The sequence below is a fragment of the Kitasatospora sp. NPDC023385 genome, from assembly GCF_055664045.1.
Window position 1 is genome coordinate 1 of the sequence record NZ_JBVOOL010000009.1, and the last position, 223,035, is coordinate 223,035.

At 72.4% G+C, this 223,035-nt stretch carries 208 protein-coding genes, 7 tRNA genes, 3 pseudogenes and 1 riboswitch (1 of these 219 only partly in view); of the genes and pseudogenes, 98 read left to right on the forward strand and 120 right to left on the reverse strand.

Annotated elements, in window-relative coordinates:
- Positions 1-352 precede the first annotated feature (352 nt).
- From AC0B61_RS16050 to trpS, 3 genes are all read right to left on the reverse strand, one after another.
- The gene (locus AC0B61_RS16050; protein WP_471741287.1) at positions 353-1,027 is read right to left on the reverse strand and encodes a nucleoside/nucleotide kinase family protein; all 675 of its coding nucleotides are present in this window, start codon (positions 1,025-1,027) and stop codon (positions 353-355) included.
- Positions 1,028-1,036: 9 nt separating this feature from the next.
- Positions 1,037-2,017, reverse strand: coding sequence for a S66 peptidase family protein (locus AC0B61_RS16055; RefSeq protein ID WP_471741288.1), 981 nt, complete (start codon positions 2,015-2,017; stop codon positions 1,037-1,039).
- A 215-nt stretch (positions 2,018-2,232) separates the two neighbouring features.
- On the reverse strand, positions 2,233-3,342 hold the full coding sequence (trpS, locus tag AC0B61_RS16060) for a tryptophan--tRNA ligase (RefSeq protein WP_471741289.1): 1,110 nt from the start codon (positions 3,340-3,342) through the stop codon (positions 2,233-2,235).
- Between the two features lie 355 nt (positions 3,343-3,697).
- Here trpS and AC0B61_RS16065 point away from each other — a divergent pair, with 355 nt between their 5' ends.
- Together AC0B61_RS16065 and AC0B61_RS16070 are read left to right on the forward strand one after the other, a co-directional pair.
- Positions 3,698-4,828, forward strand: a complete 1,131-nt coding sequence (locus AC0B61_RS16065) for an ABC transporter substrate-binding protein (protein WP_471741290.1) — start codon at positions 3,698-3,700, stop codon at positions 4,826-4,828.
- A gap of 713 nt (positions 4,829-5,541) precedes the next feature.
- On the forward strand, positions 5,542-6,384 hold the full coding sequence (locus tag AC0B61_RS16070) for a hypothetical protein (protein ID WP_471741291.1): 843 nt from the start codon (positions 5,542-5,544) through the stop codon (positions 6,382-6,384).
- Positions 6,385-6,469: 85 nt separating this feature from the next.
- Here the strand turns inward: AC0B61_RS16070 and AC0B61_RS16075 are convergent, their stop codons facing one another.
- A complete protein-coding gene (locus tag AC0B61_RS16075) occupies positions 6,470-7,003 on the reverse strand; it encodes an NUDIX hydrolase (RefSeq protein ID WP_471741292.1) in 534 nt (177 codons plus the stop codon).
- Positions 7,004-7,208: 205 nt separating this feature from the next.
- Here AC0B61_RS16075 and AC0B61_RS16080 point away from each other — a divergent pair, with 205 nt between their 5' ends.
- Positions 7,209-8,180: an ATP-grasp domain-containing protein gene (locus AC0B61_RS16080; protein ID WP_471741293.1), complete on the forward strand. Its 972-nt coding sequence runs from the start codon at positions 7,209-7,211 to the stop codon at positions 8,178-8,180.
- A gap of 36 nt (positions 8,181-8,216) precedes the next feature.
- Here the strand turns inward: AC0B61_RS16080 and AC0B61_RS16085 are convergent, their stop codons facing one another.
- Both AC0B61_RS16085 and AC0B61_RS16090 read right to left on the reverse strand, forming a co-directional pair.
- Entirely contained in the window at positions 8,217-12,329 is a 4,113-nt protein-coding gene (locus AC0B61_RS16085; protein ID WP_471741294.1) for an ABC transporter ATP-binding protein, read from the reverse strand.
- A gap of 275 nt (positions 12,330-12,604) precedes the next feature.
- Complete coding sequence (locus AC0B61_RS16090; protein WP_471741295.1) at positions 12,605-13,354, reverse strand: TetR/AcrR family transcriptional regulator; 750 nt, start codon at positions 13,352-13,354, stop codon at positions 12,605-12,607.
- A 134-nt stretch (positions 13,355-13,488) separates the two neighbouring features.
- On the opposite strand from AC0B61_RS16090, the gene AC0B61_RS16095 reads away from it, so the two are divergent.
- The 4 genes from AC0B61_RS16095 to AC0B61_RS16110 all read left to right on the forward strand — a co-directional run bounded on the left by AC0B61_RS16095 (position 13,489) and on the right by AC0B61_RS16110 (position 20,096).
- Positions 13,489-15,201: a carboxyl transferase domain-containing protein gene (locus tag AC0B61_RS16095; RefSeq protein ID WP_471741296.1), complete on the forward strand. Its 1,713-nt coding sequence runs from the start codon at positions 13,489-13,491 to the stop codon at positions 15,199-15,201.
- A 194-nt stretch (positions 15,202-15,395) separates the two neighbouring features.
- Positions 15,396-17,714 carry an acetyl/propionyl/methylcrotonyl-CoA carboxylase subunit alpha gene (locus tag AC0B61_RS16100; protein ID WP_471741297.1) on the forward strand — a complete coding sequence of 773 codons (2,319 nt, stop codon included), beginning with the start codon at positions 15,396-15,398 and terminating at the stop codon, positions 17,712-17,714.
- Positions 17,711-18,697, forward strand: a complete 987-nt coding sequence (locus AC0B61_RS16105; RefSeq protein ID WP_471741298.1) for a hydroxymethylglutaryl-CoA lyase — start codon at positions 17,711-17,713, stop codon at positions 18,695-18,697. The genes AC0B61_RS16100 and AC0B61_RS16105 overlap by 4 nt, the downstream gene beginning before the upstream one ends.
- A gap of 208 nt (positions 18,698-18,905) precedes the next feature.
- Entirely contained in the window at positions 18,906-20,096 is a 1,191-nt protein-coding gene (locus AC0B61_RS16110; RefSeq protein ID WP_471741299.1) for an acyl-CoA dehydrogenase family protein, read from the forward strand.
- Between the two features lie 93 nt (positions 20,097-20,189).
- Here AC0B61_RS16110 and AC0B61_RS16115 read toward each other — a convergent pair whose 3' ends face one another.
- Entirely contained in the window at positions 20,190-20,729 is a 540-nt protein-coding gene (locus AC0B61_RS16115; protein WP_471741300.1) for a universal stress protein, read from the reverse strand.
- A gap of 1,139 nt (positions 20,730-21,868) precedes the next feature.
- Between AC0B61_RS16115 and AC0B61_RS16120 the strand changes: the two genes are divergently transcribed.
- A complete protein-coding gene (locus AC0B61_RS16120) occupies positions 21,869-23,011 on the forward strand; it encodes an HAD family hydrolase (protein ID WP_471741301.1) in 1,143 nt (380 codons plus the stop codon).
- Positions 23,012-23,034: 23 nt separating this feature from the next.
- Here AC0B61_RS16120 and AC0B61_RS16125 read toward each other — a convergent pair whose 3' ends face one another.
- Positions 23,035-23,835: a GNAT family N-acetyltransferase gene (locus AC0B61_RS16125; RefSeq protein ID WP_471741302.1), complete on the reverse strand. Its 801-nt coding sequence runs from the start codon at positions 23,833-23,835 to the stop codon at positions 23,035-23,037.
- Positions 23,836-24,830: 995 nt separating this feature from the next.
- On the opposite strand from AC0B61_RS16125, the pseudogene AC0B61_RS16130 reads away from it, so the two are divergent.
- The 5 genes and pseudogenes from AC0B61_RS16130 to AC0B61_RS16150 form a co-directional block, all read left to right on the forward strand.
- Positions 24,831-26,051: pseudogene (locus AC0B61_RS16130) on the forward strand (helix-turn-helix domain-containing protein); the annotation flags it as partial.
- A gap of 677 nt (positions 26,052-26,728) precedes the next feature.
- On the forward strand, positions 26,729-27,331 hold the full coding sequence (orn, locus tag AC0B61_RS16135; RefSeq protein ID WP_471741303.1) for an oligoribonuclease: 603 nt from the start codon (positions 26,729-26,731) through the stop codon (positions 27,329-27,331).
- Positions 27,332-27,555: 224 nt separating this feature from the next.
- A tRNA-His gene (locus tag AC0B61_RS16140) sits at positions 27,556-27,631 on the forward strand.
- A 132-nt stretch (positions 27,632-27,763) separates the two neighbouring features.
- Positions 27,764-28,210: a DUF4442 domain-containing protein gene (locus tag AC0B61_RS16145; RefSeq protein ID WP_471741304.1), complete on the forward strand. Its 447-nt coding sequence runs from the start codon at positions 27,764-27,766 to the stop codon at positions 28,208-28,210.
- Positions 28,211-28,319: 109 nt separating this feature from the next.
- Positions 28,320-29,252 carry a hypothetical protein gene (locus AC0B61_RS16150; protein WP_471741305.1) on the forward strand — a complete coding sequence of 311 codons (933 nt, stop codon included), beginning with the start codon at positions 28,320-28,322 and terminating at the stop codon, positions 29,250-29,252.
- A 92-nt stretch (positions 29,253-29,344) separates the two neighbouring features.
- Here AC0B61_RS16150 and AC0B61_RS16155 read toward each other — a convergent pair whose 3' ends face one another.
- On the reverse strand, positions 29,345-30,253 hold the full coding sequence (locus tag AC0B61_RS16155) for a spermidine synthase (RefSeq protein WP_471741306.1): 909 nt from the start codon (positions 30,251-30,253) through the stop codon (positions 29,345-29,347).
- Between the two features lie 137 nt (positions 30,254-30,390).
- Complete coding sequence (locus tag AC0B61_RS16160; RefSeq protein ID WP_471741307.1) at positions 30,391-30,903, reverse strand: hypothetical protein; 513 nt, start codon at positions 30,901-30,903, stop codon at positions 30,391-30,393.
- A gap of 260 nt (positions 30,904-31,163) precedes the next feature.
- On the opposite strand from AC0B61_RS16160, the gene AC0B61_RS16165 reads away from it, so the two are divergent.
- A complete protein-coding gene (locus tag AC0B61_RS16165; protein ID WP_471741308.1) occupies positions 31,164-32,783 on the forward strand; it encodes a tetratricopeptide repeat protein in 1,620 nt (539 codons plus the stop codon).
- 52 nt (positions 32,784-32,835) lie between these two features.
- On the opposite strand, the gene AC0B61_RS16170 is transcribed toward AC0B61_RS16165, so the two are convergent.
- Complete coding sequence (locus AC0B61_RS16170; RefSeq protein WP_471741309.1) at positions 32,836-33,492, reverse strand: histidine phosphatase family protein; 657 nt, start codon at positions 33,490-33,492, stop codon at positions 32,836-32,838.
- Between the two features lie 188 nt (positions 33,493-33,680).
- Here AC0B61_RS16170 and AC0B61_RS16175 point away from each other — a divergent pair, with 188 nt between their 5' ends.
- From AC0B61_RS16175 to AC0B61_RS16185, 3 genes are read left to right on the forward strand one after another with little or no spacing between them, the layout of a single operon-like run.
- Entirely contained in the window at positions 33,681-34,895 is a 1,215-nt protein-coding gene (locus AC0B61_RS16175) for a hypothetical protein (protein ID WP_471741310.1), read from the forward strand.
- The gene (locus AC0B61_RS16180; RefSeq protein WP_471741311.1) at positions 34,892-36,517 is read left to right on the forward strand and encodes a hypothetical protein; all 1,626 of its coding nucleotides are present in this window, start codon (positions 34,892-34,894) and stop codon (positions 36,515-36,517) included. The genes AC0B61_RS16175 and AC0B61_RS16180 overlap by 4 nt, the downstream gene beginning before the upstream one ends.
- Positions 36,517-37,926, forward strand: coding sequence for an AAA domain-containing protein (locus tag AC0B61_RS16185; protein WP_471741312.1), 1,410 nt, complete (start codon positions 36,517-36,519; stop codon positions 37,924-37,926). Before AC0B61_RS16180 ends, AC0B61_RS16185 begins: the two co-directional genes overlap by 1 nt.
- Positions 37,927-37,995: 69 nt before the next feature.
- Here the strand turns inward: AC0B61_RS16185 and AC0B61_RS16190 are convergent, their stop codons facing one another.
- Genes AC0B61_RS16190 through AC0B61_RS16200 form a run of 3 tightly spaced genes read right to left on the reverse strand, consistent with a single transcriptional unit; the run spans position 37,996 to position 39,599 of the window.
- Entirely contained in the window at positions 37,996-38,847 is an 852-nt protein-coding gene (locus tag AC0B61_RS16190; protein WP_471741313.1) for a helix-turn-helix domain-containing protein, read from the reverse strand.
- A 4-nt stretch (positions 38,848-38,851) separates the two neighbouring features.
- A complete protein-coding gene (locus AC0B61_RS16195; RefSeq protein WP_471741314.1) occupies positions 38,852-39,352 on the reverse strand; it encodes a DUF6879 family protein in 501 nt (166 codons plus the stop codon).
- Complete coding sequence (locus AC0B61_RS16200) at positions 39,321-39,599, reverse strand: hypothetical protein (RefSeq protein ID WP_471741315.1); 279 nt, start codon at positions 39,597-39,599, stop codon at positions 39,321-39,323. The genes AC0B61_RS16195 and AC0B61_RS16200 overlap by 32 nt, the downstream gene beginning before the upstream one ends.
- A 370-nt stretch (positions 39,600-39,969) precedes the next feature.
- Here AC0B61_RS16200 and AC0B61_RS16205 point away from each other — a divergent pair, with 370 nt between their 5' ends.
- Genes AC0B61_RS16205 through AC0B61_RS16215 form a run of 3 tightly spaced genes read left to right on the forward strand, consistent with a single transcriptional unit; the run spans position 39,970 to position 42,047 of the window.
- Complete coding sequence (locus AC0B61_RS16205; protein WP_471741316.1) at positions 39,970-40,131, forward strand: hypothetical protein; 162 nt, start codon at positions 39,970-39,972, stop codon at positions 40,129-40,131.
- Between the two features lie 40 nt (positions 40,132-40,171).
- Positions 40,172-41,635 (forward strand): ASCH domain-containing protein, encoded by a 1,464-nt coding sequence (locus AC0B61_RS16210; protein ID WP_471741317.1) that lies wholly within the window; start codon positions 40,172-40,174, stop codon positions 41,633-41,635.
- Entirely contained in the window at positions 41,628-42,047 is a 420-nt protein-coding gene (locus tag AC0B61_RS16215; protein WP_380295363.1) for an arsenate-mycothiol transferase ArsC, read from the forward strand. The genes AC0B61_RS16210 and AC0B61_RS16215 overlap by 8 nt, the downstream gene beginning before the upstream one ends.
- Before the next feature lie 79 nt (positions 42,048-42,126).
- On the opposite strand, the gene AC0B61_RS16220 is transcribed toward AC0B61_RS16215, so the two are convergent.
- From AC0B61_RS16220 to AC0B61_RS16255, 8 genes are all read right to left on the reverse strand, one after another.
- Positions 42,127-43,479 carry a DUF3987 domain-containing protein gene (locus AC0B61_RS16220; protein WP_471741318.1) on the reverse strand — a complete coding sequence of 451 codons (1,353 nt, stop codon included), beginning with the start codon at positions 43,477-43,479 and terminating at the stop codon, positions 42,127-42,129.
- 74 nt (positions 43,480-43,553) lie between these two features.
- The gene (locus AC0B61_RS16225) at positions 43,554-44,264 is read right to left on the reverse strand and encodes an Lsr2 family DNA-binding protein (protein ID WP_471741319.1); all 711 of its coding nucleotides are present in this window, start codon (positions 44,262-44,264) and stop codon (positions 43,554-43,556) included.
- 484 nt (positions 44,265-44,748) lie between these two features.
- Complete coding sequence (locus AC0B61_RS16230; protein ID WP_471741320.1) at positions 44,749-45,657, reverse strand: hypothetical protein; 909 nt, start codon at positions 45,655-45,657, stop codon at positions 44,749-44,751.
- Between the two features lie 15 nt (positions 45,658-45,672).
- Positions 45,673-46,023 (reverse strand): hypothetical protein, encoded by a 351-nt coding sequence (locus AC0B61_RS16235; RefSeq protein ID WP_471741321.1) that lies wholly within the window; start codon positions 46,021-46,023, stop codon positions 45,673-45,675.
- 15 nt (positions 46,024-46,038) lie between these two features.
- Positions 46,039-46,392: a hypothetical protein gene (locus AC0B61_RS16240; protein WP_471741322.1), complete on the reverse strand. Its 354-nt coding sequence runs from the start codon at positions 46,390-46,392 to the stop codon at positions 46,039-46,041.
- Positions 46,393-46,659 (reverse strand): helix-turn-helix domain-containing protein, encoded by a 267-nt coding sequence (locus AC0B61_RS16245; RefSeq protein ID WP_471741323.1) that lies wholly within the window; start codon positions 46,657-46,659, stop codon positions 46,393-46,395.
- Positions 46,660-46,991: 332 nt separating this feature from the next.
- On the reverse strand, positions 46,992-47,525 hold the full coding sequence (locus tag AC0B61_RS16250) for a hypothetical protein (protein ID WP_471741324.1): 534 nt from the start codon (positions 47,523-47,525) through the stop codon (positions 46,992-46,994).
- A 97-nt stretch (positions 47,526-47,622) separates the two neighbouring features.
- Complete coding sequence (locus tag AC0B61_RS16255) at positions 47,623-49,293, reverse strand: recombinase family protein (RefSeq protein ID WP_471741325.1); 1,671 nt, start codon at positions 49,291-49,293, stop codon at positions 47,623-47,625.
- On the opposite strand from AC0B61_RS16255, the gene AC0B61_RS16260 reads away from it, so the two are divergent.
- Positions 49,292-49,417 carry a hypothetical protein gene (locus AC0B61_RS16260; protein ID WP_471741326.1) on the forward strand — a complete coding sequence of 42 codons (126 nt, stop codon included), beginning with the start codon at positions 49,292-49,294 and terminating at the stop codon, positions 49,415-49,417. The genes AC0B61_RS16255 and AC0B61_RS16260 overlap by 2 nt on opposite strands.
- Before the next feature lie 83 nt (positions 49,418-49,500).
- Here AC0B61_RS16260 and AC0B61_RS16265 read toward each other — a convergent pair whose 3' ends face one another.
- Positions 49,501-49,803 (reverse strand): hypothetical protein, encoded by a 303-nt coding sequence (locus AC0B61_RS16265; protein WP_471741327.1) that lies wholly within the window; start codon positions 49,801-49,803, stop codon positions 49,501-49,503.
- A 275-nt stretch (positions 49,804-50,078) separates the two neighbouring features.
- Between AC0B61_RS16265 and AC0B61_RS16270 the strand changes: the two genes are divergently transcribed.
- The 3 genes from AC0B61_RS16270 to AC0B61_RS16280 all read left to right on the forward strand — a co-directional run bounded on the left by AC0B61_RS16270 (position 50,079) and on the right by AC0B61_RS16280 (position 51,350).
- Positions 50,079-50,435 carry a hypothetical protein gene (locus tag AC0B61_RS16270; protein WP_471741328.1) on the forward strand — a complete coding sequence of 119 codons (357 nt, stop codon included), beginning with the start codon at positions 50,079-50,081 and terminating at the stop codon, positions 50,433-50,435.
- 215 nt (positions 50,436-50,650) lie between these two features.
- On the forward strand, positions 50,651-51,208 hold the full coding sequence (locus tag AC0B61_RS16275; protein ID WP_471741329.1) for a bifunctional DNA primase/polymerase: 558 nt from the start codon (positions 50,651-50,653) through the stop codon (positions 51,206-51,208).
- A 68-nt stretch (positions 51,209-51,276) separates the two neighbouring features.
- A tRNA-Lys gene (locus tag AC0B61_RS16280) sits at positions 51,277-51,350 on the forward strand.
- Between the two features lie 118 nt (positions 51,351-51,468).
- On the opposite strand, the gene pgi is transcribed toward AC0B61_RS16280, so the two are convergent.
- Both pgi and AC0B61_RS16290 read right to left on the reverse strand, forming a co-directional pair.
- A complete protein-coding gene (gene pgi / locus AC0B61_RS16285) occupies positions 51,469-53,130 on the reverse strand; it encodes a glucose-6-phosphate isomerase (RefSeq protein ID WP_471741330.1) in 1,662 nt (553 codons plus the stop codon).
- 214 nt (positions 53,131-53,344) lie between these two features.
- Positions 53,345-54,928, reverse strand: a complete 1,584-nt coding sequence (locus AC0B61_RS16290; RefSeq protein WP_471741331.1) for a Na+/H+ antiporter — start codon at positions 54,926-54,928, stop codon at positions 53,345-53,347.
- A 239-nt stretch (positions 54,929-55,167) separates the two neighbouring features.
- Here AC0B61_RS16290 and AC0B61_RS16295 point away from each other — a divergent pair, with 239 nt between their 5' ends.
- The 4 genes from AC0B61_RS16295 (at position 55,168) to AC0B61_RS16310 (ending at position 57,975) form a co-directional block, all read left to right on the forward strand.
- The gene (locus AC0B61_RS16295) at positions 55,168-56,076 is read left to right on the forward strand and encodes an NADP-dependent oxidoreductase (RefSeq protein ID WP_471741332.1); all 909 of its coding nucleotides are present in this window, start codon (positions 55,168-55,170) and stop codon (positions 56,074-56,076) included.
- Between the two features lie 71 nt (positions 56,077-56,147).
- A tRNA-Lys gene (locus AC0B61_RS16300) sits at positions 56,148-56,221 on the forward strand.
- Positions 56,222-56,353: 132 nt separating this feature from the next.
- The gene (locus AC0B61_RS16305; protein ID WP_471741333.1) at positions 56,354-57,340 is read left to right on the forward strand and encodes a GlxA family transcriptional regulator; all 987 of its coding nucleotides are present in this window, start codon (positions 56,354-56,356) and stop codon (positions 57,338-57,340) included.
- Positions 57,340-57,975: a DJ-1/PfpI family protein gene (locus AC0B61_RS16310; RefSeq protein WP_471741334.1), complete on the forward strand. Its 636-nt coding sequence runs from the start codon at positions 57,340-57,342 to the stop codon at positions 57,973-57,975. The genes AC0B61_RS16305 and AC0B61_RS16310 overlap by 1 nt, the downstream gene beginning before the upstream one ends.
- Positions 57,976-58,026: 51 nt before the next feature.
- On the opposite strand, the gene AC0B61_RS16315 is transcribed toward AC0B61_RS16310, so the two are convergent.
- On the reverse strand, positions 58,027-59,217 hold the full coding sequence (locus tag AC0B61_RS16315) for an MFS transporter (protein ID WP_471741335.1): 1,191 nt from the start codon (positions 59,215-59,217) through the stop codon (positions 58,027-58,029).
- 125 nt (positions 59,218-59,342) lie between these two features.
- Between AC0B61_RS16315 and AC0B61_RS16320 the strand changes: the two genes are divergently transcribed.
- Positions 59,343-62,612 carry a S41 family peptidase gene (locus AC0B61_RS16320; RefSeq protein ID WP_471741336.1) on the forward strand — a complete coding sequence of 1,090 codons (3,270 nt, stop codon included), beginning with the start codon at positions 59,343-59,345 and terminating at the stop codon, positions 62,610-62,612.
- A gap of 55 nt (positions 62,613-62,667) precedes the next feature.
- Here AC0B61_RS16320 and AC0B61_RS16325 read toward each other — a convergent pair whose 3' ends face one another.
- Entirely contained in the window at positions 62,668-62,913 is a 246-nt protein-coding gene (locus AC0B61_RS16325) for a hypothetical protein (protein ID WP_471741337.1), read from the reverse strand.
- 770 nt (positions 62,914-63,683) lie between these two features.
- On the opposite strand from AC0B61_RS16325, the gene AC0B61_RS16330 reads away from it, so the two are divergent.
- From AC0B61_RS16330 to AC0B61_RS16360, 7 genes are all read left to right on the forward strand, one after another.
- A complete protein-coding gene (locus AC0B61_RS16330; RefSeq protein WP_471741518.1) occupies positions 63,684-63,953 on the forward strand; it encodes a hypothetical protein in 270 nt (89 codons plus the stop codon).
- Positions 63,934-64,452 (forward strand): DUF6879 family protein, encoded by a 519-nt coding sequence (locus AC0B61_RS16335; protein ID WP_471741338.1) that lies wholly within the window; start codon positions 63,934-63,936, stop codon positions 64,450-64,452. Before AC0B61_RS16330 ends, AC0B61_RS16335 begins: the two co-directional genes overlap by 20 nt.
- Positions 64,453-64,466: 14 nt before the next feature.
- Positions 64,467-65,315 carry a helix-turn-helix domain-containing protein gene (locus AC0B61_RS16340; RefSeq protein ID WP_471741339.1) on the forward strand — a complete coding sequence of 283 codons (849 nt, stop codon included), beginning with the start codon at positions 64,467-64,469 and terminating at the stop codon, positions 65,313-65,315.
- A gap of 120 nt (positions 65,316-65,435) precedes the next feature.
- Positions 65,436-65,855, forward strand: a complete 420-nt coding sequence (locus AC0B61_RS16345; RefSeq protein ID WP_471741340.1) for a hypothetical protein — start codon at positions 65,436-65,438, stop codon at positions 65,853-65,855.
- 89 nt (positions 65,856-65,944) lie between these two features.
- Positions 65,945-66,508 carry a hypothetical protein gene (locus AC0B61_RS16350; protein WP_471741341.1) on the forward strand — a complete coding sequence of 188 codons (564 nt, stop codon included), beginning with the start codon at positions 65,945-65,947 and terminating at the stop codon, positions 66,506-66,508.
- A complete protein-coding gene (locus AC0B61_RS16355; protein WP_471741342.1) occupies positions 66,472-67,317 on the forward strand; it encodes a serine/threonine-protein kinase in 846 nt (281 codons plus the stop codon). Before AC0B61_RS16350 ends, AC0B61_RS16355 begins: the two co-directional genes overlap by 37 nt.
- On the forward strand, positions 67,314-67,841 hold the full coding sequence (locus tag AC0B61_RS16360; RefSeq protein ID WP_471741343.1) for a GNAT family N-acetyltransferase: 528 nt from the start codon (positions 67,314-67,316) through the stop codon (positions 67,839-67,841). The genes AC0B61_RS16355 and AC0B61_RS16360 overlap by 4 nt, the downstream gene beginning before the upstream one ends.
- On the opposite strand, the gene AC0B61_RS16365 is transcribed toward AC0B61_RS16360, so the two are convergent.
- The 4 genes from AC0B61_RS16365 to snpA (AC0B61_RS16380) form a co-directional block, all read right to left on the reverse strand.
- Positions 67,831-69,909 carry a phosphocholine-specific phospholipase C gene (locus AC0B61_RS16365; RefSeq protein WP_471741519.1) on the reverse strand — a complete coding sequence of 693 codons (2,079 nt, stop codon included), beginning with the start codon at positions 69,907-69,909 and terminating at the stop codon, positions 67,831-67,833. The genes AC0B61_RS16360 and AC0B61_RS16365 overlap by 11 nt on opposite strands.
- Before the next feature lie 212 nt (positions 69,910-70,121).
- Positions 70,122-70,781: a pentapeptide repeat-containing protein gene (locus AC0B61_RS16370; protein ID WP_471741344.1), complete on the reverse strand. Its 660-nt coding sequence runs from the start codon at positions 70,779-70,781 to the stop codon at positions 70,122-70,124.
- A gap of 173 nt (positions 70,782-70,954) precedes the next feature.
- Positions 70,955-71,593 (reverse strand): snapalysin, encoded by a 639-nt coding sequence (snpA, locus tag AC0B61_RS16375; RefSeq protein ID WP_471741345.1) that lies wholly within the window; start codon positions 71,591-71,593, stop codon positions 70,955-70,957.
- Positions 71,594-71,968: 375 nt separating this feature from the next.
- Positions 71,969-72,676 carry a snapalysin gene (gene snpA / locus AC0B61_RS16380; protein WP_471741346.1) on the reverse strand — a complete coding sequence of 236 codons (708 nt, stop codon included), beginning with the start codon at positions 72,674-72,676 and terminating at the stop codon, positions 71,969-71,971.
- A gap of 258 nt (positions 72,677-72,934) precedes the next feature.
- Here snpA (AC0B61_RS16380) and AC0B61_RS16385 point away from each other — a divergent pair, with 258 nt between their 5' ends.
- Positions 72,935-73,969, forward strand: a complete 1,035-nt coding sequence (locus AC0B61_RS16385; protein ID WP_471741347.1) for a LysR family transcriptional regulator — start codon at positions 72,935-72,937, stop codon at positions 73,967-73,969.
- Here the strand turns inward: AC0B61_RS16385 and AC0B61_RS16390 are convergent.
- Complete coding sequence (locus tag AC0B61_RS16390; RefSeq protein WP_471741348.1) at positions 73,966-75,192, reverse strand: low temperature requirement protein A; 1,227 nt, start codon at positions 75,190-75,192, stop codon at positions 73,966-73,968. The two genes, AC0B61_RS16385 and AC0B61_RS16390, sit on opposite strands and share 4 nt — an antisense overlap.
- A 531-nt stretch (positions 75,193-75,723) precedes the next feature.
- Positions 75,724-77,430 (reverse strand): ABC transporter family substrate-binding protein, encoded by a 1,707-nt coding sequence (locus tag AC0B61_RS16395; RefSeq protein WP_471741349.1) that lies wholly within the window; start codon positions 77,428-77,430, stop codon positions 75,724-75,726.
- 335 nt (positions 77,431-77,765) lie between these two features.
- Here AC0B61_RS16395 and AC0B61_RS16400 point away from each other — a divergent pair, with 335 nt between their 5' ends.
- From AC0B61_RS16400 to AC0B61_RS16415, 4 genes are all read left to right on the forward strand, one after another.
- Complete coding sequence (locus AC0B61_RS16400) at positions 77,766-78,746, forward strand: ABC transporter permease (RefSeq protein ID WP_471741350.1); 981 nt, start codon at positions 77,766-77,768, stop codon at positions 78,744-78,746.
- A gap of 16 nt (positions 78,747-78,762) precedes the next feature.
- The gene (locus AC0B61_RS16405) at positions 78,763-79,749 is read left to right on the forward strand and encodes an ABC transporter permease (RefSeq protein ID WP_471741351.1); all 987 of its coding nucleotides are present in this window, start codon (positions 78,763-78,765) and stop codon (positions 79,747-79,749) included.
- Positions 79,746-81,857, forward strand: coding sequence for an ABC transporter ATP-binding protein (locus AC0B61_RS16410; protein ID WP_471741352.1), 2,112 nt, complete (start codon positions 79,746-79,748; stop codon positions 81,855-81,857). The genes AC0B61_RS16405 and AC0B61_RS16410 overlap by 4 nt, the downstream gene beginning before the upstream one ends.
- Before the next feature lie 60 nt (positions 81,858-81,917).
- Positions 81,918-81,991 (forward strand) — tRNA-Lys (locus tag AC0B61_RS16415).
- Between the two features lie 89 nt (positions 81,992-82,080).
- Here AC0B61_RS16415 and AC0B61_RS16420 read toward each other — a convergent pair.
- A complete protein-coding gene (locus tag AC0B61_RS16420) occupies positions 82,081-82,917 on the reverse strand; it encodes an alpha/beta fold hydrolase (RefSeq protein WP_471741520.1) in 837 nt (278 codons plus the stop codon).
- A 222-nt stretch (positions 82,918-83,139) separates the two neighbouring features.
- Here AC0B61_RS16420 and AC0B61_RS16425 point away from each other — a divergent pair.
- The 3 genes from AC0B61_RS16425 to AC0B61_RS16435 all read left to right on the forward strand — a co-directional run bounded on the left by AC0B61_RS16425 (position 83,140) and on the right by AC0B61_RS16435 (position 87,079).
- Positions 83,140-83,213 (forward strand) — tRNA-Lys (locus AC0B61_RS16425).
- A 223-nt stretch (positions 83,214-83,436) separates the two neighbouring features.
- Positions 83,437-85,866 (forward strand): transglycosylase domain-containing protein, encoded by a 2,430-nt coding sequence (locus tag AC0B61_RS16430; RefSeq protein WP_471741353.1) that lies wholly within the window; start codon positions 83,437-83,439, stop codon positions 85,864-85,866.
- A 160-nt stretch (positions 85,867-86,026) separates the two neighbouring features.
- Positions 86,027-87,079 (forward strand): EamA family transporter, encoded by a 1,053-nt coding sequence (locus tag AC0B61_RS16435; RefSeq protein ID WP_471741354.1) that lies wholly within the window; start codon positions 86,027-86,029, stop codon positions 87,077-87,079.
- On the opposite strand, the gene lepB is transcribed toward AC0B61_RS16435, so the two are convergent.
- Complete coding sequence (gene lepB / locus AC0B61_RS16440; RefSeq protein WP_471741355.1) at positions 87,042-87,893, reverse strand: signal peptidase I; 852 nt, start codon at positions 87,891-87,893, stop codon at positions 87,042-87,044. The two genes, AC0B61_RS16435 and lepB, sit on opposite strands and share 38 nt — an antisense overlap.
- A gap of 178 nt (positions 87,894-88,071) precedes the next feature.
- Positions 88,072-88,407, reverse strand: coding sequence for a chorismate mutase (locus AC0B61_RS16445; protein WP_471741356.1), 336 nt, complete (start codon positions 88,405-88,407; stop codon positions 88,072-88,074).
- Between the two features lie 248 nt (positions 88,408-88,655).
- On the opposite strand from AC0B61_RS16445, the gene AC0B61_RS16450 reads away from it, so the two are divergent.
- On the forward strand, positions 88,656-89,081 hold the full coding sequence (locus AC0B61_RS16450) for an OsmC family protein (RefSeq protein ID WP_471741357.1): 426 nt from the start codon (positions 88,656-88,658) through the stop codon (positions 89,079-89,081).
- Between the two features lie 401 nt (positions 89,082-89,482).
- On the forward strand, positions 89,483-91,540 hold the full coding sequence (locus AC0B61_RS16455) for a putative bifunctional diguanylate cyclase/phosphodiesterase (RefSeq protein ID WP_471741358.1): 2,058 nt from the start codon (positions 89,483-89,485) through the stop codon (positions 91,538-91,540).
- Between the two features lie 63 nt (positions 91,541-91,603).
- Here AC0B61_RS16455 and AC0B61_RS16460 read toward each other — a convergent pair whose 3' ends face one another.
- A complete protein-coding gene (locus tag AC0B61_RS16460; protein ID WP_471741359.1) occupies positions 91,604-92,695 on the reverse strand; it encodes an LLM class flavin-dependent oxidoreductase in 1,092 nt (363 codons plus the stop codon).
- Positions 92,696-92,934: 239 nt separating this feature from the next.
- Between AC0B61_RS16460 and AC0B61_RS16465 the strand changes: the two genes are divergently transcribed.
- From AC0B61_RS16465 to glxA, 4 genes are all read left to right on the forward strand, one after another.
- Positions 92,935-93,531 carry a DedA family protein gene (locus AC0B61_RS16465; RefSeq protein WP_471741360.1) on the forward strand — a complete coding sequence of 199 codons (597 nt, stop codon included), beginning with the start codon at positions 92,935-92,937 and terminating at the stop codon, positions 93,529-93,531.
- Between the two features lie 373 nt (positions 93,532-93,904).
- Positions 93,905-95,185, forward strand: coding sequence for a polysaccharide deacetylase family protein (locus AC0B61_RS16470; RefSeq protein ID WP_471741361.1), 1,281 nt, complete (start codon positions 93,905-93,907; stop codon positions 95,183-95,185).
- Positions 95,186-95,689: 504 nt separating this feature from the next.
- Complete coding sequence (locus AC0B61_RS16475) at positions 95,690-97,651, forward strand: glycosyltransferase family 2 protein (protein ID WP_471741362.1); 1,962 nt, start codon at positions 95,690-95,692, stop codon at positions 97,649-97,651.
- A 13-nt stretch (positions 97,652-97,664) separates the two neighbouring features.
- Entirely contained in the window at positions 97,665-99,596 is a 1,932-nt protein-coding gene (gene glxA / locus AC0B61_RS16480) for a radical copper oxidase GlxA (protein ID WP_471741363.1), read from the forward strand.
- A gap of 88 nt (positions 99,597-99,684) precedes the next feature.
- Here glxA and AC0B61_RS16485 read toward each other — a convergent pair whose 3' ends face one another.
- The 4 genes from AC0B61_RS16485 to AC0B61_RS16500 all read right to left on the reverse strand — a co-directional run bounded on the left by AC0B61_RS16485 (position 99,685) and on the right by AC0B61_RS16500 (position 103,845).
- Entirely contained in the window at positions 99,685-100,719 is a 1,035-nt protein-coding gene (locus AC0B61_RS16485; RefSeq protein WP_471741364.1) for a glycoside hydrolase family 6 protein, read from the reverse strand.
- Positions 100,720-100,941: 222 nt separating this feature from the next.
- The gene (locus AC0B61_RS16490; protein ID WP_471741521.1) at positions 100,942-101,619 is read right to left on the reverse strand and encodes a uracil-DNA glycosylase; all 678 of its coding nucleotides are present in this window, start codon (positions 101,617-101,619) and stop codon (positions 100,942-100,944) included.
- Positions 101,620-101,764: 145 nt separating this feature from the next.
- Positions 101,765-102,970: a low temperature requirement protein A gene (locus tag AC0B61_RS16495; protein ID WP_471741365.1), complete on the reverse strand. Its 1,206-nt coding sequence runs from the start codon at positions 102,968-102,970 to the stop codon at positions 101,765-101,767.
- 95 nt (positions 102,971-103,065) lie between these two features.
- Positions 103,066-103,845, reverse strand: a complete 780-nt coding sequence (locus AC0B61_RS16500) for an HAD-IIA family hydrolase (RefSeq protein WP_471741366.1) — start codon at positions 103,843-103,845, stop codon at positions 103,066-103,068.
- 238 nt (positions 103,846-104,083) lie between these two features.
- On the opposite strand from AC0B61_RS16500, the gene AC0B61_RS16505 reads away from it, so the two are divergent.
- Positions 104,084-104,710 carry a response regulator gene (locus AC0B61_RS16505; RefSeq protein ID WP_471741522.1) on the forward strand — a complete coding sequence of 209 codons (627 nt, stop codon included), beginning with the start codon at positions 104,084-104,086 and terminating at the stop codon, positions 104,708-104,710.
- Between the two features lie 19 nt (positions 104,711-104,729).
- Here AC0B61_RS16505 and AC0B61_RS16510 read toward each other — a convergent pair whose 3' ends face one another.
- From AC0B61_RS16510 to lanKC, 5 genes are all read right to left on the reverse strand, one after another.
- A complete protein-coding gene (locus AC0B61_RS16510; protein WP_471741367.1) occupies positions 104,730-106,460 on the reverse strand; it encodes an ABC transporter ATP-binding protein in 1,731 nt (576 codons plus the stop codon).
- Positions 106,457-108,244 (reverse strand): ABC transporter ATP-binding protein, encoded by a 1,788-nt coding sequence (locus AC0B61_RS16515; RefSeq protein ID WP_471741368.1) that lies wholly within the window; start codon positions 108,242-108,244, stop codon positions 106,457-106,459. The genes AC0B61_RS16510 and AC0B61_RS16515 overlap by 4 nt, the downstream gene beginning before the upstream one ends.
- A 141-nt stretch (positions 108,245-108,385) precedes the next feature.
- The gene (locus AC0B61_RS16520; protein ID WP_471741369.1) at positions 108,386-108,502 is read right to left on the reverse strand and encodes a SapB/AmfS family lanthipeptide; all 117 of its coding nucleotides are present in this window, start codon (positions 108,500-108,502) and stop codon (positions 108,386-108,388) included.
- Positions 108,503-108,583: 81 nt separating this feature from the next.
- Positions 108,584-108,700: a SapB/AmfS family lanthipeptide gene (locus tag AC0B61_RS16525; RefSeq protein ID WP_471741370.1), complete on the reverse strand. Its 117-nt coding sequence runs from the start codon at positions 108,698-108,700 to the stop codon at positions 108,584-108,586.
- Between the two features lie 138 nt (positions 108,701-108,838).
- Positions 108,839-111,451: a class III lanthionine synthetase LanKC gene (lanKC, locus tag AC0B61_RS16530; RefSeq protein WP_471741371.1), complete on the reverse strand. Its 2,613-nt coding sequence runs from the start codon at positions 111,449-111,451 to the stop codon at positions 108,839-108,841.
- Between the two features lie 457 nt (positions 111,452-111,908).
- Between lanKC and AC0B61_RS16535 the strand changes: the two genes are divergently transcribed.
- Together AC0B61_RS16535 and AC0B61_RS16540 are read left to right on the forward strand one after the other, a co-directional pair.
- On the forward strand, positions 111,909-112,610 hold the full coding sequence (locus tag AC0B61_RS16535; protein WP_471741372.1) for an ABC transporter ATP-binding protein: 702 nt from the start codon (positions 111,909-111,911) through the stop codon (positions 112,608-112,610).
- A gap of 4 nt (positions 112,611-112,614) precedes the next feature.
- Positions 112,615-115,143: an ABC transporter permease gene (locus AC0B61_RS16540; protein WP_471741373.1), complete on the forward strand. Its 2,529-nt coding sequence runs from the start codon at positions 112,615-112,617 to the stop codon at positions 115,141-115,143.
- A 21-nt stretch (positions 115,144-115,164) separates the two neighbouring features.
- On the opposite strand, the gene AC0B61_RS16545 is transcribed toward AC0B61_RS16540, so the two are convergent.
- The gene (locus AC0B61_RS16545; protein ID WP_471741374.1) at positions 115,165-116,289 is read right to left on the reverse strand and encodes a sensor histidine kinase; all 1,125 of its coding nucleotides are present in this window, start codon (positions 116,287-116,289) and stop codon (positions 115,165-115,167) included.
- Positions 116,290-116,833: 544 nt separating this feature from the next.
- Between AC0B61_RS16545 and AC0B61_RS16550 the strand changes: the two genes are divergently transcribed.
- The gene (locus AC0B61_RS16550) at positions 116,834-117,925 is read left to right on the forward strand and encodes a Gfo/Idh/MocA family oxidoreductase (RefSeq protein ID WP_471741375.1); all 1,092 of its coding nucleotides are present in this window, start codon (positions 116,834-116,836) and stop codon (positions 117,923-117,925) included.
- A 45-nt stretch (positions 117,926-117,970) separates the two neighbouring features.
- Here the strand turns inward: AC0B61_RS16550 and AC0B61_RS16555 are convergent, their stop codons facing one another.
- Together AC0B61_RS16555 and AC0B61_RS16560 are read right to left on the reverse strand one after the other, a co-directional pair.
- Positions 117,971-118,393 (reverse strand): type II toxin-antitoxin system VapC family toxin, encoded by a 423-nt coding sequence (locus AC0B61_RS16555; protein ID WP_360253258.1) that lies wholly within the window; start codon positions 118,391-118,393, stop codon positions 117,971-117,973.
- Complete coding sequence (locus AC0B61_RS16560) at positions 118,386-118,670, reverse strand: type II toxin-antitoxin system Phd/YefM family antitoxin (protein WP_471741376.1); 285 nt, start codon at positions 118,668-118,670, stop codon at positions 118,386-118,388. The genes AC0B61_RS16555 and AC0B61_RS16560 overlap by 8 nt, the downstream gene beginning before the upstream one ends.
- A gap of 174 nt (positions 118,671-118,844) precedes the next feature.
- Here AC0B61_RS16560 and AC0B61_RS16565 point away from each other — a divergent pair, with 174 nt between their 5' ends.
- Positions 118,845-119,138, forward strand: coding sequence for a DUF6412 domain-containing protein (locus tag AC0B61_RS16565; protein ID WP_471741377.1), 294 nt, complete (start codon positions 118,845-118,847; stop codon positions 119,136-119,138).
- A gap of 80 nt (positions 119,139-119,218) precedes the next feature.
- Positions 119,219-119,911, forward strand: a complete 693-nt coding sequence (locus AC0B61_RS16570; protein ID WP_471741378.1) for a YidC/Oxa1 family membrane protein insertase — start codon at positions 119,219-119,221, stop codon at positions 119,909-119,911.
- A 49-nt stretch (positions 119,912-119,960) separates the two neighbouring features.
- Here the strand turns inward: AC0B61_RS16570 and AC0B61_RS16575 are convergent, their stop codons facing one another.
- The gene (locus tag AC0B61_RS16575; protein WP_471741379.1) at positions 119,961-120,704 is read right to left on the reverse strand and encodes an HAD family hydrolase; all 744 of its coding nucleotides are present in this window, start codon (positions 120,702-120,704) and stop codon (positions 119,961-119,963) included.
- 27 nt (positions 120,705-120,731) lie between these two features.
- On the reverse strand, positions 120,732-121,307 hold the full coding sequence (locus AC0B61_RS16580; RefSeq protein WP_471741380.1) for an NUDIX hydrolase: 576 nt from the start codon (positions 121,305-121,307) through the stop codon (positions 120,732-120,734).
- 147 nt (positions 121,308-121,454) lie between these two features.
- On the opposite strand from AC0B61_RS16580, the gene AC0B61_RS16585 reads away from it, so the two are divergent.
- Both AC0B61_RS16585 and AC0B61_RS16590 read left to right on the forward strand, forming a co-directional pair.
- Positions 121,455-121,577 (forward strand): hypothetical protein, encoded by a 123-nt coding sequence (locus AC0B61_RS16585; RefSeq protein WP_471741381.1) that lies wholly within the window; start codon positions 121,455-121,457, stop codon positions 121,575-121,577.
- A gap of 228 nt (positions 121,578-121,805) precedes the next feature.
- A complete protein-coding gene (locus AC0B61_RS16590) occupies positions 121,806-123,641 on the forward strand; it encodes a hypothetical protein (RefSeq protein ID WP_471741382.1) in 1,836 nt (611 codons plus the stop codon).
- Between the two features lie 7 nt (positions 123,642-123,648).
- Here the strand turns inward: AC0B61_RS16590 and AC0B61_RS16595 are convergent, their stop codons facing one another.
- Positions 123,649-124,071: an ArsR/SmtB family transcription factor gene (locus tag AC0B61_RS16595; protein ID WP_471741383.1), complete on the reverse strand. Its 423-nt coding sequence runs from the start codon at positions 124,069-124,071 to the stop codon at positions 123,649-123,651.
- A gap of 110 nt (positions 124,072-124,181) precedes the next feature.
- Here AC0B61_RS16595 and AC0B61_RS16600 point away from each other — a divergent pair, with 110 nt between their 5' ends.
- The 3 genes from AC0B61_RS16600 (at position 124,182) to AC0B61_RS16610 (ending at position 126,661) form a co-directional block, all read left to right on the forward strand.
- Positions 124,182-125,168, forward strand: coding sequence for a quinone oxidoreductase family protein (locus AC0B61_RS16600; RefSeq protein WP_471741384.1), 987 nt, complete (start codon positions 124,182-124,184; stop codon positions 125,166-125,168).
- 126 nt (positions 125,169-125,294) lie between these two features.
- Complete coding sequence (locus AC0B61_RS16605) at positions 125,295-126,131, forward strand: NmrA family NAD(P)-binding protein (RefSeq protein ID WP_471741385.1); 837 nt, start codon at positions 125,295-125,297, stop codon at positions 126,129-126,131.
- 128 nt (positions 126,132-126,259) lie between these two features.
- Entirely contained in the window at positions 126,260-126,661 is a 402-nt protein-coding gene (locus AC0B61_RS16610; protein WP_471741386.1) for a hypothetical protein, read from the forward strand.
- Positions 126,662-127,000: 339 nt separating this feature from the next.
- Here the strand turns inward: AC0B61_RS16610 and AC0B61_RS16615 are convergent.
- The 3 genes and pseudogenes from AC0B61_RS16615 to AC0B61_RS16625 all read right to left on the reverse strand — a co-directional run.
- Positions 127,001-127,159, reverse strand: a pseudogene (locus tag AC0B61_RS16615) (transposase); the annotation flags it as partial.
- A gap of 256 nt (positions 127,160-127,415) precedes the next feature.
- Positions 127,416-127,955, reverse strand: a complete 540-nt coding sequence (locus AC0B61_RS16620) for an RICIN domain-containing protein (RefSeq protein WP_471741387.1) — start codon at positions 127,953-127,955, stop codon at positions 127,416-127,418.
- A 389-nt stretch (positions 127,956-128,344) separates the two neighbouring features.
- Positions 128,345-128,962 (reverse strand): TetR/AcrR family transcriptional regulator, encoded by a 618-nt coding sequence (locus AC0B61_RS16625; protein ID WP_471741388.1) that lies wholly within the window; start codon positions 128,960-128,962, stop codon positions 128,345-128,347.
- A gap of 84 nt (positions 128,963-129,046) precedes the next feature.
- Between AC0B61_RS16625 and AC0B61_RS16630 the strand changes: the two genes are divergently transcribed.
- Positions 129,047-129,892: an SDR family oxidoreductase gene (locus AC0B61_RS16630; protein ID WP_471741389.1), complete on the forward strand. Its 846-nt coding sequence runs from the start codon at positions 129,047-129,049 to the stop codon at positions 129,890-129,892.
- Positions 129,893-129,927: 35 nt separating this feature from the next.
- Here AC0B61_RS16630 and AC0B61_RS16635 read toward each other — a convergent pair whose 3' ends face one another.
- Together AC0B61_RS16635 and AC0B61_RS16640 are read right to left on the reverse strand one after the other, a co-directional pair.
- Entirely contained in the window at positions 129,928-130,182 is a 255-nt protein-coding gene (locus AC0B61_RS16635; protein ID WP_471741390.1) for a hypothetical protein, read from the reverse strand.
- Positions 130,179-130,541, reverse strand: a complete 363-nt coding sequence (locus AC0B61_RS16640; RefSeq protein ID WP_471741391.1) for an ATP-binding protein — start codon at positions 130,539-130,541, stop codon at positions 130,179-130,181. Before AC0B61_RS16640 ends, AC0B61_RS16635 begins: the two co-directional genes overlap by 4 nt.
- 229 nt (positions 130,542-130,770) lie before the next feature.
- On the opposite strand from AC0B61_RS16640, the gene AC0B61_RS16645 reads away from it, so the two are divergent.
- From AC0B61_RS16645 to AC0B61_RS16660, 4 genes are all read left to right on the forward strand, one after another.
- A complete protein-coding gene (locus AC0B61_RS16645) occupies positions 130,771-131,616 on the forward strand; it encodes a helix-turn-helix domain-containing protein (RefSeq protein ID WP_471741392.1) in 846 nt (281 codons plus the stop codon).
- Between the two features lie 11 nt (positions 131,617-131,627).
- Positions 131,628-131,813 (forward strand): DUF397 domain-containing protein, encoded by a 186-nt coding sequence (locus tag AC0B61_RS16650; RefSeq protein WP_471741393.1) that lies wholly within the window; start codon positions 131,628-131,630, stop codon positions 131,811-131,813.
- 94 nt (positions 131,814-131,907) lie between these two features.
- Positions 131,908-132,288, forward strand: a complete 381-nt coding sequence (locus AC0B61_RS16655; RefSeq protein WP_471741394.1) for a PadR family transcriptional regulator — start codon at positions 131,908-131,910, stop codon at positions 132,286-132,288.
- Positions 132,285-132,908, forward strand: coding sequence for an HAAS signaling domain-containing protein (locus AC0B61_RS16660; protein WP_471741395.1), 624 nt, complete (start codon positions 132,285-132,287; stop codon positions 132,906-132,908). The genes AC0B61_RS16655 and AC0B61_RS16660 overlap by 4 nt, the downstream gene beginning before the upstream one ends.
- 233 nt (positions 132,909-133,141) lie before the next feature.
- Here the strand turns inward: AC0B61_RS16660 and AC0B61_RS16665 are convergent, their stop codons facing one another.
- Positions 133,142-133,345, reverse strand: a complete 204-nt coding sequence (locus tag AC0B61_RS16665) for a hypothetical protein (protein ID WP_471741396.1) — start codon at positions 133,343-133,345, stop codon at positions 133,142-133,144.
- On the opposite strand from AC0B61_RS16665, the gene AC0B61_RS16670 reads away from it, so the two are divergent.
- Positions 133,344-133,742, forward strand: coding sequence for a hypothetical protein (locus AC0B61_RS16670; protein ID WP_471741397.1), 399 nt, complete (start codon positions 133,344-133,346; stop codon positions 133,740-133,742). The two genes, AC0B61_RS16665 and AC0B61_RS16670, sit on opposite strands and share 2 nt — an antisense overlap.
- Before the next feature lie 86 nt (positions 133,743-133,828).
- Here AC0B61_RS16670 and AC0B61_RS16675 read toward each other — a convergent pair whose 3' ends face one another.
- The 12 genes from AC0B61_RS16675 to AC0B61_RS16730 all read right to left on the reverse strand — a co-directional run bounded on the left by AC0B61_RS16675 (position 133,829) and on the right by AC0B61_RS16730 (position 146,112).
- Positions 133,829-134,359, reverse strand: a complete 531-nt coding sequence (locus tag AC0B61_RS16675) for a hypothetical protein (RefSeq protein ID WP_471741398.1) — start codon at positions 134,357-134,359, stop codon at positions 133,829-133,831.
- Between the two features lie 180 nt (positions 134,360-134,539).
- Entirely contained in the window at positions 134,540-135,310 is a 771-nt protein-coding gene (locus AC0B61_RS16680; protein WP_471741399.1) for an ABC transporter permease, read from the reverse strand.
- The gene (locus AC0B61_RS16685; protein ID WP_471741400.1) at positions 135,307-136,233 is read right to left on the reverse strand and encodes an ATP-binding cassette domain-containing protein; all 927 of its coding nucleotides are present in this window, start codon (positions 136,231-136,233) and stop codon (positions 135,307-135,309) included. Before AC0B61_RS16685 ends, AC0B61_RS16680 begins: the two co-directional genes overlap by 4 nt.
- Positions 136,233-137,072 (reverse strand): DUF4097 family beta strand repeat-containing protein, encoded by an 840-nt coding sequence (locus tag AC0B61_RS16690; RefSeq protein WP_471741401.1) that lies wholly within the window; start codon positions 137,070-137,072, stop codon positions 136,233-136,235. The genes AC0B61_RS16685 and AC0B61_RS16690 overlap by 1 nt, the downstream gene beginning before the upstream one ends.
- Positions 137,073-137,180: 108 nt before the next feature.
- Complete coding sequence (locus AC0B61_RS16695) at positions 137,181-137,744, reverse strand: toxin-antitoxin system HicB family antitoxin (protein ID WP_471741402.1); 564 nt, start codon at positions 137,742-137,744, stop codon at positions 137,181-137,183.
- Positions 137,745-137,928: 184 nt separating this feature from the next.
- Complete coding sequence (locus tag AC0B61_RS16700) at positions 137,929-138,999, reverse strand: adenosine deaminase (RefSeq protein WP_471741403.1); 1,071 nt, start codon at positions 138,997-138,999, stop codon at positions 137,929-137,931.
- Positions 139,000-139,092: 93 nt separating this feature from the next.
- Positions 139,093-140,388: a DUF445 domain-containing protein gene (locus AC0B61_RS16705; protein ID WP_471741404.1), complete on the reverse strand. Its 1,296-nt coding sequence runs from the start codon at positions 140,386-140,388 to the stop codon at positions 139,093-139,095.
- A gap of 170 nt (positions 140,389-140,558) precedes the next feature.
- Positions 140,559-141,863, reverse strand: coding sequence for a nucleotide sugar dehydrogenase (locus tag AC0B61_RS16710; protein ID WP_471741523.1), 1,305 nt, complete (start codon positions 141,861-141,863; stop codon positions 140,559-140,561).
- Positions 141,864-141,898: 35 nt separating this feature from the next.
- Complete coding sequence (locus AC0B61_RS16715; protein ID WP_471741405.1) at positions 141,899-143,125, reverse strand: glycosyltransferase family 2 protein; 1,227 nt, start codon at positions 143,123-143,125, stop codon at positions 141,899-141,901.
- A gap of 227 nt (positions 143,126-143,352) precedes the next feature.
- On the reverse strand, positions 143,353-144,312 hold the full coding sequence (locus AC0B61_RS16720; RefSeq protein ID WP_471741406.1) for an ABC transporter ATP-binding protein: 960 nt from the start codon (positions 144,310-144,312) through the stop codon (positions 143,353-143,355).
- A 92-nt stretch (positions 144,313-144,404) separates the two neighbouring features.
- Positions 144,405-145,256: an ABC transporter permease gene (locus AC0B61_RS16725; protein WP_471741407.1), complete on the reverse strand. Its 852-nt coding sequence runs from the start codon at positions 145,254-145,256 to the stop codon at positions 144,405-144,407.
- Entirely contained in the window at positions 145,249-146,112 is an 864-nt protein-coding gene (locus AC0B61_RS16730; protein ID WP_471741408.1) for an ABC transporter permease, read from the reverse strand. Before AC0B61_RS16730 ends, AC0B61_RS16725 begins: the two co-directional genes overlap by 8 nt.
- A 340-nt stretch (positions 146,113-146,452) precedes the next feature.
- Between AC0B61_RS16730 and AC0B61_RS16735 the strand changes: the two genes are divergently transcribed.
- On the forward strand, positions 146,453-148,789 hold the full coding sequence (locus tag AC0B61_RS16735) for a transglycosylase domain-containing protein (RefSeq protein WP_471741409.1): 2,337 nt from the start codon (positions 146,453-146,455) through the stop codon (positions 148,787-148,789).
- A gap of 65 nt (positions 148,790-148,854) precedes the next feature.
- On the opposite strand, the gene AC0B61_RS16740 is transcribed toward AC0B61_RS16735, so the two are convergent.
- Positions 148,855-150,036 carry a winged helix DNA-binding domain-containing protein gene (locus AC0B61_RS16740; RefSeq protein WP_471741410.1) on the reverse strand — a complete coding sequence of 394 codons (1,182 nt, stop codon included), beginning with the start codon at positions 150,034-150,036 and terminating at the stop codon, positions 148,855-148,857.
- Entirely contained in the window at positions 150,033-150,995 is a 963-nt protein-coding gene (locus AC0B61_RS16745; protein WP_471741411.1) for a LysR family transcriptional regulator, read from the reverse strand. The genes AC0B61_RS16740 and AC0B61_RS16745 overlap by 4 nt, the downstream gene beginning before the upstream one ends.
- 183 nt (positions 150,996-151,178) lie before the next feature.
- Here AC0B61_RS16745 and AC0B61_RS16750 point away from each other — a divergent pair, with 183 nt between their 5' ends.
- The gene (locus AC0B61_RS16750) at positions 151,179-151,898 is read left to right on the forward strand and encodes an SDR family oxidoreductase (protein ID WP_471741412.1); all 720 of its coding nucleotides are present in this window, start codon (positions 151,179-151,181) and stop codon (positions 151,896-151,898) included.
- Positions 151,899-151,919: 21 nt separating this feature from the next.
- Here the strand turns inward: AC0B61_RS16750 and AC0B61_RS16755 are convergent, their stop codons facing one another.
- Positions 151,920-152,222: a GroES family chaperonin gene (locus AC0B61_RS16755; RefSeq protein ID WP_097240225.1), complete on the reverse strand. Its 303-nt coding sequence runs from the start codon at positions 152,220-152,222 to the stop codon at positions 151,920-151,922.
- A gap of 181 nt (positions 152,223-152,403) precedes the next feature.
- Entirely contained in the window at positions 152,404-152,745 is a 342-nt protein-coding gene (locus AC0B61_RS16760; protein WP_471741413.1) for a DUF3618 domain-containing protein, read from the reverse strand.
- Between the two features lie 173 nt (positions 152,746-152,918).
- Here AC0B61_RS16760 and bcp point away from each other — a divergent pair, with 173 nt between their 5' ends.
- Complete coding sequence (gene bcp / locus AC0B61_RS16765; RefSeq protein ID WP_471741414.1) at positions 152,919-153,392, forward strand: thioredoxin-dependent thiol peroxidase; 474 nt, start codon at positions 152,919-152,921, stop codon at positions 153,390-153,392.
- Between the two features lie 92 nt (positions 153,393-153,484).
- On the opposite strand, the gene AC0B61_RS16770 is transcribed toward bcp, so the two are convergent.
- Both AC0B61_RS16770 and AC0B61_RS16775 read right to left on the reverse strand, forming a co-directional pair.
- Entirely contained in the window at positions 153,485-153,994 is a 510-nt protein-coding gene (locus AC0B61_RS16770; protein ID WP_471741415.1) for a chitinase C-terminal domain-containing protein, read from the reverse strand.
- 93 nt (positions 153,995-154,087) lie between these two features.
- The gene (locus AC0B61_RS16775; protein ID WP_471741416.1) at positions 154,088-155,440 is read right to left on the reverse strand and encodes a transcriptional regulator; all 1,353 of its coding nucleotides are present in this window, start codon (positions 155,438-155,440) and stop codon (positions 154,088-154,090) included.
- A gap of 155 nt (positions 155,441-155,595) precedes the next feature.
- Between AC0B61_RS16775 and AC0B61_RS16780 the strand changes: the two genes are divergently transcribed.
- From AC0B61_RS16780 to AC0B61_RS16795, 4 genes are all read left to right on the forward strand, one after another.
- Entirely contained in the window at positions 155,596-156,048 is a 453-nt protein-coding gene (locus AC0B61_RS16780) for an ATP-binding protein (RefSeq protein WP_471741524.1), read from the forward strand.
- 154 nt (positions 156,049-156,202) lie between these two features.
- Complete coding sequence (locus AC0B61_RS16785) at positions 156,203-156,559, forward strand: hypothetical protein (protein ID WP_471741417.1); 357 nt, start codon at positions 156,203-156,205, stop codon at positions 156,557-156,559.
- Positions 156,556-156,843, forward strand: a complete 288-nt coding sequence (locus AC0B61_RS16790; RefSeq protein WP_471741418.1) for a hypothetical protein — start codon at positions 156,556-156,558, stop codon at positions 156,841-156,843. Before AC0B61_RS16785 ends, AC0B61_RS16790 begins: the two co-directional genes overlap by 4 nt.
- A gap of 163 nt (positions 156,844-157,006) precedes the next feature.
- Positions 157,007-157,300: a hypothetical protein gene (locus AC0B61_RS16795; protein ID WP_471741419.1), complete on the forward strand. Its 294-nt coding sequence runs from the start codon at positions 157,007-157,009 to the stop codon at positions 157,298-157,300.
- Between the two features lie 477 nt (positions 157,301-157,777).
- Here AC0B61_RS16795 and AC0B61_RS16800 read toward each other — a convergent pair whose 3' ends face one another.
- The 4 genes from AC0B61_RS16800 to AC0B61_RS16815 form a co-directional block, all read right to left on the reverse strand.
- A complete protein-coding gene (locus AC0B61_RS16800) occupies positions 157,778-158,605 on the reverse strand; it encodes a S8 family serine peptidase (RefSeq protein ID WP_471741420.1) in 828 nt (275 codons plus the stop codon).
- 127 nt (positions 158,606-158,732) lie between these two features.
- Positions 158,733-158,963: a hypothetical protein gene (locus AC0B61_RS16805; RefSeq protein WP_471741421.1), complete on the reverse strand. Its 231-nt coding sequence runs from the start codon at positions 158,961-158,963 to the stop codon at positions 158,733-158,735.
- A 147-nt stretch (positions 158,964-159,110) separates the two neighbouring features.
- Positions 159,111-159,383, reverse strand: a complete 273-nt coding sequence (locus AC0B61_RS16810; RefSeq protein ID WP_471741422.1) for a hypothetical protein — start codon at positions 159,381-159,383, stop codon at positions 159,111-159,113.
- A 215-nt stretch (positions 159,384-159,598) separates the two neighbouring features.
- Positions 159,599-160,387 (reverse strand): GntR family transcriptional regulator, encoded by a 789-nt coding sequence (locus AC0B61_RS16815; protein ID WP_471741423.1) that lies wholly within the window; start codon positions 160,385-160,387, stop codon positions 159,599-159,601.
- 253 nt (positions 160,388-160,640) lie between these two features.
- Between AC0B61_RS16815 and AC0B61_RS16820 the strand changes: the two genes are divergently transcribed.
- The 5 genes from AC0B61_RS16820 (at position 160,641) to AC0B61_RS16840 (ending at position 164,322) form a co-directional block, all read left to right on the forward strand.
- Positions 160,641-160,994 (forward strand): SCO3933 family regulatory protein, encoded by a 354-nt coding sequence (locus AC0B61_RS16820; RefSeq protein ID WP_471741424.1) that lies wholly within the window; start codon positions 160,641-160,643, stop codon positions 160,992-160,994.
- The gene (locus tag AC0B61_RS16825; RefSeq protein WP_471741425.1) at positions 160,994-161,200 is read left to right on the forward strand and encodes a hypothetical protein; all 207 of its coding nucleotides are present in this window, start codon (positions 160,994-160,996) and stop codon (positions 161,198-161,200) included. The genes AC0B61_RS16820 and AC0B61_RS16825 overlap by 1 nt, the downstream gene beginning before the upstream one ends.
- Entirely contained in the window at positions 161,197-162,501 is a 1,305-nt protein-coding gene (locus tag AC0B61_RS16830) for an FtsK/SpoIIIE domain-containing protein (RefSeq protein WP_471741426.1), read from the forward strand. The genes AC0B61_RS16825 and AC0B61_RS16830 overlap by 4 nt, the downstream gene beginning before the upstream one ends.
- The gene (locus AC0B61_RS16835; protein WP_471741427.1) at positions 162,501-162,698 is read left to right on the forward strand and encodes a hypothetical protein; all 198 of its coding nucleotides are present in this window, start codon (positions 162,501-162,503) and stop codon (positions 162,696-162,698) included. Before AC0B61_RS16830 ends, AC0B61_RS16835 begins: the two co-directional genes overlap by 1 nt.
- 157 nt (positions 162,699-162,855) lie before the next feature.
- On the forward strand, positions 162,856-164,322 hold the full coding sequence (locus AC0B61_RS16840) for a replication initiator (RefSeq protein ID WP_471741428.1): 1,467 nt from the start codon (positions 162,856-162,858) through the stop codon (positions 164,320-164,322).
- 157 nt (positions 164,323-164,479) lie between these two features.
- On the opposite strand, the gene AC0B61_RS16845 is transcribed toward AC0B61_RS16840, so the two are convergent.
- Entirely contained in the window at positions 164,480-166,114 is a 1,635-nt protein-coding gene (locus AC0B61_RS16845) for a recombinase family protein (protein ID WP_471741429.1), read from the reverse strand.
- Between the two features lie 29 nt (positions 166,115-166,143).
- A pseudogene (locus tag AC0B61_RS16850) lies at positions 166,144-167,067 on the reverse strand (chitinase C-terminal domain-containing protein); the annotation flags it as partial.
- Between the two features lie 3 nt (positions 167,068-167,070).
- Here AC0B61_RS16850 and AC0B61_RS16855 point away from each other — a divergent pair.
- Positions 167,071-167,520 carry an HNH endonuclease gene (locus AC0B61_RS16855; RefSeq protein WP_471741430.1) on the forward strand — a complete coding sequence of 150 codons (450 nt, stop codon included), beginning with the start codon at positions 167,071-167,073 and terminating at the stop codon, positions 167,518-167,520.
- 12 nt (positions 167,521-167,532) lie between these two features.
- A tRNA-Leu gene (locus AC0B61_RS16860) sits at positions 167,533-167,615 on the forward strand.
- A gap of 76 nt (positions 167,616-167,691) precedes the next feature.
- Here the strand turns inward: AC0B61_RS16860 and rdgB are convergent.
- The 4 genes from rdgB to AC0B61_RS16880 all read right to left on the reverse strand — a co-directional run bounded on the left by rdgB (position 167,692) and on the right by AC0B61_RS16880 (position 170,007).
- The gene (rdgB, locus tag AC0B61_RS16865) at positions 167,692-168,297 is read right to left on the reverse strand and encodes an RdgB/HAM1 family non-canonical purine NTP pyrophosphatase (protein WP_471741431.1); all 606 of its coding nucleotides are present in this window, start codon (positions 168,295-168,297) and stop codon (positions 167,692-167,694) included.
- Positions 168,298-168,328: 31 nt separating this feature from the next.
- A complete protein-coding gene (locus AC0B61_RS16870; RefSeq protein WP_471741432.1) occupies positions 168,329-168,718 on the reverse strand; it encodes a hypothetical protein in 390 nt (129 codons plus the stop codon).
- A gap of 166 nt (positions 168,719-168,884) precedes the next feature.
- Positions 168,885-169,610 (reverse strand): ribonuclease PH, encoded by a 726-nt coding sequence (rph, locus tag AC0B61_RS16875; protein WP_471741433.1) that lies wholly within the window; start codon positions 169,608-169,610, stop codon positions 168,885-168,887.
- Positions 169,611-169,773: 163 nt separating this feature from the next.
- Positions 169,774-170,007 (reverse strand): PTS sugar transporter subunit IIB, encoded by a 234-nt coding sequence (locus tag AC0B61_RS16880; protein ID WP_030284095.1) that lies wholly within the window; start codon positions 170,005-170,007, stop codon positions 169,774-169,776.
- 409 nt (positions 170,008-170,416) lie between these two features.
- On the opposite strand from AC0B61_RS16880, the gene AC0B61_RS16885 reads away from it, so the two are divergent.
- The 4 genes from AC0B61_RS16885 (at position 170,417) to AC0B61_RS16900 (ending at position 176,306) form a co-directional block, all read left to right on the forward strand.
- Entirely contained in the window at positions 170,417-171,706 is a 1,290-nt protein-coding gene (locus AC0B61_RS16885) for a PTS transporter subunit EIIC (RefSeq protein ID WP_471741434.1), read from the forward strand.
- Positions 171,707-172,275: 569 nt separating this feature from the next.
- Positions 172,276-173,553 (forward strand): PTS transporter subunit EIIC, encoded by a 1,278-nt coding sequence (locus tag AC0B61_RS16890; RefSeq protein WP_471741435.1) that lies wholly within the window; start codon positions 172,276-172,278, stop codon positions 173,551-173,553.
- 396 nt (positions 173,554-173,949) lie between these two features.
- The gene (locus AC0B61_RS16895; protein WP_471741436.1) at positions 173,950-175,023 is read left to right on the forward strand and encodes an LLM class flavin-dependent oxidoreductase; all 1,074 of its coding nucleotides are present in this window, start codon (positions 173,950-173,952) and stop codon (positions 175,021-175,023) included.
- The gene (locus AC0B61_RS16900) at positions 175,020-176,306 is read left to right on the forward strand and encodes an NtaA/DmoA family FMN-dependent monooxygenase (RefSeq protein WP_471741437.1); all 1,287 of its coding nucleotides are present in this window, start codon (positions 175,020-175,022) and stop codon (positions 176,304-176,306) included. Before AC0B61_RS16895 ends, AC0B61_RS16900 begins: the two co-directional genes overlap by 4 nt.
- 30 nt (positions 176,307-176,336) lie before the next feature.
- Here the strand turns inward: AC0B61_RS16900 and AC0B61_RS16905 are convergent, their stop codons facing one another.
- Positions 176,337-176,708 carry a hypothetical protein gene (locus AC0B61_RS16905; RefSeq protein ID WP_471741438.1) on the reverse strand — a complete coding sequence of 124 codons (372 nt, stop codon included), beginning with the start codon at positions 176,706-176,708 and terminating at the stop codon, positions 176,337-176,339.
- Positions 176,709-176,882: 174 nt separating this feature from the next.
- On the opposite strand from AC0B61_RS16905, the gene AC0B61_RS16910 reads away from it, so the two are divergent.
- Positions 176,883-177,797, forward strand: a complete 915-nt coding sequence (locus AC0B61_RS16910; RefSeq protein WP_471741439.1) for a branched-chain amino acid transaminase — start codon at positions 176,883-176,885, stop codon at positions 177,795-177,797.
- A gap of 10 nt (positions 177,798-177,807) precedes the next feature.
- Here AC0B61_RS16910 and AC0B61_RS16915 read toward each other — a convergent pair whose 3' ends face one another.
- Together AC0B61_RS16915 and AC0B61_RS16920 are read right to left on the reverse strand one after the other, a co-directional pair.
- Positions 177,808-178,554, reverse strand: a complete 747-nt coding sequence (locus tag AC0B61_RS16915) for an MBL fold metallo-hydrolase (RefSeq protein WP_471741440.1) — start codon at positions 178,552-178,554, stop codon at positions 177,808-177,810.
- Positions 178,555-178,820: 266 nt separating this feature from the next.
- Positions 178,821-179,012 carry a MerR family transcriptional regulator gene (locus AC0B61_RS16920; protein ID WP_471741441.1) on the reverse strand — a complete coding sequence of 64 codons (192 nt, stop codon included), beginning with the start codon at positions 179,010-179,012 and terminating at the stop codon, positions 178,821-178,823.
- A gap of 287 nt (positions 179,013-179,299) precedes the next feature.
- On the opposite strand from AC0B61_RS16920, the gene AC0B61_RS16925 reads away from it, so the two are divergent.
- Entirely contained in the window at positions 179,300-179,761 is a 462-nt protein-coding gene (locus AC0B61_RS16925; RefSeq protein ID WP_471741442.1) for a type II toxin-antitoxin system PemK/MazF family toxin, read from the forward strand.
- Positions 179,762-179,819: 58 nt separating this feature from the next.
- Here AC0B61_RS16925 and AC0B61_RS16930 read toward each other — a convergent pair whose 3' ends face one another.
- From AC0B61_RS16930 to clpS, 7 genes are all read right to left on the reverse strand, one after another.
- Positions 179,820-180,788 (reverse strand): PLP-dependent cysteine synthase family protein, encoded by a 969-nt coding sequence (locus AC0B61_RS16930; RefSeq protein WP_471741443.1) that lies wholly within the window; start codon positions 180,786-180,788, stop codon positions 179,820-179,822.
- A gap of 86 nt (positions 180,789-180,874) precedes the next feature.
- Positions 180,875-181,153, reverse strand: a complete 279-nt coding sequence (locus AC0B61_RS16935; RefSeq protein ID WP_471741444.1) for a MoaD/ThiS family protein — start codon at positions 181,151-181,153, stop codon at positions 180,875-180,877.
- A 121-nt stretch (positions 181,154-181,274) separates the two neighbouring features.
- Positions 181,275-181,394, reverse strand: a complete 120-nt coding sequence (locus tag AC0B61_RS16940) for a putative leader peptide (protein WP_317621128.1) — start codon at positions 181,392-181,394, stop codon at positions 181,275-181,277.
- A 137-nt stretch (positions 181,395-181,531) separates the two neighbouring features.
- Positions 181,532-181,963 carry a M67 family metallopeptidase gene (locus tag AC0B61_RS16945; RefSeq protein ID WP_471741445.1) on the reverse strand — a complete coding sequence of 144 codons (432 nt, stop codon included), beginning with the start codon at positions 181,961-181,963 and terminating at the stop codon, positions 181,532-181,534.
- Between the two features lie 102 nt (positions 181,964-182,065).
- Entirely contained in the window at positions 182,066-183,508 is a 1,443-nt protein-coding gene (locus AC0B61_RS16950; protein WP_471741446.1) for an amino acid permease, read from the reverse strand.
- 263 nt (positions 183,509-183,771) lie between these two features.
- Complete coding sequence (locus tag AC0B61_RS16955) at positions 183,772-184,344, reverse strand: DUF2017 domain-containing protein (protein ID WP_471741447.1); 573 nt, start codon at positions 184,342-184,344, stop codon at positions 183,772-183,774.
- 55 nt (positions 184,345-184,399) lie between these two features.
- Positions 184,400-184,693 (reverse strand): ATP-dependent Clp protease adapter ClpS, encoded by a 294-nt coding sequence (gene clpS / locus AC0B61_RS16960; RefSeq protein WP_471741448.1) that lies wholly within the window; start codon positions 184,691-184,693, stop codon positions 184,400-184,402.
- Between the two features lie 142 nt (positions 184,694-184,835).
- On the opposite strand from clpS, the gene AC0B61_RS16965 reads away from it, so the two are divergent.
- Positions 184,836-186,170 (forward strand): nicotinate phosphoribosyltransferase, encoded by a 1,335-nt coding sequence (locus AC0B61_RS16965; RefSeq protein WP_471741449.1) that lies wholly within the window; start codon positions 184,836-184,838, stop codon positions 186,168-186,170.
- A gap of 214 nt (positions 186,171-186,384) precedes the next feature.
- Positions 186,385-186,975, forward strand: coding sequence for an isochorismatase family protein (locus AC0B61_RS16970; protein ID WP_471741450.1), 591 nt, complete (start codon positions 186,385-186,387; stop codon positions 186,973-186,975).
- A gap of 88 nt (positions 186,976-187,063) precedes the next feature.
- On the opposite strand, the gene AC0B61_RS16975 is transcribed toward AC0B61_RS16970, so the two are convergent.
- On the reverse strand, positions 187,064-188,068 hold the full coding sequence (locus tag AC0B61_RS16975; RefSeq protein ID WP_471741451.1) for a hypothetical protein: 1,005 nt from the start codon (positions 188,066-188,068) through the stop codon (positions 187,064-187,066).
- Between the two features lie 256 nt (positions 188,069-188,324).
- Here AC0B61_RS16975 and AC0B61_RS16980 point away from each other — a divergent pair, with 256 nt between their 5' ends.
- Positions 188,325-188,873: a hypothetical protein gene (locus AC0B61_RS16980; RefSeq protein ID WP_471741452.1), complete on the forward strand. Its 549-nt coding sequence runs from the start codon at positions 188,325-188,327 to the stop codon at positions 188,871-188,873.
- A 47-nt stretch (positions 188,874-188,920) separates the two neighbouring features.
- Here the strand turns inward: AC0B61_RS16980 and AC0B61_RS16985 are convergent, their stop codons facing one another.
- Positions 188,921-190,111: a cation diffusion facilitator family transporter gene (locus AC0B61_RS16985; RefSeq protein ID WP_471741453.1), complete on the reverse strand. Its 1,191-nt coding sequence runs from the start codon at positions 190,109-190,111 to the stop codon at positions 188,921-188,923.
- Between the two features lie 305 nt (positions 190,112-190,416).
- Here AC0B61_RS16985 and AC0B61_RS16990 point away from each other — a divergent pair, with 305 nt between their 5' ends.
- Positions 190,417-190,857, forward strand: a complete 441-nt coding sequence (locus AC0B61_RS16990; RefSeq protein ID WP_471741454.1) for a SigE family RNA polymerase sigma factor — start codon at positions 190,417-190,419, stop codon at positions 190,855-190,857.
- Between the two features lie 30 nt (positions 190,858-190,887).
- On the opposite strand, the gene AC0B61_RS16995 is transcribed toward AC0B61_RS16990, so the two are convergent.
- From AC0B61_RS16995 to AC0B61_RS17015, 5 genes are all read right to left on the reverse strand, one after another.
- Positions 190,888-191,457 carry a DinB family protein gene (locus tag AC0B61_RS16995; protein ID WP_471741455.1) on the reverse strand — a complete coding sequence of 190 codons (570 nt, stop codon included), beginning with the start codon at positions 191,455-191,457 and terminating at the stop codon, positions 190,888-190,890.
- A 96-nt stretch (positions 191,458-191,553) separates the two neighbouring features.
- Positions 191,554-192,801, reverse strand: coding sequence for a type VII secretion-associated serine protease mycosin (mycP, locus tag AC0B61_RS17000; RefSeq protein ID WP_471741456.1), 1,248 nt, complete (start codon positions 192,799-192,801; stop codon positions 191,554-191,556).
- A gap of 86 nt (positions 192,802-192,887) precedes the next feature.
- Entirely contained in the window at positions 192,888-194,339 is a 1,452-nt protein-coding gene (locus tag AC0B61_RS17005) for a WXG100 family type VII secretion target (protein ID WP_471741457.1), read from the reverse strand.
- Between the two features lie 60 nt (positions 194,340-194,399).
- On the reverse strand, positions 194,400-194,846 hold the full coding sequence (locus tag AC0B61_RS17010) for a hypothetical protein (RefSeq protein WP_471741458.1): 447 nt from the start codon (positions 194,844-194,846) through the stop codon (positions 194,400-194,402).
- Between the two features lie 98 nt (positions 194,847-194,944).
- Positions 194,945-195,646: an endonuclease V gene (locus AC0B61_RS17015; RefSeq protein WP_471741459.1), complete on the reverse strand. Its 702-nt coding sequence runs from the start codon at positions 195,644-195,646 to the stop codon at positions 194,945-194,947.
- Positions 195,647-195,857: 211 nt separating this feature from the next.
- Between AC0B61_RS17015 and AC0B61_RS17020 the strand changes: the two genes are divergently transcribed.
- Entirely contained in the window at positions 195,858-196,142 is a 285-nt protein-coding gene (locus AC0B61_RS17020) for a hypothetical protein (RefSeq protein ID WP_471741460.1), read from the forward strand.
- A gap of 36 nt (positions 196,143-196,178) precedes the next feature.
- On the opposite strand, the gene AC0B61_RS17025 is transcribed toward AC0B61_RS17020, so the two are convergent.
- Together AC0B61_RS17025 and AC0B61_RS17030 are read right to left on the reverse strand one after the other, a co-directional pair.
- Positions 196,179-196,982, reverse strand: coding sequence for an RDD family protein (locus AC0B61_RS17025; protein WP_471741461.1), 804 nt, complete (start codon positions 196,980-196,982; stop codon positions 196,179-196,181).
- 93 nt (positions 196,983-197,075) lie between these two features.
- Entirely contained in the window at positions 197,076-198,629 is a 1,554-nt protein-coding gene (locus AC0B61_RS17030; protein WP_471741462.1) for an RDD family protein, read from the reverse strand.
- A 480-nt stretch (positions 198,630-199,109) separates the two neighbouring features.
- Between AC0B61_RS17030 and AC0B61_RS17035 the strand changes: the two genes are divergently transcribed.
- Complete coding sequence (locus tag AC0B61_RS17035) at positions 199,110-199,553, forward strand: SsgA family sporulation/cell division regulator (protein WP_471741463.1); 444 nt, start codon at positions 199,110-199,112, stop codon at positions 199,551-199,553.
- Between the two features lie 134 nt (positions 199,554-199,687).
- Here AC0B61_RS17035 and AC0B61_RS17040 read toward each other — a convergent pair whose 3' ends face one another.
- From AC0B61_RS17040 to AC0B61_RS17055, 4 genes are all read right to left on the reverse strand, one after another.
- Entirely contained in the window at positions 199,688-201,085 is a 1,398-nt protein-coding gene (locus tag AC0B61_RS17040) for a glycosyltransferase 87 family protein (protein WP_471741464.1), read from the reverse strand.
- Between the two features lie 143 nt (positions 201,086-201,228).
- Positions 201,229-202,839 carry a cellulose binding domain-containing protein gene (locus AC0B61_RS17045; protein WP_471741465.1) on the reverse strand — a complete coding sequence of 537 codons (1,611 nt, stop codon included), beginning with the start codon at positions 202,837-202,839 and terminating at the stop codon, positions 201,229-201,231.
- A 279-nt stretch (positions 202,840-203,118) separates the two neighbouring features.
- Positions 203,119-204,552, reverse strand: coding sequence for a sensor histidine kinase (locus AC0B61_RS17050; RefSeq protein ID WP_471741466.1), 1,434 nt, complete (start codon positions 204,550-204,552; stop codon positions 203,119-203,121).
- Positions 204,549-205,253, reverse strand: coding sequence for a response regulator transcription factor (locus tag AC0B61_RS17055; RefSeq protein ID WP_471741467.1), 705 nt, complete (start codon positions 205,251-205,253; stop codon positions 204,549-204,551). The genes AC0B61_RS17050 and AC0B61_RS17055 overlap by 4 nt, the downstream gene beginning before the upstream one ends.
- A 155-nt stretch (positions 205,254-205,408) precedes the next feature.
- On the opposite strand from AC0B61_RS17055, the gene AC0B61_RS17060 reads away from it, so the two are divergent.
- The gene (locus AC0B61_RS17060; RefSeq protein ID WP_471741468.1) at positions 205,409-205,945 is read left to right on the forward strand and encodes a hypothetical protein; all 537 of its coding nucleotides are present in this window, start codon (positions 205,409-205,411) and stop codon (positions 205,943-205,945) included.
- Positions 205,946-206,023: 78 nt separating this feature from the next.
- On the opposite strand, the gene AC0B61_RS17065 is transcribed toward AC0B61_RS17060, so the two are convergent.
- Positions 206,024-206,566: a VOC family protein gene (locus AC0B61_RS17065; protein WP_471741469.1), complete on the reverse strand. Its 543-nt coding sequence runs from the start codon at positions 206,564-206,566 to the stop codon at positions 206,024-206,026.
- 200 nt (positions 206,567-206,766) lie between these two features.
- Here AC0B61_RS17065 and AC0B61_RS17070 point away from each other — a divergent pair, with 200 nt between their 5' ends.
- Complete coding sequence (locus tag AC0B61_RS17070) at positions 206,767-207,351, forward strand: Lrp/AsnC family transcriptional regulator (protein WP_471741470.1); 585 nt, start codon at positions 206,767-206,769, stop codon at positions 207,349-207,351.
- Positions 207,352-207,388: 37 nt separating this feature from the next.
- On the opposite strand, the gene AC0B61_RS17075 is transcribed toward AC0B61_RS17070, so the two are convergent.
- The 3 genes from AC0B61_RS17075 to AC0B61_RS17085 form a co-directional block, all read right to left on the reverse strand.
- Entirely contained in the window at positions 207,389-208,195 is an 807-nt protein-coding gene (locus AC0B61_RS17075) for a S16 family serine protease (RefSeq protein WP_471741471.1), read from the reverse strand.
- 38 nt (positions 208,196-208,233) lie between these two features.
- Positions 208,234-208,884, reverse strand: a complete 651-nt coding sequence (locus AC0B61_RS17080) for an IclR family transcriptional regulator (RefSeq protein WP_471741472.1) — start codon at positions 208,882-208,884, stop codon at positions 208,234-208,236.
- Positions 208,885-209,302: 418 nt separating this feature from the next.
- Positions 209,303-211,135 carry a DEAD/DEAH box helicase gene (locus tag AC0B61_RS17085; RefSeq protein ID WP_471741525.1) on the reverse strand — a complete coding sequence of 611 codons (1,833 nt, stop codon included), beginning with the start codon at positions 211,133-211,135 and terminating at the stop codon, positions 209,303-209,305.
- Between the two features lie 307 nt (positions 211,136-211,442).
- Between AC0B61_RS17085 and AC0B61_RS17090 the strand changes: the two genes are divergently transcribed.
- Positions 211,443-211,871, forward strand: a complete 429-nt coding sequence (locus AC0B61_RS17090; protein WP_471741473.1) for an SsgA family sporulation/cell division regulator — start codon at positions 211,443-211,445, stop codon at positions 211,869-211,871.
- Between the two features lie 84 nt (positions 211,872-211,955).
- Here AC0B61_RS17090 and AC0B61_RS17095 read toward each other — a convergent pair whose 3' ends face one another.
- From AC0B61_RS17095 to AC0B61_RS17105, 3 genes are read right to left on the reverse strand one after another with little or no spacing between them, the layout of a single operon-like run.
- A complete protein-coding gene (locus tag AC0B61_RS17095) occupies positions 211,956-214,541 on the reverse strand; it encodes a rhomboid family intramembrane serine protease (RefSeq protein ID WP_471741474.1) in 2,586 nt (861 codons plus the stop codon).
- Positions 214,538-215,860, reverse strand: coding sequence for an alpha/beta hydrolase (locus tag AC0B61_RS17100; protein WP_471741475.1), 1,323 nt, complete (start codon positions 215,858-215,860; stop codon positions 214,538-214,540). Before AC0B61_RS17100 ends, AC0B61_RS17095 begins: the two co-directional genes overlap by 4 nt.
- Positions 215,857-216,498: a class F sortase gene (locus tag AC0B61_RS17105; RefSeq protein ID WP_471741476.1), complete on the reverse strand. Its 642-nt coding sequence runs from the start codon at positions 216,496-216,498 to the stop codon at positions 215,857-215,859. Before AC0B61_RS17105 ends, AC0B61_RS17100 begins: the two co-directional genes overlap by 4 nt.
- 405 nt (positions 216,499-216,903) lie before the next feature.
- Here AC0B61_RS17105 and AC0B61_RS17110 point away from each other — a divergent pair, with 405 nt between their 5' ends.
- Positions 216,904-218,196 carry a polysaccharide deacetylase family protein gene (locus AC0B61_RS17110; RefSeq protein ID WP_471741477.1) on the forward strand — a complete coding sequence of 431 codons (1,293 nt, stop codon included), beginning with the start codon at positions 216,904-216,906 and terminating at the stop codon, positions 218,194-218,196.
- Positions 218,197-218,198: 2 nt separating this feature from the next.
- On the opposite strand, the gene AC0B61_RS17115 is transcribed toward AC0B61_RS17110, so the two are convergent.
- The gene (locus AC0B61_RS17115; protein ID WP_471741478.1) at positions 218,199-219,644 is read right to left on the reverse strand and encodes an MFS transporter; all 1,446 of its coding nucleotides are present in this window, start codon (positions 219,642-219,644) and stop codon (positions 218,199-218,201) included.
- A gap of 97 nt (positions 219,645-219,741) precedes the next feature.
- Positions 219,742-220,056, reverse strand: a complete 315-nt coding sequence (locus AC0B61_RS17120) for a DMT family transporter (RefSeq protein ID WP_471741479.1) — start codon at positions 220,054-220,056, stop codon at positions 219,742-219,744.
- 44 nt (positions 220,057-220,100) lie between these two features.
- Positions 220,101-220,166, reverse strand: a riboswitch (guanidine-III (ykkC-III) riboswitch).
- An 85-nt stretch (positions 220,167-220,251) separates the two neighbouring features.
- On the opposite strand from AC0B61_RS17120, the gene AC0B61_RS17125 reads away from it, so the two are divergent.
- Positions 220,252-220,323: transfer RNA gene (locus AC0B61_RS17125), tRNA-Cys, on the forward strand.
- 131 nt (positions 220,324-220,454) lie between these two features.
- Here AC0B61_RS17125 and AC0B61_RS17130 read toward each other — a convergent pair.
- Together AC0B61_RS17130 and AC0B61_RS17135 are read right to left on the reverse strand one after the other, a co-directional pair.
- On the reverse strand, positions 220,455-222,782 hold the full coding sequence (locus AC0B61_RS17130; RefSeq protein WP_471741480.1) for a xanthine dehydrogenase family protein molybdopterin-binding subunit: 2,328 nt from the start codon (positions 222,780-222,782) through the stop codon (positions 220,455-220,457).
- Positions 222,779-223,035: the end of a (2Fe-2S)-binding protein gene (locus AC0B61_RS17135; protein WP_471741481.1), read on the reverse strand. It continues 967 nt past the right edge of the window; only the last 257 of its 1,224 coding nucleotides appear in the window; the start codon falls outside the window, past its right edge — the gene reads right to left on this strand; it ends in the stop codon at positions 222,779-222,781. Before AC0B61_RS17135 ends, AC0B61_RS17130 begins: the two co-directional genes overlap by 4 nt.

Consider the following 223,035-nt stretch of genomic DNA (forward strand, 5'->3'; position numbering starts at 1 on the left):
AAGGAACGGACGCTTCCTTCGGACCGCCTTCCAGCGGAACCTCCGGGCTTCGTTCTTTCGTGTTCCCAGCTTATCAGATGTTTTCCGCTCCGTTTCCGGGGCTTCGTTCATCCAACTCGCCGGTGCCTTCCGGGCCTTGACGCCCTGTCCGACGTTTCAAACTCTAGCCGATCCCCGCCTCGAAAGGCGAATCCAGCCGCAATCCGATAAAACGCCCACGCCGAATAAGCACCGAGCCGCGAATCGAAAATGCCGACGCGACCCAGCCCGAACCTGGGAAATGGTGTTTCAGAGGATTGGCCGCTCCGGGACCGTCCGCGCAGATGCGTGTCCGGTGCTCCCTGCCGAGCGACTAGGAAACACTACCCCTGTCCGACGCCGGAGGCAAACCGCTCCCGGAGACGGTCCGGGTGCAGAGCGCACGGCCGCGCTTCACGTACTCGCCGTTGGGGTGGTCGTTGCCGGTGACCCAGTGGCGGGCGGTGGCCTCGTCGCGGCCGCTGGCTCGGTGGCGGCTGAGGAGGCGCTCCTCGCGGACGGTGTCGTCGGTGTCCACGTACCAGAGCTCGCGCAGCAGGCGGCGGGCGTCCGGCCAAGGGGTGTCGGAGGAGACGAGGTAGTTGCCCTCGGTGATGACGAGGCGGGTGTGCGGGCGCACCACATGGCGGGCGGCGACCGGTTCGTCCAGGGTCCGGTCGAAGTCCGGGACGTAGATGTCCTGGAACCGGTCGGCGGCGATGCGGCGCAGGAGGGCGACGTAGCCGTGGGCGTCGAAGGTGGCGGGGGCGCCTTTGCGGTGGGTCAGTCCGAGGCGGTCGAGCTGGGTGGCGGAGAGGTGGAACCCGTCGAGCGGGACGTAGGCGGCGGTGCCAGGCCCCTCGGTGCGCTCGACCTCGGCGACCAGGTGGCGGGCCAGAGTGGACTTGCCGGCGCCGGGCGGGCCGGCAAGTCCGAGGATCGTACGGGCGTTGCTGCCCGGGCCGTGGAGGAAGCCGAGGGCAAGGGCGGTGAGGCGGTCCTCGTTCATGGCCGCACCTTACTCAGCGGGCTCTTGACTCTCCGAGCGCTCGGCGAGGGCCGGCCCGTCCAGGGTGAGCGTGCCGGCGTCGGCGTCGAGCAGGGCGGGGACGCCGAGCGGGACGGTGAGGGTGGACGGGCAGTGGCCGAAGCCCAGCTCCCAGAGCACCGGCACGCCGAGCCCGCCGAGCCGGTCGAGCATCACGTCGCGGACCCGTTCGGGCCGTCCGCAGCCCTCCCAGGAACCGAGGGCTATGCCGGCCACGCCGTCGAGGGCTCCGGAGCGCAGGAACTGGGTGAGGAGGCGGTCCAGCTGGTACGGGTGCTCGTTCACGTCCTCGAGCACCAGGATGCTGCCCGCGTACGAGGGCCGGGCGGCGGGTGTGCCGCGCTCGGCGGCGAGGACGTGGACGCAGCCTCCGGCTGTGACGCCCCGGGCCCGGCCGGGGACGAGCGGGCCGGCCGTGGCCGAGGTGAGGACGGTGGTGGCGGCCGGCTCGAAGAGGGTGCGGCGCAGGTGCTCGGCGGTGGGGCCGTCGGAGACGAAGGAGGCGCCGGCGGCCAACGGGCCGTACAGGGTGGCGAGGCCGAGGCGCTGGGCGAAGGCCTCGTGCAGGGAGCTGACGTCGCTGAAGCCGATGAAGGGCTTGGGCCGGGCGGTGCTCATCGCCGTCCAGTCGAGCAGGTCGACCATGCGGTGCACGCCGTAGCCGCCGCGGGCGCTGATGACGGCGTCGACGGTGGGGTCGAGCCAGGCGGACTGGAGGTCGGCGGCACGGTCGGCGTCGGTGCCGGCCAGGTAGCCGAGCGCGGGATGGGTGTCGCGGGCGTGCGGGGCGACGGTGACGCGCAGGCCCCAGGAGCGGAGGATCGCGCAGCCGGTGGTGAGGCGTTCGGTTTCGACCGGGCCGCTGGTGGCGACGACGACGATGTGGTCGCCGGGGCGCAGGTGCGACGGGCGGGTCAGCCCCTGGCCGGAAGTGGTCGGGTGCTGGTCCATGGGCCGGGCCGCCTTTCGGGCGCAGGAGAGGGGTCTCGGGCGGCCGCGGTGTGGTCGCGGCCGCCCGTGACGATATGCCCCCGCGCCAACCCGCCGATGTCTGCGGACCGGTGTCCGTCGGCCTGCGGCGCGAGCCAGGGCGGGGGAGTCAAGCCGGGGCGGAGGATCAAGCCGAGGGCCGCGGGCTCAGGCCCGGCACGGCGGGTGAGCGCTCTTCAGATCGCCCCCATCACCTCCCGGACTTCGGCGAGGGTGGCGTCGGCGACCGCGTTGGCGCGCTCCGCTCCGTCCCGCAGCACCTGCCGCAGGTGGCCGCGGTCGGCGGCGAGGTCGGCGCGGCGGGCGCGCATCGGGCGGAGGTACTCGTTGACGGACTCGGTGACGGTGCGCTTGAGCGCGGCGGCCCCGCGGTCACCGATCTCCTCGGCGACGGCCTCGGGGGCGCGGTCCTGGCAGAGCGCGGCGAGCAGGACGAGGGCGGCGACCTCGGGGCGGTTGGCCGGGTCGTAGCCGATGCGGCGGTCGGCGTCCGTCCTGGCGCCGCGGATGATCGTGGCGGTCTCGTCCTCGGTGGCGCCCAGGGGGACGGAGTTGCCCCGGCTCTTGCTCATCTTGCCGCCGTCGGTGCCGAGCAGCATCGGGGCGTCCGAGAGCAGGGCCTGCGGGTGAGGGAAGACGGCGCTGCCGTCGGCGTGCGGGTAGCGCTCGTTGAAGCGGCGGGCGACGATGCGGGCGACTTCGAGGTGGGGCAGCTGGTCTTGGCCGACCGGGACGAGGTCGGCCTTGCAGAACAGGATGTCGGCGGCCTGGTGGACGGGGTAGGTGAACATCAGTCCGCTGACGGCGGACTGGCGGGAGTGGGCGATCTCGTCCTTGACGGTGGGGTTGCGGCTCAGTTCGGCGACGCTGACCAGGCTGAGGAAGGGCAGCAGCAGCTGGTTGAGGGCGGGGACGGCGCTGTGCGCGAAGATCGTGGCCCGCTCGGGGTCGAGGCCGGCCGCGAGGTAGTCGAGGACGAGGTTCTCGGTGTGCTCGGCGAGCCGGTCGGCGAGGTCGCGGTCGGTGATGACCTGGTAGTCGGCGACCACGACGAACATCTCGACGCCCTGGTCCTGCAGGCGGACGCGGTTGCGCAGGGTGCCGAAGTAGTGGCCGAGGTGGAGTGGGCCGGTGGGGCGGTCCCCGGTGAGGACCCGGTGGGTGGCCGGATCGTCGATGAGGGCTGACGAAAGGGCGGCGGCGGTGGCCGCGACGGCAGTCGTGGCGGGGGTGGCAGCGGCGGCGGGAGTGGCAGCGGCGGCAGCGGTGATGGTCTCGGCGGTCACGGGTTTCTCCTCGGTACGGCGGGTGGTGGCGGCCGTCCGGGGCGAGGGGCCCGTCCCGCATGAGCTGGGAAATGCGACAGGGCCGTCCATCCCGGACGGCCCTGGCCAGGCGTGTGCTGGTGGCCGTCCTAGGACGGCCACCAGCACAGGCCCACGAAGCACTTCATGCGCCCAAGCGTAGCGTCAGTTCTCCGGCGCGAACGCGGAAATGTCCGGCCGCCGGAATGAAGGTGGTCTGCGGGCTTTGCGGCGACGGCCGGGGTTTCCTCCTGCCCTGGGCGAGGACATCGGTCGACGGCAAGATAGGTTTGCCTCACCTAAGTTCGCTTACACCCGACCCACGAAGGAGCGTCGCGTGGCCCCCACCTCCGACGGCCTGGCCCTCACCCCCCGCACCCCCAGCCGCCGCAGGCTCCTCACCGCCGGGATCGCCGGCGGCGCGGCGCTCGGCCTCGGCGGGCTGCTCACCTCCTGCGGCAGCGCCGGCGGGTCAGACAGTTCGGGCGGCTCCGGCGGGTCAGGCAGCAGTGGCGGCTCGGCCCCGGGCGGCGGCTCCACGCCCGACCAGAAGTCGGTCAAGCAGGGCGGCGACGACTACGCCGGCGTGATCGAGAAGATGAAGGGCTTCGGCACCGACGCCGCCCCCGGCGTCTACCCGCGCACCGTCCGGCACGCGATGGGCGCGACCGCCATCCCGGCCAAGCCCACCCGGGTCGTGGTGCTGGACACCGGCGAGCTCGACAACGTCGTCTCGCTCGGCATCCAGCCGGTCGGCGTCGTCCACACCGACGCTTCCAAGTCCATGCCGTCCTACCTCAAGGACAAGGCCGGCAGCCCGGCCGCCGTCGGCACCATCAACAGCCTCAACCTGGAGGCGATCGCGGCGCTCAAGCCGGACCTGATCCTCGGCAGTCAGTTGCGTGCCCAGGACCAGTACGCGCAGCTGTCCAAGATCGCGCCGACCGTCTTCGCGCTGCGCCCCGGCTACCCCTGGAAGCAGAACTTCCTGCTCAACGCGAGCACCTTCGGCCTGGAGGCCGAGGCCCGGGCGCAGTTGGACGCGTACCAGGCGGCGGCCACCGCGATCGGCGCCAAGCTCGGCGACAAGCGGCCCACCATCACGCCGCTGCGCTTCATGCCGGGCCGGACCCGGCTCTACGCCGAACTCTCCTTCGTCGGCACCATCCTCACCGACGTCCCGCTGCCGCAGCCCGAGATCGAGCGGGTCAAGGAACTCGCGGTGGAGATCAGCCCGGAGCAGATCGACAAGGCCGACGCCGACTGGGTCTTCTACGGCGTGTACGGCAGCCCCAGCTCGACCAACCAGGACGCGGTGCTGGGCGGTGCGCTCTGGAAGACGCTCGGTGCGGTCAAGTCCGGTCAGGCCCGGCCGGTTTCGGACGAGACCTGGTTCCTCGGGCTGGGGGTCATGGCAGCGAACGCGGTGCTCGCCGACCTCAAGGGATTCGTCGCGCCCGGCAGTTGACCCGGCACACCCGGCAGGGAGCGGGGACGGGAAGCGACGGCGGTGTGACCGGCAATGTGACTGGCAATGTGACCGGCGAATCTCCCGGCGCTCGCACCGCGGTTGCGCGGTGCTCGCGTGGTACCCGCGTACCGCGCGCGTAGTACCGGCGTACCGCTCGCGCGGTGGTCTCGCGCACACCGCCGGGTTCGACGCTTGGAGCTGGTCGCGCGGTGCGGCAGGATCGTCGGGACCGTCCCCCGAAGGGCCCGCCGATGACCTCGCTCCACCCCGCAACGACCGACCCGTCCCTACCCGGCCCGCCCGGGGACAGGGCCGGGTCCTCGCCCCCGCCGACCGCACCCGGGCGGACGGCCGCGGCCGTCCGGATGTGCTCGATCGCGACCGCCGCCGAGGCGGGATCGGCCGCGCCCGGGTCCTCCGACGGCGTGATCCGCCACGACTCGGTGCCGCAACCGCGCGGCCGGGACGACGCGGAGCCGCATGCCCTCCCCGCGGTGGCCCCGGGCTCGGGCTCGGATGCGAATGCGGCGTCCGCTTCGGCTTCGGCTTCGGCTTCGGCTTCCGCTTCGGCCTCGGCTTCAGCTTCCGCCGCAACGTCGGATCCAGTCGAAACACCGGCCGCGGACGGCGATCCGACCGCGGCGCGGCTGCGGGCGGCCTTCGCCGAGCGGCTGCGGGCCGCACGCGCCCAGGGCCGTTCGATCGCCGAATTGGCGAACGCGTGCCGCCGGCCGGTCGCGGAGGTCCTGGCGCTGCTCGGCGAGTCGGCCCCATCGGACCGGTCGGCCAAGCTGGTCCGATCGGCCGAGGCGGTCCGGCCGGTCGAGGCGGCTGGGGACGGTGCGGGAGTGCCCGGCTTCGTCCGGTTCCAGACGATCGTCCAGCCGTCGGAGGACGGACCGTCCGTACCGGCGCCGCTTCCGGTGCGCGAAGAGCTGCGGTCCCTGGGATCCCAGGGCTTCCGGCGGCCGTCGCCCTCACGCCGACTGCGCCGGATGCACCCGCAGGCCGCACCGACCGGGCAGGAGGCGACCGCACGGGAGACGGCCGCGACCGGCCCGACCGGGGTGGGCATGCGGGCCACCACCCTCCGGGCGGGCGGATCCGCCGACGCGGGGGGAACGATGGCGGGTGTCGGCCCGGCGGGAACGATGGCGGGTCAGGTGCCGTTCGCGGCCGACTCCGCCATGCCCGCCCCTGGCGCCGGCGGTTCCCGAGCCGAACCTCCGCTCGGCATCCTGATCGGCGGCAGCCCCGGCCAGCCCGACGCCGTCGGACGGCCGGAGGAGCGCACGCCGGTCCGGGTCGTGGCCCAGCCGGTCCGGGTCGGGCGGGGCACCAGCCTGGTGGTACTGCCGTCCTGGCGCCCCGCCATCGCCGTCTCGGTCTCCACCGAGCTGCTCCTGTCCGCGACCGGGCTCGGTTTCGAGCAGCTCGCCGGCACCCGGCTGACGGTGCTGATGAATCCCAGCGCGCTGCACGACCGGGAACTGGAACTGCACGGCTGGGAGCTCTGCCCGACCGGGCGGGGCCGGCGCGCCGGACGCCCGTAGCCGGTCCGCGGGGCGTCTCCCGGAAGCGCCTCCCGGGAGGCCGGCGGGGATCGGCGGGCAGTGGCCGGCGGCTAACGAACGATGGCTAACGGACGGCCGGGGCGTTCGGGATGAACCCGAGGTCGACGGGTACCGGTGGACGCCCGTCGACCGCCCAGTCCTCGCGGACGGCGTCCAGCAGCTCCGGCAGTCGGGGCGGCCAGAGCGCGTCGGCGTTCTCGTCGGCGAGGTCGGCCGGGGTCCACCAGCGCCAGTCGAGGATCCGGTCCACGGCGTGCACCGCGCTGACGTCGCCGACCGGGCCGCGGTGCGGTCCGCCGGTGAGGTAGATGTGCTCGTGCTGGCGGACCGGGGTGCCGTGCCAGGTGAAGTCGTGTTCCCAGGTGCAGAGCAGCGGGCCCGGTTCGAGGTCGGTCCAGCCGGTCTCCTCCCACAACTCGCGCCGGGCGCCGTCCCACGGGGTCTCGCCCGGTTCCAGTCCGCCGCCCGGCATGGTCCAGTGGACGCCGATCTCGTCGTTGTCCGAACGGAGCAGGAACACCGAACCGTTGCCGTCCAGGACCACCGTGCGGGCGGCCTGTCGGGGTACGCGCTTGCGAGGGCGCAGCAGATTTCGCATCGGATCACTCTCGCAGCGACCGCCCGGGGCGTCGAGTGGATTGGTCACGATGGCCCGGCACCGGCCGGGGATTCGCGGTTCGCGGCGCCGCTCCGGCATTCGTGGGTACTGGGCTGGGATTCGCGGGCCCTGGGCCGGGGACTCGCGGGCCTTGGGCCGGGATTCGCGGGCTCGGGAGCTGCCCGTGGGCCGTACCCTGACGGCCATGTCCGTACCCGCGATCATCTTCCCCGCCGATCCGCTCAACCCGCGCCGACCCGACCCGCACTTCGCCTGGGAGGCCCGGCTGCTGCGGGAGTTGGGCGGCGAGCACCACCTGGTCGACCACGACGCGCTGCTCGCGGGGCAGGCCGAGGAGGCGGTGCGGCGGGTGCCGCAGGACGGCGGCCCCCTCTGGTACCGGGGTTGGATGCTGCCCTCCGCCCGGTACGCCGAGTTCGCCGCCGCGCTCGCCGTTCGCGGCGGCAATCTGCTCACCAGCGCGCCCGGCTACGCGACGGCACACGAACTGCCCGGCTGGTACGGCGTGTTCGAGGGCGCGACCCCGGCCAGCGCGTGGATCCCGTCCGACGGGCCGCTGGCCCCCCGGCCGGAGGAGCTGGCGGCGGCCGTGGTCCGGCTCGGCGGGAGCGGGCCGGCGATCGTCAAGGACTACGTGAAGTCGCGCAAGCACGAGTGGTACGAGGCCTGCTACGTACCCGAGTTGGCCGATCTCGCGGCCGTCGGGCGGGTGGTGGAGCGGTTCGTCGAGCTGCAGGGCGAGTTCCTGGCCGGCGGGGTCGTGCTGCGGCGGTACGAGGAGTTCGAGCGTGCGGGCGGCGGTGCGGAGGACCCGGACGGCCCTGACGGTGTTGGTGGCGCCGTCGGTGCTGACGGTGCTGACGGCGACGCGCGCGGAGCGGGCGGGCGGGCCGTGGAGGGGCGGGTGTGGTGGCTGGACGGTCAGCCGATCCTGGTCGGGCCGCACCCGGACGCCCCGCACCAGGCGGTCGAGCCCGACCTCACCGACGTCCGGGCGCTGGTCCGGACCCTCGGCTGCCGCTTCGTCACCACCGACCTCGCCAGCCGGGCCGACGGCTCCGGCTGGCGGGTGGTCGAGGTCGGGGACGGCCAGGTCAGCGACCTGCCGCGCGGGATCGACCCGTCGGGCCTGCTGTCCTCGCTGATCGCCGCCTGACGGGCGCCGCGCGACGGCGCCCGACCCGGCGGCGGCTTACCCGGCGGACTGCCCGGCGGGGACGGCGTCGACCGCCGGGTGGCCGTCCGCGATGAACGCCTGCCAGAGCCGGGCGTACGTCCCGCCGCGGGCGAGCAGTTCGGTGTGGGTGCCGTCCTCGACCACCTGTCCGTGGTCCAGCACGATCACCCGGTCGGCGCGCTCGGCGGTGGTCAGGCGGTGGGCGATGACGAGGGTGGTGCGGCCGCCGCTGAGCCGGTCCGCAGCCCGGTTGACCGCCGCCTCGGTGGCCAGGTCGAGCGCGGCAGTGGCCTCGTCGAGCAGCAGGATGTCCGGGTCGACCAGCTCGGCCCGGGCCAGCGCGATGAGCTGGCGCTGGCCCGCCGAGAGGTTGCGGCCGCGGCCTGCCACCTCGTGGTCGTAGCCGCCGGACAGCCGGACGATCATGTCGTGCGCGCCGACCGACCGGGCCGCCGCCTCGACCTCGGCCGCCGAGGCGCCCGGCCGGCCGTACGCGATCGCCTCGCGGACCGTGCCCGCGAACAGGTACGCCTCCTGCGGCACCACACCCAGGCGGTGGCGGTACTGCGCGAGGTCGTAGCGGGTGAGGTCGACCCCGTCCACCCGGACGGTGCCCTCGGTCGCGTCGTAGAACCGGGCGACCAGCTTCACCAGCGTCGACTTGCCGGCACCGGTCTCGCCGACCAGCGCCACCGTCTGCCCGGCCGGGATGTGCAGGTCCACCCCGGTCAGCACGGTGGGGGCGCCGTCCGCGCCGCCGTTGTAGGCGAAGCCGACCCCCTCGAAGCTGATCTCGCCGCGCAGCCCCTTGGACACCGGGACCGGATCGGCCGCCTCCGCCGTGGTGGTCGGGGTGCGCAGCAGCTCACGGATCCGGCCGAGGCCCACGGAGGCCTGCTGGTATCCGTCGAAGACCTGGGACAGCTGGTTGACCGGCGCGAAGAACAGGTCGATGTAGAGCAGGTACGCGACCAGCGCGCCGACCGTCAGCGTCCCGGCGTCGACCCGGGCCGCGCCGACGATCAGCACCAGCGCGGCGGCCACGCTGGAGAGGAACTGGACGAACGGGAAGTACAGCGAGATGTACAGCTGCGCCCGGACCCGGGCCTGCCGGTAGGCGATGCCGCGCGCCACGAAGCGGTCGGTGTTGGTGTCCAGCCGGCGGAAGGCCTGGACGATCCGCATGCCGGCCACGTTCTCCTGCAGGTCGGCGTTGACGGCACTGATCAGGTCGCGGGAACGCTCGTACTGGTCCCGGGACTTGCGGCGGAACACCAGGGTGGCGATCACCAGCAGCGGCAGGACGGCGAAGACCACCAGGGCCAGACCGGCGTCGATGATCAGCAGCGCGGCGAAGATTCCGGCGAACGTGAGCAGGCTGACCACGGCGGTGACCATGCCGGTCTGCAGGAAGGACGTCAGGGAGTCCAGGTCGGTGGTCATCCGGGTCATGATCCGGCCGGTCAGCTCGCGCTCGTAGTAGTCCAGGCCGAGCCGGTTGAGGTGGGCGAAGATCTTGAGCCGGAGCGTGTAGAGGACGCGTTCTCCGGTACGGCCGCTGACCCGGTTCTCGGCACTCTGCACCACCCAGTCCAGCAGGACCACGAGCAGCGCGGTGAGCGAGGCCACCGCGACACCGGACATCAGACCCTTGCGGACGCCCTCGTCGATGCCGTGCCGGATCAGCACCGGCAGGACCAGACCGGACCCCGCGTCCAACGCGACCAACAGGAGGGCGATCAGCAGCGGGGTGCGGAACGGGCGCAGCAGGCGGCCCAGGGAGAAGTCGGGGTCTCCGGCCTCGGCCTCGGCGCGGGGGACGGCCGGGTGGTCGGTGGCGGGCGGCAGGGCCGCCACCTTGGCCAGAAGGTCGGGATCGGCGGAACCGGCGGCCTTCACCAGGGCGGGGGTGGGGAGGTCGGGGGTGGTGGGGGCTGCGGCGGCGGTTGTGGACGCCGGCGCCTGCTCGTCGGACGGTGTTCCGGCCGACGATTCGGCCGGCGATTGGGTCAGTGAATCGGTCAGTGAATCGGTCAGCGGTTCCGCCGCGTCGGTCGGCGTACCGAGTGCCGGGTGCCCGGCGGTGCGTCCTGCCTCGGGGTCGGTGATCAGTGCCCGGTACTGCGGACATCGGGCCTCGAGTTCCTCGTGGGTACCGATGTCCAGCAGACGGCCGCGCTCCAGGACGGCGATCCGGTCCGCGAGCTGGAGGGTCGAACGGCGGTGGGCGATCAGCAGCGTGGTGCGGCCGGTCATCACCGAGCGCAGTGCGTCGTGGATCTCCGCCTCGATCTGCGGGTCCACCGCCGAGGTGGCGTCGTCCAGCAGCAGGATCCGGGGGTCGGTGAGGATCGCCCGGGCCAGCGCGATGCGCTGGCGCTGCCCGCCGGAGAGGGTCAGGCCCTGCTCGCCGACCCTGGTCTCGTAGCCGTCCGGGAGGGCACGGACGAACTCGTCGGCCTGGGCGGCGCGCGCGGCGGCGACGATCTGCTCGTCCGTGGCGTCCGGGCGGCCGTACGCGATGTTGGTGCGGACCGACTCGGAGAAGAGGAAACTCTCCTCGGGAACGATGCCGACCGCCGCGCGGACCGAGTCCAGCGTGAGGTCGCGCAGGTCGTGGCCGTAGAGGCGGACGGCGCCGGCGGCCGGATCGTAGAAGCGGGGCACCAGTTGCGCCACCGTCGACTTGCCGGAGCCGGAGGCGCCGACCAGGGCGAGGGTCTCGCCGGGGGCCAGCTTCAGACTGAGGCCGTGCAGGACGGGGGCCGGGTGCTCGGGGTCGTAGCGGAACTCGACCCGGTCGAACTCCAGGGCGACGTCGGTGGTACGGGGACCGACGGGGGCGGTGGGGGTGTGCGCGGTAGTGGTGTGCGCGGTGGTGCCTTCAGCCTTGCTGACGGGCGAGGCGCCGGCAGGTTCGGTGGCTGCAGGTCCGGTGCCGACAGCTTCAATTCCGCCAGCGCGGGCCAGGTCGAGATCGAGAGTGCGCGCGTCCGGACGTTCCTGGACCAGCGGGCGCTCGTCGATCAGCTGCAGCACGCGTTCCACGCCTGCCCGGGCCTGCTGGCCGACCGTGATGACCATGGTCAGCATCCGCACCGGGCCGGTCATCTGCGCGACGTAGGTGGAGAAGGCGACGAAGGTGCCGAGCGAGACCCGGCCGTCGACCGCCAGCCAGCCGCCGAAGGCCAGCACGGCGACCTGGGCGAGGGCCGGTATCGCCTGCATCGCCGGGTTGTAGCGGGCGTTGAGCCGGATCGACCTGAGCCGGGCGGCGAAGAGATTGTGGGAGGCCCGCTCCAGCTTGTCCAGTTCCTGGGCCTCCTGGCCGAAGCCCTTGACGACCCGGACGCCGCCGATCGCGCCGTCCACCACACCCGCGACGGCGGCCGCCTCCTGCTGGGCGGCCCAGGTGGCGGGGAACAGGCGCTTGCGGCTGAGCACCGAGACCCACCACAGGGCGGGGGCCATGACCAGGGCGACCAGGGTGAGCGGCGGGGACAGCCAGACCATCACGGCCACCGACATGACGAACATCAGCAGGTAGCCGGTCATCATCGGCAGCATCGACAGCAGGCCGTTCACCAGCTGGAGGTCGGAGGTCGCGCGCCCGACCACCTGACCGGTGTCCAGCCGGTCCTGGCGGTGGCCGTCGAGCCGGCCGAGCGAGCGGAACAGGTCGCTGCGCATGTCGTGCTGGACGTCGAGGGCGAGCTGGCCGCCGTAGTAGCGGCGGATCTGGGTGCAACCGAACACCACGACGGCGCCGAGCAGCAGCACCACCGCCCAGGGCACCAGCGAACGGGTGTGGGAGACGATGACGTCGTCGATGATCACCTTCGTGACCAGCGGCACCAGCGCGGTGACGGCCATGCCGAGCAGTGAGGCGCCGAACGCGAACAGCAGGCTTCGACGGGACTGCCAGCTGTAGCCGACCAGACGGCGCAACCAGCCGGCGGGCTCGGCGGGCTCGCCGTCGGCGCCCGTGTTCGCGGGGCTCCCGTTCGCCGCGCTCGCGGGGCCCGCATCGGCGGTGTGCGGGCTGCCGACGGGGGCCTCCGGAGTCGAGCCGGGGGCCGATGAGCCGCTCGGGGATTGCTCCACCGTGGATCCGTGAGTCTCAGGCATATTTAGGGATGCTAACCATTTCGTCGGGTGGTCGCCACGGCGTTTCCGCCCCGGATGGGTGGGAGGCGGGCCGGGCAGCCCGGATCGTCCGGTCCGGCGGACTCACCAACAGCCTGCGGCCTGCGGTGATTCCCGATCGAACGCGTACGCGACCCGCGCGACCGCCGTCGACCCCCGCCGCATCCAGGGTCGCCGACGTCCCGTCGAACGCCCAGCGACCGGGGGTGGACGGCCGCCCTCCTTTGGGCCTAGGCCTCCCGACCGGGGCAGCCGAGTCAGACGTCCGTCGACGCCAAGTCCGCCGTGGCCGAGCCCGCTGGCACCGAGCCCGCTGGGGCCGCATCCGCAGCAGCCGCGAACGCACCGTGGGCGAGGGTGTGCAGCAGTGCGGCCATACCGTCGCGCTGAAGACCCGAGCGCTCAGCGTGGCCGGAACGCTCGCCCCCAGAGCGCTCGCCCCCGGCGCGGCCACCCCCGGGGCGCTCGCCCTGGCCGGGATTCGAGCCGAGGCTGTGCGGGGTCGAGTTGATCAGGCCGAAGACGGCGTGCACGGCGGCCCGTGCGACCGGCTCGGCAGCGGGGGCGGCGAGCGGCGGATAGGCCTGCCGGACCACGTCCACCCACAGCTCGACGTAGCCGCGCTGGAGCCGGCGGACGGTGCGGCGGTCCTCCTCCTTGAGGTTCAGCAGCTCGCGGTCGTGCAGGGTGATCAGGTCCCGGTCGTTCAGGGCGAAGTCGACGTGGCCGCCGATGAGCGCGTCGAGGGCGGCGGCCGGACCGTCGCCACCGGCCGCCCGGCGGCGCCCTTCCTCCAGCAGGCGCTCGCTGATGCCGATCAGCAGGTCGGCGAGCATCGCGTCCTTGCCTGCGAAGTGGCGGTAGAGCCCGGGGCCGCTGATGCCGACGGCCTTGCCGATCTCGTCCACGCCCACGCCGAGGAAGCCCCGGGCGGCGAACAGCCGCGCGGCCTCCCGGCGGATCTGGTCGCGGCGTGGGAGCGCGGAGGTTGCGGGGACGTTCGGCATGCTGCCCATCGTAGACAGTGGGGTTATCGGCCGTTAACCTGGGCGGCGTAAGTTAACGTTAATTAACGTGGGATTCCATGGGCGCACCACACCCGGCCGCCCACTCGGTGCCGAGGGCAAGGGAGCTCTTGGAAATGGTCATCTCCACCGCCGGTGCACCCACCGGCGTCCAGTTCGTCACCGCGAACGGCACTGCGGCGGCGCCGGGTGCCGTTCCGCCCGGAGCCGCCGCACCCGCGCCCCGGCTCGGCACCTCCGTCGACCCGGGCTCCGCGGCCTACCGCGCCAACACCGAGGCGCACCAGGCCCTGGTCGCCGAACTGCGCGCGAAGCTCGACGCGGCCTCGCTGGGCGGAGGTGCCAAAGCCCGCGCCCGGCACACCTCCCGCGGCAAGCTCCTCCCCCGCGACCGGGTGGACACCCTGCTCGACCCGGCCTCGCCCTTCCTGGAGCTGGCCCCGCTGGCCGCCGACGGGATGTACGACGGGGCGGCGCCCGCGGCCGGGGTGATCGCCGGCATCGGCCGGGTCGCCGGACGCGAGGTGGTGGTGGTCGCCAACGACGCCACCGTCAAGGGCGGCACCTACTACCCGATGACCGTGAAGAAGCACCTGCGCGCCCAGGAGGTCGCGCTGGAGAACCGGCTGCCCTGTGTCTACCTGGTGGACTCCGGCGGCGCCTTCCTCCCGATGCAGGACGAGGTCTTCCCGGATCGCGACCACTTCGGCCGGATCTTCTACAACCAGGCCCGGCTCTCCGCCGCGGGCATCCCGCAGATCGCCGCGGTGCTCGGCTCGTGCACGGCCGGCGGCGCGTACGTCCCGGCGATGAGCGACCAGGCCGTGATCGTCCGCAACCAGGGCACGATCTTCCTGGGCGGCCCGCCGCTGGTGAAGGCCGCCACCGGCGAGGTGGTCACCGCCGAGGAGCTGGGCGGCGGCGAGCTGCACTCCCGCACCTCCGGCGTGACGGACCACCTGGCCGAGGACGACGCCCACGCCCTCTCGATCGTCCGCACGATCGTCGCCGGGCTCGGCCCGCGCGCGGCCAGGCCCTGGCCACTCGCCCCGGTCGAGCCGCCGGCCGTGGACCCGGCGGGCCTGTACGGGGCCGTCCCGGTCGACCCGCGCACGCCCTACGACGTGCGCGAGGTGATCGCCCGGCTGGTGGACGGCAGCCGCTTCGCCGAGTTCAAGGCCGAGTACGGCGCGACCCTGGTCACCGGGTTCGCCCGGATCCACGGCCACCCCGTCGGCATCGTCGCCAACAACGGCGTCCTGTTCTCCGAGTCGGCCCTCAAGGGCGCCCACTTCATCGAACTGTGCGACCAGCGCGGCATCCCCCTCCTTTTCCTGCAGAACATCACCGGGTTCATGGTCGGCCGGCAGTACGAGGCGGGCGGCATCGCCAAGCACGGCGCCAAGATGGTCAACGCCGTCGCCTGCACCCGCGTCCCGAAGCTGACCGTGGTGGTCGGCGGTTCGTACGGAGCCGGCAACTACTCGATGTGCGGCCGGGCCTACTCACCTCGCTTCCTGTGGATGTGGCCGGGCTCCAAGATCTCCGTGATGGGCGGCGAGCAGGCGGCCTCCGTCCTCGCCACCGTCCGCCGCGACCAGCTGGAGGCGCACGGCGATCAGTGGCCGACCGAGGCGGAGGAGGAGTTCAAGCGCCCCGTCCGCGAGCAGTACGAGCGCCAGGGCAGCGCCTACTACGCCACCGCCCGGCTCTGGGACGACGGCGTGATCGACCCGATGGACACCCGCACCGTGGTCGGCCTCGCGCTCACCGCCTGCGCCAACGCCCCGCTGGCACCGCCCGCTCCGTACGGCGTCTTCCGCATGTGATGGCGCCCCTCGTCCGCCCTGCTCGTCAGCCCAGTTCGTCACCTCTGCTCGCCGGCCCCGCGTCCGTGACCCCTCCCTTCCGGGTGTGACTCCCGCGGCGCCGGTCAGACACCGGTCCGGCCCCGGGCCGGTGCCCCGACCGCCCACCACCACCTCCTTCGTACGGCTCCCCTCGACCCGGAGGAACGCCTCCCATGTTCGACACAGTTCTGGTCGCCAACCGCGGTGAGATCGCCCTCCGGGTGATCCGCACCCTGCGGCGGCTCGGTGTCCGCTCGGTCGCCGTGTTCAGCGACGCGGACGCCGACGCGCCGCACGTCCGCGAGGCCGACGTCGCGGTCCGGCTCGGCCCAGCCGACCGCAGCGACAGCTCGGCGGCCGAGACCTATCTGCGGACCGACCAGATCCTCGCCGCCGCCCGCCGCACCGGCGCCCAGGCCGTCCACCCCGGCTACGGCTTCCTCGCCGAGAACCCCGGCTTCGCCCGCGCCTGCGCCGACGCGGGCCTCGTCTTCATCGGACCACCTCCCGGTGCGGTCGAGCTGATGGGTGACAAGATCAACGCCAAGGAGGCCGTGCGGGCCGCCGGCGTCCCGGTGGTCCCCGGCAGCCAGGCCACCGCGCCCACCGACGAGGACCTCGTCGCCGCCGCCGACGAGATCGGCTACCCCGTGCTGCTCAAGCCGTCCGCCGGCGGCGGCGGCAAGGGCATGCGCCTCGTGCGGGACCGGGCCGACCTGCCCACCGAGATCGCCGCCGCCCGCCGCGTCGCCCGGACCGCCTTCGGCGACGACACCCTGCTGCTGGAGCGCTGGATCGACCGGCCGCGCCACATCGAGGTGCAGGTGCTGGCCGACGCCCACGGCACCACCGTCCACCTCGGCGAGCGCGAGTGCAGCCTCCAGCGCCGCCACCAGAAACTGATCGAAGAGGCTCCCTCCGTTCTCCTCAATGCCGAGACCCGCGCCGCGATGGGCGCCGCGGCCGTCCGCGCCGCGGAGTCCTGCGGCTACACCGGGGCCGGCACCGTGGAATTCATCGTTCCCGGCATCGACCCGGACGCCCCCGCCTCCGCCGCAGAGGGGGTGCGGGACTTCTTTTTCATGGAGATGAACACCCGTCTCCAGGTGGAACACCCCGTCACCGAACTCGCCGTCGCCGTCGGCGCCGACGCGGCCCGGCTCGACCTGGTCGAGTGGCAGCTTCGCGTCGCCGCCGGTGAACCGCTCACCTTCACCCAGCCCGACATCTCCTTCCTGGGCCACGCCATCGAGGCCCGCATCTGCGCCGAGGACCCGGAACGGGACTTCCTGCCCACCGGCGGCCGCATCCTCACCCTGGACGAGCCCCGGGGCGAGGGCATCCGCGTCGACTCCGGGGTGGCCCCGGGGACCGTCGTCACCAGCGCCTACGACCCCATGCTCGCCAAGGTCATCGCGTACGGGCCCGACCGCCCGACCGCGCTGCGCCGGCTCCGCGCCGCGCTGGCCGACACCCGCATCCTGGGCGTCACCACCAACACCGGCTTCCTGCGCCGACTCCTCGCACATCCCGAGGTCGTCGCCGGCCGCTTGGACACCGGCCTGGTGGAGCAGACGGCCCAGCAGCAGCCGGCCCTGCTCACCGCGCCGTACTCACCCACCAACGCGACCGCCCCGGCCGAGGCCGCGACGCCCGCCCACCCCGGGAACGGAACCGACGCCGCGCCGGCCGAACCGCCGTCGCCCACGCACCTCCTCTACTACGCGGCCGCACTGGCACGGCACCTGGGACTCACCCCGGCCGCCGAACCCGGCGGCTGGACCGACCCGTTCTCCCTTCCCTCCGGCTGGCGCCTCGGCGGCACGCCCGCCTGGACGACCCACCGACTCCGTACCCCCGGCCAGGATCCGGTCTCGGTGCGCATCCGTTCGATCACTGCCGGCAACGTAGCCGATGCCACTGACAATTCCGCCGAGCTCACCCGCGAGGTCGAACTCCGGCTCGACGCCGGGCCGGTGCACCGCGCCCGCGCGACCCTGGCGGGCGACCGGCTGCACCTGACCGTCGACGGCCTGCAGACCGCGTTCTCGCTGGCCACCGACACCACTCCCGGCCTCGCCGCCGGCCCGGTGACCTGGCTCGGCGTCGAGGGCGACGCCTGGCCGCTGCACGGCTACGACCCCGCCGTCGAGAGCGCCGCCGGGGCCGGCGCGCACCACGGCGGCCTGACCGCCCCGATGCCCGGCACCGTCACCGTCGTCAAGACCACGGCCGGGGAGACCGTCCGCAAGGGCCAGCCCCTGCTCGTGCTGGAGGCCATGAAGATGGAACACGTGATCGCCGCGCCGCACGACGGCGTGGTGGCCGAACTGCGGGTCACCGCGGGCGCCACCGTCGCGATGGAGGACCTGCTGGTCGTGGTCGCCCCGGTCGAGGAGGCCGCGCCCGGCTCCGCCGCGGTCGAGGGCGCCCCGGCCGGGCCTGCCGCCGACCGGCCCGTCCCCGCCGAGCCCGCGGAGGTGCGGTCATGACCGCCGCCGCCCGCGAACCCGACGCCCTCGACCTGGGCCTGCCGGACCCCGTCCGCGCCCCCGGCCTGCCCGAGGAGGTCCGGATCCACGAGGTCGGACCGCGCGACGGGCTGCAGAACGAGAGCTCCCTGGTGCCGGTCGAGGTCAAGGCCGAGTTCATCGCCCGGCTCGCGTCGGCCGGCCTGCGCACCGTCGAGGCCACCAGTTTCGTTCACCCGAAATGGGTGCCCCAGCTGGCCGACGCCGAGGACCTGATGCCCCGGCTCGCCGACCTGCCGGGGCGCCACCCCGGTCTGCGGCTGCCGGTGCTGGTGCCCAACGAGCGCGGCCTGGACCGCGCGCTCGCCCACCACGCCACCGACATCGCGGTGTTCGCCAGCGCCACCGAGACCTTCGCCCGCCGCAACCTCAACCGCTCGGCGGACGAGGCCATGGAGATGTTCCGCCCGGTCGTGACGCGGGCCGCCGAAGCGGGCGTCGCGGTCCGCGGCTACCTCTCGATGTGCTTCGGCGACCCGTGGGAGGGGCCCGTGCCCGTCCCGCAGGTGGTCCGGTACGGCGCCCAGCTGCTGGAGATGGGCTGCTCGGAACTGAGCCTCGGCGACACCATCGGCGTGGCCACCCCGGGCCAGGTCGGCGCCCTGCTGGCCGGTTTCGCCCGGGCCGGGGTGCCCGCCGACCGGCTCGCCGTGCACTTCCACGACACCTACGGCCAGGCGCTCAGCAACACCCTGGCGGCGCTGCGCGAGGGCGTCATCACCGTGGACGCCTCGGCGGGCGGTCTCGGCGGCTGCCCGTACGCGAAGAGCGCCACCGGCAACCTGGCCACCGAGGACCTGGTCTGGATGCTGCACGGGCTCGGCATCCGCACCGGCGTCGACCTGCGCGCGCTGGTCGCGACCAGCGGTTGGATGGCCGAGCGCCTCGGCCGCCCCAGCCCCTCCCGCACCGTCCAGGCGCTGCTCGGAGCCGCCCGGGGCTGACTCGCCCCGCCCCCGCCCCCGCCCTGCCCCGCTCCACCCGCGTTCCGGCGTCGGCCACGCCCCGTACGGTCCGGCCGACGCCACGCACCCCGCTCATCTCACCGCACTCATCTTTCAAGCACACCGTGCGACCGTCACACCGTCAGACGGACGCCGGTCATCCCGCTCACGCCCGCGGCCACCCCGGCCGGGCATCAGGAGGATCACCATGTTCGACCACCGGCTCAGCAGCGAGTACGAGGAACTGCGGCGCACCGTCGCCGAGTTCGCCCAGGACGTGGTGGCGCCGAAGATCGGCGAGTTCTACGAGCGGGAGGAGTTCCCCTACGAGATCGTCCGCGAGATGGGGCGGATGGGGCTCTTCGGCCTGCCCTTCTCGGAGGAATACGGCGGCATGGGCGGCGACTACTTCGCCCTCGGCCTCGCCCTGGAGGAACTCGCCCGCGTCGACTCCTCGGTGGCGATCACGCTGGAGGCCGGCGTCTCGCTCGGCGCGATGCCCATCTACCGCTTCGGCACGGAGGAGCAGAAGCGCGCGTGGCTGCCCCGGCTGACCTCGGGCGAACTCCTCGGCGCCTTCGGCCTGACCGAGCCGGAGGGCGGCTCGGACGCCGGGGCCACCCGCACCACCGCGCGGTACGACGAGGCCACCGACGAGTGGGTCATCAACGGCACCAAGTGCTTCATCACCAACTCCGGCACCGACATCACCGGCCTGGTCACCGTCACCGCACTCACCGAACCGATCGCTCGTTCGAGTGAAGAAGGCGAATTCCGCTCGCCCACACGGGAGATCTCCTCCATCATCGTGCCCACCGGGACCCCGGGATTCCAGGTCTCGAAGAAGTACTCGAAGGTCGGGTGGAACGCATCCGACACCCGCGAACTGTCCTTTACCGACTGCCGCGTGCCCGCGGCCAACCTGCTGGGTGAGCGTGGCCGAGGCTACGCCCAGTTCCTGCGGATCCTCGACGAGGGCCGCATCGCGATCGCGGCCCTGGCCACCGGCCTGGCCCAGGGCTGCGTCGACGAGTCCGTGAAGTACGCCGGCGAGCGCCGGGCCTTCGGCCGGCCGATCGGCGCCAACCAGGCCATCCAGTTCAAGCTTGCCGACATGGAGCTGCGCGCCCACACCTCCCGCCTGGCCTGGCGGGACGCCGCCTCCCGGATGCTGCACGGTGAACCGTTCAAGAAGGAGGCCGCGATCGCGAAGCTGTACTCGTCGGAGGCCGCCGTCGACAACGCCCGCGAGGCGACCCAGATCCACGGCGGGTACGGCTTCATGAACGAATTCCCGGTCGCCCGCTTCTGGCGCGACAGCAAGATCCTGGAAATCGGGGAGGGCACGTCGGAGGTTCAGCGCATGCTCATCGCCCGGGAGCTCGGCGTCACGTCCTGAGCCGATCCCACCGGGGCAACGCCCCGCTCCGCAACCGGTGTTGAGGAGCGGCCCACGGTGGAGGAGGCAGCAGGAGACAGTTCGAACGAACCGTCAGGGGATCACGATCACCGGGCGGTTGGCCCGCCGCGCCAGCCGTCCGGAGACCGACCCGAAGATCTTGCCGAGCAGGCCGTGCGTCGTGCCGACGACGATCGCGTCGGCGGCGTACTCGCGGCCGACCTCCTCGATCTCGTGGCAGATGTCACCGCCGCGCTCGACCAGGATCCACGGCACCCCGGCGAGGAAGTCCGCACAGGCGAGCTCCAGTCCGAGGACCTCGGTCCGATGGTCGGGGAGGTCGACGAAGACGGGAGGCTCACAGCCCGCCCAGACCGTGGCGGGCAAGCGGTTGGCGACGTGCACGATCACCAGGCCGCACTGCGATCGGCGCGCCATGCCGACCGCGTAGGCGAGGGCGCGCTCGCTCGACAGTGAGCCGTCGAAACCGACCACCACGCCGTGCTGGAACACCGGGTCGAGGGCGGCCGCGGGCGTCTCCTGTGCAGACGGGTCGACGCGCCCGTCGAACGCGCCGGCCGCACCGGGAGCCGTCTCCGGGCGCTCGGCGCCCGGGCCGAGGCGGCCCGTCACCGGACGCCCCCCAGGGCCTGCCGGAGGCTCGCCGCGTCGCTCGTGAGGTCCGTGGCGGTCACGGCGGGAAAGGCTGCCATGGCGGGAAGGGCTGCCGCGGCCGGCAAGGCCGCGCAGAGCACGCGCGAAACCCTGGCGGCCGTCGCTCCCGGGGCCGTCGCTCCCGGGGCCATCGTTGCCGGGGCCGCCGCTTCCGGGGCCGTCGCTCCCGGGGTCCGGCTCGGCAGGCCGGGCCGCTTCGACCGCATCGGCTCGCTGCTCAAGTCCCGCCCGGCCGGGCGGGATGCGTGCCGGGGCCCCGGCGGGCGCATCAGTGCGTCCGTCGGCAGGCTCGACGACGGGGCCGTCGGCGGCGCTGTCGACGGCGCCGCCGACGTGCTCGGAAGCAGGCTGCCCGTCGACCGGGCCGGAGGTCGTGCGGACGCCGTCTCTCCCGGTCCCTGCGCCCGCGCTGCGGGGCGTGTCCGGTTCAACCGGTCGGGGAGGCTCAAAACCAGCCATGGCTCACGGCTCTTCGATGGAGAGGGGCCGACAGAAGAGGACAACGCTGCCCGGGCAGCAGGCCCGCCCACGGGATGACGTCGGTCTGAGCCGCGCAGCACCGTATGGACCTGTTCCTTTCAGAGTACGACTCAGGGTACGACGATCGTGGGGCCCGGCCCAGCGGCGAAGCCCCGGAGCGACGTTGTTCCCGCGAACGAGGGATGCGCCCGCCGTGGCGGTGCGCCCTTCCCGCAGGCGGTCGCGCCCCCTCCGGAAAGGAGGTTCCCTGGAGCTTGACTGAGCGGGCCGGACGGCGCAACAGGCCTCCAGGACACCGTGACCGGACTGTCATGGATCGGCGACGATCCGTTGCGACGCGTCGCGGACCCGTTACGCCCCACCGATCCCGGCAGGCCTCTCCGAACCCGCCCGCACCGCCGACTCCCGCCGACTCCCGCCAACTCCCGCCGTCCCGAGCAGTCCCGAACCGCCCCGCCCGAACCGCCCCGCCCGTCCCGCGCCGTCCGTCCCGTCCCGGGCCTGCGGAGGATCCCTACGTCAGGTGTCGCAACCCATTTCAGCCACTTCGTACGGCTTCGCGACGTGCTCTGGCATTTGCCAAACGCATAGGCGCGGGCGCTGGCACGATGCTCGGCATGCCCCTGCTCCTGTTCGACCTCGACAACACGCTGCTGCCCCGGGACGCCGCTTTCCAGGCCTGGGCGCAGGACTTCCTGTCCGAACACGACCTGCCGCCCAGCGACGTCGACTGGTTCGTCACCCTCGACGGCGGCGGCTACGTACCGCGCAGCACCGTACTGTCCGCGGTCCGGCGCCGCTACGGCCTGGACGTCTCCATCGAGTTCCTGCTCGCCCACTACCGACGCGGCATCAACTCCCACATCCAGTGCCCGCCGCGGCACATCGAGGCGCTGCAGGCCGCGCGGGCGGCCGGGTGGACGCTCGGGATCGTCAGCAACGGCGGCACCCGGCCCCAGTTGGAGAAGATCCGGCGGACCGGGCTGGGGCCGCTGGTCGACGGCTGGGTCATCTCCGAGGAGGCGGACTGCGTCAAGCCGGATCCGCTGATCTTCGAGATGGCCGCGCAGCGGTGCGGCATCGCCCCCACCGGGGACTGGGCCGCGCACACCTGGATGGTCGGGGACCACGCGCCCGCCGACATCGCCGGTGCCGAGCTGGCCGGGCTGCGCAGCGTCTGGCTGCACCACGGCCGGCCGTGGGCGGAGATCGGCTACCGGCCGACGCTGAAAGCGGCGGGGCTGCCGGAAGCCGTCGGCCAGGTGCTCGCCGCGCGCAACGCGCCCTCACCCCGGCCGGGGAGCCGGGCGGGCGGAGTCGGGCGGCGGGGGGCCGCCGGGGTGCCGGCGCGGGCCGCGGCGCCGCTCGGCGCACGGTCCGGCGTGCGCCCGTCGGCGGCCGCCCCGGAGGGCCCGAGTGCGCCCGTTCCCGCGACCGCCGGGGCGGGCGGAGTAGCAGGCACCGGGGCGGGCGGCGTGGCGGGTGCGGGAACCGGGTCCGGTGTCCGAAACCGATCCGGCGGGTTTGCCGTGATCGCCGTCGCCCGCCCCGGCACGGGAGGGGTCTCGGGCGCGCGGGCCGGTGCCGCCCCGGATCCGGTCGCAGAGGGCCGCCGGGCCACCCCGGCCGTGCGCCCGCCGGCCCTCCGCCCGGTGGCCGACGAGGAGGCGTCCACCCGGACCGTCCTCGCCGTGGATCCCGTCCCGGCGGCGGTCGTCACGACACAACTTGCGGCGGGCGCGGTGGCCGCCGCCCAGTAGCGCCCGCCGCGCGCCCCACCGGGTCAGCCGGCCGTCGAGGTGCGGCTCCACCAGCAGGTACGGGCCTGCTCGATGAATCCGAGCTTGCGGTAGAGCGGTTCGCCGACCGCCGTGGCGACCAGGGTGGCCGGGCGGTCCGGGTGCGCGTGGGCCAGCGCGGTCCGCAGGACGGCGCTGGCCACTCCCCGGCCGCGCCAGTCGGGCAGGGTCGCGACCCAGTACACCCCGGTGGCGTGGCCGTCGTCGTAGGTGAGGCAGGTGCCCGCCGCGGCGCCGTCGACGCAGCAGAGCCACGCCCGCCAGCCGGGTTCGCGCAGCAGCTGCTCCGGGAGGGCGACACCGCGGACCCAGGGCTGTCGGGCGGGCAGCGGGAAGCCCTCCACGATCGCCCGTTCGACCTGCGCGAAGCTGTCTGCGTCCCGGGCCTCATCGACCGTCAGGATGCCGCTGCCGTGCGCTTTCCAGACGGCGGGGAGGGCGGTCGTCGCGCCTTCGACCGGGCCCGGCTCCCGGACCATCACCGGCATGAGCGGCATCCGGGCGGCCCCGAAGCGGGTGAGGTCGAGCCCGCCGTAGGGGTCCTCCAGGGTGAAGGGTATGGTCGACCACTCGGCCAGCAGACCCTCCAACTCCTTTTCCACTGCGCCTGGTTCGGAGTAGGGCCGGGTCACCACGAACCGGTGCGCGTCGTCCGGGGTACGGGCGCAGCGGACCCCCGCCAGACCCGGGCCGGTGCGGAACCGCCAGCCGTGTACCCGGGCTTGGGCGAGCCAGAAGGCGGCGGCGTTGTCGTTGGCCCGTTCGAGCCGGCTGTTGGTATTCACGGCAGGACCGTAACCCGGCGCTCCGGATCCCGGTTCCACCGCACCAGGCTTGGCCGGATGGAGCCCGGGAGGCGCACGGCGTGTGTCCGTGCGCCCCCTCGTGCACCGCCGATTTTCGGTCAATTTCGCGCCGATCTCTCCCGCTTGGGGAAATCCGCAGCCCAGACCTGTCGACCGGGCGCACGGGAGTCGGACGCCCCAGGAGCGGCCCCGCGACAACCAGCCACCGTTGCCCCGGCCCTCTTCCCAGAAAGGTCGACGGGTGCCACGCTTCGTGATCGAATGCATCACGCCAAATTGCCATGTCGACATAGCGTCGGATGGTGAACTTGTCACAACGGCAATGGTCCACCCGATAGATTTCGATCTTGGCCAGCAGTGCCGCACCACCCACACCACACCACCGAGGGGGCTTGAGCGCCTTGAGCAGGGTGAGCAGGAGCGACGCGGGTCCTGACAGCGGCCAGGCGGCGGCCGGCACAGCGAGTCGGTCCGCAAGAAGCACTGGCACCTCCGCGATCGCCGCCACCACCCGCACCGCCGGCAGCCCGAGCAATCCGAGCAGCCCGGGCGCCGCAGCGCACTCCTCGCACCCCGCAGTGCATTCCCCCGCGGTGCATTCCCCCGCCGGCGGCCCCGGCGGGGCCCCGGCCGGAGCCGAGCACGGCGCGGCGGCGCCCTATGGAGGCCAGCCACAGTCCGGCGGACACTTCGTCAACGGTGGGTACGGCGCCGTCGGCGGCCAGGCCGTCAATGGCGGACACCCCGTCAGCCGAGGCCTCGTCAGCCCCACACCGACCTACGGCGGCGATTACCCCGGTCACCTCGGCCACTCGGGCCACTCGGGCCACCTCGCCCACCCTGGCGGCGGTCCCGGCCTGAACGCTGCCCCGGGAGCCGCCGCCGGCTCGCTCGGCGGCCTAGCGCTCGGCACTGCCCCCGGCCACGGCCCGCTGGGCCACGGCGGATCCGGGGCCAACGGCTCCCCGGCCCCGATGACGGCCGCCGCCCCGCGGAAGCTGTCCGGCCGCCGCCGCCGGGAGACCGTCGCGGTGCTGATCTTCGGCGGCGCCCCGATCTTCGAGAGCTCGATCCCGCTCTCGGTCTTCGGCGTGGACCGCCAGGACGCCGGGGTGCCCCGCTACCGCCTGCTGGTCTGCGCCGGCGAGGAGGGCCCGCTGGCCACCACCGGCGGCCTGACCCTCTCCGCCCCGTACGGCCTGGAAGCCCTCGCCCGGGCCGGCACGATCGTCGTACCGGCCTGGCGCTCGATCTCCCAGCCCCCTCCGGTCGAGGCGATCACCGCCCTGCGCAAGGCCCACCACGAGGGCGCCCGGATCATCGGCCTCTGCACCGGCGCGTTCGTGCTGGCCGCCGCCGGCCTGCTGGACGGCCGCCCGGCGACCACGCACTGGATGTACGCGCCGACGCTGGCCAAGCGCTATCCGCGAGTGCACGTCGACCCGCGCGAACTGTTCGTCGACGACGGCGACGTGCTCACGTCGGCCGGCACCGCCGCCGGCATCGACCTGTGCCTGCACGTGGTGCGCAGCGACCACGGCGCCGAGGCGGCCAACGCGCTGGCCCGCCGCCTGGTCGTGCCGAGCCGCCGCGGCGGGGGCGGACAGGCCCAGTACATCGATCAGTCTTTACCGGAGGAGATCGGCAACGACCCGCTGGCCGAGGTGGTCACCTGGGCGCTGGAGAACCTCAACCAGCAGTTCGACGTCGAGGTGCTGGCGGCTCGCGCCTACATGAGCCGCCGCACCTTCGACCGGCGGTTCCGCACCCTCACCGGCAGTGCGCCGCTGCAGTGGCTGATCACCCAGCGGGTGCTCCAGGCGCAGCGGCTGCTGGAGACCTCGGAACTGTCGGTGGACGACGTCGCGCGCCGGTGCGGGTTCCGTTCGCCGGTGGCGCTGCGCGGGCACTTCCGCCGCCAGCTCGGGGTCTCCCCGGCCGCGTACCGGACCAGCTACCGGGCACGCCGCCCCGGGCAGCAGCAGCCCACGGCGGCCGGCGTGCACGGCGACCTGCGGCTGTCCGGAGCGCTGTCGCACCCGGCCGCGGCGGGCGGGCCGCTGTACGGCGGGGCGCACGGCGGCCACTCGGCGCAGCCGTTCCCGGGCGGGCCGGGGGCGCCGGCGCCGGTGGGCTCCCACGGGCAGCCGGTGCCGCATGGCCAGCCGGTCGGCCACGGCCAGTCCGGAGGGCATGGCCAGTCCGGAGCGCACGGCCAGCCGGCCGGGTACGGCCAGGCCCAGGGCCACGCCGGGACGCCGGGCGCCCAGGGCTTCCACACCCGGTCCGGTCAGCCGTACCAGCACCAGCAGGCCGCGCAGCAGTCGCACCCCGGGCAGCAGGGTGCGGCCGGGCGCGGTCCGGCGCGGCCCCCGGTGGTACCGCCGCAGGCCGGTCCGGGGGCGGGGGCGGGGGCTGGACGTCCGCCGCGCACCGCCGAGCACGCGGCGACCGAGGACGGGCTCCCCCAGCCGGGGGCCCGCGGCCAGGGGCAGGGGCACCGCAGCGCGGCCGAGCGGCCCGCGGACGAGCCGGGTACGGCCGGGCGCGGCCACGGCGCGGCCGGCGGACGGATGCCGTCCCCCGCCGGTCAGCCAGCGGGCGGGCCGGACGGGCTCCGCGGCCGGCAGGGCCGGGCACCGCAGGCCCGACCGCAGGGTGGCCGGGCGGCGGCCGACGGCGCCCGGACGGCGCGCGAGGCCCGGACCGGCCGAGACGGTCACCCGGCCCGCGCCGACCGGGAGGGCGAGCACCCGGACGGCCGCGGCACCCACGGCGGGACGGATGATCAGCAGGGCGAGGCCGGCACCGCGGCGCCCCGCTCGGCACCATCGGTCCCCGCGGCGCGTGATCGCGCCGTAGGGTGAGCTGCGTGAATGACCGTTTGGTATGGATCGACTGTGAAATGACCGGCCTCGACCTCGACCGGGACGCCCTGGTCGAGGTCGCGGTGCTGGTGACGGACTCCGAGTTGAACGTCCTCGGCGAGGGCGTCGACGTCATCGTCCGGCCGCCGGCTGAGGCGCTGGCGAACATGCCCGAGGTGGTGCGCGTGATGCACACCGCCTCCGGCCTGTTGGAGGAGCTGGACCAGGGCGTGACCCTGGCCGAGGCCGAGGCGCGGGTGCTCGCGTACGTGCGCGAGCACGCGCCGGAGGCCGGGAGGACGCCGCTGTGCGGCAACTCGGTGGCCACCGACCGCGGCTTCCTGGCCCGGGACATGCCGGCCCTGGAGAAGCACCTGCACTACCGGATCGTGGACGTCTCCTCGATCAAGGAGCTGGCCCGCCGCTGGTACCCGAAGGCGTACTACAACAGCCCGCGGAAGGGCGGCAACCACCGGGCGCTCGCCGACATCCGGGAGAGCATCGACGAACTGCGGTACTACCGCGAGGCCGTGTTCGTCCCGCAGCCCGGCCCGGACGCCGACACCGCGCGCGCCATCGCCGGGAAGTACCAGCCGCCGGCCGGCTGATCCCGGATTCCGGTCCGACCGATCCCGGCCGACCGATCCCTGTCGGACCGATCCCGGCCCGACTGGAACCTGCCGGACCGGAATCCACTACGGAATCCGCTACGGGATCCGCGCGGGCGCCCGCAGTCGCCGGAACGAAACCCTGGCGCGAGCACCCTCTCGGATCCTGTAGAGTTCTTCCTGTCGGAACGGGAACGCGAGAGCGGGAACGGACCGGACAGATGGTGGGTGTAGCTCAGTTGGTAGAGCACCTGGTTGTGGTCCAGGTGGCCGCGGGTTCAAGTCCCGTCACTCACCCCAGAGCCCGAGGGGCCGATCTCTTCAAGAGGTCGGCCCCTCGGGCGTTTTCGCGTTCCTTCAACTGCGCCCGGCGGCCCGGCTTTTCCGGTCGCCCCCTGCCGCCGGAAGCTACCGGCTAGTAACATCGTCGCCATGACCACACCCACGATCGGCCAGATGCTCGACTCCACCGTGCCGATGGCGCACACCCTGAAGCTCGACTACCTGGAGACCACCCCGGAACGCGCCGTGCTCCGGCTGCCCGACCAGCCCGCGTACCACAACCACGTCGGTGGCCCGCACGCCGGCGCGATGTTCACGCTCGCCGAGTCCGCCAGCGGCTGCATCGTGCTCGCCGCCTTCGGCGACCAGCTGTCCCGGGCCGTACCGCTGGCCGTGAACGCCGAGATCGCGTACAAGAAGCTGGCCATGGGCGACGTCACCGCCACCGCCACGCTCGGCCGCCCGGCCACCGAGATCGTCGCCGAGCTGGACGCGGGCGGCCGCCCCGAGTTCCCGGTCACCGTCGAGATCACCCGCGCCGACGGCGCCGTCACCGGTGTGATGACGGTCACCTGGACCCTGCGCCCCAACTCCTGACCGCCGCACCGCCGGTGGCCCCGGGAGCGCCGCCCCGGGGCCGCCCGCGCGATGACTGTCCGTGACAGCGGCCGTGACCTCACCGCCCGTCCGCTCGTTCTCAACTCACGTGCGAGCCAATCACGCGAGGCCCCAGGAACCCGTCCCCCGCGGCGACGCCGGAGCCCGACGCGGGATCGCCCGCCGGCTGCCCCGCCCCCGGACCGTCGCGGCCGGAGGGGCCCTGCTCGCCCAACTCTGGAGCCTCGGCGCCACCGGCGCCTACGCGGCGACCGCCGGCCCCCTACCGGAACCGGCCCAACCCGCCGTCCGCCGCGCGCTGCACAGCACACCAGCCGTCAGCGCACCAGCCCTCGGCGCACCGGCCGTCGGCACACCGGCCCTCGACGGGCCCGCGCTCGACGGGCAGTCGGCCGAACGCCCCGGCGGGGCGCGGCAGTCGGCGGCCGCAACGCCCGACCGCTCCCCCGGCCCCACCGGCGGGCCGACCGGCGGGCCGACCGGCACCGAACCCGTCGAGCGGGCCGCCGGGACGGTCAACGGCTCCCTCCAGGAGCGGATCCGAGCCGGCGGACTCCCCCTGCCCGGCCAACGAGCCGCCGTCCCCGACGCCTTCGCGATCGCCTCCGGCCTGTTCGACACCGTCCCCGCCCAGCCCCGGCCCGCCGAGACCCGCGCCTCCCGGGAAGGGCAGCCCACCGGACTGCCCACCGCCGACCGCGCGCACCCCGGCACCGTCCGCTCCGCCGACCCGCGGCGATCCGCGTCCTCGGAGGCGCCACCGGTCCAGGAGGCCACGTCCGCAACCGACACGGCGACCGGTTCCGACGCCGACCACGGCGGCGCCGCGGTCGGCCCCGCCACTTCGGCCGCGCCCGGCGCCGGCACCCCGGAGACGCTCGTGATCGCGGACGCCGCGACGGTGACGCCCGTGACCGGCGGCCCCGCCACCGCGACCGCCGTCCTCGCCCCCATCGCCGCCGGCCTGCTGCTCACCGGGGCGGCCATGTGCAAGCACCGCGGACTGCCGAGCGGCCACTGAGAAGGCACTGAACGGACACTGAGCGGGCACCGAGCGGCCTGGAGTACGCAGGCGGAACGCGGCCCAGGCCCGGCCGGCGGCCCCGCGCGCCGTCAGTGGAAGACGCCCGGTGGCGGTTCCGGGGACGGCGCGGCCGTGGTGTCCGTCGCGGGGGCGGCGCCGGCGGCGAAGTCGGTGAGGACGCGGCCGTGTTCGACCCGGGCGTGGGCCGGGTCGGAGGCGGCGCGGCGGGTGAGGTCGGCGACCGGGAGGGGGCTGTGGGCGGCGGCCAGGACGAGGTTGCCGAAGCGCTTGCCGCGCAGGACGGCGGGGTCGGCGATCAGGCAGAGCTCCGGGAAGACCGCGCCGAGGGTGGCGACCTGGGAGCGGGCGAAGGGCAGCGCGGCGCCGTCGGCGATGTTGGCGGCGTACCAGCCGCCGGGGGCGAGGGCCCGGGCGGCGAGGGCGGTGAACTCGACGGTGGTGCAGTGGGCCGGGGTGCGGGCGCCGGAGAAGACGTCGGTGATGACCAGGTCGACGGTGCCCTCGGGGGTGCGTTCCAGCACGCTGCGGGCGTCCGCGCCGCGCACCTTGATCTGCCAGCCCCGGTCCAACGGCAGTTCGGTGCGGACGAGTTCGGTGAGGGCGGTGTCGATCTCGGCGACCTGCTGGCGGGAGCGCGGCCGGGTGGCGGCGACGTAGCGGGCCAGGGTGAGGGCGCCGCCGCCGAGGTGGAGGACGGTCAGCGGGCGGCCGGGCGGGGCGACCAGGTCGATCAGGTGGCCGAGCCTGCGCTGGTACTCGAAGCCGAGGTGGGTGGGGTCGGCGAGGTCGACCAGGGACTGCGGGGCGCCGTCGATCAGCAGTGACCAGGCGGCGGGGCGGTCGCGGTCGGGCCGCAGTTCGGCCAGGCCGGAGCCGACGGGACGGGTGAGCGGGCCCTGGGCGTGGCTGCGTCCGCCCGGGCCGGTGGTGGCCGCCGTCTCGCCGGCGCGGGCGGCTCTGCTGCTGCTTCGTCCCATGTCGGCCATTATCTCCGCCGCACGCGAACGCTCCTCCGCCGCGGTGAGCAGGCCACGCGCCAGGGGCGTGCCGGGGGGATCCGGCCGGAGGGACGAGCGGTGCTCGTGGGCCCGGCGGGATCCGCGCGGCACGCCCGCTAGAACGGGCCGAGGCCGCCTGCGGTGAGCGTGCAGGCGGCCTCGCAGAGGGCGGAGCGGAGTACCCAGGCGTCCGTGGGGCGGGCGGTGCGCTCGGAGCCGGAGGGCGGGATCACCCAGTGCGGGTCGGTGCCGGCCGGGATGAGGGCGCCCGCCGTACAGGAGCTGCCGGGCAGGTGCCAGGTCTCCCAGGTGCCGGCGGGGACGAGGAAGGAGACGGTGCTGCCGTTGGGGCTCTGCAGCACGGCTCCGCAGGCGCGGCGCAGTCTGAGGATGTCGACGGCTTCCAGGCCGTGCCGCAGGGCGACCGTCACGGTGTCGCGCGTGGTGACGAGGGTGCCCTCGTGCGCGGGGTGCTCGCGCCGGGGGCCGCCGCAGGGGGCGCGGCCGCCTTCGACCGGGCCCCGGCCGGGGATCCGGTCGTCGGCGGGATCGGGGAGCAGGGCGGGGGCCGCGCCCGCGAGCACACCCCCGGCGACGGGTCGGTACTGCGGCAGTCCGGTGGCCATCATGGGCCCTCCTGTACCTCGTCGGATAGGGAAGCACAGCCGCCCGGAGGAGCCACCGGGCTGGGACGGGCCGGGGCGACGGCTTGGGCTTCCACGTATCAGGACAACGCCGCGGACGCACCTCAGGCCACGGGGCGCCTTACAGCAAGGCATGGCATTTCATGGCAGATATCCCGCAACATCGCCCGCTTTGACCGGTATTGTCAGCACATTTCCCACGAACCCCACGTGACCGTCCAGTGACTCCGAGTACTCTCGGCGCCATGGCAGCCACCCCACCGGCCGAGCCGAACCGACCGTCCCCCAACACCGTGATGCGCGCGCTGCGCGGCGACCGCTCTCCCGGCGAGTTCGCCATGGCGGTGCGCCGGGCCGCCCGGGAGATCGGCGAGCACGTGTCCTGCGACGCCCGCTACGTCGGACGGGTCGAGTCCGGTGAGATCCGCTGCCCCAACTACGCCTACGAGCGGGTCTTCCGGCACATGTGGCCGGGTCGCACGCTCACCGACCTCGGCTTCGCCCCCCGGACGTCCGTCCGCCGCCGTTCGGCGGTCGGCGGCGGGCGGGCCGAGGCGCCCGCGCCCCACCCCCCGCTCGTGCCCCTGCCCGCCCCGCGCTCACCACTCTCCACCCAACTCCCGTACGCTGCCTCGCCGTACGCGGATCCAGCCGTTCCGGACGGGCCGCCGTGGCCGAGCCGCGGCGCGGTGCCCAGGGGGCCCGATGGATCGCCCTATCTCGACGAGGAGAACGACGACGTGCGTCGCCGTACGTTCCTGGCCGGCGGCACGACCGCGCTGGCCACCGTGATCGGCATCGACCGAGCGGCCTCGGCCGCCGGCCGACAGGCCGGTGCCGACGGCGCCTCCGGTGTGCTCACCGGCCAAGGCGCCCTTTTCCGTGCGGAGTTCTCCGCACCGTCACTGTTCGCCCCCGACCAGGTGGTACCGGGTCGGCCCGGGCCCGTGCCACCCCTGCGCAAGGTCGGCACCGCCGAGGTGCTCGGCGTCGAACAGGCCGTCCGGGAGATCCGGTTGGCCGACGACGCGCACGGCGGCGACGCCCTGTACGAGCTCGCCGGGCAGTCGCTGCGCAACGCGTACGTGCTGCTCAACGAAGGCGAGTACAACGCCGAGACGGAGCGCCGGCTCCAGGCCGGGGCCGGCGAACTCGCCATCTCGGTGGGCTGGTTGGCACACGACTCGAACCGGCTGGCGGACGCCCGCTCGTTCTACGCCGAGGCGCTGGCCACCGCCCGGATGGCCGGGGACTCCGCGCTGGAGGCGCACGTCTTCTGCAACAGCGCCTTCCTCGCCCGGGACGCCGGCCGGCCGCGCGAGGCGCTGCGCGCCGCCCAGGCCGGGCAGGTCGCCGCCCGCGGCCTCGGCTCCCACCGGCTGCTCGCGCTGCTGGCCATGCGCGAGGCCGGCGCCTGGGCCCTGCTGCAGGACCGCGCCTCCTGTGAACGCGCGCTCGGCCGGGCGTACGCGCTGTTCGGCCGCGGCCCCGCCGAGGGCGATCCGGAGTGGATGTCCTTCTTCGGCGAGGCCGAGATCGCCGGCCTCCAGTCGCAGTGCTGGTCCGCGCTCGGCGACTGGGACCGTGCCAGCGAGCAGGCCGGGCTGGCCATAGCGCTGCAGCGGCCCCACTTCGTCCGCAACCGGGTGCTGTACACCGCCGAGTTGGCCCACGACCGGCTCGGCCGCGGGGACCTGGCCGGCGCGGCGCACCACGGCTCGTCCGCCGTCGCGCTGTTCGGCGACGTCCGCTCGGCCCGGATCCGGAGCATGCTGGCGGACACCGCCGGACGGCTGCGCCCGCACGCCGCGGTGCCCGAGGTGCGCCGGTTCCTGGCCGAGTACGACCGGGCGGCCGCCGCCTAGGTGTGCGTCTGCCGGGCCCCTGGCGGCTCAGGCCCGGTGCTCAGCCCGGCGGTCAGTGCCGGGCGTGCAGGCCCTCCAGGTGGGAGAGGTCGTTCCAGACCTCCACGGCCGGTGCGCCGTACTCCCAGGACAGTACGCAGAGCGCGGCCGTGCCGAGCTTGAACCGCTGGGCGTACTCGGGCGGCAGGCCCAGCCAGCGTGCGGTCAGGATGCGCAGCAGGTGGCCGTGCGCGAACAGGATGACGTCCCGGTCGGCGCAGTGCATGTCGGTGGTGTCCGGGTCCGGGACGCCGTGCTCCTGGTGGAGGCCGGCGAGGAAGGCGTCGACCCGGGCGGCGACCTCGGAGAGCTTCTCGCCCCCGGGCACCCCGTCCCGCCAGATCAGCCAGCCCGGGTGGTCGGTGGCCCGGATGTCCACGCCGGTGCGGCCCTCGTAGCGGCCGTAGTCCCACTCCATCAGCTCGGGGCGCTCGACGGCGCGGTCGCCGAAGCCGGCCAGCGCGCAGGTCTCCTTGGCGCGGCCGAGCGGGCTGGTGTAGACGAGCGCGTCCGGCAGCCCGTTCCAGGGGGCGTTGGCGAGGCGGACGCCGAGGGCCCGGGCCATCGCGCGGCCCTCCTCGGTCAGCGGGATGTCGGTGCGGCCGGTGTGACGGCCGGTGGCGGACCACTCGGTCTCGCCGTGGCGGACCAGCACGATTCGGGCGGGCATGGAGGGCTCCTCGCAGCGGGGCGGTGGCAACGGTCGGTCTCGCCATCGAGCACCGGGTTCCATGATCTCCCACGCCGGCGGCGGACACGATAGCGGGCCGGTGCGGACGCCGCCGCCCGCGGTGGCCGGTCCGGCGGCGGCCGGTTCGCACCGCGTTGTCGGACCCGGATGCGACACTGGGCCGCACCATGAACGTCTCGACGAACGTCCCGCCCAGCGGGCCCGCTGAGCCGCTCGCCCAGCGGCTCGCCGAGCTGCGCGGACCGGCCCCGCAGCGCAACCTGAACGCCCGCTCCCTCGCCGCGCTCGCCGCCAATCCGGGCTGCCACCGCCGCGCCGTGCTCGACGCGGCCGGGGTGGACAAGTCGGTGCTGGCCGCCCGGCTCGGCCGGCCCGCCCCGTTCGGGCAGTCCCCGTTCGCGATCGCCCGCGGTGTGATCTTCGAGTCCCGGCTGAAGGCGGACGGCTACGCCCCGCTGCTGGAACCGCTGCGCCGCCACCTCGGCGTCCCCGCGGACGGCCACGCCCCGCTGCTCGTGCCGGACCTGCTGCAGCGCTCCGGCCCGGCCGTCCGCGCCGACCGGACGCTCGAGGCGCTGGGCCGGGCCGCCGCCGACCCCGAGGCCTGGACGCTGCTGGACCACCCGTTGCTGCGCCTGGACGTGGCCGGCAGCACCGCCTACCTGGAGCCGGACGCGCTCGTGGTGCACGGCGGGCGGTGCACGGTCGTCGAGATCAAGTCCTTCCCGGTGCTCGACGGCAGCGCGGACCCGGCCAAGGTCGGCGCCGCCGCCCGCCAGGCCGCCGTGTACGTGCTGGCACTCCAGCAGGCCGCCGCCGCGGCGGCCGGGCAGCCGCTCGCCGACGACCCGTACACCGAGCAGCGGCTGCCCGGCAGCCCCCGCACGAGCGTGCTGCTGGTCTGCCCGAAGGACTTCGGCAACCGGCCGACCGCAGTAGCCGTGGACGTCCGCCGGGAACTGGCCACCACCCGCCGCCAGCTGAGCCGGATGACCGGCATCGACCGGCTGCTGGACGCGCTGCCGCCGGGCGCGGACTTCGACCTGGCGGCCGACGAGGCCGGTGCCCCGGCCCGGAGCGCCGAGGAGCTGGCCACCGCGGTCGAGGCGGTGCCCGCCGCGTACAGCCCGGACTGCCTGTCCACCTGCGAGCTCGGCTTCCACTGCCGCGCCCAGGCCCGCTGCGGCGACCGGGTCGAGCAGCTCGGCCGGGGCGTGCGCGCCGAGCTGGGCAGCATCCGGACGGTGGCCGGGGCACTGGCCGCCGCCGCCGGCCCGAATTCCCCGCACGACGAGGACGACGAGGACGGCCCGGACGACGCGGCCGAGCGCCTGGCCTACGCGGCCGCCCTGCGCGCGGAAGCACTGGGGAGCCGCGCATGAGCCTCCTCACCACCCTGGCCCGGCTGGAGGCCGTCCGCAGTGGCCGGGCCGAGCCGCTGGCCACCGTGCGGCACCGGCACCTGTCCGACCGCCCGATGGTGCTGGTCCCGCTGACGGCGGCCGGCGAGTCCGGGGCGCCGCTGGCGGTGATGCTGGGCACCGACCGGGACGCGCCCCGGCTGCACCTGGTGCCGCAGCCGCTCAACCGCACCCTGCGGTTCGACTTCCTCGCCGAGCTGGCCGCCGACCTGCTGCCCTACCTGGAGTCCTTCGCCGACGACGTCGAGCAGGTCGAGGGCTCCGAGAAGGACCCGGAGACGGGCGAGAAGACCCAGGTGTTCCGCGAGCTCTGCGCGGACGCCCCGCAGCTGATCGTGCCCAACGGCGCGGGCGTGCACCACCTCGCCCTGATCGGCCGCTCGACCCGCTTCCGCCGCACCGTCGAGGACGACGAGCCGGGCCCCTACCCGGCGCCGGTCCGGGTGCCGCTGCTCGGCCGCTGGCTGACCCACCTGACCGACCGCGCCCAGGTGCCCGGCTCCAGTCTGCTGCTGCCGATGACCGGCCTGCTGGCCCGGCACTGGGCCACCGGCCAGAGCCACCTGGAGGACCAGCACCTGGCCGCCCGACTCGCCTGGCACGACCCGCCGGAAGGTCTGACCGGCGCGCAGGCGGCCGAGCTGGCCGAGTCCGCCCGGGACGAACAGGGCCGGCTGCTGCACCCGCCGGCCGGCCCGGCCACCGACCCCCGCTTCGACGAGGCCGTGCTCGCCCCGGCGATCACCCGCTACGACTCCGCGGTGAGCGCCCTGCAGCACAGCACCGAGCAGCGCGACGAGGCCGCCGCCGCGCGCGCCCGGGCCGCCGTGCGGGCCGCGGTCGGCCAGTTGGAGGAGGTGCTGACGGCCGTCCTGCTGCCCACCTGGCGGGACGTCTGGCGCGGCCTGGACCTGCTGCGCACCCTGCCGCCGGCCGGCCACCTGGCGGAACGCTGGACGGGCGACCGGTGGTCCTACACCGGCCACCGGGACCGCCTGGCGGCCGGTGAGCCGCCGCAGCCCCGGCAGGACGACGCCGTCACCGCCGCCCGCAAACTCGCCCAGCGCGAGCGCGAGCAGGCCCGGCTGGACGTCCAGGAGGCGCTGGACGACCCGCTGGCGATGGCCGAACACCGGCTGGCCGGTGAGGCGTTCAGCGGCGTGGTGACCGAGGTGGTGCCGGATTGGGACACCACCGGCCGCTCCCCCAAGCCCCGCCCGCTGGTCACCCTGCGCACCGCCGACCGCCCCCACGCGGACCTCGGCCGGGAGGCGTACCGGGTGTGGGCGTCCCCCCGGTCGGAGGGCGGCGGAGCGCCGGCCGCGCAGAAGGCCGGGATCGTCGCGGTCGACGCGGCCGCGAGCACGATCACGTTGCGGGTGCTGTCCGGCATGGGCCGCAGGAAGGAGCCGGAGCCGGGCAGTCTGCCGGAGCCCGGCGAACAGGTCACCTTCACCCTGTTCGAGTTGACGGTGCGCCAGTCAGCGCCGCTGCCCGAGCCGGACGACACCCCCTGGACGCACGGCGGCCCGCCCGGTGCCGCGCCCGTCCCCGCCCCGTCCGTCTCCGAGGAGTGGGAGTGATGGCCGCCTCGATCCCCGAACAGATCCCCGAGCAGCCCGCCGGTCCGGCCTTCGCACAGCCCGCCGAGCCGGCGCCGGGGGCCGCCGCCGACGCCGCGGTGGCCGGGATCCTCGCCGCGACCGTCCACCCGCCCGTCGGCGCCCCGCGCGGCGTGGTGGTGGACTCCCCGCCCGGCGCCGGGAAGTCGACGCTCGTGGTGCGGGCCGCCCGCGAGCTGGTCGGGGCCGGCGAGCGGCTGATGATCGTCGCCCAGACCAACGGCCAGGTGGACGACCTGGTCGGCCGACTCGCCGAGAAGGCGCCGGAGCTGACGATCGGCCGGCTGCACGCCGCGGACTCCCGGCCCGGCCCGGAGGTGCTGAAGCACGCCAACGTCACGCCGTCCGACAAGGTCGCCGATCTGGTCGAGCACGACGTGGTGATCTCCACCTCGGCCAAGTGGCAGTGGGTGCGGGCCGAGGCACCGTGGCGGCACGCGATCGTCGACGAGGCGTACCAGATGCGGTCGGACGCCCTGCTCGCGGTGGCCCGGCTGTTCGAACGGGCGCTGTTCGTCGGCGATCCCGGCCAGCTGGACCCGTTCACCGTGGTCGGCACCGAGCAGTGGGCCGGCCTGTCGTACGACCCGTCCGGCAGCGCCGTGGTGACCATGCTGGCGCACAACCCGCAGATCCGGCCGCACCGGCTGCCGGTCTCCTGGCGGCTGCCCGCCAGCGCGGCACCGCTGATCTCGCGGGCCTTCTACCCGTACACCCCGTTCCGCTCCGGCACCGGCCCGGACGACCGCCGGCTGACCACCGCCGTCCGCCCCGACGGCTCCGCGCTGGACGCGGTGATCGACCGGGCCGCCGAGCACGGCTGGGCACTGCTGGAGCTGCCCGCCCGGCACACCGTACGGACCGATCCGCAGGCCGTGGCGGCGGTCGCGGCCACCGTCCGCCGACTGCTGGACCGCGGTCTGACGGCGCACTCCGAGCAGGGCGAGGCGCCGCTGACCGCGGACCGGATCGCCGTCGGCACCGCGCACCGCGACCAGGCGGCGGCGGTCCGCGCGGCGCTGCTCACGGCGGGCGTCCCGGTGGACGGCGCCGCCGGGCCGGCCGTCACGGTGGACACCGCCAACCGGCTGCAGGGCCGGGAGTACGACGTCACCGTCGTGCTGCACCCGCTCTCCGGCCGCCCCGACGCGACCGCCTTCCACCTGGAGACCGGCCGGCTCTGCGTGCTCGCCTCCCGCCACCGGCACGCCTGCATCGTGGTGGCCCGGGCCGGGATCGCCGAGCTGCTGGACGAGCACCCCGCCACCGAGCCGGTGCAGTTGGGCGTCCCGGTGGCCTTCCCGGACGGCTGGGAGGCAAGTTTTACCACACTGGAGCACTGGATGCAGCACCGCGTCAGACTGCACTGATCAGGGCGGCCAGCAGCACCGGCGCCCCGGCATCCACATGCCGGGGCGCCGTCGGCTGATCACCACTCCTCAGGTCCCTTGAAGACGGCCACGGGCCGCTTCGATCTCGCTTCGGGCCACAGCGCCGAACACGGCTTGGTCCCGCAGAGCGGCGAACACTCGGACGAAGTACGAGATGTTCTCGGGCCTGGCCGTCTGGAACGCCCCCGACCAGAACTCTTGCTTGAGCAAGCTCTCATCGAACAGGTAGAAGCCCTCACCGGGGTAGAGCGACCGTGCCCGGCCTTGCGGGATGATCCCGATGGAAACGTACGGGAGCCTAGACACCTCCAGGAGGTGATCAAGTTGCCCGTTCATCACCTCAGCACCGCCCGTATTGTTAGTTAGCGCTGAGGCTTCCAGGAGGAACGAGAATATCGGCGCCCCGGTGCCGAGGAACCGCTTCCGGACCATGCGGTTCTGTGCCGCTTCCTCCACGTCATCCAACGGCAGGCCGTGCAGCTTGGCATGGATGGTGAACTGCGCCTTGGCGTACTCGACCGTCTGTAGGAAGCCGGGGACGAACAGCGACTCATACACCCGGAGCAGCTTGGTCTTCGCGTACAAGTCCATGGCTTGGAACTGGAGACGCTTCATCCCCGGTCGGTGCCACCGCTTGTAGTCGGTCCACATCTGCTCGATCTCACGACTCATCGCGATGAGTTCGGGGGTCTGCCCCTCGACGGCACAGGCCGTTGCCCATCGTCGGATGTCTTCCTCGGTCGGGATCTGCGTCCCGTGTTCGATCTTCGACACCTTGGTCTTGTGCCAGCCACAGCGCTGCGCGAGCTCGACACCCGAGAGCTGGGCATCCCGACGGAGTTCCTTGAGCTGAGTCCCGAAAGCGCGCCTTGCGGACTCGGATGGTTCCTGGTCAGACATGTCGCTACGGCTTGTACTCACCATTGGGGACGCCGAGCGACCATGCCTGCTCGAACGCCTCGTTGCAGAACCGGACCACGTCCGCTTCGGTTGAGAGCTGGATATCGGTCTGTTGGTTGTCTCCCCCCATGAGGTTGAAGACCACCAGGTCATCCCGGATTAGGCAGTCGTTCCCCGGCAAGGGCAGCGCCGACACGAGACGGCGGGGAAGCCACCGAAGACGCTCCGTGGGGTCGGCCAGCTCGACCGCCATCCGCTGGTAGTCCGAGAGGGGTTCGGAGACGGCCCGCACACGCCGGTAAGGGAAGCCGGCAGCGGCCTTCCCGGTCAGGAACGCACGATGCCCGCGCATCGTCTCCTCGACCGTCTCACGGTCGCCTGAGCGCCATGCCTCGAACAACGGGCGGTCCACCTCATAGAAGTCCCGTAGCTCAAGCTTCCGGACCTCTTGGGTGGGCTCACCGAACAGCAGCTCAATTCGGCGTGCCGCCGAGATCAATTCCATAACGCTCCCTGACGTACTTCCGAACGAACACATCCATGGTCCGCCCGGACATCTCCCCGAACGTCTCGTCATCGGCAAGGGCGACGAGCTGACCTCGAACCTTCGGCCCGCGCTTCTTGAGTTGCACGATCCATGAGTCACGGTCGGTCTCATAGAACGTCTCGCACTCGACGCCGCCCTGAGAGTTGGGGTCCGTGCAGAAGAACGTAGCGGTCAAGTCGTCGCCGTCGCTGCTGTGTTGCCGCATGTTGCTCCCCCCGTGATCCGGCCGCATGTCACCTTCGACCTTCGCCCTACGAGCACCCCAAGGTCAAGCGTTCGACGACACCAAAGCTCACTCAGACGGGTTCCAGCAACTATGAGCAACTTCGTTGAGTGCCGCTGGCCGAGGTTCGTACGGTCTACCCCACGCCCCTACGCATCGGTGAAGGAGAGGGAGCCAGGTATGTCCGCTGCCGTGAGGTCCGCCGGTTCGCACCGGAGCAGGGAGCGGGCCAGTCCTCAGAAGATGGCCGCGATCTTGAACGAGTACCGAGTGGCACAGTCGGAGTCCCGACCCGTGCGGTACCCGCTGCCGCCGGGGTGCGGGTGTCCCCGGTGTCGCACTGGGGGCTCCGGTGAATGACGCGATCGCCCTTCCCCCGCCGACCGAGGCGGGCGAGTCCTCGACGTCCGCCAAGCCGCCCAACGACCCGGAAGCGCCGGACGCCGTGAGCGCCGTTGTGGAGCGGCTCAGGACCCAGCATGCCGAGCGCATGCGCCACCGACACCAGCACTGAGCCGGCCGCAGCCGGTTCATGAGCAGAGCGGAGGCACCACTTGAACACCATCGACCTTCTCAGGTCGCCGAACACCGTGCTGGCCAACGCCGTTGACGATGCCCTGGACGTGCTCCGGCCCCGCCTCCTGGAGGCCGGAACGGAACGGATCGAGTTCACCGTGGGGACGCAGCTCAACGGGCGTCCGCACATCGGCACGCACCTGGTGCAGAGCCTGTCGTTCCTGGTCGCTGAGCGGGCCCGCGACGAGTTCGGGGTCGATACGGCCGTGGACTTCGTGGCGCTGGACAACGCCCCGGCGGAGACCATCACCGATGGCGGCCGGATGTACCAGCTCACCTACAACCACCAGCTCGGAGACCACGGCATCCGCGCCCTGGTCTCCGAGTACTACGCCCCTCTTCTGGACGCGATGACCAGCCGCACGGGCGTGGAGTACCGCGTCAGCACCTACACCGAGCAGCAGGCGAGCCCGGAGTTCCGGGCCGAGTTCCTGCGGACGCTGGAGCACCTGGATCAGATCCGGTTCTGGCTGGCCCCGGCCAGCGGCACCGCTCACATCCGACTGCCGTGTCCGGTGTGCGGGTGGGCTCAGAAGTACGCCGACCACACGCGGCTGTTGGAGCTGGACGATTCGGGGGCGCTGTTCGAAGCGATGTGCCACGAACACGGCCGCTACGAGGCGGACATCACGCCGCTCGGCGGCGGGTACCTGGACCTCTCCACCCTGTACCGCAACGTGGTCAAGGAACGCTCCTACCGCCCCGACGACGGCACGTTGCACGTGATGGTGAAGGGCGGCGACTGGGCGTTCGGCTGCCAGCTGGTGGACGGCGCCCACGTCGCGATCGGGGCGCCGGCCGCTCCGGTGCCGCTGCGCGTCTTCACCCCTCAGATCCTCGGCAACGACGGCGGGAAGCTCTCCAAGAGCCTCCTGCGCGCCTCTGCCGACGCCGGAGACGCGACGGGAGGCAGCGCCGCGGAGTGGCTGCTCGACCCGGCTGCCTGGCCCGGCACACAAGCGGACTACGTCGAAGCGCTCACGGGCGCCGGTGAGCTGATGCTCAGCAGCCCGAGGCACTTCTTCCGGTCCTACACCACGACCGCATTGGAAGCCCTGATGACCACCCGCCAGCCTGCCAGGAACCAATCCCAGGCGCATGGCCGTCCCCGCAACATCCAGATCTACAAGCAGTACTTCGACCTGATCGACGACGGCTCCAAGACTGTCGAAGTCCGGGTCGCCTACGCCTCCATGAAGCGAATCAGGGTCGGCGACCTGCTCAACTTCACCTGTCGTGGCGAGGAGTGCCTGACCAAGGTGACCCGCATCGGCACCTACAGGACCTTCAAGGAGATGTTCGGCACCGAGGACGTGAAGGCGGTCAACCCGCACGCGACCGAGGCCGAACAGTTGCGGGCGATCCACGCGATCTTTCCGCCGGAGAAGGAAGCCCTCGGCGTGATCACGTTCGAGATCGAGCGGGTGAACCCCGGTGAGTAGGCGCAGACGGGTCCTGGTGGTCTGCAAGGGGAACCACTGCCGTTCCCCGATCGCCGCCCTGATCATCGCGGAGCGGTCCGGGGGCGCGCTGGACGTACGCTCGGCGGGCACCCGCGACTGGCACGTGGGCAAGCCCGCACACCCGCTGATGATCGAGGCCGCTTCCGCCTTCGGCTACGACCTGACCGGCCACCGGGGCCGGTTCCTGGACGAGGGGCTGCTCAGGTGGGCTGACGACGTGGTCGCGGTCGACGACGAAACGGCACTCGCGGTCGAAGCCATCGTCGGCCCGGACCGACCGGTGAGAATCCTCGGCTCGGGCATCACCGACCCGTGGGGCGGCGGTCCCGAGGACTTCGCCGCTGCCGTCCTGGAGATCCAGGAAGCCACGGCCTTGTTCTACGCGGTCTAACCGCCGTCCCCAGCATCTGAGTAAACGAAAGAACCGCCCCGGCCGAGCAGGCCGGGGCGGTTTGCTTTGCTTCGAGCGTTCAGAGCAGCGCCAGGAACGGGTTCCCGGATGCGACCAGCTCAGGGCGGGGAACGGGAGCAGACACGGGAGTTGGGGGCGCGGTCTTGGCCGGGCGGTAAGTGTCCATGCGGACCACGGTGGCCGGGCGTTCGTCACGCTGGGTTCGCGGCCGGCTGAGCGGAGCGTGACCGGTCTCATCCTCCGCCAAGGTGTAGACCGTGGCCGGGCGGCCAAGGCCGGAACGGTCGAGAGTGACCTTCACCCCGGGCAGTGCCTTGACCTCATCGGCGGAGGCCCCGACGAACGGCAGCAGGTCGGAGGACCGTGCCTTCCCCCCGTGCATCTCGATCCGCGCCCGGACCTTCTCCGCCAGCGTCGGCACCCGGCGAGCGGGCTTGGCCGTCTCCGCACCACCGGTGATGCTGACCGCGCAGCGGACGCTGTAACGCACCAGGGAGAACGCGGCAGACAGACAGGCGTGGTCGATCACCTCAGAGCGTTCCGAGGCGGCCAGGCAGGCCGCTACCCGGATGGTTTGTTCGGCGGTCCGCTCGACGTACACGGCCTGCGCTTCGGGGAGGTTCTCCGAGATTATCCGGGCGTACCGGCGGATGACCTTCCACAGGGGCCGGGCATCCTCTCCGAGACTGACCGTGTGCCTGTCACCGGCCGCCCAGTAGTACGCCTGCGTGATGTCCCAGCCGTCCGCTTCGGGCAGGGTGGCTCCGTCGTCGTCCAGCATCGGCACGGACCCGAGGGTGAAGGGCATGATGCGGTTGTAGGACCCTCCGGCCGCCTCCGTGGCGCCGATGTACTTGGTCCAGTCGGACGGCGTGATGTGGGCGTGGAAGACCACCGCCGGATCATCCACGGACTGAGCCTCGGCCTTGGTCGTATTCCGAATCGGCGCCCCGTCCCAGGCGCTCCGGAGCTTGGCCGTGAAGCTGGCATCCCGTCGGACCCTTCGAAGCGTTTCGCTCCATTCCTCCTCGATCACCAGAGCCCGGACGTCGCGCCCGGCTTCCGTCTCCTCCGTGGCTTCCACCTGTTCAGCGAGATGGTTCACGAGGCTTGCACCAGAGGTGATGCCGGACGTGGTGTGAGTCTCCAGGAAGCGGCCAAGGGCAGGCTTCATGATGTGCTGTGCGGCCCGCAGAGCCGTGCCCTTGCCCTTGCCCGTCCCACCGACCAACGCACTCCAGACCAGGGCCGGACGGGCGTTGCCCCGGCTGGACACCTTCACCGTCTGGCCGATGGCCGCAGACCACATGCTCAGAGCGGCCACGTAGATGCCGACCGGATCGCACTCGACGTACGGGCTGACCTTCTCAACGGCCCGACCGATGGGCCCGTACAGAGTGATGGTGCTCATGCTGCCTGTCTCCTGGAACTGGTTGGGATCGGGTGGCCGGGCCGACCCCGGCCACCCCAAGTACGTGCTGCTGGTCAGGCCGCTTGCTTGGTAGCCACGCGGTAGGCGTGTCGGACCGATGAGGGGATGGGCCCCTTGGCGTTCACCGTGTAGCCCTGGGCCTTGGCCCAGTCACGTATGGACTGCGCCTCGGACTTGGCCTTGACGGCCTGAGCGTCCACCCTCACCGGCTCGGGGAGCGGGTCACCGCCCTTGAACTCTCCGCCGCACACGGCGTCACGGAACGCGCCCGGCTTGGACGCGTCGAAGCACGGGATGCCGAACTCAACTGCGTCTTGCAGCTTCTTGGTTGCCCGCTCCGCGCCCTCACCACAGATGATCAGCACCGTGTTGGCGTCGGCCCGGCCGACCACCTCATAGCCAAGGTTGCGGACAGCTTCCCGCGCGTCGTCCCACTCGTAACCAGGGATCTCCCCGGACACCAACACCGTCGGACGGACCTCCGGTTCTGCCCCGGCCACGTCGTCCTCCTCGGTGTCGTCCTGGTGGTCGTACTTGGCCTCCGTCACGGACTCCTCGGCAGCAACCGGCACAGCCTCGGACTGGCCAGGCACACCAAGCGCATCCATCAGATGCCGAGTGAAGACAACACCGTGTTCCAAGCACAGGTCCCATGCGTGACCGGCAATGGTCAGAGACTCCGTGGCCTCTTCCTGACTGCCGTTCTTGGCAAGGTGGGCATCACAGAACGTCTTCTCTACGGGCACCAAGACAGTCGTGCGCATGGGTTTGTTCATTCCTTAGGTGGAGCGAGTTCCAGTGGTTCAGCCGGAGCCTTGCTTCTTACGGCTGCCATTCGTGCCCACCGGCCCGACCGGCGAACGCCTCCATCTTGCCACCCATAACCCACGGAGAAGCCCATGCGTGCATCACGGATGCATTTCTTGTTGATAAATGCCAGGTAACGGTAACTGGGGGTAATGAACGTATGATTTAGAGTAGGACCCACCGGGGGTGCCTTCCTTCCATCATGTACGGGTTTCAAATCTCCGGCCGGCAGGCCGCTGTGTGGGCAGATCTGGGCGAGTTCACCGCCTGATACGCCTTCTCGGGTCCGAAATGGCCGTAGGTACCCGCCTGGATAGGTGATCTGCGCCCCAAATGGGGTCCGGTGCCCGGAAATTGGCTCCTGGACACATACTGTTCCGGGTTCTCAAAGCAAAAAAGCGGGCCCTCGCCGAGAAGGCGAGGGCCCGCGCAGGGGTCCGGTTAGGAAGTAGGCCAGTCCACAGTGGCCTTGAGAATTCCCTTGGACGGCTTGGTCTCATCGAAGGTCTGATCCGGCTTCACGGTATCCAGTCCAGGGAATCGAACGACCTTCCCGCCGTAGAGGTGGAGATTATCGATGTAGTCGGCCCGGTACTTCTCCGACTGGCCCTGACGGAAACCCGTGAACTGGGACGCGTAGGTGCTGAAATCCGAATGCCCGGCGACGATGTCCACTCCGGCCGGCATGGCAGTGGTGGAGAGGATCGTGAAGCCTGCCAGGCGGGCCACGACGCCGTTAGCGGTCACTCCGGCCTCGCCGTATGCCCCGGCGTTGGCGACGGCAGGATGCTCGACCAGGTAGCGCTTCACCTTCGGAGAGATGACCACGTATCGGCCCGCTGGGATGTCGTTGCCGTCCAGGGCAAGCATCATGTCCAGGATGCCGCTGTAAAGCGCCTGAGGGATGTTTCCAGCCCCGGGCTTGATGTTCGGCATGGCGGTGGCGCCAGCGGCGACCACACGGCCCATGAAGCTGTCTGCCTCGCGTGCCAGGGCCCGCACCATTTCCTTGTTGATCGGGGACTCCATTGCCCCGGCCACCTGTACGCGCTCAATATTTTCGACCAACAGCTGTAGATACTTGGCTTCGGTGATATGGAGGAGCTGGTCCACGGTCTCCGGCCGCTGAGCAGTCATGCCCTCAGGAAGCTTGTAATCGCCCACGGTCGGGCGAGTCAGGCTGTTGATGTGGACCGCGTCGCCACGCTGGCGGATATCGCCCTCATAGGAACGATTACTGACGATTCGGGAACCCCACACGAGCAGCGGGTCAAACTGGGTGAGGAGGGCCGACGACCATTCCTCACTGACAAAGGTTCCGGAAAGCTGGTTCTGGTAACTGTAAGCCAATATGACTCCTAATGCTTATCGGTATCGCGCGTCGAGAGCGCGCGAGTTGCCGAGAACGGGAATGGTGTAGGACGGACCCTGACGGCCAAGGCCCAGATTCTGGGAATACTCCGGCTTGCCAGGGTTTAGAAATGGCGCGATGGCCTCGCCAACAATCTCGCTGGACGGCAGGCCGTCCTCCCCAAGCAGCTTCGACATATCAAGGAACTTGAAGACGTTTTCGGGGAACTCGCCTCCTGCTGCGGCTGCCTGGGCCCGGATCATGGCGCGGGTGAGGTGGGGAGCCATCTCCGCCAGAGCCTCCTTACGGCCCTCCTCCCGTGCGGCCTCAACGTCAGAGATGGGATTAGTCTCGTTATCAGTCATCAAATGTCCATAGGATCAGCGGTGGCGGGCGTCGAGAGAAGGTGCTGCCTGGGATACCGGAGCCGGATTACGGTGGTACCCGGCGCCCTGGAGTTCAGCGAAATCCGCCCGAAAGGGCTTTAGTACCTGCTTAATGACGTCCTCGGCGGGCTGGCCATCGGTATCAAGCAGCTTGGACATGTCCAGAAAATCGGTGAATCCCTCAGGAAGATTGATCTCACCCTTGGCGGCCTGGGCCCTCAGCTCAGCCAGCGCAAGCTTGCCCGCGTACTCGCGGTGAATCTCTGCCCGGATGGCCTGGGTGGGGTCGGCCGGCATAACCTCTGAGGCATGCTCCGCGCCATCCTCGAAGGAATCAATGTCAGTCATCTATCGTGCTCCGTTCTGGGTCTTCCGACTGGCCTGGACAAGCCTGATTGCCTGTCGGGTATTGGTGTCCTTGGCCTGAGACATCAGGGAGTCCAGGGAAATCCGGAGACAGTGGGCAATGGCAACGAACATCGGAAGGCTGGGCTTACGCTCCCCGCGCTCCCACTGATAGACCGCCTGGGAGCTCACCCCGAGCAGATTGGCCAGTTCCTTGACGGACAGGCCCAGGCTCATTCGCCGGGCCTTCCCCTTCACATGGTCATACATGAATCCCCTAAACCAACGAGTGAGTACCGAAGAGAGAAAATGAAGAAGGCCCCGGCCTCCAGACGAGGAGACCAGGGCCACTACCTGAGAACCGGGGTGCCAGACCCACCCCGGACTCAGCTCAGCAAAGCTCAGTTGAGAAAATCACTTCTCTACTAAAGATGTATGTGTCCAACGCCCCCGCTCTCGGACACCGGGGGCGAAAGAGAGATGCAAGTCACAAGAGACTCTAGACAGGCCGCCTTTAAGGGGCGGCCTACTGAAGTAGCTACTACTGGACCTCACTCACTCGGCCCAGGCAAGAACCCCTCTATTAAGAAGGACCGTGGTCGTCAGCCTTGGGGTTGAGCGGCCGAGGGGCCAGTTTCGTTAAACCGCGGCTGCTCTCGGAGGTCCCGGGCCCAGTCTGCAAAACTGAAGGCCGAACCGCCCCGGCTGATGTTGTCCGCCTCGTTCTCTGCCTTTCGCGCCTGCTCTGGCGTCGGGTGAAGCCAGTCATTAGCTTCACTGTCCCAGGGGATGTTGTGGTGGTGCGTGGCGCAGTCCTCCCGTGGCTGACGTGACGGCGCGTCCATACTGGCCACCGTGTTGGGTACCAGCAGGCATCGAGCCGAGGAAGACGGGGCGAGCAGCCCAGCACCCTTGAGGGCCGTCAAGGCCTGCGAGTACCGGCCTTTGGTGTACGGCCGGCCATTCTCCCGAGTCAGGATCAGTTGCAGCTCACCGGAGCCCAGAGGGGCATGCCCACCGCGCTGCATTCGGTCCATGGCGAGCAGGAAGAGCCGGAGGTGGAGCTGTAGCCCCGGATCACCCACGGCCGGGTTTCGGTGCTTGGGTCGGTAGAGCTTGGCGAAGTGGTAGCTCATCAATCTCCTAACTAACTTGCCGGGGAAATGAAAAGCCCCCGAGTTGCCTCGGGGGCTGGGTGCTATGAAGTTATGGGATCGCGCGCGCGGCCTACTGTCAGTCGGTGCTGCTCTCAGGTGCGCCCTCTGCAGCCTTAATCTCCAAATCAAGAATCTCGCGGAAGATCTTCAGAGCTGCCAGATCCCAACTCTGCTGGTCAGTTGGCTCGATCGTCGGTCCGTCGCCCGTGTTTGCCTTCAACGCGATGTCCTTGGGCTGGATAACGTACACGGCAGCACCCTGATCCGCCTTTTTCGGGTGACCCCACACAAAGATCCTGAATCCGGCCTGCCGAAGGAATGGTCCGCGTTCCTTCCAGCCATCCATTCGAGCCCACTTGGCAGCGTAGGTCTGTCCGGTCCCGCGTACCTCCCACCGGCCCGGGACGAAAGGTTCGGCCCTGAGGGTTTCGAGGGTAGCCGCGTGGCGCTCCATGGTCTTGGTGACGGTCTCGATGACGATCGGCGACGCGGCCAGAGCGATGGAGTTGGAGAGGTTTTCAATAGCACCCTCCAGTTCCTTGATCTGCCTCCGGTTGTCCTTTCCCGGCACATATATCCGCTCTGTTATTTCCTCCCCGCCAACTGTGGTCAGGAAGCCGTGTTCCGCCACGCTGTAGAGGTCGCTCTGCGGCCATGAGACCGAGAACGGGCAAGGCGTCCCGTTGGACCACGAGGAGCAACGGAAGTACTCATGCCGCTTCGACTCACCACTAGCCAGCGTGGTGTTCGAGCTGTTCTCGTACATCTTCTTGCCGCAGGGGCAGAAGAAGACGCCTCCCGCCGGGGAAGCATTCGACTTGATCCCGGCCCGGAACTTGCCCAGTTCCGTGACCGTTGCCTGCAGCTGGTCGAACTCCTCATCGGTGAGGATCGGATCGGCCCACCGGACCGGGATGCCATCCCTCAGCAGAGGCTCACCCTTGTGCATCGCGATCCCCTTGAGGACCGGCTTCTTGAGGAGCTTGCTCAAGGTCGAGGTAAGCCACTTCGACCCCTTGATTTCGTACTTCACGCCAGCCTTGCCCTCGGCCGCGTTCACGCTCCGCTGATAGTCCTGGGAGGTCAGAACCCCTCGACTGTCCCAATCAGCGCAGACGCGGCCCATGGTCCAGCCCTGCTCCACGATCCGCTCGTAGGCCTCCCGGACGAGGGGCCCTGTGACAGGGTCGATGATGAGCTTAAAGCGCTGGCGGCCGTTGTGCTCAGCCAGGACCGCGCGGTAGCCGAACGGCCATGTCCCGCCGCCCCACAGGGATTCGTCACGGTAGTACTGAGTCTGGTCCCGGCGCTTGTGCACGATGGCTTCCCTGTACTCCTGAGCCTGGGTGGCCTTGATGTAGGCGATCATCCGGCCGTTGCCGGGCCTGATGTCCAGCGAGGGGTCATCCAAGCAAATGATGTCCTTCCCGCCCTGGTAGCACTTGTCCGCGAACAGCTCCCAGTGGGTCTGGTTGCGGGTGATCCGGTCGAGCGAGGTCACCATGATGGCGTCCCACTCGTACCAGAGCGGTTCGCGCGTCCACTTCCCGAGGTTGGGTCGGTCCTCCGGGCTGATGGCGCCCGAGACGAACGAGTCCTCTACTTCTCCGGCGGAGACGTACTTGCCTGCCGTCATAGCAGCGCTCTGGGCTTCTGCCTGGCGGACCAGGGCAGAGCTGTCCTCGGAATCCCGGCTGATGCGGCGCATCCTCAGGACCCGCGTGCCCGGGTGCGGCTGGTGTGGCATGTGGTTCTCTCCCTGGTCTCCGGCCCTCGACGCTATCACCATGGTCAAGCTGTTTTCCGAGGGCTGGGAGGCCAACCACCAGGTGCTGCACCACCTGCGCGGCCACCGGGTCCGCCTGCGGTAACGGCCCGGCGGCTCAGTGCTCAGCAGCCCGGCGGCTCAGCGGCCCGGCACCTCGGCACACCGGCGGCCCGGCGGCCCGGCGGCTCAGTCCTCGGTCTCGCAGACCGCGTAGGCCTCGACGACGCCCTGCGCGGCCCGCGACACCCAGGTGTCCGCCCGGTCGGTGCTCGGCGCGTTGACCAGGACGGCGTCGCCGGCACCGGCCGGGCGGAAGGAGTAGCCGCCGCCGGTCAGGTGCGTGCGGGCGGGGCAGGTCGCGGTCGACCAGCCGCCGGGCGCGCTCTTCGCGCCGGTCACCACGACGGCGGTCTCGGCGGCGAAGGCCGCCGGGGCCACCACGATCGGAAGGGGCAGGGCGAGGGCCGCGAGGACGGTTCGGACACGCATGGGGACTCCCGGTTCCACTGGACGACTGGATGCACCAGGACAACCGGTTCGCGTGCGATCAGGATGCGGTTCGGATCGCATCCGGTTCGCATTCGGTTCACATCCGGATGCGCGGCGCCCGAGGCGCACCCCCGGCGCACGCCGGGGAATAGCGCCCGCACGCGCACCGTTCCGCTACCGGCCGCCGCCGCGAGACAATGGACGACGGCCACAACCCGGGCGGCGCAGCCCGGAGCAGTTCCGCCCGCCCCACCGAGACCCGGAGGTGTCCGTCCATGCCCGACTCCCCTACAGAGTCGACCGAGCCCACCAGGCGTCTGCGTCCGGTGCAGCTGCTGTTCGAGCCGCAGTCCGCTGAACCGGAGCCGGAACGATTCTTCGACCTGGAGTCGATCGACGACCCGGCGGAGCTGCTGCACCGCTCCACGGAACTGGCCCTGGCCTTCCGGGCGGCCGCCGAGCGGGCCACGGACTTCCAGGCGGTCGCCGCCGCCCAGCTCGCCGATCCGCGCCGGTTCGACGCGCTGTCGGGCCCCGAGATCGCCCTGCGGGCGGACTGGACCCCGGACTACGCCGACAAGATGATCGAGTACGGCCGCAGCCTGCTCCAGCCGCGCCGCCACGAGGACTGAGCTCCCCGCGCGCCGTTCGCGGACATCCGGCCGAGCGGACACCCGGCCGCACACACACAGCCGCGCTGACACACAGCCGCGCGGGCGCCGAGACCGCCCGGCCACAGGCCGTTGGCATATGCGCGGCGGGGAAGGGTACGCCGTTCCCCGCCGCCCTGTCCGGCAAACAGCGCTTTCCGCCGCACCCGGGGCGCGCACGGCGCACGCTGCTGTGCGTGGACATCTGGACGCATCAGTCGGTGGAGTACGTCAGCGCGGCCGGGGAGGCCTGGCTCGCCTCCGCCAGCGAGTACCCGCACAGCATGCGCGCCCTCTGGGAGACCCGCCCGTGGGCGCCCTCGGTGCTGCCCTGCGGGCGCGCCTTCGACGTGATCACCCTGCCGGCGCTGTTCGGCCGCCGGGTGCTGGACGAGCTGTGGGCCTCCGGGCCGGGCTGCGGCCCGGTCGCCACCCACCGGGGGCGGACCCTCCTGTTCGTCCAACCCGGTGCGGCGCCCCGGCTGCGTCGGCTGCTGGCCTGGGAGGAGTGGGCCCGGGACGTGCCGCCGCTGCTGTGCCACGGCAAGGGCGACGCGGTGACCGTGCCGCCGCTGCAGCGGATGGTGAACGGACCGGACTCGCCCGGGCAGGGCGCCGGCCGCTGGATCGTCGCTCCGGAGGAGCGGGAGCCCTGGCTGCCCGGCGCCTCCGTGGTGCTGTGGGCCTGCGTACGGGCGGCGCGGGAGTCGGGCGCGCAGGTCCCCGCGGGGGCCGCGGTGGTGACCGGCGGGTGAACGCGGGGCGACCGGCATTCGATTTTGGCTCGGCCGCGCGGCGCTGCTAGAGTCTCCTCTGTCAGCAGGCGCCGCTAGCTCAGTTGGTTAGAGCAGCTGACTCTTAATCAGCGGGTCCGGGGTTCGAGTCCCTGGCGGCGCACAGACAACCGGAAGGCCCCTTGCGAAAGCGAGGGGCCTTCCGGCGTTTCCGTACCCGAAGCGCGCACCCGGAGCACCCGAGGTGGGCCGCCCGCCGGAGCGGACGGCCCTGCCGGGGCTCAGCGGCCGCGCAGCGCCCGGTAGCGGGCGACCAGCTCGGCGGTGGAGCTGTCCAGCTGCTCGGTGCCCTCGCCGGTCAGCAGGACCGGCTCGATCCGCTTGGCGAGCACCTTGCCCAGCTCGACGCCCCACTGGTCGAAGGAGTCGATGTTCCAGATCGCGCCCTGGACGAACACCTTGTGCTCGTAGAGCGCGACCAGCTGGCCGAGCACCGAGGGGGTCAGCGCGCCGGCCAGGATGGTGGTGGTCGGGTGGTTGCCCTTGAAGGTCTTGTGCGGGACGAGCTCGGCCGGCACGCCCTCGGCGGCGACCTCCTCCGGGGTCTTGCCGAAGGCCAGCGCCTGGGTCTGGGCGAAGAAGTTGGCCAGCAGCAGGTCGTGCTGGGCGACCAGGCCCGGGGGCAGGTCGGCGACCGGCTCGGCGAAGCCGATGAAGTCGGCCGGGATCACCTTGGTGCCCTGGTGCAGCAGCTGGTAGTAGGCGTGCTGGCCGTTGGTGCCCGGGGTGCCCCAGACCACCGGTCCGGTCTGCCAGTCCACCGGGGTGCCGTCGCGGGTGACCGACTTGCCGTTGGACTCCATGTCCAGCTGCTGCAGGTAGGCGGTGAACTTGGACAGGTAGTGCGAGTACGGCAGCACCGCGTGCGCCTGGGCGTCGAAGAACGCGCCGTACCAGACGCCGAGCAGGCCGAGCAGCAGCGGGACGTTGCGCTCGGGCGGCGCGGTGCGGAAGTGCTCGTCGACCAGGTGGAAGCCGTCCAGCATCTCGCGGAAGGCGTCCGGGCCGATGGCGACCATCAGCGAGAGGCCGATCGCCGAGTCGTAGGAGTAGCGGCCACCGACCCAGTCCCAGAACTCGAACATGTTGGCGGTGTCGATGCCGAAGTCCTGCACGCCCTGCGCGTTGGTGGACAGCGCGACGAAGTGCTTGGCCACCGCCTCCTGGCCGGCGCCGAGGCCCCCGAGCAGCCAGTCGCGGGCGGAGACCGCGTTGGTGATGGTCTCGATGGTGGTGAAGGTCTTCGAGGCGACGATGAACAGGGTCTCCGCCGGGTCGAGGTCGCGGACCGCCTCGTGCAGGTCGGCGCCGTCCACGTTGGAGACGAAGCGGACGTCGAGGTCGCGCTTGGTGAACGAGCGGAGGGCCTCGTAGGCCATCGCGGGGCCGAGGTCGGAGCCGCCGATGCCGATGTTGACGACCGCGCGGATCGGCCTGCCGGTGTGGCCCTTCCACTCGCCGCTGCGGACCCGCTCGGCGAAGCCGGCCATCTTGTCGAGGACGGCGTGCACGGCGGGCACCACGTTCTCGCCGTCGACCTCGATCACGGCGCCGCGCGGGGCCCGCAGCGCGGTGTGCAGGACGGCGCGGTGCTCGGTGACGTTGATCTTCTCGCCGCGGAACATCGCGTCCCGCAGCTCGGCGACGCCGGTCGCGGCGGCGAGCTCGCGCAGCAGCTCCAGCGTCCCGTCGGTGACCAGGTGCTTGGCGTAGTCCACGTGCAGGTCGCCGACCTGGAGGGTGTAGCGGCGGCCGCGCTCCGGGTCGGCGGCGAACAGCTCGCGCAGGTGGGTGTCGCCCAGCTCGGCCCGGTGCTTGGCCAGGGCGGCCCACTGCGGGGTGCGGTCGAGCGGGGTGCGGGCGTCGGCGCGGGTCTCCGACATCGGTGGGTCCTCGATTCATCTGGGTGCAGAAACCGGCAGGGCCAGGCGTGAGGGCCAGGCAGCAAAGGGCCTGCGCGCGGTCGTGCGGGTACTGGTGGTGCGCCGACTCCGTTGACGGCCTGCCCGGGTTCAGCCTATGCAACCCGGGGGGCGGTCGCGCACATTCCGCCCGCCACGGCGGACAGGCCGTCACCTCGCCGTTCCCGCTCCGCCGTCACTTCCGTTCCGACCGCAGGTCCAGTCCGCGCAGCACCTGGTCGACCAGCTCCGGATCGGCGCCGAGCTCGCTGCGGGCGGCGAGCATCTCGCGGCGCGAGGCGGCGATCATCTCCTGCTCGACCTCCCGGGCGGCCCGCCACTGGGAGAGCCGCAGCTTGGCCTCGGCGGCCTCCTCCTCGGCGTAGTTCTCCGGGCAGAGCCGGGCCAGCCGGTCGTGCTGACGGTCCCGCAGGCGGTCGGCGACCTCGCCCGGCAGCCGGTCCTGCTCCTCCAGCTCGCCGAGCCGCTTGAGCCCGGCCTTCGCGGCCCGCCACCAGAGCTGACGGACGGCCTGCTCGTGCTTGTCCTGGTCGATGTCCATCTCGAACCGCTTGGCCAGCCAGGGCAGGGTCAGGCCCTGCACCAGCAGCGTGAAGAGGACCACGCTGAAGGCGATGAAGACCAGCCGACCGCGCTCGGGGAAGTCCGCGCCGGAGTGCAGGGTGAGCGGGATGGCGAGCGCCAGGGCGACGGTGGCCACGCCGCGCATGCCGGACCACCAGAGGATCACGCTCTCCTTCCAGCTGAAGGGGGTGTCCTCGTCGTCGCCCCTGCGCAGCCTGCGCGACAGCCAGCCGGCCGGCAGCAGCCACAGCAGCCGGACCAGCACGACGACGGCGATCACCACGGCGGCGTCGCCGATGAAGCCGGTCCAGCCGCGGCCGGCCTCCTTGAGCACGGTGGCCAGCTCCAGGCCGATCAGTCCGAAGGCGACGCCGGTGATCAGGATCTCGACCACCTCCCAGAAGGCGTTGCCCACCAGCCGGTAGGAGACCGCGTCGGCGTCGGAGGCCCGCTCGGCCAGGTACAGCGCGCAGACCACGACGGCGAGCACGCCGGAGCCGTGGATCTCCTCGGCCAGGGTGTAGGCGGCGAAGGGCACCAGCAGGTTGAGCGCGACCTGCTGGGTCGGATCGTCCAGGCGCTCGGAGAGCTTGGCGTTGACCCAGCCGAGCGCCACGCCGACGACCACGGCCAGCACCGCGGACAGCACGAAGCGCAGCACCGCGTCGCCGACCGAGAAGTCGCCGCTGACCATGGCCTCGATCGCCAGCGAGTAGATGACGATCGCGGTGACGTCGTTGAACAGGCCCTCGCTCTCCAGGATCGCCACCAGGCGGCGGGGCAGTCCGACGCTGCCGGCCACCGCGACGGCGGCGACCGGGTCGGGCGGGGAGACCAGCGCGCCGACGGCGATGGCGGCGGCGAGCGGGAGGGCCGGCAGCAGCCAGTGCACGGTGCCGGCCACCGCGATGGTGGTGACCACGACCAGGGCGACGGCCAGCAGCAGGATCGAACGGACGTTGGCCTTGAAGTACCGCACCGAGGAGCGCCGGGCGACGGCGAAGATCAGCGGCGGCAGGACCAGCGGGAGGATCAGTTCGGGCTCGATGGTGACGTCCGGGATCTGCGGGACGAGTGCCATGACGATGCCGAGCAGGGTCATCAGGACCGGTTGCGGCACACCGGTCTTGCGCCCGAGCGGCATGGTGACCACGGAGGCGAGCAGCACCAGGAAGAACAGGGGCAGCTGGCCCACGGGGAGGTTCCTCTCGACGACGGACGGCTGAGCGCCGCCCAGGATAAATCTGACAATGCGCCCATCAGTGAAGACGCGCCGAACGGAGGGGGTTGACCTCAAGTCCGCTTCACGTCCGAGGATCGGGAGGGTCGAGAGGCTGAGCAGCCGAGCGGTCGGGCAGTGGCGCGGCCGAGCGGTCGGGCAGTGGCGCGGCCGAGCGGTCGGGCAGTGGAGCGGTCGAGAGGGTGGGAGCAGACATGAAGGCGGTCACTGTGACGGAGTCCGGCGGCCCGGAGGTCCTGCGGGTCACCGAGGTGCCCGACCCGGAGCCCGGACCGGGCGAGGTGCGGGTGCGGGTGTACGCCGCCGGGGTGCAGCCGGTGGACCTCGCGATCCGGGAGGGGTTCCGGCCGCCGGGGGTGGCGGTCGAGCCGCCGTTCGTCCTCGGCAACGAGTTCGCCGGGGTGGTGGACCGGCTGGGGCCGGGCAGTGGGGACTGGACGGTCGGCGACGAGGTGCTGGGCTTCCGGGTGCTGGACAGCCACGCCGAGCTCGTCACGGTGGACGCCGCCCAGCTGGTGGCCAAGCCGGCCGGGATGCCCTGGGAGTTCGCCGGCTCGCTGTCCGCCTCCGGCCAGACCGCGCACATGGCGCTCACCCTGCTCGGCGTCGGCCCCGGCGACACCGTGCTGGTGCACGGCGCCTCGGGCGGGGTCGGCACGGTGGCCGTCCAGCTGGCCCTGGCCTGGGGTGCCACCGTGGTCGGCACGGCGAGTGAACGCAACCACGCCTACCTGCGCGAGCTGGGCGCGATCCCGGTCGCGTACGGGGAGGGGCTGGTCGAGCGGGTCCGGGCGGTGGCGCCCCAGGGGGTGACCGCAGCCTTCGACGCGGCCGGGCGGGGCGCGCTTGAGGCCTCGGTCGAGCTGGTGGCCGACCGGGACCGGATCGGCACCGTGGTCGACTACCCGGGCGCCGAGCGGCTGGGCGTACGGGGGCTGCGGGCGCCGCGCACGGCCGAGCGGCTGGCCGAGCTGGTCCGGCTGTGGGAGGCCGGCGCGCTGCGGCTGGAGGTCGCCGAGGCCCTCCCGCTGGAGAAGGCCGCCGAGGCCCACCGGCTGGTCGGCACCGGGCACGTCCGGGGCAAGGTGGTGCTGACCATGTGAGCCCCCGGGCTCCGCTCCGGGCCGATTGTGTGTTCCGGCCGCTGACCAGGTAATGTTCTCCGCGTCAGCAGGCGCCGCTAGCTCAGTTGGTTAGAGCAGCTGACTCTTAATCAGCGGGTCCGGGGTTCGAGTCCCTGGCGGCGCACAGACAGCCGGAAGGCCCCTTGCGAAAGCGAGGGGCCTTCCGGCGTTTCGCCGTACCCGCCCGCGCGGGGATGGCAGGAAAGGTGGGAAGCGGGTCATTGCCGCCACTCCGGGCCGCTGACAGGCTGGCCGCATGAGAGCCCGCAGCGTGCTGGTCGTCCTCTACGAGGGCGTGCAGAGCCTCGACGTGACCGGCCCCGTGGAGGTGTTCACCGGCGCGGGCGCCGCCTCCGGGCGGCCGGACGCGTACCGGGTGGTCACCGCCTCGCCGGGCGGCGCGCCGGTGCGCAGCTCCAGCGGGCTGCGGCTGCTGCCGGACGCGGACCTCGCCGAGGCCGGGCCGGTGGACACCCTGCTGGTCCCCGGCGGGCTGGTCCCCGGCGGGGACGGCACAAAGGACCCGGACGCGGCGCTGGTCGCGCGGATCCGGGAGCTGGCCGGCCGGGCCGAGCGGGTGGTGTCGGTGTGCACCGGGGCCTTCCTGCTCGCCGAGGCCGGGCTGCTGGCCGGACGCCGGGCGACCACGCACTGGGCGTACTGCGGCGAGCTGGCCCGGCGGTTCCCGGACGTCGAGGTGGACCCCGATCCGATCCACGTCCGGGACGGGCACATCGCCACCTCGGCCGGGGTCACCGCCGGGATCGACCTGGCGCTGGCCCTGGTCGAGGAGGACCTCGGCCGGGAGACCGCGCTGCTGATCGCCCGGCACCTGGTGGTCTTCCTGCGCCGCCCCGGCAACCAGGCCCAGTTCAGCACCCAGCTGGCCGCCCAGGTGGCGGCCCGGCAGCCGCTGCGCGAGGTGCAGCGGTGGATCGCCGAGCACCCGGAGGCCGACCTGTCGGTCGAGGCGCTGGCCCGCCGGGCGGCGCTGTCCCCGCGGCACTTCGCCCGCGCCTTCACCGCCGAGGCCGGGGCCACCCCCGGCCGGTACGTGGACGGGGTCCGGCTGGAAGCCGCCCGGCGGCGGCTGGAGGACACCGCCGACGGCATCGAGGAGGTCGCCCGCCGCAGCGGCTACGGCACCCCGGAGGCGATGCGGCGCGCCTTCGTCCGGGCCCTGGCCACCCCGCCCACCGAGTACCGGCGCCGCTTCCACCCGAGTCACGACGGAGGACACTGATGCGCATCGCCATCCTGCTGTACGACGACTTCACCGCCCTGGACGCGGTCGGCCCCTACGAGGTGCTGTCCCGCATCCCCGGCGCCGAGGTGGTGTTCACCGCCGCCCGGCGCGGGCCGGTGCGCACCGACATGAAGAGCCTGGCGCTCACCGCCTACGCCGCCCTGGACGAGGTGGACTCGGCGGACGTGCTGCTCGTCCCGGGCGGCCCCGGGACGATGGCCCGGCTGTCGGACGGGGAGCTGCTGGAGTGGCTGCGGGCCGTGGACGCGACCACCACCTGGACCACCTCCGTCTGCTCCGGCTCGCTGATCCTGGGCGCCGCCGGGCTGCTGGCCGGACGGCGGGCCACCTCGCACTGGGCGTGCCTGGCGGAGCTGGCGACGTTCGGGGCGGAGCCGACCGGCACCGAGCGGGTCGTGGTGGACGGCAAGTACGCGACCGCGGCCGGGGTCTCGGCCGGGATCGACCTGGCGCTGTCGCTGACCGGCCGGCTGGCCGGGGACGCGGTCGCCGAGTCGATCCAGCTGCTCATCGAGTACGACCCGCAGCCGCCGTACTCGGCGGGCTCCACCGCGACCGCGCCGGCCGCACTGGTCGCCCGGATGAGGGCGAACGGGCTGGCGGTCGGCTAACGGTCGGCTGGCAGTCGGTTGGCGATCGGCTGGCAGTGGGCCGGCGGTCGGCTAGCGGCGCACCGACGGGAAGGCGTGGCGGCGGGCGCCGACGGCCACCGCGAGGACGGGGAGCATCAGCGCCAGGACCGTCCAGGGCAGAGCCCCGGTGCCCAGGCGGCCCAGGACGAGGCCGCCGACCACCCCGCCGCCCGCCATCGCGACGTTCCACAGGGTGACCAGCATCGCCTGGGCGGCGTCCTGCTGCTCGCCGCCCGCGTCGCCGACGGCGGTCTGCAGCAGGGTCGGGGCGCCACCCCAGCCGAGGCCCCAGAGCAGTGCCGCGAGGTACAGCAGCGGCGCGCTGCCGGACCCGACCGCGAGGATGCCCGCCGTCACCGCGACCAGCAGCGCGCCGCCGATCGTCAACTGCCGCAGCCGGCGCTGGATGTGGGCGCCGACGAACCAGATGCTCATCAGCGAGGCCAGGCCGAAGACCAGCAGCACGGTGCCGGTGGCGCCGCCGAGGCCGGCCCCGTCGAGGAAGGGCGCGACGTAGGTGAACAGGATGGTGTGCGCGAGCACGAAGAGCACCGTCACGCCGAGCACCGGCACCACACCGGGCACGGTGAGTGCGCGTCGGACCGGCGCGCGGTCGCCGGCCGGCTGGCCGGGCAGGTCGGGCAGCAGCGCCGCGATCCAGCCGATCACGCCGACCGCCAGTGCCGTCATGGCCAGGAAGGGCACCCACCAGCCGAGCATCCGGCCGAGGAACGTGCCGACCGGCACTCCGAGCGACAGCGCCACCGGCACACCCGCCATCGCGACGGCCATGGCCCGGCCCTGCTGCTCGGCCGGCACCAGCCGGCGGGCGTACCCGGCCAGCAGCGCCCAGGCGAGGCCCGCCGCGACGCCCGCGAGGAAGCGGGCGGCCATCGTGAGCCGGTAGTCGGTGGAGGCCGCGGTCACCGTGTTGGCCACGGCGAAGCCGGCCATGGCGGTGAGCAGCAGCCGCTTGCGGTTCCAGCCGGCGGTGGCCGCGGTGAGCGGGATCGCGGTGGCGGCGGTCCCGATCGCGTAGACGGTGACGGTCTGCCCGGCGGCCGACTCGCTGACGCCGAGGGCCTCGCCCATCCCCGGCAGGACACCGGCGGGCAACGTCTCGGTGAGCGCGGTGACGAAGACCGCGGTGGCCAGGGCGAGCAGGGCGGGGAGCGGGAAGGACTTGCGGGACACGGGGGTGGAGAGCTGTGTGGTCGCCATGCCGACCATGCTTGGGCCTGACACCGGTGTGAGGTTCAAGCGCGGCCCCCCGCGGCCGGCGGCGCCGGCGGCCCCGGCGGGGTGCCCCGGTTGCCGGGCGTGACACCCCGTCGAAGGATGGAGGGGTGACCTCGCCCGGCTACCTCCGCCACCCGCACCTGCACGGCGGCCTGCTCACCTTCACCGCCGAGGACGACGTCTGGATCGCCCCGCTGGACCCCGGCAGCGGCTCCACCGGCCGGGCCTGGCGGGTCAGCTGCGACCGCACCCGGGTCAGCCACCCCCGCATCTCCCCCGACGGTGACACCCTCGCCTGGACCAGCTGGCTGAGCCTGACCCCCGAGGTGTGGACCGCCCCCGTCGACGGCGGCGAGGCCCGGCGGCTCAGCTACTGGGGCAGCCAGGACACCCGGGTCCGGGGCTGGCTGCCGGACGGCGAAGTCCTGGCCGTCACCTCCTACCACGAGCCCTTCGGCCACTACACCTGGGCGCACGCCCTGCCGCCGGACGGCTCCCCCGGCCGCCGGATGCCCTGGGGCCCGGTCGGCGACGCCCAGATGAGCCGCGAACGGACCGTGCTGCTCACCGGCGCCGCTCCGCACGAACCCGCCGCCTGGAAACGCTACCGGGGCGGCGCCGTCGGCCGGCTCTGGGCGGACGGCGAACGGATCCTGCCCGACCACGCCGGGCACCTCGCCGCCCCCATGCCCGTCGGCGGGCGGGTCGCCTTCCTCTCCGACCACGAGGGCATCGGCAACGTCTACTCCTGCCGCCCCGACGGCACCGACCTGCGCCGGCACACCGACCACGCCTCCTACTACGCCCGCGAAGCCGCCACCGACGGCACCCGGATCGTCTACCAGCACGCCGGCGACCTCTGGCTGCTCGACGGCCTGGACGCGCCCGCCTCCCACCGCCTGCACGTCCCGCTCGGCGGCGCCCGGGCCGGCCGCCGCCCGTACCAGGTCAGCGCCGCCACCCAGGTCAAGGACCTCGCCTGTGACCAGACCGGCCGGGCCGGGGTGGTCACCGTGCGCGGCAGCCAGTACTGGCTCACCCACAAGGACGGCCCCGCCCGCGCGCTCGCCGACACCCCCGGCGTGCGGACCCGGCTGCCCGTCGTGCTCGGCCACACCGGCGAGGCGGCCTGGATCACCGACGCGCACGGCGCCGACGCGGTCGAGGTGATGCCGCTGCCCGGGCACGAAGGCCTCCCCGGACACGGCCCCGGCTACGGCCCTGGTCCGGGCCCCGGTCCCGGCCCCGGCGGCGGGCAGCGGCACCGCCACCGGGTACTCGCCGCCGGCCGGCTCGGCCGCGTCCTGGAGCTCACCGCCTCCCCCGACGGCAGCCACCTCGCCGCCGCCTCCTCGGACGGGCGGCTGCTGCTGGTCCGCGCCGCCGACGGCGAGGTCCGCGAACTCGCCGCCTCCGGCTACGGGCCGGTCTCCAGCGCCCGCTTCTCCCCCGACTCGCACTGGATCGCCTGGTCCCAGCCGGTCGCCGGCCGCTCCCTGCGCCGGATCCGGCTCACCCGCACCGACGCGCCCGCGCCCACCACCGAAGTCACCGACGGCCGCTTCGAGGACGAGCAGCCCGTGTTCACCCGGGACGGCCGCTACCTGGCCTTCCTGTCCTGGCGCGGCTTCGACCCCGTCCACGACGTGCACACCGGCGACCTCTCCTTCCCGCTCGGCTGCCGCCCGTACCTCGTGCCGCTCACCGCCGACACGCCCTCGCCGTTCGCCGCGCCCGTCGACGACGGCGCCCCGCACGGCAACGGCGGCGGCGACGGCACCGTCCGGGTCGACCCCGACGGCATCGGCGAGCGACTGCTGCAGTTCCCGGTGATCGCCTCCAAGTACTCGGCCACCGACGCGGTGCGCGGCGGCCTGGTCTGGCTGCGCTGGCCGATCTCCGGCACCCTCGGGCAGACCTTCGCCGGCCCCGAGGACACCTCCGGCCGACCCTCACTGGAGTACTTCGACCTCACCCGGGGCACCCGCAGCACCCTGGTCGACAAGCTGGACGGCTACGCGGTCTCCGGCGACGGCGGCACGATCGCCGTCTACTCGGCCGGGACGCTCCGGGTGATCCCGGTCGCCGCCCCCTCCGCCGGCACCGGCGTCGACCTGCGCCGGATCACCCACACCGTGCACCCGGCCGCCGAATGGCGCCAGGCCTACCACGAGGCCGCCCGGATCGTCCGCGACCAGTTCTGGGACGAACGGATGTCCGGCCTGGACTGGCCCGCCCTCGTCGCCCAGTACGAACCCCTGCTGGAGCGCGTCTGCTCACCCGACGACTTCGCCGACCTGCTGCGCGAACTCCTCGGCGAACTCGGCACCTCGCACGCCTACGTCACCCCGTCCCGGCGCGCCGAGGGCCCCACCCTCGCCCGGCAGCCCCTCGGCCTGCTCGGCGCCAACGCCCACCGCTCCCCCGACGGACGCTGGCTGGTCGACCGGGTGCTGCCCGGCGAGTCCTCCGACCCGCGCGCCCGCGCCCCGCTCGCCGCCCAGGGAGTGCGGGACGGCGACGAACTCGTCGAGGTCGGCGGCCGCCCCGTCGACCCGGTGCGCGGCCCCCTGCCGCTGCTGGCCGACACCGGCGGCACCACCGTGGAACTGGCCCTGCGCAGCGCCCCGGACGGCCCGGTGCGACGGATCGCGGTCACCCCGCTGACCGACGAACGGCCCATCCGCTACCAGTACTGGGTGGCCAAACGCCGCTCCCTCGTACGGGAGTTCAGCGACGGTCGGTGCGGCTACCTGCACATCCCGGACCTCGGCGGCTCCGGCTGGGCCCAGTTCAACCGGGACCTGCGGCGCGAACTCGACAAGCCCGCACTCGTCCTGGACGTACGCGGCAACGCCGGCGGCAATGTCTCCGAACTGGTCCTGGAGAAGCTCACCCGGCACGTCCTCGCCTGGGACTTCACCCGGGACCGCCAACCCGTCCGCTGGCCCCGGCACGCCCTGCGCGGCCCGCTGGTCGCCCTCGCCGACGAGGCGACCAGCTCGGACGGGGACGTCATCATCGCGGCCATCAAGCTGCTCGGACTCGGCCCGGTCATCGGCAACCGCACCTGGGGCGGAGTCGTCGGCATGTCCGGACGGCACACCCTCGGCGACGGCACCCAGATCTCCGTGCCGAAGAACGCCTCCTGGTTCGGCGGCGGCCTCGGCTGGTCGGTGGAGAACCGGGGCGTCGAACCGGACGTCCACGTGCTGCGCACCCCGCACGACTGGGCCCGGGGACGCCACCCCGAACTGGTCACCGCCGTTCAGCTCGCCCTGGAACTGCTGGAGGACGCGCCCGCCTCGGTGCCCCCGCCGGAGACCACACCCCGGCCGGACCTGCGCCGCCCCCCGCTGCCGCCACGGTCACGGTGACGGCGGGAGGCGGTAGCGGGGGGCGGTGGCAGCGGGGGCGGCTATCGGTGGCGGGTCAGTCCCAGGGGTCGCCCTCCGCCGTCATGTTCTCGGCGGCACGCCGGTCGGCCTCCTCCTGGAAGCGCCGGTCCCGGGCGAGTCGGTCCTGAGCGAGCCGGTCCTGGCTCTCGCGGGTGCGCTCGACCTCGTCGCCGTACGCGTCGGCGGCCTCGTCATGGGCGAGAGCGGCCCGCTGGGAGGCGTCCTCACCGGTGGTCTCGTGCTGCGGCGGCCGGTGGAACAGCCTGTCGAAGATGCCCATGACTCCTCCTCCAGAGGGAATGTCGGAATACCGGGCTGCCCCCACTCTCACACCGGGTGCGAACGGGCGCACGTTGAGTCCTTGGTCCCTGCCCATGGGGCCTGAGGACCATGGCGCGGGCCCAGCCGGCGGCGGCACAGGGTGGAGCCATCGGCCGAACCGGCGCCATCGTCTGGAGCCCGCTGCGGCCGTCACACCTTCCACCCCGGCCGACCTGCCGCACCCGCAGCGCTTCGCTGCGTCCAGGATCCGGAGGCCGCGCGCTCACCCTGGTTCCCCGCGACCGTGCGCGGCCCGCACCCCGGGCAGCGGCTCGACGCCCTCGCACCCTGGGCGGCAGTGGCCCGGACGGCGCGGCCCGAACAGTCGGCCGCGCGGTGGGAGCGGCTGCCGCCCGGGCAGATCGCCGAGATCCGGGCGCTGGCCCTGCTGCCGGAAGTCGGCCGCCCGGTGGCGGACCGCCGGATGTCCTGGGGCCCGATCGAGGCCGTCAGCTACGAGCTCGGCAAAGGACCTCGACGGCTCGGCCCTCACCCCCGGCCGAGGCCTGGCCGTCGTTCGTCTCCGCTGTCCGGGCGGGCGAGTTCGGCCTCGTCTGATACGCCTCACTCCCATCGGTCCGCCGCTCCCGAGCGGCGGACCGACGGCCTGTGCGCAACCTCAACCACACCGACCTGGTGACGCTTCGCGATCGCCCCTTGACGCTGGATCACCAAATACGCGAGGGTCGTGGAACCAATTGGTCTCCCTTCGCGCAGGAGGCAGCAGCAATGGCTCTGAAGTTCCTCGGGATCTACCCCAACACGCCCGATGACGGCTCGCCGACCATCTGGTTGGACGAGGCCACCGGCGACCTGGTGATCCAGTCCTGGAAGGCGGACGAGGCCACCATCAGGGAGGCTCAGGAAGTCGGTTCCATCCCCGGTCACTCCACGGACGTGCCCGACCACGAAGGCGTGATCCGCTTGCCCGCCAACATGATCCAGTTTATTCCCCGCCCGGACAGTGAGGTCAACGACGGTGGCAACAGCGGTTCGTGACCAACTGGCCAAGGCGCTCCGCTCGGCGGTCCATCTGGAGATGCGTGACAGCTACATGCTGGACGACCCCGAGTTCATTGCCTGGCAGGCCGGCAAGCGGATCGACCCCGCGAACCGAGAGTCCTGGTGGCGCTCGTGGCTTGACGTCGTGGCTGAAGCCACGTCTCGAGGGGTCACGATGCGCCGGCTGCGAGTCGTATCAGAACCGGTGACCGACTACATCCGCTACGAATATGACGTGACGTTCCCCAACGTCACAGCGGGTGAGGACGTTCGCTGGCTGCCCCGCTCCCGCACCGGCGACCTCCTGTTGCCCGGCTTGGACGGATGGGTCATGGATGAACAGGTCGTGATCCTGCACCACTTCTCCGGGAATGGGCAGTGGGCCGGTCCGCGCATGGAAGTCCGAACCGATCCGACCTTGGCCAAGCAGTACTTGGCCGCGTACGAGGCAGCCTGGGAGCGCGCGACTCCCCACGCGGAGTACCAGCCGGTCTGATTCAGCGCCCCACCATGGCTCTCTCCCCGTCATCAAGTGTCCAACGCGCCCGCCAGGATCTCGCCGATCGTCTCGGCGAGATCCAGCGGGACGCGGGGCTCAAGGGCACTGAACTGGCTTCCGCGTGCGGCTGGTACCCGTCCAAGGTGTCCCGGTTGCTGAACGCACGCACACCTCCGTCCGAGGACGACATCCGGCTCTGGTGCCGCGCCTGTGGAGCCGAGGACCAGATCGCGGATCTCGTCGCCATGCTGCGAGCGGTCGCCGGCATGTTCGTTGAGTGGCGGAGGATGGAGCGCGCTGGGCTGAAGCAAGCACAAGAGGCCCGGCTACCGCTGTACGAGCGAACCCGCCGCTTTCGCGCCTACTCATCGTGGTTGGTGCCCGGTCTGATCCAGACCCCTGGGTACACCAGGGCAGCTCTTCAGGCGATCCAGCAGCGCCGAGGGCTGGCCGACGACGTCGCCGCAGCCGTGGCTGCCCGGATGGCCCGCCAACGGGTGCTGCATGAAGGTGATCGACGATTTGCCTTCCTGGTTGAGGAATCGGTCCTGCGATGCGGAATCGGCGGAATGGAAGTGATGCGGGATCAGCTGGATCACCTCATGACAATCGGCCTTCTGCCGAATGTCAGTCTTGGCGTGGTGCCCACAGGCGTCGATCGCTTGCGTTGGCCGACCGAAGGTTTCTGGATCTATGACGCTGCGCAGGTGAACGTCGAGCTGGTCTCCGGCTATCTGACCATCACACAACCCAGCGAGGTATCGCTCTACGCCGAGGCGTTCTCGGAGCTCGCTGCCATGGCGGTCCACGGGGCTGCTGCGCGGAGGCTGATCACAACAGCCATCGGCGCGATTACGTGACGCACGCGACCGGCGTGGAATCCCGCAGAACCTCATGGGCGTTTCCTTCGCCTCCTCCCTACGGTCTGTACTACTGCTCGTTCGCTCCCGGGCGCGCAGAGCCGACCGATTGGAGAGGCCGTGAGCACCGCCACCATCGAGTCCGTCACCGAGTTGGACGAACTGGGCAAGTTCTTCACGATTACCAAGCGTCGCATCGACGCGGGTCAGGCCGCGCCGGAGATGTTCTCCGCCGCCATCGACACGGCGTGGCACCGGCTCCTCAACGACCCGGCCACGCATGAGGCGTTCGCCATCCAGCACGCCGGCCGCAAGTTGGCGCACGTCGAAAGCACGGGCGCAGGCTTCATCTCTTGGGTGAGCGCGTACGAGGAGGAATTCGGCCGCCTGCCGGAGATCTGGTTCACCGACTCCGACGGCACGGTCAACACCGTGGGCCTGGCCCGATACCGCGAGACGGGCGAGGTCTGGGCCGAGTGGGACTGCTCGCCTGCGCCCAGCGACGGCGACGATCTCGCCCCGACAGCGGCCACCCGGTGACCACCGCACCATACGACGGAGCGCCCCGGCCGACTGCCGGGGCGCTCCGCCTCATCGAGGCCCGGACGAACGACCCGTCCAACGTGGACGTGAGCGGCTACCTGGCCGCCCTGCAGCAGTACTGCCCGTTCCTCCGGCCGTCCACCGCTCGCGACATGACCGGGTGGACCGTTTACGAGATCACACCCGACAATCCCCGGTACGCCGTCGAAGCTGAGCTGTTCCACGCCGGCGTGCAGGCCGCCGAGTGGATTCGCCCTCTGATGGCCCGACCGTTCGGCTCGCTGGCGTGCGAGAACCTGGTGCTGCTTGGGGAGTGCGCCGACCTCGGCCATCACGAACTACTGACGTGGCCGCACTGGGCCTTGAAGAATCTCTACAGCCAGGTCGGCGTCATGTTCGGCAAGTTCGTCAGGGGAGCCACCGAGTCCAGTCGGGCAGGGCACAGCATCCCTCCGCCGCCGTTCTCGTTCCTCCCGGTGCGCGCGGCCGTCCGGTCCCTGGACCCGGGTTTCCTGACGAACACGCCCGGTCTCGCAGCGGCGGTGGCCGGAGCCGTGGACGACGGCCGTGACGTGTTCGAGCACATCCCTTGCGAGTGGAAGGCAGTGAGAGCATGGGCGAGTTCACGCCCGAGGCCACCGAAGCCCTGAAGGTCGCGGAGGCGATCTGTGGCCCGCTGGAACTGGAGGAGATCAGTGACCGGCGGGGCTCGGCGGTCTGGAAGGCGACCGGCCCGCAGGGCATCGCGGGCATCAAGCTCGGCATCGGCGAGGCTGCCGAAGTCACCACGCGCGAAGCCTCCGTGCTGGACCAGCTTCCCGGCTACACCGTGACCGCCGGGCGTTTCGACAACGGCGTCTGGTACGTCACCCCGTGGCTGGTCGGGCCGTCCACCTGGGAGGTCTTCCGCCCGACGCGAAAGGGCGACGGCGGGCGAGACGAGGCCCTTGCTGCTGCGGTGGGGCTGTGCCGCGCCGTGGCGGACCTCCACGCCGGAGGGTGGGTACACGGCGACCTCCAGCCCCAGCACGGCATCCACGGTGCGGACGGCACGGTCTGCCTCCTCGACTTCGCCTGGTCCCGGCAGCTCGGCACCACTCCGTGGCTGAGGTTCGACGGCACGATGGTGCACCTCACCTCTCCCGAACTGGCCGCCCGGATCATCACTGGTCCCCAGCCCGTCGACACGACACAGCCCGCCGACAGCTACGCTCTCGCCGGCACCCTGTGGACCTGTGTCACGGGCACGTGGCCGCTGGACTACGCGGCCGCCGGGCTCGGCCCGGGCACACCGGTGGAGGAGATTCGCAAGGCCATCGCCACCAGGGCCGTCCCGGTGTCCGCCTTGACTCCCTGGCCCGCTCTCCAGGCCCGGCTGCGGTACGTCCTGCTGGCCCAGGCCGACGACCGGCCGACCGCCACCGAGCTGGCCGACCTCGTGCAAGCGGTGGGCGAATGATCACACTGCGCGCGCTGACCCCGCACGACGATGCCGCCCTCCAGCGGATCTACAGCCCGGAATCGACCAGGTTCCTCGGGCGGGGGCCGATGGGCGCCGCCGAAGCCCGCAGTGCCGCACGCGACGCAGCGGCCTCCGCCTCTCGATCCCCGCGCACTATGTACGTTCTGGGCCTCGATCTCGACGGCGACCTGATCGGGATCGCCAAGCTCCACCTGGACCGTCCCGTCGCCGCACTTGGCTACATCCTGTGTGTGGACGCCTGGGGGAAGGGCCACGCCACCGAGGCGGTCCGGAGGATTCTCGCCCTTGGCTTCGGCCACCTCGGGCTGCCCGAGATCCACGCCAAACACCACCCGAACAACCCGGCCTCCGGTCGCGTCCTCCTCAAGGCGGGATTCGACCCGACCGGCGAGAACGCCGGGTTCGTCACCTACGCCGTCCGGCCGCCCCCGTCGGGAGGCCCCGCGATTCACGTCTGGTGGGTGGCGGGGCCTCCGGGGGGCTTGGCTGTCAGCCGGTGATGCTGGCGGCTCCGGTCTCGAGGTGGCCGGTGAAGCGCTGGGACCAGCTGTTGTCCGCGTCGACGGTCACCGTGAAGTCGTACCAGCCGTTGGTGTAGGCCGCCGCGTTGAAGTAGTCGCTCGTGCTGCCGCCGGCGGGGACCTGGTAGGTCCAGGGGCCGTCGGTGCGGTAGTGGTTGGAGGCGATGGTGAAGGTCATCGGCGTACTGCCGTTGTTGGTGAGCTTGAAGTAGACGGCCAGTTTGCCGGTGCCCGGCTCGACGGCGTACGAGGCGGTGGCGGCGGCGTTCTTGCCCGCCTTCGTGGCGTCGCCCTTGAAGCGGCGCAGGAAGCGGTTGGGGCCGACGACGGTGAGGTCGTAGGGGCCGCCGCCGAAGCCGGTGCCGCAGTTGAAGAAGTCGCTGGTGTTGCCGCCCGGATCAACGGTGTACTGCCAGGGGCCGCCGCTGCGGTAGGCGTTGGCGTACGCCGCGAAGTGCGCGGACTTCACCGCCGCCGGGCCCGCGTTGTCCATCCTGATCCAGACCTTCATCACCCCGGCCGAGCCGAACTCCAGGTGGTCCAGGTTGGCGTTCGGCTGGTAGGGCAGGGCGCGGGCCGGGCGGGTGCCGGGCTCCTGCACCGGGAGCTGGTTGTTCACCGGGGCCGGGTTGGGCAGCGGACCGCAGGCTGAGAGGCCGATGGTCTGCGAGGTGTCGGGCAGTGCGGGCAGGCCGTACACCGGGTTGGCGAAGTCGAACACGCTGGTCAGGTCGCCGCAGACGCGGCGGCGCCAGTCGCTGATGTTGACGCACTTGGCGGGCCTGCCGAGGGCGGCGGTCCAGGTTTCCAGGAAACGCAGGACGGAGGTGTGGTCGAAGGTCTCGGAGTTGACCCAGCCGCCGCGCGTCCAGGGCGAGACGGCGATGAGGGGGACGCGGAAGCCGAGGCCGATGTTGGTGGCGTTGTAGAACTCGCCCGGGGTGCCGGCCGGGGCGGCCGGCGGGGGGACGTGGTCGAAGAAGCCGTCGTTCTCGTCGTAGTTGATGAACAGGACGGAGGAGTCGAAGACGTTCGGGTCGGCGTTGAGCGCGTCGATGACCAGGTGGACGAAGTGCGCGCCGTCGCCCGGGGTGGCGTACGGGTGCTCGGAGGAGGCCTGGTCGGGGACGATCCAGGAGACCTGCGGGAGGGTGCCGGCGAGCACGTCGGCCTTGATCGCGGCGGCGATGTCGTCGGGGGTCTTCCCGGTGGACTTGGGCACCGAGCCCATGCCCTTGACGGCCAGCGGGCTGCCGGCCGGGGCGCCGGAGAACTGGCTGAAGTAGGCGAGGGCGTTGTCGCCGTAGTTGTCGGCGGCGTTCTGGTAGACCTTCCAGCTGACGTCGGCGTTCTCCAGCGCCTCGGCGTAGGTCTGCCAGCGCAGGCCCTTCTCGTCGCCGCCGTCGTAGGCCGGGCCGCCGGCGGTGCCGGCCGGGTCGATCTGGCCGGACCAGTGGTAGGTGCGGTTGGGGCCGGTCGCGCTGAGGACGGAGCAGTGGTAGGCGTCGCAGATGGTCCAGTTCTCGGCGAGCGCGTAGTGGAACGGGATGTCCTGGCGGGTGAGGAAGCCGAGGGTGCGGACGTTGCCCTTGGCGGCGACCCAGTTGTCCATCTTGCCGCTGTTCCACGCGCTGTGCTGGTCGCTCCAGCCGTGGCTGAGGTCGCCGTTGCACTGGGCCAGGCGCTCCGGGTCGGCGCCGCCGGCCGGCTTGGTCTGGCTGAACTGCCACGGGTACTGGCGGCTGAGCAGGCCGTTGGGCTGGTTGAAGACGCTGTAGCCGCCGGCGATCTGGATGGCGCTGCGGTCGGCGAAGCCGCGTACGCCGCGCAGCGTGCCGAAGTAGTGGTCGAAGCTGCGGTTCTCCTGCATCAGGATGACCACGTGCTGCACGTCCTTGATGCTGCCGTCCGTGGTGAGCGCGGCGGCGGGGGCGGTCGCGGCGGCGGCGCCCGGGGCGGCTCCGGCGGCGCCGGTGCCGGCCACCGCGAGACCGGCCGCGGCGGCGCCGGACAGCGTGACGAACTTCCTACGACTCAACTCGGCCATCAGCCCAGTCCGTCCCTTCACTGGCGATGTTGTGTACACAAGTCGGGTTCATCGATCGCGCAGCAGTTTCCACCCCGGCGGGAGCGGCCCACCAGATGCGTGCAGCAGGGTTGTCGGACTGTTCGCCCGGGTGTCACCGAGCGACGCCGGGCTGAACGCGGGACGGAGGCAGGAATGGAACGGCAGGACGGAGGTGCGCACGGAGCGACGGGTCAGCGGTCCTTGACCTCGATGCCCAGAGCGTGGGCGAACTGCGGCGCCAGTTCAAGGAGTTGGCCGGAGCTGATGGTCGCCCCGCGCAGGCCCTGGTGGCCGTCCGCGAGCCCGAGCCGGGCGGCGCCGCGCAGGTCGGTCTGCTTCAGCGTCGCGCCGCGCAGCCGGACCTCCTCCAGCGTCGAGCCGGGGAAGGACACCCCGGTCAGCTTGGCCTCGCCGAAGTCCACGTCGCGCAGCAGGCAGTCCTCGAAGACGACGTCCCGCAGGACGGCCGACCGCAGGTTGACCGCCTCCAGCTTGCAGCCCCGGAACACCACCCGGCGCAGCGCCGAACCGTACCCGGCGATCCCGGCCAGCACGCCGCCGACGAAGGCGCTGTCCTGCCACTCGGAGTCGCTCAGGTCGCAGGCCACCCAGCGGCCGGCCTGCACCCAGACGTCGTTGAACCGGGCCTGGCGCAGCTTGACCCCGCTGAACGCGACACCGGTGAAGGCGCATTCCAGGAAGGCCGCCCCGGCGCCCGACTCGTCGGTGTGCTCGCCGCCGTCGAAGTGCACGGTGTCGTACCGCTCGTCGCTGCGCAGCGGCCCGGTGTGCGGGCTCAGCAGTCCGGCGTACGGCAGGTCGGCGAGCTGGTCGGCGATGGAACGGGGCATGGCGGCGGCTCCTGGCAGTCGGGGCGGGCGGGGGTGGACGGGTCTCGCCCGCATGCTCGCACGCGACACCGACAACGCCCCGGACCGACGACGCACCGCATCGACGCCGCGCTGGACCGACGACGCCCCGGACCGGCCGCGGCAGGCGGCCGGTCCGGGGTCGGCCACGAGCGTCAGCCGCGCGCCCAGAGGGAGTTGACGCGGCTGCGCTCGGTGCTGTTCGGATAGGGGTTGGTGCAGGAGGTGCCGGGGCCGCCGCCCGACATCAGTTCGCTGCACGGGCCGGAGTAGTGGTCCGGCAGGCCGAGCACGTGCCCGGTCTCGTGAGCGGTGACCCGCACCGAGTTGTACTGCCGGTTCTGCTGGTAGTCGAGGAAGATGTAGCCGCTGCCGTGGCCGTCGGTGCTGGCGTAGGAGCCTCGGCTGTCGTTGCCCTCGTAGTAGCTGAAGTCGGCGGCCGAGCCGGACCGCAGCTGGACGTTGCTGACCGAGCTGTTCCAGATCTGCGCGGCCTGGGATATCTGGTTGCGGAAGGTCGGGGCCGAGCTGGCGTCGTAGGTGACGACGACGGTGGCCAGGCCCGGGTTGGCGGCCTGCTTGGCCTTCGCGGAGGCCATCACGGCCTGGTAGAAGGCCTGGTTGTCCGCGGTCTCGGCGGCCGAGCCGGCGTACGTCGAGGCGGTGTAGCCCTGGACGGCCGGGGCCACGGTGGCTGCCGGGGCCGCGGTCGCGGCGGTGGCGGTCGCGGGCAGGACGGCGAGGCCGGCCGCGAGGGCGAGGCCGAGGGTGGCGGACAGCACGGATCGCTTCATGTGAGGGCTCCGATTCCTGTGGTGCCGTGGCCGGTTGGGGGCCGGCCTGGGGGGACACCTGGTCAACGGGTGATGTCCCCAGAGCTTCGGGTAGCCCGGCGGGCGCGCGGATGATGTCAATCCGCGATAGCTCCGTGCAATACCCCTGCTGTTCAAGCGGTTTGGTTCGGCTTTTCCTGGCCTTGACCCAATTGCGGCCCTGGCATTCCGTTCGGTGGGCGGATACGCTCCACAGCGGGGAAGTACCCGGAGCGGCGGGCCGCTTGATTCCGGCCGAGCGGCCCGCCGCGCCGAACCCGGTCACCGGGCCTCAGGGTTACCGAGCCACCGGGCTTACCGGGCCTCGGGGTTACCTGACCACCGGGCTTGCCGGCCTTACCGGTTCGCTGCCGCGAGCCCGTTCGCCCAGAGGTAGTCGACCTGGCTGCGCTCGTTGGCGTCGGGGTAGGGGTTGGTGCAGGAGGGGCCGGGGCCGCCGCCCGACATCAGTTCGCTGCACGGGCCGGAGTAGTCGTCGGGCAGGCCGAGCACGTGCCCGGTCTCGTGGGTGGTGACGCGCACCGAGTCGTACTCCTGGTTCTGCTGGTAGTCGAGGAAGACGTAGCCGTGGCCGTGCCCGTCGGTGCTCGCGTACGAGCCCTGGCTGTCGCTGCCCTCGTAGTACGAGTAGTCGCCGGTGCCGCCCGTCTCCTGGAGCCGCACGTTGCGCACCGAGCCGTTCCAGATCTGCGCCGCGTTGGCGATCTGGCTGGTGAAGGAGGGCGCGTTGGCAGTGTCGTAGGTGACGGTGACGGTCTGCAGCCACGGGTTGGCGGCCCGCTTGGCCTTGACCGAGGCCATCACGGCCTGGAAGAAGGCCTGGTTGTTCGCGGCCTCAGCGGCTTCGGCGGTCTCCGCGGCCTTCGCAGTCTTCGCGGCCGAACCGGCGTGCGTCGTCGGGAGGTAGCCCTGCATGGCCGGTACGGCCGGGGCGGCAAGCGCGGCCGGTCCGGCAACGGTGGCGGCAACGGCGGTGGCGGGCAGGGTCGCGAGGCCGGCCGCGAGGGCGAGGCCCAGGGCGGCGGACAGCACGGATCGCTTCATGTGGGGGCTCCGGATTCGCGGTGCGCCGCCTCGCCGGAGCCGGTGGGGGCCGGGTGCGGCGGTGGCGCACGGTGGGGGCCGCCCCGGCCGGTGGCCGTGGCGGGTTGCTGTCCCTGAGCTTCGACCCGCCCGGGCCCGTCGCGGATGATGTCAACCGGCGATAGCGCCGCCGCATACCGGTGGGGGTCCGCCGCACGTTCCCACGGGCCGCCCCTGACTGCCGGTCACGTTCTTTGATCGCCCGCCATGTTGCCTGTCATGTCCTTGGCGAGAAGGCTCGGCTCCGACTATGCTCCCGACGTGGAGCTCGACGTGAGACACCTCCGGGTGCTGTGCGCGATCGCCGACACCGGCAGCCTCCGCAAGGCCGCGCTCCAGCTCGGCATGACCCAGCCCTCCCTCACCACCCAGCTGCACCGCATCGAACGGGCCATCGGCGGCACCCTGTTCACCCGCGAGCAGACCGGCAGCCGGCCGACCGCGCTCGGCCACTCGGTGCTCTCCCGGGCCCGGCCGGTGATCACCGAGATGGCCGCCCTGGTGGCCGCCGCCCGCCAGGAGGCTCTGGACGCCACCGGGCCCGGCCGGCAGCGGCGGCTGCGCATCGGCAGCGTCGGCAGCCGGGCGGTCGCGGCCTGGCTGCGCCGGGTGCACGAGCGGCTGCCGGACACCGACACCACCATCCACGTGGACGTCTCGGCCAGCGCGCTGCTGCGGATGGTCGCCACCGACCAGCTGGACGTCGCCTTCGTGTCCGAGAGCGAGGGCTTCCCGCTGCGGGTACCGCCGGACGCCGAGCAGCGGGTGCTGATGGCCCGCGAGCCGCAGTTCGTCGAGCTCGCCGTCGGGCACCCCGCCGCCGCCCGCCCGGTCGTCCGCCTCGCCGACCTCGCCGGGGACACCTGGATGGTCGACCCGACCGCCGACCACGAGTACGCGGCGATGCGCCGGGTGTTCAGCGAGGCCGGGCTCAACCCCCGGGTGCTGCAGGTGCGGGACAACGCCACCGCCGCCGAGCTGGTCGCCTCCGGCGAGGCCGTCCGTCCCTGCCAGCCGACCTCGCCGCCGGGCCCCGGCACGGTCGTCCGCCCGGTGCACGGGGATCCGCTGGCCGTCCGCCTCCTCTTCACCTGGCGCCCGCACGCGCTCAGCCCGCCCGCGCTGGACGCCCTGTACGGCGAACTGCGGGCCGCCTACCTGGATCTGGCCACGGTCCATCCGGTCTACGCGGCCTGGCTGGCACGGCACGAACCGGTGCTGCTGGGGCGGCCCGGCCACGGCCGGTACGGCTAGGCCCCGCGCCGCCCGTGCGCAGCGGCACGGCTCTCCCGGCCGTGGACCAGCACGCCCACCGCGACCATCAGTGCGCAGACCAGGCCCGCGGCCGGTACGCCGGAGATGCCGAGCGCGGTGCAGGCCAGCACCAGGACGGCCCCCACCGGCGCCACCGACTGGGCGAGCGCGCCCCGCTTGGTGTGCCGGGAGTGCAGGAACCAGACCGTGACCAGATAGACGGCCGTGGGCACGGTGACCGTCGCGGCGGCGGCCCGCTCGGAGATCTCCGCCTTGTGCACGGCCGACTCCACCGCCACCTCCAGCCCGGTGCCGATGGCCGCCGCCGCGCCGAACACCAGGTAGTGCCCGTAACCCCAGGCGAAGGCCTGCCGGTTGGAGCGCAGGTGGTCGTGGACCGGCCGGGCGAAGTAGATCCACCAGGCGGCGAAGCAGATCAGCAGGCCGCCGATCGCGACCGGCAGCAGCCGGGCCAGCCCTTCGTGCCCGTCCACCGCCGACTGCACCGCGACGGTCGCCGCCGCCACCGTCTCGCCGAGCACGATCAGAGTGAACAGCCCGTACCGCTCGGCGATGTGGTGCGGGTGCCAGGAGGTCTGCATCCGCAGCTCGGCGATCACCGGCACGGCCAGCTCGCACAGCACGCCGACCGGGATGACGTACGGCCGCACGTCGTGCGGCAGGAGCAGCACCACCGTCCAGCCGACCTGGCAGGCCGTGATCCCCGCCGCGTAGCGCAGCGCCACCCGGCGCGCCTCGCCCTGCTCGCTGGCCGCCGCGCGCAGCCACTGCGTCACCATCGCCAGGCGCATCACCACGTACCCGGTGATCGCCAGCACCAGGTCCTGGGTCGCGAACAGCCGCGGCACCCCGGCGGCGAGGATCAGCACGCCGGCGATCTGCACGAGCGTGGTGACCCGGTACGGCACGTCGTCGCAGTCGTAGGCGGAGGCGAACCAGGTGAAGTTCATCCAGGCCCACCAGATCGCGAAGAAGGCCAGCGCGTAGCCGCGCAGCCCCTCCCCGTAGTGCCCGGCGGCGAGGGAGTGGGCCAGTTCGCGCCCAGCCTGGCCGACCGCGACCACGAAGCAGAGGTCGAAGAAGAGTTCCAGCGGGGTGGCGACCCGGTGCGGCTCGGCGCGGTCGCGCGGGACCATCCGGCGCACCGGCGGCGGGTCGACGTGCTGCGTGCGGGGTGCCGCGGCGGCGGGATCACTGGCCATCGGAGCTGCTCCGGGATCGGGAGGGGCTGGTCGTCCCGCGCATCCTGGCAGCGGCCCGGGTCCGGCGCACGCACCGGCGCGACCCGGCAAGGGCACGGCAAGGGCACGGCCGAACTCGAGCACGACTGCCCCGGATGTCCCTTTTATCCTTTCCGTCAGCCGTAGTTGACGGTTCGGTGCGCGAACTGGGTGACAGCTCACCGGTTTCCGGGCGCGCCCCGCGCGCTGCGCCCCGGGTGACCGGAGCACGCCGCTACATTCGTCCCCGGTTGGGAAGAGCGCGGGCCCTGCGGGGCCCCATGACACGGGCGGGCTGCGGGCAACGCGGAAGGTCAAGGCGGGTGGCGGGACAGCGGGGGGCGGCAGAGCCGACCTCCTGCGTCCGCGCCACCGGCCTCGTGATCACCGCGCTGCTCGCCAGAGCCTGCCGTGCGGCGTTCGTCCGAACCTGCCGCGTGCCGCTCGCCCGAGCCTGCCGCGGCCGTCCCGCCCGCCCGGCCCGCCCGGCCCGCCCGGTGCCGTCCGCGGCGGCTACTTCTCCCAGCCGACCTTGCTGTAGTCCTCCTGCGCGAGGCCGAAGGCGCCGTAGTTGGCGAGGCCCTTGCGCACCGCGACCACGGCGGGGCGCTGGTACAGCTCGACGGTGTGGCCGAGTTCCCAGATCTTGGCGTCCGCCTGGTTGTAGAGCTTCGCGGCCTCGTCCGGGTCGACCGTCCCGGCCGCCTTCTTCAGCAGGCCGTCGATCTCCGGGGTGCCCAGGCGCGACGGGTTGCTGAAGGTGTTGTCGCCCACCGGCAGGCGGAAGTTGGCCAGGCTCTTGGAGTTCGGGAAGGAGTCGGTGTTGCGCCAGCTCGCGACGTCGAACTTGCCCGGGGTCACGTACTTGGCGAAGTAGTCGTTGGCGGCGACCTTGTCCAGGTCGATCTTCACCCCGGCCGCCTGCCACATCGCCGCCGCCGCGGTGGCGAGGTCGAGTTGGGCCTGCGCGGTGCCGTCGCTGAGCACCCAGTGCAGTTCCAGTTGCTGGCCGTCCTTGGTGCGCGGCTGGCCACTGCCGGCATCCTTCCAGCCGGCGTCGTCCAGCAGCTTCTTGGCCGCGGCCAGGTCGAACCGGGCCCACTCGCCGGAGTTGTCCTGGTAGCCGGTCTGGTTGGGCATGATGATGTGGTTGCCGAGCGGCTTGAACTCCACCGGCACCCCGTTGTTGGCGATCTTGATCAGTGCCGAGCGGTCCAGCGCCTTGCCGAGCGCCTGGCGGACCCGCTGGTCGGCCAGCGCGCCGGTGCCGCCGAAGGAGATGTGCACCTCGTCCCACGGGCTGGCGGCCCGGATCACGGTGTCCTTGGCGTTCTTGAGCTGTCCGTACGCGGTGGCGGTGCCGCCCGAGGCGAGGTCGATCTCGTTGTTGAGGTACGCCTGGATGCTCGCCGCCTTGTCCATCACCCGGAAGGTGATCTTGTCGAGCTTGGCCGGGGTGCCCCACCAGGCCGGGTCCGGGACGAAGCTGATGGTCTGCGCGGTCTTGTCCGCCACACCGATCTTCAGGGCGCCCGCGGTGATCGGGACCTTCTCGATCCAGCCCTTGTTGAAGTCGTCCGGGGTGGCGATGCCGGCCGCCGGGACCAGCGGGCGGAACAGGTTCTGCCAGTCCGCGTACGGCTCCGAGAAGGTGACCTTCACCTCGCTCGGGTCGGCGCCCTGCTCGACCGCGGAGATCAGCTCGTAGCCGGACGGGTCGTAGATGTTGTACGCCGGGTCCTTGCCGTTGCTCGCCTGCCAGTCGGCCTTGAAGTCCAGGTAGCTCAGCGGCTTGCCGTCCGACCACTTGGCCTTGGGGTTCAGCTTGTAGGTGATCACCTGCGGCGAGGCCGAGGTGACCTTGGCCTCCACCAGGAAGTCCGGGTTCGGCCGGAAGGTGCCGGAGGCGTCGGTGGCGAACAGCGAGGGCTCCAGGGCCCGGACGAGGTTCACCGTGTCGGTGTAGGAGCCGCCGTCCACCTGGAGCGGGTTCCACTGGGTGATCCACTGGTCCAGCGCGAAGCGCACTTCGCCGCCGTCCTTGACCTGGTCCGACGGCTTGGCGTTGATGTCCTGGGCGTCCTGTCTCGGCGGCTCGCTCTTGGCCACGTCACCGGCGGAGCCGCCCCCGCCCGAGGTGCACGCGGTGACCGCGAGCGCGACGGCGACGGCGAGGGCGGCGGCCCGGCCGAGGCGGCCGGCCGTGGTGGAAGCGTCCATGAAGGTCCCCCTGGTGAGGTCTGCGAAGCGGGAGTTGGGCCGCGGTAGGCATGACTGGGCTTGAGCGTGGGCACTCAATCCGGCACCGAGCCAGAGGAACGTAACAGCGGATCAGATCCGCCACCAGGGGGAGGAACGCACACCTGATCCAAAAGTCACGCGCGGCAATGCCGCCGCAACACCCCCGCCGTTCCCGGGTGTTTCACTCTGACCTGCGCTTTCCCCAACCGCACTGACCCCTCCGCCACCTGACGCCCCGACCGGGCCCCGACCGAAGGCCACCACCCCATGCCCATCAGACGCACCGACCCCGCCCCCACCCCGGGCGGCCGTTGATGCTCCGCTACCTGGCGAAGCGGCTGAGCTACTACGCGGTGCTGCTGGTCGCCGCCCTCTTCCTCGCGTACGCGGTCTCGGCGACCGCCCTGCAGCCGCGCACCTACTTCGACGCCAAGGTGCCCCGCCCGTCCGCCGAGTCGGTCGAGCGCCAGCTCACCGCGCTCAACCTGAACGACCGCACCCCGGTGGTCGAACGCTTCGGACACTGGGCCGGCGGGCTGCTGCACGCGGACCTCGGCCGGACCATCCACGACACCCCGGTCACCGACGACTTCGGCCGCCGGGTCTGGGTCTCGCTGCGGCTGCTGCTGCTCGGCAGCCTGCTCGGCATGCTCCTCGGCGTCGCCGTCGGGGCGTGGAGCGCCGTCCGCCAGTACCGGATCTCCGACCGGCTGCTCACCGTGCTGTCCTTCGTGCTGCTCTCCACGCCGGTCTTCCTGGTCGCGCTGTTCCTCAAGAACGGCGCCATCGCCGCCAAGGACGCGGCCGGGCACGAGGTGATCCCGTTCACCGGCTACGAGACCCCCGGACTCGCCGGCGGCCTCGGCACCCACCTGGCCGACTGGGCCCTGCACCTGCTGCTGCCCACCATCTCGCTGGCCCTCGGCGGCCTCGCCACCTACAGCCGCTACCAGCGCGGCACCATGCTCGACGTGCTCGGCTCCGACTACCTGCGCACCGCCGAGGCCAAGGGCCTCACCCGCGGACGGGCCCTGCTCAAGCACGGGCTGCGGACGGCCGTGATCCCGATGTCGACCATGTTCGCCTACAGCTTCCTGGGCATCTTCACCGGCGCGATCTTCACCGAGACGATCTTCGGCTGGCACGGCATGGGCGAGTGGCTGATCCAGTCGATCAACGAACAGGACGTCAACTCGGTGGTCGCGATCAACCTGTTCACCGCCGTCGTCGTCCTCGCCTCCGGCTTCCTCGCCGACACCCTGCACGCCGCCCTCGACCCGCGCGTGCGGACCTGACCGGAGGAGACCCGAGATGACCACCCTCTCCGCCGAACCCGCCGAGCCCACAGAGCCCACGGAGCCCACCGAGTCCGCCGAGCCCGCGGCTTCCGCCGTCGCGCCACGGGCGACCGGCCGCGGCCGGCTGGTCCTCGCCCGGCTGCTCGCCGCCCGCGGGGCCGTCGCCGGCGGCGTCGTCGTCCTGCTGCTGTTCGCGCTCGCCTTCGGCGGGCCGTACCTCACGCCCTGGCAGTACGCCACCCCCGACTTCTCGGCGCTGCACCAACCCCCGTCCGCCGCGCACTGGTTCGGTACCAACGGGGTCGGCCAGGACGTCTTCGCGCAGACCGTCCGCGGACTGCAGAAGTCACTGGTCATCGGCCTGCTGGTGGCCCTGTTCTCCACCGTGCTGGCCTCCGTGGTCGGCGCCTGCGCCGGCTACTTCGGCGGCTGGGCCGACCGGGCGCTGATGTTCCTGGTGGACCTGCTGCTGGTCTTCCCCTCCTTCCTGATCATCACCGTCGTCTCCGGCCGGCTGAGGAGCGCGGGCTGGATCGCCTTCGTGCTGCTGCTCGCGCTGTTCAACTGGATGATCACCGCGCGGGTGGTCCGCTCGATGACGATCTCCCTGCGCGAGCGCGAATTCGTGCGCGCCGCACGGTTCATGGGCGTGCGGCCGCTGCGGATCATCAGCCGGCACATCCTGCCGAACGTCGCCTCCTTCCTCATCATCGACGCCACCATCGCGGTCGGCGGCGCCGTGATGAGCGAGACCGCGCTCTCCTACTTCGGCTTCGGGGTCAAACCGCCGGACGTCTCGCTCGGCACCCTGCTCGCCGCCGGGACCAGCGAGGCCCCGGTGTTCCCCTGGCTGTTCTACTTCGCCGCCGGGCTGCTGGTGCTGTTCGTCCTCGCCGTCAACCTGGTCGGGGACGGGCTGCGCGACGCCCTCGACCCCACCTCCGCGGCCGCGCCGCGCCGCCGCCCCCGCCGTTCCGTCAGCCGTAGGAAGCACCCGTGACCACCACCGTCGGCCCCACTGCCGCACCCACCGCCGTCGACACCCCGCTGCTCGCCGTCCGGGACCTCCGGGTGGACTTCGCCGGGCCGCGCGGCCCGGTCCCCGCCGTCCGCGGGGTGGACCTCACGCTGCGCCGCGGCGAGACCCTCGGCATCGTCGGCGAGTCCGGCTCCGGGAAGTCCGTCACCGCACTGTCCGTGCTCGGTCTGCTGCCCGCCACGGCGCGCGTCAGCGGGTCGGTGCGGCTGGACGGGCGGGAGCTGGTGGGGCTGCCGGGCAAGGAGCTCGCGGCGATCCGCGGCCGCCGGGTCGCCATGGTCTTCCAGGACCCGCTGTCCGCCTTCACCCCGGTCTACCGGATCGGCGACCAGATCGCCGAGGCGGTCCGCATCCACCAGCGGGTGGACAAGGCCACCGCCCGCCGCCGGGCCGCCGAACTCCTCGACCTGGTCGGCATCCCCGCGCCCGACCGGGCCCTGGACAGCTTCCCGCACGAGTTCTCCGGCGGCATGCGCCAGCGCGCGATGATCGCCATGGCCGTCGCCAACGAGCCCGACATCCTGCTCGCCGACGAGCCCACCACCGCGCTCGACGTCACCATCCAGGCCCAGGTGCTGGACGTGCTGCGCACCGCCCGGCGGGAGACCGGCGCGGCGCTCGTCCTGGTCAGCCACGACCTCGGGGTGATCGCCGGGACGGCCGACCGGGTCGCCGTGATGTACGCGGGGCGGGTGGTCGAGACGGCCGGGGTGGACGAACTGTTCGCGGCCCCGCACCACCCGTACTCGCTCGGCCTGATCGGCGCGCTGCCCCGGCTGGACGGGCGCGGCGGTCCGCTGGTGCCGATCCCCGGCGCCCCGGCCCCGATGGCCGAGCTGCCGCCGGGCTGCCCGTTCGCGGCGCGCTGCCCGCTGGCGGAGGAGCGCTGCTCGGCGGCGGAGCCCGCCCTGGAGGGCACGGACGGCCACCTGGCGGCATGCGTACGGTCGGCGGAGCTCGCCGAGCGGCGGCCCGCGCCGGCCGAGGTCTACCCCGTTCCGGAGCTGCCCGCCCCCGCCGGCGCCGGCGGCGACCGCTCCGCCCGGACGCCCGTCCTGTCGGTGAGCGGCCTCGGCAAAACGTTTCCGCTCCTCAAGGGCACGGTGTTCAAGCGCAAGGTCGGCGAGGTGTACGCGGTCGACGGCGTCGACCTGGACCTGCGCGAGGGCGAGACCCTCGGCCTGGTCGGGGAGTCCGGCTCCGGCAAATCCACCACCCTGTTCGAACTGCTGAGGCTCGGCGCCCCCGAGACCGGCCGGATCGAACTGCTCGGCCAGGACACCGCCGGGCTCACCCGGGCCGAGGCCCACCGGCTGCGCGCCAACGTGCAGATCGTCTTCCAGGACCCGATGGCCAGCCTCGACCCCCGGATGCCGATCGGCGACATCGTCGCCGAACCCCTCCTCGCCCAGCACACCCCGCGCGAGGAGATCGCCCGCCGGGTGCCCGGGCTGCTGCGCCAGGTCGGCCTCGACCCGGAGCACGCCGTCCGCTACCCGCACCAGTTCTCCGGCGGCCAGCGCCAGCGCGTCTCGATCGCCCGGGCGCTCGCCGTCCGGCCGAGACTGCTGGTCCTGGACGAACCGGTCTCGGCCCTGGACGTCTCCATCCAGGCCGGGGTGCTCAACCTGCTGCAGGCGCTCAAGGCGGAGCTCGGCCTCTCCTACCTGTTCGTCTCCCACGACCTCTCGGTGATCCGGCACCTCGCCGACCGGGTCAGCGTGATGTACCTCGGCCGGACGGTCGAACAGGGCGAGGTCTCCGCCGTCTTCGACCGCCCCCGCCACCCGTACACCCGAGCCCTGCTCTCCGCCGTCCCCCTGCCCGACCCCGCCGCCGAACGCGCCCGCGACCGCGTCCTGCTGGCCGGCGACCCGCCCTCCCCCACCGAGCGCCGCACCGGCTGCCCCTTCCGCACCCGCTGCCCGCGCTACGCCGGACTCGCCGACCCGGCGGACCGGGCCCGCTGCGAGCAGGAACGGCCGGCACTCGACGGCCCGACGGGGGCGGACCACCAGGCGGCCTGCCATCACCCGGAGCCACCGGCGGGCGGCGATCACGGAAGGTGACCACTCGAATACGATTCGGCGGATCGCGGCGGCGCCGTGTAAAGTCTTCGACGTCAGCAGGCGCCGCTAGCTCAGTTGGTTAGAGCAGCTGACTCTTAATCAGCGGGTCCGGGGTTCGAGTCCCTGGCGGCGCACATGGCAAGGTCTCAGGCCGTCCACTCCGGTGGGCGGCCTGAGGCGTTTCCGGGCCGAGGTGGCCGAGGCGCTGCGGTGCCACGGGTGTTCAGCGGGTGTCGAGTACGGCCGAGGCCACCGCGTCCGGGCGGTCGAACATCACCAGGTGCCCGGCCGGGGCGGTGGTGCGGAAGTCGGCGCCGAGCAGTGCCGCGAGCTCCCGCTGCTCGGCCAGCCAGGCCTCGGTGCGGCCGGAGCGGCGGCCGTCGTCGGCGGCCAGCACGGTGACCGGCAGGCCCGCGGGCAGCGGCCGGGCGCGCCGCAGCCCGTCCAGCTCGGCGGCCAGGTCGAGGTAGCGGGTGTTCTCCCGGAGCAGCGCGCGCAGGGCGCGGCCGGTGCGGTAGCAGTGCCGGACCAGCGGCTGTGGGGCGAGGTCCGCTCGGCGGACGGTGGACAGCCGGGCCGCCGCCCGGCGGGCGGTCGGGCCGAGCAGGTAGGGCACGGCGAGGGCGGTCGCGGCGCCGGCCACCGCCCGGGCGGCCAGGTCGCGCGCAGCGGGCGCCGGGTGCGGCCGGGCCCCCGGTTCGGCGCTGCCGTCGACCAGGACCAGGCCGGCGGTCCGGTCGGGGTGCAGCCGGGCGAAGGACTCGACGTGGAAGCCGGCGAGCGAGTGGCCGACGACGGTGCACGGCTCCCGCAGTCCGAGCCCGTCGAGCACCGCCCGGATCCGGTCGGCCTCGCCGGCCGCCGTCGGGGCGGGCCGACCGGTGGCGGGTTCGGCGGCGCTCAGCCCGTAACCGGGCCGGTCGAAGCGGACCACGGTGCGGTAGGGCGTGAGGAAGGGGACGACCAGGTCCCAGTCGAACCAGCTGCTGCCGAGGCCGCCGCTGAGCAGGCAGGCCGGGCCGCTGCCCTCGGTGCGCACGTGCAGCGGGACGCCGTCGATGCGCAGGAAGCACGCTCGGGTGGCGGGGTCGTCCGGCCTGCGGGGGTCGCCGGGGGTGCGGGGGGCTCCGGCGCGGTGGCCTGGCGGGGGGCTGGGCACGGTTCCACCCTAGCCAGCGGCGAACTCCTACCCAACCGGGAGGAAAGGGATATACCGGTCCGCAGCGGGCGGGAGTGGTTCGGGGCACCCCTCGGGACCGTGTATTGTTTTCCGGGTCAGCAGGCGCCGCTAGCTCAGTTGGTTAGAGCAGCTGACTCTTAATCAGCGGGTCCGGGGTTCGAGTCCCTGGCGGCGCACAGACACCGGGGAGCCTCTCGCAGCAGCGAGGGGCTCCCGATTTTTTGGCCCCTCGACGTCCGATTTGTGTGTGATGTCGGTCTCGATCGGCGATCCGGCGGAGCCATTCGGCCCGTCCCGCTCGTCCAGGGCAGTACAACCGGAATCGGGACGAAGGTCCCTCTCACCGATGACCCTCATTCGTGCAGGCTGCTTCGGTCCGCCCGCAGGAAAGGCCGCGCTTTGTCCCGAAACGCCCAGGGCGGCCGTCGCACGCCGCCGATCAGTCTCCGTCCGGTCAAGCGGCTCAAGCGCTCCGCCGGCCCGGCCGGTGTGTCCGGCGGGCCGGGCGGCGGGAAGCCGCGCCGTCCGAAACGCACCGGCTGGCGCCGGCTGATACCCACCTGGCGGACGACCCTGCTCGGCTTCGTCTCGGCGCTGCTGCTCGGCGTCGGCCTGTTCGTGCTGGGGATCACGCTGGTGAAGGTCCCGGACGCGCACGCCGCCGCCACCGCGCAGAGCAACACCTGGCTCTACGCGGACGGTTCGGTGATCACCCGCACCGGCCAGACCAACCGGCAGAACGTCACGCTGGACAAGGTCTCCCCGGCCGCCCAGCACGCCGCGCTGGCCGCCGAGGACCGGAACTTCTACAACGAGGGCGCGGTCAACGTCCAGGGCCTGCTCCGCGCCGCCGTCAACACGGCCAAGGGCGAGGGCACCCAGGGCGGCTCCACCATCACCCAGCAGTACGTGAAGAACACCTACCTGAGCCAGAAGCAGTCGATCACCCGCAAGGTGAAGGAACTCTTCATCGCCATCAAGGTGGACGCCACCGAGAACAAGGCCGACATCCTCTCCGGCTACCTGAACACCTCCTACTACGGCCGCGGCGCCTACGGCATCCAGGCCGCCGCCCAGGCGTACTTCGGCGTCGACGCCTCGGCGCTCGACCCCGCGCAGGGCGCCTACCTGGCCACCCTGCTGAACGCGCCGAGCGCCTACGACGTGGCCACCGCCACCGCGGCGGGCAAGCAGAACGCCGTCAACCGCTGGAACTACGTGCTGGACGGCATGGTCAAGGAGGGCTGGCTCTCCGCCGGGGACCGGGCCGCGACCACCTTCCCGGACGTCCGCGACCCGCAGCCCAACCCGGGCCTGTCCGGCCAGTCCGGCTACCTGGTGGACGCGGCCACCCAGTACCTCACCTCGGCCGGGGTCATCAGCGAGACCGAGCTGGCCAAGGGCGGCTACACGATCAAGCTGAGCATCGACCCGGCCCGCCAGCAGGCCCTGCAGGACTCCGTCCAGGCGCAGCTGCACGACACCCTGAACCCGGACAAGCGGAAGAAGGACGCGGCCGCCCAGGCCGGCGCCGCCTCGGTGGACCCGAAGACCGGCGCGGTCGTCGCCCTGTACGGCGGCGTCGACTACCTGAAGCACTACGTCGACAACGCGACCCGGCGCGACTACCAGGCCGGTTCGACGTTCAAGGCGATCGCCCTGGCCGCCGCGTTCGAGAACGGCGCCAAGACCCAGGACGGCCGCACCGTCACCCCGCGTACGGTGTACGACGGCACCAGCGGCCGGAAGGTCCGCGGCGGCAAGGGCACCCCGTACGCGCCGCCGAACGAGGGGGACAGGAGCTACGGCCAGATCACCCTGCAGCAGGCCGTCGACTGGTCGGTGAACTCGGCGTTCGCCCAGCTCGCGCAGGACACCGGGCTGCAGAAGGTCAAGGACACCGGCATCGCGCTGGGCCTGCCCGGCAACACCCCGGGCCTCGACCCGGTGCCGTCCATCCCGCTGGGCGCGGCCACCCCGAGCGTGCTCGACATGGCGGGCGTCTACGCGACGCTGGACAACGGCGGCAAGCAGATCACCCCGTGGCTGGTGCAGTCGGTGGACCGCGAGGGTGAGGCCGTGTCGCTGCCCGCGCACAAGACCACCCAGGCGATCAGCACGGACACCGCCAACCGGGTCACCTCGATGCTGCAGGGCGTGGTGAGCGACCCGGGCGGCACCGGCTGGCGGGCGAAGGCGCTCGGCCGTCCGGTGGCGGGCAAGACCGGCACCACCGACGACCAGAAGTCGGTCTGGTTCGTCGGGTACACCCCGGAGCTGGTCACCTCGGTCGCGCTGTTCGGCCAGGATCCGGGCACCGGCGCCCAGGTCAGCCTGAGCGGCGTCGGCGGGATCGACGACGCGGCGGGCGGCCAGTACCCGGCACAGATCTGGACCGGGTACATGAAGGCCGCGCTCAAGGGCCAGCCGGTCGGCGACTTTCCGACCCCGGCCGACGGCGGCGACGCCGCGGGCGCCACCGACCTGCCGACCGCCCCGAGCACGCCGAGCGGCACCCCGTCGACGGGCGCGGCCACCGGCGCCCCGAGCACCGGGGCCACCCCGCCGGCCGACGGATCGGGCGCCGGGGCGAGCACCCCGACCGGCGGCGCCACCGGTGGTGGCGGCGGGGCGACCACGGCTCCGACGGCTCCCCCGACCACCCAGCCGACCACCCAGCCCACGTCCCGGCCCACCGGACGGCCCACCACCCGGCCGACGCCGACCACCCAGCCGACCCCCGGCCCGACCTCGCAGCCGACCACCCAGCCCACGGGCGGGGCGGGCTCGCTCGCGGGCGCGGGGGCCTCGTCGGGCTCCGGCGGCTGACCGGCGGGCCCGGGGCCGCGCTGCCGCCCTGGGCCCGCCTGACCTGCGGGAACGCCGTCGTGACGGGCTGGTGACGGCGCCACTGCGGACAGTTCGAAGCAGGACCAAATGCCGGAATGGCGCCTTACCGAACCATCGGTATGACTGTCACAATGCGGCGGTGCACAGAACAACGGCCTCGCCCACCCTCCCTTCGGGCCGAACCCTCGGCCTCAGCCTCGCCCTGGTCTCCGCCTTCGCCTTCGGCGGCTCCGGAACCGCGGCCAAGCCGCTCATCGAGGCCGGGCTCTCCCCGCTCCACGTGGTGTGGCTGCGGGTCACCGGCGCGGCCGTGGCCCTGCTGCCGGTGGCCTACCGGCACCGGGACGCCGTCCTGCGCCGCCCCGGCCTGCTGCTCGGCTTCGGCCTGCTCGCCGTGGCGGGCGTCCAGGCCTGCTACTTCGCGGCGATCTCCCGGATACCGGTCGGCGTCGCCCTGCTCATCGAGTACCTCGGGCCGCCACTGCTGATCGGCTACGTCAAGTTCGTGCAGCGCAAGCCGATCAGCCGCGGCGCGGCCATCGGCGCCGGCGTCGCGGTGGCCGGCCTCGCCTGCGTGGTCGAGGTCTGGAACGGCCTGAGCTTCGACGCCCTGGGCGTCCTCTTCGCGCTCGGCGCGGCCTTCTGTCAGGTCGGCTACTTCGTGCTCGCCGACGCCGGCCGCCGCGGCGAGCGCCCGGTGGACCCGCTGGCCGTCAGCGCGTACGGACTGCTCGTCGGCGCCGTCCTGCTCACCGCCGTCACCCGCCCGTGGCAGGCCGACTGGGGCCCACTCGGCGGCGACGTGGTGATGAACGGGCACACCCTGCCCGCGTTCGTGCCGGCCGCCTGGATGGTCCTGGTCGCGACCGTCCTGGCCTACCTGACCGGCGTGGTCTCCGTCGGCTACCTCTCGCCGCCGGTCGCCGGGGTGGTCGCCAACCTGGAGGCGGTGGTCGCCACCGTGCTGGCCTGGGTGCTGCTCGGCGAGCACCTGGGGCTGCCGCAGCTCGCGGGTGGCCTGCTGGTGCTGGCCGGGGCCATCGCGGCTCAGGCGAGCAAGCCGGCGGCGGATCCGGCGGCCGGGTCGGTGGAACCGGCAGGGGCGGCGGGGGCGGCGGGGCGGTCCACGGACCGGGTCGGCGCCGAGCGCGGGCTCAGCGGCCGGTCCAGCCGAACCAGTCGAGGTGGTTGAGCGGCCACACGACGCCCGACACCGGGCCGACCACGTTGCCCACCGGCACGGCGCCGCCGCCGGGGCCGCGCTGGTGGTAGCGGGAGTCGGCCGAGTCGCTGCGGTGGTCGCCCTCGACCCAGACGTAGCCCGCGGGCACCTTCACCGGTCCGAAGTCCAGGCCCGCGCAGGAGTCGTCGCCGGGGTGGAGGTACGGCTCGTTCACCGTCCGCCCGTCGACGCTCAGCGTGGTGCCCTCGCACTGCACGGTCTGGCCGCCGGTCGCGATGACCCGCTTGACCAGGTAGTTGTCGTCCTTCGGCGGCACCAGCCCGACGAAGCTGAGCACCGAGCTCACGGTGTCGGTGACCGGGTTCGGGTCGGTGGGCTGCGGCGGCAGCCAGCCCCCCGGATCCTTGAACACCACCGGCTGGCCCGGCTCCGGCACCCAGCCGGTCAGCGGCGCCAGCTTGTTCACGCCGACCCGGTCGCCGATCCGCAGGGTGTTCTCCATCGAACCGGACGGGATGGAGAACACCTGGAACAGGCAGGTCTTGATCAGCAGCGCGACCACCAGACCCACGGCGGCCATCACCGGCAGCTCGATCCACCACGCCCGGGGGCGGCGGGCCGAGCGGCCAGCGCGACCCGCGCGGCGACCGCCCGAACCACGGGCCCGGCGCCGGGCCTCGGCGCGACCGCCGGGCGGCCGGTGGGCTTCGGGGGCACCCGGGGAGATCGGAGTGTCCGGGGTGTCCGGGGCGTCCGGGGCGGCGGGATCGCCGGGCGTTCCGCTGGGGATTCCGCTGGGCGTTTCGGGCAGGTTCACCGCCATCGTCGCTGCTCCACCTCTCCGGCTGGGGAAACCTGCACGCTACGCCAACGGTGGAGCCTGACGAAATCGGGCATTTAGCCGCCGCCGACAACACCGGACGCCCCGAGCCGCTCCGGGGGCCTGCGGAACGGACGTGCGCCGCGCGGGAGTTCCCGCTCCGCCCGCCGCCGCTCGCCCGTCAGGCGCGGGCGATGGCCTCGTGGTGGCGGATCACTTCGGCGATGATGAAGTTCAGGAACTTCTCAGCGAAGACCGGATCCAGCTTCGCTCCGGCGGCCAGTTCCCGGAGCCGCCTGATCTGGTCCCGCTCGCGCGCCGGGTCGGCCGGCGGCAGCTTGTGCGCGGCCTTGAGCCGGCCCACCCGCTGGGTCGCCTTGAACCGCTCGGCCAGCATGTGGACCACCGCGGCGTCGATGTTGTCGATGCTCTCGCGCAGGCTGGTCAGCTCCGCGCGTACGGCGTCGTCGATCCCCTCGGACTGGCCGGCGTCGGGGGTCGTGGGGTGGTCCGTCATCGGGGCGGCTCCCGGTGTCTGGGTGGGCGCCCGGCCGTACGGCGGCCGGGCTCGGGCCCGGGCAAATCTAACAGGGCCCCTGCTCCGGCCCCTCACGCTCACCCTGATCCGTCCACGATCCGGACACCGTCCGGACGCCGGGCCGTCCGGCGTGCACACGGCGGCGGCGGACAGGGCTGCCCGTAGGGTGGTGCGTGCATGACCGGAAGTGACCGCTCAGCAGTCCCCCAGTAATGGAGGTACCGATCGTGGCAACCACCCGCACCGCCCGTACGGCCTGGGAGGGCGACCTCGTCCACGGACAGGGCCAGACGGCCTTCGAGTCGTCCGGCATCGGCACGTTCCCGGTGTCCTGGCCGGCCCGCGCCGAGCAGGCCAACGGCAAGACCAGCCCGGAGGAGCTCATCGCGGCCGCCCACTCGGCCTGCTTCTCGATGGCCCTGTCGCACGGCCTGGCCGGCGCCGGCACCCCGCCCACCACGCTGGACACCCAGGCCGACGTCACCTTCCAGCCGGGCGAGGGCATCACCGGCATCCACCTGACCGTCACCGGCGACGTGCCCGGCCTGGACCAGGCGGGCTTCGTCAAGGCCGCCGAGGACGCCAAGGCCAACTGCCCGGTCAGCCAGGCCCTGACCGGCACCACCATCACCCTCACGGCCAACCTCGCCTGAGCCGGCCCACCACCGGTCCACTGGCCGGCCCACTGCCGGTCCACCGCCGGCCCGCTCCCGGCCCGCTCCCGGCGCGCAACCAGCGCCCGGGAGCGCGCCCTCGGCGCACACGCCCCTGGCGCACATCAGGTGATGTGTACCGGGGGCGTCTGCAGGTACCGCCATTCATGATCACAAACGGGGCGAATCACCCTGGCGGCGGTCACGGCGCGTGGTCGTCGCGGCCTATGATCGGCCGCAGCGCCCTGTTCTTCCCGCGGATCCCCGCGCGAGAGCGCCCCACGCCGGGCGTCCCGCAGCGGACCGACTCCGAGGACCGCGACAGAGTGCGCAGCCGACCGCCGGGTCACGACTGGCCGGCCGGACCATCGTCAAGCGTCAGCAGCGGACGGGAGCATGCCGTGCCGGGCCAGAACGAGGGGGCCGACGCACACCACCCGGGCGTGCGGCACGAGGAACCACCACACCACCGCCGCCTCGCCGCGCCGTTCCTCGACGGCCCGGCCGCGGGATCCGCCACCGCCCTCGGCGCCTGCCGGACGTTGGAGGAGCCCGAGGTGCTGCTCTGCCCCACCTGCTCGGCCCCGCTGACCGGCGGCCCGCACCGGGGCGCCGCCGACGGATCCGGTGTGGCGGGCGGCGGGCCGGGCTCGGCAGACGGCGGCGACGACCGGCTGCTGGCCGCCCTGCGGGCCAGCGAGTCCCGGTTCCGGGCCGCCTTCTGCGACGCGGTCATCGGTATGGCCCTGATCGACCCCGACGACCGGATCATCGAGGTCAACCCCGCCTTCGCCGCCCTGATCGGACGCGGTGTCGGCGAATTGGTCCGCACCCCCCTGCACGAGATCATCGACCCGGAGGGCATGCCGGGCCGGCTCTTCGCCGAACTCGTCCACGGGGAGCGGGAACGGTTCCGCGTGGAGAAGCAGCTCAAGCACCGCGAGGGCCATGAGGTCTGGAGCAAGGTCACCGTCTCGCTCATCCGGGACGGCACCGGACAGCCGCTCTACACCCTCGCCCTGGTCGAGGACATCACCGAGCAGCGCCGGCTCGGCGACCGGCTGCAGTACCAGGCCCTGCACGACCCGCTGACCCGGCTGCCCAACCGGACCTACTTCTTCGAGCGGCTCGACGCCGCCTGCCTCGCGGTGACCGAGGAGGCCGGGCCGGGCCCGGCCGCCGGCGACGGGCGCCGGGTCGGCGTCTGCTACCTGGACCTCGACGGCTTCGCGGCGATCAACGAGGCCCTCGGGCACCACATCGGCGACCAGCTGCTGACCGCCGTCGCCACCCGGCTGCGGCGCTGCTTCTCCGGCCACGACACCCACCTGGTCGCCCGGATGGGCGGCGACGAGTTCGCCGTCCTGGTCACCGACAGCCGGGGCAGCGAACAGCTCACCGAGCTGGCCTCCCGGATCCTGGAGGTGCTGGAACGCCCCTTCGACGTGGCCGGGCACCGACTCGTGATCACCGCGAGCGTGGGCGTCGTCGAACGGTCCGTCCACGAGACCACCCCGACCGACCTGGTCAAGGACGCCGACGCGACGCTCTACTGGTCCAAGGCCGACGGCCGCGCCCGCTGGACCCTCTACGACCCGGACCGCGGCGCGCACCAGCTCACCCGCCAGCTGCTGGCCACCGCACTGCGGCCGGCCCTGGAACGCGGCGAGTTCACCATCGAGTACCAGCCGCTGGTCGGCCTGGCCGACGGCACCGTGCACGGCGCCGAGGCACTGGTCCGCTGGCGCCACCCCCGCTACGGGACGCTCTCCCCGGACCGCTTCATCCCGCTCGCCGAGGAGTCCGGCGCGATCGTGCCGCTCGGGAAGTGGGTGCTGGAGGAGTCCTGCCGCCAGGCCCGGCAGTGGCTCACCGAGTTCCCCCACAACGAGACCTTCGTCAGCGTCAACCTGGCGGCCCGCCAGATCTGGGACTCGGACGTCGTCGCCGACGTCGCCCGGGCCCTCGAACACACCGGTCTGCCGGCCCGGCTGCTCCAGCTGGAGATCACCGAGAGCGCCCTGCTCGGCCCCGGCGGACGCCCCCTGGAGGCCCTGCAGGCGCTCGCCGACATGGGCGTGCGGATCGCGATCGACGACTTCGGCACCGGCTACTCCAACCTGGCCTACCTCTCCCGGCTGCCGGTCCACGTGCTGAAGCTCGACGGCTCCTTCATCGAGGGCTTCCGCGACCCGGCCCCCGCGGACCGCCCGCTCCGCCCCGAACTCGGCGCCCGCCGCAGCGACGCCGACGAGCAGATCGTCGGCGCGATGGTGCAGCTGGCCCACACCCTCGGCCTGACCGTCACGGCCGAGGGCATCGAGAGCGCCGCGCAGGCCGAGCGGCTGCGGCTGACCGGCTGCGACACCGCCCAGGGCTGGTACTTCGCCCGGCCGGGCGAGGCGGCGCTGGTCGCGGCCATACTCCGCGAGGGCCGCCCCGCCCTGGGCGGGCGGTAGGCGCCGGTCGGGCGAGGGCGAGATCAGACGGGATCAGGCGGGGCCGGGCGCGGGCGGGCCGGGTCAGGCCTGGGCCGTCAGGCCGTACGCCTCGGCGATCAGGCCGTAGGAGCGCAGCCGGGCCTCGTGGCCGTGGATGTGCGAGGTGACCATCAGCTCGTCGGTTCCGGTCCGCTTGCGCAGGGCCTCCAGTCCGTCGGCGACCTGGCCCGGATCGCCGAGCACGACGTTGTCGAGCCAGCTGTCGATGAAGTCCGCCTCGGCCGGGCTGTACGGGTACTGCTCGGCCTCCTCCGGGGTGGGGATCGGGCCGGGGTTGCCGCGCCGCAGCCGGAGCATCCCGAGGGCGGCGGAGCGGGCGAGGCGGCGGGCCGTCGGCTCGTCGTCGGCGGCGACCGCGCTCACGCCGATCAGCGCGTACGGCTCGGTCAGCACCGCGGACGGGCGGAAGGACGACCGGTAGAGGTCCAGCGCCGGGAGGGTGTTGGCGCTGCTGAAGTGGTGGGCGAAGGCGAACGGGAGGCCCAGGCGCCCGGCGAGCTGGGCGCTGAAGCCGGAGGAGCCGAGCAGCCAGACCGGCGGGCGGCCCTCGCCCTTGGGGACGGCGGTCAGCCGGTCGTAGGGGTGGCCGGCGGGGAAGTCGCCGTCGAGGAAGTGGGTCAGTTCGGCGAGCTGCTGCGGGAAGTCGTCCGCCCCTTCGGCGAGGCCTCGGCGCAGCGCGCGGGCGGTGGCCGGGTCGGTGCCGGGGGCGCGGCCGAGCCCGAGGTCGATCCGGCCGGGGTGCAGGGCCTCCAGCAGGCCGAACTGCTCGGCGATGGCCAGCGGGGCGTGGTTGGGGAGCATCACCCCGCCCGAACCGAGCCGGAGCGTGGTGGTGTTGGCCCCGAGATGGGCGAGCAGGACGGCCGGGGTCGAGCTGGCCACCCCGGGCATGCCGTGGTGCTCGGCCACCCAGAAGCGGTGGTAGCCCCACTGCTCGGCCTTGCGGGCCAGCGCGGTGGTGGCCGTCAGGGCCTCGGCGGGCGTGTAGCCGACGCCGACGGTGGCCAGGTCGAGGATCGAGAGCGGCGCGGGTGCCCCGCCGCGGGCGGTGCCCCTGATCGCCGCGCCGACCGTCGGCCCGCTCCCGTGCTCCTGCTGGTCCTCGGTGGTCATGCCGTCCGCCCTCCTGGCTGTCCGTGTGTCGCGACCGGGGTCAACCACCGGCGGGGGCTCCCTGTTCCCACGCCCGGATGCCAGGCGGCCCCCCTGGCCCGCGACCCCGGCGGGCGGGCGGGACCGGCGGTCGTGATCCACGGCATACCGGGGTGCTTCAGGGCATGAAGAGTCGAGGCGCTAGCGTTGACCCGATACAGCCACCTGCTCGCTCGGGCGGCGTGGAGGGAGTAAGGGCCTTGAACTTCGTAGCGGCGATCGGATCCTCGTGGATCTGCGCCCTGGCTATCGTCGCCGTCCTCGGAGACGCCCTCCTCCCCTTCATCCCCAGCGGGACGCTGGTCATCCTGGCCGTGCTCAAGACGGCGCAGGTCAACGGCGCCCCGCTGATGCTCGGTCTGGGCGTGGCGGTGGCCTCGTTCCTGGGCGATGTCCTCCTGCTCCACCTGGCGCGGCGCGGCGCCCCGGTGCTGCACCGCCGGCTCGCCCGGCGCCCCAAGCTGGCGGCCAGTGTGGCCCGGGTCCAGGAGGCCCTGGTCGAGCGCCCGCACGGCGCGGCCGCCGCGATGGTGGTGATCGCGCGGTTCGTCCCGGCCGGGCGCACCGTCCTGGACCTGGCCATCGGCCACTCCCCCGCGCATCCGCACCGCTTCCTGCACTGGTCCGCGCTGGCGGCGCTGGTCTGGGCCGCCTACATCGTGACGCTGGGCTGGTTGAACAGCCACTGGTTCAACACCGCGTGGCTGAGCCTCGTGGTCTCCTGCGCGGCGGCCACCGCGATCAGTACGGCGGTCGCGCGGGTGGTGCGCCGCAACCGGCGGCTCGTCACGGTCTGACCGGCCTGCCGTGACACGCCGGTCCGCCCCTGCCCGACTTCGTAGCAACCGGGCCGACAAGGGGCAAAAGTTTTCCCAAAAGGGCGAACAATCAGGCCGAACGCCGACGAACTCCGGCTGGGGCCGGGCGGACCGGCGGTAGCGTACTGCCCGGGCCGCACGGAGTGCGAAGCGTCACAGGACGGCAACAGACGACGGATCGCTGCAGCCCAGCCGGGTGCGCCCGGCGTGTTGAGAGTCGTCGGAGTCCGGCGACCTTGGTGGCCGCCACGGCGACATGACAAGCTAACGGCGGAATACACATCAATTGCCCGATTTGCCCGGTGCGGCCACGCGCCGCCCTCACCACCGGCATCGGCACCCAGGGGAGACCATGACCAGCATCTCGCGCAGGACGGTGCTCAGTGCAACCGCCGCGACCGCAGCCCTCGGCGCGGTCGCGGCCTGCTCCAGCAACGGATCCGGTTCGAGCCAAGGCTCCTCCACCCCCGGCTCCGGCAGCGGTACGAGCACCACCCAGGGCGGCACCGGCGGCCCGTCCCCGGCGGCGCCGCCGAAGGGCACCCCGATCGGCGACGGCTCCACCGCGGACACCGGTGCGCAGCCGAACCAGCCCAAGCCCGAGAAGCTCAAGCCGGGCGAGCGGCCGCCGCAGTTCGTGGTGTTCTCCTGGGACGGCGCGGGCGGCACCGACGACGGCCAGTTCCCCCGCTTCCTGAAGCTGGCGGAGCAGTACAAGGCCACGATGACCTTCTTCCTCTCCGGGATCTACGCCCTGCCCAAGAGCAAGGCCGAGCTGTACCACCCGCCGAAGCACTCGGTCGGCGCCTCCGACATCCCGTACCTGTCGGACGGCGCGGTCAAGAGCACGCTCAAGCTGATCAGCCAGGCCTGGCTGGCCGGGCACGAGATCGGCACCCACTTCAACGGGCACTTCTGCTCCAGCCGCCCGGACAAGAACGGGGTCAACATGTGGACCCCGGAGGACTGGCAGAGCGAGATCGACCAGGCGATCGGCTTCGTCACCCAGTGGCGCACCAACACCGGCTTCACCGACGTCGATCCGCTGCCCTTCGACTACAAGAAGGAGCTCATCGGCGGCCGCACCCCGTGCCTGGAGGGGCAGAAGGCACTGCTGCCGACCATCGCCCAGCTCGGCTGGAAGTACGACGCCAGCTCCGCGGGCGGCCTGCAGATATGGCCGCAGAAGGTCCAGGACGGCAAGGTCTGGGACTTCCCGCTGCAGTCCATCCCGTTCCCCGGGCACACCTTCCAGGTGCTGTCGATGGACTACAACATCCTGGCCAACCAGTCCGGCGGCAGCACCAAGGGCGACCCGGCCAAGTACAACGACTGGCGCACCCAGGCCACGAACTCCTACCTGGCGGGCTTCGACCGCGCGTACAACAGCAACCGCGCGCCGTTCTTCGTCGGCAACCACTTCGAGCAGTGGAACGGCGGCATCTACATGGACGCCGTCGAGCAGACGCTCAAGGCCGTCGCGAGCAAGCCCGACGTCCGGCTGGTCTCCTTCAAGCAGCTGGTCGAGTGGCTGGAGGTGCAGGACCAGTCCACCCTGCGCAAGCTGCGCTCGCTCAACGTCGGCCAGGCGCCGGCGGGCGGCTGGGAGAGCTTCCTCGGCACGGCGGGCTGACCCGCCCGGAACCGACGGACCGACAGCGGCGCGACAGCGGACCGACGCCGGTCCAGGACCGGCGCGGCCGGCGGGGCACCCGGCCCCCGCCGGCCGCTGTCGTGCCGGGCGGCACCACGGACCCGGGGCGCCGCCGGTGATCCACCGCAATAGCACCAACGCCCGGCGGATTGGCCAGGAATCGCGGGATCTTGACGCCTGCACGGTGACGGCCCCCCGGTTGGTTGCGATCACCGGTGCGTTCAGGGAGAGTTGGGGCTGAGGAAGCCGAGGATCCCGGAGCGCCCGGAGGGGAAGCCGGAAAGCGCGCGGGATCCCGGATTCGAGGCCGCCGTACCGGCGCACAACTGAACCGGTCGCACACCGGATGTGCTGGACAGCCCGGAAACTGCCTGAGGACCGCAGTTCACCGGGCCGTGTTCTACCCGGACGGCCCCGAGTCGAGGCAAGGCCACGCAGCAGCCGAGCGAGCGAAGCGAGGCGCGAACTCCGGGGGGAGCAGCTATGACCACGCCGTTCGCGCGACGGAAGGGCGTCGGAACGGCCCGCGGGCGAGGTGCCGGGCGGCTGGACGAGGCCGCCCTGAGCGCCGTGCCCGTCCCCGAAGCCCCTTACGACTACGGCCACTTCAGCCGCCTCGCCGGCCCGGCGCACGACCCCGGCGAGTTCGACGCGTTCGACGAGTCCGGCGAGTTCGACGGCGGCGTCTACCGCACCGAGCCCCCCGGCCTCCCCGCGGCCCCCGCGGCCCGGACCACGACCCCGGCGGCCCCCTACCGCGTCCGGTACCGCGGCCTGCTGCGCCGTGAGCCGCACCGGGTCCGCGCCGCCCTGCTGCTGCTGGCCGCCCCCGTGGTGGAGACGGTGCTGCTGGTCTGGCTGCTGCTGCCGGAGCACTGGCCGGAGCGGCTCGACGAGACGAACGCCCTGGTCCTGCTCGGCGACAAGGTGATGATCGGGATCATCGCCCTGGTCGAGGTGTTCCGGCTGGTCAACGTGGTCTCCAACACCCATGCCACGCTCGTCGCCCGCGATCCGATACCCGTGACGCCGGAGGCGGGCACCCGGGTCGCGTTCCTCACCACCTGCGTACCGGGCAAGGAGCCGCCGGAGATGGTCCGGGCGACCCTGGTCGCGGCCCGCGCCGTACGGCACGAAGGACCCTACGACGTCTGGCTGTTGGACGAGGGAAACGATCCTGCCATGCGGGAGCTCTGCGCCGGGCTGGGCGTCCGCCACTTCAGCCGCGCCGGCCGACCGCACTGGAACCGCCCCAAGGGCCGGTTCCGCGCCGAGACCAAGCACGGCAACTACAACGCCTGGCTCCAGGCGCACGGCGACGACTACGACTTCTGGGTGTCCGTCGACACCGACCACGCCCCGCTGCCCGAATTCTGCGAGCGGATGCTCGGCTACTTCCGCGACCCCGACGTCGCATTCGTCGTCGGCCCCCAGGTGTACGGGAACTACCGCAGCTCCGGCTCGGCCGTCACGAAATTCTCCGAGAGCCAGCAGTACCTCTTCCACGCGCTCATCCAACGCGCCGGAAACCGTTACGGCGCGCCCATGTTCGTGGGCACCAACAACGCCGTCAGAATCCGCGCGCTCCAGTCGATCGGCGGGTTGTACGACTCCGTCACGGAGGACATGGCGACCGGTCTGGAGTTCCACCGGAGCCGGAACCCCGAAACCGGAGAGCGCTGGAAGTCCGTGTACACCCCGGACGTGCTCGCGGTCGGCGAAGGACCGTCCTCCTGGACCGACTTCTTCGCCCAGCAACTGCGCTGGAGCCGGGGCACCTACGAGACCCTGCTCACCCAGTACTGGCGCGTGCTCTGGCGGCTCTCGCCGGGCCGGCTGCTCAACTACTCGCTGATGATCGGCTTCTACCCGATGGCCGCGCTGACCTGGCTGCTCGGCGGCCTGTCCAGCGTGCTCTACCTCGGCTTCGGCGCCTCGGGCGTCCACGTCTCCTCCGAGATCTGGATGATGCTCTACAGCGACGCCGCCGCGCTCCAACTCCTGCTCTACACCTGGAACCGCAAGCACAACGTGAGCCCGCACGAACCGGCCGGCTCCTCCGGGGTGGCCGGCATGGTGATGTCGGCGCTCTGCGGCCCGATCTACGCGGCCGCGCTGCTGCAGGCGCTGGTCCGCCGCCGCAGCCGCTTCGAGGTGACGCCGAAGGGCCGCTCGGCCAGCACCGACCGCCTCCGCACCTTCCGCTTCCACCTGTTCTGGACCCTGGTGTTCGGCGGCGCGCTCGCCGCGTCCTCCGTGACCGGCTACGACCACATGGCGATGCGCACCTGGGCGTCGATCGCCCTGCTGCTGACCCTCCTGCCGATCCTGATCCTGGCCGGCGACACCGTCCGCCGCCGGTGGGCCCGGCCCACCGCCACCCTGGAGCCGCCGTTCGCCCTCCCCGCACCCGACCGGGCCGAGAGCGGCACCCGCATCCACTGAGGGAGCAACCACCGTGAGGATCCACCGCACCGGCCGCACCAGGCGCTTCGCCCTCGGCAGCACCGTCGCCCTGACGGTGGCCGGGATGAACGCGCCGGCCGTCCTCGGCTTCGCGACCCAGCAGTACCACCACTACGTGATCAACCGCCCCGAGTACAAGGCGCGGTACGGCCACTGGCAGACCCTGACGCTGCCCGCCGAGTTCCGGGTCAACGCCGTGCACGCCACCCTGCTGCGCACCGGCAAGGTCCTGATCGTGGCCGGCTCCGGCAACGACGAGAAGCAGTTCGCCGCGGGCACCTTCCGGAGCCTGCTCTGGGATCCGGCGACGAACACCTACAAGCTGGTACCCACCCCGGCCGACATGTTCTGCGGCGGCCACGCCTCGCTGCCGGACGGCCGGGTCCTGGTGGCCGGCGGCACCCAGCGGTACGAGAAGCTGGCGGGCGCGGTGAAGAAGGCCGCCGGTGTCATGCGGGTGCGCAACGAGAGCCCGGAGCACGACCGCACCTTCCCCAAGGGCACCGTCTTCGTCGCCCCGAACGGCCGCGAGTACGCCACCACCGCCGCCGTGACCGTCCCGGCCGCGGCCAAGAGCGGCTCCGGCCGGCAGACCGTGGTCACCGCCGGCGAGCAGCACGTGTTCGTCGAGGCCGTCGGCACGGGCCCCGACTACGTCGCCGGCTCCCCCGCCCAGTACCGGATCAAGGGCCTGAACGGCGCCGACGCCCACGACCTGTACGGGCAGAGCGACCGGCTGACCCTGGACAAGCAGGAGTACCAGGGCATCCGCTCCGCCTTCGAGTTCAACCCGGACACCGAACTGTACGAGCCGGTCACCGACATGGCCCACGCCCGCTGGTACCCGACGCTGACCGGCCTCGGCGACGGCCGGGTGGTCACCGTCTCCGGGCTCGACGACACCGGGGAGATCCTCAACGGCAACGACAACGAGGTCTACGACCCGAAGAGCAAGACCTGGGCCAAGGCGCCCGAACGCTACTTCCCGACCTACCCGTCGATCTTCCTGACCGCGTCCGGCAAGCTCTTCTACTCCGGTTCCAACGGCGGCTACGGGCCCGCCGACAAGGGCCGCGAGCCCGGCGTGTGGAACCTGACGGACAACAGCTTCCAGCCCGTCCCCGGCCTGCGCGACCCCGGCCTGACCGAGACCTCCTCCTCGGTGCTGCTGCCGCCCGCGCAGGCGCAGAAGGTGATGGTGCTCGGCGGTGGCGGCGTCGGCGAGTCGCCGCAGTCCACGGCCCGCACCGACATCGCCGACCTCTCCGCCGCCGAACCCGCCTACACCCCCGGCCCGGACCTGCCGGCCGGCGGCACCCGCTACCTCAACAGCGTGATCCTCCCGGACGACACCGTCCTCACCACCGGCGGCTCCAGCGGCTACCGCGGCCGGGGCAGGAGCGACCTGCTCAAGGCGCAGGTGTACCACCCGGACTCCAACACCTTCAGCGCCGCCGCCGAGCCGACCGTCGGCCGCGACTACCACTCCGAGGCGCTGCTGCTGCCGGACGGCCGGGTCGCCGTACTCGGCTCCAACCCGCTCTTCGCGGACAAGGCCGAGACCCAGCCGGGCGGCTTCGAGCAGCGCATCGAGATCTACACCCCGCCGTACCTGTACCGCGGCGACCGCCCGCAGGTCAGCGCGGCGCCGCAGGCCGCGAAGCTCGGCGGCACCCTCGCCGTCGGCACCCCCCGACCGGACGCGGTCGCCACGGCCAAGCTGATCCGGCCGAGCTCGGTCACCCACGTGACGGACGTCGAACAGCGCTCGGTGGCCCTGGACATCGCCGGGCGGACGGCGGACGGCGTCTCGCTCACCCTCCCCGGCAACCCCGACCTGCTGCCGCCGGGCTGGTACATGCTGTTCCTGACGGACGCCGCCGGCACCCCGTCCGCCGCCCACTGGATCCACGTCACCGGGTGAGCGGCCGCGTGCGTACGGTGTGCCGCGGGCCGGCCTCAGTGCGCCGCCTGCGCCAGCCCGAGCGCGTACGGTGTGCCGCGGCCCGGCCTCAGCGCGCCGCCTGCGCCAGCCCGAGCGCGTACGGCAGCCAGAACTCGCCCGCCCGGGGCTCGCCGCGGCCGCAGTCGCCGTCCGACTCCCCGGGGTTCTTGACCCACAGATACGCGTCCACCCCCGGCCGCCCGGTGTCGGCGGTGGGCCGCTGCCCGAGCGCGCGCCCGGGCGGATTGCACCAGGAGTCGCCGCCCAGCGCGCCGTTGCCGCTGCGGCTGGTGTCGATGACGAAGTGCTTCCCGTCCAGGGCCGCGGAGAGCCTGGCGCCGTACGCCGCGTTGCGGTCGGTGTCGTAGAAGTTGGCGACGTTCACGGCGAAGCCGTCCGCCGCGGCGATGCCCGACTTGCGCAGGGCGGCGGCCAGCTCGTCCGGGTCCTGCGCCCAGCCGGGGTTGCCCGCGTCCAGGTAGACCCGGACGTTCGGGCGCTTCTTCAACTCCTGGACGGCGAAGGCCAGCAGGCCGTACCGCTCGGCGGCCAGGCCGCCCTTGACGCCGCAGCCGTCCAGGGTGTGGGCGACGGCGTCCGGCTCCAGCACCACCCACGCCCGGCGGTCGCCGAGGGCCTGCGCGATGTCGGTGATCCAGGCCCGGTAGGCGGCGGCGTCGGGGGCGCCGCCGGCCGAGTACTGGCCGCAGTCGCGGTGCGGGATGTCGTAGGCGACGAACACCGCCGTCCGGCCCGCCTCGGCGGCCCGCCGGCTCACCTGCTCGGCGATCTCCTTGGCGCCCTGCTCGCCGAGCCACTGCGAGGAGGGCTGGGAGGCGATCCGGGCCAGCGTGTCGGCTTCGGCCGTCCGGCCCTGGCCGCGCAGTGCGGTCAGCTGCCGGGCCGCGTTGGTCTGGTCGGAGACGTAGAAGGCCTGTCCGGGGAGTTGGGCGAGGCTCCCGGGGTCGGTGACCGGGCCCGCTCCGGTGCCGGTTCCGGTGGTAGCGGTAGTGGCGGTGGGCGCTGTGTCGCCCGACCTGCCGCCGGCCGCACCCCCACAGCCGGACACGGCGACCAGCGCCCCGGCCAGCGCCGCCCCCACGGCCCACCGGGAGGCGCCCGCCCCCCGAAACGTCCTCGCCCGCCGCAGCCCGTGCACGTACCGCCCCTCCCACGACCGGTCCGGCGACCGGTCCGCACCAGCTAAGCACACCCGGAACCGGCGGCCGGCCGGCCGCGGTGAACGCCAAGTGGCCATGGGCGGACGGGAGATCGAACCCGCCTTCCCCATGGCCACCCTCGTAGTCGGGCCTGCCGCCCGTGCTCAGCCCTGCTTCAGGTCGGGCACCCGCCAGTCGATCGGCTCACCGCCGAAGCCCTCCAGCGCGGCATTGATCTGCGAGAACGGGCGGCTGCCGAAGAACAGCTTGGCGGACAGCGGCGACGGGTGCGCACCCTGCACCACCACGTGCTTGTCGGTGTCGATCAGCGGCAGCTTCTTCTTCGCGTAGTTGCCCCACAGCACGAAGACCACCGGCTCCTCGCCGTCGCTCACCGCCTTGATCACTGCGTCGGTGAACTTCTCCCAGCCCTTCGCCTTGTGCGAGTTGGCCTCGTGCGCGCGGACCGTGAGCACCGCGTTCAGCAGCAGCACGCCCTGCTCGGCCCAGTGCATCAGGTAGCCGTTGTCCGGGACCGGAAGGCCCAGGTCGGCGTGCAGCTCCTTGAAGATGTTGCGCAGCGAGGGCGGCGTCCGCACGCCGGGCAGCACCGAGAAGCTCATGCCGTGGGCCTGGCCGTTGTCGTGGTACGGGTCCTGGCCGAGCACGAGCACCCGGACCTTCCCGTACGGGGTGGCCTCCAGCGCGGCGAACTCCTGGCCGCTCGGCGGGAACACCTCGTGCTCCGCGCGCTGGGCCGCGACGAAGGCCGCCAGCTCGGCGAAGTACGGCTTCGCCGTCTCGGCGCCCAGCACCTCGCGCCAGGACTCGGGCAGCTCCAGCCCGCCGCCCGTGCCGGCCCCGACCACGCCCGCCCCGACCGTGTCCGCCTCGACCGTGTCCGTCACGACATCTACCTCCCACACCCGCGGCTGCTGCGCCGCACGCCCGCTGTCACCCCGAACGCTACACAGCCCCACCGACAACTCACTCCGCCGGAGCGGCCGGCCGGACCCCGCCCGCGGCCCCCGTGGCCCGCACCACCCTGAGGTGCTCCAGCACGTTGAGCGCCACCAGCAGCACCGCCAGTGCCACCAGGACCACCAGGGCCGGCAGCCGCACCATCGCGGGCAGCAGCGCCAACACCACCGCCGCCGCGCCGATCCGGGTCCCGGCGATCTTGCGGAACATCATCCAGCGCGTGTACCCGAAGGTCAGCAGGTACAGCCCGCAGCCGCCGTACAGCAGCGTCACCGAGCCCGGCCCGAGCGCCCGCCACGGGTCCGCGACCGTCTCCCCGAAGCCGACCGCCACCCCGATCACCCCGGCCACCAGCGCCAGGTGCCCGTACTGGAAGACCCGCCGGACCACGTCCCGGCGCGACTCCGCGATCACCACGGCGTGCCGCATCGCGTCCGCCGCGTACACGAAGTACTGCCACCACAGGCCCGCCGAGATGGTGAACGCGGCCGCCACGGCGACGAGTTCGGCCGCGTCCAACCGGGCGGAGGCCGCCGTGCCGCCGATCCCGACGATCGACTCGCCGAGCGCCACCAGCAGGAACAGCGCGAACCGCTCCGGCATGTGCGCCGGGTGGTAGGCCACCTTCGCGAGCCGCCGCCGGAACACCAGCGGCGCGGCCAGGTCACAGGACGCGGCCACCGCCCACAGCGCCGCCCGCGGGCCGTCCGGCAGCAGCCCGCCCGCCACCAGCAGCGGCCCGCTGACCAGCACGCCCACCCCGTACGGGCCGCGCCAGACGCCCGGCACGCGCACCAGCAGGAGCAGCAGCACCACCCGGGCCAGCCAGTACCCGGCGCCGAGCAGCACGCCCCGCCCGCCGTACGCGCCCGGGATCGCCAACGCCATGAACAGGCCGGCCAGCCCGACCAGCAGGATGCCCAGGCGGTCCCGCGGGTTGTCCACGTCCCGGATGTTGGCCTGCACGGTGGTGCCCACCCAGCACCAGTACACCGGCACGAACACCACCAGGGCCCGGACCAGGCCGGTCACGTCGTGGTGGTGGTGCAGCAGACCGGACACCTGGGTGATGGCGAAGACGAAGACCAGGTCGAAGTACAGCTCCGCCCACGTGACCCGCTTCTCCGCCGGGTCCGGCTGTTCCCCGCCTTGCTCTTCCCCTTGCTCCTCCCCGCCCTGCGGCGCCCTCACCGGCTCCCCCGTCGCGCTCATCCGCGCCCCGCCTCCCACCCGACAAGCCGAAACCTACGAAGCGGGCCCCGCCCCGGCGACCGGCCGGAACGGGGCCCACGACAGCACCGGAGAGGCTAGACCAGCTCGACCAGGTCCGCGATCGACTTGACCACCCGGGTCGGCCGGTACGGGAAGCGCTCCACGTCGGCGGCGGAGGTCAGGCCGGTGAGCACCAGGATGGTCTCCATGCCGGCCTCCATGCCCGCGACGATGTCGGTGTCCATCCGGTCGCCGATCATCACGGCGGTCTCGGAGTGGGCGCCGGCCGTGTTCAGCGCCTCGCGCATCATCAGCGGGTTCGGCTTGCCGACGAAGTACGGCTCGACGCCGGTCGCCTTGGTGATCAGGGCCGCGACCGAACCGGTGGCCGGCAGCACGCCCTCGGGGGAGGGGCCGGTCTCGTCCGGATTGGTGCAGATGAACCGGGCGCCCTGGTTGATCAGGCGGATCGCCTTGGTGAGCGCCTCGAAGGAGTAGGTGCGGGTCTCGCCGAGGACCACGTAGTCGGGCCTGTTGTCGGTCAGCACGTAGCCGGCCTGGTAGAGCGCGGTGGTGAGCCCCGCCTCCCCGATGACGTACGCGGTGCCGTTCGGGCGCTGGCTCTTGAGGAACTTCGCCGTGGCGAGGGCGGAGGTCCAGATGCACTCCTCCGGCACCTCCAGGCCCATCCCGGCCAGCCGGGCGCTGAGGTCGCGCGGCGTGTAGATCGAGTTGTTGGTGAGGACCAGGAACGGCTTGCCGGACTCCCGCAGCCTGCGCAGGAACTCCTCCGCCCCGGGGATCGGCGTGCCCTCGTGGATGAGGACCCCGTCCATGTCGGTCAGCCAGGACTCGATGGGCTTGCGCTCTGCCACGTAGGTGTCTCCTCGGTCTTGCAACGGTTCTGAACGATCTCGCACATCGCTCCGGACCGGACACCCTCGGCCGGCCGGGCGCCACAGGCTGCCCCAACTCCGGCCAGCCTAGTCGCCCGAGACGCCACGGGAAGCGGCGGCCCGTCCGGCAGCCGCACCGAAACCGTCCCGCTCCGAACCACCCCGTGTTGTCTAATGAAGGCCGTGTGTGACGGTCACCCGACAGGGGGAGTTGCTGATGATCAAGGTGCTGTTAGCCGAGGACATGAGCATGGTGCGCAGCGCACTGATGGCCCTCCTCGCGTACGAGGACGACCTGGAGGTCGTCGCCGACGTAGGCCGGGGGGATCTGGTCGTGCCGACGGCGCTGGAAGTGCGGCCGGACGTCGCGGTCCTCGACATCGACATGCCCGGGCTGGACGGGCTGCAGGCTGCGGCCCAACTTCGCCACCAGCTCCCGGAGTGCGGCACGTTGGTCCTCACCGGGCTGGTGCGGCCGGCGTACCTGCGCAGTGCGCTCTCCGCCCACGTACTCGGTTACCTGGGGAAGGACGCCCCGGCGGAAGAGCTAGCCGCGGCGATCCGGAAGGTGGCCACCGGGGAGCGCGCCATCGCCCCGGAGCTGGCTTTGGCCGCCTTGGACGCGCGAGAGAACCCGCTGACACCCAGGGAGTTGGACACCCTTCGGCTCGCGGCGGAGGGCGCCTCCGTCACCGAAATCGCCGCCTGTCTCTTCATTTCGGCGGGCACCGCCCGCAACCACCTGGCCGCCGCGGTGTCCAAGACCGGGGGGCGTAGCCGAGTGGACGCGATCCGGATCGCCGAGGAGATGGGCTGGCTCTCGTTGGGGCCCCGGCTCGGCTGACGCCCCCGTGTGGTTGCCTTCAACGGGCTCCGGCGGGGCGCCGCCAGTGGCCGACGAGATCCCGGTAGAGGCCGGAGTGTGCCAGTAGCTCCTCGTGACTGCCCAGGGCAGCGGCGGCCCCGTCCATGACCAGAACCCGGTCGGCCCGCAGCGCCGAGCTCATCCGGTGCGCGATGATCAGCAGGGCCCCCGAGCGGTGGGTGAACGCCTCTTCGGCCCGGGCCTCGGAGGCCGGGTCCAGGTGGCAGGTCGCCTCGTCCAGGATGACCAGCTCCGCCGGGGACAGGTAGGCGCGGACCAGGGCGACCTGCTGGCGCTCGCCGGCCGAAAGCGCATTCGGCACGATCTGCGCCTGGTAGCCGCCGAGTCGTTCGACCAACCGTTCCAGGCCGATGGCGGCCACCGCCCGATCCACGTCCCCGGGACGGGCATCGGGGTTGAGGTAGCGCAGGTTCTCGTCGAGGGTGCCGGTGAAGACGTAGGCCTCCTGGGGGATCAGGGCGCGGCAGTGGGCGAGTTCGGCGTCGTCGTCGGGCAGTGGGCGCCCGCCGAGACGCACCTCGCCGCTGGTCGGCCGGAGCAGTCCGGCGATCAGGCCGGCCAGGGTCGACTTCCCGATCCCGCTGGGCCCGACGACGACCAGGTGCTCTCCCGGGCCGATCGTCAGATCGAGGTCGCGGACCACCGGCTCGGCGCCGGGACCGTAGGCGAAGCTGACCTTGCGCAGCTCGACGCCGTACGGGCTGGGCGCGCGCGGCAACAGCCCAACCGCCGGCGTGGTGGGCCCGGGCGGGGCGGATTCCAGGATCCGCCGCAGGGTGACGGCCAGCCTCACGCCGCTGCCGCCCAGGCCCTGGACCAGAGTCTGCAAGGCGGGTTGGAGCCCCTGCATGATGTAGGTGACGGAGCCGAGCAACGCGCCGGCCGTCACGCCGTGGTCGGACAGCCAGGAGGCTGTGGACAGCAGCAGCACCAACGGGAGCCAGCCGCCGACGGCCAGCACCAGGGTCCGGCCGGTAGTCAGCCGGGTTACCCTCTGCGCCGCCCGAGCCTGCCGCTCGACGGCCTCCGAGAGCCGGTGGCCGGTCCACTCCTCGGCTCCGGCTGCGGTCACGTCGCGCAAGCCGGCGATGACGGCGCCCGCCTCGGCGGCGAGCCGCTCGTCGGCGAGCAGCAGCTCCCGCTGGCCGTCAGTCATACTTCGGAGCATCAGCGCCAGCAAGCCCGCCGCGGCGAGCAACGACGGCAGGACCACGGCCAGAACCAGCGGCTCCAGGAAGCACATGCCCAGTAGGGCTCCGCCGACGCTGAAGACGAACCTGCGGACAACCATCGTGATCCCGGCATACGCCTCGCGGACGATCTCCACCTGCTGGGTCAGCCGGGCGACGCCCGAGGTGTCGGGCCGCTCGGGGGCCGTCCGCGCCGCGCGCAGCCCGCCGGTGACCACTCTGCGCACCAGGTCGTCCCGCAGCGGTTCCACCAGGGCCGCCAACCGCGGGTAGACCTGGCGAGTCGCCCACGCGCCGGCGAGCACGGCGGCGCCGAGCAGCGCCAGGTAGACCATGCCGACCGCCGGGCGGCCGGCACCGAAGCCGGAGTCGACCGAGCCGGCCACCAGCCGGCCGGCCGCGAAGCCGGGCAGCGCTTCGACCGATGACCACAACGACAGCTGGGCGACCACGCGCGGGCGGCGGCGCAGCGGGGCGAGGAGTTCGGTTCGGAGCGAGGCTTCGGATGCGCCTTTCACGCGCCCGCCTCGGCGGGTTTGGGGTGCGCGCCGTCAGGCCGGTCATCGCCGGTGGGCGGGTCGGGCTGGAAGACGGCCCGGTACTCGGGCAGGCCCCAGAGCTCACTGTGCGGTCCGATCCGTCGGATGCCACCACCGTCCAGCCAGGCCACGAGGTCACACCGGGCGGCGGTGGAGGCCCGGTGGGCGATGATCAGGCGGGTCCGGCCGGCCAGCTCGGTGGTGAGCGCGGTGCTGACCCGGAATTCGGTCACGGTATCCAGGCTGGAGGTCGCGTCGTCCAGCACCAGGACCCGCCCTCCATGCATGAACGCCCGTGCCAAACCGATCCGTTGGGCCTCACCGCCAGACATCGGCACGCCCTGCAGATCGGTGCGGAAGCCCTCCGGGAGGCGGTCGACGAAGGCATCGATACAGGCAGCCGCAGCGGCCCGGGAAAGCCTCGGCCGGTCCATCTCCGTCACGTCCTCCAGGGCGATGGTCTCCCCGACAGTTCCACCCAGCAAGGCTGGGCGTTCGAAGGCGTACCCGATCGAGCCGCGCAGTTCCTCGCGCGACAACTCGGGCAGCGGCACCCCGTCGAGTAGGACGGTTCCCGTCTGAGGGTCCGCCAATCTTCCTGCCACTGCGGCGAGCAGCGACTTTCCGGTGCCGGATCGGCCCACGATGGCGAGCGAGGTCCCGCCTGGCACCGTCAGGTCGAGACCATGGAGCAGCATCTGTCCGTTCACCTGCATGGTGACCGCGCGGAGTTCGAGGCGGCCGGGGCCCGGCGGGAGCACTCCTGTGCCGTGCGCCATAGCGGGCTCCGCGAGCACCGCCTGGATGCGCCCGGCACCGGCCCTCGCGCGGGCGAGGCGGCCGAGGAGCATCGCGGTCATACCGACGCCGGCGCCCAGGGCGGCGTACCGGGAGGCCGCCAGCATCTCGCCCAGGGTGACCCGGTTCGCGGCCAGCTCGAAGCCGGCCACCGACAGTACGGCGACCTCCAACAGCGGAACCAGCAGGGCGCTTTGGGCAGCGACCTTGGTCTGCGCCCGCCAGAAGCTGTGGCCGAGGCCGCTCAGCTCCGGGAGCGGCCGCAGCACGCGCCCCACTTCCCGGTCCATCGTGCCCGCGGTCGCGATCGTCCGCATGCCGCCCAGGGCTTCGACGAAGCTGGCGGCGATGGCACCTTGGACCTTCTGGTACCGAGCGATCAACGCCGACATGTCCTGGGCGTACGAGCGCAGGAAGAAGACCAGCGCGGGCATGCCGACCAGAAAGGTCAGGGCCAGCCAGGGGTCGATCAGCCAGAGTGCGACCATGCTGGTGAGGGTCGGCAGGATGGAGAGTGCCGTCCAGACGGCGGCCTCCGCAGCGGCGCCCGCGTCGACGGCGCCCCCGATCAACCGGGCGGTGAGGTCGCCGGGGTCGAAGCGGGCGGTCGCCCGGCCGCCGAGGGTAAGCAGGTGGGCGAGCTGCGCCCTGCGCAGCCAGGCCGTGCCGACGGCAGAACTGCGGCCGGCAGCGAGATCGGACAGCACCTCGCAGAGGACGAACACGGCGATGACCGCCGTGCAGGTGGTGATCCGCCCGTCGCCGGTCCGGCCGGACATCGCGCTGTCGACGGCGGCGCCGATCACCGCGGGCAGCAGCACCTGAGCCAGCACGCTGCCGAGGGCTGCGAGTACCAGGAGAAGGGCCCATCTGCCGGCCTGCCGTACCGCACGCAGCAGCAGACGGTCGGCCACCCGGCCGGGTGTCGGCACGGCCTGGTCGGCCGCTGCTGAGGAGTCGGTCATCACTCTGCTTCTCCGAGTCGTCGCGCTGGACTGGGCGCCGCGGTCACGCGGGTGAAGCCGTGAGGCGCGCCGGCCTCTCGGTCCTGGGCGGGACAGGGCCCGCCCAGGACCGAGAGGCCTAGTCGACTAGTTCAGTCGGTGTCAGTTACACCACAGCCAGCTGGAGTTCGAACAGTCAGTGCTCTGGCCGCTGCCCATCGGGGCCATCTCCTCGGCCTCGGTCGGAAGCTCCATCGTCTGCAGGTCGAGCAGCGCCATGTTCCCTGTCCTCTCTGGTAAGTCGTGCGTCGGTTCGGCGAAGCCGTGCGGGGGTGTTGGGACCCGACCCGGAGGTCAGGGTCAGTTGCACCACAGCCAGCTGGAGTTCGAGCAGTTGGTGCTGTTTCCGCTGTCCATCGGGGCCATCTCCTCGGCCTCGGTGGGCAGTTCCATCGTCTGCAGGTCAAGCAGCGCCATGGTTCTCTTCCTTTCCGCTGGATATCGGTCTCGCCCTTGCGGGCACCCCTCCGGGACCGGAGGGGAGTCAGTGGGGGCGCACGGGCGTGCGTCGGTTCGGGCGGCGCATGCCCGTGCGCCGGTCAGGGGGCGATCGGTTCAGGAGGTCCGGACCGGCCCGAGGAAGGGTAGGTGGATCGGGGTGTCGCCCAGGGCCGAGCCGAGGGCGAGCAGGACGCCCGCAGAGCCGGTGGCGAGGTCCATCGACAGCCGGAGAAGCTGCTCGCCGGGGTAGGCGAGCCGGCCGTGGTAGGCGAGGGCGTGCAGGGAGAGCGCCCTGATCTGCACGGCCACGTCCGGGTCGTCGACCGGTTGTGAGAACGGGGACGTCGAGGTGAGGTGATGCAGAATGCCGGCCCGGCCGTTGAAGAGGCCGGGCAGCACGTAGTGCTCGGCCTGTGAGGAGATCCGCACTCCGTCGGCGGCGGCACGGAACTGCTCGTCCTCGCGGTGCGCCAGGTAGCGCTCCAGGACGATCGCCAGACCCGCACTGCCGGTCGAGAGATAGGGCATCGAGCGCCAGCCCTCGTTGACGTGAACCGCGCCGTCGGCGCGGGTCAGGCAGCGGCGTAGGTCCTGCTGCAGGGCGGTGGCGGCCAGGTCCAGGTAGGCCCGGTCGCCGCTCTGCTCGTACAGCCGCACGAACATTAGGGCTGGCCCGGCGGAGCCGCGCATGAGCCCGGCGTACGGGTGGCGTCCGCCGCTGGTCTCAGGTACGTCCTGCGCGCCGCCCAGCTGCCCGGCCACGAGGTCGGCGGCCCGGAGGGCGGCCTCACGCAGCGTGGGCTCGCCGGTGGCGTCGGCGAAGTGCGCGAAGTTGAGCGCGAGACCGGACAGACCGCTCTGCAGGTCGGTGCCCAGGCGCTCCCAGCCCTCGGCGAGGCAGAGCTCCAGGACGTTCAGCGCGTCAGCGCGGTGGCCGAGGCGGTCGAGCACGTGGGCCACGCCGTGCAGGCCATCGTAGAAGCCCAACCGCGCCCGCGCGTCCTTGCGCAGGGCGCGGTCCAGCAGCCATTGCTCGTACGGCGGGAAGCGGCCGACACCGGTCGCGTCCAGTGCGTACAACACTCCGGCGGCGCCATGTGCGATGTTGAGCGCGCCGGTGCCGAACTGTTCGATGTCGCCGGGGAACAGTCGGTCGTCGCGGTCCGGGGTGGCGCTCGCGAGGATGGCGCCGGCGAGCGAGTCGCGGGTCGCGGGCCAGGCGTCGCGGTCCGGGATGGGCAGCGGCAGGGCGGCCGGCGCGAAGACCGTCGCGGGGGTGCCGGTGGACGGCACCCCGTTCGTGCCGGTCGAGCCGTCCGGTCCGAGGATGTCGCGCAGCGCCGCGTCGAGGAACTCGCGCGGCACCGGGAAGCGCCGGGCGATCTCGTCGGCCAGGTGACGGGCCTTGCCGAGACTCTGCCGGAGCATCGCGGTCAGCGGCATGAACATCGCGAGCCGGATGCAGCCGAGCGCGTAGCGGTCGATGGCGAAGCCGGTCCGGTCGCGCGGAGCCGCATAGGCGGGATTGCCGAGCGCAGGCTTGGTCTTTGCCTCGACCGGGGCGGCGACCTCGTAGTCGATCAGCGCGACGCCGCCGTCCGGGCGGACCATCACGTTGAACGGGTGCAGGTCGCCGAAGACCACGCCACGCCCGTGCAGGGCGTCGACCGCCTCCTCGACGGCTCGGCAGATCGCGAGCGCCCAATCCGTGTACTCGGCGATCTCCGCCTGGTCCGTCCGGGACTTGTTGAACGGGTAGCGCTGCCCGAAGTACTTGTTGAGCGGCTGGCCGTTCAGGAACTCCTCGACCAGGAAGTGGTGGTCCCCGACCACGAAGTAGTCGATCACCCTGGGCACCACGCTCAGCCCGGCGAGCCGTTCGAGGATGTCCCGCTCGCGCTGGAGGCGTTCGACCGCGTCGAGGCCGTCGTTGGTCAGGCCGGCGTGGGCCCGGGCCTCCTTGAGCACGATCCGCTCGCCGCTTCGGGTGTCCACGCCGGTGTAGATGCCGCCGCCGTTGGAGAAGTGCAGCACCTGCTCGATCCGGTACGGCAAGCCCTCCAGTGACTCCTTCCGACGGGCCTCCAGATGCGGCACCAGGAAGTCCGGCAGCTCCACCCACTCCGGGACGTGGAAGGTCGGCTCGCGCTTGTCGGGCACCAGCGTGCCGTCGGGTGCCTCGATGGCCTGGACCAACGCGCCCTGCTCGGAGACCATCTGCCGCTCGGTGAAGCCTCCATAGCGCACGTACAGCGGGCCCTCGTTCCAGCGGAGGTCGCTCAGGATGTACGGACCGGTCTCCCCGCCGATGCGCTCCTCCAAGGCGTCCAGTAATGCCTTCAACTGGGGCTCGTCGCGCGGGTAGATGGTGACGAGCTTGCCGCTGGAGCCGCGGTGCGCGTACTTCATGTTCCTGGTCTGCAGGATATGCCGGCCAGCCAGGTGTTTGAACGGAATGCGCTCGGCGTAGCAGTGGTCCGCCACCTCGTCGAGGATCCGGTCGGCATTCTGCTGACGGCCGGAAGTGTGGATCTTCCAGCCCTGTTTGGGCAGTGGCTCACCGCCCTCGGGGCGGTAGACGACCCAGTCGCCATGCTCTATCCGGCTCCAGCTCTCGGGCACCGGCCGACCGGAGAGGGCGAAATCCAGACCCTCCTCATTCAGCTCGGTGGGCGAGTCGAAGAAGGTCGGATCGGCCATACAGTACACGTCGTAATGATTGGACATTAGCCACCCCCGTGACTTTCTCCGAAACTATTCCGGATTACGGCGAACGCACCGGAGAAACCTATTGGCCAGGCCGACGGAAACCGAGCCGGACAAATCAGGGAATGGCGGTCGATCCAACTCCCCCACGGCCCCGTGTTCGATTGCTCGGCACGTGATCGATCATTGCATCCGAACCGGCCTTTGACCACGTCGTACTCCATGGAACGCCCCATGTGATTCGCATGAGTCCGGCCGTGGGTTCTCCACCCGGGGGCTTTCCCGGGCGGCCGACCGGCCGGATCGGACGGCTCGGCCATTACGCCAGCGCACGGTCTTGGCTAGGCTGGCCGCCAATGCGGGGGCAGGGTGACACACTGAGGAGGGGATTCCCGTTTTCTCGCGGACTGCGGATTCCGGCGATCCGGAACAGGCTCACTCCGTTTCCGATTCGGACCCGGCGGTCCGCCTCGACGGAGTGAGCAAGGTGTACGGGCACGGAGCGGGCGTCGTGCACGCTCTCCGCGAGGTGTCGATGGAGTTCCGGCGTGGTGGGTTCACTGCCGTCATGGGACCGTCCGGATCCGGGAAGAGCACTTTCCTGCACTGCGCCGCCGGCCTGGACCGGCCGACTTCCGGGCAGATCCGGCTGGCCGGCCGCGACCTGGCGGCGCTGAACCGGAAGGAGCTGACGATCCTGCGCAGGCAGCGGATCGGCTTCGTCTTCCAAGCCTTCAACCTGCTCCCGTCACTGACGGTGGAGCAGAACATCACCCTGCCACTGCGGCTGGCCCGGCGCCGGCCGGACAAGGCCTGGCTGGAGGAGATCGTCGAACGGACCGGTCTGACCGATCGGGTGCGGCACCTGCCAACCCAGCTGTCCGGCGGCCAGCAGCAGCGGGTGGCGATCGCTCGGGCGCTGGTGACGAGGCCCGAAGTGGTCTTCGCTGACGAACCCACCGGCGCCCTGGACAGCACCACCGGCACCGAGGTCCTGCGGCTGCTGCGACACGTGGTCGACGGGCTGGGGCAGACCGTGATCATGGTGACCCACGACCCGCTCGCCGCCTCCCACGCTGACCGGGTCTACTTCCTGGCCGACGGCAGCTTCGCCGAGGTCCTGGACGTGCCCACGCCCGAACGGGTCGCCGAACGGATGACCCTCCTGGGAAGGCGCTGAAGACATGCTCCTGCTGGCCTGGCAGACGGTGCGCGCCCGGAAGGCGCCCTTCGCTGGCGCCTTCACCGCGCTCGCCTTCGCCCTCGTCCTGACCGTCGGCTGCGGGGTCCTGTTGGAGTCCGCCCTGCGCTCGGACACACCGACCGAGCGCTACGCGGCGGCCCCCGTCGTCATCGGCGGCTACACCCGCATCCCCGACGCGGGGCCGCTGGCCGGTCGGCTCGCCGAGTTGCCTGGTGTCACGGCCGCCGTCCCGGAGCTCTCGTTCCCGACGACGGTGATCACTGCGGACGGGAAGGTCCTCTCCGGTCCGCAGGGCGGGCCCTCACTCGGGCACTCCTGGGCGAGCGCCGTCCTGGCCCCGTTCCGGCTGACCTCCGGCCGCGCCCCGGCCGGGCCCGACGAGGTGGTCCTCGACACCGCCACCGCCGCGCGCACCGGGGCCACGGTCGGCGGTACCGTACGGCTGGCCACCACCGAGGCGCCGCGGGCCTACACCGTGACCGGACTGGCCACACCACCACGCGAGTTGTCCCGCCAGAACGCGCTCTTCTTCAGTCCCGAGCAGGCCGCCCGGCTCGCCGGGACGACGACCGGCTCGGACGCGATCGGCATCACCGCCAGAGAAGGGGCCGACCCACGATCGCTGGCCGAGCAGGCCCGGCAGGCACTGGCCGCCGCCCGGCGACAGAATGGCGGCGAGTACTCGTCCGAGCCCCAGACGCGCACCGGCGACGGGCGCGGCGAGCTGGAGTTCGCCGGGGCGCCCGGGCCCGGGGACGGCCTCTCGTCGCTCGCGGGGACGATGGGCGTGCTGTCGCTGTTCGTCTCGGTCTTCGTAGTGGCCGGGGCGCTCGCACTCTCCGTCCAGCAGCGGCTGCGCGAAATGGCCCTGCTGCGAGCGGTCGGCGCCACCACCGGCCAGGTCCGGCGGATGATCGCGATGGAGACGATGGTCCTGACCGTTGCGGCCGCGGTGATCGGCATCCCGCTGGGGATCGGCCTCGCCATGCTGCTCCGGGGCGAACTGGTCGACCGCGGGGTGGTCAGCTCGGACGTGCAGCTGCACATCGGGCCGACCGCCCCTCTGATCGTCCTCGGCGGCGTCGTCGTCACCGCGCAGCTGGCCGTCTGGGCCGCTGCTCGCCGCGCCTCCAGGGTCGAGCCCACCCAGGCTCTGCGCGACTCCTCGACGCCGCCGCCCGGCATCGGCTGGATCCGGACCGGGCTCGGGCTCGTGACGCTCGCCGTGTGCGGTGCGGTACTGGGCGGGTCGGCGAACAGCCGCAGCGGCGCCGGCACGGCCGAGAGCATGGTGCTGGTGCTCCTGCTCGGGGTCGCCCTGCTCGGGCCGCTGATCGGCCGGGTCACCAGTGTGGCGATCGGCTGGCCGGTGGGCTGGCTCTTCCCGGTCGCCGGGTTCCTCGCCTCCGCCGCCCTGCGGGCGCAACCCCGCCGGTTCGCCGCCGCCGTCACCCCTCTGGTGCTGGCGGTGGCCTTCACCGGCACTGTGCTGTTCGTCCCGGTGATCAAGGCCCAGGCCAACGTGGCGGAGGACAGCCGACGGCTGCTGGCCGACCATGTGGTTCAGGCCGGCAGTATCGGCGTGCCCCCGGAATTCGTCCGCGCGGTACGGCAGTTGCCGGGCATCGAGGCGGCCGGCGGGCTGGTGTCCACCACCGCCACGGTGTCCGTCGGCACTGCTGGCACCAAGGGGGTGGACGCCCGGATCGTCGACCCGGAGGGGCTGGAGCGGTTGGTCGACCCCGGGGTGACGGCCGGCTCGCTGGACCGGCTGCGCGGTGAGAGCATCGCGCTGGGCCAGCGGTCCGCCGCCGCCCTCAAGGCCGGCGTCGGCTCCGCCGTCCGGATCGACTGGAAGGACGGCGTCAGCAGCACTGCCACGGTCGTCGCCGTCTACGACCGCGACGCACGGTTCGCCGACGCACTGCTGCCCGCCGCCTTCGCCGCCGTCCACACACCGGACCCACTGGCGCCGACCGTCCTGGTCCGCACCACTCCGGAAGCCGATCCGCAGCAGGTCGCGCAGGAGCTCCAGGGCCTCACTTCGGCCTACCCGATGGCCCGGATCAGCGACCGGGCCGACTACGACGAGAAGCGCCGACAGCAGCAGGAAGCGGCCACTGCGGTGGGCCGGCTGCTACTCGGCATGGTCAGTCTGTTCACCGCGATCGCCGTGGTCAACACCCTGGTGATGGCGACGACCGAACGGCTGCGCGAGTTCGCGCTGCTGCGGCTGGTGGGCACCACGGACCGCCAGGTGCTGCGGATGATGGCTTGGGAGGGCGGGATCACCGTCGCCGTGGCGCTCGCCGTGGGCGCGGCGGTCACGGCCGCCGTCCTCGTCCCGGTCAGCCTCGCGCTCACCGGGACGGCCTGGCCGTCACTGCCCGCGAGTTGGGAGGCCGGGGTGCTGGGCGGAGCGGCGTTGCTGGGCGTGGGCACCGTACTGCTGACCACCCGGCTGGCGCTGCGGCGGGAACCGGTCGAGGCGATGGGGGTTCGCGAGTAGCCGACCGGCCCGCGGGGGCGGTCATGCGGCGTTGGACGCACCGGCGGCCCCGGTAGGTCGGCCTGCAGTCCCGGCGGCCGGGGCCTCGACGACGGCCGAAAGGTGGAACCAGCCGGACTCGCCCTGCCCGGCGGTCAGTTGTCCGCCGACGGCCAGCAACCGCTCGGTGAGGTTGTCGATGCCGTGGCCGCCGCCCGGCTCCCCCAGGACACCGGCCGCCGGGTGGCCCGCCGCCGGGACGCCGTCGTTGGAGACCATCAGACGCACGGCGCCGAGATCGTCCCGGACCGCCCGGATCCGGCACTGCCGGGGCACGCTGTGCCGCAGCATGTTGGTGACCGCCTCCCGCAACACCGTCGCCAGCACCACGTCGACCTCCGGCTGCAGCGCCCCACAGGCCAGCTCCACCTCGATACTGATCCCGGCAGCTCGCAGTGCCGAGGCAGCCGAACGGGACTCCTGGGCCAGCGACATCCGGAGGTCGCCGCTGGGGATCCAGCGAGTGTCCGTCATCGCCTGCCGCACCATCGCCAGCACCTCGGAGATCTCCGCCCGGGCTCGCTCGGGGTCCTCCAGCGCCAGTCGCTCCGCGAGTTGGCACTTCAACGCCGCCACCGAGAGGCTGTAACCGAGCAGATCGTGCAGGTCACGCGCGAAACGCAGCCGCTCCCGGTCCACCGCGCGCTCTGCCAGCTCCGTCCGGGCCTCCCGCAACTCGGCCGTCAGATCCGCGAGCCGGGCCACGCCGTAGACGACGACGCCGCCGACGGCGGTGGAGACGACAGCGTTGAGGCACTGGCCGAAAGTGCCGCCCAGACCGGCGCAAAGCGGGTACTGGCTCACCGCCAGGACGGCGAAGAGGATCCAGGAACGCGGCGCGGCGACGGCCAGCAGTACCGATCCGGCGAACGAGCCGGGGATGCCGACCCATGATCCGTCGAACACCAGGATCGGCAGATAGGTGAGCAGCCCGTGAACGAACAGGCTCCACGGCCACCAGAGCCGCTCCAGGCGCCACGGGCCTGCGTGCACGATCTGGAAGCCCAACAGCAGCAACAGGACCACGACGGCCGACAGTTGGTACACCAGTCCGTCGCGGTTGCGGATGGTGGCCACCACCGAGGCGACGAAGAAGCCCACGGCCACCGTGACGACGATGCCCTGCGTGAACCGCGAAAGCGGGTCACTGGGCCACCGTGAGGTTCGCCGCCCGGTCGGCCACCTCACGGAGCGCTCATCATCGATTCCGTAAACGCTGTGGCCCAAAGCGATCTCCTGGTGGACTACTTGGCACGCCATCGACATGCGGGAGCCCGCTTCGCAAACGGCGCACCCCCCGCACGCCCCACCAAGAGCATAGTTCCCATACGCAATACTGCTGCGGCACTCGGTAATTGACCGAAAACAGCGGGGCACGTGGTTGATGGTCCGAGGCTGGAGCCGTCGCGGCGCTCGGCCTAGCGACCGGATCCGGACACGGCTCGGACGAAGACCGGAACAGCTGCCATGCCCCAACCCTCGCGGTGTCGAACCCCGAACCAGCGATGAGCACGGGGCCTCCGCCGGAGTCATCCCGACCTTCGGTGACGGCGTCGATTCCGCCCGCCGCTGCGCGCCTCCGGGATCGCCGTCCGGCCGCCCTCCGGCCGAAACCGGGAGCAACCGGGCGCCGCGTGATTGAGTGGGGCGCATGAATCCGCAGACGACCTCCCGCCCCCAGTCCGACCGGCCGCTGCGCGTCGGCCTGATCGGCTACGGCCTGGCCGGCTCGGCCTTCCACGCGCCGCTGATCGCCACCACGCCGGGGCTGCGGCTGGACGCCGTGGTCACCGCCAACCCCGAGCGCCGGGCGCAGCTCGCGCACGAGCACCCCGGCGCCCGCGCCGTGGACACCCCCGAGCAGCTGCTCGCCGACCCGGATGCGCTCGACCTGGTCGTCATCGCCTCGCCCAACCGCACCCATGCCCCGCTCGCCGGCGCCGCCCTGCGGGCCGGCCTGGCCACCGTGGTCGACAAGCCGCTGGCCGGCACCGCCGCCGAGGCACTGGAGCTGTGCCGGCTCGCGGAGGAGCGCGGCGTCCTGCTCTCCGTCTTCCAGAACCGGCGCTGGGACGGCGACTTCCTCACCGCCGGGCGCCTGGTGCGCGGCGGCGCGCTCGGCCGGGTGCACCGCTTCGAATCCCGCTTCGAGCGCTTCCGCCCCAAGCCCAAGCCCGGCTGGCGCGAGCTGGCCGACCCGGCCGAGGTCGGCGGCACGCTGTACGACCTGGGCAGCCACCTGGTCGACCAGGCGCTCTCGCTGTTCGGCCCGGTCGAGACGGTGTACGCGGAGATCGACGTGCGGCGCGACGGCGCGGTCGTGGACGACGACGCCTTCCTCGCCCTCACCCACGCCTCCGGCACCCGCTCCCACCTGTGGACCAGCGCCATCACCCCGCTGATCGGCCCCCGGCTGCGGGTGCTCGGCGACACCGCCGGCTACGTCAAGTCCGGCATGGACCCGCAGGAGGCCGACCTGCGGGCCGGTCTGCGCCCCGACGACACCCGCCCCTGGGGTGCCGACGAGCCCGCGCACTACGGCACCCTCGGCACCGACGAGTCCGCGGTCCCCCTCCCGACCGACCCGGGCGACTACCCCGCCTACTACGCGGGCATCGCCGCCGCCCTGTCCGCCCCCGGCACTCCGCCCCCGGTCGACCCGCGCGACGCGGTGGCCACCCTCACCGTCCTGGAGGCCGCCCGCGCCTCCGCCGCCACGGGAACCACGGTCCGCGTGGGCTGAGGGCAAGGCGGCGGGCGGAACGGCCGCCCCGGCGCCCTGCCGCCCTCACACCCCGATGACCTCCACCGCCGAGCCCAGCCCCCGGAAGTCCGCGACGTTGCGCGTGTACAGCGGCAGTCCGTGGGCGGACGCCACGGCGGCGATCATCAGGTCGATCCGGCGGGGCCGCGGCTGCCGTCCGGCGGCGATGGTGAGGGTGACCAGCGTCCCGTAGCGGGCGGCGGCCGCCGCGTCGAAGGGCAGCGGGTCGAAATCGGCCATCGCGGCGCCCAGCACCTCCAGCCGCGCCGCCCGGCTGGCCGGATCCCGGGCCATCGACACGCCCTGCTGCAGTTCGGCGAAGGTGATCGCGGTCAGCTCGGGCACGGCCGGCAGGTCCGCCGGGCTGAGCAGCGCCAGGTCGATGTAGACGCAGGTGTCCAGCACCCCGGCCGGCCGCCGCCGGGAAGCCCTCCGGCGCTCAGCCACGCCGCCGCTCGAACGGGTCGTCGCCCTCGTCCCCGACCAGTTCCTCGGCCCCGAAGTCCTCCTCGGCCTCCTTGCGCATCTGCTGGTAGTCCACCCGCGGCAGCTTGACGTGCCGCGCCACCAGTTCCTCCGCCGTGAGCCGCCGCCGACCGGCCACCGGCCGCAGCTCCGCGACCTCGACCCCGTTCCTGGTGATGTGGAAGACCTCGCCCGCCTCCACCGCGTCCATCACCGCGGCGGAGTTGTTCCGGAACTCCCGCTGGGTAATCGTCTTCATCCCTCCACGGTAGCCCCGCGTAGCACCGTCGGCTACACCCCCGTCGGCTACGCCCTCGTGCGCTCGCGAATCCGGTGGCGGACGGGAATCCGGTGGCGGACGGGAACCCGGCAGGCCCTAGGATCGTCGTGCTGGTACGTCCGGAAGCCGGCGGAACACCGAGGGGGGAGCGCCATGACCGTGATCGCGATGCTGCTCGGCCTCCTCCGGGTGTTGACCGGGGAACTGGTGAGCAGCAACGGGTCCTTGGCGTCCGTCGCCGCGGTCGCGGCCGTGGTGTTGCTGGCCGGGGCGGTTGCCGGGGCGTCCGTCGGGGCCCGGCTCCTGGGGGCGCGGGCGCCGGCGGCGGTGCGCAGCGGGGTGCTGCGGCGTCGGGCGTTCCGTACGGCGTTCCTTCCGCAGCGCGATCCGGACGCCCGGGGCCGGCGACGCCCCAGGGCGCCGGGGGCGGCCCTGGCGGCCGCGTAACCCTTCGCCGTACCACGGTTCTTCGCGGCCGTCCTCCGTCGACCACTCATGTCCTGAGACCCCGGAGGGCTCGCTTCACCATGTCCGTACTCGCCGTTCTCGACCCGGCCGTCGCCGCCGCGCACGCCGTCGTCTCCACCCTCACCCATGTCCTGCCGGCCGCGCTGGCGATCGTGCTGTTCACCGTCGCCGTGCGGCTCGCCCTGCATCCGCTGGCCCGGGCGGCGGCGCGCGGCGAGAAGGCGCGGGCCGTGCTCGCGCCGAAGGTCGCCGCGTTGAACAAGAAGTACGAGAACCGGCCGGAGAAGCTGCGGGAGGCGCTGGCCGAGATGTACCGCAAGGAGCAGGTGTCGCCGTTCGCGGGGTGTCTGCCGCTGCTGGTGCAGATCCCGTTCTTCTCGGTGATGTACCGGCTGTTCACCACGCCGAACGACCTGCTGGACCACACCCTGTTCGGTGTGCCGTTGGGCCTGCACGTCTCGGGCGCGCACGGTGTCGGGCAGTTCGTGGTGTTCGGCCTGCTGTACGCGGGGATGGCGGGGGTCGGGTTCGTCAACTTCCGCCGGGCGCGGCGGGCGGCGGCGGCACAGCCCACCCCGCAGCCGGGGGCGGCTCTGCTCCCGTGCCTGTCGTTCGGGTCGGTGCTGTTCGCGCTGCTGGTGCCGGTGGCCGCGGCGCTGTACCTGCTGACGACGAGCGCCTGGTCGACCTCCGAGCGGGCCTGGTTGTACCGGGGCGGGGCGCCGGTGCCGGTGGCCGCGCTCGCCGTCTGAGCGCGCACGCTTATGAGCGGTGCACCTGCTGAGCGGTGCACCGCTTCGCTCAGAAGTGGCGCAGCAGTTCGGGGAAGGCCGCGAGCTGCAGCGTCGCGTCGTCCGGGCCGAGGTCCTGCTGCTCCAGCACCCAGGTGTACTGGTGGGGGATGAAGACGGTGCGCAGGCCGGCCCGGCGGGCGGGGGCGATGTCGGACTTGGGCGAGTTGCCGATCATCCAGGTCCGGTCCGGGCCGAGGTCGGCGGTGAGCAGCCGGTAGGTGTCGACGGACTTCTCGGCCACGATGTGGACGCCCCGGAAGTGGTGGCCGATCGTGGAGCCCGTCACCTTGCGCTGCTGCTCGTCCTGGTCGCCCTTGGTGAGCAGCAGCAGGTGGTGGCGGTCGGCGAGGGCGGTGAGGGTGTCGGCGACGCCGGCGATCAGCTCGACCTGCCGGCTGCTGCTCAGCGGGGTGAGCAGTTCGTCGATCCGGTCCTGCTCGGCGGGGGTGGGGGTGCGGCCGCCGTTGAGCTGCTGCAGGCAGTCGGCGAGGCTCTGCCGGAACACGGCGGCGCCGTAGCCGAGGGCGGCGGAGTTGGCGGCTTCGATCCCGTCCAGGACGGAGCGGGCGCGGTCCCGTTCGGCGGGGGTGGCGACCCAGTCGAGGAAGCCGTCGATGACCCGCTCGAAGAGGACGTTGTTCTCCCAGAGGGTGTCGTCGGCGTCGAAGATGAGGATCTGGTCGGTGTGCGTCGGGGCGGTGGGCGTCGGAACGGTGTGCGCCTCGAAGGGGTGCGTCGGGACGGCGTGCATCGGACGTTCTCTCCAGCGGACGGGGGCTCAGGCGGGGGCGAGCAGGCGGGCGGCGCGGTCGAGGCTCTCGCGGAGGTTGTCCTCGGTGGTCCGCTGCCGGGCCTCCTCGACGGTGAGCCATTCCAGCGGGGAGGCCGGGTTCTCCGGCCGGGCGAGGTCCGGGGTGGCGGTCGCCAGCAGGAAGCGCAGGTCGGCGTGCTCGTGGGCGGGTTCGGCGGGCGAGGCCGGGACGGGCACCACGGCGAGGTGGAGCAGGGCGGCGTCGGGCCAGGGGGTGAGGTCGGTGAGGCCGGTCTCCTCCCGGCCCTCGCGCAGGGCGATGTCCAGCGGCAGGGTCTCCCCCGGGTCGCCGTGGCCGCCGACCTGCAGCCAGGCCTGCTGGCGGACGTGCCAGCGCAGCAGGACGCGGCGGGTCGGCGGGTGGACGATCAGCGCGGAGGCGGTGAAGTGGAGGGGGAAGGTGGCCCGGTCCCAGGCGTCGGTGGTGCCGGCGAGGCGGCGGGCCCGCTCGTGGTCGGCGGTCTCCGCCGGGCCCTGCGGCCGGTGGCCGTCCAGCAGTCGGGCCAGGTCGGGGCTGCGGGACGGGCCGCCTGTGGTCACCATCGATCAGCACTCCTCGTTCTGCCCCGGGGTGGTGTCCGGCTGTCAACCCGCTTGCGGGGGCGGGTGGTCGGGCCCGGGGCGGCCGGTTCCGGCGTAGCCGCGCAGCACGCAGCCTAGCTCCGGGCCGTCGGCGGCCCCACCGGTTTTGTGGACGCCGGGCTCGGCACCCTGGACGCGGCGCGGGCGGCGCTCGTGGGGATCGCGGTGATCACCTGGGGCATGGTGGTCGCGCACCTGGCGTCGATCCTGTCGTCCTCGCGCCTGCGCTGAGCCGCGGTCTGGGCGCTGCCGCCTGAGTGCCGCTGCCGGGTGCCAGTCCCCGAGTGCCACCGCCTGGGTGCCGCTGCCGGCCGCGGCAGCCCCGTGTCGTACGCGTCCCCCGGCCGAGACGCGGCCCCATCGAGACGGCCATCCCTCCCTCCATGGAACCAGTCGGACTACATATTCAGTCCAGCGACATATACAGTCGTCCGACAGCCTCGAAGGGAGGGCACGCCCATGCCGCACCTCACCACGCCCCGGCCGAGCCCGGCCGAGCCCGCCACCGGCCGCTCCGCCTCCACCAGCCCCACCTCCACCCGTGCCGGCAGCACCCGGTCCGTCCACGCCCTGCTCGCCACCGCCCGTACGGCCGCTCTCCGGACGGCAGCCGCCCGGCCCGCCGTCGCCCTGCTCGCCGGCTACCTCGCCGAGCTGCTGTTCCGGCTCGTCCTCGTCCGGCACATGAGCTACCCGTCCGTCCACCCCGACGAGGACTCCTACCTCGCCCTGACCCGCGTGCTCGCCGGCCGGCCGACGACCGAGATCCCGGTCGGCGTGGTCATCCCCGGCGGCTACCCGCTGCTGATCTCCCCCGCGCTGCGCCTGGCGGACGACCCGACGACCGCCTACCACCTGATCATGGGCATCAACGCCGCGGTCAACGCGCTGGTCCTGCCGCTCGCGTACGTCGCCCTGCGCCGCCTCGGCGTCAACCGGCGGCTCGCGTACGTCTTCGGCGCCGCGACCGCCCTGCTGCCGCCCGTGATCTTCTACTCGCAGTTCGTGCTGACCGACGCCGTCCTGCCCGTCCTGGTGCTCGCCTGGCTGCTCTGCCTGCACGGCTGGCTCGCCGACGGCACCCTGCGCCGCCGCACCTGGCACGCCGTCGGGGCGGGCGCGGCGGCCGGCTACGCGATGGCGGTGCACGACCGCGGCGGCGTGGTGGTCGCCCTGACCGCCGCCGTGTTCCTCGGCGTCCTGCTGCTGCGCCGCGCGCCGTGGCGTGCCACGGCCGCCGGCCTCGCGGCGCTCGGCCTCGGCGTGCTCGGCGCCCAGGGGCTGGCGGCGTGGCTGCACGCGCAGTTCACCGTCGAGAACAGCAACGTCGGCGGGTACCTGTGGAAGGGCCTGACCGACCCGGAGGCCGCCCAGCGGACCCTCACCCGGACCGCCGGGCAGATCTGGTACTTCGCGGTCTCCACCTGGGGCATCGGCGGGTTGGCCGTCGTCGTCTGCCTCGTTGCGATGACCCGCGCCCGTTTCCCCGCCGCGCACCGGATCACCGGCGGCGTGCTGGTGGCGCTGCTGCTGGGCACCGCCCTGGCCTCCGCCGCCACCCTGCCCCCTGGCGGCCGGATCGACGACTGGGTGTACGCCCGCTACACCTCCTACCTCATCCCGGCGGCCTTCGTGGTGGGCTCCGCGGTGCTCGTCCGCTGCGGACGCCGCACCCTGGGCCGGACGGCGGCGGCCGCGGCCGGACTCACGCTGCTGCTCGCCGAGGCGGTGGTGCAGTCGGCCGGCTCGAAACTGCGCACCGAGCTCTTCATCCCCTGGGGCATGCCGGACATCTCGTTCCTGGCCGCCGACTGGGGCCGGCTCGACATGCTCCGGACCACCGCCGCCGCCCTGGTCGTCCTCGGCGCGGTGGTCCTGGTGCGGACCTCCGGGGGGCGCCGGGTGCTCCCGGCGATCGGCCTCTCCCTGGCGATGTTCGCCGCCTTCGCGACCTCGACGATCACCGCCCAGGTCGCCGAACCGCACGCGAAGTGGCGCGCGGGGCTGGCGACCAGCTTCACCCGGGCCGCCGGGATCGGCGCGGGCGACAACGTGGTGTTCGCCTGGGACATCGACTGGGCGCTGCGCGCCGCCCAGGCCTTCGAGGTCTACCAGGGCCGGGTCTGGTACCGCGACCCCCGCTGGCAGCCCGTCCCGGCGGAGGCGAACGTCCTGGTCACCCCGCTGCCCGAGGCGGGCCGGCCGCCGGAGGCCTACTGGCCCGACCACTCCGCCGACTGGTACGTCGAGCGGGCCGACGCCGGGCAGGGCTGGGCGGTCTGGCGGCGGCACTGAGCGCCGGTCAGCCTTCCGCGCCGCCCACGCCCCCCACGCCTTCCGGGCCGGACGCGGCGCCGGCCCCGGCCCCGGCTCCGCTCACCGCGTCCGCATGGGAGCGGTCGTGGGCGTGGGCGGCGAGGATGGTGTCGAGGAGGCCGGGGAAGCGCCGCTCCAGGTCGACCGTCCGCAGGGCGGAGAAGCGGCGGTTGGCCTCCTCGCGCTGGTTGATCACGCCGGACTCGCGCAGCACCTTGAAGTGGTGGCTGAGGGTGGAGGGCGCGACGTCCACGGGGAAAGTGCCGCAGGCCCGTTCGGGCTCGGTGCGCAGGACGCGGACGATGGTCATCCGGGTGGGGTCGGAGAGCGCGTGCAGGACATCGAGGAGGTCGATCTCCTCGGCCGCCGGGTGGGCGGGCGCCGGTCGGCGGCGGGTGCTGCGGGGCATGGTTCCTACCTCCCTGAGCTGCGATGTTCGACATCCATAGAAAGGGCGTGGTACCACTGTCCCGCGCCAATTTCGTAGTTCGTAGAACATCGTAGCCGAGGGGGACCGACATGCGCGCACTGGTGATGACCGCACCCGGGGGATCCGAGAACTCGCAGATCCAGGAGGTCGAGGCACCGCGCCCCGGCGCCGGCCGGGTGGCGATCGACGTCGCCTACGCCGGACTGAACTTCGTGGACGTGATGACCCGCCGCGGCGACGCCGCGTACGCCGCCGAGTGGCCGTACCGGCCCGGCAAGGAGGTGTCCGGGACGGTCCGGGAGATCGGCGAGGGCGTCACCGGCCTCGCCGTGGGCGACCGCGTGGTGGCCGCACCGGTGGGCGAGGGCCTGGCCGACGTCGTGGTCGCCGAGGCGGCGCTCACCGTGCCGCTCCCGGCCGGTGTGGCACTGCGCGAGGCCGCCGCCGTCCCGCTGGGCCTGGCCACCTCGATGCTGCTGCTCACCGACGCCGGCCGCTTCACCCCCGGCGACACCGTCCTGGTGCACTCGGCGGGCGGCGGCGTCGGCAACGCCATCGCCCAGCTCGTCCCGCTGCTCGGCGGCGGCCGGCTGATCGGCACCGTCGGCCGGCCGGAGAAGGCCGCCGCCGTCCTCACCTCGGGCTACGACCACGCCTTCGCCCGCGACGAGGCACTGTCCGAGGCGATCCGGGCCGCCACCGACGGCCGGGGCGTCGACCTCGTCCTCGACCCGCTGGGCACCGAGGCCCTGGAGCTCGACCTCACGGTTGCGGCGCCCGCCGCCCGGATCGTCCTGTTCGGCAACGCGGGTGGCGGCGCCCTCGCCGACCTGCCGCCGCTCGGCCGCCTGATGGCGGGCAACCTCACCGTCACCGGCTTCAGCCACCGCGGCCTGGCCGCCACCGCCCCCGACCGCGTGGCCCGCGCCATCCGCCGGGTCCTCGACCTCCTCGCCGACGGCGGCTTGAAGCTGCCGGTCACCGAACTGCCCGACCTGGCCGCCGTCCCGGCCGCCCACGACGCCATGGAGGACAGGCGGGCGACGGGGAAGTACGTGGTCCGGGTCGGCGGCTGACCGTCCGAACGGCCGGGGAGGGCAGCGCCGCGGCGGACGGGACGCCCTTCCGGCCTGGGCCCACCCGCGCCCGGTGGCCGTGTAGCCGCCGGGCATACCCCGCACCCGGATGGCGTTGGGGCCGGCATGACGAAAATTCTGGTGATCGGCGCAAACGGCAGTGTGGGCAGGCACGTTGTGACCTCGCTGGCCGAAGGCGGCCATGAAGTACGGGCGTTGGTTCGGCGTGCGGCAACGGCCTTGCTGCCCGCAGGAGTCGAGGCCGTACGGGGCGATCTGGCGGCGCCGGAGAGCCTGGAGCCGGCGCTGGCCGGCGGGGTGGAGACGGTCTACCTGATGTGGCCCGGGCTGCCCGTGGCCCCCCGGGTGGTGGAGCTGATCGCCCGGCACGCCAAGCGCGTCGTGTACCTCTCGGCCGACGTGGCCGACCTCGCGGACGGCGAGCCAGCAGTGATCTTCCACCAGGAGATCGAGCGGCTGATCCGGCAGTCGGGCCTGGGCTGGACCTTCGTCCGGGCGATCGACTTCGCGGGCAACGCGCTGGCCTGGGCCGACCAGGTGCGGGACGGCGTGGTCCGCTGGCCGTACGGGCAGGCGCGCCGCTCGGTGGTGCACGAGCGGGACATCGCGGACGTCGCGGTGCGGGCGCTCACCGAGGACGGGCACGACGGCGGGACGTACGTGGTCACCGGGCCGGAGTCGCTCGCGCACGCCGAACTGGTGGCGATCATCGGCGAGGAACTGGGCATCGACGTGCGCTGGGAGGAACTGCCGCCGGACACGGCCCGCGAGCAGCTGACGGCGGCCTGGGGCAACGCGGGGTTCGTGGAATCCCGGCTGCGGGCATGGGAGTCGTTCACGCGCGAGCCGGAGCGGGTGACCGACACCGTGGAGCGGGTGCTCGGACGGCCGCCGCGCGATTTCCGCAGCTGGGTCCGGGACCACGCGGCGGACTTCCGGTAGGGAACGGGCCATCACGGCCGGGCTGAGGGACGGCTTGAGGTGGTGCCCCGCAGGCGCAGTCGTGGACGCCTGCCCATGGCCGCCCTGGAGGGCGCGCTCGCCGGGGCGATCGGCCGAATGGCGGCCGAATGCCGGCCGAGGACCGGGCCGAGGGCTGGGCCGAGCGGGCGCTGGCCAGCCGACGGCCGGCCGCCCGAACCCCCTCGACGGACGCTGACGGGCCGGCCTTCTGCGACCGGACGATCCGGGCGACTGTCGCGGTCGTCCGCCGACGCTTCGCCCTCGAAGGCCCCGCTGAAGATCCCGCTGAGGACCTCGCTCGCGCCGCCGGACGGATCGGCCGCACCGGATCCGCCGAGCTGCACGCGCGGCTCGCGACGGACATGCTGGTCGCCGGGTTCCACCAGGCGCTGGACGGCTGGGTGGCACAGCCGTCCGGGCACACCTGCGAGGACCCCGTACGGCGGCTCCGGGCCGCCTGCGCCGAGCTTCCGGGCGCGCTCGCGGCAACGGTCGAGCCACGCGGCTGAAGCCCCGGGCCGGGGCGCGACCCACTCCGAGGCGCCGAGCCTGCCGCCAGCGACCGTCCCCGTCAGCGACCCTCCCTGTCAGCGACCCTCCCTGTCAGCGGCCCTTGCCGTCAGTGCCCCTTCCTTTCAGGGTCGTGTCCCTTGACGTGGTGTAGTGGTCGTGCGCCAACGGTCTTGCGGTGGGCGGACGTTCGTCGCGGCTCTACTCGGTGGGGTAGATCTTTGCCGAGCATGTCGGCGACGGTGTCCAACTGTGCCCGGACCGCGGCTTCGGCCGGCTGGGCGAAGATCGTGCGGATCGTCGCGGCGACCATCTCGCCCGCGTCCTGCGGGATCACCGTCGTCGACGGAGCGGGTGGACACGCCCAGGACGTAGGCCTCCATGATGACCGCGTACGGGGCCTGGTCGATGCGGCGCCGGCGCTCGAGCAGGCTGGGGAAGAAGCTGCCGGTGCGGACCTTGGGGATGGCCAGCTCCAGGTCGCCGGCCTGCGTGGTGAACTCGCCTTTCTGCTGAGAGAGTTGCGCGATGACCACCTTGTGACTAGGGGTTACTCCAAGATCCCTGCTACACCACTCCACGGGATGCCATCTGCACCTCGGCGAACTCTGGTACTGACTATCACGCCGGACGGCAACCACCGCGGGCGCGCGACGGCGAGGCCTCGTGCTCCCGGTGTCGGGAGTACGAGGCCGTTGTGCGCGCGGGGATCAGGCCGCTCGGGTGCGAGTGGCCGGGCCTGCCGTAGTCGGGCTACACCGGAAAGATCGGGGCGGAGATGACGTTCTCCTCGGCGCTGTCGGAGCAGGGGTACAGGCGGGCCTGGGCGCCCTGATAGAGGCCGCCCCAGGAGTTGAGGCAGTTGGCGGAGGCGACCTTCGGCTGCATCTGCCTGCCGCTGCCCTTGTGGACCCAGTTGAACCAGGTGTCGCTCGCGGAGCCCTGGGTGCAGGGGTACAGGCGCATGTGGTTGCCGGTGACGTCGCCCCCCTCCCAGTTGTTCACGCACAGGGTGTGCACGTGATCGTTGCTCATGGCCGCCTGAATCTGGAAGTGGGTGGCGTCCGTCGGGAACAGCGACCACTGCTGAGCCTGGGTGCCATTGCATCCCCAGAGCTGGACCGTAGCACCGGAGACGAAGTTGGCGCCGGAGACGTCGAGGCAGTAGCCGTTGGCGAACCGGACCTCACCCCAGACGGAGCTGGTATCGGCGTGGGCGGTGCCGGTGCCGAGCGTGGCGGCGAGCAGAGGCGCTGCGGCGACTGCGGCGACCTTGGCCAGGAATTTGCGCATGATGATGTTCCCCCGTTGATCGACAAGCTGTTGATCGCGATCGTAAGGGAATCCCTCCGCACGATGATCACCGAGCGGCCACGAACAGGAGTCGAAGCGGGGTAGTGGGCCCCGGGGTCGGCGGCGGCCCGGAAAGCGCGCCCACGGCGGGCGCGAGTTCCTCGGCGAGTTCCAGGTCGCCGATCCGGGCGGGGCATCACCCCTGCGGCGGCCTCCGCATCATCGTCGACGGGTACCTCCTCCAGCACCCTGCCGATCGCGCTGGGTGGTGCCGGCACGCTGCTGTTCCTGCGCCGCCGCAAGGCCAGCGCACACAGCTGATTGGCCGCCCCACGACCAGGGGTTACTCCAAGATCCCTGCTACACCACCCCACGGGACGTCACCCCTGTCAGCACCCTGTCCCGTCAGTGCCCGCCTCCGTCGCTGTCAACGAGTCGAGCCAGGCCAGCAGTCGGGCTCCCTCCCGGGTCATCACGTCAGGGTCGCGCAGGGCGTTGGCCAGCAGCGACATGCCCTGGTAGCCGGAGACCAGGGTGAGCGCCAGGCCGGCCGGGTCGGGCAGGCCCAGTTCGCGGAATTGCCGCTCGACCCAGTCGAGCAGCCGGCGGATCACCGCGCCGGCTTCCGCGTCGAGGTCCCCGTCGGCCCGCTTGTCGAGTTCGGCGGCCAGGGTGCCGGTGGGGCAGCCGTACCGGGCGGCGGTTTCGCGCTGGTCGATCCAGGCCTGGATCAGCGCCTTGAGGCGGTCCCGAGGGTCGGCCGACTGCTCCAGCGCGTCGGTGAGTTCGTCCAGGTGCGCACTGTGTTCGGACAGTGCGGCGCGGACCAGCTCGTCCTTGGTCTTGAAGTAGTAGTAGACGTTTCCGACGGGGACGTCCGCCTCGCGCGCGATGTCGGCGAGGGTGGTGCGCTCGACCCCCTGCCGGTGGAGGACCCGGGCGGCGGCCGCCGTGAGCCGCCGACGCTTCTGGGACGCCTGTACGCGCCGATTCACTGAGTCAGTCACCCAACTGACTATAGACAGCCACCGGTGGTCGCGTGCTACGGTCCTTCCAAGTCGGTCAACTAACTAACAAATGGGGGAAGCTCGATGATCACCGTGACCGGAGCCACCGGCAACATCGGACGGGCGCTGGTGGAACTGCTGAGCGCGGCAGGCGAGGAGGTCGGGGCCGTGTCCCGGCAGCCCCGGCCCACACAGCCCGCAGCCGGAGTCCGCTGGGTGCAGGGCGGCGTCGGCGACGCCGCGAGCCTGCGGCCAGCCCTCGAAGGGGCCCGGGCACTGTTCATCCTGTTGGGCGGCGAGCTCAACGGCCGGGGCGAGAGCCCGGACGCCCTCCTGGACGCCGCCACGGGCGCCGGGGTCGAACGGATCGTGCTGGTGTCCTCGCAGGTCAGCGCCACCCGGCCGGAGGCACAGTCGCACGCCCGCCTGCGGGAGTTCGAGGCCGCCGTGCGCACCTCCGGACGGGACTTCACCATCCTGCGCCCCGGCGGGTTCGCCTCCAACGCCTTCGCCTGGGCCGAGACGGTCCGCACCGGGCGCACGATCCTCGCCCCGTTCGGCGACGTGGCACTGCCCGTCGTCGACCCGGCCGACATCGCGGCGGTGGCCGCGGCCGCACTGCGCGAGGACGGACACGCGGGCCGCACTTACGAGTTGACCGGCCCCGAACTCGTCAGCCCGCGCGAGCAGGCGGCAACCCTTGCCGAGGCTCTGGGCGAGAAGGTGACCTTCGTCGAACTCTCCCGCGAGGAGGCCCACGCCCACCTGGCACGGTTCATGCCGGAGCAGGTCATCCCCGGCACCCTGGACGTCCTCGGCCGGCCGCTCCCGGCCGAGTTGACGATCAGCCCCGACGTGGCGACGGTCCTGGGCCGCCCGGCCGCACCGTTCCACGCATGGGTCGCACGCAACCTGCCCGCGTTCCGGTAGTAGCGGCACCGGCTCCGCGCGCGGGAGGTTGACGGTCAGGGGTGCGCGTCGCGGTTGCGCTTGCACTCGCGGAGGAGCGCGAGGAGATTGATGAGAGTGCTGGCCGGAATGTTGCCGAGGTTGACGAGCCGGCAGCCGCGGAGGTTGGTCTCACCCGGGGACGCGGAGGGCCAGAAGAGCCCGAACTCGCGGCCCTCGGTGCGGAGTTCCACGATCAGCCCGGCAAGCTGACGCGAGGTGAGGTGCAGCAGCGCCGGATCGGCGGGATGGATGGGGTGATGGGCACTCACGCGGCACCGTCCAGCTCGAACCAGACGCTTTTACCGAGCCCCTGGGGGTCGACACCCCATCGATGGGTGAGTCCGGCGACGAGCTGCAGGCCCCGGCCGGACTCCGCGAGGACGGAGAGGGATTGCGGCTCCGGCAGGCTCGGGCTGCGGTCGGCGACCGCGACGCGGAGCGTGTTGGCGAGGAAGGAGATGAGGACGATCGGGGAGGTCGTCTCGCCGTGGCGCCAGGCATTGACGATGAGTTCCACCATGGCGAGCTCGGCGTCCGCGATCGAGGAGGGCGGCCAGCCGGCGCGGGTCATGCCGTCGCGGAGGGTGTCGCGCGAGAGGCTGAGGGAGGGGGAGTTGATGTTGCGCACAGGTGTCTCCCGGAGGGGAAAGGGTGAGACCGGCGGATGCGTCGCCGTGAACGAGCCCACTGGGCACGGGTGTTCTGCGGCGCCCGAGCGGCATTACTGACGATCCGTTCGGTGAGCGGTGCATCACAGACTGTAGGACAGATCTTGGCACCTGTGCCATACAGTTGGGAACATGTCCCCAAAAAGAGTGGCTGGACTCGCACCACCGCTGCGTTAGATGCTGGGTTCCATGCCCCACACTCCGAGCGCACGCAAGCAGCGGATCGGTATCGAGCTGCGAAAGATGCGCGATGCAGCCGGCAAGACCACTGCCGAAGCCGCCGCTGTCCTAGGGTTGAACCGCACCAAGATCACACTCATTGAGCAGGGGATGTACGCAATCACCCCTGATCGGGTGATCGCCCTCGCGTCCGAGTACGAGGAAGGCGACTCCGAGTACGTCGACGCCCTGGCAGCGATGGCGGGAGACAAGTCCAAGGGCTGGTGGGAGGCCCACCGTGGACTCGTTCCCAACGGTCTGCTCGACATCTCAGAGGTCGAGCACCATGCATTCGGCCTCTCGACCTATCAGATCTGCCATGTGCCCGGCCTGATGCAGACCGAGGACACCGCTCGGGAGATATTCCTCGAGGTCTATCCACCATTGAGGCCACTGAACATCGAGGCGCGAGTAGAGAACCGCATGCGCCGAGCACAGCTCCTCACTCGTGAGGAGCCCATGCACTACGAAGCGATCGTTCACGAGGCTGCCCTCCGAATGATGTTCGGCGGGGCAGCCGTGACCCAAGCCCAGCTCGAACACCTACTGGCGCTGTCCGATCTGCCCAACGTGACGCTGCGCGTGGTGGAGTTCCGGGCTGGTGGATTCAAGGGAGCAGGCCAAGCAATCATGTACGCACGCGGCCCAGTCGCCCGATTGGACACCGTGCAGCTCGACTCCATCGGATCGCCGACATTCCTGACCGATGTGAACCAGCTCAAGAACTACCAGAACGTCATTGCGGCGATGAGAGATCGAGCTCTCGGCCCCGACGAGTCACGCGATCTCATCTCCCGCATCGTGAAGACCCTGTGAGAGGAACCAACATGGATGAACTCGCCTGGCGGAGGCCCGCTGCGTGCGGAGACGGAAACAACTGCCCAGAGGTAGCCGTCACTTCCCACGCTGTCTATGTCCGCAGCACTCTTCTGCCTGACGCCGTCGCCCAGCTCACCCCCGCCGAATGGCGCGACCTCGTCTCCGCCATCCGCGACGGCGAGTACGACGTCTGATTCCCCCTCTGCACCGGCCGGCTCGTCCGGCCGGTGCTTCTTTTTGCCCGTGAGCCCGCTGCGCTACCTTGCTCCGCCTGCTACCTTGTGACGCATGGTACCTGGCATCACCAACCCCGACGGCCCCGCCGAGGCCCCCGACGGGCCGGTGGCGACCCAGCTGCGCAAGGGCGTGCTGGAGTACTGCGTCCTCGCCCTGCTGCGGGACGGTCCTCGGTACGGGGTCGAGCTGCTGCAGGAACTCGGCCGCTTCCCCATGCTGGCCACCAGCCAGGGCACGATCTACCCCCTGCTGTCCCGGCTGCGCCGCGCCGGCCTCGCCGACACCTTCCTCCGGGACTCGGCCAGCGGGCCGTCCCGCCGCTACTACACCCTCACCGACACCGGCCGGGACGCGCTGCGGGAGTTCACCACGCTGTGGCCCGCCTTCCGCGAAACCGTCGACCACGTCCTCGACTTGGGAGAGACCCCGTGAACAGCCCCCTCGAGCACCCCCTGGTCCGCGCCCACCTCGATGCGGTCACCCGCTACACCGCGCCTCTGGCCGCGGAGCGCCGCCGCGAACTCCTCGCCGACCTGCGCGAACACATCGAGGTCTCCCTCGCCGACCACGACCTCACCGGCCGGCAGCCCGACGACGAAGCTGCCGTCCGCCACGTGCTGGAGCAGCTGGGCAGCCCCCGGCAGATCGCCGACGCCGCGCTCGCCGAGGACGGCCTGACCCGCCCCGAGCCGGAGAGCGGCCGCCGCACGAACGTGACGCTCCTCCTCGCGGTGCTCCCGTTCCCCCTGCTCCTGGCCCCGGCCGTCGGACCCGTGCTCGCACTGGCCGCAGCCGTCACCGCCGCCGTCCGCGTCACCAAGTCCCAGGTGTGGAGCCGTCGGCAGAAGAAGCAGGCAGCCCTGCTCCTCATCGCCCCCGTCCTGACCACTCCCCTCGCCGGTGTCCTGTTCGCCGTCTCTCCCGCCGGGCTCACTCCGGTCAACGTCCTCGCGGCGTGCGCCGTGGGCTTCAGCCCGGTCCTGGTCGCCGCCGGACTGCTGTTCCGCTCCGCCTCCCGCCTGCGTAACGCCCCCGCCACCGCCACCGTCTGAGACTCGATCCCGTCCAGGCCCGGCTGTCCGACGGTCTCCATGGCATCGCCGCTCACAAGCCAGCTCACAGATCGTCGGGGCCTTCGACGGCCGGGTCGCCGGTCCGAGGGGGACCTCGCCGACCACGTCGTCTCCTCCATCAGCGCGCCGAACTCCGGGTGGCCGGGCGCCTTGGCGGCCGTCCGTTCCAGCGCAGCGCCCACGCTTCCAGCGGCGACACGGCCAGGCAGAGCTCAGAATCCCTCCACCGGTATGGCGATACGACCATTGCAGATCGAAAAATCGGCTTGATCACACCGCTCCCGAACTTCCTGAGCGGAAGGCGGTTTTCCGCTGCGGGCGTCCGGGGTAGTGGCCGAGGCGTTCGCACCCACACGGTTCGCGAGTGCGGTGCGAGACGGATTCTTTGACATTTCCTTAGCGAAGGGATTCAGCATGGACAGGCTCCTCCGGAACGCCCTCGTCGCCGCCGCTACCGTCGGCGCCCTGGGTATCGCCGCCGCGCCCGCCGCCACCGCCGCCGAGCAGGCGCAGCCGGTGGCCGGGGTGCAGGCTCAGGTCCGCAACCCGAAGACGGTCAAGGCCGACGCCTACAACCAGGCCCGCAGCATCCTCGCCAACGCGGGCAGTCAGACCGCCGCCAAGTCGCACCCCGTCCACGGCAAGAACGACGTCCCGGTGTCCTACGGCACCAGCCTGCTCGCCTCCGCCCGGGACGAGTTCCGGACGGCGGACAAGAACCTGCCTGCGGGCCAGAAGAAGTCCGACATGTCGATCCCCCACTACAACGCCGTCCACAACGCGGCGAACGTCATGGGCATCGACCGCTGGTGAACCCCCGGCCCCCGCGTGGTCGCTCCGCCGCGCGGGGGCCCGCCCGGGGCCGGTGACGACGGGGGCCGCCAGCCGCCGAGCACTCCCTACCGGGGCGTGACCTCCGGCTCGCCGAGCCGGCCGTCGCCGCTGACGGTGTAGACCCTGGTCTCGTGCTCCACGGTCACCGTGATCCGGCCCGGCCCGCTCCACGCGACACTCCGGAAGCCGTCGCGCTCGTCCCAGGTGCCCAGCTCCCAGTGACGGGCGGACCAGCCGCTGCCGCTCAGCAGTTCCACCCGGTAGACCGGGTCGATGGAGAACGCGATGTCGGTGACGGACAGGACGTGGTCGGGGTTGCCCGGATCGGGCTTGCGGTCGATCAGCCGCCCGTCGTCACCGAAGGCGTAGGCCAGTGTCCCGATCGCCACCCCGATGACGATGAGCGGGGAGAGGATGGCGGCGCAGCCGATCTGCGCCCACCTGGTGCGGAATTCGAACTGGACCAGCATCGACACCACGAGCAGCACCGCCATGGCGCCGAGCAGCAGCACCGGGTGGTTCAGCCAGCGCTCGATCTCCACCAGGCCGCCCGACCGGGACGCCTGGTACCCCGGCAGGTACGCGAGGAACGCCACCAACGCGGCGCCCCTGAACCACCATTCGCTCCGTCTGTGCCACGCAGCCACCGCCATGTACTCCCCCTGGCACGTACTCCCCCCGGGTGAACCTTTGCCCGGACTTTACTACGGGCCCACCCTGCGGCCCGGGCGACGGTGGCTCCGTCACCCGGGCCGCGTCCGCCGGCCGTACCCCCGTCACCGCCGGCGGAAGACGCTCCGCGACCAGACGTAGCCGAGCAGCGTCAGCCCGGTGCACCAGGCGAGGGCGCTCCAGGCGCTGGTGCCGATCTCGGTGCCCATCAGGAGGCCGCGCAGGGTCTCGATGATGGGGGTGAAGGGCTGGTACTCGGCGAACCAGCGCAGGGCGGTCGGCATGGAGTCGGGCAGGACGATGGCGCTGCCGATGAAGGGCAGGAAGGTCAGCGGCAGAGGCGTGTTGCTCGCGCTCTCGGGCGTCTTGGACACCAGCCCGATCCCCGCCGATATCCACGTCAGTGCCAGTGTCACGAACATCAGCAGCCCTGCGGCCGCCAGCCACTGCACCGGCCCCGCGTGCGACCGGAACCCCATCGCGAACGCCGCCCCGACCACCAGCACGAGCGCGATCATCGTCTGGATCACACTGCCGATGACGTGCCCGGCGAGGAACGCGGACCGCCATATCGCCATCGTGCGGAAGCGGTTGACGATCCCCTCCGTCATGTCGACGCAGACGCCCACCGCCGTGACGACCGACCCCGCCGTCGCCGTCATCAGCACGATGCCGGGCGTCACGTAGTCGATGTAGCTGCCGCCCCCGATCCCCAGCCCCAACGCGCCCCCGAAGGCGTAGTTGAAGAGCGCCAGCATCATCACCGGCATCACGACGACCGAGAAGGTCATCGCCGGGTAGCGCTGCGCGCGCTTGAGGTTCCGCCGCAGCATGGTCAGCGAGTCGCTGACCATGTAGCTCGTCGTCGCGCTCATCGCGCACCCTCCCCGGTCAGCATGAGGAACACATCGTCCAGATCGGCCGTCTCCACGACCAGTGACTCCGCCTGGACGCCCGCGTTGTCGAGGGTGTCCAGCACGGCCCTCACGGTGAGCACCGAGTTGTCCCCCGGGATGTCCAGCCGCAGGGCCTCCGGGTCGGCGGCGGCGTAGTCGAACAGCGAGGCGGCGGCTCCGAGTCGGCCGGCGTCGGCGAACTGCAGCCGGATCCGCCCACCGGGGACGATCCGCTTCAGCTCCTCGGCCGTGCCCTCGGCGACGATCCGGCCGCCGTCCAGGACGGCTATCCGGTCGGCGAGTCGGTCCGCCTCGTCCAGGTACTGGGTGGTGAGGAGGATCGTCACGCCGTGGTCGGCGACCAGCCGGCGGATGATCTCCCACATGGTGCGCCGGCTGCGCGGGTCCAGCCCGGTGGTCGGCTCGTCGAGGAAGATCACCTCCGGGTCGCCGACCAGCGTCATCGCCAGGTCGAGCTTGCGCCGCATGCCGCCGGAGAAGGTGCCGACGGGGGTGCGGGCGGCCTCGGTGAGGTCGAAGCGACGCAGCAGGTCCTCGGCCCGCCTCCGCCCCTCCCGACGGCGGAGGTGGTGGAGGTCGGCCATCAGCAGCAGGTTCTCCTCGGCGGTGAGCAGGTCGTCCACCGCCGAGAACTGGCCGGTGACCCCGATCGCCTTCCGGACCCCTTCGGCCTCGCCGACCACGTCGTGCCCGGCGACCCGGGCCGTGCCGCCGTCCGCCGGGATCAGGGTGGAGAGGATCTGCACCGTGGTGGTCTTGCCGGCGCCGTTCGGCCCGAGGAGGGCGAACACGCTGCCGGCCGGGATCTGCAGGTCGATGCCCTGGAGCACCGCCTTGTCGCCGTAGGACTTGGTCAGTCCGATCGCCGAGATCGCGGCCATCAGGCCCTCCGGATGATGACGTTGCCGACCTGCGTGCGACCACGGACCTCGACCGTCTCCCGGGCGTCGCCCGGGCCCTGCGTCTCACCGAGGGCGTTGCGGACCCCGCCGAACTCGCTGTGCACGTCGAGCCAGGCCGCCGTGCCCTCCGCGATGCCCACCTCCACGTCCCCGACGCCGGTCTGCAGGGTGATCTTGCCCCGGACCACCCGGCCGACCCGCAGGTGGCCGTTCGCCGACTTGGCGTCCACGCCCGACCCGGCGAGGCCGACGTGGATCCGGCCGTTGGAGGCCTTGGCGGTCAACTCGCCGCGCACCTCGTCGATCTCGGTGTCGCCGTTGCTGTTCTTGACCGACAGCCCGCCCCCGACGGTGCCGATCTCGATCCGGCCGCAGCCGGACACCTCGGCGCCCCCGGTGACCGCGCCGAGGCTGATGTCCCCCATGTCGGTCTTGAGCCACGCGCTCTCGGCCCGGCCGACCTGGATCCGGCCCATGGACGTCTTCAGTCGGCAGTCGCCGAGCGGGCCCTCGGCGACGAAGTCCGCCATCGGGGAGTCCGCGTGCACCTGGGAGCCGGCCGGCAGCTCGACCTGGATCTCGATCGAGCCCTTCTTACTGGAGAACATGGTGCGCTGCTTGGGGCCCTTGACGGTGAGCCGACCGCCGGAGAAGTCGACCTGCGTCAGCTCGGCGGCCTTGACGTCCGCCTCTCTGGCGGCGTTGGCCGGCCGGACCTCCACGACGGCGTCGGTGCGCTTGCCGGCGGTGATCCATACCGCCCCGATCTCGAACTCGAAGGTGGCGGAGATCGGACCGTCGGTCTCGTACGTAGGCATGGCTGTCCCGTCCTCATGGCTCGTGTGGGTGTTCCCGCTGGTCGGAGCGGGGTGACGTCGAAGGTGCGAAGGCCGTGTGGGGTGTGAGGTGCGGATGGTGCAGAGGCGTCAGTGGACCCAGCCGGTGAAGCCCTGGCCGCCGACGGTGCGCGGGGCGCGGGCGCCGGAGTCGACGGCCGGGCGGACGGGCGGCAGGCCGCCGTCCAGCGCGCCGGCGACGGCCCGGACCAGCCACGCGTTGAGGGACAGGCCCTCCTGCCCGGCGGCCTCCTCCGCCCGGGCCTTGAGGTTGGCCGGCAGGCGCAGGTTGATCCGGGCGGTGCCACTCTCGTCCGACTCCGACACCACCGGAGCCACCGATGGCGCTGGAGCCACTGATGGCACCGATGGCACCACGGTCGGCACATCACCGTGGAAGACGTCGGAGCCGGGCGGCGCCGTGACCACGAACTCCGGGTCGAGTCCGCGCAGCCGCACGTCCACCGAGCCCGGCGCGAGGTCGCGGGTGACCTCGCCCATCGCGGCCGAGAGCGCGTTGAGCAGGGTGAGCCGCACGGCGGACTCCAGCGGCAGCGTCAGCCGGTCGGCCAGCGCGCGGGCCTCCTCCCCGCCGGCGGCAGCGGCCACCGCGAGCTCGTTCCGGAGGTTGTCGACGTACGGCGTGAGGTCCATGGCCCAAAGCATGGCACGACGATGGCGCCATGTCGAGGCATTATTGGCACCACTTTGGCGCCACGTTGAGAGAGGTCGTGGCACCACATAGCAGAACCGCCCCGCCGACCACTGGAACTCAAGAGGTCGACGGGGCGGTTCACACAGGAGAACACCGACAGCGAAGGCGCCGGCAGGCGAAGCGTCAGCGCTGCCAGCCCGCCAGGTAGGCGTCGAGCTCGCCGGTCAGCCGCGCCTTGCCCGCCTGGTCCAGGAAGGAGGCCTCGACCGCGTTGCGGGCCAGCGCCGCCACCCCGGCCTCGTCCAGGTCCAGCAGCCGCGCCGCGACGGCGTACTCGGTGTTGAGGTCGGTGCCGAACATCGGCGGGTCGTCGCTGTTGACCGTCACCAGCAGCCCCGCGTCCACCATCTGCTTGATCGGGTGGTCCTCGATCCGCTCCACGGCCCGGGTGGCGATGTTGGAGGTCGGGCAGACCTCCAGCGCGATCCGGTGCTCGCCCAGGTGGTCGAGCAGCGCCGGGTCCTTGACCGCCTGGGTGCCGTGCCCGATGCGTTCGGCGCCGAGCAGCCGGATCGCGTCCCAGACCGTCTCCGGACCGGTGGTCTCGCCCGCGTGCGGGACGCTGCGCAGGCCGGCCGCCCGGGCCCGGTCGAAGTACGGCTTGAACTGCGGGCGCGGCACGCCGATCTCCGGGCCACCCAGGCCGAAGCTGACCAGGCCCTCGGGGGCGAGTTCGGTGGCCAGCCGGGCGGTCACCTCGGCCGACTCCAGGCCGGCCTCGCCGGGGATGTCGAAGCACCAGCGCAGCACGACGCCGAGTTCCTTCTCGGCGCGCAGTCGGGCGTCCTCGATCGCCTCCATGAAGGCGACCTCGGGGATGCCGCGCCGGACCGAGGAGTACGGGGTGATGGTCAGCTCGGCGTACCGGATGTTCTGGCGCGCCATGTCCTCGGCCACGCCGTAGGTGAGCGCCCGGACGTCCTCGGCGTCCCGGACCAGGTCCACGACGCTCAGGTAGACCTCGATGAAGTGCGCGAAGTCGGTGAAGGTGAAGTACTCGGCGAGCGCCGCCGGGTCGGCCGGCACCTTGGACCGCCCGGCGTGGCGGGCGGCGAGCTCGGCGACGACGCGGGGCGAGGCCGATCCGACGTGGTGGACGTGCAGTTCCGCCTTGGGCATCCCGGCGATGAACGCCTCGATGCCGGTGTTGCTCCCGGTGGGGTTTCCGATCCGACTTCCGTCCGGCTGGACCACGGTGGTTCCCTGCTTCCTTACTCCGTGCCTTCTACGCGCGTACCGCGAATATCGGCCCAGGATAGGCCCCCGTCGTCGGGCTCGGCCGGGTGTTCACCCGCTGAAGGCCACCGCCACGGTGTGGATCAGCAGCCCGGCCAGGGCGCCGACCACGGTGCCGTTGATCCGGATGAACTGCAGGTCCCGGCCGACGTTGGCCTCGATCTTGCGGGAGGCCTCGTCGGCGTCCCAGCCCGCCACCGTCTCGGAGATCAGCGAGGTGATCTCGGCGCGGTAGGTGTCGACGAGGTACTGGGCGGCGTCCTGCAGCCAGCCGTCCACCTTGGCCTGCAGTTTGGCGTCGGTCGCCAGGCGCTCGCCGAAGCGGCGCACGCCCTCGCGGATGCGCCGGCGCAGTTCACTGTCCTCGTCCTCGGCCGCGCCCATCACCAGGGTGCGCACGGCCGCCCAGGTGGAGTTGATCAGGTCCTGCACCTCGGGGCGGGACAGCAGCTCGCCCTTGGCCCGCTCGACCCGGGCGATGGTCTCCGGGTCGGTCTGCAGCTCGGTCGCGAAGTCGGCGAGGAAGTTGTCGATCGCGCCGCGGGCCGGGTGGTCCGGGTCGTCCCGGATGTCGGTGACGAAGCGCAGCAGTTCCTTGTAGACCCGCTCGCCGACCTGGTGGTCGATGAACCTGGGCGTCCAGCCCGGCGTCTTCTGGGTGACCTTCTGCACCACGTCCCCGTGGTTGGCGGTCAGCCAGCCGTGCGCCCGGACGGCCACCAGGTCCACCACGCCGCGGTGCCCTCCGTCCGCGACCACCTTGCCGAGCATCCGGCCCATCGGCTCGGCCACCGAGGTGGCGGCGGCCCGCCTCGTCACCGCCTCGGCGACCACCGCCCGCACGTCGTCGTCGCGCAGCACCGCGAGCAGGCCGCGCAGCGCCGCCGAGGCCTCCTTGGTGACCCGCTCGGCGCTGCCCGGCGCGGCCAGCCACTCCCCCAGCCGCCGGCCGATGCCGAGCGCCCCGAGGCGGCCGCGCACCACGTGGCCGGAGAGGAAGTTCTCGCCGACGAAGTCGCCGAGCGAGCGGCCGAAGGCGTCCTTCTTGGTCGGGATGATCGCGGTGTGCGGGATCGGCAGGCCGAAGGGGCGGCGGAACAGCGCGGTCACCGCGAACCAGTCGGCCAGCGCGCCGACCATGCCCGCCTCGGCGGCGGCCGCCACGTACCCGGCCCAGGCGCCGGCTCCGGCCGCGTCGGCCCAGGTGGACAGGGCGAAGACCAGGGTCGCGAAGGCCAGCAGGCCGGTCGCGATGGTCTTCATCCGGCGGACGCCGCGTCTCTTCTGCTCGTCGGCCGCGGTGAACCGGACTCCGGGGCCGGTCCCGCTGATCGCATCGTCAGTCACCCCGCCAGTCTGCCCGCTGACCGGCGCGGGCGGGGGCGCGCCCCACGATCACCGGCCCCGGGGTCCGCCGCCCGCTCCCCCGGACGCTCCCTCACGCCCTGCCGAGCGCGCCTACGCCGGGCGCGCCTACGCCAAGAACGCGCCGCCGACCACGCCTCCTCCGACTACGCCTACGCCGAGCGCGCCCCGCCGAGGACGATCCGCCGCACCCCCTCGCCCGTCCACCGCTCCGGGTCCGTGCACCGCCGCCCGTCCAGCAGCACCCGCACCCCCGGCAGGTCCGCCGGCGCCAGCTCCCGGTACTCCGGGTGGTCCGCCTGCAGCACCGCCGCCACCACCGGCTCCCCGCCGTACGGGGGCAGCCCGAGCGCCGTCAACTCCTCGCGCCGGTACAGCGGGTCGGCGACGTACGGTCGCGCGCCCGCCGCCTCCAGCGCCGCCACCAGCGGGAACACCCCGGAGTACGCCGTCTCCTTGACCCCGCCCCGGTACGCCGCACCGAGCACCAGCACGCCCTGCCCGGCGATCCCGCCCGGCACCGCGCCCGCCAGCACGCCCACCGCGTAGCCCGGCACCTCCAGGTTGGCCTCGCGCGCCGCCCGGACCACCGTCGCCTGCGGGTCGTTCCACAGGTACAGCCGCGGGTAGACCGGGATGCAGTGCCCGCCGACCGCGATGCCGGGCCGGTGCAGGTGGCTGTACGGCTGCGAGTTGCAGGCGTCGGCGACCTCCGCGAAGTCCACCCCCACCCGGTCCGAGTACCGGGCGAACTGGTTGGCCAGCGCGATGTTGACGTCCCGGTAGGTGGTCTCGGCGAGCTTGCTGAACTCCGCTGTCTCCACCGAGGCCAGCTCCCACACGCCGTTGGGCCGGGGCAGGTCCGGGCGCGGGTCGAAGTCCAGCACCGCCCGGTAGAACTCGGCGCCGCGCCGGGTGGAGGCCTCGTCGACGCCGCCGACCAGCTTGGGGTAGCGCCGCAGGTCGGCGAAGACCCGCCCGGTGCGGACCCGCTCCGGGCTGAACACCAGCGCGAAGTCCGCCCCGGCGACCAGCCCGGACCCGGCCGCCAACCGGGGCGCCCACCGCTCCCGGGTGGTGCCGACCGGCAGGGTGGTCTCGTAGCTGACCAGGGCGCCCCGGCGCAGCCCGGCCGCGACGGCGCCGGTGGCCGCGTCGAGCAGGGCGAAGTCCGGGGTGCCGTCGGCGGCGGTGACCAGCGGGACGACCAGCACGACGGCCTCGCAGGCGGCCACGGCGGCGGTGGTGTCGGTGGTGGCCCGCAGCCGGCCTTCGGCGACGACCCGCTTGAGCGCCTCGTCCAGCCCCTCCTCCCGGGGGAACGGCGGCACGCCCCGGTTGACGCTGTCCACCACCCTGGGGGCGATGTCCGCGCCGGTCACCCGGTGGCCCTTCAGCGCGAACTGCACCGCCAGCGGCAGGCCCAGCTTGCCCAGTCCGACCACGCAGACGTCCAGGCCCGTCCCCGGCCCCCACCCCTCCGGTCCTCCGCTCATCCCTGCCCTCCGTTCACCGAGTTGGCGAGCCGGCGCCACGCCGGGTGGCGCCGCAGCCCGCGCCGCACCTGCGCCGGGACGACGCCGCGCCACAGCTGCTGGGCGACGTTCAGCGGCCGGGCCTTCTCGACGGCCGGCTCATCGCGCAGCAGGAACAGCTCGTCCGGCAGTCCGAGCCGGCCGTCCCGGAACGCCGGGTAGGCCGCGTAGCAGCGCCGGCCGTCCGCGAACGGCGGCGGCTCGCCGTGCGCGGCCTCGTACCGGATCTGGTCGCGCAGCGCCTCCGGCCGTACGGCTGCGGCGAGTTCGAGGCGCACCCGTGCGGCCACCGGCAGCCGGTGGTACACCTCGCGGGCGCCGAACCGCTCGACCAGGCCGCCGACTTCGACGCACACCCGCTCCTGCAGGACGTCGTCCAGCAGCAGGAAGCCGCCCTGCAGCAGGCGCGGCACGTCCCAGGCGAAGCTGCGCACCCGGATGGCGTCCAACTCCTCGCCGCGCTCTGCTAGTTCGGCGGCCACCTGCTGGAGCGCGGCGATCCCGCGCAGCCGGTCCAGCACCCCGGCGCGCTCGGTGACGTTGCCCAGGTCCTCGCGCAGCACCAGGAAGTAGCAGTCGTAGTCGGCGAGGACGGACACCCGGGCCGCCCGCAGGCAGGCCTCCAGGGTGAACGGCTGGTCCGAGAAGACCTTCAACTCCTCGTTGCGGCGTAGCCCGTGGCGCCGGATGAGGTCGAGGCGGAACAGCTTGGTGTCGGCGAGCGCCCAGGCCAGCGCGGAGTCGGCGAAGCCGACGGACTCGGCGTCGGCGTGGAAGATCCCCTGCGGCACCAGCCGCCCGTTCACCCCGACCTGCTTGGGCACGACCACGTCCGACCCCCAGGCGTCGGCGGCCGCGACCAGCCGCTCCAGCGCCTCCGGGCCGAGCCAGTCGTCCGCGCCGAGGAACAGCACGTAGCGGCCGCGGGCCAGCGCCAGGCCGCGGTTGGTCGGGGCCGCCGGGCCGCCCGAGTTGGGCTGGTGCACCACCCGGAACAGCCCGGGGTGGCGGGCCGCGTACGCGTCCAGCAGTTCCCCGCCGCCGTCCGTGGAGCCGTCGTCCACGGCCACCACCTCCAGCCGCCCCGGTGCCAGGGACTGCCCGACCAGCGAGTCCAGGCAGGCGGTGAGGTACGGCATGGTGTTGTAGACCGCGACCACCACGGTCACGTCGGGGACGGTCATCGGGCGGCGGGCCTCCGGTCCTGATCTGGGCGAGTGACGCAGGGTCAACTCGGTGTGAGAGCCCGGAGTCACGACCATCACCCGCACCGGGGACGGCGGCCAGAACACGCCTCCGGCCGCCGCACGCGCGCACGTACGCAGGGCGCCCGACCTCACCAGGCGGCCGGCCGCCCCGCCGCACGCGCGCACGTACGCAGGGCGCCCGACCTCACCAGGCGGCCGGCCGCTCAACCGATCGCGACCTCCGCGTACATCCGGGCGATCACGTCCTCGATGGCCGGCTCGCGGACCGACAGGTCCACCAGGGGGTAGCGCTCCGCGACCGCCGCCACGATCGGCGCGGCGCTCTGCTGCGCCGGGAAGGACAGCCACTGGCGCGGGCCCTCCACCTTGACCACCCGGGCACCGGCGACCTCGATCGGGGGGCCGGTCTCGGCGAGGTCCACCACCAGGGTCCGCTCGCTGCGTCCGGTGGTGTGCAGGCCGTCCAGCCCGCCGTCGTACACCACCCGGCCGTGGTCGATCACCATCACCCGGCCGCAGAGCTGCTCGATGTCGGTCAGGTCGTGCGTGGTGAGCAGCACGGTGGTGCCCCGGTCCCGGTTGACCTCGCGCAGGAACTCGCGGACCTTCCCCTTGCTGATCACGTCCAGGCCGATGGTCGGCTCGTCCAGGTAGAGCACCTGCGGGTCGTGCAGCAGGGCTGCCGCGAGGTCGCCGCGCATCCGCTGGCCGAGCGAGAGCTGGCGGACCGGCGTGTCCAGCAGGCTTGCCAGGTCGAGCAGTTCGACGCAGCGGTCGAGGTTCTCGCGGTACCGGGCGTCGGGGATCCGGTAGATCCGGCGGGCGAGTTCGAAGGAGTCGCGCAGCGGGAGGTCCCACCAGAGGGTGGTGCGCTGGCCGAAGACGACGCCGATCCGGCGGGCCAGCGCGACGCGTTCGCGGGCCGGGTCGACCCCGGCCACCCGCAGCCGTCCGGAGCTGGGGACGAGGATGCCGGTGAGCATCTTGATGGTGGTGGACTTGCCGGCGCCGTTGGGCCCGATGTAGCCGACGCACTCACCGGCCTCGATGGTGAAGCTGAGGCCGTCCACCGCCCGCACTTCGCGCTTGGTCCGGCTGAACCGGCCGGTGCGGGCCCGTACGGTGAAGTTGCGTCGGACGTCCTGGAGTTCGATCAGAGCCATGGGTGTTCCTCACGCGGATCGGGGGGGGTTCATCAGCGGGTTCATCAGCAGCTTCCTCGGGAGCCTCTGGGGCCTCGGGGGCGCCGGCGGGTTCAGCTGCCGGTGCCGCGGTAGGCGCGCAGTCCGGCCCGCCAGGCGAACCCGGCGGCGGCCACGCAGAGGGCGGCGGCGACCGGGGATGCGTACTGGAAGGCGGTGGGCAGGCCGAGCGGGTCGGGCCGGTCGAGGATGTGCAGGGCGGGCAGCCAGTTGACGAAGGCCAGCGGGACGCCGAAGACCACCCCGGCCACCAGTTCCTTGGCGAAGATGGTCGGCGGGTAGTGCAGCAGGGTCGCGCCGCCGTAGGTGAAGGAGTTCTGGATCTCCTTGGACTCGCCCCACCAGAACTGGACGGTGGCGCCGCCGACGTAGATCGCGCCGAAGATGACGCTGCCGCACACCAGCAGGACGGGCACCAGCAGCATCCGGTCCCAGGTCCAGTGCACGTCCAGGGCGGGCAGCGACCAGGCGAGCACCGCCGCGGCCTGGAGCGGGCGGCCGAGCCGGCGCAGCGTGAAGCGTTCGGCGCACAGTTGGGAGAGCGCGGGCGCGGGCCGGATCAGCATGGTGTCCAGCGAGCCGCTGACGATCCGCGCGCCGAGGCCGTCGGCGGAGCCGACCAGCAGGTTGGCGACGCCGAGGGAGAAGGTCGCGGTGGCGTACAGGAAGGCGATCTCCGGCAGGTTCCAGCCGCCGAGCCGGTCGGTGTGCCGGAACATGATCACCAGCACCACGAAGTCGAGGGAGTGGGTGACCAGGCTCGCCAGCAGGTTCAGCGCGAAGGAGGCCCGGTAGGCCATCATCGAGCGCATCCACATCCGGGCGCAGAGCCACCAGGAGCGCACCGCCCAGGCCGTGCGCGCGGCGAGGGGCTCACGGCGGGGCCCCAGGAGCTGCTCAGCCACCCTGCACCACCACCCGGCGGGTCGCCAGCCACTGCGCGCCCCGGCCGGCGGCCAGCAGGGCGGCCGCCCAGCCGAGTTGGAAGCCGAGCGCCCCGGGCAGCGCGCCGCCGCTCGCGCGCTCCAGGAAGACGTCCGTCGGCACCTTGATCAGCGCCGCCCAGGGCAGTACCCGGCCGAGGTCCCCGAGCAGGCCGGGGAACAGTGCGATCGGCAGCAGCATCCCGGAGAAGAACATCGAGACGACCAGCATCACCGAGCGCACGCCCTCCGAGTCGTGCAGCCAGAAGCCGGTGATCGAGACCAGGAAGCGCAGCCCGAAGCTGACCACCACCGCGAGCAGCACCGAGAGCAGGAAGAACACCCAGGTCAGCGGATGGTGGGGCAGCCGGGTGCGGAACACCAGCGCGCCCACCAGCATCGGCACGGTGCCGCGGGCCAGCAGGTGGAAGGCGGCCCGGCCGAGGTCGGTGGCCAGCCACCAGCCCTGGAAGTCGACCGGTCGGTAGAGGTCGACGGCGATGTCCCCGCTGCGGAAGCGGTCCTGGACGTCGTCCTGGAAGCCGCCGCCCCACACGGCGACGGTGACCAGCAGGCCCTGGCTGACCCAGATGTAGGTGACGGCCTGGCTCTGGTCGTAGCCGCCGAGGTGGGGGCGGGCCTGCCAGAGGGCGAGGAAGGAGGAGGCGAGGATGACGCCGAAGACGGTGTTGGTGAAGGCGCCGGCCAGGGTGGCGGCGCGGTAGGTGGAGTAGCGGCGGAAGGCGCCACGGGCGACGGCCGCGTACAGCCGGAGGGAGGCGGCCGGGGCCGCCGGGGGATCGGGAGGCCTCGTCTCGGCCGGAGCAGCATTCAGCATATTGTCTCCTTATCGACAAATACGGGCAGAGGGCTGCCCGCACCAGGAGTCCGCGCACGCCCCAGCGGCTCCGACCGGCCGTACCCGGGGGTGCCGGGCCAGGCGGGCGGAGCTGCCGAAGTGGGTGCGCTATGTAGATCGCACCTTGCACCGTACCGCCGCCCCTCCCGCCCTGCACCCGGTTTTCCGGCACCCGCCCGGGACGCACGCACGGGGCCGCCGGGGACGCGCGCACGCGGCCGCCCGGGACGCACCCGCACGGTCGCCAAGAAGCACACGACCGCGCACGTCAGCCCGCCGCCCGCCCCTGATCCGACGTCAAATAGCACATAATCGCGCCATGACCTTGAGCACCCGACGCCAGGCCAAACGGGCCGCCCGCCGCGATGCCCGCCGCGCCCTCCCGCTCTGGCGCCGGCTCCTGCCCACCTGGCGGGTCACCCTCGGCACCCTCACCGCCCTGCTCCTGCTCGCCGTCGGCGGCTTCGCCGTGCTCTACGTCATCGTCCCGGTGCCCGACCCCAACGCCCACGCCGTCGCCCAGAACAACATCTACCTCTACGCCGACGGCACCACCGAGATCGCCCGCACCGGCGCCGTCAACCGCACCGACGTCACCATCGACCAGATCCCGCTGCAGACCCAGCAGGCCGTCGTCTCCGCCGAGGACCGCAGCTTCTACCAGAACCGCGGCATCGACCTGAAGGGCATGCTCCGGGCCGGCTGGAACACCCTGCTCGGCAAGGGCATGCAGGGCGGCTCCACCATCACCCAGCAGTACGTCAAGAACTACTACCTGACCCAGGACCGGACCATCGAGCGGAAGGGCCGCGAACTCCTCATCGCCCTCAAGGTCGACCAGCAGCGCGACAAGAAGGACATCCTCGCCGGATACCTCAACAGCAGCTACTTCGGCCGCGGCGCCTACGGCATCCAGAGCGCCGCCCACGCCTACTACGGCGTCGACGCCTCCGCGCTCACCCTCACCCAGGGCGCCTACCTCGCCTCACTGCTCCAGGCCCCCAGCCTCTACGACGTCAAGACGGCCACCCCCGCCAACCGCGAGAAGGCCGTCGCCCGCTGGAACTACACCCTCGACGGCATGGTCCAACTCGGCTTCCTCACCACCGCCGACCGCACCGCCGCGACCTTCCCCGACCCGATCGACCCCCAGCCCGCCACCGGCCTCTCCGGCCAGGCCGGCTACCTGGTCGGCGTCGCCGACGACTACCTGATCTCCTCCGGCACCATCGACGCCGCCACCCTCAAGGCCGGCGGCTGGCGGATCACCACCACCTTCGACAAGCCCAGGCAGGACGCCTTCGTCAAGGCGGTCCAGGACGAACTCACCGGCGACCTCGACCCCCGGGCCCGCCCCACCACCGACACCGACGTCCGGGTCGCCGGCGCCTCCGTCGAACCCGCCACCGGCCGCGTCGTCGCCGTCTACGGCGGCCCCGACTACGCCAAGCAGCCCTACAACGACGCGCTGCGCCAGGACAACCAGATCGGCTCCACCTTCAAACCGGTCGACCTCACGGCCGGCCTGATCGCCCGGCACACCCTCGACGGCCGCCCGATCACCACCGAGTCCCGCTACGACGGCACCAGCGAACGCCCCGTCACCGGCGGCCCCACCCCGTACGCGCCGCCCAACGAGGACGGCACCGACTACGGCGACATCACCCTGCGCTACGCCATGGTGAAGTCCGTCAACTCCGTCTACGCCCAGGAAGGCGTGGACGCCGGACTCGACCGCGTCCGGGAGACCGCCGTCAAACTCGGCATCCCCGACAGCGTCCGCGGCATGGACCCGGCCAACACCTCGATGACCCTGGGCACCGCCACCCCCAGCGCCCTCGACCTCGCCGGCGCCTACGCCACCCTCGCCGACCACGGCCAGGCCCACACCCCGTGGTCCGTCAGCAAACTCGAACGCGTCAACCCCGGCGGCGCCATCGACGTCCCCGCGATGCCCGGCCACAACCCCACCGACGCCGTGGACCGCAGCATCGCCGACTCCGTCACCGACGTGCTGCGCGACGTCGTCAGCCCCCGCGGCACCGGCGCCGCCGCCCTCGACCTCGGCCGCCCCGCCGCCGGCAAGACCGGCACCACCGACTCCAACCTCTCCGCCTGGTTCGCCGGCTACACCCCCGAACTCGCCACCACCGTCGGCCTGTTCCGGGAACACCCGAAGACCCATGCCAAGGAGCCGCTGGCCGGCACCGCCGGACTCACCCGGATCAACGGGGGCACCTTCCCCACCAAGATCTGGACCGCCTACATGACCGCCGCCCTCGACGGCACCCCCACCCGGCCGTTCGACCTGGAAACCGGCCACCCCGACCCCGGCACCACCACCTGGCCCACCCCCACCGGCACGACGACCCCCACCGCCGGCACCACCCCCACCACCGGCAGCCGGCCCACCGAACCGCCCGCCACCACCAGCGAAGCCCCCACCCACGAACCCAGCGCACCCCCCGCCACCCGCGAACCCGCCCCCGGCCCGACCGCGCCCAGCCCGCAAGCCCCCCAGCCCACATCCAGCCAGGACCAGCCCAGCCCCACCGCCCGGCCCACCCAGACCCGGCCCCCCAAACCCACCGACCCGCCCATCGCCACCCCCACCGGCGGCCCCGCCACCCGCCCGGCGGCGACGCCCACACCGTAGGGGCCGGCTTCGGCCACGCGGCGGGCGGCAGCTCACGTGGCCGGGGACACCGCTCGCGCCGGGGACTACCGCACGGCCACCAACTCCCGCTCCAGCGGCGTCCGGAACCGCGGCGTCACCCGCACCTCCCCCAGCCAGCCCGCCAGCCGCTCCGCCTCCGCCCCCACGGCCGCACCCGCCGCCGCCCCGACGTCCCGGAACAGCCGCCACACCACCTCGCCGTCGGCCCGCTGCGCCCAGCCGCCCACCACCTCGCCGCACCACCACACCGTCGGCCCGGCGTTGCCCGCCCGGTCGAACAGCGCCGGCACGTCCTCCGGCCGCAGGTACCAGTCCCGCCCCCGCCAGCCCATCACCGCCGGGTCCAGCGCGGGCAGCAGCGCCGCCCACGGCTCGGGCTCCGCCACCGGCTCGTCGTCCCCCGGCAGCACCAGCCCGGCCACACCCCCCGCCAGCTCCACCGCCTGCGCGCCCACGTCCCCCAGCGCCTTGCGGACGTCCCCCAACGTCCAACCCGTCCACCACTTCACGTCCTCGACCGTCGCCGGCCCGTACGCGGCCAGCCAGCGCCGCACCACCTCCGCCTTCGCCTCCCGCACCGGCACCTCCGGCCACTGCGGCACCAGCGCCCACGGGTAGCTGCTGCTCAGCCACGAGCCGCGCGGACGGCAGCGGCGCACGTGCCCGTCCGAGGCCAGCAGCCGTAGCAGCCGACTGCCCACGCTCTGCCGCGCCTCGTACGGCTTGCCCGCCGACATCAGCATCGTCTCGCGCAACTGCGGCACATCGTCCGCGAGTTCACCGGTCGTCGCCTCGCCGCGCAGCGCCAGCGCGGCCAACACCTCGCGCTCGGTCACGGCCAGCCGGGCCTCGCTCCACCCTTCGGCGTGGTCCCGCAGGTGCTTCAGCAGCGTCGCCCGCTCCTTGGCCGCGATCGCCCGGGCCGCCGCCGCACTCACGTACGGGGCGAAGCCCTCCGTCACCGCGAAGATCGTCCGCCGCATCGACAGCAGCTTCACCAGCGACACGTCCCCGTACAGCGCCCGGTCCACCTCCGCCGCCGAGGGCTCCGCCAACCGCGCGCACGCCGACAGGTACACCGTGGCCGCGTCCGTCGCGTGCAGCCCGACCACCGCGTCGGCCACGTCCTCCACGCACGCCGCCCGCGCCGACGGCGCCAACAACTGCCGCCGGCCCAACCGGGCCCGCCGCTCCCCGTCACCGATCACCGGCACACCCCTCGTCATGCCCGGACCATAGCGCCCGCCACCGACAACTCCGGCCCGACGCCCGCACCCTCGGCGCGCTCGGCGCCCTCGGCGGCCCCGGCGGCCTCCGCGCCCTCCGCGGCCAGTTCGGCCGCGAGCTCCGCGAACTCCGCGAGCAGCGGCGAGGTCCGCCCGGCCGCCCACGCCAGACAGACCCGGTTCGGCGCGATGTCGGAGATCCGGACGTGCACCACGTCCGAACGGGTGTAGAAGGCGGCCACCGACAGCGGCAGCACCACCATGCCCTCGTGCGCCGCCACGTACTCCAGCTTCTCCTCGACGGTGTCCGCGCTCGGCCGCGCCCGCTCCGGCCGCCGCCCGGCCGGCACCGGCAGGTCCCGCCACTCGGGCACCGCGTCCGGATCCTGCAGCAGCCGCTCCCCGCCCAACTCGGCCATCGTCACGGACGGTTCACCCGCCAGGCGGTGCCCCGCCGGCAACGCCACCACCCGCGGCTCGGCGAACAACGGGCGCAACGCCAGACCCCGCTGGTCGACCGGCAACCGCACGAACGACACGTCCACCCGGCCGTCCAGCACCACCTGGGCCTGGTCCCGCCAGGACGTCCGGACCACCTCCACCGCCAGGCCCTGGTGCCGCCCGCACATCGCCCGCGCCACGGCGGTCACCGTGATCCCCGGCATGAACCCCACCACGAACCGCGCCCGGTCGTCCGCCGACCGCCCCACCCGGCGCCGCAGCGCCTCCGCCGCCGCCAGCAGCTGCGGCGCGTCCTCCATCAACTGACGCCCGGCACACGTCAGTTCGGTGGACCGCCGGTCACGCCGGAACAGCTGCGCACCGAACTCCGCCTCCAACGCCCGGATCTGCCGCGACAGCACCGGCTGCGCGATGTGCAACTCGGCGGCCGCCCGCCCGAAATGCAGCTGCCGCGCCACCGCCACGAAGTACCGCAGCTTCCGCAGATCGACGTCCATCGCCCGCCTCCTCCGGCTCCCCACCTCGACTGATACCCCGAGGGTATGACAGCGGACGGAACAAGTCTTGGACGGCACCCGCCCGCGCGACCCAGGATCGAGACACCTCCCCGAACCGCACACGAACCGCGCTCCGCAGCCCGCAGCCCGCAGCCCGCAGCCCGCAGCCCGAAAGGCACCACCATGCCCCTCACCGACCAGCGCGTCATCGTCCTCGGCGGCACCTCCGGCATCGGACTCGCCACCGCCGACCTCGCCGCCCGACGCGGCGCCCGGGTCGTCGTCGCCTCCAGCCGGGCCGACAACGCCGAACGCGCCCTCGCCACCCTGCCCGCCGGCGCCACCGCCGAAGTCGCCGACCTCACCGACAGCGACCAGGTCGCCGCCCTCTTCGACCGCGTCGGCCCCATCGACCACCTGGTCTTCACCGCCGGCGAACCACTCGCCCTCATGCCACTGGACGAGCTGGACCTCGACGCCGCCCGCCGGTTCTTCACCCTGCGCTACTTCGGCGCCCTCGACGCCGTCCGAGCCGCCGCACCCCGGCTCCGCCCCGGCGGCTCCGTCACCCTCACCTCCGGCACCGCCGGCCTGCGCCCCGGACCGGGCTGGAGCGTCGCCGCGAGCATCTGCGGAGCGACCGAGTCCCTGGTCCGGGCCCTCGCCGTGGAACTCGCGCCGATCCGGGTCAACGCCGTCCGAGCCGGCATGCTCCGCACCCCGCTCTGGTCCGGCCTGCCCGACACCGACCGCGAACAGCTCTACACCCAGGCCGCCGCCGGCCTCCCCCTCGGCCGGATCGGCGACCCCGAGGACGCCGCCCAGGCCTACGCCTACCTGATGGAACAGCGCTACGCCACCGGCACGATCGTCACCGTGGACGGCGGCACCCTACTGGCCTGACCACCCCCACCCAGGAAGCGCTCAGAGGTACAGCCCGGTCGAGCCCTCCGTGTCCCCGAACCGGGTCGCGGCCACCGCGTGCAGGTCGCGCTCCCGCAGCAGCACGTAGGTGGCGCCGCGCACCTCGACCTCCAGCTTGTCCTCCGGGTCGTACAGCACCCGGTCGCCGGGCTCCACCGAGCGCACGCTCTGGCCCACCGCGACCGCCTCGGCCCAGGTGCACCTCTTGCTCAGCTCCGCGGTCGCCGGGATGAGGATGCCGCCGGTCGAGCGGCGCTCGCCCTCGGCGCCCTCGATGCGCACCAGGACGCGGTCGTGCAGCATGCGGATCGGCAGTTTCTCGCCCAGCCGGTCGTGGCGGGTGAGATCGTGCGGGTGGTCGGAGTGGGTCTCGTCGTTCGTACTCACGGTCCCGAAGGTACCGCCCCCGGGCGCGGAACGTGACGCGGGCCCGGCATGCGGAAGGCCGGGCGCGCACCGCGCCCGGCCCCACCCGTCGTGCGGATCAGTCCTTGCGGCGCTTGCGGGAGGAGGCGACCAGCAGCACCAGGCCCACGCCGACCAGCGCGGCCGGGACGATCCGCTCCTTGCGCGGCTGCCCCTTCTCGTCCACGAACTGCGCCTTGACCTTGTCCACCATGCCGCTGGCGGCCACGTACGCCCGGCCGGCCTTCTCCTCGACGGCGGCCGCCGCCCTGGCCTTGACCTGGGCGGAGATCGTGCTCGGGTGAACGCGGACGGCCAGCTCGTCCAGGGTCGCCGCCAGCCGGCCACGCGCGCTCTCGATGTCCGCCTCGATCTGGGCGGTCGTCCGCGCCGACTTGTCCTGCGTGCTCGCCTCGCCCACTCGGGCCACCCCATTCACTTGCCGATGTCGATCTGTGCGATCCGTTGCCATCCGTGCGACTGACCCAGTGTGTCAGCTGCCGTGCAGGGCCGCGCGGCCCCACCCACCATCGGAGGTAAGTTTGCCGTGGTACGACCGCCCGTCACAGCAGCACGCACCAGGAGAGTCCACCCATGACTGAGCGTCTCCAGCCCGGCGACACCGCACCCGCCTTCAGCCTGTCCGACGCCGACGGCAACCAGGTCTCCCTCGCCGACCACGCGGGCCGCAAGGTCATCGTCTACTTCTACCCCAAGGCGCTCACGCCGGGATGCACCAAGCAGGCCTGCGACTTCACCGACAACCTGGAGGTGTTCGCGGGCGCCGGGTACGACGTCATCGGCATCTCGCCCGACCAGCCGGAGAAGCTCGGGAAGTTCCGCGAGACCGAGAACCTCAAGGTCACCCTGCTGTCCGACCCGGACAACAAGGTCCTGGAGGCGTACGGCGCCTACGGCGAGAAGCTGAACTACGGCCGCACCTACGTCGGCGTGATCCGCTCCACGGTGATCGTCGACGAGCAGGGCAAGGTCGAGCAGGCGCTGTACAACGTCAAGGCCACCGGCCACGTCGCCAAGCTGCTGCGCGACCTCAAGATCGACGCCTGAGCCCTGCCGACCGGCGACGGAGCGGTGGCGGCACACCCCCCCGACCGGGTGCACCGTCACCGCGTCTCCCACCTCAGCGGGCCGCCGTCACGTCAGCAGGCCCCGAGGTCGTTCCAGACTCCCCACGCGCCGCCGGCCGTGGGGTCGTCGCCCTTGGTCCACCACTTGTTCTGGTAGTAGTGGCCCTTCCACGCGACCTTGGTGGGGGTCGCGTAGGTGGTGCCCGCGTCCCAGCTCGGCGCACCCGCGCAACCGGCCGGCGGGGTCGTGGGCGGAGTGGTCGGCGGCGTCGTGGGCGGCGTCGTGCCGCCGTCCACCGCGCCGCGGGTCAGGTCGCCCTTGATCCCGTACAGCGTGCCGCCCACGTTGACCGTCCAGTTCGACGGCGTGCTCACCGGCAGGTAGTAGACGAAGTCCATGTCGACTGAGGCCCCCGGCGCCAGCGACTGCCAGCCCGGCAGCTTCACCGACACCCGGTTGTAGGTGCCCTTCAGCCCGCCCACGTTGCCCGGGCCCGGGTTGTCCTGCCTGATGACCTGCAGGCCGAAGCCGGACTGGTCCTTGGCGTTGCCCGGGGCCGAGTTGCCGTAGTCGCAACACATTCGTAGATGTAACACGGACTTTCAGCGCACCTGCCTCCGCACATGGGTCGGGCCCTCCCCGCACGGGAAGGGCCCGACAGGTGCAGCCAGTGATCAGGCTGCGAGCAGTTCGCGCGCCCGGTCGTTGAAGTCGGCCACAAGGGCGTGGCGGCCGAACGGCACCATCTGACGCTGAAGGTTCTGAACCGCCTCGACGGCACGGGACGACTTGACCTGACCCGTGAGCGTGAGCGTCCGCAGGCCGGCCGCGTGGGCTGCCTCCAGGTCCCGGCGCTGGAGGTGGGAAACAGCAAGAGCCGCTTGCGACATGGCGCCGCGCCTGGCGCGCTTCTGGGCTCGGGCGTGGTCGATGGACAGGCGGGCGTACCGTTCGGACTCGGCGGCGTCGCCGATGTCCTGGAACGTCTGGGCGTGCTCGCCGTTCAGGTAGGCGGGATCGATGAACCGGGCCCACTCGGCTTCGTTGTCGAGCTGGACGTTGCCGTACGCCTGCTCCGACGCTGCGACCGCCTGAGCGGCTGCGCGCTTCTCGCGCAGCCTGGCCAGCGCGCGGCCTTCGAGTGCCCAGAGGTCGGCCAGGCAGGCATGGGACTCCGGGCTCCTGGACAGCCCTGCCCGCCCGGCCTGGGCAAGCCTGCGTCCCTCGTCGGGGTGGCCGAGTAGCGTCGCCTGGTCGGCCATGCCTGCGAGCACGTGGGCCCCGAGCGCCGCGTTCCCGGACTCCACGGCGAGGCGGAGGGACTGGATCAGGTAGCGCTGTGCCGGTCCGTGCTCGCCGTTGTCGTACGCCATCCATCCGAGCAGGTAGGTCTGCTCCGCGGCTGCCTCGCACAGCGCGCGGCGGACATCTTCGGTGTGGGTCTGCCGTAGCAGCGGGAACACGTGCTCGTTCATGTACGCGGCGAGGGCCAGACGGCCCGATCCGCCGCCCTGGAAGATGTCCATCTGCTGGAACGCGCCGAACATGTTCTTGACGGCGGTCACGTCTTCCAGCTGGACCCGCCGGCCGGGCTTCGGGGCCTGGTCAAAGGTCTGGAGCAGCCAGTCACGAGACGGCCCGACTGCTGCGGCAACAGCGAATGTCGATCCGGTCAGGAACTTCCGTCGATCCACGTCGGCCCTCCCAAGGTCTGCAACAGCCTCCACCGTAGCGGGGTAGGACTGGTTGTAGACAAGGGCCCGGTCCGCAACGGATGACGTCTCAAGCCCGAGGTCGTAGGCGGTGACCCGGTAGCCGAAGTGTGCCGAGAACACGTCCGACAGGATGTCCGGCACCGGCCAGCGCGGGGACTGGCCGTCGAGCCAGCGCTTGACGCTGGACGGGTCCGACTTGATGTGCGGGTGCCCGCCTTCGGCTGCCTTCGCCCTGACGCGCCGGGCGAGTTCGCCGAGAGACCAGCCGGTTCGTCGCAACCAGCCGGCGAGTTGAACGTTCGGAGTCTTCAAGATCGTTCCCCTGTCGGTGGCCTGACGACCATTCACAATGGTTCAACACCCCTTACGAGAGTACTCCGACCCGGCCTGACGGTGTTGTCTGAAATGGAAGGTTGGCACGGCTGCTTCGTGGCCGACTGAGTTCGGCGCGGGTTGGGGCGGATGTGGTGAACAGATCAGGTACATCGGCAGGGGCTTCGGCATCTCCGCCCGCCTCGTGGGCGTTCTTCTGGCTCCCGCGCCATCGGTCGTCGGTCGGCGCGGCGCGCTCGCTGCTGCGGAACTTCCTCCGGGGCGTCCCGGGCGGGGCCGATCTCGCGGAGCCCGGTGAGCTCGTGCTCTCCGAGTTGGTGACGAACTCGGTGGTGCACGCGCGGGTGCCAAAGGGGCGGCGGATCGCGGTGCGGCTCGACGTCGTGTGTGGGCACCTGCGCATCGAGGTGCACGACGCGAGCAGCGTGAGGCCCGTGATCCGGCGGTCCGCCGGGCTGCATGACGTGTCGGGCCGGGGGCTGTGCCTGGTGGAGGCCTTGTCCGTGGAGTGGGGTTGTCTGCCCCGGCCGGAAGGTATCGGGAAGATCACTTGGGCTCTGGTGGGCCCGGAAGGCGGTGTGCGGTGAGAGCGAGGCGGGCGTCCGGGACGGCGGGAACGCGGTGCTTCTACTGCGGTGCGGGGCTGCGGCAGGCGGTGACCCGGTTCATCGTGGTCAACGGGCAGGTGGTGGGCGTCCACACGCGGCACCCGCGCCGTGCGGGGGAGGTGTCGGCGAAGTGATGACGCTTCGAGAGTACGGGGAGTCGGCGGCGGGCCTGGTCCTGGCCGGCGGAGGTGGGGCCTCGGCGGGAGCCGCACCGTACCCGTTCCCGGTGGTGGTGGAGGTCCGCGGAGTCACCGGGCCTGCGCAGTTCTCCAAGCTGGCGGACGCCTTGGCCGCGCTCCTGGGCTCGCTGCGGGCGCTGCCGCTCAGTTCGGAGCAGCTGGATTACTTCGAGGAGCTGATCGGGCCGTCGGCGGTGCAGACGATCGGACATCGCCTGGCGATGTACGGGGAGGTGCGATCGCTGGCCTTCCTGGGCCTGACGCCGCACGTGGTCAGGGTGTACCCGGCTGACCCCGGGGAGCCCTCGTGATCCGGCACCTGCGGGCCTGGTGGGACCGAGCCTCTACCTGGTGGCTGCTGGACGGCCAGTTCTCCTGGCCGGTGCGGGCTGTCTCGCCGAGTCGGCGGGCCGCGCACCGTGACGCAGTGGCGTGGTACGCCGAGCCGGGATTTACCGAAGAGCAGCGGTTGCTGCTCATGCGGCAGATCTGGCGGGAGATGGCCGACATTGATGACCCGCTGCTCGACTTGACCGAGGCGGAGCTGTTCCGGCGGATCTTCGGCTGCGAGGAGGCGACTCGGGACTGCACTTGACCTGATCAGGGACAACTGAAGACGTGCCGGACCACCCCGTGACCTTGGCGGGAACGTGGGGTGGTCCGGTGGGTCGGAACCCGATGCCGATGGTATCGGGCTCATCGGCATGTCTGTGCACGGATGGCCGGTTCGGTTGCTGATCAGGGGAGTTGATGGGCTGTTGGACGGGGACGACGACTTCAGTGCGGAGTTGACGGCGGGCCTCGACCCGGATACATGGGTGTGGCTGCCGGGGGTGGACTACGCGGCCGGGTGGCGGGTGGCGCGCCAGACGGCGGACGAGCTGAACGCGCTGCTGGCGGCGGGCGGTGTGGAACGCTCTCAGCTGCGGGCGATCGCCGACACCGACGCCATGGGCGGGCCGGTGGTGCGACTGGAGGGCATGGCGCAAGGGTGGCTGCGGCTGGAGGAGTTACTGTGCCTGGCTGCGTTCGTGCGCCGTGAGTCGGCCTGAGCAGTCCGCGGTTGGCGGGGGACGGGTGCGCGTGGCCGGTTGGGGGAGGCTTTGGGCGGTGTCCTTGCCGGGTTGGGGTCGGGCATGGTCGGGGGGCCGTAAGCTGCTGCGAACTCGGTCAGGGCTTTTGGGCCTGACCGCAATTGGGCCGAGTGGCCCCCCGTCCTTGCCCGACGCGGGCCCCGGCCCGGCAAGGTGCGTAAAGCCTCCCTCGGCCGGCCACCCCAGCCACCGGTGTCAGCGAACGGGCCTGAGCGCCTTCACGTGTGCGGGCTGTGCCTCGGTGGGCGGGCCAGCCGCCCGGCCCGGAACGGCCGCAAGGCCGCATGCCCGGCCGGGGCGGCTGGGGCCGCCCGGCGGCGCGGATGCGCCGCCGCTTGAGTAAGTGAAGGAGAGTTGCGACAGCCCCCACGCCCTGACTCCTTGGGCGCGGAAGATGCCAGTGCGGGTGGCGGCCAGTAACCGTCACCACCAACGTCAAGAGTCCGGCTGGGTGAGGGCAAGATCGGGAGCAAGGATGCCCGATCCGTACCTCTCGGTGTCGTTGTGCGGCGGCCGCGCCGTGTTTCGCAGCTGGGCGATCACGCGCTGGGCGTCCCAGTCCGGGTGTGCGGAGCGGAGCAGTGCAACGGCGGCGGAGGTGTACGCGGTGGCCGCGCTGGTGCCGCCGTCTCCGATGCAGACCGCAAAGGCCGTGGTGGACTTGGTGCATCCTCGGCTGTAGAGCGGCATGTGCGCGCCTGGCGCGGAGATGCCGAGGCCGGGGCCCCAGGTAGATGAAGGCGACAGTTGACTGTCGGGTCCGGTGGCGCTGACGGCCAGCACGCCCGGGTAAGCGGCCGGGTAGCTGATGGGGTCGCTGTGGGCGCCCGAGTTGCCGGCAGCTGCGACGACGACGACGTCTTTGCTCAGGGCGTACCGCACTGCTTCCTGCCACGGGTCGAGTGGACCGGGGAGGCCGAACGAGAGGTTAAGAACCTTCGCACCGTGGTCAGCGGCGTATCGGATCGCTTCGGCGTCGCCCTGAGCGCTGACCTTGGGGCTCGGGGTGACGGCCTTGAGGGGCATGAGGGTCGCGCGGGGTGCGAGGCCCGGCAGGCCTCGGGCGCCATTGATCAGTGCGGCCATCATGGTCCCGTGTGACAGCAGCTGGTCGTCGTCGGTCTGGGGGGTTCCCGAATCAGTGAAGTCCACGGCCGGCAGGCGCGGTCCGGTCAACGCGGCGTCGGCCTGCACCCCGCTGTCGACCAGAGCGACGATCACTCCCGCTCCTGTGGAGTTCTTCCAGGCGGCGGTGGCGTTCATGGCTCGCAACGGCCAGGGGAGCTGGGTGGTGTCCGGTGACGCGGGAGAGGAAGCGGGGCATAGCGCGGCCACAAGGGCTGCCAGCGCAAGGACGCGGGTCGTCCCTCGTGTCACGTTCGAGCGCCTTCTAGGAGTAATACTTGTGCAGGTCGTCGGAAACCAACCCGGTTCCATGGTGGATCGCACCGCTGGAATAGGTTCTACGCATTTGGGCGGCCTGACCAGCGCGCTGCTGTTCGATCAGCACCCCGGCACCATCAGAATGGGAGCTGCGCAACCTGTCCCGGCGGGCCAGGAAAACGACAGCTGCAATGACTGCGGCCACAAGCCCAGCCAATAGCGCAATGACGGTGCCCAAGTCTTATCGCCTCCTTGATCGATAAACGTAATCCAACAGCGGGGTAATTGAGCGAGACGGAGTGCGTCTGAGTGAAGTCGTCATTTATCGGGCGAACCCGGGGGAAGGGCCCAGCGAAGAAGCCGGGCCCTTCCCCCGGCTGGGACATCAGCCTCGGCCGCCCAGGCCGCCCGCGAACGTCACCGCACACGTACGGACCTTGTAGGCGAAGTAGTCATCACCCCGGTAGCCCGAGTTCCACCACGACATGACCCCTTCGCAGGCCTCGCGGGTGGGCTGGAAGTAGGTGGTGCAACCGGCCGGACCGTCGTAGTCGCAATGCCCCTCGGTGACCGTCTGCGCCGCACTGGCGCTCGTCGCGCCCCCCAGCGCGGCCGCTGCCGAAATAACCGCAGCCGCTACCACTCGACGTACACGCATTTTCTTTCCCCTCCGTAATGTTCCTTGTTCGGGAACATTCAAGAGTCTCGCACGAAGCGTCATCCGACGGCCACAACTTGAGCAAATGTTGAGCTTTTGATATCTTGACCCCCAGGCACCCTGCGGGCAGGCTCAGGCGCCAACCGGAACCGACTAGTCCAAAATCCTGAAATCCATCAGCTTGTCCAACAACGAGATCGCCACCGAGGTCGGCCTCAGTAGCTTGCCTTTGCCTGACGGGCGCCGCGCTTGGGCCTGGTGGCCCCGATGTCGTAGGTCACGGCGGTGGTCTCGGCGCCGATCCGGGTCTCTTCGAGGATCAGGGGCATACCTGAGGGCCGGTCGTAGGTGACGCGGTGGACGACCAGCAGGACGGCGGCCTCGGACAGGCGCAGCGCTTCCCGCTCGTCGGGCTGGGGGATCCGCGCGCTGACCCGCTCCCGCCAAGCCACATCGTGCCCGGCGGCGGCCAGCGTCGCGTAGGCCTTGACCGGTGTCACGCCGGGCTCCGTTGCCAACAGGGTGCCCGCGATGCGCTCCATCGGGAGTAGCAGGCGGTGCAGGGCGCGGCCGTCGCCGGACGGGTCGGTAATCAGGCGGTCGCATGCAAACATCGCTTCGCCCTCGTCCAGATCCAGCAGTGGCGCGGTGATGAAGTCCGTGCGGGCGCGGTAGACGGTCGGCTCCTCGCCGTGGCCGAACCACGCGTCGGCGGGCGTCTCGTACTGGCCGCCCCGGAGGGTGACGGTGCGCTCCATGGTGCCGGTGGGGCCGTGGACGGCGGGGCGGACGAAGGTCCCACGCCCCTGCTTCACGTCCAGCTGGCCTTCACTGCGCAGGGCCGCGACCGCGAGCCTGACGGTTGGTCGGGAGACGCCGTACGTCTCGGCGAGCTCGGTTTCCGTGGGCAGTTGGGCGCCGGGGGGCCATTCGCCGGCGGCGATCGCCTGCCGCATCGCCGCCGCCACCTGCTTGTGCAGTGCCTCGTTCCGGATGATCGCCATGGTGTCGAACCCCTTGGTGCGGGCGCCGGGGGAGGCCCGCTTCGCCTGTGTCGTGTGGTTATCGAGTCGTTATCTGTGATCGTTTGCCCAGCTCGGGCGGCATATTCAGGTCTGTCATCAGTCGCTAGCCGTTAAACGTAAGCATGAATGGCTTGCGCTGGGCCGTCAAGACGCGCATCATCGGCGACATCAAAGGTAAGTACGTTTGACGACATACGTCAGGCGGCCTCTGTTGGCCAAGGAGCGTGTACTCATGCAGTCCATTCCCGTGGACGGAACCCGGCTCGGCACGATGACCTGCATCGTCGCCCCCGAAGTGCGGATCGCGAACCGCGAGACCGGAGAGGTGCGCAAGGACCGGGAGGGTCAGACCGTGTACACGGTCGGGGTCGCGGTCCGGCAGGACGGCCGGCGGGCCTCGATCATCGAGATCAGCGTGTCCGGCGAACCGGCTGGCGTCGTGGAGGGCGTGCGGGTGCACGTCACCGACCTGACCGCCTTCTCCTGGGCCATGGGGGACCGGCACGGCCTGTCCTTCCGCGCCGACGCCATCACCCCCGTCCCCGCCCCCGCCGTCACCGCCTCGCGCAAGGGCGGCGACGCCTGATGAGCGGCGCAACCCGCGTGAAGCTGCGCGGCCTGCTGCGCGAACTCGGCGACCTGGCCGAAGAGGTCGACCCGTTCGCCCCGGACGACGAAGGCGCCCAGCTCTTCGACCACATCGCCACCACCGCGACCAAGGCCGCCGGCCAGGCCCGCGACCTGGAGACCGAAGCCCACAACACCGCGATCGAGAACGGGGGCGGGTCGTGACCGTTCTCCAGCTCCTCTGGCTGGCGGTGCTCGCTGTGGTGCTCCTTCTGCTGATCACCGGCCCGGGGCTGCGCCGCAACTACCCCTACGTGTGGTGGTACCTGCTCGGCTACCCGATCACCGCGATCCAGGTCCGGGTGACCTGGCGGCGGCTGACCACCAACCTCGGCCTGGCGGTCGCCAAGCGCCCCGGCCGGGCCCTGCTCGGCGACCTGGTCGTCAGGGGCGATCCCCTCAAGCCGGTCCCGCCCCGCCTGAGGGCGCCGAAGCTGCGGCGCGGCGGCCTGGACGTGCGGGTTCGGCTCCACCCCGGGCAGGTGCCGGACCACTTCCTGTCCGCCGTCGAAGCACTCACCCACGCCTGGCGAGTCCACGCGGTCCGCCTCTCCACCGACGAACGCGGATTCGTCACCCTGTCCGCCCTCGCCTGGGACCCGCTCCGGGGACCCGTCGTCCCCTACCAACTGAAACAGCGCGTGCTGCGAGCGGTGGTCGGCCTGCTGGAGGACGGCCGGGCCTGGGTGATCGACTTCCGACGGGCGCCACACTGGCTGATCGTCGGCGCGACTCGCTCCGGCAAGTCCACCCTGATCGCCGCCTTGGTGAAGGAACTCGCCCCGCAACGCGTCGCCCTGTTCGGCATCGACCTCAAGGGCGGCATGGAACTCTCCTTGTTCGAAGACCGGCTCTCGGCCCTCGCGTCGACGCGGGCGGAAGCGGCCCGGCTGCTCGCGGAACTGGTGGCGGAGACCGAAGCGCGGATGCAGCTGTGCCGCTCGGTCGGGGTCCGCTCGATCTGGGACCTCCCGACCAAGCTCCGCAAGCTGCCCGTCGTGCTGATCGTCGACGAGGTCGCGGAGCTGTACCTGATGGCAACGCGAGAGGACAAGGCGGAGGTCGGGGAGATCTCCACCAACCTCCTGCGCTTGGCGCAGCTCGGCGCGGCCCTCGGCATCCACCTGGTAATCGCCGGACAGCGGGTCGGCTCCGACCTCGGCCCCGGGGTCACGGCCCTGCGGGCGCAGTTGGCCGGCCGCATCTGCCACCGGGTGAGCGACGCGGGCACAGCTGAAATGGCACTCGGCGACCTCAACAAGGACGCCCTTGCCGCAGCCCAGCGCATCACCCTCGCCGAACAGGGCGTCGCCATCACCGCCGACACCGACGGCCAATGGCTCCGCGCCCGATCGATCCACGTCACTCCCGAACAGGCCCGACGCGCCGCGCGGAAGTACGCCCGCCTCGCCCCGGCCTGGCCCGGACTCCACGTGGACGAGCCGACCGAAGGGGTCTACCGCTGATGAGCAACGGCGCCGCCCTCCTCCTGATCGGCTTCCTCGCCCTCACCACCTTCCTCCTGGTCCGCGCCGGCGAACTCAAGGTCTGGCAGGTCCTGTTGATCAGCGTGCTCGCCATCTACCTCGACCGCATCGGCTGGGCCGACCCGATCGTCTACGTCGTCACCTGGGCCGTCCAAGGCCTCACCCACACCACCTGAAAGACGTGATCACCGTGCCAACCCACCCAACCCACACCGGCGGCCGCACCCCCGGCCGCCGGTCCCCCTCCACCCGCCCCCACGCCACCCCCGGCCGCGCCAGCACCTGCCAGGCCCGGCCGGGGCCCGGCGAACCCTGGCCCTGGAGACACCCGCCATGACCGCCAGCACCAACCCGTACAACGACCCCACCGCACGCCGCGCCTACCTCTCCCGGGAGGCGCGGCTGCGCCAACTACCGCCTATCGATCGGGACTTCGTCCGCCTCGGCGAGATGCCGGACTTGAACCGCTGGCTTGACCAGATCCGTGGCACCGGCGGCTGCACCGAACCCGTCTACCTCACCGGGCACACCACCACCCTGGACGGCGAGACCGGAGAGGTCCTGCGGCACTACTCGACCGCCACCGAACCCGGCGGTCGGCTCGCCGTCCGCTGCCGCAACCGCCGTGCCACCCGGTGCCCGTCCTGCTCCCGTGAGCACAGCGGCGACACCTTCCACCTCGTCCGCTCCGGCCTCATCGGCGGCAAAGGCGTCCCCGACACGGTCCGGACGCACCCGCGGCTGTTCGTCACCCTGACCGCCCCTTCCTTCGGGCCGGTCCACCGTGCGGGCGAATCCCACCGGGTCCGGCGCCGACGCTGCGAACACGGCAGGCTGCCCGGCTGCGGCCGGACCCACCCGGACACGGACCCGCTCATCGGACAGCCGCTCTGCGCCGACTGCTACGACTACCCGGGCCACATCCTCTGGAACGCCACGGCCCCGGCCCTGTGGAAGGCCTTCCGGGACAACCTCTACCACCACGTCGCCACCCGGGCGGGCGTCGGCCGGTCACAGGTGCGCACCCTGGTCCGGGTGTCCGCAACCAAGGTCGCCGAATACCAGAAGCGCGGCGCCGTCCACTTCCACGCCGTCATCCGCTTCGACGGCCCCGCCGGACCGACCTCCCCGCCCCCGTCCTGGGCAACAGCGGACCTCCTGATGGAGACGGTCCATTCGGCGGCGGCTGCCGTGGCGCTGCCGTGCCCCGACTCGGCGGCCTACAACGGCGGGCGGCTGCGGTTCGGCACCCAGCTCGACGCCCACCCCATAGCCAACGGGGACGGCGGACGACTCACGGACGACGCCGTAGCCGCCTACGTCGCCAAATACACCAGCAAGAGCGCCGAGACCGCCGGCGCCGTCGACCGCCGCATCACCTCCCTCGCCGACATCCGAGCGCTACGCGTCAACCCGCACGTCCGCGCCCTCATCGCCACCGCCTGGCGCCTCGGCGGCCTGCCCGAACTGGAACACCTGCGCCTGCGCACCTGGGCCCACATGCTCGGCTACCGGGGCCACTGCCTCACCAAGACCCACGCCTACTCCACTACCTACACCCGGCTCCGGGCCGACCGCACCGAACACGCCCGCGCCCTCGCCGGCGCGACGCCCCTGTATTCGGACTGGGCCAACGAGACCTCCACCGAATCCTCCTGGCGCTTCGCCGGGATCGGCCACACTCCCGCCGAAGCACTCATCGCCGCCGGAATCGCCGAAGACCTCGCCACGAACCGGGAGATCGCCCGGGAGCAGCTGTCCATTGAGCGAGGAAGGTTGGGCCGTGGCAACCTCAGCTGACGAAGAGGCTGACTGGGCCTGGGCACGTGAACAGGCGCGCCGTGCGCCGCGCTGGTCTGACGCCGACTGGGAGGCCGTCAACGCGCTTCTCGGCAAACGTGTAGTCACGCCTGCTGCCCGCCACCGTGAGAATGCGGCACGGTGGCGGGCAACGGGATCAGAGCCCGGCGATCCGCTCTCGGAACAACGGGTTGATGCGGTCCCGGATGGGCCTGTTGGGCCCGGCTGCGGGGGCGACCAGCACGCCGAGTAGCGCCTTCTCCATGTAGCCGCGCTTCTCGGGGAACGTCAGGGTCTTCCAGTCCTTCCCGAGGTTCACGGGCTCGCCCTGGGCGACGAAGGTCGCACGCAGCCACTTGTTCCGCTCGCTCACCAGTCGACGCTCGTCCGCGTCGTACTCGGCGAGATCCTTGTAGTAGCGCTCTGCGGTGACCTGTCGGGCCCGCCGCGCCTTCTTCAACTCGTCACGGTCCTCACGGACGCGCGCAAGTTCCTCCTCCTTGTCCCACTCCGCCGGAACGGTCTCGGCCTGCCTCTGCGCCGCCTCTTCCTCGTACTTGCTGATGACAAGCTTGATCACGAGCTCGTCGGTCTCCGGGCCGGCGAGCCTGGTCCCACCGCACCCGTGCCCTTCGCCCTTCCCGGGGCACACGTAGTAGAAGTAGCCGGGCGCCTTGTTGCGGCTCGGCGGCGACTTCTGAGCCCGGAGCGGCGCGCCGCAACCGTTCTTGTCACAGCGCAGGATGCCGGAGAGCAGGTACTTGCGCGCGTTGTGGCCACTGCCCGGCGCTGGACCGGTGCCGATGGCGTCGGTCAGTGCCTCCCACTCCGTGACCGAGATGATCGGCTCGAACTGGCCTCGGACCGGCTTGCCCTTGTCGTCAAGCACGATCTCACAGCGCTTGTTCTCCTGGCCGGTCTCCGGGTCGATGTCGGAAACCCAGCGCGACCGGTAGCCGCAGATTCGAGGGTTACGGAGGACGTTCTTGAGGTTGGCGTTCGTCCACTGGCTTCCGGCGGGCGTGGTAAATCCCTTGCGGTTCCAGTCAGCCACGATCGCCCGGACCCCCGCCCCTTTGATCAGCCGCTCGACAGCGTCACGGATGTTCTTGGCCTCCGCCGGTTCCAGCGACCGCTTGTCGGCCTGCCACCCGTAGGGGCGCCGCCCACCGGCGGGGATGCCCGCCTGCTGCAACGCCTGGTGCTTCCGCTTCACCCGGCGGGCGGTGTCGGCCGACTGCTTGTTGTTCGTCGCCACCATGATCCGGGCGACTGTCCGCCCGTTGTCCGTCAGAAGATCGAGGGTGCCGGTGATGTCGATGATCGGGCGTCGGAAGTTCTGCACCACCTCGATGGCGTCTTCCAGGTGGCGGTTGTCTCGCGTGAGCCGGTCGATGTCGTACACGATCAGGCCGTCAAGGCGGTGACCGTCAGGTGTGCGGCCCTTCTTCAAGTCCTCCAACGCGCCCTCAAACACGGGACGGACGACCCGATAGGTAATCCGGCCGTCCGGCAGACGGACGCGCTTGCGCTTCCACGCGCTCGTGTCCGGCTCTTCGTAGGTGTAGACGTAGTTTCCGCGCCGGTGCTCCACGAAGCCCCGGGCGTCCTTCTCCTGCTCGTCCCGGCCCTTGATGTCACGACCGGTGAAAGGGGTGAACTTGCCCTGCTGCTCGGCGGCTTCGTCCTCGTCGCCGTCGTAATCCGGCTCGAACGAGAGGCGTACCAGCCCCGCCAGATTGAGCCCTGTCAGGTCACCCCAGTGTGCGCGCTGCACCAAGTCATCGCTCATGCATCCAGGTTACGTCCAAAGATGTACTGGTCGAACTGGAACTCGGTGCCGCCCGGCAGCGTCAGCGTCGAGTTGTTGACGATGTGCAGCTTCGGGTTGATCGGGTAGTTCGAGTCGCCCAGCGCGAAGTTGGTGAACGACACGTCGATCGGCAGGGTCTGCTGCGGCAGCGCGGTCGTCGACCGGGTCGCACCGTACGGGGCCGCCGACTTGAACCTGTCGTACATCAGCGAGGTCAGCGTCGAGCCGGGGACGTACTCGCCCGTGCCGCCGTTGGCGGCCGCGTCCCACTTGTAGTCGCCTGCGAGCTCCCAGACCATCGTGCCGCCGGCGCCCTGGTTGACGACGTAGTCCGCCTTGGCGCCCACCGACTGCTCGTCCTCGGTGGACAGGAACACCTTCTTGGTGTCGTTCCACAGCCACGGCGCCACCAGGGCGGAGCTGTAGTTGCGGGCGTAGGTGCCCTGCAGCGCGGTGTCGCCCACCCCGTACTTGGCGAGGTAGTCGGGCAGGATGCCCTTCTCCAGGTTCTTGGCGTGCCACATCGGGTTGGACCCGGCCGGGGACTCCTTGCCGGCCCCGTCCTTGTCGTTCCAGATGTTGTCGACGCCGACCGCGCCGTCACCGCAGGAGGTCAGACCGGAGCCGACCGGGCAGCTCGTCGCGGACGCCGTGCCCCACAGGCCGCTGGTGCCGCCCTGGACGTTCTTGAACCCGCGGGTGTAGTACGGCAGTCCGACGTTGATCCGGCCGCCGGGCATCGCACCGCGGAAGTAGTGGTACGACCAGTCGGCGTTCAGGTAGCCGATCCCGCCGTACTGGCCGGTGCCATAGACGTTGGCCGCCGCCAGTTCGCCGTCCTTGCCGTCGTCGAACAGCGAGGCGTTCGGGCCGACGTACTTGTTCCAGGCGCCGTGCAGGTCGTACGACATGATGTTGACGTAGTCCGGGTAGTTGTGCGCCACCTCCAGCAGCGTCAGGCCGGGGGCACCCGAACCCACATCGGACGGCGGATCAAGGCCCTCGCTATCGATACCTCTCACTTCACGGGACAGGCCCACGGCCGCGGCAAGCACGCGCCCACCAGAATCCCTGCTGATCAGCTCCTGGCCCAGCGCCCGCAGGAGGGTAAGCGCATCCCTGGCAAGCGAATCCGCAGCGCCTTGGCCGAACTCGGCCGGCCGGAACTCTGCGAGGGCTGCAGCACCGGCCCCGAGTGGTGCGGACAGCCGATGACGCTGGAGGTCGACCACATCAACGGCGACCGGTCGGACAACCGGCCGGATAACCTCCGGCCGCTCTGCCCGAACTGCCACTCCGTCACTCCGACCTACGGCAGGCGGAACAAGACCAAGCGCAAAGCGCCGCACGGAATCGCGGTGTTCCCACGGGAATCGAAGCCCTAAACTAGAGGCCATGCGGCCTTGGCGTAACGGCAGCCGCGCCGGACTTAGGATCCGGTGGGGGAAACCCCGTGAGGGTTCGAATCCCTCAGGCCGCACTAGCCTTACACCTTCAAATCGAAGGCCCGCCCCGGAGGAACTCCAGGGCGGGCCTTCGGCAATTCCGACTTCCCGTCAGCCCAGGAGCTCCTTCACCACCGGCACCAGCTCCCGGAACGCCTTGCCGCGGTGGCTGATGGCGTTCTTCTCGTCCGGCGTCAGCTCCGCGCAGGTACGCGTCTCGCCGAGGGGCTGGAGGATCGGGTCGTAGCCGAAGCCGCCGGTGCCGGCCGGGGTGGTGCGGAGGGTGCCGAGGAGGCGGCCCTCGACGACGCGTTCGGTGCCGTCGGGGAGGGCGAGGGCGGCGGCGCAGAAGAAGTGGGCGCCTCGGTGCGGTTCCGCGATGTCGGAGAGCTGGGCGAGCAGCAGGTCGAGGTTGGCACGGTCGTCGCCGTGCTTGCCGGACCAGCGGGCGGAGAGGATGCCGGGTGCGCCGTTCAGCACGTCCACGCAGAGGCCGGAGTCGTCGGCGACGGCGGGAAGGCCGGTGGCGCGGGCCAGGGCGTGGGCCTTGAGCAGGGCGTTCTCGGCGAAGGTGATGCCGGTTTCGGGGACGTCCGGGATCTCGGGGTAGGCGTCGGCGCCGACGAGTTCGACGTCGAGGCCGGCGTCGCCCAGGATGGCGCGGAGTTCGGCGACCTTGTGCTGGTTGCGGGTGGCGAGGATCAGGCGGGTGGACATATCGCCCACCCTATCCAGAGGCCGGGGGCGGTCAGCCGGTGCAGACCGAGGTGAGGTTGCCGGCCGCGTCCCCGAGTGGCTTGAGGTCGGGGGCCTGGTTCTTGTCGACGGCGTGCTGCACGTTCTCGACCTGCTTCTGCAGGTCGGTGACGGCTTTGGCGACGTCGGTGTTCTTGGAGTTCTTCCCGACCTGGTCGAGGTCGGTCTTGAGCTTCTGCAGCGCCTTCCCGGCGGCGGCCGAGTCGTTGCTGGAGTTGTCGTAGGCCTTGGTGACGTCGGCGATGTCGCCGGTGATCTTCACGGCGGTGTTGCCGCAGTCGATCGCCTTCTGCGCGGCGGAGCAGCTCACCATGCTGAGGGGGAGGATCGCGATCAGTCCGGCCACGGCGAGGGCGGCGGGGCGGGCGATGCTCGACGGCATCCGGTCCTCCTGTGGGGCGCGGGTTCCGTGGTGTGGGACGCGCGCCGACGGGTGCGCGGTTCCCGCAGCGGGAGTGCTGCGGGAACCGTACGGTCTCCGGGCCCGGCCTGTACAGCAGGCCGTACGCGCGTTCGTCGGTATCCACGGCGTGGCGGCCCGGTGGGGTTCAGCCTTCGAGGGCCTTGCGCTGGATCTCGTCGAGTTCGGCGCAGCCGAGGCTGCCGAGGTCGAGCAGCCGGTCGAGCAGTTCGCGGTCGAACGGCGCGCCTTCGGCGGTGCCCTGGACCTCGACGAAGCGGCCGTCGGCGGTGCAGACGATGTTCATGTCGGTTTCGGCGCGCACGTCCTCCTCGTACTGGAGGTCGAGCATCGGGGTGCCGTCGATGATGCCGACGCTGACGGCGCTGACGCCACCGGTGATGGGCTGGCCCTTGGCGCGCAGGATCTTCTTGTCGCGGGCCCAGGCGACGGCGTCGACGAGGGCGACGTAGGCGCCGGTGATGGCGGCGGTGCGGGTGCCGCCGTCGGCCTGGAGGACGTCGCAGTCGAGGACGATGGTGTTCTCGGCGAGGGCCCGGTGGTCCACGACGGCGCGCAGCGAGCGGCCGATGAGCCGGCTGATCTCGTGGGTGCGGCCGCCGATGCGGCCCTTGACGGATTCTCGGTCGCCGCGGGTGTTGGTGGCGCGCGGGAGCATGGAGTACTCGGCGGTGACCCAGCCTTCGCCGCTGCCTTTGCGCCAGCGCGGGACGCCTTCGGTGACGCTGGCGGTGCACAGCACCTTGGTGTCGCCGTAGGAGATGAGGACGGAGCCTTCGGCGTGCTTGCTCCAGCCCCGTTCGATGGTGATCGGGCGGAGCTGTTCGGGGGTGCGGCCGTCGATGCGTGACATAGGCATTGAGCGTAGTGGTTCGGGTCGGCGGGGCCGTCCGGGTGCGCCGCGGCCCGCCGTCCTCCTGGGTGGGCGGCGGGCCGGGCGGGTGGGGCTGCGTGGTCCGGGGGGACCGGGCGGCCCGGGTGGTGCGGGTGGTGCGGGTGAGCCCGGGTGGCTCAGCTCACATCATGTCCTCGATGTCGGCGGCGATCGGGTCGGCGTCGGTGCCGATGACGACCTGGATCGCGGTGCCCATCTTCACGACGCCGTGGGCGCCGGCGGCCTTGAGGGCGGCCTCGTCGACCAGGGCGGCGTCCTTGACCTCGGTGCGCAGGCGGGTGATGCAGCCTTCGACCTCTTCGATGTTGTCGATGCCGCCCAGACCGGCGACGATCTTCTCAGCCTTGCTGGCCATCTGATTTCTCCCTCTGTGTCGGCCCGCCGGCCGCTCTGCCGGGTGCCGTCGTGCGCTGTGCTTGTGGGGGTGCGGCCCTCGGCCGTGGTGCGGGCGGGGGCCGTGCCGGTGGCTGACGCGGGTTCAGCTGCGGCCGTGCTGCCGGGCAGCGCGACCAGCATCACCCGCTTCGGTCCGGTCTGTCACGTTAGGCCACTTTTGGCCCATTCCGGCGGGCAGGCTCCCGATCGCCGCCCGAGGATGACGATCAGCGGGGCCGGCGTCCCGGAGTGCGACCTGTGTCCCAAGGTGGTCTACACCAATATATGTGTACTCCGAGGAACGCGGGACCGGCCCCGGGTGTTCCTGGGCCCCGCCCGAGGGTCCTACAGGGGGCCACCGGCCGGCAACTGCTTCCGGAGGGCGAAGGATGAGTTCGGCAGGCGCCACGGCCCCGCAGACCGCGTGGTGGCACACCTTCTACGGCGGCCTCCAGAAGATGGGCCGCTCGCTGCAGCTGCCGGTGGCGGTGCTCCCGGCCGCGGGCATCCTCAACCGGCTCGGCCAACCGGATGTGTTCGGCAAGGACGGCCTCGGCTGGAACAACGTCGCCAAGGTCTTCGCCGCGGCCGGCGGCGCGCTGCTCGACTCCTCGCTCGGCCTGCCGATGCTGTTCTGCATCGGCGTGGCGATCGGCATGGCCAAGAAGGCGGACGGCTCGACGGCCCTGGCGGCCGTGGTCGGCTTCCTCGTCTTCTACAAGGTCCTGCACGCGTTCCCGGAGAGCTGCAAGCCGCCGACGGTGCTGGTCAGCGACCAGTGCGTGGACTACGCCTCGGCGAAGGCGGCCATCGCGACGTACCAGAACCCGGGGGTGCTCGGCGGCATCCTGATCGGCCTGATGTCGGCCTGGCTGTGGGTGCGGTTCCACCGCACCAAGCTGGTCGACTGGCTGGGCTTCTTCAACGGCCGCCGCCTGGTGCCGATGATCACCGCCCTGGTCGGCATGCTGACCGCCGTTCTCGCCCTCTGGGTCTGGCCGCCGATCGGCCGCGGCCTCAACGACTTCTCGCAGTACCTGGCCGATCTCGGCGCGGGGGGCTCCGGCATCTTCGGCCTGTTCAACCGGGCGCTGCTGCTGATCGGCATGCACCAGTTGCTGAACACCTTCGTCTGGTTCCAGTTCGGCGAGTTCACGAAGGCCGACGGCACGATCGTGCACGGCGACATCCCGCGTTTCCTGGCGGGCGACCCGACGGCCGGCCAGTTCCAGTCCGGTTTCTTCCCGATCATGATGTTCGCGCTGCCCGCCGCCGCACTCGCGATCGCGCACTCCGCCAAGCTGCACCGCCGCAAGGAGATCTACGGCCTGATGCTCTCGGTCGGCCTGACCTCCTTCGTCACCGGCGTCACCGAGCCGATCGAGTACTCCTTCGCCTACATCGCCCCGGCCCTGTACGCCGTGCACGCCCTGCTGACCGGCGCCTCGATGGCGGTGACCTGGGGGCTCGGGGTGCACGACGGGTTCAGCTTCTCGGCCGGTCTGATCGACTACGTGATCAACTGGGGACTGGCCACCAAACCGTGGCTGATCATCGTCATCGGCCTCTGCTTCGCCGCGGTGTACTACGCGCTCTTCCGGTTCATCATCGTCAAATTCGACCTGAAAACACCGGGGCGGGAGGACGAGACGGAAGTCGAGGACGTCACCAAGGCCTGAATCCCGCGACCTCCGGCCATCCGCCCGCAAAGGCCCTCGGACCCACCGGTCCGAGGGCCTTCGGCATTTCGGGAAAGGACCAATTCCCTCACCCGGTGAACACCGAAAAGACAGTTCGGCTGCGATCCGGCCGCGCCGACGCCGCTCCGGACGGGGACGCGCCGCGAGTGGGGGACGCCACATCGCGCACGTCCGCGACGTCGCGATCACTCTCAGCAGCCACCGGGCACCTCCGCGAGCGGCGGGATCGCTCTGCCGCCGTCCCTGCCGCCACCCCTGCGGCGACTCCGGCACCCGCCCCGCCGAGCCGCCCCAACGCCCCGCCCGAGGCGCCGCGCTTTTTGTTGCGCAAATATCCAAAATACCAATCGCGGCCGCAATCATGATCGTCGTTCCGCGAGTAGGTTTCGATTTCATAGCACTTCCGGGCGACGGCGCTTTTCGGGTTCCCCGCCTTCTCCGCCCGTGCTACAAACTGGTCTACACCACCCGTGGTGTAGACCAGTTCGCGGTTCGGCCCCCTGTGCCCATCCCCCGACCGACCGCCATGCCGTTAGGAACCCACCCCCATGAGTCAGTCTGCGCAGGCACCGGCGCCCGCCACGGCTCCGGCCACGCCAAGCCCCGCCAAGAAGTTCGGTCAGAACCTCCTCCAGGGTCTGCAGAAGATCGGCCGCAGCCTCCAGCTGCCCATCGCGGTGCTCCCCGCCGCCGGTCTCCTGATGCGCCTCGGCCAGGACGACGTGTTCGGCAAGGACGGCCTCGGCTGGGACAAGGTCGCAGCGGTGTTCAACACCGCCGGCACCTCGGTCTTCGACGCGCTGCCGCTGCTGTTCGCGGTGGGCATCGCGATCGGCTTCGCCAAGAAGGCGGACGGCTCCACCGCCCTCGCCGCGCTGGTCGGTTACCTGGTCTACAAGAACGTGCTGACCGCGTTCCCGATCACCGAGTACAAGATCCTCCCCGGCAAGGACGAGGCCGCCACCTACCAGAACCCCGGCGTGCTGGGCGGCATCGTGATCGGTCTGCTGGCCGCGGTGCTCTGGCAGAAGTACCACCGCACGCGGCTCGTCGACTGGCTCGGCTTCTTCAACGGCCGCCGCCTGGTGCCGATCCTGATGGCCTTCGTCGGCACCGGCGTCGGCGTGTTCTTCGGCCTGGCCTGGGGCCCGATCGGTGACGCCATCAAGAGCCTGAACGACAGCCTGATCGGTGCCGGCGCGTTCGGTGCGGGGGCGTTCGGCCTGATCAACCGCGGTCTGCTGCCGGTCGGCATGCACCAGTTCGTGAACTCGTTCGCCTGGTTCCAGACCGGTGACTTCACGAAGCCCGACGGCACCGTCGTGCACGGCGACCTGACCCGCTTCTTCGCCGGCGACCCGAGCGCCGGGCAGTTCATGTCGGGCTTCTACCCGATCATGATGTTCGCGCTGCCCGCCGCCGCACTGGCCATAGCCCACGCCGCCAAGCCGCACCGCCGCAAGGCCGTCACCGGCATGATGGTGTCGCTGGCCCTGACCTCCTTCGTCACCGGTGTCACCGAGCCGATCGAGTTCGCCTTCGTCTTCATCGCCCCGGCCCTGTACGTCATCCACGCGCTGCTCACCGCCGTCTCCATGGCCGTCACCTGGGCGCTCGGCGTGCACGACGGCTTCACCTTCTCCGGCGGCCTGATCGACTACCTGCTGGCCTGGAACAAGGCCACCGACCCGTGGATGATCATCCCGCTCGGCCTGGTCTTCGCCGCGCTGTACTACTTCCTCTTCCGCTTCGCGATCACCAAGTTCGACCTCAAGACCCCCGGTCGCGAGGACGACAACGAGATCGAGGACGTCACCAAGGCCTGACGCCCGCGCCCGGCCCTCCCCCGAGGCCCCGCCCCCACCGCCGCTCACCCGGCGGCGGGGGCGGGGCCTTCGGCGTGCCCGAGCACGCCGAGCGCGGGAAACGGCGGTTGACGAACCGACGGAAGCCCTGGTCAACTGAAGCGGTGAACGCCTCGTGCCCGCTGGTCACCCGCAGCCACATCGACTTCGGTCGCGTGTGGTCCGCGGCGTGTCGCGGCTGAGCTGACCGTTCCCCCGCCGCCGCCCGGCTGACGTTCCGCCCGGCGCCGGTCCTCCCCTCCCGCCCGTCCGGGCTCCGCCCACGGGCCGTCACCGCGCAACCGCGCGCCCCGCCCCGCCCCCCGTACGGGTCCGCCGGTGCGCGCACGCGTCCGCACGAGGAAAGTCAGGCTCGCCATGCCCCGCCAGTTGCACCTGTCCGCCGCCCTCGACAGCCCCGGCCGCTTCGACGCCGGGCACTACACCGCCCTGGCCCGCCTCGCCGAGCGGGCCACCCTGGACTTCGTCACCCTCGACGACTCCTTCGCCGCCGGGCCGGGCCGCCCCGACGCGCTCGCCGCCCTCACCCGCACCGCACCGCTGACCGGCCGGGTCGGGCTCGTGCCGACCGTCACCACCACCCACACCGAGCCCTTCCACACCTCGATCTCCGTCAACACCCTGGACTGGGTGAGCAAGGGCCGGGCCGGCTGGCTGGTCGGCGTCTCCACGACCGAGGCCGAGGCCCGGGCCTTCGGCCGCCGCACCGTCGCCCCCGAGGACGAGCTGTGGGCCGAGGCGGCCGACGCCGTCGAGGTCGCCGCCCGGCTCTGGGACAGCTGGGAGGACGACGCGGAGATCCGCGACACCGCCACCGGGCGCTTCATCGACCGCGACAAGCTGCACTACATCGACTTCGAGGGCCGCCACTTCTCGGTCCGCGGCCCGTCCATCACCCCGCGCCCGCCGCAGGGCCGCCCGGTGGTCGCGGTGCCGGTGGCCGCGGCCGACCTCGCGCCGGACGCCTCCCCCGGCGGGCGCGCCCGGGCCGCCGCCGCGATCCGGCACGCCGACGTCGTCCTGCTCGACGCCCCCGACCGCGCCGCCCGACTGGCCGCCGCCACCGAGCTGCGACTGCGCGCCGGCGAGAACCTGCGGATCCTCGCCCGCCTCGACGCCTCGCTGTCCGCCCAGCCGGACCGGGCCGCCGACGAGCGCCTGCTCGCCGAACTCACCGCGACCGGCACGGGTGTCGACGGCTTCCACCTCCTCCCCGCCGACCCGCCGCGCGACCTGGCCGCGCTGGCCGACCGGATCGCCCCGGCCCTGCGCGCCGCCGGTCTGCTGCGCACCGAGTACACCGGCCGCACCCTGCGCGACCACCTGGGCCTGGGCCGCCCGGCCAGCCGCTACGCCGTCCGCCCCGCCGCCACCGCCGTTCCCGCCGTCTCCGACGCCGCTTCCCCCGCCCTCTCCGAGGTGACCCGATGACGGACCGTCCGCTCAAGCAGATCCACCTCGCCGCCCACTTCCCCGGCGTCAACAACACCACGGTGTGGAGCGACCCGGCCTCGGGCAGCCACATCGAGTTCGACTCCTTCCGCCACCTCGCGCAGACCGCCGAACGCGGGAAGTTCGACTTCTTCTTCCTCGCCGAGGGCCTGCGGCTGCGCGAGTCCAAGGGCCGCATCCACGACCTGGACGTCGTCGGCCGCCCCGAGTCGATCACCGTGCTGAACGCGCTGGCCGCCGTCACCGAGCGGCTGGGACTGGCCGCCACCGTCAACGCGACGTTCAACGAACCGTACGAACTGGCCCGCCGCTTCGCCTCGTTGGACCACCTCTCCGGCGGGCGCGCGGCCTGGAACGTGGTCACCTCCTCGGACGCCTTCACCGGGGAGAACTTCCGCCGCGGCGGCTACCTGGACCGCGCCGACCGCTACACCCGGGCCGCCGAATTCGTGCAGCTGGCGCGGGCGTTCTGGGACGCCGGGAAGGAGGTTGTCCGGCACGACGGCCCGCAGTTCGCGGTCGAGGGCCGGCTCTCGCTGCCGCGCCCGCCGCAGGGCCACCCGGTGGTGATCCAGGCCGGGGACTCCGCCGAAGGACGGGAGTTCGCCGCCGCCACCGCCGACGTGGTCTTCAGCCGGCACTCCACCCTCGCCGACGGTCAGGCCTTCCACGCGGACGTCAAGCGCCGGCTCGCCGCGTACGGGCGCAAGCCGGACGAGTTGAAGATCATGCCCGGCGTCACCTTCGGCCTCGGGGACACCGACGCCGAGGCCGCCGAGCGCGCCGCCGAGGTCCGGCGGGCGCAGGTCGGCCCGCAGACCACGATCGCCTTCCTGGAGCAGGTCTGGGGCATCGACCTGTCCGGCCACGATCCGGACGGGCCGCTGCCGGCCGTCGACCCCGACCCGGACAGCGCCCTGGTCCAGGGCCGGGTCCGGCACGGCGACCCGGTGGCCGTCGCCGAACGCTGGCGGGCGGTGGCGGCGGAGAAGAAGCTGACCAGCCGGGAACTGGTGATCGAACTGACCGGCCGGCAGTCCTTCGTCGGCTCCCCCGCCACCGTCGCCGCCCAGATCGACCACTTCGTGCAGAACGACGCGGCCGACGGCTTCATCCTCGTCCCGCACCTCACCCCGGGCGGCCTGGACGAGTTCGTCGACCGGGTGGTGCCGCTGCTCCAGGAACGCGGCGTGTTCCGCACCGACTACACCGGCACCACCCTCCGGGACCACCTCGGGCTGCCGATCCCCGGGCGGGGGTGAGGGCTCCGGGCGGGGGCCCCGGTGAGTCCGCTAGATCCACCCCCGCTGAGCGGCATGCACGCCGGCCTGGAAGCGGCTCTCCGCGCCCAGGCCGGCGATCAGTTGGGCGACCAAGGCGGTGACCCGGGTGTCGGTGCCGAGGAGGAGTTGGCGGACCGCGGTGTCGACCGACACGGCGGTGTCGGCGGCGTCGGCGGTATCGGTGCTGGCGTCGAGGGCTACTGAGGCGCCGGCCCGGTGGCCGGCGGTGGGCTGGAGGAGTCCCAGCGCGCGCAGTTCGGCGGTGGCGGCGCCGAGCCGGGGTCCGTCCCAGTCGAGGCCGAGGGCTTCGGGCGGGCGGCCTGGTTCGGCGAGCAGGCGGGCGTAGAGCTGGGTGGCGTCGGTGCCGGTCGGGCTCTCCATCGGCGCAGCCTAGTGAGGGCGGGCGGGGCCGGTCGGAGGTTTCCGCTCCGCGAGACGGCGGCGGGATCCGGTGAAGTCCGGCTTCCGGTACGGCGCTTCCGCTCCCGGTCATGGCCGGTTCCGGTCGGCTCGGGCGGGCTGACCCGGGGTGCGGCGGGGCGCAGGATGAGCGGCATGGCTCTTCCCGAAGCTTCCACGATCTGGTTGGACGGCGCCCTGGTGCCCTGGCAGGAGGCCCGGGTGCACGTCCTCACGCACGGCCTGCACTACGGCACGGGGGTGTTGGAGGGCACCCGGGTGTTCGCCACCGCGGACGGTCCGGCGGTGTTCCGGCTGCCCGAGCACCTGCGCCGGCTGGACCGCAGTGCCCGGATGATCCGGATGGAACTCCCCTACAAAATCGCCGACTTGACGAAGGCGACGGTGGACCTGGTGCGTACCAACGGCCACCGGGACTGCTACCTGCGGCACTTCGCCTTCCTCGGCTACGGCACGATGGGCATCGACATGCGGCACGCGCCGGTCGGCGTGTCGATCGCGAGCTGGGAGTGGCGGGGCCAACTCACGCACGCCGAGGGCGGGATCACGCTGAAGACCAGCAGCTGGCGGCGGAACGACCCGGACGCGGTGCCGCCCGCCGCGAAGGCCACCGGCCCGTACCTGAACTCGGTGCTCGCCCGTCGGGAGGCCAATGACGCGGGCTACGACGAGGCGCTGCTGCTCGGCGCGGACGGCACGGTGAGCGAGTGCACCGGGGAGAACGTGTTCGCCGTCCGCGACGGGGTGCTGCGCACGCCCCCGTCGAGTGCCGGCGCCCTGGAGGGCATCACCCAGGACACCGTGCTCACCCTGGCCCGGGACCGGGGCATCGAGGTCCGCGTCGAGAGCCTCCTGCGGTCGGACCTGTACGCGGCGGACGAGGTCTTCGTCTGCGGCACGGCCGCCGGCATCATCCCGGTCCGCGCCCTGGACGGCCGGGCCCTGCCCACCGCGCCCGGGCCGGTCACCGCGCTCCTGGACGAGGCCTACCTGGCGGCGGTGACGGGCGCCGATCCGCGCTACCGGCACTGGCTGACGCCGGTGGCCTGAGGCAGCCCGGTCAGATCTCGTAGACCGCGCCCGCCCGGGCGATCTCGACCGGCCCGGCGTAGGCGGCGGCGGCGTCGCGGCGGTTGTGCTCGGCGTCGGTCCACGGGGGGATGTGGGTGAGGACGAGCCGGTGGGCGCCGGCGGCGGTGGCGTGCTCGCCGGCTTCCCGGCCGTTGAGGTGGACGGCCTGGTAGGTGTCGCGGCCGTCGATGTACGCGGCCTCGCAGAGGAAGAGGTCGGCGTCGCGCGCGAGTTCGACGAGTTCGGCGCTCTCGCCGGTGTCGCCGCTGTAGACCAGGGACCGGTCACCGTGTTCGAGGCGGAAGGCGAAGGCGTCGACGGGGTGGTTGACCTGGGCGACGGTGATCCGGAACGGGCCGAGTCCGAAGCTGCCAGGAGTGAGGGTGCGGAACTCGAACACCTCCTTCATCCCCGGGTTCTCCGGCATGTCGTAGGCGCGGGCGAGCCGTTCGGGGGTGCCGGCCGGCCCGTAGACGGGCAGCAGTTCGGGGCAGCCTTCGGCGCGGTAGTTGCGGGCCACCCAGTAGGCGCACAGGTCGACGCAGTGGTCGGCGTGCAGGTGGCTGAGCAGGACGGCGTCGACGTCGTAGAGGCCGGTGTACTTCTGCAGGGCGCCGAGCGCTCCGTTGCCGAGGTCGAGGACGACGCGGTAGCCCTCGGCCTCGACCAGGTAGCTGGAGCAGGGCGAGTCGGCGGACGGGAAGCTCCCCGAGCACCCCACCACGGTCAGTTTCATCCGAGCCCCTCCGCCCCGACACGTCCTGGCTGCTGCTGGAAAACGGCATGGAAAACAGCATGGGAACAGCATGAAAAACGGCAGGCCGGGCCGGTGAACCGGCCGGTAGCACTGCATTGGTGTGTCGAGGGTAAGGGTGGAGCGGCACTTTGCCCCCGTCCCCGTGCCGGGCTGTGGCTGGAATCACCAGAACGCCGGGGACGGGAGCGGGGGCAGGAACGGGGCTGGCGCGGGGGCCGGGAGCGGGGCCGGTGGTGGGGGCGGTGTCAGCGGTGCCGGGGCCGGTTGCGGGCCCAGGCGCGGATGGTCTCGGGGTACCAGCGGGGGTGGCCGCTGCCGTCGAGGACGTCCGGGTCGGGCAGCAGCCCGTGCCTGCGGTAGTTGCGGACGGTCTCGGGCTGGACGTTGATGTGCCGGGCGATCTCGGCGTAGGACCACAGTTCGGCGCTACGGCTCATGCGCTCACCCCTCCTCCGGCCTCCGACCCCGGGGCGCCTCGGCGCTCGGCTGGGGCGTTCGCCCGTGCGCACGTCAGGACTGTTCGCTCGCTTCGGTCACTCACGAGGCACCTCCGGGGCGGGGCGGACGTTCGTGACGCAGCCTGTCCGGGTGCGGGCGGTCCTTCGGCACAGAACGGGCACCGTGGCTGTTCCGTGACGAACCGGGAGCAACACCCGGACAAATACTCAACTGTCACAGCCGCCACGGTGGTGGCGTCCGCCCCCGGGCCGGTACGGTTCGCCGCATGAACGGCATGACTGGTACCTGGGTCGTCCTGGCTGCGGTCGGCGTCGCGCTGTTGGCGGCCGCCGCGGTGGCGCTGGTGCGGCGCACCCGTCCGGCTCCGCGCCCGGCCGGGCCGACCGGCCCGCGGCCCCGCCCGGACACCAGGGGCCGCCCGGCGCCGCAGGAGATCTGGTGGGCGGAGGTGCCGTTCGAGGACGGCCCCGGCGCCAAGGACCGCCCGTGCCTGGTGCTGCGGGTGCACGGCAGGACCGCCACCATTGCGAAGATCACCAGCAAGCACCACGCCGACCGCCCGGGCGTGCTGCCGCTGCCGCCCGGTTCGGTGGGCGACCGGCAGGGCCGGGCCAGTTGGCTGGAGACCGACGAGCTGCGCGAGGTGCCGCTGTCGGCCTTCCGCCGCCGGGCGGGCACGGTGGACCGTCAGGTCTGGGCCCGGGCGCAGCGGGTGCTGAACGGCTAGCTGGCGCCGGCCCGGCCGAGTCGGTCGCGCAGGGAATGGCCCCGGGAGCGGCGCCGGGCTACGCCCAGAGCTGGCCCTGCAGCGCCTCGACCGCCGCCTCGGTGGACTCGGCGGTGTAGATGCCGGTGGACAGGTACTTCCAGCCGCCGTCGGCGACCACGAAGACGATGTCCGCGCGCTCCCCCGCGGCGGCCGCCTTGCGGCCGACGCCGATCGCCGCGTGCAGGATGGCGCCGGTGGAGACACCCGCGAAGATGCCTTCCTGCTGCAGGAGTTCGCGGGTGCGGCGGACGGCGTCCGCGGAGCCGACCGAGAAGCGGGTGGTGAGCACCGCGGCGTCGTACAGCTCGGGTACGAAGCCCTCGTCGAGGTTGCGCAGTCCGTAGACCAGGTCGTCGTAGCGCGGTTCGGCCGCGACGATCTTCACGCCGGGGGCCTTCTCGCGCAGGTAGCGGCCGACGCCCATCAGGGTGCCGGTGGTGCCGAGGCCGGCCACGAAGTGGGTGACGGTCGGCAGGTCGGCGAGGATCTCGGGGCCGGTGCCGGTGTAGTGGGCGCCCGCGTTGTCGGGGTTGCCGTACTGGTAGAGCATGACCCAGTCGGGGTGCTCGGCGGCGATCTCCTTGGCGATCCGGACGGCGGTGTTGGAGCCGCCGGCCGCCGGGGAGGGGATGATCTCGGCGCCCCACATGCGGAGCAGTTCGCGCCGTTCCTCGCTGGTGTTCTCGGGCATCACGCAGACCATCCGGTAGCCCTTGAGCTTGGCCGCCATGGCGAGCGAGATGCCGGTGTTGCCGCTGGTGGGCTCCAGGATGGTGCAGCCGGGGGTGAGCCGGCCGTCGGCCTCGGCGCGCTCGATCATGTGCAGCGCCGGGCGGTCCTTGATCGAGCCGGTCGGGTTGCGGTCCTCCAGCTTGGCCCACAGCGTGACCAGGCCCTCGGTGTTGCCGGGGACGGCCGCGGACAGCCGGGGCAGGCGGACCAGCGGGGTGTTGCCGACGGCTTCGAGCGGACTGTCGTAACGCAAGGGAGGCCTCCGGCCACGGCGGTGGGGGTCACACGGCGGTGAGGGTCACGGGGGGCTCCCCCACCGGTGGCGGGGGAGCCGCTGGGTCAGCGGGCGCCGCCGGCCACGGCGGGCAGGATGGTGACGTTGTCGCCGTCGGTGAGGGCGGTGGAGATGCCCTCCAGGAACCGGACGTCCTCGTCGTTCAGGTAGACGTTGACGAAGCGGCGCAGCTCGCCGCCCTCGACCAGGCGGGCGGCGATGCCCGGGTGCCGGGCCTCGAGGTCGGTGAAGAGCTCCCCGAGGTTGCTGCCGTTGCCCTCGACGGCCTTGGCGCCGTCGGTGTAGGTGCGGAGGATGGTCGGGATCCGGACCTTGATGGCCATGGGTGTGCGCTCCTGTGCGAGTCGTGGAGTGGGTGGGCCGCAGCCGGCGCGGCCGGGGCGGAGGGTGCCCGGGGCTCGGCGTCGCGGCAGGGCGGCGGGCCCGGGTGGGGCGGGGCGGCTCTCAGCGCGAGCGCGCGGGCGTACCGGGACAGATCGCGCCGGCGTGCCGGCACAGGTCGATGTGCAGGCGCGCCACGAGGCGGGTGCCCGGGGCCTGGTTGCTCACATCGACGGAACGCATGGGCTCATCGTATAGATTCCCGGGCCCGCTCCGACATGCCCGTCTCGGGATCCGGATGTTCTCGTTCCCAGGGCTGAGACGACCCCGGGCCGCCGACTGTTCGCGGGGTCGACGGGCCGGGTCCGGGCGGGTACCGGTCAGGCGTCGTAGGCCTCGACGACCTGGACGTCTTCCTCCGTGATCTCGCCGTCCACGATGCGGAACGAGCGGAACTGGTAGGGGTCGTCCTCGCCGTTGCCCTCGGCGGTGGAGATCAGGACGTAGTGGGCGAACGGCTCGGAGGCGTAGCTCACGTCGGTGCGCGAGGGGTAGGCCTCGGTGGCGGTGTGCGAGTGGTAGACGATCACCGGTTCCTCGTCGCCGTCGTCCATCTCGCGGTAGAGCTTGAACAGGTCGCCCGAGTCGAACTCGTAGAAGGTGGGCGAGCGGGCGGCGTTGAGCATCGGGATGAACCGCTCGGGCCGTCCGCTGCCGGCCGGTCCGGCGACCACGCCGCAGGCCTCGTCCGGGTGGTCGGCGCGGGCGTGGGCCACGATCCGGTCGCGGAGTTCTCGGGTGATGGTCAGCATCCGGTCAGGATAGCCACGCCTCGGACGCCCCGGCGGGGGCGTCCGAAGCGCGGTCGGGGGGCGTCCGCAGGGCGGTCCTCGGCGCTCCCGCGCGGGCCCGGATCAGCCGGCGTCGCGGGCGTGCAGGTGGTCGTGGTCGGCGCCGTGGACGGCCTGCGGGTTGCGGCGCTCCAGGAAGCGGTAGCCGATCACCAGCAGCAGGGCCCAGGCGGGGAAGACGTACAGCGAGATCCGGTTGTCCTCGTCCAGGGCGATCAGCACCACGACGAGGGCGAGGAAGGCGAGCGCGGCCCAGCTGACCCAGGTGCCGCCGGGCGCCTTGAAGGTGGGCGGCGGCAGGTGGCCGCCCTTCCAGGCGCGGCGGTAGCGGATCTGGGAGATCAGGATCATCGCCCAGGTCCACAGGCCGCAGACCGTGGCGACGGAGGTGATGTACTCGAACGCCCGCGCCGGGACGAGGTAGTTGAGCACCACGCCGACGCCCATCAGCAGGCTGGAGACGGTGATCGCGTAGGCCGGGCTGCGGCGGGTGTTGAGCCTGGTGAGCTGTCCGGGGGCCTGGCCGCGCAGCGCGAGGTCGCGCAGCATCCGGCCGGTGGAGTACATCCCGGAGTTGCAGGAGGAGAGCGCGGCGGTGAGCACCACGAAGTTGATGATGCCGGCCGCCGCCGGGATGCCGATCTTGCCGAACGCGGCGACGAACGGGCTGACGCCGGGCTGGAATTCGGTCCACGGGACGAGCGACAGGATGACGACCAGGGCGCCGATGTAGAACAGGGCGATGCGCCAGGGCAGGGTGTTGATGGCCCGCGGCAGGGTCTTCTCGGGGTTCTCGCTCTCGCCCGCGGTGACGCCGACGAGTTCGACGCCCAGGTAGGCGAACATGACGATCTGCAGGGTCATCACGGTGGCGCCGATGCCCTTGGGGAAGAAGCCGCCGTTCTGCCACAGGTGGGAGATTGACGCGGTGTCACCGGCCTTGCTGAAGCCCAGGGTGAGGACGCCGATGCCGATCAGGATCATGCCGATGATGGCGGTGACCTTGACCATGGAGAACCAGAACTCGATCTCGCCGAACACCTTCACCGAGATCAGGTTGGCCGCGTAGAGGATGACCAGGAAGGTCAGCGCGCTGAGCCACTGCGGTATGCCGGGCGCCCAGAACTTCACGTACACGGCGGCGGCGGTGGTCTCCGCCATGCCGGTGACGACCCAGAACAGCCAGTACGTCCAGCCGGTCACGTAGCCGGCGAAGGGGCCGAGGAACTCCCGCGCGTACTCGGCGAAGCTGCCGGAGACCGGGCGGTAGGTGAGCAGTTCGCCGAGGGCCCGCATGATCACGAAGATCACCACGCCGGCGACGGCGTAGGACAGGATCAGGCTCGGGCCGGACTTGGAGATCGCGGTGCCGGCGCCGAGGAAGAGGCCGGTGCCGATGGCGCCGCCGATCGCGATCATCTGGATCTGGCGGCTGCCGAGTCCCCGCTCGTAGCCCTCCTCGTCCGGTTGGGTGTCGGCCACTTCGTCGTACAGCTTCTCGGCCATGGTCCACCGTCCTGGTCGGTCTCGGGAGTGGAGAAGTCGTACCACGCACCATCCGGATAGCGGTGTTCATCTGAGCGATATTTGAGCATGACCTGGCATAGTTTGTCTGATTTTGAACGGAAAAGCCCCGACGGATCGTCCACATGTTGGACGAAACCGCCGGGGCTTGCCCGAAACCGGGCAGGATCCCCCGGGAAGCCGGGAGAGAAGTGGAAGCAGCCGCTCCACGTTCACGCGGAGTCAGTCCCGGGTTCAGCCGGTGTTCACCCGGCCATCGCCTCCAGCAGCGACTCCTGCAGCGCCCCCAGCCACAGGTACGCCACCACCAGCGGCTTGCGCTCGTCGCCGTCCGGCAGCTCGTAGAGGCCGCCCTCGTCCTCTTCCGTGACCTCCAGTCGGACGCCGAAGGCCAGCCGCAGGTCGTTCAGCGCGCCCAGCCAGTGCGGGCAGTCGTCAGTGCCCACCTTGAGCACCCCGCCGCCGGCGAGGCCGTCCAGTGCCCGGATGACGAACAGCGCGTCGTCCCGCTTGCGGGCCCGCAGGTCCAGCTCGGTGAAGCGGCGGAACTCCTCGGACGCGGCCCTGGCCTCCTCGCCGTCCGTCCCCTGCGGGTCGCCGTAGGCGTCCGGGAAGAAGCGGGCCAGCACCGGATCGGCCGGCGCCTCGGTCGGTCCCTCGGCGAACAGGGCGGCCAGCGGGTCACCGCCGTCGTCGCCCGGACCGGGCCCGATCAGCTCCAGCAACTGCACTTCCAGCGAGCGCAGGATGGAGGTCTCCCACTCGTCCAGCGCGATCGCCGCGCCACCACCGCCGGCGCTCTCGAACAACCCAGCCATCTGTATCGGTCAGCCCGTCTTCGTCGTCATCGGTCGTACGGCCGGCGGCCCGGCGTCAGTCGTGCTGCAGCGTCGCCCAGAGGCCGTAGCCGTGCATCGCCTGGACGTCGCGCTCCATCTCCTCGCGGGATCCGCTGGAGACCACCGCCCGCCCCTTGCTGTGGACGTCCATCATCAGCTTCCGGGCCTTGTCCTTCGGGTAGCCGAAGTAGGCCTGGAAGACGTACTGGACGTAGCTCATCAGGTTGACCGGGTCGTTGTGCACGATGGTCACCCAGGGCGTGTCCGGTTCCGTCACCGGCAGCCCCTCGACCTCTGGGCGCTCGATCTCCGCAGGCGCGACACTCAACGCCGGGTCCTCCTCGCTGCACGCTCGTCCGTAACCCCTCACGCCCCATGCTGCCATCCGGGGGACAGCCGGGCGATTCCGACCCGGCCCTCTTCGAAGAGAAATCGTCACTCTGACGTTAAGTGGTAGTAGCATCATCCCCATGGACGCCACTTCAGTGCGCGCAGTCCACTCGACCGCGCTGCTCACCGACCGCTACGAGCTCACCATGCTGCAGGCCGCCCTGCGCAGCGGGGCCGCGCACCGCCGCTCCGTGTTCGAGGTGTTCACCCGCCGCCTGCCGAGCGGCCGCCGCTACGGCGTCCTGGCCGGCACCGGCCGGGTGCTCGACGCCGTCGAGAACTTCCGCTTCTCCACCGCCCAACTGGACTGGCTGGCCGGCCAGGGCGTGGTCGACGAGGACACCCTGCGCTACCTCGCCGACTACCGCTTCCGCGGCGACATCCACGGCTACCCCGAAGGCGAGATCTACTTCCCCGGCTCGCCGCTGCTCACCGTCGAGGGCAGCTTCGCCGAGGCGGTGATCCTGGAGACCGTGATCCTGTCGATCCTCAACCACGACTCCGCGATCGCGGCCGCCGCCTCCCGGATGACCGCCGCCGCCGGCGGCCGCCCGGTGATCGAGATGGGCGCCCGCCGGGCCCACGAGCAGGCCGCCGTCGCCGCCGCCCGGGCCGCGTACGTGGCCGGGTTCGCCGCCACCTCCGACCTGGAGGCCGGCTTCACCCACGGCATCCCGACCACCGGCACCGCCGCGCACGCCTTCACCCTGGTGCACGACAGCGAACGGGACGCCTTCCGGGCCCAGATCGCCTCGATGGGCAAGGGCACCACCCTGCTGGTCGACACCTTCGACCTGCGCGAGGCGGTGCGCACCGCCGTCGAGGTGGCCGGCCCCGAGCTGGGCGCCGTCCGGATCGACTCCGGTGACCTCACCCTGCTGGCCCACCGGGTCCGCCGCCAACTGGACGAGCTGGGCGCCGACAGGACCCGGATCATCGTCACCTCCGACCTCGACGAGTACGCGATCGCGGCCCTGGCCGCCGCCCCCGTGAACGGATACGGCGTCGGCACCAGCCTGGTCACCGGCAGCGGACACCCGACCTGCGCGATGGTCTACAAGCTGGTCGCCCGGGCCGAGACCGAGGACGGGCCGCTGATTCCGGTGGCCAAGCGCGCCGCGGGCGGCAAGACCAGCATCGGGGGCCGCAAGTGGGCGGCCCGCCGGCCCGACGCCGACGGCGTCGCCGAGGCCGAGGTGGTCGGCACCGGGCCGGTCCCGGACGAACTGCGGCCGCACCTGGTGCAGGTGCCGCTGGTACTGGGCGGCGAGACCGTCGGCCGGGAGCCGCTCAGCGCCGCCCGCGACCGGCACGTCCGGGCCCGCGCCGCACTGCCGCTGTCGGCCACCCAGCTCTCCAAGGGCGACCCGGTGCTGCCGACCGAACTGGTCCTGTCGGCCGACGCGGTCCACTGACCCCGCCCCGCCCTCCCGCGGAAGCCCCGCCCGGCCACCGGGCCGGTCCCCGGGGCTTCCGCCCCCGCGCGGCACTCCCTAGAGTCAGCCGTAGAGTTCCCCGGAGCTCCCCGAGAACCCCCCGCGTCCCGCACCGCCGGACCGAGTACTCCCGAGGGCTCCCCCCACCGGGGCGCCGCCACCCGCGGGCCCCCGACATCCGAGGATGCGAGTCATGCACCGGGCACTGATCGTCGTCGACGTGCAGAACGACTTCTGCGAGGGCGGCAGCCTGGCCGTCGCCGGCGGTGCCGAGGTGGCCGCCGCCATCACCGACCTGATCGCCGAATCCGCCCCCGGCTACCGGCACATCCTCGCCACCCGCGACCACCACATCGACCCGGGCGACCACTTCTCCGCCGAGCCGGACTACGTCACCAGCTGGCCGAAGCACTGCGTGGCCGGCACCGAGGGCGTGGGCTTCCACCCCAACTTCGCGCCCTCCGTGATCTCCGGCGCGGTCGAGGCGGTCTTCGACAAGGGCGCCTACTCGGCGGCGTACAGCGGCTTCGAGGGGCTGGACGAGAACAACCGCGGGCCGGTGGAGTGGCTGCGCGAGCGGCAGGTCGACGAGGTCGACGTGGTGGGCCTCGCCACCGACCACTGCGTCCGGGCGACCGCGCTCGACGCGGCCCGGGCGGGCTTCGCCACCCGCGTCCTGTTGGACCTCACCGCCGGCGTCGCTCCGGAGACCACCGCCGCCGCGTTGGAGGAACTGCGGGCGGCCGGGGTCGAGCTGGTCGGCACACCGGTGGTCCGCTCCTAGCGCCCGTCTTCAGACCCCCGCCGCTCCCCCGAGTCCCCGCACTCCCCTGTAACTCCGCTCGTTCTCCTCAACTCCCCTCGCTCTCCGCTCAGACCACCAGCAGATCCACCACGTCCGTGCCGCCGGCCCGGAAGGCCTCACGCAGCTCGCCGCCGACCGCGTCCGGGTCGGCGGCCAGCCGGGCCCCGGAGACGTACACCACCCGGATGCCCAGGTACTCCATCCGGTGCTGGCCGCCGCGCACCCAGGCGGCCTCGCCCTCGCTGACGCAGCGCAGGTCCGAGTCCACCTCCACCGCGACGCCGCGCTCCGGCCAGTAGAAGTCCGGCACGGCGATGTACGTGCCGCCGCGCATCCGCAGCTCGGGGGCGTTCAGCGGGGTGGGCAGCAGCCACTCGTCCACCAGGTGGCCGAGCCGCTCCAGTACCGAGTCCCGTTCGGCGGCGAGGAGTTCGTCCAGCGCGGCCCGCACCCGGGGTTCGACGGTCAGCCCGGAATCGATCAGCTCGGCCGCCAACTCCCGCACCGTACAACGGCCCTCGGGGAGCGAGACCGCCTCCCGCAGCACCTCGCGCACCGGCGCCGGGACGGCCGGGTCCGCCGTCCACTCGCCCAGCGCGTCCGCGACCGCCCGGGCCACCGGCGCGCAGGCCAGGCCGTGCACCGAGCGGGCCACCAACTCCCGTTCGGTGCGCCGGATCCGCACCTCGCCGACGTCCTTCAGCCGACGCTGCCGGGGCACCAGGACGTCCACCCCCGTCACCGCGGGCAGCCGGGGCACGGCGGCGAAGCCGTACAGGGCGAGCGCGGCCGCGCCGGTGATCACCGCGCCCTCGCGCCGGCCCTCCTCCCGGCCGTTCTGCGCGGCGTACAGCAGCGCCGCCCACATCCGCTGCTCCGCGGTGGGTTCGTCGGACTGCAGCAGGTAGACCCTGGGCAGCAGCCGCTGCCAGGGCCCGCCCCGGCGGCAGTGCCCGGTGACGACCCGGGCCGGCACGCCCCGGGCGCGCAGCTGGCTCGCGGTGACGACGTTCTGCTGACGCTGCGCCAGTTCCTCCAGGGACGGCGGCGGCGAGGGGATCCGGTAGCTCATGCCGACACCATCCCCAACCGCCCGGACCGGCGACCGGGAGCCTGACGCACTGTTACCCAACCGTCGCGAAACCGGGACCAGCCCGCACTAAAGTCCTCATACCCTCACTCATTTGGAGTAATTGACGCCCATGCGGTTGTCATACCTGATCACGAACGAACGGAGACCAGCCCGTCTGACCCAGAGTGATCAAAGGCATACGGCGAGGAACCCTCCAGGCGTCAATCGCACCCCGGGGATTGCCTAGGCTTACGTCATGTCACGTGACGAGACCGCCGGCCTCCGCGCGGCCCAGCTACGCCTCGGCCGCCTGCCCGGATACGTCCGCCGCCCGGACCCGGCCCGCCGCAGCGGCGAGAAGGGCCATACGTACAAGAAGGGCTGGGAGGTCCGCTTCACCGCCCGCAGTGAAGCCGAGATAGCAGAGATCCGCGACCTGGTGGTCGCCGCCGGATTCGCCCCGGCCAGACCCTTCTTCAAAGGCCACCAGCTCATCCAGCCGGTCTACGGCATGGCCGCGGTGCAGGCCTACCTGGAGGCCAGACAGGCGGCCGAGGAACACGCCGCCCGGACCGCGCTCGGCCGCCGACGGCGCGCCGCGGGGCGACCCCCGGGATCGCATACGACCGGGTCGCACGGGACCGCGGCTCACGGGGCCGGGCCGCATGGGCCCGCTGCTCACGGGGTGGCCGCGACCGCCGCGCAGGCGGCCCGGCGGCGGGCCGTCGACGCCTTCCCCACCCAGGTCGAACGGGACACCGCCGTCGACCGGATCTCCCCGTCGGAGGCCCGGACGACCTCCTGACCCGCGGGCACGCCGCCCGCCCCTCCGCCCCGGTCGCCGCGAGAGGTTCAGGCCACCGGGGCGTGGTCGATGTGCACGGTGGCGGCCAGCAGGCGCGGGACCGCCCGGATCAGCGCCTGCTCCGCCGCCTCGGCCACCCGGTGCGCCGCCACCACCGTGAGCGCACCGTCCACCACCAGGTCCGCCTCGGCGCGCAGCGAGTGCCCGATCCACCGCATCCGCAGCGCGCCCACCCCGCGCACGCCGTCCACCCCGCGCAACGCGCCCTCGGCGGCGTCCATCAGGCCCGGATCCACCCCGTCCATCAGCCGGCGGCCCACCTCGCGCACCGAGCCGCGCAGCACCGTCAGGATCGCCGCCGTGATCACCAGACCGACCAGCGGATCCGCCCACGGCAGCCCCAGTCCGGCCCCGGCCGCGCCGACCAGCACCGCGAGCGAGGCCAACCCGTCCGTCCGGGCGTGCACCCCGTCCGCGACCAGCGCCGCCGAACCGATCCGGCGCCCGGTACGGATCCGGTACCGGGCCACCCACTCGTTGCCCAGGCAGCCGAGCAGCGCGGCGGCGGCCACCGCGGCCAGGTGGTCCACCGGCCGCGGATGCAGCAGCCGGTCCACCGCCGTCACCGCCGTGAACACCCCCGAGGCGGCGACGGCCAGGACGATCGCCACCCCCGCCAGGTCCTCCGCCCGTCCGTAGCCGTAGGTGTAGCGCCGGTTGGCGGCCCGGCGGCCGAGCAGGAAGGCCAGGCCGAGCGGCACCGCGGTCAGCGCGTCGGCGAGGTTGTGCACCGTGTCACCCAGCAGGGCCACCGAGCCGGACAGCGCCACGATCGCGCCCTGCAGCAGCGCGGTGGCGCCGAGCACGAGGAGCGAGATCCACAGGGTGCGCAGCCCCTCGGCGGAGGCCTCCATGGCGGCGTCCACCCGGTCCGCGGCGTCGTGCGAGTGCGGCCGCAGGACGTGGGCGAGGCGGTGGCGCAGGACGGCGGCGCGGGACCGGGCGCGGCCGTGCCCGTGGCCGTGCTCGTGCTCGTGCTCGTGCTCCTGGCCGTGCCGGTGGTCTTCGGTGCGGCCATGCGTGTGGTCGTGGTGATGCCCCGAGCGGTGTCCGGTTCCGCGAGCGGAGTGATCGTCGCCACGGTCGTGAGTGCGGTCGGGAGTGCGGTCGTGAGTGCGGTTGTGCGGGTGGTTGTGCGGGCGCGGGTTCGCGCCGTGGGCGTGGACGTCAGCCTCCATAAGCCCTACGGTGACACATCAACTGCCTTGCAGCCATAGCCGTCCTACACCCTCTGACCAGCTGCGACGCGCTCGCAACTACGCCCCCCACGCCACTGCGCAGCACCGCCCCACCGGCACCTCGCCGGCCTCCCGCCCGGCCGCTCCGCCACCCTCGCCGCACCCCGTCGACACCGGAACCGGCCGGGCGGCGGCAGGTTCTGGGCATTCCATCGGATTGGTCACCCAGCGCACCGAGGGCCTACCGTAGAGTGAGCACAGACGATCGACCGTCAGAAACCCATCTCCCTTTCCGAGAAGACGAGATGACCAACCGTCACGCGACTTCCACCGAGCCACCCCCGGGGCTCGGCGAGCCGGAGGACGTACCACTGGAGTTCACCGCGTTCTGCGAACTCCACCGCCCCCGGTACCTCAGCTACGCCCGGGTGTGGCTGACCGAACACAGCGCCGCGGCCACCGCCGTCCAGACGGCGTTCGCCGAAATCGCGGCCCGCTGGCGGGACTTGATGGGGAGCTCCAACCCGACCGCACACGCCTGGGAAATCCTGCGCGGCACCGTCGCCGAACACACCCGGCGCCAACCGGCCGCCCCGGACCGCCACCCCGCCGACGACGACCTCGCGATCCTGCACTACGTCGTCGGCCTCGCCGCCCCCGAGATCGCCGACGTCATCGGCACCGACGCCGCCAGCGTGGCCGGACGACTGCGGCGCACCATGCTGCACGAGGCCTCCGGCTGGTGACCCCGCGCCCCGACCGCCCCCGGAACCGCCTCAGACCCGCTCGCCCGTCACGTCGAACAGATGGTGCACCGGGTCGTGGATCAAGTACCGGGCGAACGACTCGACCGTGAACCGCGCCCCGTCACTACGGCTCCCCGTCCGCCGCCACCGCTCGCCCGCCACCCCCTCGAACGCCACCGCCAACGTCTCCGCGGCCTCCGCCAACTCCCCGGCCACCACCCGCGGCAGCTGCTCGTCGTAGCGCTCGGCGACGGCCGTCTCGTCCTGGTCCCAGTTCGGGAACAGCGGGTCGTCCCCGTCGAGCATCAGGCCCAGGCGGACGCGGAACAGCCGGAACACGTCCCGGACGTGGCACGCGTACTCCAGGTCCGACCAGACCCCCGGCTCCGGCCGACGGCGCAGCCCGTCCTCGTCGCCGGCCAGCACCGCCAGCCAGCCCTCCGCATTGGCCCGGATCATCCCGGCGACGTCCTCGCGCACCACCCCGGGGGTGTCCAACCCGCAGTCGACACACGGGCGTTCCAGCACCCAGGTCCAGTCCTTGGTATCGGGAACGATCTCCACCGCAACAACGCCCACGGCAATCTCAGAAGTGCTCATGGCCCCAGCATGGCGGCCACCACACACCCCCACCAGCGCCAATGACGCCACCAACCGCCGAAATACTGCCAGCCCACACGACGGGCAGCTGGGCACCTACCGGTACATCCCCCCATCCGGCGACTGCCCGTCCACCCCGCCCCCCGCCCTCCGCCGCCGCGCCCGCAGCACCGCGAAAACCGACAGCCCCAGCACCATCGCACCAACCGCCACCGCGCCGATCACCAGCCCGGTGACGTCACTGCCCCCACCGCTGTCGGCCTCGGGAACCACGGGCTCCACGGACGACTGGTCCGCCTCGCCACTCGGATCATCGGACGGCGGCGCCCCCCGCGACTCCGGCCGGTTCACGAGCGGATTCTCGCGAGGCCCGTTGTCCACAGCCGGATTCGCCTCCAACGCCTTCGCGGGGCTGAGAACCCCGAAGCCGTAATGGCTGTTGGGTGTCACCGTCCCGTCGGCCGGCGGGGTGGCGGTCTTGATCATCCGATTGATCACCTGCCCGGCGGACAAGTTCGGGTACTTGGAACGGATGAGCGCCGCAGTCGCGGAGACGTAGGCGGTGGAATCGGAGGTGCCATTCCCGACTCCGTAACTCGTCGGGGACTTGGCGGTCGCGTGATAGACCTCCACACCAGGTGCGATCAGCGTGGTCTCAGGGCCCGGTGTCGAGCTCTCCCACACGACCCCCTTGGAGTCCGCAGCTCCCACTGCCACCACCCCGGGGAAGGCAGCCGGATAGTTGACACCCAAGTCCGAACCACTGTTGCCGGCGCTGGCGACCAGCACGACGTCTTTCGACACCGCGTACGCAACGGCCTTGCGCGTTTTCGTGTCGAACCGAAGAAGCCCTCCGATGGACATGTTGACGACTGTCGCACCGTGATCCGCAGCGAAGCGGATTGCCTCCGCGAGATCGTTCACCTGAGGTTCAGGGCCGCCATCCGTGGTCTTCACTTTCACCGGGAGGATCTTTGCCTTCGGAGCCAGGCCCATCACCCCGGCCTGCCCGCCGTGCCCGTGCCCTACGATCAGACTCGCCATGCCCGTGCCATGGCCGTCGGCGTCAATGCGGCCGTCCGATTGGGTACCGGAGAAGTCCGCCCCCGGAAGGACCTGCCCGGTCAGATCCTGGTGGTTCGCATCCACCCCGCTGTCGATCACCGCAACGACGACACCCTCACCCTGACTGACCGGCCAGACCTTCGTCTCAGCCTCGAAGGTCTTCAGCGCCCACTGCTGGTCCCTGATCTGATCGGCCGATGCTGCCGGTGCGACGACGCCCCAGACCAATGCCCCGACGGCAAGGACCGTCGTACCACGCAACAACCGACGGCTCGTCAAACCCGGTCACCCCACTCAACGAGGCATCCCGCAGATCGCCGATCTGCGGGATGCGATCAGATCACCCGTCCGTTTACGGACCGGCCTCATTCCACCACGTTCGGATTGGTCGGCTTGTCCGACGCCCAGGTCTCCTCATCCTCGACGAGGTAGTCCGGCCGCTTGCCGCTCTTCTCCCGTTCCTTCTTGCGTCCCTGTGACCCATTCATCGAGATACCGGGAGAAACGCCGTTCGTGCCTGTGACACCCGGCTCGCTCCTGAGTCGGTTTCGCCCACCCAGCCCGGAGCCGCCCTCCGTGAAAGCCTCCTTGCCGTGCGGTCCGGCACCTGGCTTCGGCGGCCCTTCGGCGACCCCACCAGACCGCGCCGGAACCCCACCGACCTGCTTCGAACCGGACGCTCCACGACCTCCGCCGCCGATGCCTGGATAGACCTCACCACCGCCCCCGGTGCTGACAGCGCGACCCCCGCGTGGGCTTGAGCCCTCCACCGGAATCTCTCTGCTGAAAGATCCCTTGTCGCCGATTCCGGTCTTACTCTGGCCGAATCCCGGGAGCGCTGATGGGTTCTGCGTGGTCGACCCCGCAGGGCTGGTGATCGCCTGTCCACCTCCACCTGAGACCGGTGCGCTCGGAGGGCCTGTGGGCGGTACGCCACCCAGGCCAGAAGTCTGGGTTCCTGAGGTAGGGGGGCTCGGCATGCTCCCGGTCGGACGGGACACCGGGTTACCGTAAATGCCCGCATCGGGTCCAGAGCTCGCCATTGTCGACAGCTTCGGAGGAGCCTGCGCCTTACCGCCCTTGATCCCGGAGTCGCTCTGTACGGCTGCCTTCTCGGGCGTGGAGCCAACGGCCGTCGGCGTCTGGGAGGGCTTCTGTCGCTGTGTCCCGGGAGCCGGTGCCGTTCGCGCAGAGGCTCCCCCGGTTCCGAGTGGAGTACCCGACATCATCACGGTGGCTGTCATCGCCGCCGCGGCGCCCGTGTCGTCCTGCGTCGATACATCACGGGAGTCTTCCTTCCCCACGGAACGATACGGCGGCGGGGCCTTCAGTGCCGGGGTTGCGATGCGGTAGTGCATGGCGAGGGTTTGCATGATGGTGGCGGCTTCGGCTTTTTTGCGGTCGGCGATGGGGATGTGTTCGTCGTCGCTGTCACCGAAGACGGCGGTGACGCCGTCGCTGACGGTGTCCTTGACCTTGTCCCAGTTGCCGGGTTCTTCAGGCATGTCGCGTTTGGCCTTGGCCATGGCGTCGGAGACGTTGTGGAGGATGTTGGCCGCGTCGTTGGCGTAGGCGGCGGCGTTGTTGATGCTGGCGGCGAGGTTGAGCATGCGGGTGTGGAAGGCGTCGCTGGTGGTGCCTTCCCAGGAGGTGGCGGCTTCGGTGCTGACTTTGGTGAGGGTGAGGCGGATCTGTTTGAGGGTGTCGGCGGCGTTTCGCCAGGGGTCGCCGGCGGCCATCACCGCGCCGGGGTCGAGGGCTTGCGCCATGGTGCGGAGTTGGGCGTGGCTGTATTTGGTGAAGTCGGTGTAGGCCATGGGCGGTTCGCCTCCGTTCGGGTCCGGGCAGGCTGGCGGGCTGACGGGCGGGCTGGGCGGCTAGATGGTGGCGTTGCCGCGGTTGGACGGGGTGAGGTTCTTCTCGTACGCGGCTTGGCTGCTCGCGGAGGGTTGTTGGACGGACCAGCCGTCGCCGCCGAGTTTGAGTTTCCGGGCGGTGTGCTGGTCTTGTTCTTCGTAGTTGGTGGCGGTGAGTTCGGCTTTCTGCTGGGCCTCGTTCACGGCTTCCTGGAGCTGGTTGAGGACGTCGCGCAGCGCGTCCCGCATGGTGGCGTAGCGGCCGTGGATCTCGGTGGCTTCGGCGAAGGTGCCGAAGGCGTTCTTGCCGATGCCGCTGCGTCCGTGGGTGTCGGTGCCGTCGGCGTGCTTCTGGAAGTCGGCGAGCATGAGCCGTACTTGGCCGGCGAAGGTGCGAAGTTGTTCGATTTCGACGCGGTAGCCCTGTCCGGCTCCGCCGGTGGATCCGGTACCGGTTCCTGATCCCATGTCGGCGCCTCCCCCGTGCGTCCGTTCCTGGCAGGTCGGGGCGGGGCCCCGGTGTCTCATGTCTAACACACGGGGCGTGAATCCCGCCGGGGACATGGTCAGTTCGCGGTCGTCCTGCCGTGGAGGGCTTCGGTGAGGGCGCGGCGGCAGAGGGAGTCGGCGTGCCGGGTGGTTTCGGGGAGGCGGTAGTGGCGGGCGAGGTCGAGGGTGGTGCGGACGGCGGTGTCGAGGCTGGTCCGGTGGCCGATGGAGACGAAGACGGGTTTGATGCCGGGCTGGGTGCGCAGGGCGCGGCCGACCTCTTCGCCGGTGGCGGGGTCGGTGAGGGGGGTGGAGGCGCCGCGGGGTGTGTCGGGTTGGTGGTGGTCGAAGATGAAGGGGGTCTTGGCGACGCCGAGGGTGCGGAGTCCGGTGAGGACGCCGAGGTGGCTGGCGAGGCCGAGGCGGCGGGGGTGGGCGAGGCCGTAGCCGTCACAGACGACGGTGTCGGGGGTGTGGGTGAGGGCGGCCAGGGCGTCGAGGACGGCGGGTAGTTCGCGGAAGGCGAGCAGTCCTGGGATGTAGGGGAAGGCGATGCGGCCGACGGCGGTGGCTTGTTCGACCACTTGCAGGGTGTCCTGGTCGAGGAGGACGGCTGCGGCGGCGACGAGGTCGTGGTCGTCGTCGTAGGCGACGTCGACGCCGGCGATCAGGCGGCCGGGGGGTTCGGTGTCGTCGTGGGTCTGGACGAGTGGGCGCAGCCGTTCCTGTTCGGCGAGCGCCCGGGCCTGGGTGGTGGGCCAGTCGGCGGGAATGGGCAAGGTCGGTTCCCCCGGTGTGCGGTGGTGCGTGGTGGCTGGTTCCGGTTCACCGTACAGACCGGGGCGGACGACCCCCGGGTGAGCCTGTGCGCCCCCTGTGCCCCCGGATGGGACGGCTACCCTGGAGGCGTCGAACTTCCTTGCGGGGTAGGGCTTCTGGGGCCAGTGGTGCTCCCGTCCACCTTCCCCGACGTGCGAAGGGCCTCCCGTCATGCCGCGTCCGTCCGCTGCCCAGGTCTGCCTCGGTTCGTTCACCGTCGTCGCTGCCACGGTGGCGCTGCTGGCCGTTTCGGGCGCCTCGGGCGTCCTGGCGGTGGCGGGGCTGGTGGTGTTCGCGCTGGCGCTGGGCACCGTGGTGACGATGCTTTCGCTGTCCGCCGCGCAGCCGGGCCGCGCAGGCGCCGCGGCTCCTCAGGAGTCCCCTGCTTCCGCGAGCGGCCCCGCCACCGCGAGCGCCCCGGCTGCCGCCGGACAGGCGTACGCCCGGCAGCGCTGATCCGCCGCCGGGCGCGGGCGCGTTCGACGCCGCCGCTCAGACCTCCGTGGTGACCACGACGGTCTTGGCGGCCTTGTCGTGGAGGCACTGCCGGTACGGCTTGTCGAAGACGCCGAAGAGCCCGTCGACGATCCACCAGATCGCGGCGCAGCAGAGCACGGCGGGGAGGATGAAGACCGCGGTGCGGGTCCAGGCGGCGGCCGGGGTGGGGGTGTTGCCGTCGAGGAGCATGGCGACGCGGATGTTCATCGCCTTCATGCCGAGGGTCTGGCCGTCCCGGGTGAGCATCAGGGCCTCGTAGACGAGGTAGATGGCGCAGCCGAGCCAGAACGCCTCGGTGGAGCCGTTGCGCTCGCCGAGGTCGACGAAGGGCGCCACGATGAGGATGCCGATGGCCTGCACGATGAGGTAGTCGATCAGCCGGGCGAGGATCCGTTTGGGCCACGTGCCGATGGGCGGCATGCCGGGGACGGGTCCGGCGCCGGGGCTTCCGTACCCGCCGGGGCCGGGGCCGTAGCCGGGTGGCGTCCGGTCGTACGGCGGTTGGTCGTACGGCGGCTGGTCGTACGGCGGCTGGCCGTGGGGCGGCTGGCCGTACGGGTTCTGGCCGTAGGCCGGTCCTGGCTGCGAGGTGCCACCGTAGGTGCCTTGGTATGCGCCCGGGCCATCCGACGGGCCGCCCGAGGGGCCGTGCGCCGGGTCTCCTGACGGCTCGTTGGACGGGGTCGGGCCCGGCGGCTCGCCTTCCGGCGTGCCGCCGCCCGGCTGCGGGGACTGCTTGTCGAAGGAGGGCTTGCCGCCCCCCTCCGGCTGGGGGCCTGAGGGGTCGTGGGTGCTCATGCCCCCGAGTAGAACATCGCACATTCTTGACGTTCGGGACATTTTGTCCGTTTTGCCGCCGGCGGCCGCGGAAAGGGTGCGGGGTCCGTCGGCTCAGCCGCGCACCACCCGGGTGCGGGCCGCGCGGTCCTGCCAGCCGCGCCGCAGCGGGCGGTCGAGCACCGGCCAGACCAGGCCGAGCAGCAGCACCGCGCCCGCCTGCCGGACGGCCCACCGGAGCAGCGACCGGCCGAGGTTCAGCCTGCCGCGGGCGGCGGGGGCGGCGGCGTCCACCACGCGGATCCGGGCCAGGCGCTTGCCGAAGGTCTGGCCGGTGCGGGCGGTCGGCAGCACCTCGTAGAGGAGGCCGACGAACAGCAGGATGCCGATCAGCACAGCGATCTTGCCCACCACCACGTCGTCCACCAGCCAGACCTGGACCTGGCGGTGGGTGAGGGCGCTGGCCATCCGGGCCTGGTCGAGCTTCTGCTGGAGGTGGTCGGACACCGAGCGGCCGAGGGGGATCCCGGCCGCGACGGCGACGACCAGCAGTACGACGGTGTCCACCACCCGGGCTGCCAGCCGGCGCCCCAGGCCGGCGGGCACGGCAGCAGCCGCCCCGGAGGCGGCACGGCGGCGGACGGCGGACGGCCGGACCGGCTGGGCCGGCCGCACGGCGGGCAGTGGAGTGGTGGGGGCTACCGCGGCGACCGCAACGGGCGTGCGAGGCGGCCCCACGGGCGCGGCGGCCGGGGCGCCAGCCGGTGCATCAGCCGCTGCGGACTCCGCCGCCTCGGCCTCCTCAGCCTCCTCCGCCTCCTCGATCAGCGGCATCGCGCCGGAGGCCTCGACGGAGGGCACCGGGGCATCCCGCACCGCCATCGCCCGGGCCGGTGCGGCGACGGCGGCCACCTCCGCGACAGCCGTAGTGCGGTCGGACTCCGCAAGCCCCTCCTCTGCATCGGGCGCCCCCGGAAGCACCCCCCAGGAGACCCAGCGCTGTGCACCGCCCGTCTCCATCAGGCCCCGCTGCGCCCGTGGATCAGCGTGCCAGCCGGGTTCCTCGGACTCCCCGGACACCGCGCCGGTCACCGGCCACTCGTCGACGCTCCCCGCAGGAATCCCGGCACCCGCCGGCACCCGGGCTCCCACCCGGACCTCGGACACCGCGGACGCCTCGGACACCGCGGCCAGCTCGGACACCGCGGAGGCCGGAGCGACCGGAGCGGCCCCTGCCGGCCCGACCGTCCGGAACACCGGACCGCCGATCACCTCCGCCACCCGCGGCCCGAACACGAAGGACGCCCCACCCGAAGTCTGGTCGAAGTACACCGGCCCGGTGTCGCCCCCGCCCGCCGGCGGCACGGCCTCCGGCACCGGCACCGACTGGGGCCCGGACACCGGCACTGCGGCGGCCGGCACCGCGGTCGCCCGCGCCACCGGAGGCGGCACCGTCCGCGCGGGTGGCCCACCCGGGGTGGGCCGCCGGGTCGGGTAGCGGGGCGGCGGCGGTACCTCGCCCTCGGCGGGTGCGGGTCGGCTGGTGCCGGGCACCCAGGCCGAGCCGCCCCAGTACCGGATGAAGCCGGGGATGGAGGGGTCGGGGTAGTAGCCCGGCTCCGGCGCGACGGCCGGGTCGCCGCCGTCGGCGAAGGGGCGGTCCGTCATGGGGGTCTTCTTTCCTGGCAGGTCCTGACGCGGGCAAGGAAGGACGGTGGACGGCGGCGCGGGCCGCCGGGGAATCCGACCGGCGAGGCCCGACCGGCGAGGGCCGATCAGGGCCGGTGAACGCCGACGGGAGCCGGCGCGACGCAGCCGCCCGCGCACACACCCCGGCGCACGCCCGGCGCTCGGCGCGCATGGGGGTGCCGCCGATGGGCGGAAAGTCGCCGGACAGTCACAAAGAGTAGTACCTCGCCGAACCCATGACGGGAAGTTCGCGAATCCCCGGACAGCGGAGGGCCGCTCGCGGTATGGAACCAGGCGTGCGGCAGGTACTCGCGCGCCCCGCGGTCGCCCGCTCACCACCCCTCGCCGAACTTCCCGAAGAAATCCCGGAAACGTGTGTAAGAGCCGGTGCGGACCGCCCTCTCACAGGTCACAGGGCCCGAAACCGGGCACGACCCGAAGGCAGAGAGGAAGACGATCATGGAACGCCCCGTCAGCGTCGTCGAGCACGAGCTGGAGCTCAACCTGGTGCTCTCGCCGGAGCACAGCGTCCCCGTCCCGGCGCGGCTGTCCTACGGCAGCCACGACCCGTACGCGGTCTACATCACCTTCCACCTGGACACCGGTTCGCCGGTGACCTGGGTGTTCGCCCGCGAGCTGCTGGTCGAGGGCACCTTCCGCCCGTGCGGCCAGGGCGACGTGCGGATCTGGCCGACCCTCTCCCAGACTTCGGCCGGGGGCACCCCCAAGGGCCGGCGCAGCGTGCTGTGCCTGGCGCTGAGCTCGCCCGCCGGGGACGCGCTGCTGGAGGCGCCGCTGCCGGCCGTCGCGGCCTGGCTGGAGCGGGCGCACCGGCTGGTGCCCCCGGGCAGCGAGCTGGCCGCGCTGGACATGGACGGCTCGCTCGCCGAGCTGCTCGCATAGGCGTGCGCCCCGGCGTGCACAGGGCACGTGTACGACCAGCCCGTAACGACCAACAGGGCCGGCCAGCCCGTACCCCAGCCTGTACGACCAGCACGGCACGACCAGAGGGAAGCAGGAGCGGCGCCCCCGCCGGCTCAGCGGGCCGCGGGGGCCTGCTGACGACCGCGGGCGGCGTCCGGACCGCCGTCGCGCTGGCCGGGCAGCCGGACCAGTGGGGCCCCACCGGAGCGCCGCCGGGCCCTTATCCGGATGGCGGCGGCGAGCAGGAAGCAGAGCCCGACCCACGGGTAGACCGAGGTCGGCAGCTGGCGCCACGGCGGCATGTGGAGGACGGCCGTGCCGAGCGGCTTCGCCGCCCACATCGCGAAGGAGAGGAAGGCGGCCAGGGTGGCCCAGAAGGCGGCCCGCCAGCGCACCCGGCGGATGCCGGCCGGGCGGGCGTGCTCGGTGGAAGCCTCGGCGGCGAGCAGGACGAGCATCGGCACGCACCAGATCCAGTGGTGGGTCCAGCTGATCGGCGAGATCAGCACGGCGGTGACGGCCGCGCAGCAGACGCCCCAGGCCTCGGCCCGGGGCAGCCAGCGTCCGCTGCGGGCGGCCCAGGCGGCGACGGCGAGGCCGGCCAGCGCGACCAGGCCGGCCGCGAGGGTGGCGACGGTGCCGGGTTCGGCCAGGTGCAGCAGGCGGGCGACGGCGCCGCGCAGCGACTGGTTGTCGACGATGTACGTCTTGCCGACCCGGGAGGAGTCGTAGAGGTACGTGGTCCAGAAGCCCCGAGTGGCGTCGGGCAGGACCAGGGCGCCGAGCAGGAACGTGCCGAGGAAGGTGAAGCCGGCCACGAAGGCGGCCCGGATCCGGCCGGTGACCAGCAGGTAGACCGCGAACAGGCCGGGGGTGAGCTTGATGCCCGCGGCGATGCCGATCGCCACGCCCTTGCTGCGGCGTCCGTCCGGGCGGGTGAGGTCCCAGAGGATCAGGCAGGCGAGCGCGAGGTTGATCTGGCCGTAACGGAGCGTGGTGAACACGGGTTCGAGCCAGACCCCGAGGCCGGTCACCAGGATCACGCCGATCGGCCGCAGTTCCCGGCGCGGCCAGCCCACCAGCTTGAAGGACAGGTGGGTCAGCAGGGCGAGCAGGCCGACGTTGCCGAGAGTGATCGCGACCCGGAGGACGGGGATCGGGAACCAGGTGGTCGGGACGAACAGCATGGCCGCGAACGGCGGGTAGGTCGCGGGCAGGTTCCACTCGGTGACGCGCAGCGCGTACAGGTCGGTGCCGTTGGCGACGGCGGCGCCCTCGGCCCGGTAGACGACCATGTCCACCATCGAGGTGTGGACGAAGTGGCGCACCACCGCGTACCCGACCAGGGACAGCAGCGCCAGCGCGGAGGCGGCCAGCAGCGGGCGGCGGGGCGCCTCGCGCAGGGCCTGGACGGGGGCGCCGAGCGTTCGGCGCAGCCGGTCCGACAGGGGGGCGGGCGCGGGGTCGGGTGCGGTCCCCACCGGGCTGCGCTCGTCTTGCACCGCTGTCACTGTCCACTCCGTCCACCGCTCGGCCAACCAGCGACGATACCGGATGCCACCCGAACGGGCCTGGACACGATCAACTACTCACAGTGACGAACAGGTCCGTCCGCCCGCGTTCCTCGGCTTCGGGCGGGCGCCCCAGGCCGGCCTCAGCCCCGGTACGCCCCGAGGGCCCGGGTGAAGTCCAGCGGCTGCTGGACGATGCTGCTGCAGGTCGCGTCGGCGTAGCCCTTGGCGCCGCCGTCGCAGGCCTTGTCCCGGGTACCGGACCACATGGCGAGCCAGGCGAGGTGCTTGGCCGTCGCGAAGTCGGCGAGCTGCTTGGCGTCGGCCACGGTGAAGACCTCGTCGGCCACGTCGTTGACGCCGATCATCGGGGTGACCGCGACCCTGCGCCAGGCGGCCGCGTCGTCCAGCGCCAGCACGCTCTTGACCTGGGCCTGGGTGGCGGTGGCCGCGGCGATCGCGTACGTGCCCATCCGGCCCTGCGGGTCGGGGGCGACGCCGTCGCCGAAGTCCATCGCCATGATGTTGACGGCGCCGATCGTGACGCCGTCGGCCTTGGCGCCGGCGACCAGGTCGACGCCCTCCTGGGTCAGGCCGGAGGGCAGCGCGGGCAGGGTGAAGGAGACGTCGAGGGCCTTGCCCTTGGCGGCCGCGTTCCTCTGCAGCTGGGCGATGGCCTGGGCGCGGCGGGTGTTGGCGGCCCGGTCGGCGATCGCGCCGCCTTCGACGTCGAAGTCCAGCTTGGTCGCGCCGTAGGCGTCGACGGCCTTCTGGTAGGCGGCCGTGAGGTCAGCGGCGGAGCCGCACGCGAGGGCCAGTTCGCTGCCGTTGGCGCCGCCGAAGGAGAGCCGGACGTCGCCGCCGATCGCCCGCAACGCGCCGATTTGGGCGGCCACCGCGTCGACGGACAGGTCGCTGACGCCGCCCCACTTGGGCACGCAGCCGCCCCCGGAGACCACGAAGGCGAGGTTGTAGTCCTTCACGCCGCTCGCCTTGGCGGTGGCGACCAGGTCGTACGGCGGGTAGAGCGAGGTGTCCACGTAGGGGGCGAAGCCGGCCCCGGCGCCGACCGGGGGAACGGGCACACCGGTCGCCGTGGGGGTGGCGGTCGGGGTGGCGGTCGGGGTGGCGGTCGGCGCCGGGGTGGTCGGCTTCGCCGTGGCAGTGGGGCTGGGCCCGGCGGTCGCGGTCGCAGTGGCGCTGGCGGTCGGTACGGCGGTGGCGGTCGTGGTCGCCGTGGCGGTGGCCGTCGGAGCGGCGGTGCCGGAGGGGCGCCCCGAGGGGGTGGGCGCGGTGCCGTCACCGGCCTTGCAGGAGACGTTGTTGATCAGGCAGTCGGCCGGCTCGGCCTGCGCCGCGCCCGCGCCGTGGGCGACGAAGCCGACCACCACGCTCGTACCGGGCTCCAGCCGCTTGTTCCAGGCCTCCGGCTTGACGGTGATGTGCCGGCCCTGGGCGGTGAAGGAGGCGTTCCAGAGGGAGTCGATCGTCGCCCCGGCCGGCAGGTCGAAGCTGAGCGTCCAGTCCTCGATCGGGCTGCTGTCCGGGTTGGTGACCAGGTACTGGCCGGTGTAGCCGGAGTCCCACGCGCTGGTGCGGCTGTAGACGGCGCCGAGCGAGGCGGCGCTGGCCGAGGAGGCGAGGAGGACCGTACCGCCCGCGACCAGGGCGGCGGCGACCGCGGCGGCCCCGACGATCGTGCCCTTGCGGCTGCGCCTGCGGCGGCCGGAGCGGCGGGTGGGCTGGGTGGTCATGGCGCGTTACCTCCGCGGGTGCCTTCGGTCGGCCGCCGTCCGGGCAGGGGTGCGTACGGACGTCCGGGCGGCCGGCCCGGCTCGGTCAGGTGACCGGCGCGACCGACGCTAGCGGCGGCCCGGGGGCGGAACCGGCGGGCTGAGCGAGGGGTAGAACTCCCTTAGGCCGCAGTTAAGGAAGACCCTCAAGGAAGACCCCGGCAGCCGACCCCGCGGCGTCTCGACGACGGCCCCACGCCCGGCCCCGGTCCGGCACCGGCACGCCCCCGTCGCCCCCGGTCACCGCTGGAAGAGCGCTCCCCGGCCGCGCCGCCGACCGGCCCGCGCGGGCCCCGCCGTCTCCGCGCGGGCCCGCAGCCGCAGCCGGGTCTCGGCCCCGCCGAGTACGGCGGAGCGGCCGAGCGCGAGGTCCCCGCCGGTGGACTCGGCGAGCTTGCGGACGATGTCCAGGCCGAGGCCGGTGGAGCCCTCCCCGCCGTGGCCCTCGCCGCGTCTGAGGGCGGCGGCCGGGTCGCTGTAGCCCGGTCCGGCGTCGCCGACCAGCACGATCACCGAGCAGTCGGTGGCCAGCACGTCCACCGAGAAGGCGGTGCCGATGGCGGTGTGCCGGAAGACGTTGCCGAGCAGGGCGTCGACGGCGGCGGCCAGGTCCGCGCGCTGGACGGGTACGGGCGCGGCCCGTTCGGCGCCGGCCAGCTGCCAGCGGCGCCCTTCGTCCTCGGCCAGGGCGGACCAGAAGGCGACTCGTTCCCGGATCACCTCGGCGGCGTCGCAGCCGACCGCGACGGCGGGTGCGTCCTCGGGGGCGCGGCGGGCCGAGTGGATGATCTGGTCGACCTCGCGCTCCAGTTGGGCGACCGCGTGCCGGGTGGCGTCGGCCGCGTCGCCGTCGCCGAGCGAGGCGGCGTTGAGCCGTAGGACGGTCAGCGGGGTGCGCAGCCGGTGGGACAGGTCTGCCGCCAGTTCGCGTTCGGCGGCGAGGAGTTGGACGACCCGGTCGGCCATGGTGTTGAACGCGTGGCCGGCTTCGCGCAGTTCCTCCGGGCTGCCGTCGACCTGTCTGCCCTCCACCGGGACGCGTACCGCGAGGTTCCCGGCGCCGAGCGAGCGGGCCGCGCCGGCGAGTCTGCGCGCGGAGGCGACGATCCGGGTGCCCATCCGGTCGGCGACGAGCACCGAGATGGCGACCAGGCCGAGCGCGACGGCGGAGAGCACCAGCCAGGCGGTGGAGACGCCCCGGGTGAGGTCGCTCTCGGCCACGAACACCTCGACCACGGCGGTCCGCCCGGTGTCCACGGCGAAGGGCTGGAGCAGCGCGTACCCGCCGGCCACCTTCACGGTGAAGGAGCGGCCCTGTCCCCCGGCGGTGGCCACGTCGCCGAGGGTGGCCCGGCCCTCTCCCAGGGTCGGCCCGGCGGGGCCGTCCGTCCCGGCGGCGGGCTGCCCGGCCGCCGGCAGGTGGACGGCCATCCGGCCCTGGCCGCCCGCGTCGGTGCTGGCCAGGGCCCGGTCGACGGCGTCCTGGTCGGTGGTGATCGCCAGGGCGGGGCCGAGCGCCGCCGCCTGCCGCTCGGCGGCGGTGAACGCCCGGTCCCGGGCGGTCTGCTGGACCATCAGGCCGAGCGGGATGAGGAAGGCCAGCGCGACCATGGTGGTCCCGGCCACGGCGGCCTTGATCAGGGCCCAGCGCAGCGAGTGTCCGAACCTCCTCATGTCCCGTGCTCCGCGACGCCCCCGGGGGCCTCCAGCCGGACGCCGACGCCCCGGACGGTGTGCAGGTAGCGCGGGTTGGAGGCGGTCTCGCCGAGTTTGCGGCGCAGCCAGGAGAGGTGGACGTCGATGGTCTGGTCGCCGCCGTAGGTCTGCTGCCAGACCTCGGCGAGGATCTCCTTGCGCGGCACGACGACGCCGGGCCGGGCGGCGAGGAAGGCCAGCAGGTCGAATTCACGGCGGGTCAGGTCGAGCGGCCGGCCGTCCAGGGAGGCTTCGCGCCGCTGGAGGTCGATGGCCAGCCCGCCGACCCGCAGGATTCGGGCGACGGGCGCGGCGCCGCTGCCGAGCCGGCGCAGCACGGCGGCCATCCGGGCGCTGAGGTGCTCGCCGGAGAAAGGTTTCACCAGGTAGTCGTCGGCGCCGGCGTTGAGCAGCCGGACGATCTCGGCCTCGTCGTCCCGGGCGGTGGAGATGATCACCGGCACGTTGGTCAGGCCACGGATCATCTTGAGCGCCTCGCCGCCGTCCAGGTCGGGCAGGCCCAGGTCGAGGATCACCAGGTCGCAGCCGACCTGGGCGACCTCCCGCAGCGCTTCGAGCGCGGTGCCCACACTGCGGACGGCGTGGCCGGTGTCGGTCAGGTGGCGGATGAGGGCGGAACGTACGAAGGGGTCGTCCTCGACCACGAGCACTGTTGCCATGGGCCTGCACGGTACGCCATCGGCGCGCAGTGGTCTGTACCTCGGCCGGCAGTGGTCTGTACCTCAGGGCCCGGTCCGGACATGGGCAACTGCCCCGGAGAACACCAGGGCTGCCGGTCTCGGGCGGGACGGAAATGCGGCAGGATGTGCGCACGATGCGGAACGGACTGGTACAGCTCGGCGCCTGGGCGGCGGCCACCGGGGCGGCGGTGGCGCTGTCCTGGCTCGGCGTGCACGCGGTGCTGACCGGCGCCGCGTTCGAGCAGCCCGCGGCGCTGCCGCTGCCGTCCCCCAAGGCCGACGGCACGCCGTACACCCCGGCCGCCACCCCCGAGCAGGCCCACTCGGCCACCCAGGTCGACACCCCGGCCCCGCCGGCCTCCCCCGCCGCGACCACCGCGCACGGTCCGGCCTCCTCCGCGACCGCCCCGCCGCCCAGCCGCCGGCCCTCGCCCGCCGCCACCGCGACGTCCACGGTGAAGAGCTACCCGATCCCGGGCGGCAAGGTCGCGCTGGACCTGAAGGCCGACCAGGCGTCCCTGGTCTCCGCCACCCCCGACCCGGGCTGGCAGATGCAGGTGTGGAACGGCCCCCAGTGGATGCGGATCGACTTCACCAGGGGCGACCAGGCCAACTCGGTCTTCGTCTCCTGGAACGGCCACCCCCCGATCGTCGAGACGGCCATCCGCTAGCGCCGCCCCGGCGCCAGAACCCCCCGCGCGTCAGAACCTTCCACGCGGCAGCCCCTCCGCGGCAGGACCCTCCGTGCGTCAGAACCCTCCGTGCGGCACGTACCCCGGCAGGTACGGCCCCGCGTAGCCGGCCCGGTCGACCAGCGTGTGCCTGGTCCCGCCCGGCACCCCGATGGTGGCGAGCACCGCCACGCCGTACGCGTCCCGCGTCTCGTACGGCTCGGCCAGCGACAGCGCGCCGCGGTCGACCGCGTAGTCGTAGGCGTAGTAGACGTCCGGCACGCTCACCGCGACGTCCAGCACCCCGTCCCCGTACCGGTCCAGGTACGCGGCCAGGTCCCGGCCGCGCGGGCCGATCGCCCGTACCAGCGAGGTGAGCACGATCCGCGTCCCCGGCGCGGCGAGCACGTACGAGGCTGTCTCCGGTTCGCCGGTCTCGGGCCCCGCGTACGCGGTGCAGCGCAGTCCGAGCGCGGCGCAGTAGCGGCGGGCCGCCCGCTCGGCGTCTTCGACCGCGAAGACCACCGCGTCGGCGCGGCCGATGGGCAGTGGACCCGGTTCGCCCAGGTCCGGCGGGAAGCCTGCCCCGAGCGGAACGGTTTCGGCGGCGGTGTCGGTCATGAGGGCCTCCCGGTAGGCGTGCGGACCATGCGGGCTGCGCCCCGGTACCGGGTGGGGCCCGGGCAGGGGCTGGTGGCTGGAGGGTGGCGCCGAGCCGACCTGCGCGCAACTGTTCCGTTTCCTCCTGGTCAAGCTGTGCCCCGGGGCGGGAGAATCGGCCGCACCGCTGTACAGAATGCCCACCGGAGGACGGTGCCGCGATGCCCCCCGCCCACTCCCCGAGCTCCCCGACGCCCCCCGCCTCCCCCGGCGCCCCCGGTTCCCCCGGCTCTCCCGCCCCGCACGGCGCTTCCGCCGCCCCGGCGGTCGGTGCGAACGACACCATCGACGCCCTGGACGGCCGGCTGATCCGGCTGCTCGCCGAGGAGCCGCGGATCGGGGTGCTGGAGTGCTCGCGCCGGCTGCAGGTCGCCCGGGGCACCGTGCAGGCCCGGCTGGACCGGTTGCAGGCCAAGGGCGTGATCGGCGGCTTCGGCCCGGAGGTGGACCCGGCGGCGATCGGCTACCCGGTGACGGCCTTCGCCACCCTGGAAATCTCCCAGGGCCAGGGCACGGACGTGCGGGCGCACCTGGCGAGCGTGCCGGAGGTGCTGGAGCTGCACACCATCACCGGGGTCGGCGACATGATGGTGCGGATCGTGGCCCGTTCGAACGCCGATCTGCAGCGGGTGATCGACCGGGTGGTGGGCTTCGACGGGATCGTCCGCTCGTCCACCGCGATCGTGCTGGAGAACCCGGTGCCGTACCGGATCCTGCCACTGGTGGACCAGGCCGCCGCCGAGTAGGACGGTCAGCAGGCTGGGCCACCGCCGAGCAGGCCAGTCAGCAGGCGGGGACGCTGCCGCCGCTCTTGAGCGCCTGCAGCACCGAGACCGCCTCGCCGAGGGTGCCGACCGGCACCAGTCGCAGCGTCTTGGGCGTGTTCACCTTGGCGTCCGTGCACTCGTCCCTGGGCAGCAGGAACACGGTCGCGCCGTCCCGCGCGGCCGCCTGCGTCTTCAGCGGGACGCCGCCCACCGGGCCGACGGTGCCGTCCTTGTCGATCGTGCCGGTGCCCGCGATGGTGAGCCCGCCGGTGAGGTCGCCGCCCTTGCCGTCGCCGGCGAGCTTGTCGACGATGCCCAGGGCCAGCATCTGGCCGGCGCTCGGGCCGCCGACGTCGCCCAGGTCGACCTTGACCTTCACCTGGTCCGGCGAGAGGTGGAGGTAGCCCAGCGCGGCCGCGGTGGCGCTGTCCTGCGACTCGGCCATCTGCTGGGCCGTCACCTGCTCGGCCTTGGCCGGGTCGCCCTGCGGGTACACGGTGTCGGTCGGGCGGACGGCCTCCTGCGGGTCGAACCAGGCCCGCATCGACCGCAGGAAGGTGCTGCGCTGGTCCGGGTTGGTGGCCGTGATGGTGACCATCCGCAGCTCGCCCTGGGTGGTGCGCAGCGGCGCCCCGGTGATGGTGAGCACCGGCTTGTCCTGGTACGTGCCCAGGGTGTCCGCCGTCAGGCCCGGCCAGGTGATGGTGTACGGCAGCGGGACGAAGGCGGCCACGCCGAACAGTGCGGCGACCAGCACCCCGCAGAGCGCGAGCGCGCGGGTCCGCGGGGAGGTGAGGGCCGTGGGCAGCTTGGTGTCGGACACAAGGGGAATCCAAACACACCCGACGCCCCGCGCGGGCGCTACCTCAGGGCGTCGGCCACCTCGGTCGCCGCCTCCACGACCCGGGGGCCGACCCGCTCGGGGACCATCCCGTTCAGCATCACCACGCCGACGCTGCCCTCGATCCCGGTCAGCCCGAGCAGTGCGGCGGCGGCTCCGCACGCACCGGACTGCTCCTCCGCCCGGGTGATGACGAAGCCCTGTTCGGGCCGGCGCTGGCTGGGGAAGGTGCGGGCGTCCAGGATCGCGCGGCCGGCCGCGCTCTCGGTGAGGGGGTGGCGCAGGCCGGTCCGGTAGGCGACGTGGAAGTCGGTCCAGCTCGGTTCGACCACCGCGACGGCCAGCGCCTCGTTGCCGTCCACCAGGGTCAGGTGGGCGGTGGCGCCGAGGTCCTCGGCGAGGCTGCGCAGGGCGGGCAGCGCGGCCTCGCGCAGCAGCGGGTGCACCCGGTGCGCGAGCCGGAGCACGCCGAGGCCGACCCGGGCCCGGCCGCCGATGTCCCGGCGGACCAGCCCGTGCTGCTCGAGGGTGGCCAGCAGCCGGTAGACGACGGTGCGGTTGACCGCCAGCCGGGCGGCCAGTTCGGTGACGGTGAGCCCTCGTTCGGAGTCGGCGAGGAGTTTGAGGACCCGGACGCCGCGGTCCAGGGTCTGGGAGGTCTCGGCAGTCACGACGGGCAATCCTTTCCGCGGCGCTCGCAGGGCGGGCGGCGCCGGTCCAAGGTCGGTGTCGCGCGCAGGTGGGGGTGGCCGCGCTCGGACCGGTGCGGTGTCGTCCTCGACCCGTACGGTCCTGCGGAGCCCGTCCTGCGGGGGTTGCCCGGCGGAAGAGCGTGGGGGAAAGGTAGTGAAGGAAAGGTCGCGGCGGAAGTGGTTGTCCAAAATTCGGGCGTGATCGACTTCGTCGGCGCCGAAAATTACGGACGAACCATCCCATTTCGCCCGTCACCTCAGGGCATGGGTCCGACGCCGGTCCGAACTCCGGACACCCCGGCACGCGCGCGCCCGCCCGCGCCCCTCCCCGCGCCCCCGCCCGAACGCCTCCCCGCGCCCCTCCCCGCAGGCCGCCCCGCGGCGGCCCGCCGGACCGCTACTTCGCCCACTCCCGGATCTTCGCGATCCGCGCCTTGAGCTGGTTGGCGGTGGCCTGCGCGGTGAGCGGCCCGCCGCACTGGCGGCGCAGCTCGTTGTGGACGGTGCCGTGCGGCTGGTTGGTGCGGTGGTGCCAGGCGGCCACCAGCGCGTTCAGCTCCTTGCGCAGCTCGCGGAGCTCCTGGTGGGTGACGACCGGCCGCTGTTCGGCCGGCATCTCCAGGAGGTCGGCCTCGTCGGCGGGCTTGGTCTTGCTGCGCTGGATCTGGCGGTGCTGGCGCTTCTGCAGCAGCATCTGCACCTGGTCGGGCTCCAGCAGGCCCGGGATGCCGAGGTAGTCCTCCTCCTCCTCGCTCCCCGGGTGGGCCTGCATGCCGAACTCCATGGCGTTGTACAGCACCCGGTCGAAGACCGCGTCGGAGCCGAGCGCCTCGTAGGAGAACTCGTCGCCGCCCGCGCCGTCCGGCCCGTCGTTGGCCCGCTCGGCCTCGGCGAGCAGCCGGTCCTCCTCGTCGAAGAGGCCGTCGCCCTCCTTCTTCGGCCGGTCGAGGACGTGGTCGCGCTGGACTTCCATCTCGTTGGCGAAGCCGAGCAGCATCGGGATGGTCGGCAGGAACACCGAGGCGGTCTCGCCGCGCTTGCGGGCGCGCACGAAGCGGCCGACGGCCTGGGCGAAGAACAGCGGGGTGGAGATCGAGGTCGCGTACACCCCGACGCTGAGCCGGGGCACGTCGACGCCCTCGGACACCATGCGGACGGCGACCATCCAGCGGGAGGTGCCGGCCGCGAAGTCGGAGATCCGCTTGGAGGCCTCGGTCTCGTCGGAGAGCACCAGGGTGACCTTCTCGCCGCTGATCTCGCGCAGCAGCTTGGCGTAGGCGCGGGCCACGGTCTGGTCGGTGGCGATGACCAGTCCGCCGGCGTCCGGGATGGCCTTGCGGACCTCGGTCAGCCGCCGGTCGGCGGCCTGCAGCACGGCCGGGATCCACTCGCCCTGGGGGGCCAGCGCGGTGCGCCAGGCCTGGGCAATCAGGTCCTTGGTCATCGGCTCGCCGAGCCGGGCCTCCAGCTCGTCGCCGGACTTGGTGCGCCAGCGCATGTTGCCGCTGTAGCTGAGGAAGATCACCGGGCGGACGACGTGGTCGGCGAGCGCGTGCCCGTAGCCGTAGGTGTAGTCGGCGACGGACTTGCGGATGCCGTCGCCGCCGGCCTCGTACTGCACGAACGGGATCGGGTTGGTGTCCGACCGGAACGGCGTACCGGTCAGCGCCAGCCGGCGGGCGGCCGGCTCGAAGGCCTCGAAGCAGGCCTCGCCCCAGGACTTGGAGTCACCGGCGTGGTGGATCTCGTCCATGATCACGAGGGTCTTGCGGGCTTCCGTCCGGTTGCGGTGCAGCATCGGGTTGACCCCGACGCCCGCGTAGGTGACCACGATGCCGTGGTACTCCCGGGACAGCGGACCGGAGGAGTACGCAGGGTCCAGCTTGATGCCTATCCGCGCGGCCGCCTCCGCCCACTGCTTCTTCAGGTGCTCGGTCGGCGCGACGACGGTCACCTGCTGCACCAGGTGGTTGTGCAGCAGGTACGAGGCCAGGGTCAGCGCGAAGGTGGTCTTGCCTGCGCCCGGGGTCGCGACCGCGAGGAAGTCCCGCGGCTGGGTCTCGATGTACTTGTCCAGCGCACCCTGCTGCCAGGCCCGCAGCTTGCCCGCGGTGCCCCAGGGGGCACGGCCGGGGAAGGCCGGGGAGAGGTGGTGCGAACCGCCGGGCGCGGCTTGGCCGACGGACCGGGCGGGCGCCTGCGGCTCCGAGGCGTCGGAGAACAGCGGCATCGAGGAGGCGGCGGCAGTACTCACGGTCTCCGAGGGGGATCATCGCAGGTCAGAGGCGGTTTTGCGGCCTCGTCCCGCGGTCGGGCGGCGATCGGACAACCCGCCCAGCCTACCGGGCCGACGCGGTTGGGGCCTCCAGACGGGGCGCCGCGCCGGGCCCGGACGGCCGGAAATCGACGTGACGCGGATCACATCCGATCGCCCCAGAAAATCCGGTAATCACCACGGCCACCAGGACTCTCACCAAGGTGAGGCCGCACCGCCCCCCTGCCCCGCGCGGCCCCGCACCGAACCGAAGGGACCTCCCGTGCGCACCGTCGAAGAGACCGTCCAGGCCCGCCTGATCCTCTCCTCCCACCGCTCCGTCCGGCTGCGGGTGGTCCTGTCCTACCGGCCGGAGGACCCGCTCGCCGTGCGGATGGCCTTTCCCGCCGAGTTCTCGCTGGACGAGGCCGCGGAGGACCCGCAGGGCGCCGAGGACATCGTCTGGGTCTTCGCGCGCCGGCTGCTGTCGGCCGGCGTCGAGCTGGCGACCGGGGTGGGCGACGTCCACGTCCGGCCCGCGCCCGGCCGGTGCACCATGGTCGAGCTGCGGGCCCCGGAGGGCACCGCGCTGCTCCGGTTCGACACCGGCGACCTGCGCCGCTTCCTGTGGCGCAGCCGGCTGGTCGTGCCCGAGGGCGAGGAGCACCTGCACCTGGACGCCGACCGGGCGCTCGCCCAGCTGCTCGGCTGACACCCGGCGGCGCCGGACGCCGGACGCCGGAAGCCCGGGGCGGGCCCCCGGCCCCGGGCCGCGAAGGCCCGGCGGCCCCGCGCGTCAGCCCGACAGCTTGCGCATCAGCCGGACGCCCTGCGCCGCCGTCAGGTGCGGCAGGTACGCCTTGCCGATCGCCCTGGTGATGCCGGGCAGCGCGGCCGGGTCGGGGTAGGCCATGTACATCGGCCGGTACTCCGGCTGGAACTTCGCCTTGAACGCGAGCAGCGAGCGGAAGCCGTACACCGGCTCCAGCACCCTGCCCATCCAGTCCAGCATCCGCTGCAGCCCGGTGGGCTCCTCGCCCTGCCCGGCGCGGGCCAGCGGCGCGCCCGACAGCGACAGGAAGCGGGCGCCCTCCTCCTTGAAGCCGAGCGCGGCCGAGGCGATCAGGAACTCGCTGACGCCGCGGAAGCCGTCGGAGCGCCGGCGCATGAAGTCCAGCGTCCAGCCGACCGGCACGCCGTCCTCGTACACCGGCATCCAGCTGGTCAGCCCGTGCACGACCCGCTGTTCGTCGACCGCGACCAGCACCCGGACGTCCGGGTCGTCCAGCTCCTCCAGGCCGCCGAGCGTGAAGCCCATCTCGGGCAGGCCCTTCTCGGAGACCCATTCCTCGGAGATCGCCCGGATCTGGTCCCGCAGCGCGAGCGGCGCCTCGTGGTAGGCCCACCACTCGGCGGTGATGCCCTGTTTGCCGGCCTTGTTGAGCGCGGTGCGGATGTCCTGCCACTTGCGGCCGGTGAAGGCCAGTTCGGGCAGCGCGACGACGGTGTCCTCGGCGACCTGCACCGAGCGCCAGCCGAGCTGCGCGGCGGCCTCCCTGGTCTGCCCGCTGACGCTGTAGAAGCACGGCGTCCAGCCGCGTGCATCGCAGTAGCGGGCGAAGCCGGCCACCGCCCCGGCCCGGTCCTGCGGCGCGCCGAACGGGTCGCCGGTGGTCAGCGCGACGGTGCCCACCACCCGGTAGGCGACGGCCGCCCGGCCGTGCTCGTCGAACCAGTAGTGGTTGCCGTCCCAGGTGGTGATGAACGACAGCGTCCCGCCGCCGTGCTCGGTGAGCAGCGCCCGGGCCCGCGCGGCGGCCTCCGCGTCGGTGTGCAGCACCGGCCGGCGGAAGGCCGACAGCAGCACGGCCAGCGCCACCACCCAGAACGCCAGCCCGCAGTACGTCTCCAGGAGGCGCGCCACCGGGCCGACGGCGATCGGGTAGTCCGGCAGCAGGTCGTTGTACGCGGGCGGCAGGAACTGCGCCGGCAGGCCGTGCAGCAGCCGGCGGACGGTCGCCCCCGGCTCGAATTGGTCGGCCACCAGCCGTCCGAGCCCCACGTACACGGCGGAGGAGACGAGCGCGGCCCCGCCGAGCACCGCGACCAGCCGGCGCACCGACCGGCCGGACAGCCGCAGCCGGAACCGCTTGCGGGTGGCCAGCAGCAGACCGGTGGTCAGCAGCGGCAGCAGCATCGCCTCGACGAAGTACTGCACCACGTCCTGGCTGACCGGCCCGGCGTCCAGGTACAGCCAGCCCAGCAGCGCGCCCCAGAGCAGTTCGGTGGCGACGGTCACCAGCCAGGCGAACCGCAGCCCCCGGCGCAGCCCCTCGGCGAGCACCAGCAGCAGCGCCGGGAACAGCGTCGCCATCAGCCGGCCGGGGGTGTCGAAGATCCGGACGACGGCGTGCGCGCGGGCGCAGTCGTGCGCCGAGATCGCGCAGAAGTCGGCCACCTCGTCGGGGCTTAGCCGGTGGGAGAGGTAGAGCTCGGAGAAGGTGTTGAACGGCCCGCTGGCGTTGTCGTACAGCGAGGCGATCAGCGGTCCGAAGGCGGCGGCGACCAGGCAGAGCGCGACCAGCACCCGGGTCTCGGAGTGCGAGGAGCGGTGCGAGCGCAGGTACGGGCGGCCGCGGCTGATCAGCGCGCCCACGCCGAGCCCGGCCAGCGCGGCGGCGCACCGCTGGACGCTCTGCAGGTGGCCGACGTACAGCGTCATGACGAGCGGGAGCAGCAGCACCAGCAGGTGCAGCCGGCGGCGCCAGAGCACGGTGAGCCGGTATCCGAGGACCCCGGCCAGCGCGAACAGGCCGACGGCGGGGCCGACCGAGATCTGGTCGGCCACCGAGGCGGTCCACTGCTCGCCGGCCGAGGAGCCGAACGCGACCAGTCCGGCGCCCAGCAGGGTGCCCGCGACCTGCCCGCCGACCAGCACCGCGAGGGTGCGCAGCCGGCCGAGCCGGTGCTCGGCGGCCGGGCCGACCAGGAGCAGCAGCAGGCTGGTGAACACGTACGAGCCGCGGCCCGAGCACCAGAACATCGAGGTGAACGGCGCCCACCAGTGGCCCTCGGCGAGCGTGGGCAGGCCGACCCCGGCCCGCTCCAGCAGCCGCTCGGACGGCCCGTGGGCCAGGCTTCCGGTGGCCGCGCCGAGCAGCCAGAGCCCGGCCAGCAGGACCAGCGTCAGCGGCGCCGAGCGCAGCCGGGTGCCGAGCGCCCGGGCCGCCCGCCGGACGCGCTGCGGGCGCGGCTCCGGCGTACGGGTGACGGGGGCGCGGTCCGCGCCCCGCTCGGCCGCGCGCTGCGCGACGACCCGCGCCGTCCGGTGCTCGCCCTCGCCGACGGCGACGGCCGTCGCCCCCGCCCCCGCCCCGGTCACCGGGTCAGCCCGGTCTGCTGGGCGAGCCAGGGGATCTGCTGGGCGATGCCGGGGCGGAAGACGACCCAGCCGTGGCCGCCCGGCATCAGTTCGAACTTGGACTTCATCCCGGCCCCCTGCACGGCCTGGTAGACCTTCTCCATCTGCGGCCTGAACTCCTCGTCGGTCTCGCCGACGACCATGGCGACGCTGGTGTCCGGGAACTTCTTGCGGGCCATCACCTGCACCGGGTCGACCGCGTCGAACTTCTTCTCGTCGCCGTCGAACGCGGCCTTGACGGTCTCCTCCCGGGTGCCCAGGGTCGGCTCGTCCTGTCCGGACATGTCCAGGACGGTGCCGTACACGTCGGGCGCGTTGACGCCGAGCTGGAGCGCGCAGGTGCCCCCCATCGAGGCGCCGCCGATCCCCCAGGCCTTCCGTCCGGTGGCGGTCTGCAGATTCTGGTGGATCCAGTTGGGCACGTCCACCGCCAGGTAGGTCTGCATCTTGGCGATCTTGGAGTCCAGGCAGAGCGTGTTGGCCCAGGTCGAGCCGAGCTGGTCGGGCATCACCACGATCGGCGCGAGGCCGCCGTGCTGCGCGGCGAAGTCGTCCATCGCCTCGTTGATCTGCGCGGAGAGCACCCAGTCCCCCGGCACCCCGGGCTGGCCGGTGATCATGACCACCACCGGCAGCAGCGGCCGCGGCGTGGCCTGGTAGGCGGGCGGGAGGTAGACGTACGCGTCCCGGGCCTTGAAGCCCGACTTGGTGCCCGGGATCGGCACCACCGAGACGGTGCCCTTCTCGGGCAGGTCGGCCGGCGGCCGCCAGACCTCGTCGAGCACCTTGTCCGGCGGGGCGGCCAGGGTCTGCCCGACCTTGGGGATCAGCCCGTCGGTCTTGGTCAGCCACGGCGCCAGCATCACGCGGCCGCTCGGGAACTGGCCGAAGCCGATGTTGACCTCGGAGGCGGCCATCAGCAGCACCAGGCCGCTCAGGCCGAGCGCGAGGCCGCGGCGCCGCCAGGAGATCCGGCGCATCCGGTAGCCCGCCAGGCAGAGGCCGAGCAGGGCGACGGCTATCCACCAGGTGACGTACTTCGGCGTGCCCTCCGGGAAGGGGTGCCACCAGCCGTCGACCACGACGTCCAGCAGCAGACTGAGCGCGGCCGCGGTGAACAGCGCGGCGGGCAGGCGGAACCGCCACCAGCTCCGGTCGCGGCCGACGGCGAGCGCGAACAGCGCCGCCCAGCCGACCGCGAACACGGCGTGCGGGATCAGGCCCTCGGTGAGCGGCCAGTCGATCGGGTTCCAGCGGGAGGCGAGAGTGAGCGTGGTCATGCTGCTTTGCCCGGCTGGGTGGTGTCGGCCAGGAACCCGTAGGCCACGACGTTGCCGTCGTAGCCGCGTTCCTCGCTGTACGCGCCCCCGCAGGTGATCACCCGCAGTTGCGCGTCAGCGGCCTGGCGATAGACCCGGTCGTCCGGGAAGTCCTTTCGGTCGTGCACTTCGATGGCGTACAGCTGGTAGACGGCAATGGCTCCGTCGGCCCGGGCGATCTCGATCCGGTCCCCGCGACGGAGCGCTCCCAGATGGTAGAAGACGGCCGGACCGGACTTGTTGTCGACGTGCCCCGCGAGGATCGCGGTGCCGCGCTGGCCGGGGCTGGCGCCGCCCCGGTACCAGCCTGCCAGGTTGCGGTCGGCTTCGGGCGGGGCCTGGAGGTGGCCGTCGGCGTCCAGCCCGAGCGCGGTGACCGGGGCGTCCAGCCGGACCGCCGGAATGCGGATCCGGGTCGGCGTGGACGCCCCCAGTGGCGGGACGACGGAGACGGGCGCGATGCCGGCCTGCCCCTGCCCGGCGCCCGGGGCGGGCGGCAGCACGGGCGAGCCGCCGTGCAGCAGCCAGGCACCGAGCACCAGCGCGGCCCCCGCCGCCAGGGTGCCCGGCCACGGGCTCCCGTTCTGCTGGACGCCCACGGGCGCTCCCCTCTGCCGACGGAATCCCACTTCCTGGGAGTTTCCTGGGAAACAATTGAACCGGATCGGACTGTAAAGCACGTCCATACGATGGTCGTATCGGCACCCGCCGAACGGCAGGGCTTCCGCCCCTTTCCTTGCGCCGAGTGCGCGCTCGCTCGCGCAGCGCGACCACCGCCCCCCGCGCGCGGTCACCGCAGGACCACGCCCGCCACGAGCTACCGACGGTTCTACGGCTCGGTCCGGTTGCGGCGTTCGGGCGATCACTCGCGACCACCGGCTGTGCCTCTTCGACCACTTACGCCCTCATGCCATGCTGACTCGGTCACGGGTTCTATCACCTGACCTTCCGATCGGATCCCCGCACTCCCGCACGCTGCCGAACGCCCCACGAACGGAGTGACCATGGACGCGCTCTCCCGCCGCACCCTGCTGGCGGCCGGTGCCGCCACCGCCGCCACCCTGGCGGCGGGCTGCGGCAGCAACCACGCCACCGGCGGGGAGCGGGCGACCGGTTCCGCCGCCCCCGCCACCGGCGCGGCCGTCGAGCAGAGCGCCACCCCGGCCCCGGCCCCCAAGCCGCAGGCCGTCCTGATCGGCGACGGCTCCACCGCCGACACCGGCGCCCAGCCGCACCAGCCCGTCCCCGAGCGGCTGCAGCCCGGGCAGCGCCCGCCGCAGTTCGTGGTCTTCTCCTGGGACGGCGCCGGCGAACTCGACAACGGCCTGTTCGCCCGCTTCCGCCGGCTGGCCCAGGAACACGACGCGAAGATGACCTTCTTCCTCAGCGGCCTCTACCTGCTGCCCGAGTCCAAGAAGGACCTCTACCGCCCGCCGCAGCACAAGGTCGGCGCCTCCGACATCGGCTACCTGAGCGACCAGCACATCCGCGACACCCTGGAGAACGTGCACGCGGCCTGGCTGGAGGGCCACGAGATCGGCACCCACTTCAACGGCCACTTCTGCGGCGCCACCGGCGTCGGCAAGTGGTCCCCCGAGGAGTGGGACAGCGAGATCCAGCAGGCCATGGACTTCGTGACGAACTGGCGCACCAACACCGGCTTCACCGACCTCCCCGCGCTGCCCTTCGACTACCGCAAGGAGCTCATCGGCAGCCGCACCCCCTGCCTGGAGGGCCAGCGCAACCTGCTGCCCACCGCGGTCAAGCGCGGCTGGCGCTACGACAGCAGCGGCAATGGCACCCAGGTGTGGCCGCAGAAGATCCAGGGCGGCGCCCTGTGGGACCTCCCGCTGCAGTCCATCCCCTTCCCCGGGCACACCTTCCAGGTGCTCTCGATGGACTACAACATCATGTACAACCAGTGCGGTCCCAACACCAAGGCCGACCCGGCGCTCCACCCGGGCTTCCAGACCCAGGCCCGCGACGCCTACCTGATGGGCTTCGACCGCACCTACAACGGCAACCGGGCACCGTACGTCATCGGCAACCACTTCGAGGAGTGGAACGGCGGCATCTACATGAACGCCGTCGAGGAGGTCCTCAGGACCATCGCCGGCCGACCGGAGGTCCGCCTGGTCTCGTTCCGCCAGCTGGTCGACTGGCTGGACGCCCAGGACCCTGCGGTGCTGCGCAAGCTGCAGACCCTCGCCCCGGGCCAGTCCCCGGCCGGCGGCTGGGAGGCCTTCCTCGGCACCCCGGCGGCGGCGCCGGCCCCCTCCACCGCCGCCGCCGGCTGACCTCAGGCCTTGCCGCGGACCCGTCCGGAGACCAGCGCCCCCAGCAGGGCCACCCCGGTACTGGTCAGGAGGACCACCGCGAAGGCGCCGGGTGAACCGGCGCCTTCGCCCGTGTGGGCGCCGGCCGCCGAGCCGCCGCCCAGCGCCGCGAACAGCACCCCGGCCAGGCCGGTGAGCAGCACGTTCCCCAGCGCGTCGCTCATCTGCAGCGCGGCCGAGTTGGCACCGGCGTCCTGCGGCGCGGAGAGCTTCATCATCAGCACGCTGACGCTCGCGATGGCCAGGCCCATCCCGATGCCGCCGACGCCCCAGGCCACCGCGGCCACCCAGGTCGGCACCGCCGGGACGAGCACCAGTGCGGCCCCCGCGGTCGCCACCGCGGTCAGCACGAAGCCGCCCCGGATCATCGCCTCCCGGTAGCGCTCGGCGCCCGGCCGCCCCTGCAGCCACGAGCCCAGCGCCCAGGACAGCCCGCCACTGGTCAGGGTGAGGCCGGCCAGCGTCGGCGAGAGCCCGCGCTGGCTGGTCATCATCAGCGGGATGAACACCTCGGCGGAGAAGAACGCCCCCGCCGCCACCCCGCGCAGCAGGATCACGGTCGGCAGCCCGCGCACCGCCCGCAGCGTCCCCGCGGGCAGGAGCCCGAGGACGGCGGGCAGCAGCAGCGCCGCCCCGGCCGCCCCGGGGAGCAGCCCGACGGGGTCGAGGCGCTGGCCCGCGTACTGCAGCAGTCCGGCGCCGAGCGCGGCCATCGCCGCCAGGGCGGTGCGGCGGCGGTCGAAGTCCGCGCCCCTGGGCGCCGGGTGCTCGCGCTCGGAACGCGCCAGCGCCGGGCCCATCACGGCCAGCGGCAGCAGGATGAGCGCCGGGACGGCCAGGAACACCCAGCGCCAGCCGAGGTGCTGGGTGACCGCCCCGGCGACCAGCGGGCCGACGATCGAGGGCAGCACCCAGGCCGAGGAGAAGGCCGCGAACACCGACGGCCGCAACCGCTCCGGATAGGCCCGGCCGACCACCACGTACAGCGCGACGATCACCAGCCCGCCGCCCAGGCCCTGGACGGCCCGCCCGGCCACGAACACCCACATCCCGGGCGCCGTCCCGGCCACCAGCAGGCCGACGCCGAACACCGCGATGCCGGTGAACAGCGGCCGCAGCGGCCCGCGACGGTCGCACCACTGGCCGGAGACGACCAGGGCGAACAGCGTGGTGGTGAAGTAGCCGGAGAAGGCGAAGGCGTACAGCCCGAGGCCGTTCAGCTGGCGGGCCGCCGTCGGCATCGCGGTGTTCACGGCGGTCGCCTCGAAGGCGATCACCAGGACCACCGAGACGATCCCCAGCGTCAGCGCGCGGTAGCGGCCGCTGAGCACCCCGCCGCCGGAGTCGTCGTCGAGGGGTATCGGTGCGGGGTCGACCGAGGTGGGGGAGGCAGTGGTCATACGAGACATCGTAAGAGCCGTCGGCCTCGGTGACCCCTGACCAGGGTCGGTGCCCGACTCGGTCCCGAGGCCTAGGACGGGCCCCACGCCGCGGGCCGCGCCCCGGTCAGTGCAGCACCTTCAGGCCCACCACGCCGGAGACGATCAGCAGCAGGCAGGCGATCCGGGCCATGGTCACCGCGTCGCCCAGGACGGCCATCCCGTAGAGCGCGGTGCCGACCGCGCCGATGCCGACCCAGACCGCGTAGCCGGTACCGATCGGAATGGTGCGCATCGCGTACGCCAAGCCGCCCATGCTGAACAGCAGTGCGACGCCGAAGACGATGCTGGGGACGGGACGGGTGAAGCCCTTGGACGACTCCAGGGCGACCGCCCACACGGTTTCCAGGAAACCCGAGACGAGCAGAACGAGCCAGGCCATGACGGTGATGCCTCCGCAGTCCACAGCGGCCGAATTGCCGCTGAACTGCGCCGTCTTGTCGTCACCGGGTACGACGCGCTCGTCCGGGGTGGCGCGAATGAAGCCACCTGCCTCCGACCGTAGCACACACTGCCATACAGAATTTACAAACCGGCATTGACCCCCCTCCCCCGGATACGCCACCATGAATTCACTGGCCGTGTGCCCGAGTGGCTTAGGGGACCGTCTGCAAAGCGGTGCACGCGGGTTCGATTCCCGCCATGGCCTCGTGGAAAAGGAATTGCCGGTCGACTCGTGAAGTCGACCGGCAATTCCTTTGCGTCATTTCCCGCCGTTTCCTGGCTGCTTTCTCGCCGCGGTCCGCGGCGGGAAAACGGTGGCCCGCGGCGGGAGACCCCTCAGGCCGTGACGGCGTCCTCCGCCCGGATCGGCAGCCGGCCGACCGGCAGGCCGGTGGCGGCGCGGACGGCTGCGGCGACCGCCGCCGGGGCCACCACCGCGGGCACCGCGCCGACCGCCTTGGCCCCGAAGGGGGCGACCACGTCGCGCTCCTCCAGCAGCGTGGCGATCCGCACCTGCGGGGTGTCCAGCGCGGTCGGCAGCCGGTAGCCGGTCAGCGAGGGGTTCTGCAGCACGCCGCCCTCCGTGCGCAGGTCCTCCAGCAGTGCCAGGCCCACGCCCTGCGCCACACCCGCCTCGATCCGGTCCTCGATCTGGCGCGGGTTCAGCGCCCGGCCGACGTCCTGGGCGACCGTCACCTCGACCACCCGTACGGTGCCCAGTTCGATGTCCACGTCCACCACCGCGCGCATCGCGCAGAACGAGATGGAGACGAAGGCGTCGCCCTGCCCGGACTCGTCCAGCGGCTCGGTGGGGTGCGGGCGGCACTGCGCGGTGGCCCAGAGCTCCTTGCCCTCCAGCGCCTCGGCGACCGGCATGCCCAGCACCCCGTCGTACGAGGTGATCTTGCCGTCGGCGATCTGCAGCAGCTCCGCCGACATCCCGAAGTTGGCCGCGATCGGCTGCAGCAGCTGGTGGCGGACCATCAGCGCGGCCCGCTCGACGGCGCCGCCGGAGACCCAGGTGTGCCGGCCCCGCGCGGAGGGACCGGCGATCGACTGGTCGCTGTCGGCGGGCGCGATGTAGACCTCGCTGACGCCCAGTACGGTCTGCACGATCTGCCGGGCCAGCGTGGCGAAGCCCTGCCCGGCGTCGACGGCCGCGCAGATCACCGTGGCGTGGTCGCCGCTGACCCGCACGGTCGCGGTGGAGACCTCGTCCTCGCCCTCGGCGCCCAGCATGTGCACCATGCCGACGGCGTAGCCGATGCCGCGCCGCACCGCGGCCGGGTCGCCCGCGCCGCCGGGCCCGCCGGGCAGCACCCACTCGGCGTCCGGGTCGTCCACCGGCAGGGCCGGCAGCGGCTCGTCGGCGACGGCGTCCAGCAGGGCGCGCACCGGCGCCGGGCAGGTGACGGCCTGTCCGGTGGGCAGCGGGTCGCCGGTGGACATCGCGTTGCGCCGGCGGATCTCCACCGGGTCCACCCCCACCCGGGCGGCCAGCTGGTCCAGCTGCGACTCGTAGGCGAAGCAGGCCTGCAGCGCGCCCTCGCCGCGCATCCGCCCGGCCGGCGGGTTGTTGGTGCGCACCGCCCAGGCGTCCACGAAGACGTTGGGGCAGATGTACGGGCCGACGGAGAACGCCGTCGCGGCGGCCAGTGCCTCGGCGGAGACGTCCGCGTAGGCGCCGCCGTCCAGCAGGATCTGCGCCTCGACCTTCACCAGGGTGCCCTCGGCGTCGGCGTGGTGGCGGTAGCGCAGGAGCGCGGGGTGGCGCGAGGTGTGGGTGTGGAAGGACTCCTCGCGGGTGAGGGTCATCTTCACCGGGCGGCCGGTGCGCAGCGCCAGCAGTGCCAGGGTCACCTGGAAGGACAGGTCCTCGCGGTCGGTGGTGGCGCCGGGCACGCCGGTGACCACCAGCCGGACCCGGTCGGGCTCCAGGCCGAGGCAGGCGGCGGTGCGGTCGCGGTCGCCGTGCGGGTCGGTGGAGGACAGGTGCAGTTCGACGCCGCCGTCCGGGCGCGGTACGGCCAGTCCGGCCTCGGCGCCGAGCGGGGCCGGGTCCTGCCGGCCGACCTGGTAGAGGCCCTCGACGACGATCTCGCCGACCGCTTCCGGGTCGCCGGTGCGCAGCGGCAGGTGGCGGAACAGGTTGCCGTCCGGATGCAGCGCCGGCGCGGTGAAGGCCTGCTCGGGGTCGATCACGGCCTCCAACGGCTCGTAGTCGACCGCGATCAGACCGACCGCCAGCCGGGCGGTGTCCGGGTGGTCGGCGGCCACCGCGGCGATCGGCTCGCCGTGGTGGCGCACCACGCCGGCGGCCAGCACCGGGCGGTCCGCGACGATCGGGCCGGCCGGGGCGCCGTCGGGGGCGCCGTCCGGGCCGGGCGGCAGGTCGGCGGCGGTGACCACGGCGTGCACACCGGGCAGCGCGAGCGCGGCCGAGGTGTCGATGCCGCGGATCCGGGCGTGCGGGTGCGGCGAGCGCAGCACCGCGCCCCACAGCAGGCCCTCGGCCCACAGGTCGGCCGCGTACGGGTAGATGCCGAGCGCCTTGGGGAGCGCGTCGCTGCGCAGCGGGGAGCTGCCCAGGCCGAACGGCTCCGGTGCGCCGCCCTCGTCACCGTCCTGCTGGGGTGCTGCGCCGATGTCGGTAGGCGACGTCATGATGCGTGGTCGTCCTCGGGGAGCCGGATGCCGTGGGCGGGGGTGGCACCGTACGGGACGCCGGCCGGGGCACCGCCCTCGGCCGGGGCGCCGTGCGGGTGCGGGGCGGCGTACGGGGTGCCGTGCGCGGGGGTGGGCTCGTAGACCGGGGCGTCGTAGCCGGTGTCGTAGCCGTTGTGCTGCTGGTGGCCGTCCGGGTAGGGCAGGTACGTGCCGTGGGCGGGGGTGTCCTGGTACGGCTGTTCGGGGTAGC

What these genes read in the sequence shown, in the direction of transcription:
- AC0B61_RS16050 (WP_471741287.1), bottom strand. Translation starts at nt 1,027, where the DNA reads ATGAACGAGGACCGCCTCACCGCCCTTGCCCTCGGCTTCCTCCACGGC.
- AC0B61_RS16055 (WP_471741288.1), bottom strand. Translation starts at nt 2,017, where the DNA reads ATGGACCAGCACCCGACCACTTCCGGCCAGGGGCTGACCCGCCCGTCG.
- AC0B61_RS16075 (WP_471741292.1), bottom strand. Translation starts at nt 7,003, where the DNA reads ATGCGAAATCTGCTGCGCCCTCGCAAGCGCGTACCCCGACAGGCCGCC.
- AC0B61_RS16080 (WP_471741293.1), top strand. Translation starts at nt 7,209, where the DNA reads ATGTCCGTACCCGCGATCATCTTCCCCGCCGATCCGCTCAACCCGCGC.
- AC0B61_RS16085 (WP_471741294.1), bottom strand. Translation starts at nt 12,329, where the DNA reads ATGCCTGAGACTCACGGATCCACGGTGGAGCAATCCCCGAGCGGCTCA.
- AC0B61_RS16090 (WP_471741295.1), bottom strand. Translation starts at nt 13,354, where the DNA reads ATGCCGAACGTCCCCGCAACCTCCGCGCTCCCACGCCGCGACCAGATC.
- AC0B61_RS16095 (WP_471741296.1), top strand. Translation starts at nt 13,489, where the DNA reads ATGGTCATCTCCACCGCCGGTGCACCCACCGGCGTCCAGTTCGTCACC.
- AC0B61_RS16100 (WP_471741297.1), top strand. Translation starts at nt 15,396, where the DNA reads ATGTTCGACACAGTTCTGGTCGCCAACCGCGGTGAGATCGCCCTCCGG.
- AC0B61_RS16105 (WP_471741298.1), top strand. Translation starts at nt 17,711, where the DNA reads ATGACCGCCGCCGCCCGCGAACCCGACGCCCTCGACCTGGGCCTGCCG.
- AC0B61_RS16110 (WP_471741299.1), top strand. Translation starts at nt 18,906, where the DNA reads ATGTTCGACCACCGGCTCAGCAGCGAGTACGAGGAACTGCGGCGCACC.
- AC0B61_RS16120 (WP_471741301.1), top strand. Translation starts at nt 21,869, where the DNA reads ATGCCCCTGCTCCTGTTCGACCTCGACAACACGCTGCTGCCCCGGGAC.
- AC0B61_RS16145 (WP_471741304.1), top strand. Translation starts at nt 27,764, where the DNA reads ATGACCACACCCACGATCGGCCAGATGCTCGACTCCACCGTGCCGATG.
- AC0B61_RS16155 (WP_471741306.1), bottom strand. Translation starts at nt 30,253, where the DNA reads ATGGGACGAAGCAGCAGCAGAGCCGCCCGCGCCGGCGAGACGGCGGCC.
- AC0B61_RS16160 (WP_471741307.1), bottom strand. Translation starts at nt 30,903, where the DNA reads ATGATGGCCACCGGACTGCCGCAGTACCGACCCGTCGCCGGGGGTGTG.
- AC0B61_RS16165 (WP_471741308.1), top strand. Translation starts at nt 31,164, where the DNA reads ATGGCAGCCACCCCACCGGCCGAGCCGAACCGACCGTCCCCCAACACC.
- AC0B61_RS16170 (WP_471741309.1), bottom strand. Translation starts at nt 33,492, where the DNA reads ATGCCCGCCCGAATCGTGCTGGTCCGCCACGGCGAGACCGAGTGGTCC.
- AC0B61_RS16175 (WP_471741310.1), top strand. Translation starts at nt 33,681, where the DNA reads ATGAACGTCTCGACGAACGTCCCGCCCAGCGGGCCCGCTGAGCCGCTC.
- AC0B61_RS16180 (WP_471741311.1), top strand. Translation starts at nt 34,892, where the DNA reads ATGAGCCTCCTCACCACCCTGGCCCGGCTGGAGGCCGTCCGCAGTGGC.
- AC0B61_RS16185 (WP_471741312.1), top strand. Translation starts at nt 36,517, where the DNA reads ATGGCCGCCTCGATCCCCGAACAGATCCCCGAGCAGCCCGCCGGTCCG.
- AC0B61_RS16190 (WP_471741313.1), bottom strand. Translation starts at nt 38,847, where the DNA reads ATGTCTGACCAGGAACCATCCGAGTCCGCAAGGCGCGCTTTCGGGACT.
- AC0B61_RS16195 (WP_471741314.1), bottom strand. Translation starts at nt 39,352, where the DNA reads ATGGAATTGATCTCGGCGGCACGCCGAATTGAGCTGCTGTTCGGTGAG.
- AC0B61_RS16200 (WP_471741315.1), bottom strand. Translation starts at nt 39,599, where the DNA reads ATGCGGCAACACAGCAGCGACGGCGACGACTTGACCGCTACGTTCTTC.
- AC0B61_RS16220 (WP_471741318.1), bottom strand. Translation starts at nt 43,479, where the DNA reads ATGAGCACCATCACTCTGTACGGGCCCATCGGTCGGGCCGTTGAGAAG.
- AC0B61_RS16225 (WP_471741319.1), bottom strand. Translation starts at nt 44,264, where the DNA reads ATGCGCACGACTGTCTTGGTGCCCGTAGAGAAGACGTTCTGTGATGCC.
- AC0B61_RS16235 (WP_471741321.1), bottom strand. Translation starts at nt 46,023, where the DNA reads ATGACTGATAACGAGACTAATCCCATCTCTGACGTTGAGGCCGCACGG.
- AC0B61_RS16240 (WP_471741322.1), bottom strand. Translation starts at nt 46,392, where the DNA reads ATGACTGACATTGATTCCTTCGAGGATGGCGCGGAGCATGCCTCAGAG.
- AC0B61_RS16245 (WP_471741323.1), bottom strand. Translation starts at nt 46,659, where the DNA reads ATGTATGACCATGTGAAGGGGAAGGCCCGGCGAATGAGCCTGGGCCTG.
- AC0B61_RS16250 (WP_471741324.1), bottom strand. Translation starts at nt 47,525, where the DNA reads ATGAGCTACCACTTCGCCAAGCTCTACCGACCCAAGCACCGAAACCCG.
- AC0B61_RS16260 (WP_471741326.1), top strand. Translation starts at nt 49,292, where the DNA reads ATGTGGTTCTCTCCCTGGTCTCCGGCCCTCGACGCTATCACCATGGTC.
- AC0B61_RS16255 (WP_471741325.1), bottom strand. Translation starts at nt 49,293, where the DNA reads ATGCCACACCAGCCGCACCCGGGCACGCGGGTCCTGAGGATGCGCCGC.
- AC0B61_RS16265 (WP_471741327.1), bottom strand. Translation starts at nt 49,803, where the DNA reads ATGCGTGTCCGAACCGTCCTCGCGGCCCTCGCCCTGCCCCTTCCGATC.
- AC0B61_RS16270 (WP_471741328.1), top strand. Translation starts at nt 50,079, where the DNA reads ATGCCCGACTCCCCTACAGAGTCGACCGAGCCCACCAGGCGTCTGCGT.
- pgi (WP_471741330.1), bottom strand. Translation starts at nt 53,130, where the DNA reads ATGTCGGAGACCCGCGCCGACGCCCGCACCCCGCTCGACCGCACCCCG.
- AC0B61_RS16295 (WP_471741332.1), top strand. Translation starts at nt 55,168, where the DNA reads ATGAAGGCGGTCACTGTGACGGAGTCCGGCGGCCCGGAGGTCCTGCGG.
- AC0B61_RS16305 (WP_471741333.1), top strand. Translation starts at nt 56,354, where the DNA reads ATGAGAGCCCGCAGCGTGCTGGTCGTCCTCTACGAGGGCGTGCAGAGC.
- AC0B61_RS16310 (WP_471741334.1), top strand. Translation starts at nt 57,340, where the DNA reads ATGCGCATCGCCATCCTGCTGTACGACGACTTCACCGCCCTGGACGCG.
- AC0B61_RS16315 (WP_471741335.1), bottom strand. Translation starts at nt 59,217, where the DNA reads ATGGCGACCACACAGCTCTCCACCCCCGTGTCCCGCAAGTCCTTCCCG.
- AC0B61_RS16325 (WP_471741337.1), bottom strand. Translation starts at nt 62,913, where the DNA reads ATGGGCATCTTCGACAGGCTGTTCCACCGGCCGCCGCAGCACGAGACC.
- AC0B61_RS16330 (WP_471741518.1), top strand. Translation starts at nt 63,684, where the DNA reads ATGGCTCTGAAGTTCCTCGGGATCTACCCCAACACGCCCGATGACGGC.
- AC0B61_RS16340 (WP_471741339.1), top strand. Translation starts at nt 64,467, where the DNA reads ATGGCTCTCTCCCCGTCATCAAGTGTCCAACGCGCCCGCCAGGATCTC.
- AC0B61_RS16355 (WP_471741342.1), top strand. Translation starts at nt 66,472, where the DNA reads ATGGGCGAGTTCACGCCCGAGGCCACCGAAGCCCTGAAGGTCGCGGAG.
- AC0B61_RS16360 (WP_471741343.1), top strand. Translation starts at nt 67,314, where the DNA reads ATGATCACACTGCGCGCGCTGACCCCGCACGACGATGCCGCCCTCCAG.
- AC0B61_RS16365 (WP_471741519.1), bottom strand. Translation starts at nt 69,909, where the DNA reads ATGGCCGAGTTGAGTCGTAGGAAGTTCGTCACGCTGTCCGGCGCCGCC.
- AC0B61_RS16370 (WP_471741344.1), bottom strand. Translation starts at nt 70,781, where the DNA reads ATGCCCCGTTCCATCGCCGACCAGCTCGCCGACCTGCCGTACGCCGGA.
- snpA (WP_471741345.1), bottom strand. Translation starts at nt 71,593, where the DNA reads ATGAAGCGATCCGTGCTGTCCGCCACCCTCGGCCTCGCCCTCGCGGCC.
- snpA (WP_471741346.1), bottom strand. Translation starts at nt 72,676, where the DNA reads ATGAAGCGATCCGTGCTGTCCGCCGCCCTGGGCCTCGCCCTCGCGGCC.
- AC0B61_RS16385 (WP_471741347.1), top strand. Translation starts at nt 72,935, where the DNA reads ATGTCCTTGGCGAGAAGGCTCGGCTCCGACTATGCTCCCGACGTGGAG.
- AC0B61_RS16390 (WP_471741348.1), bottom strand. Translation starts at nt 75,192, where the DNA reads ATGGCCAGTGATCCCGCCGCCGCGGCACCCCGCACGCAGCACGTCGAC.
- AC0B61_RS16395 (WP_471741349.1), bottom strand. Translation starts at nt 77,430, where the DNA reads ATGGACGCTTCCACCACGGCCGGCCGCCTCGGCCGGGCCGCCGCCCTC.
- AC0B61_RS16400 (WP_471741350.1), top strand. Translation starts at nt 77,766, where the DNA reads ATGCTCCGCTACCTGGCGAAGCGGCTGAGCTACTACGCGGTGCTGCTG.
- AC0B61_RS16405 (WP_471741351.1), top strand. Translation starts at nt 78,763, where the DNA reads ATGACCACCCTCTCCGCCGAACCCGCCGAGCCCACAGAGCCCACGGAG.
- lepB (WP_471741355.1), bottom strand. Translation starts at nt 87,893, where the DNA reads ATGGCGGTGAACCTGCCCGAAACGCCCAGCGGAATCCCCAGCGGAACG.
- AC0B61_RS16445 (WP_471741356.1), bottom strand. Translation starts at nt 88,407, where the DNA reads ATGACGGACCACCCCACGACCCCCGACGCCGGCCAGTCCGAGGGGATC.
- AC0B61_RS16460 (WP_471741359.1), bottom strand. Translation starts at nt 92,695, where the DNA reads ATGACCACCGAGGACCAGCAGGAGCACGGGAGCGGGCCGACGGTCGGC.
- AC0B61_RS16470 (WP_471741361.1), top strand. Translation starts at nt 93,905, where the DNA reads ATGACCAGCATCTCGCGCAGGACGGTGCTCAGTGCAACCGCCGCGACC.
- AC0B61_RS16475 (WP_471741362.1), top strand. Translation starts at nt 95,690, where the DNA reads ATGACCACGCCGTTCGCGCGACGGAAGGGCGTCGGAACGGCCCGCGGG.
- AC0B61_RS16495 (WP_471741365.1), bottom strand. Translation starts at nt 102,970, where the DNA reads ATGAGCGCGACGGGGGAGCCGGTGAGGGCGCCGCAGGGCGGGGAGGAG.
- AC0B61_RS16505 (WP_471741522.1), top strand. Translation starts at nt 104,084, where the DNA reads ATGATCAAGGTGCTGTTAGCCGAGGACATGAGCATGGTGCGCAGCGCA.
- AC0B61_RS16515 (WP_471741368.1), bottom strand. Translation starts at nt 108,244, where the DNA reads ATGACCGACTCCTCAGCAGCGGCCGACCAGGCCGTGCCGACACCCGGC.
- AC0B61_RS16520 (WP_471741369.1), bottom strand. Translation starts at nt 108,502, where the DNA reads ATGGCGCTGCTCGACCTGCAGACGATGGAGCTTCCGACCGAGGCCGAG.
- AC0B61_RS16525 (WP_471741370.1), bottom strand. Translation starts at nt 108,700, where the DNA reads ATGGCGCTGCTTGACCTGCAGACGATGGAACTGCCCACCGAGGCCGAG.
- lanKC (WP_471741371.1), bottom strand. Translation starts at nt 111,451, where the DNA reads ATGTCCAATCATTACGACGTGTACTGTATGGCCGATCCGACCTTCTTC.
- AC0B61_RS16540 (WP_471741373.1), top strand. Translation starts at nt 112,615, where the DNA reads ATGCTCCTGCTGGCCTGGCAGACGGTGCGCGCCCGGAAGGCGCCCTTC.
- AC0B61_RS16550 (WP_471741375.1), top strand. Translation starts at nt 116,834, where the DNA reads ATGAATCCGCAGACGACCTCCCGCCCCCAGTCCGACCGGCCGCTGCGC.
- AC0B61_RS16560 (WP_471741376.1), bottom strand. Translation starts at nt 118,670, where the DNA reads ATGAAGACGATTACCCAGCGGGAGTTCCGGAACAACTCCGCCGCGGTG.
- AC0B61_RS16565 (WP_471741377.1), top strand. Translation starts at nt 118,845, where the DNA reads ATGACCGTGATCGCGATGCTGCTCGGCCTCCTCCGGGTGTTGACCGGG.
- AC0B61_RS16570 (WP_471741378.1), top strand. Translation starts at nt 119,219, where the DNA reads ATGTCCGTACTCGCCGTTCTCGACCCGGCCGTCGCCGCCGCGCACGCC.
- AC0B61_RS16575 (WP_471741379.1), bottom strand. Translation starts at nt 120,704, where the DNA reads ATGCACGCCGTCCCGACGCACCCCTTCGAGGCGCACACCGTTCCGACG.
- AC0B61_RS16580 (WP_471741380.1), bottom strand. Translation starts at nt 121,307, where the DNA reads ATGGTGACCACAGGCGGCCCGTCCCGCAGCCCCGACCTGGCCCGACTG.
- AC0B61_RS16590 (WP_471741382.1), top strand. Translation starts at nt 121,806, where the DNA reads ATGCCGCACCTCACCACGCCCCGGCCGAGCCCGGCCGAGCCCGCCACC.
- AC0B61_RS16595 (WP_471741383.1), bottom strand. Translation starts at nt 124,071, where the DNA reads ATGCCCCGCAGCACCCGCCGCCGACCGGCGCCCGCCCACCCGGCGGCC.
- AC0B61_RS16600 (WP_471741384.1), top strand. Translation starts at nt 124,182, where the DNA reads ATGCGCGCACTGGTGATGACCGCACCCGGGGGATCCGAGAACTCGCAG.
- AC0B61_RS16605 (WP_471741385.1), top strand. Translation starts at nt 125,295, where the DNA reads ATGACGAAAATTCTGGTGATCGGCGCAAACGGCAGTGTGGGCAGGCAC.
- AC0B61_RS16610 (WP_471741386.1), top strand. Translation starts at nt 126,260, where the DNA reads ATGCCGGCCGAGGACCGGGCCGAGGGCTGGGCCGAGCGGGCGCTGGCC.
- AC0B61_RS16620 (WP_471741387.1), bottom strand. Translation starts at nt 127,955, where the DNA reads ATGCGCAAATTCCTGGCCAAGGTCGCCGCAGTCGCCGCAGCGCCTCTG.
- AC0B61_RS16630 (WP_471741389.1), top strand. Translation starts at nt 129,047, where the DNA reads ATGATCACCGTGACCGGAGCCACCGGCAACATCGGACGGGCGCTGGTG.
- AC0B61_RS16645 (WP_471741392.1), top strand. Translation starts at nt 130,771, where the DNA reads ATGCCCCACACTCCGAGCGCACGCAAGCAGCGGATCGGTATCGAGCTG.
- AC0B61_RS16650 (WP_471741393.1), top strand. Translation starts at nt 131,628, where the DNA reads ATGGATGAACTCGCCTGGCGGAGGCCCGCTGCGTGCGGAGACGGAAAC.
- AC0B61_RS16655 (WP_471741394.1), top strand. Translation starts at nt 131,908, where the DNA reads ATGGTACCTGGCATCACCAACCCCGACGGCCCCGCCGAGGCCCCCGAC.
- AC0B61_RS16670 (WP_471741397.1), top strand. Translation starts at nt 133,344, where the DNA reads ATGGACAGGCTCCTCCGGAACGCCCTCGTCGCCGCCGCTACCGTCGGC.
- AC0B61_RS16665 (WP_471741396.1), bottom strand. Translation starts at nt 133,345, where the DNA reads ATGCTGAATCCCTTCGCTAAGGAAATGTCAAAGAATCCGTCTCGCACC.
- AC0B61_RS16680 (WP_471741399.1), bottom strand. Translation starts at nt 135,310, where the DNA reads ATGAGCGCGACGACGAGCTACATGGTCAGCGACTCGCTGACCATGCTG.
- AC0B61_RS16685 (WP_471741400.1), bottom strand. Translation starts at nt 136,233, where the DNA reads ATGGCCGCGATCTCGGCGATCGGACTGACCAAGTCCTACGGCGACAAG.
- AC0B61_RS16690 (WP_471741401.1), bottom strand. Translation starts at nt 137,072, where the DNA reads ATGCCTACGTACGAGACCGACGGTCCGATCTCCGCCACCTTCGAGTTC.
- AC0B61_RS16695 (WP_471741402.1), bottom strand. Translation starts at nt 137,744, where the DNA reads ATGGACCTCACGCCGTACGTCGACAACCTCCGGAACGAGCTCGCGGTG.
- AC0B61_RS16715 (WP_471741405.1), bottom strand. Translation starts at nt 143,125, where the DNA reads ATGACCGTCCCCGACGTGACCGTGGTGGTCGCGGTCTACAACACCATG.
- AC0B61_RS16720 (WP_471741406.1), bottom strand. Translation starts at nt 144,312, where the DNA reads ATGGCTCTGATCGAACTCCAGGACGTCCGACGCAACTTCACCGTACGG.
- AC0B61_RS16730 (WP_471741408.1), bottom strand. Translation starts at nt 146,112, where the DNA reads ATGCTGAATGCTGCTCCGGCCGAGACGAGGCCTCCCGATCCCCCGGCG.
- AC0B61_RS16735 (WP_471741409.1), top strand. Translation starts at nt 146,453, where the DNA reads ATGACCTTGAGCACCCGACGCCAGGCCAAACGGGCCGCCCGCCGCGAT.
- AC0B61_RS16740 (WP_471741410.1), bottom strand. Translation starts at nt 150,036, where the DNA reads ATGACGAGGGGTGTGCCGGTGATCGGTGACGGGGAGCGGCGGGCCCGG.
- AC0B61_RS16745 (WP_471741411.1), bottom strand. Translation starts at nt 150,995, where the DNA reads ATGGACGTCGATCTGCGGAAGCTGCGGTACTTCGTGGCGGTGGCGCGG.
- AC0B61_RS16750 (WP_471741412.1), top strand. Translation starts at nt 151,179, where the DNA reads ATGCCCCTCACCGACCAGCGCGTCATCGTCCTCGGCGGCACCTCCGGC.
- AC0B61_RS16755 (WP_097240225.1), bottom strand. Translation starts at nt 152,222, where the DNA reads ATGCTGCACGACCGCGTCCTGGTGCGCATCGAGGGCGCCGAGGGCGAG.
- bcp (WP_471741414.1), top strand. Translation starts at nt 152,919, where the DNA reads ATGACTGAGCGTCTCCAGCCCGGCGACACCGCACCCGCCTTCAGCCTG.
- AC0B61_RS16770 (WP_471741415.1), bottom strand. Translation starts at nt 153,994, where the DNA reads ATGTGTTGCGACTACGGCAACTCGGCCCCGGGCAACGCCAAGGACCAG.
- AC0B61_RS16785 (WP_471741417.1), top strand. Translation starts at nt 156,203, where the DNA reads ATGACGCTTCGAGAGTACGGGGAGTCGGCGGCGGGCCTGGTCCTGGCC.
- AC0B61_RS16800 (WP_471741420.1), bottom strand. Translation starts at nt 158,605, where the DNA reads ATGAACGCCACCGCCGCCTGGAAGAACTCCACAGGAGCGGGAGTGATC.
- AC0B61_RS16810 (WP_471741422.1), bottom strand. Translation starts at nt 159,383, where the DNA reads ATGCGTGTACGTCGAGTGGTAGCGGCTGCGGTTATTTCGGCAGCGGCC.
- AC0B61_RS16815 (WP_471741423.1), bottom strand. Translation starts at nt 160,387, where the DNA reads ATGGCGATCATCCGGAACGAGGCACTGCACAAGCAGGTGGCGGCGGCG.
- AC0B61_RS16820 (WP_471741424.1), top strand. Translation starts at nt 160,641, where the DNA reads ATGCAGTCCATTCCCGTGGACGGAACCCGGCTCGGCACGATGACCTGC.
- AC0B61_RS16825 (WP_471741425.1), top strand. Translation starts at nt 160,994, where the DNA reads ATGAGCGGCGCAACCCGCGTGAAGCTGCGCGGCCTGCTGCGCGAACTC.
- AC0B61_RS16835 (WP_471741427.1), top strand. Translation starts at nt 162,501, where the DNA reads ATGAGCAACGGCGCCGCCCTCCTCCTGATCGGCTTCCTCGCCCTCACC.
- AC0B61_RS16840 (WP_471741428.1), top strand. Translation starts at nt 162,856, where the DNA reads ATGACCGCCAGCACCAACCCGTACAACGACCCCACCGCACGCCGCGCC.
- AC0B61_RS16845 (WP_471741429.1), bottom strand. Translation starts at nt 166,114, where the DNA reads ATGAGCGATGACTTGGTGCAGCGCGCACACTGGGGTGACCTGACAGGG.
- rdgB (WP_471741431.1), bottom strand. Translation starts at nt 168,297, where the DNA reads ATGTCCACCCGCCTGATCCTCGCCACCCGCAACCAGCACAAGGTCGCC.
- AC0B61_RS16870 (WP_471741432.1), bottom strand. Translation starts at nt 168,718, where the DNA reads ATGCCGTCGAGCATCGCCCGCCCCGCCGCCCTCGCCGTGGCCGGACTG.
- rph (WP_471741433.1), bottom strand. Translation starts at nt 169,610, where the DNA reads ATGTCACGCATCGACGGCCGCACCCCCGAACAGCTCCGCCCGATCACC.
- AC0B61_RS16880 (WP_030284095.1), bottom strand. Translation starts at nt 170,007, where the DNA reads ATGGCCAGCAAGGCTGAGAAGATCGTCGCCGGTCTGGGCGGCATCGAC.
- AC0B61_RS16885 (WP_471741434.1), top strand. Translation starts at nt 170,417, where the DNA reads ATGAGTTCGGCAGGCGCCACGGCCCCGCAGACCGCGTGGTGGCACACC.
- AC0B61_RS16890 (WP_471741435.1), top strand. Translation starts at nt 172,276, where the DNA reads ATGAGTCAGTCTGCGCAGGCACCGGCGCCCGCCACGGCTCCGGCCACG.
- AC0B61_RS16895 (WP_471741436.1), top strand. Translation starts at nt 173,950, where the DNA reads ATGCCCCGCCAGTTGCACCTGTCCGCCGCCCTCGACAGCCCCGGCCGC.
- AC0B61_RS16900 (WP_471741437.1), top strand. Translation starts at nt 175,020, where the DNA reads ATGACGGACCGTCCGCTCAAGCAGATCCACCTCGCCGCCCACTTCCCC.
- AC0B61_RS16905 (WP_471741438.1), bottom strand. Translation starts at nt 176,708, where the DNA reads ATGGAGAGCCCGACCGGCACCGACGCCACCCAGCTCTACGCCCGCCTG.
- AC0B61_RS16910 (WP_471741439.1), top strand. Translation starts at nt 176,883, where the DNA reads ATGGCTCTTCCCGAAGCTTCCACGATCTGGTTGGACGGCGCCCTGGTG.
- AC0B61_RS16915 (WP_471741440.1), bottom strand. Translation starts at nt 178,554, where the DNA reads ATGAAACTGACCGTGGTGGGGTGCTCGGGGAGCTTCCCGTCCGCCGAC.
- AC0B61_RS16920 (WP_471741441.1), bottom strand. Translation starts at nt 179,012, where the DNA reads ATGAGCCGTAGCGCCGAACTGTGGTCCTACGCCGAGATCGCCCGGCAC.
- AC0B61_RS16925 (WP_471741442.1), top strand. Translation starts at nt 179,300, where the DNA reads ATGAACGGCATGACTGGTACCTGGGTCGTCCTGGCTGCGGTCGGCGTC.
- AC0B61_RS16935 (WP_471741444.1), bottom strand. Translation starts at nt 181,153, where the DNA reads ATGGCCATCAAGGTCCGGATCCCGACCATCCTCCGCACCTACACCGAC.
- AC0B61_RS16940 (WP_317621128.1), bottom strand. Translation starts at nt 181,394, where the DNA reads ATGCGTTCCGTCGATGTGAGCAACCAGGCCCCGGGCACCCGCCTCGTG.
- AC0B61_RS16945 (WP_471741445.1), bottom strand. Translation starts at nt 181,963, where the DNA reads ATGCTGACCATCACCCGAGAACTCCGCGACCGGATCGTGGCCCACGCC.
- AC0B61_RS16950 (WP_471741446.1), bottom strand. Translation starts at nt 183,508, where the DNA reads ATGGCCGAGAAGCTGTACGACGAAGTGGCCGACACCCAACCGGACGAG.
- AC0B61_RS16955 (WP_471741447.1), bottom strand. Translation starts at nt 184,344, where the DNA reads ATGGCTGGGTTGTTCGAGAGCGCCGGCGGTGGTGGCGCGGCGATCGCG.
- AC0B61_RS16965 (WP_471741449.1), top strand. Translation starts at nt 184,836, where the DNA reads ATGGACGCCACTTCAGTGCGCGCAGTCCACTCGACCGCGCTGCTCACC.
- AC0B61_RS16970 (WP_471741450.1), top strand. Translation starts at nt 186,385, where the DNA reads ATGCACCGGGCACTGATCGTCGTCGACGTGCAGAACGACTTCTGCGAG.
- AC0B61_RS16975 (WP_471741451.1), bottom strand. Translation starts at nt 188,068, where the DNA reads ATGAGCTACCGGATCCCCTCGCCGCCGCCGTCCCTGGAGGAACTGGCG.
- AC0B61_RS16980 (WP_471741452.1), top strand. Translation starts at nt 188,325, where the DNA reads ATGTCACGTGACGAGACCGCCGGCCTCCGCGCGGCCCAGCTACGCCTC.
- AC0B61_RS16985 (WP_471741453.1), bottom strand. Translation starts at nt 190,111, where the DNA reads ATGGAGGCTGACGTCCACGCCCACGGCGCGAACCCGCGCCCGCACAAC.
- AC0B61_RS16990 (WP_471741454.1), top strand. Translation starts at nt 190,417, where the DNA reads ATGACCAACCGTCACGCGACTTCCACCGAGCCACCCCCGGGGCTCGGC.
- AC0B61_RS16995 (WP_471741455.1), bottom strand. Translation starts at nt 191,457, where the DNA reads ATGAGCACTTCTGAGATTGCCGTGGGCGTTGTTGCGGTGGAGATCGTT.
- AC0B61_RS17005 (WP_471741457.1), bottom strand. Translation starts at nt 194,339, where the DNA reads ATGGCCTACACCGACTTCACCAAATACAGCCACGCCCAACTCCGCACC.
- AC0B61_RS17010 (WP_471741458.1), bottom strand. Translation starts at nt 194,846, where the DNA reads ATGGGATCAGGAACCGGTACCGGATCCACCGGCGGAGCCGGACAGGGC.
- AC0B61_RS17020 (WP_471741460.1), top strand. Translation starts at nt 195,858, where the DNA reads ATGCCGCGTCCGTCCGCTGCCCAGGTCTGCCTCGGTTCGTTCACCGTC.
- AC0B61_RS17025 (WP_471741461.1), bottom strand. Translation starts at nt 196,982, where the DNA reads ATGAGCACCCACGACCCCTCAGGCCCCCAGCCGGAGGGGGGCGGCAAG.
- AC0B61_RS17030 (WP_471741462.1), bottom strand. Translation starts at nt 198,629, where the DNA reads ATGACGGACCGCCCCTTCGCCGACGGCGGCGACCCGGCCGTCGCGCCG.
- AC0B61_RS17035 (WP_471741463.1), top strand. Translation starts at nt 199,110, where the DNA reads ATGGAACGCCCCGTCAGCGTCGTCGAGCACGAGCTGGAGCTCAACCTG.
- AC0B61_RS17045 (WP_471741465.1), bottom strand. Translation starts at nt 202,839, where the DNA reads ATGACCACCCAGCCCACCCGCCGCTCCGGCCGCCGCAGGCGCAGCCGC.
- AC0B61_RS17050 (WP_471741466.1), bottom strand. Translation starts at nt 204,552, where the DNA reads ATGAGGAGGTTCGGACACTCGCTGCGCTGGGCCCTGATCAAGGCCGCC.
- AC0B61_RS17055 (WP_471741467.1), bottom strand. Translation starts at nt 205,253, where the DNA reads ATGGCAACAGTGCTCGTGGTCGAGGACGACCCCTTCGTACGTTCCGCC.
- AC0B61_RS17060 (WP_471741468.1), top strand. Translation starts at nt 205,409, where the DNA reads ATGCGGAACGGACTGGTACAGCTCGGCGCCTGGGCGGCGGCCACCGGG.
- AC0B61_RS17065 (WP_471741469.1), bottom strand. Translation starts at nt 206,566, where the DNA reads ATGACCGACACCGCCGCCGAAACCGTTCCGCTCGGGGCAGGCTTCCCG.
- AC0B61_RS17070 (WP_471741470.1), top strand. Translation starts at nt 206,767, where the DNA reads ATGCCCCCCGCCCACTCCCCGAGCTCCCCGACGCCCCCCGCCTCCCCC.
- AC0B61_RS17085 (WP_471741525.1), bottom strand. Translation starts at nt 211,135, where the DNA reads ATGCCGCTGTTCTCCGACGCCTCGGAGCCGCAGGCGCCCGCCCGGTCC.
- AC0B61_RS17100 (WP_471741475.1), bottom strand. Translation starts at nt 215,860, where the DNA reads ATGACCACGCTCACTCTCGCCTCCCGCTGGAACCCGATCGACTGGCCG.
- AC0B61_RS17110 (WP_471741477.1), top strand. Translation starts at nt 216,904, where the DNA reads ATGGACGCGCTCTCCCGCCGCACCCTGCTGGCGGCCGGTGCCGCCACC.
- AC0B61_RS17115 (WP_471741478.1), bottom strand. Translation starts at nt 219,644, where the DNA reads ATGTCTCGTATGACCACTGCCTCCCCCACCTCGGTCGACCCCGCACCG.
- AC0B61_RS17120 (WP_471741479.1), bottom strand. Translation starts at nt 220,056, where the DNA reads ATGGCCTGGCTCGTTCTGCTCGTCTCGGGTTTCCTGGAAACCGTGTGG.
- AC0B61_RS17130 (WP_471741480.1), bottom strand. Translation starts at nt 222,782, where the DNA reads ATGACGTCGCCTACCGACATCGGCGCAGCACCCCAGCAGGACGGTGAC.